The organism is Falsiruegeria litorea R37 (assembly GCF_900172225.1).
Classification (GTDB): Bacteria; Pseudomonadota; Alphaproteobacteria; order Rhodobacterales; family Rhodobacteraceae; genus Falsiruegeria; species Falsiruegeria litorea.
This window is the reverse complement of record NZ_FWFO01000001.1, coordinates 2102943-2332924: the sequence shown is the minus strand read 5'-3', so window position 1 is coordinate 2332924 and position 229982 is coordinate 2102943. Positions and strand designations below refer to the sequence as shown.

The following is a 229982-nucleotide window of genomic DNA, read 5'->3' as shown; positions in this document are numbered from 1 at the left end:
TTCATCCGTCCGCCATTGTTACGGGTGTCTGACGCCGAGAACTGTGTCGCCGCGGCCGAGAAATCGTCATAGGTTTTCAGCGAAGCGATCTGTTGAGCAACTTCATCCACCTGGTCCACGGTTTGCGGAGTTACGGGGATGATCACTTCGGACAAAAGCACCTGGATGCCACCGCCGCCACCGCGACCCAAGGCCCGGTCGATTTCGGCCTCGGTCGGGCGGGCGCGTGACAGAAAACGGGCCGAGACATAATCGCGCCAGGCAAGCTGTACAGTGATGAAATCCCGCACGGTTTCCTCGGATACGCCCGCTTGCCCCAAAGCCTGGATGAATTCTTCGGGTGACAGATTGCCCTGCGAGGCGAATTGATCGATGCCCTGCTGAACATCCTCGGGCGGAATATCAAGACCTGCTTCTTTCATGACCTGCTGACGCAGGCGATCTTCGATCAACCCCTTGCGGGCCACTTCGGCCGGATTTCCGGGAAAGCGCAGGATCTGAAGGAACAGCTCGCGCTGTTCCAATTCGAACCGGGTGATGACCTCTTGATTGACGCGAATAGCCGGGGCGAACAGGCTTTGCGACGTGGCCTGAACCGGTGCCAAGCCCAGCATGCCGACGGTCGCCAAAAGTCCAACCGGCTTGGACCATTGACGAAGAACTCTGCTCAGTGGGCCCATCAAGGGGGTCAGGATTTTCTGCATGATCGCCTGTATTCTTTATTTCCGCTCGCCACCGCGAACCCGTTCAACGCAATGCTAAAGCCGAAATCAGTCGACGGTTCAACACTTGTCGAAGAGGTATAGCGCCTGTTGAGCGTGAGGTTAACCGTTACGCATTCATTTTGATAGACCAAGCCAACACCCGCACGCGTGGCGCGGCTGTCTTCGATATCGTACCGCAGGTTGGCTGAAGCGGTCCAATTTGGATTGACCTTGTAGTTGCCATCGAACCAAAATTCGGAAACGGCCAAAGTGCGGTTTTCTGCCGGATCACGGCCCAGCCACAAGTACGATCCGGAAATTCCTGTCCGTTCGCTTGACCAATCTCCGCGCAGCTCTGCCTTGGAGAAATTGAGCGAGTTGTTGAGTAGACCGCGCGCGGTCAGGGCAAGGCCTCGGTCCAATTTAACCTGACCTGCCAACAAGATGTCCGATGATGTGCCGCTCAGACCGGATGTTTTCGAAAAATCGGGATCGGCGGTTTCACGGAACACTTGGCCCACTGTGGCCGAGGCTTGCCAACCCGCCGGAGCATAACGGGCCCAGTTCAAGCCCACGACAGCGGATGCACCTTCTTCGCGCCGGTCAGGGGATGGGAAACGGGACAGCTCCAAAAGGTTGCCCTGATCGAACTCGACAAACCCACTTTCGTCGTTGGGCACTGTCGGGCCGGAAACTTTGGACCAGCTGAACTGGGCGATGGGTTCAAGGAAATGTGTAGAGCCGTCGCCCATGGCTCGGGTCATAGGATAGCGTAGTGTCAGCGCCGCGCGAGGTGTGGTTATGGTTGCGCGAGACTGAAAGCTTGTGTCGTTGTAGGTGTTGAACCCATCGGCCGAGGCGCCCATGCGCCAGTCCGCCCGCAATCCCTGCGAAAAGGTCCAACTGCGCATCCATTCCACATCGGCGGTCGCGCGTCCAACGTCACGCCCGACTATGTCGACGTTAGAGGTTCTTTGGTGGGCGTGCCCGTCGAAAGTCAGGCGGACCTCGCCCCCGAGCCAGGAAGGGAAGAACCGCTTTTGGTAGTTGATATCGACGATTTCCGAAGGGATCTCGTCTTCGCGTTCACTGTCGCGCAGTGTTTCATAATGGATGTAACCGATCCGCAGAGCGGTATCGCGTTTGATCCGGCTGAGCGAGACTTCGCTGCGCAGACGGTCCAGGTCAGGCAGGCCATAGTCAGCCAAATAGGCGTTGTCCGAGGCCGTGCGTACGTCGAATTCCAGTTTGAAAGCGTTGTCGAGGTCGAACTGACCAAAGGCGAAAACATAGCCGCGGTCTTCATTCTGAACCAGATCGTCGCGCGTGTAAGCGCCTTCGATTTCGATCCTGCCTCGTTTGAACGCTTGCCGATAGCGTAGATCAAGCGTGTTCGTCTTCGACGAGATATATGGTGATACCGTCAAGTCGGCGTGATCACCGAGCTTGAAGAAATAGGGCACCTTGATCCCGGTTCCCAACTGCGAGGTGGTGCGCACCGACGGGATCAGAAACCCGGTCGCGCGCTTCAGGTTCGGGTCAGGCAGGCGGATGCCCGGAAAGTAAAAAATCGGCACGTCCAGAACTCGGAACTGCGCTTCTTCAAAGTAAAGCTGTTGTTCCAACTGGTCGTGCGTAACCTTCTTGGCTCGGATTTGCCACAGCGGAGGTTTGCCATTTTCGCAAACATGACATGAGGTTACGGCGGTTTTGTAAAGCTGCGTATACCGTCCGCCGACCCGGGTCATCTGCAAGGCTGCCAATTGCAGTTGTTGATCAAACACCAGTCGCGCACCTGACAGCAGTCCGTTCTGCAACCCCTCGTCCAGCTCGGCGGCATTTGCCAAAACGGTCGCTTTGCCGCCCTGGTCGATACGGATCGGTCCTTCGACTGTCAGCTTGCCACTTTCGCGATCAAAGGTGATCTTGCGCGCCCGCAGGCGCATGTCGCCTTGAAACGCCTCGACGTTTCCTTCGGCGATCAGCTGGCGATCGGGTGTGATAAACACCGTATCCGCAACCAGAATTGCGGGCTGAACCTCTTCCTGGGTCTGGTCTGTAGCTGCGGTCTGGGCCTGACTGCTCAATGGCACAATCAGGGCAGCGCTGGTCAGAAGTGCAGGGAGTAGATGGCGCATCATCCGTCCTCCGCATGCAGCAGAAGGCCAAGCGTTAGCATGATCGCCGCAATCGGCGGAGCCCAGGCGGCCAGGGTCACCGGGATTTGGCCGTTCTCACCCAGGATCTGGGCAAAGTTGCGAATGAAGTAGAGCGAAAAGCCCAACAAAACCGCGGCCAACACCGCCACGCCGGTTCCCCCGAACCGCGCATGACGCATGGTGAATGCTGCGCCGACCAGAACCATCGATACGAGGAACAGGGGGCGTGCCAGCTCTACCTGCAGCCAGACCTCATGTTGTTTGGTCGAAAAGCCGGCCTGTTTGAGTTGTGTGATCATTTCCGGCAAATCGTAGATCGAGATGCTCTCGCGACGCCCCAGGCTGTCGCGGATACGGTCTTGGGTAAGGGTCGTGGGCAGTTTGATGGTTTCATATTCTTCTGCATTGGATTCGGGGTTCAGACCCGAGGTCAGTGGCCAGATCTTTACCTTGTTCAGAACCCATGTGTCATCCTGCAGCTGTGCGCTGTCTGCCATGATCTGCTGGGTCGGGCCGCCGTCCTTTGCATAACTCAGGATTGTCACACCAAAAAGGGTGATGCCATCGCCACCGAACCCGGTCGCATGGATCACCGATTGCCCCTCGGAGCTGCCCTGACGCAGCCACAACCCCTCGCCGCTGAGAGACAGAACAGACGGACCGCCGGTGCGATAGGTGTCTGCCAGTCGTTGATAGCGTTCAGCTGTGGCTGCAACGATGGGGTTCAGTGTTGTGACGGCAAGACCACCGATGATCAGCGCCACAGCAACTGGGGCCACCAGGGCCCGAATACCCGAGCGTCCGATGGCGCGGGTCACAACCAGCTCGGAACTGCGAGCAAGACCCACAAACAGCACGATGGTCGAAAGGATCATCAGCAGAGGCAGGATTTCACTGATCGCGGCAGGGGCGTTCAGCAACGTCAGGCTGAAGAGCTGGCCAAAGCTGACGTCGACACCTTCGAATCGGCGCAGCTGCTCGATCAGGTCAATGAGCAGGATCAGCGTCAGGAACACAGCCCCGATAACCAGAAAGCTTTGCACGAAACGGCGGGCGAAATAGCGATCCAGGATCATGGCACCGCCTCCGTCTTGGGGGAGCGCCTGAACAGCAGCGACAGGGGGCGCGAGGCGAATTGCATGAACAGGCATGCGATGCCGATACCAACGAGCGTTGGCAGATATATCAGCGGCCAGAGATCAGCATTTTGCAAAACCGGGTCCGACATGACGCCGCGCAGCACCTCTAGGAACACCAGCATGACAAAGGCCAACAGGGCCTGTCGCCAGACGCCAAACCGGGAAAACCCGCCCAGCATCAATGACGAATAGCCGATCAACGTCACGGCCACGCAGATCAACGCACGGGCAAAGCGCAGGTGCAACTCTTCGGACAGCTGACCAGGGGTATAGCCCTCATCCTCGGTGATCTGGCCGGGGTCCTGGATCAATTCGAGCGTGGGGATGGCGCGGATGTTGCGTTTGCGGGTGGCGTCCTGCTTGATCAAAGAGCTGATGTCATAGGAAAAATCGGCAAAGACTGTGGTCGAGAGCTGGTTGCTGTTCGTGTCCATCCGCTGCGCCAGGCCATCCACCATGATCAGATTGCTCTGTTCGCCGTTGCGCACCAGAAAGGCCCGCGCGCCAGTGTAGATGACGGTTTGTTCCGGGTCGCGCCGATCCGAAAGGAAGACATCGTTCAAGGTACCGTCGGCGTCGATCTGACGAATGTAGAAGGTCACGCCGGGGGCAGGGTGCAGGAAGCTCCCTTCGCTCAGCAGGCGCGCGGTGACGTTGCGGGCCACTTCGGCCTCGCGCAGGGCCAGCTGGTTGATCGAGGCGGGCAACAGAACATGGGTCAGAATACTCATCATCGTGGCCGAGATCAGACCAAAGACAAGCGCCGGCCGCGCCAGTCGCCAGGGACTTGATCCGGTGGCCTGCATCACCGTCAGCTCGCTGTCGTTGTTGAGCCGGTTGGTGACATAGACCGAAGCCGCAAAAGCCGCCATCGGCAGCACCATGCGGATCAGATTGGGCAGGGTGAGGGCGGTAAACTCCAGGAACACAAATGCCGACTGACCGTCGCCGATCAGCTTGTCGAACAGAACAACCGCCCGGTTGATCCAGAAGACCGCAACAAGAATCAGTGCAAAGAAGCCGAAGAACAGCAGAAATTGCGACAGGACGTATCTGTCGTATCGTGACACTGCGATCCCCCCGGAGCCTGCCAAGTTATTTTCCGGCAACTCTAATGGATTCGGTGGCCGGGGAAAACTGCTATCTGGTCAAGATGCAGTGGGCAGGCTACCTGTTGCCTAACCACATGTTGAGAGGAGCCCCAAATGAGCAGCCTGACCGAGATCCGTTTTCAGCCCGTCGACCTGGACACCATCGCCACGGCAGAGGGGCGCGTGGCGATCATCCTCCCACCCGAGGGCAAGCTGGACCCGGCCGCGCGCCGTGCCAACCGCCTGACAAAGGGTGCAGTGGCGCGCCTTGTTGAAAGCGAACGGTTCGAAAAGGCAAAGCCGGGGCAGGTGATCTCTCTGGCCTGGCCTGCGGGCATGGCGGCCGAGGCGCTGGATGTGCTGGTGCTGCCGCGCCGCGCGGATGCCACTGAGGCGCGCAAGGCAGGCGCAGCCTTGGCCAAAACGGTTGGAACCGCACCGTTGACACTGATGGCGGGCAGCCAAGTGCGCGCGCAAGAGGTCGCCATGGGTCTGACCCTGCGAGCCTACAGCTTTGACGCGCATAAGTCGGCTGATAGCGATCCGGCGGGCGCCGTGACCATCGCGCATACCAAACATGAAGAGGTCGAAACCGCCTATGGCCCGCTGCGCGCCGTGGCCGAAGGCGTGCACATGACCCGCGATCTGGTCAACGAACCTGCAAACGTGCTGACCACCAGTGAGTTTGCCGACCGTCTGAAAGAGATGGAGGCGATCGGCCTTGAGGTCGAAGTCTTGGACGAGGACAAGCTGGCGGAACTGGGCATGCGCACGCTGCTCAGTGTAGGCCAAGGTTCGGACAGCCCGTCCAAAGTGGTCGTCATGCATTGGAAAGGTGGCGACAAGGACGCCGCACCGCTGGCCCTGGTCGGCAAGGGCGTGGTGTTTGACACCGGTGGCATCTCGCTGAAACCAGCGGGCGGCATGGAAGACATGACCATGGACATGGGTGGTGCAGGTGTTGTGGCAGGGGCCATGCGCGCGCTGGCCTTGCGCAAGGCCAAGGCCAATGTGGTGGGTCTGGTCGGGCTGGTCGAGAACATGCCCTCGGGCAATGCCACCCGTCCGGGCGATGTGGTCAAATCGATGAAGGGCGATACGGTCGAGATCATCAACACCGACGCCGAGGGTCGTTTGGTTCTGTGCGATGTGATGTGGTACGCGCAAGACCGGTTCAACCCGGCGGGCATGATCGACCTGGCCACTCTGACCGGTGCGATCATCATCGGGTTGGGCCATGAAAATGCTGGTGTTTTCTCGAACGACGACGCGCTGTGTAATGCTTTCCTCAAGGCGGCAGGCAACGAAAACGAAGGCGCCTGGCGGATGCCTTTGGGGCAGGCCTATGATTATCAGCTGAAATCCCGCATTGCCGATATGAAGAACGTGGGCGGACGGCCCGCAGGATCCATCACAGCGGCGCAATTCCTGCAGCGGTTTGTCAAAGACGAGACGCCCTGGATCCACCTGGACATCGCAGGTGTCGCCTCGGTCAAATCCGACACGGATTATGCCCCCAAAGGCGCGACCGGTTGGGGCGTGATGGCGCTGAGCCGTCTGGTTCAAGACCATTTCGAGTAAACCGCATGGGAGCCGCCTATTTCTATCACCTGACGCGCAACCCGCTTGAGATGACCTTGCCCATTCTGTTGGGCAAGGCCCGTCAGGCGGGGTGGAAGATTGCCGTTCGTGGGGGCGATCCCGGGCGGCTGGAATGGCTGGATGAGAAACTGTGGCTGGGGCCGGATGATGGGTTCCTGCCACACGGGCTGGCGGGCGGCGCGCATGACGCGCTGCAACCGGTCCTGCTGACCACCCAGGCAGAGGCCCCCAACGGGGCCACCTGTGTGATGGCGGTTGATGGCGCGCAGGTCGCAGCCGAAGAGGTCGAGGCGCTGGACCGGGTCTGTATCCTGTTCGACGGCACCGACCCTGAGGCGGTTCAACATGCGCGCGGACAGTGGAAAGCGCTGACGGACGAGGGTTGCAAGGCGCAGTACTGGTCAGAAGAGTCGGGCCGGTGGGAGAAGAAGGCCGAGGCGTGAGGCGGGGGTGCTCCCGCCCTCGCGGCGTGCCCTGATGGGCCCTTGCTCCGTTGGGCCGGGCGCCTCGCCTGCGGCTCGGCGCGGTACCGCAGCACGCAAGCGGTGTTGACGTTTGGCAGGCGGTTCGATTCAAGGGACAATTCGCCACTGAACGACAAAAGCCTTTGTCCAAATTGATTTTTTTCTAGTTTGCCAGGGGCAAACCCATGCGTGATTCAGATGAGATTGGATGGTCTTTTTCTGCCCCTGCATGGATCAGGCGCATGGGGGGCACGGGCGATTTCTCGCGTCAGCATGCGCTGGATGCCTCGATGTAAAAGAGGGTGCGGGCCGCGAATCCTGAACAGGAATTGGACGTTGGGTGTGGCGAGGGGCGCCTTTGCAGGATTCTGGGTGAGATCGGGATGCAGACGGTCGGTGTCGATCCGGTTGAGGTCATGGTGCAAGCGGTGTGTGATCGAGACCGTGCAGGCGGCCATCGCCTCGGTTCCGTCGTGGCTGTGCCCTGCGAGGATCAGAGCTTTGATCTGGTGGCGTCTTGTCTGTCTATGATCGCCAACCTGTCGAGTTTTTCGACCTGTGGCGCGGTTGTCGGAAAAGGGTTTGTGGCGACACGGGCTGGAAACTGCTGCCTTTGGGACGTTATCTGACAGAGGAAAAGGTCTGGTTGGAGTGGGATGGGCTGCGCATCCAGAACTGGCACCGGCCCATGTCACGATACATGTCGACTTTTTGTCTCTGAAGCTGAATTTGAAGTTCTTTGATGAACCCCGGCCGAACGGAGGGTCGGCCGAGCGTTCGGCTGCGTATGAAGCCATGCCATATCTGATGATGATGGAGTGGAAAAGACCGGCCGCTTGACATCCATGTTCGACGGCATCGACCCCGAAGCGGTTGCGCACGCGCGTGGCCTGTGGAACTCGCTGACCGGTGCAGGTTGCAAGCGCAAGGCTGGCCCGAAGCAATGAGCGGGTAGAAGAGGAGGCTGAGGCGCACGATTTTGTTTCGCCACCTGAGATGACAGCCCACCGTCCCACGGCGGGCTGTTTGCTCCTGTGTCCGCGCAGCAGCGGCTTGCGTCCAGCCTATTACAGCTGAATACGGAACCGGGCAAAGCCGTCCGGGCCTTCGCCTGCAGGTTCGATTGTGACGCCTTTGACCTCGTCAGCATATTCTGCAGCCTTGGGACCGGTGTCGAACAAGACCGAGGTGCCAGCCAATGGCGCAAAGGACCAATTGGCGTCGGCCTTTGGGCTGATGGTGCCGTTTTCAACGATATACCGCACGATAACGTCGCGGTTCGTATCGGGGCCTTCGAAGATCACTGTGTCACCCATGGCGCCGGGGAATTTGCCACCGCCGCCTGCGCGATAGTTGTTCGTCGCGATCACGAATTTTGCTTTCAGGTCAAGGGGCTGACCTCCAAACTGTAAATTGACAATACGACTGGCGTCCGGGTTGGCCATTTCGCCCTTGGGGGTGAACCTGGACGGCTGGCTCAGGTCGATCTGATAGGTCACCCCGTCGATCACATCAAAGTTGTAGCTGGGGAATTCGGGGTTCAGCAGCACCTGATCCGCCTTGCCGGGTTCCACCTGATTGAACATGCCTGCTGACCGTTCCAGCCAATCCTTGACCTGCTGCCCGGTCACCAGCACCGCGCGCGCGGTGTTGGGATAAAGGTAGAGGTCCGAGACGTTCTTGATTGCCACATCGCCCTTGGGCACATCGGTGAAATACTCTGGCCCACCACGACCACCGGCCTTGAACGGCGCAGCTGCCGACAGGATCGGCAGCCCTTCGTATTCGGTGCCCTTGAGCATCTGTTCGATGTACCAAAGCTGTGCGATCGACACGATCTGTACCGACGGATCATCCGCCACCAGCGCAAAATAGGAATGCAGCGGTGCGTCGGTCTTGCCAACGGCGCGGCGCACATAGGCCAGCGTGGCGTCATGATCGGCCTGTACGGAATCCAACACATCCTGCTGGCTTTCAACAAGTGCAGTGATCGAGCGGTCTTCATTGCGTTTTGAGATCGGGCGCGCCTCGGCCGAATGGCTTACGATCTTCCACTCACCCCCTGAGCGTTCCAGCATCAGGTCGATCAGACCCAAATGTGATCCCCAAAAGCCGCCCATGGCCGCCGGTTTGCCGTGGATGGTGCCCTTGGCGGTGTCAACAGCCGCCATGCCGTCATAAGCAGACGAGGGGAAGACACGGTGATGGTGACCGGTCAAAACCGCGTCGATCCCGTCGATTGCGGCCAGTGGCACACTGGCATTTTCCATACCGTCGCTGTGTTCAGCCTCACCGATACCCGAATGGCTGAGCGCGATGATCAGGTCGCAGCCCTGTTCTTTCATCTCGGGCACAAAGGCCTGCGCGGCCTCAACAATATCGCGCGCCTGCACTTTGCCTTCCAGATGGCGGCGGTCCCAGTTCATGATCTGCGGCGGCACAAAGCCGATCAGGCCGATCTTGATCGGGTGTGTGGCGCCCGCACCATCGGTTACCTCGCGGTCGAGGATGACATAGGGCTTGATCAGCGTCTTGTCCTTGGTCGGATCGCTGCCCTGTTCCAGTGCCACATTGGCGCTGACCACCGGGAAATCGGCACCCGCCAGCGATTTCATCAGGAAATCGAGGCCGTAGTTGAATTCGTGATTGCCCAAGGTCGAGGCATCAAATCCAACGGTGTTCATCGCGGTGATCACCGGGTGCATGTCACCCTCTTTCATCCCACGCTCATAGGCGATGTAATCGCCCATCGGGTTGCCCTGCAGAAAGTCGCCATTGTCGATCAGGACCGAATTTGTCGCCTCATCCCGGATCTCCTTGATGATCGATGCGGTGCGCGCCAGCCCTACGGTGTCACGCGGTTTGTCCGCGTAATAGTCATAGGGAAAGACATGCACGTGCAGGTCGGTCGTCTCCATGATCCGCAGATGCGCCTGATTGGAGGCGGCGCGGGCCGAGAAGGGGTGGAGGGCAATGAACCCGGCAGTGGTGCCCAGGAATTGGCGGCGGGACAGCATGAGACGTGACATGACGAACCTCTTTCAGCGAATGGTCTTTTGAAACGAAAAACCCGACTCGGGATGAGCCGGGTGTCATGCTGAGACTATATCAGTATATTGTAACGGTTGTTTTGTGGTTGGCGGATAAGCGCCAGCGGGCAAAGAAAAAGCCCGGGCGGGGCCGGGCTCTCTTTTTCTGGCCTGTGACGCCGTTACCGGTTCCCGTTACCGGTGAACCGCGCTGCATCTGCCGCTGCGCGTCGGATGGCGTTGGATTTGTGGACCGTCTCCATGTATTCGGCCTCGGGGTCGCTGTCATAGACAACTCCTCCGCCTGCCTGAATGTAGAGCTTTTGGTCCTGCACCACGGCCGTGCGCAGGGCGATGCACATGTCCATGTCGCCACCGGCGCTGAAATACCCCACACCGCCGCCATAGACGCCGCGCTTTTCCGGCTCCAGCTCGTCGATGATCTCCATCGCGCGAACCTTGGGCGCGCCCGAGACGGTGCCTGCGGGCATGCCGGCAAAGAAGGCATCGAGCGCGTCTTTGTCCTCGGCCAGTTCGCCCACAACGTTGGACACGATGTGCATCACGTGGCTATAGCGTTCGATGATGAACTGCTCGGTCGGGCGCACGGTGCCGATCTTGGCCACCCGACCGGTGTCGTTGCGGCCCAGATCCAGCAGCATCAGGTGCTCGGCCAGTTCCTTTTTGTCGGCCAGCAGATCAGCCTCCAACGCGCGATCTTCCTCGGGCGTTGCACCGCGTGGGCGGGTGCCTGCGATCGGGCGGATCGTGACCTCATCCCCAAAGACGCGGACCAGGATCTCGGGGCTGGCGCCTACGACCTGAAAACCGCCGAAGTTGAAATAGAACATAAAGGGCGAGGGGTTGGTGCGCCGCAGCGAGCGGTACAGTGCGAAGGGTGGCAGGGGGAAGTCCTGCGTCCAGCGCTGTGCCGGGACCACCTGAAAGATGTCGCCTGCGCGGATGTAGTCCTTGGCCTTTTCAACCGCTTCCATATAGCCGGATTTGGTGAAATTGCTGACCGGTTCCGCCACTTCGCGCGCATCACCCAGATCGCGGGTCTCAGCAGGCATGGCGCGTTCCAGATCGCGCACCGCGTCCATCACACGTTCCGCGGCTTGGGCATAGGCGGCTTTGGCCGACTGCCCGTCGCTGACCCAAGCGGGGGACACCACGGTGACCTCACCCTTGACCCCGTCCAGAACCGCCACAACCGAGGGGCGCATCATCACCGCATCGGGCAGGCCAAGCGGGTCGGGGTTCACGTCCGGCAGGTGCTCCACCAGGCGCACCATGTCATAGCCCAGATAGCCAAACAGACCGGCGGCGGCTTGGGGCAGATCATCGGGCAGGTCAATCCGGCTTTCGGCCAGCAGCGCCCGCAGGTTCGCCATCGGGTCGCCGTCTTGCGGCGTGAAATCATCCGCGTCAAAACGAGCCGAGCGATTGAGCACCGATTGTTCCCCATGACAGCGCCAGATCAGGTCCGGCTTCATCCCGATGATGGAATAGCGCCCGCGCACCTCGCCTCCCGTGACCGATTCCAGCATGAACGCGTCTTTCTGAGCGCCTGTCAGCTTGAGCATCAACGACACCGGCGTGTCCAGATCGGCGGCCAGTCGGGTATAGACAACCTGATTTTCACCCGCCTCATAGGCGCGGGCAAAGCTGTCATAATCGGGGGTCAGGGCCATGATCTAGCTCTTATTGAAAGTTGGCCTGCACCGCATTCAGAGCGCGCTGATCCAGTGTCGGCTGGGCGCGGGTCTGAGCGTCGCGGACGTAGACGTCAAATAGGTTGCGGGACAGGGCCTGGTTCATCTGTGTGGCAACGGCGGCCTGCGTTTGTTGCAACTCAGCTGTCTCTTCGGCGGGCAGGATGTCGTCCAGACGCACGACAAAGGCGCGACCTTGGCCTGCGATCACGCGCAACTCGCCGGGTTCCATCACGAACACCTGATTCATAAAGTCGACCGGAACGCCGTCAAGAAAGGCGGTGCGGGTCAGGCCGTTTTCAACCCGTGTGGGCAGGCCGGTGGCGGCAAAATCGCCTTCGGTCACCAGCGTTGCCAGAACACTGTCAGCCTGAGATTGCAGGGCAGTGTTGGTCTCAGTCGCGGTCCAGGCGGCAGCCACACGGTCGCGCGCGCTGTCCAGCGGTTCGGGACGCGGCGGCAGAACCTCGTTCAGGCGCAAGGCAAAGATCGAGCCGTCTTCGAGAAAGCCAATCTCGGGGAAATCGCCATCGCGCACGGCCTGAGCCGCATCCCGGAACCCGGCATAGGCAGCGACACCGTCCGAGCTCTCGGTGGTCCAGTCGATCTCGCCCACGGTCATGTCGGTCTCGCCGGTCAGTTCCTCAAGTGTGGCGCCACCAGCGAGCAGGTCGTTGATATCCTCGGCCTGCGCCTCGATCAGACGGCGGGCGCGTTCAGCCGCCAGTTCATCGCGCAACTCGGCTTCGACGTTTTCGAATGCGGTGACGCGCGCAGCCAGCGTGCCGTTCACACGGTAGAGCGCGGGCCCAAGCGGTGAGGGAAGGGGGCCGACCACATCGCCAACTTCGGCGGCAAAGACTGCCTCGCCTGCTTCGCCCAGTTCACCAATCGCCTTATCGCCCAGGTCCACATCGGCCAGCGACAGTTCACGGTCCTCGACCAGACGTTCAAAGGTGGTGCCACCAACCTCAAGCTGGGCCTTGGCGTCCAAGGCGGCAGCTTCGTTGTTGAAGGCCAGTTGCTCGACCAGACGGCGTTCCGGCTGGTTGTACTGGGCTTCGCGCTCTTCGAACAGGCGGCGGACAGATGCATCATCCAGCTCGACCTGATCCAGCAGCATCTCGGGCGAGAGCAGGGCATAGGTCAGGCGCTTGGTCTCGGGCAGGGTGAACTGCTCGGTGTTTTCGTCATAATAAGTTTGCAGCTGCGTGTCGGTCGGGGCTGGAACCGGGGTGGCCAGGGCATCGGCCGACACGGTGGCCACGGTAAAGCTGCGGCGGGCATAGACATAGTCGATGATCAGGTCGGTCATGGTGCCGGGCATTTCGACGCCTTCCATGATCGCGCCCTGAACCAGCGTACGGGCGGATTCGCGACGCAGGTCTTCTTCGAACTCAGCCTCGCTCAGGCCCGCCTGTTCGAGCGCAAAGCGATACCCTTCGCGGTCAAAGGTGCCATCGACACCCTGAAACGCAGGCACTTCGAGGATTTCCTGCTGCAAGTTCGTGTCGCCGATCGACACGCCCAGTTCTGCCACTTCGTTGTCGAGCGACGCTAGGTTGACCAGGTTCGCAAGCGCAATCCGGTCGATGCCCAGTTCGCGTGCCTGCGACATCGGCAGGGTTTGACCGGTTTGCGCCTCGACGGCGCGGATCTCGCGCTGCAACTCGCGGGCATAGTCATCGACGCTGACGGATTGGGTGCCAACTGTGGCGACGGTGCGCACGGTGCCGGTCAGGTTGGTCGCGCCAAAACCCGCAAGACCCAGCATCAGCAGGCCCATCAGGATCCAGACAAAGGTTTTCGATAGACTTTTGACGCCTGCGGCCATGGTTCGCCCCCTGTTTCGGCTTTTTCCGCCGTGTTGATCGACGCCTTGTCTACGATGGCCCGTGCCGGTGGGCAAGGGCCGAACGGGATCAGAGTGTCAGGCTGCTCAGACGCTCGAAGAGCTGCCCGATCCCGGCTCGATCGAGATTGGCAAAGGCCACCCGGACCTGACGTGTTCCGGCGGTGTCGCCCTCGGGCATGAACATGGTGCCGGGCAGCAGCAGAACGCCCGCCTCGGGCACCAGTTTGCGGGCCAATTCGTCGGACGGCAGATCAAAGGGATGTTCGAGGTAAGCAAAATATGCGCCAAGACCCAACAGCTTCCATCCCTTGGCTTCGAGCGCAGGCATGCCGTCAGTAATGGCCGCGCGGCGGTCCAGAATTTCCTGGCGTTCCCCCGCCAGCCATTCGCCCAGATTTTCCATCCCCCACAGGGCGGCATGCTGGCCGATCTGGCCGGGGCAGATGGCGACGGTGTCCAGGAACTTTTCGATCTCGGACAGCAGCGCGGGGCTGGTCGCCAGCGCGCCAACCCGGTGACCGGTCAGCCGGTAAGCCTTGGAAAAGGAATAGAGGTGGACCAGCGTGTCATCCCAATCGGGTTGGGAGAACAGCGGATGTGGCGCGCCTTCGCGGCTGTCAAAGTCGCGGTAGGTCTCGTCCAGCAGCAGGCGTATCCCGTGTTTGCGGGCCAGATCAAAGAAGGCTTGGACCAGATCTGCGGGGTATTCAACCCCACCAGGGTTGTTGGGCGTGACAAGTGAAATTGCCCGCGTTCGCGGGGTGATCAGCGCCTCAGCCTGCGCCGGGTCAGGCAACAAATCGGGGCCGGTGGTCAACGGCACGGCGGTCACGCCTGCCATGTCGAGCCACATTTTGTGGTTGAAATACCAAGGGGTTGGCAGGATAACCTCATCCCCTTCCGTGGTCAGTGCCGAGATGGTGCAGGCAAAGGCCTGATTGCAACCCGAGGTGATCGCGACCTGATCGGCGCGCACGGAGGCGGCGTAATGATCAGAGATCTCGTGCGCGAGCCCCGCTCGCAAATCATCATTGCCCAACACAGGCCCGTAAAGATGCGCGCTGTCTTCGGTGAGTGCAAAATCGGCCATCGCCTGTCGCAGGGGCTGTGGCGGCGGATCAACCGGCGCCGCCTGACTGACGTTGATCAGCGGACGGTCCGCCGTGAACGTGACACCTTCAAGCCACCGGCGCGCCTCCATCACCGGAGGGGCAAAGGTGGTCGCGGTACGGCTCTGGGTCATCTTGGTGATCCTGTTGTCAAATTATGTGCCGCCAATCCAAAAAAACGGCAGCGCGCTTTGATTTTCGGGTATGCGGCCTGACCGCACCAAAGCGGCGGTTTGGATCAGTCGGTGCCGCGATAGGGTTCGACGTATTGCAGCGCCATGTCCCACGGGAAGAAGATCCAAGTGTCCTGGCTCACCTCGGTGATGAAGGTGTCGACCATGGGGCGGCCTTTGGGCTTGGCATACACTGTGGCAAAATGCGCCTTTGGGAACAGCTCGCGCACCAGTTCCAGGGTTTTGCCGCTGTCGACGAGATCGTCGATGACCAGGATGCCCTCTCCATCGCCCATCAACTCGGCGTCGGGGGATTTCAGCACCTGAGCCACGCCCTGATCCTGATGGTGGTAGGATTTGACGCTGATGGTGTCGACGGTGCGGATGTCCAGTTCGCGCGCGATGATCATCGCGGGGGCCAGGCCGCCGCGTGTGATCGCAACGATTGCGCGCCAGCCGCCTTCCTCAGGGCCTTGACCGTCCAGGCGCCACGCCAGGGCGCGGCTGTCGCGGTGGATTTGGTCCCAGCTGATGTGAAACCCTTTTTCGTGTGGCAGACGGTCGGTCATATGGCGGCTCTCCGCATGGTCAGTTGGCGTCAGGTCGCGGCGATCTTGATGCCGAGCAGGGCCAGGAGCCCCCCAAAGACGCGGTCAATCAGGTGTTTGACGGTCATATAGAAACGACGCGTTTTCTCAAGTGAGAAAAGCCGCGCTACAAAGGCCGTCCAGAGCGTTTCTCCAAGGAAAATGCAGACCAGTAGCAAGGCCAAGGTCCAGGCCGGTGTTGCGGCCGGGATCATGCCTACAAAGACCGCACCAAAGAAGATCGCGGGCTTTGGGTTGGAATACTGCGTCAGCAGGCCCAGCCGGAAGGCGCCCCATAGTGTGCGCGGAGTGGCATTTGGGTCGGCTTCGGCAATTGGGTCATCGGCATGTCGCCACATCTTGAACGCCATCCAGATCAGAAACAGCGCGCCGCCGATCTTGAACAGGGTCAGCAACATCGGAGCGTAATCAAACAAGAGCGAAAGGCCGAACAATGCGGCCAGAGCCCACGTAACCGCGCCCATGCCGATACCCGCCGCAACGGCCAGACCGGTTCTGAAGCCTTCGGTCAGACCCACCCGCGCCGCCATCAGGACAGCGGGGCCGGGTGCGACGGCTGCCAACAGGCAGACCATCCAGGTTGCAAGGAAAGCGGCGAGCGTCATCTGGCGCTTACTTTGCGATGTCGGGGGCGTCGACCGCTTTCATGCCGACCACGTGATAACCCGCGTCAACGTGCAGGTTCTCTCCGGTGACACCGGCGCTCAGGTCCGACAGAAGATAGAGCGCCGAATTGCCCACGTCGTCGATGGTCACGTTGCGGCGCAGGGGAGAGTTGTATTCATTCCACTTCATGATGTAGCGGAAATCGCCGATGCCGCTGGCGGCCAGTGTCTTGATGGGGCCGGCCGAGATGGCGTTGACGCGGATACCGTCCTTGCCCAGATCTTCGGCCAAGTATTTCACCGAAGCCTCAAGCGCGGCTTTGGCAACACCCATCACATTGTAATGCGGCATAACCTGCTCGGCGCCGTAATAGGTAAGCGTCAGCATCGAGCCACCTTCGGACATCATCTTTTCCGCACGCGCCGCAACGGCGGTGAAGGAATAGACCGAGATGTCCATGGTCAGCTGGAAATTGCCCCGGCTGGTGTCGACATAGCGACCGCGCAGCTCGTTTTTGTCCGAGAAGCCGATGGCGTGAACGATGAAGTCCAGTTTGCCCCACTTTTCCTGAAGCGCATCAAACAGGCCGTCGATCGACGCCTCGTCACTGACATCGCAGGGCAATACGATTTCACTGCCCAATTGGGCGGCCAGCGGGTCCACACGCTTTTTCAGCGCATCCCCTTGATATGAAAAGGCCAACTCGGCACCAGCGTCGGCGAGCGCTTTGGCGATACCCCACGCGATGGATTTGTCATTCGCCAGTCCCATGATGAGGCCACGCTTTCCGGCCATCAGCTGATTTGACATGTTTGGTTCTCCGCCTAACGTCGCGTTGTGTGCCGTTCGGTTTAGGCGATTGAATTGTCGGCTTCAAGAGTGCGGGCAGGGCTTGCCGGACGGATAGGTTGGGCCTAGTGTCAAACTTAGATGGAATATGGGGATGGAATGACTGATCGCGAAGGCATCTTTGCGGGCAAAGACCCGTTTGCAATTGCGCGCCGTTGGCTGGCCGAGGCAGAGGGGGCGGAACCCAACGACCCCAATGCGATTGCCCTGGCGACAGTGGACCCTGACGGGTTGCCCAATGTGCGTATGGTGTTGCTCAAGGAAATTGAAGACGACGCCTTTGTATTCTATACCAACTATGACAGCGCAAAGGGAATTGAGCTGGATTCCGCCGGAAAAGCCGGGTTCGTGATGCATTGGAAATCGCTTAGACGTCAAATACGCGTTCGAGGCGAAATCACACGCGAAGATGGCCCGCAAGCCGATGCCTATTACGCCTCGAGATCCCTCAAAAGCCGTTTGGGGGCTTGGGCATCAAAACAGTCAAGACCGCTTAGCAGTCGTGCGACGCTTGTGGCCGAAGTGGCCAAGGTTACAGCGAAACATGGAACCAATCCGGCGCGGCCACCCTTCTGGGGCGGCTACAGATTGCGGCCGAGCCATATCGAGTTTTGGGCCGATGGTGCGTTTCGACTGCATGACAGGTTCGCATGGGTCAGAGAGAATTCGGATGAAATATGGCAAGTGCAGCGCCTAAATCCATGATGTTCACGTGTCGTGAAATGCAAGGTGTTGTTTTTAAACATCTTTTTTCGCTTGAATTTCGGATGCAAAATCCGGCACATCAAGGGTCTGAAATACCGTTAACTAACACTCCGCAATGGAAGAGCAGTGGCTGAAGATCTAAGCAGTATGTACCACGTGCAAGGTCACGTGAAATGGTTTGACCCTGCAAAAGGGTACGGCTTCGTTGTCTCGAACGATGGCGGTCCAGACATTCTGTTACATGTGAACGTCCTGCGCAATTTTGGGCAAAGTTCTGTTGCTGACGGTGCCCAGATCGAGATCGTGACCCATCGCACGGAACGCGGTGTTCAAGCTGTCGAAGTGATTTCGATTGCGCCGCCAGAGCGCGGGGAAGCGAGTGTTTTGGCAGACTTTGCCGAGCTCGACGCAGAGGTGATGGAAAGCGCTGAATTGGAACCGGCGCGGGTAAAGTGGTTCGACAAAGGCAAAGGGTTCGGTTTTGCCAATGTCTTTGGACGTTCCGAAGACGTATTTCTGCATATCGAAGTGCTGCGCCAGTCAGGTTTGGCTGACTTGCAACCAGGCGAAGCTTTGGCCATGCGTGTGATTGACGGTAAACGCGGCCGGATGGCGGCCGAAGTGCTGGCCTGGGAAGTGGCAGTAACCCAAGACGAGGACTAAGCGTTGTTTTACCGAGTTGTGGCGCTGGTGATGTTCATGTTTGTCGGCGCCGTATCATCGGTTGCAGCAACGTGTCAGGCGGATGCCGTCACCCTCAAGAACGACCAAGCCGAGATTCGCTTTTCCATTGAGTTGGCCCAAACCCCCGAAGAACGGTCGCGGGGATTGATGTTCCGCGAGCATCTTCCTGCGCGTGCGGGGATGCTGTTCGTCTTTGAACACCCTCAGCGTGTGGCGTTCTGGATGAAGAACACGTTGATTCCCCTGGATATGATCTTTGTTGATCGCACGGGCACGGTAACCCATGTGCATCAGGGGGCTATTCCGGGGGATGAGACGCCAATTCCGGGCGGCGATCAGGTCTATTCCGTGTTGGAAATCAATGCTGGATTGGCTGCGCGCTATGGAATTTCCAACGGGACTGTTCTGCGCCACAAAGTTTTTTCAAATGGACCCGCTGCTTGGCCTTGTTAGGGCTTTTCAAATCAGATCAACCCCGCTAGGAAGGCGCACGGTCCGGGGCGTGGCGCAGTCTGGTAGCGCACCTGTTTTGGGTACAGGGGGTCGTGAGTTCGAATCTCGCCGCCCCGACCACTTTTCTCAACTACACAAGTTTTGAATTGCATCCCTCGTCTGAAACGGCGGGGGTTTATGCAATTCCGTTCACGAAAGTGAATGTGTTGTTCGCAATTTGAACACTTGATCCATGTCAAATCGCTGATCTTGGAACTCATGCATTCGTTGAGTCGGCGAGAGGACATTGCCCGCAGTGGTGCAGCTGATCGCAGGAACGCAATGCAAGTTGAACCCGCATCGGGGCTGGTTCGTGTGGTTGTCAAAAGCTTTGACATCTACCGGCCTCGTTGTACTCTCAACTTAATATATTCGAAGAGGTTAAGGTGTTATGTCAGATACTCCGGACTTCCACGAAGATCCCGCGCAGCCGACCAAGTCGAGCGAGCGCACTGCTTTCTTGATACTTGCTGTTGTTCTCGCTCCGGCGCTTTCGGTCGCGATTGTTGGCGGATGGGGCTTTTTCGTTTGGATCCTGCAAATGTTTTACGGGCCGCCCACCGGCTAGGAAGAGAAAATGTCCACTCAGACTCGTTCACCCAGCTTTCGCAAGGCGCTAACGGGTCGGTCGGTTGGAATTCGACCGCCTTGGTCCAGCGAGGCCACGATCAAATCAGACTGCACAAGTTGCAGCCGCTGTATCGATTCTTGCCCCGAGGCGATTCTGAAGCCGGGGCCTGCCAATACGCCGGTTGTGGACTTTTCCGCAGGGGCCTGCACATTCTGCAAGGCCTGCGCCGAAGCTTGCCCTGAACCGGTTTTTTCGAGCACCGACGCGTGCCCGTGGACCTTGGCCGCGCAGATTTCGGATGGCTGCATGCTTTCAATAGGGATCGGGTGCCAGCTTTGTACTGATGTTTGTGACCAATCCGCCTTGCGTCTGGATCTGCGCGTGCGGCCCGTGGGGCGTATCGCGATCAATCAGGATGCCTGTACCGGATGTGGCGCTTGCCTGCCGCTTTGCCCAACGGATGCCATAACTCTTGGAGATTACGCCCATGAAGGATGAGGTCCATATCTCGAGCCTGCTACTCAGGGCGGATCCGGCCAACCTGGATGCGGTTTGCGCACGGGTTCTGACACATGACGGCGCCGAAGTCGCCATGACGGACGACACCGGAAAGATCATCGTCACGCTGGAGACGGACAGCGAAGCGGTGATCGTCGAACACATGAATTCATTGAGCCTGCTCGACGGCGTGGTCAGCGTGGCTCTGGTCTATCACCAAAAAGAACAAGGTCTTTAAATCGGGGAGATTGAAATGCCTAACTTGTCACGACGCGAAGTCATCAAAGCCCAGGCCGTTGCGGCCGCGGCGGCGGCGGCGGGGCTACCGATACCGGCAGCCGCGCAAAACCTGGTCACGGATGCACAGCTTACCGATTTGAAATGGTCCAAGGCGCCTTGCAGATTTTGCGGGACGGGCTGTTCTATCATGGTCGCGACCAAGGCCGGCCGTGTGGTGGCCAGCCACGGTGATGCCGAAGCTGAGGTGAACCGGGGCCTTAACTGCGTCAAAGGCTATTTCCTGTCCAAGATTATGTACGGTCAAGACCGGCTGACCCAGCCCTTGCTGCGCAAGAAAGACGGCGTCTTTCACAAGGATGGCGCGTTTGAACCGGTCAGCTGGGATGAGGCGTTCGACATCATGGCCGACAAGTGGAAGGCCACGTTGAAAGAGAAGGGGCCCAAGGGCATCGGCATGTTCGGCTCGGGCCAGTGGACCGTGTGGGAAGGATACGCTGCGTCCAAGCTGATGAAGGCCGGGTTCCGCTCGAACAACATCGACCCCAACGCGCGCCATTGCATGGCGAGTGCGGTTGTGGGCTTCATGCGGACCTTTGGCATTGACGAGCCGATGGGCTGTTATGACGATTTCGAGAACGCGGACGCCTTTGTGCTCTGGGGCTCGAACATGGCCGAGATGCACCCGATCCTGTGGACGCGTATCGCAGACCGCCGGTTCAGTCACCCTCATGTTCAGGTCGCAGTGTTGTCGACCTTTACCCACCGCAGCTTTGATCTGGCGGACATTCCGGCGATCTTTGAACCCCAGACCGATCTGGCGATCCTGAACTACATCGCCAACTACATCATCGAAAACGATGCGGTGAACAAAGACTTCGTGTCCAAGCACGTCAACTTCAAGAAAGGTGCGCAGGATATCGGTTACGGTCTGCGCCCCGAAAACCCGCTGCAACAGGCCGCCGCAAACCCCGATAGCGGCAAATCCGAACCCATGTCGTTCGAAGAATTCGCCGAGTTTGTGAAGCCCTATACGCTCGATAAGGCGCATGAGATGTCGGGCGTGTCGAAAGAGGCGCTGGAAAAGATCGCCAAGCTCTATGCCGATCCCAACACCAAGGTCATGTCGCTGTGGACCATGGGCGTGAACCAGCACACGCGCGGTGTCTGGGTCAACAACATGATCTACAACCTGCACCTGTTGACCGGCAAAATCTCGACCCCCGGCAACTCTCCCTTCTCGTTGACGGGGCAGCCCTCGGCCTGTGGCACGGCGCGCGAGGTCGGAACATTCTCGCACCGTCTGCCGGCCGACATGGTTGTGAACAACCCCGATCACCGCAAGAAGGCCGAAAAGATCTGGAAGCTGCCCGAGGGTGGCGTGCCGGATTGGGTGGGCTCGCACGCCGTGAAACAGAACCGCGACCTGAAGGATGGCAACATCAACTGCTATTGGGTGCAGGTGAACAACAACATGCAGGCCGCGCCCAACATGATGGAGGAGGGGCTGCCGGGTTATCGCAACCCTGACAACTTCATCGTGGTGTCGGATGCTTATCCGACCGTGACGGCCGAAGCCGCCGATCTGATCTTGCCTGCTGCCATGTGGGTCGAGAAAGAAGGCGCATATGGCAACGCTGAACGTCGGACGCAGTTCTGGCATCAGCTGGTCGATGCACCCGGCGAATCCAAATCGGACCTGTGGCAGCTGGTCGAGTTTTCGAAACGCTTCACCACGGATGAGGTTTGGCCCGCCGAGTTGCTCGATGCCAACCCCGACTATAAGGGCAAAACGCTTTACGAAGTGCTTTATGCCAACGGCAAGGTGGATTCCTATCCGCTGGATCAAACCTCGGACGAATACGCCAACCACGAGGCGCAGGATTTCGGGTTCTACATCCAGAAGGGCCTGTTCGAGGAATATGCTGAATTCGGACGCGGCAAGGCGCATGATCTGGCACCCTTTGATACGTATCACGAGGTGCGCGGTCTGCGGTGGCCTGTCGTCGACGGAAAAGAGACCAAGTGGCGCTTCAAGGAAGGGTCCGATCCTTATGTCACCGCGGGAAGCGATTTTGAGTTCTACGGTCACAAGGACGGCAAAGCGATCATCTTTGCGCTGCCGTTTGAACCGGCCCCCGAACAGCCCGACGAAGAATACCCGTTCTGGCTGTCCACTGGCCGCGTGCTGGAACATTGGCATTCGGGTTCTATGACCCAGCGGGTGCCGGAACTGCACAAGGCGATCCCGGATGCGCTGGTGTACATGCATCCCGATGATGCCGAGGCGATGGGGGTCCGACGGGGTTCTTCGGTCAAGGTGGAATCGCGGCGTGGGCATATCCTGAGCCGGGTTGAAACGCGCGGGCGCAACAAACCGCCCAAGGGGCTGATCTTTGTGCCCTGGTTCGATGCGCGCCAGCTGATCAACAAGGTCACGCTGGATGCCACCGATCCGCTGTCGAAACAGACCGACTTTAAAAAGTGTGCGGTCAAAGTCGTACCAGTGGGGGCCTGATCATGACACGCAACATTTGGATTGCCGCAGCCGTCATCACCTTTGCCGGAGCCGCCTTTGCCCAAGAGCACGTGGCCACCCTGCGCTCGGGCACGCCGTTGGCGGACAACGCCGAACCGCCCGCGATTGCCAAGGTGGTGAATTCGGACCTGCGCCAGGTGCGCAACTATCCCGAGCAGCCGCCGCTGATCCCGCACAAGATCGACGGCTATCAGATCGACCTGAACGCCAACCAATGCATGCAGTGCCACAGCCGCACCGCGGTAGAGGTGAGCCAGGCGCCGATGATCTCGATCACGCATTTCATGAGCCGGGACAATCAGTTCCTCGCCTCGGTCACGCCGCGCCGGTATTTCTGCAACCAATGCCACGTGGTGCAGGTCGAGGCGCGCGCGCTGGTCGAGAACGGCTTTGTCGACATCGACAGCGTGCTTGAATATGTCGAGAAAAACAAAGGGAGCAGCGACTGATGTTGGGTTTCCTGCGCAAACTCTGGGGCACCATAAGGCGCCCCAGCGTCCACTACAGCTTGGGCGGGCTGACGATGGGCGGCTTCCTTATGGGGATCATCTTTTGGGGCGGGTTCAACACCGCGCTTGAGCTGACCAATACCGAAACCTTCTGCACCGGCTGTCACGAAATGCGCGACAACGTCTTTGCCGAGCTGAAGACGACCATTCACTATTCCAACCGCTCGGGCGTGCGAGCCACGTGCCCCGATTGCCACGTGCCGCATGAATGGACGCCAAAGATCGCGCGCAAGATGCAGGCCAGCAAAGAAGTCTGGGGCAAGATTTTCGGTACCATCAACACGCGAGAGAAGTTTGTCGCGAAGCGATTGGAACTGGCACAGCACGAATGGGCGCGGCTCAAGGCCAACGATTCGCTGGAATGCCGCAACTGCCATTCGGCCGAGTCGATGGACATCACCCGGCAAAGTCCGCGCGCGGCCGACTTCCACGAGCGGCTTTTGTTCACCGGTGAAAAGACCTGCATCGATTGCCACAAGGGCATCGCGCATGAGTTGCCGAACATGAAAGAGGCGATGTTGGAGGGCAGTGTTGTGTTGTCGAGCGCGCAAGCAGCAGCCTCGGACGATTTGCACGATTATCTGAACCAGCACGCGCAACACTAAATCTGGTAGGTAACAACAGGGGCAGGGCCGAGAGATCGGCTCTGCCCTTGGTATGTTCAAGGGCCTTGCTACGATATCTGGTGGCTGCCTGAAATTTGGGCAGAGGGCCATACCTCTCCCCGATTCTGTGTCGGTTGCGCGGAATGTTACGCGGCTCGGGACCGCAGCTCACGTCTGATTTGACAATTTTGTCACAGGAAAACGTGACCGCGATTTTCGTGCCGCATTGCAGAGAGATGCGTTAAGAATTGTTAATGAAATCTGGTAAGTGTGCTGGAAAAATCGAGAAATCCCAGTCCTGCTTGGGGCATCCTTGATGCTGCACCTTGGGCATAACTTGTGGAGGAATCGGAGCCCGTACTGAGCAGTCGAAACCACGACAGGCGTCAATATAAATCTTTCCTAAACGTTGGTAAAAAGGTCGTTGACCTCATAGGCCCCAATACGTCAGATTGTGGGGGCCGGACGCATTGCCACTAAATCTGGTAGGGATGACCAGGGGGCAGCAGCGCGGCACGACAATGGGGTAACTCTCGGACAATGGGCGCGACAGCGCTGTTTTTTCACGCGGCTTCGTCTGCGACGGGATGTTTTTTTCCTTCTGTCATTGCCCTGGGACTGGTCCGGGGCGCGATCATAGGCTGTTGGGGCCACACGTTGAAAGCTGGAATTTAGGGGCAGCGGGATGAAGATAGAACGGAAATTCACCAAGGCAGGACAAGACGCCTATGCAGAGCTTGATTTTGTGTCGGCGACGTCTGAGATCCGCAATCCCGACGGCACGATCGTGTTCAAGCTGGATGACATCGAAGTGCCCTCGAGCTGGAGCCAGGTTGCCAGCGACGTCATCGCCCAGAAGTACTTCCGCAAAGCTGGCGTGCCCTCGCGCCTGAAGAAGGTTCGTGAAAAGGATGTTCCCGAATTCCTGTGGCGCTCGGTCCCCGATGGGGATGTCGAGTTGGGCGGCGAAATCTCGTCCAAGCAGGTGTTCGACCGTCTGGCGGGCGCTTGGGCCTATTGGGGCTGGAAGGGTGGCTATTTCTCGACCGAGGATGACGCGCGCGCCTATTTCGACGAGATGCGCTATATGCTGGCCTCGCAGCGCGCCGCACCGAACTCGCCCCAGTGGTTCAACACCGGTCTGCATTGGGCTTATGGCATCGACGGCCCGGCGCAGGGCCACCACTATGTCGACTACAAGACCGGCAAGCTGACCAAATCGAAATCGTCCTACGAGCATCCGCAGCCCCACGCGTGTTTCATTCAGGGCGTCGAGGATGATTTGGTCAACGACGGCGGTATCATGGATCTGTGGGTCCGTGAGGCGCGTCTGTTCAAATACGGCTCGGGCACTGGCACCAACTTCAGCCATTTGCGCGGCGAGGGCGAGCCCCTGTCCGGTGGCGGCAAGTCCTCGGGCCTGATGGGCTTCTTGAAAATCGGTGACCGGGCTGCCGGCGCGATCAAATCCGGCGGCACCACGCGGCGCGCGGCCAAGATGGTCATCGTCGACGCCGATCACCCTGATATCGAGGATTTCATCAACTGGAAGGTCATCGAAGAGCAGAAGGTGGCGAGCATCGTCGCGGGCTCCAAGATGCACGAAGCCAAGCTGAACGGCATCTTCGAGGCGCTGCGCACCTGGGACGGCAAGGCCGAGGACGCCTATGATCCGAACCACAACGACGCGCTGAAAAAGGCGATCCGCGAGGCCAAAAAGGTCGCGATCCCTGAAACCTACGTCAAGCGCGTGCTGGATTATGCCAAGCAGGGCCACACCAGCATCGAATTCCCAACCTATGACACCGATTGGGACAGCGAGGCCTACAGCTCGGTCTCGGGGCAGAACTCGAACAACTCAATCCGCGTCACCAACGCCTTCCTCAAGGCGATCGAGAAGGACGCCGATTGGGAGCTGATCAACCGCACCGACGGCAAGGTCGCTCGCACCGTCAAGGCGCGTGATCTTTGGGCGCAAGTGGGCCATGCGGCCTGGGCCTGTGCTGATCCGGGCATTCAGTACCACGACACCGTCAACGAGTGGCACACATGCCCCGAAGATGGTGAAATTCGCGGCTCAAACCCCTGTTCCGAATACATGTTCCTGGACGACACGGCCTGTAACCTGGCGTCGATGAACCTGCTGACCTTCCTTGAGGATGGCAAATTCCAGGCCGACGATTACATGCACACCGCGCGGTTGTGGACCCTGACGCTGGAAATCAGCGTGACCATGGCGCAGTTCCCGTCCAAGGAAATCGCGCAGCTGTCCTATGACTTCCGCACGCTGGGTCTAGGTTATGCCAACATTGGCGGTCTGCTGATGAACATGGGTCACGGCTATGACAGCGACGAGGGGCGCGCACTGTGTGGCGCTCTGACCGCGATCATGACGGGCGTGGCATATGCGACATCCGCCGAGATTGCCGGAGAGCTGGGGCCGTTTGCAGGCTACGAGCGCAACGCCAAGCACATGCTGCGCGTCATGCGCAACCATCGCAACGCGGCCCATGGCGCGGTGCACGGCTATGAAAAGCTGGCCGTGAAGCCGGTTCCGCTGGACCACGCCAACTGCCCCGACGCACGCTTGGTCGATCTGGCCATGTCGGCCTGGGACGAGGCGCTGAGCCTTGGCGAAAAGAACGGCTATCGCAATGCGCAGGCCACCGTGATCGCGCCCACTGGCACCATTGGTCTGGTGATGGATTGTGACACCACCGGGATTGAGCCGGACTTTGCGCTGGTGAAGTTCAAGAAGCTCGCGGGCGGCGGTTACTTCAAGATCATCAACCGCTCAGTTCCAGCTGCGCTGGAATTCCAAGGCTACAGCTCGGCCCAGATCGAAGAGATCGTGTCTTACGCCGTGGGGCATGGTTCCATCGGCAACGCGCCGGGGATCAACCACACCTCGCTGACCGGTCACGGCTTTGGCCCCAACGAGCTGCGAAAGGTCGATGAAGCACTGGAAAGCGCGTTCGACATCCGGTTTGTGTTCAACCAGTGGACCCTGGGCGAGGAGTTCTGCACTGGCGTTCTGGGTATCCCGGCGGACAAGCTGAACGATCCGACGTTCGACCTGCTGCGTCACTTGGGCTTTACCAAGGCGGACATTGACGCCGCAAACGATCACGTCTGTGGCACCATGACTCTGGAAGGGGCGCCGCACCTGAAGGAAGAGCACTATCACATCTTTGACTGTGCCAACCCCTGCGGCAAGAAGGGCAAGCGCTTCCTGTCGGTCGACAGCCACATCACCATGATGGCTGCGGCGCAGTCGTTCATCTCGGGTGCGATCTCGAAAACGATCAATATGCCCAATGATGCCACCATCGAAGATTGCCAGAAAGCCTATGAGCTCAGCTGGTCGCTGGGTGTCAAAGCCAATGCGCTCTATCGTGACGGCTCGAAACTCAGCCAGCCGCTGGCGGCCGCGCTGGTCGAAGACGACGATGAGGCGGCCGAGGTGCTGGAAAGCGGTTCGATCCAGGAAAAGGCCGCTGTGCTGGCCGAAAAGGTGATCGAAAAGGTTGTGGTCAAGGAGATCATCCGCAGCCACCGCGAAAAACTGCCCCATCGCCGCAAGGGGTACACCCAAAAGGCGGTTGTTGGCGGGCACAAGGTCTATCTGCGCACCGGCGAGTTCGAAGACGGCAAGCTGGGTGAAATCTTCATCGACATGCACAAGGAAGGCGCCGGCTTCCGCGCGATGATGAACAACTTTGCCATCGCCGTGTCGGTTGGTCTGCAATACGGCGTGCCGCTGGAAGAGTTCGTAGACGCCTTTACCTTCACCAAGTTCGAACCGGCCGGCATGGTGCAGGGCAACGACTCGATCAAGAACGCGACCTCGATCCTGGATTACATTTTCCGCGAGCTGGCGGTCAGCTATCTGGATCGCACCGATCTGGCACATGTGAAGCCCGAGGGCGCCACATTCGACGACATCGGTCGCGGCGAAGAAGAGGGCGTGTCGAACGTCAGCGAAATCAGTGAAACTGCGGCGTCCAAGTCGTTGGAAGTGCTGAAACAAATCAGCTCAACCGGCTATCTGCGTAAACGTCTGCCGCAGGATCTGGTGGTGCTGAACGGTGGCCAATCCGGCGACACGGCTGTGAACGGTGCGGCTGATCCTGTCAGCACGCTGCAGACCATCGTACCCGAAACGGCGACCGAGACCGCTGCTGCCGTCGGCATGGACGCCCGCACCAAGGCCAAGATGCAAGGCTACGAGGGCGAGGCCTGCGGCGAATGCGGAAACTACACGCTGGTGCGCAACGGCACCTGCATGAAGTGCAACACTTGCGGGGCGACGAGCGGCTGCTCGTAAGCCCTGCGACCAAGATCGCGTTCCCTTGGGGGGATGCGTAGGGGCCACAAAAGGATCCACCCTCGGTGATCCTGGCCCCGACGAGACAGGGTGGGCCGGAAGACCAGTCCTTCCCACTCTACCACGGGGCGGGTGCGCTCGCCCCAGACGCAGTCCAGGCCGCAGGCATAAAACACACCGGGCGGTAAACTAGATGAGCCTGGATGGCGAAACTCAAAGGGGGCCACTGGCCCCCTTTTTTTGCGACTCGCGGTGACCGGCCAAAAGGCGCCGACGCACGTTTGCAGAGAATCTCGGCAAAGGGTTGCTCTTTTCGGGATATGAACCCGGCAAGTTCCGCCGACGGGGCTGCGCGGAATTTTGCCCCGCCATTCCTTGCGCAGTTCTGGGGCCGAATCCGGCGCGTGTTGGCTGGAATTTTGCGATCTGCGCGTCCCCCGGTGACGGCACATCCGGTTTGCCTGTTTCTAAGGGCGTCCGGCCAACGGACATCCAAAGAAATAGGAGAGCCTCATGAAACTGATCAAAGCCCTACCGATTGCCAGTCTGCTTTTGACCGCCCCTGCGTGGGCCGCCACTCAGGCCGATGCCAACGGCGACGGTGTTCTAACCCTGGAAGAGGTACAGGCCGTTTTCCCCGAACTTGAAACCAGCAGCTTTGTTGCGATGGATCAGAACGCCGATGGTGTTCTGGACGGAGATGAAGTGGCCGCGGCGCAAAAGGCCGGTCTACTGCCTGAATCCGACGGCTAAGCCCACATAAGTACGGCGCGCAGGTCAATTAAGCCCTGCGCGCCCTTAAGTGAGTGATTACAGTTTGTTACGATGGCAAGTGAATGTTGAATGCCGCGCGGATCGACTGATCCAGATCGGGTGAGAAGTTTGCCGGCGAGCGTTCAGCCAGGATTTGCAGCTTCTTGGCCGTGGCCTTTTCCACCAGATCTGGCTTGTCCAGCTCGGCCCATTCCTTGGGCGACGTGCGGTCGCCCAAGGTGGGATAGACAAAGTCCTGCTGCATCCTGCTGAGCGTCGCGTCGGTGCCCAAATAGTGTCCCGTACCGCCCAGGCAAACCTCGGCGATCTGGTCCACCGCCAGCGTCTCATCCGTAACCTCGATCCCGCGTACGCAGCGCAGGGCCTGTCCCAGCAGGTCGTCGCTCAGGATCAGGCTTTCGTGACAGAATCCCAGCAGGGATGCATGCATACCAGCGGCCTCATAGACCATGTTCAGACCCGAAAGACCGGTCATGACCGCCGAACACATCTGTTCCCATCCCGCCTGCATGTCAGGCAGCTTTGAATCGGCGGCCCCCGCAGCAGCGCCGCCCGGCAGGTCATAGAACCGGTGCATCTGCGCGCAGCCCGCGCTCAGCAGGGCTTGTTCGCCCGAGCCCACGGTCATCGCGCCAGTTCGCAGGTCCAGACCAAAGGGCCAGGTGCCCATGATCGCCGGATGACCCGGTTTGACGGCGTTGACATAGACCAGACCGGCCAGACATTCGGCGGTGGCCTGCACGATGGCGCCTGCCACGGTCGAGGGCGCGGTGGCGCCTGCCATGCCAGCCGACAACAGCAGCACGGGCATACCGCCCTTGATGCATTCCTCCATCACTTCGCAGGCCTCGGTGGCGAATTTCATCGGCGGGACGACGAAACAGTTCGAATTTGACATGAAGGGCCGCGCGCGCCACTTGTCCTCGCCACCCGCGATCATGTGGAGCATTTCCAGCGCGGGCTTCACATAAGATGGCTCGGTGAACGAGGTGCCGATGTGTTTAAAAGTGCCGGATGTGCAGGCATAGATGGTGTTCAGGTCCATCTCGCGGTTGTCGGGGATGTCACGGCAGACCATCGGGCGCTGGACAAAGTGAATGTTGTCGAGGTGCTGACAGATCCGCGCGGCATCGTGCAGGTCCTGCACGGTTGAATCGCGATAGTTGCGGCCATTGGCATCCACCATCGACACGGCAGCACCCGCGGTCCCGTAGTGGACCTTAGCTCCGCTCAGATCCAGATCAGTCTTGCCGTCGCGACTGTAGAGCACAACATCGCGGTTGGCCTTGGTCAGCATGTCCTCGACCAATGCGCGGGGGAACCGGATGCGGCCATCGTCCCCCAAGGTACAGCCGGCACCCACCAGATAATCGATGCCGCTTTGCGGGGCGTCGGCCAGTCCGATGGTTTCCAGCGCGTCCAGCGCGGCAGAGTGGATGCGTTCCATGTCCTGCTGGCCGAGCAGGTTCAGCGCACGGCTTTCCATACCGTGACGTACGGGGCGCAGGTGATCGGGCAGGGCGGCTGCACGGGCAGCACGGCGCGCAGCGCGTCCGCCGCTGCGCGAAGTGGATCGGGATTGGTCGTTCATGTCATTTGGTCCGATGTGAGTTGACTGAGAAGAAGCTACAGATCAACTCGAGGCAGGGCGCCCCCGCGCGGCACGGCCACGATCCGCACCAATGGTGCGGCTCACCAGACAGATTTTACTCTGTTCTGCTTGCATGGCTCTCCCCTCAACTTCGCTCCAGTTTTTCAAGTGGAGCATGGCTGATCTGTCCTATTTGCGACGCTGAAGGTGGTGATTTTGAGCAGGTTTTCGCCCGATGCGCGAAAACCTGCGGGAAATGCGCGGGCCTTTGCACGGTTTCCAGCGGGTGCCTTGAAGCAGCCGGGGCAGGTTTCCATCTCACTGTCACACGGCGCGGGGTTCGGTGCAAAAGTTTGCTGTTAAACGGTAATCCCCGCGCGGTGTGCAATGAAGATTGGAGTGCAACATGAAACTCTTGGTTCCCGCAGTAACCTCAATCGCGCTGCTTGGCGCACCTGCCGCTATGGCCGCAGATTGGACCGGTCCCTATGCCGGTTTCAGCATCGGACATGCCGATGTTGACGGACCCGGCGCGGCGGATGGCAAAGAAACCACCTTTGGCGGTCACATCGGTTATGACTATGACTTTGGCGATTTCGTCGTTGGTAGCGAATTAGAGCTCACTCGCTTTGACCTTGGCCTGCCAGCAGGTGGGGGCACCATCGACAATGTGGCCAACCTCAAACTGAAGGGCGGTTATGACTTTGGCTCCGCGCTTGGCTATGCCGTGGTTGGTGCCTCACGGGCCTATACGTCGCTGGGAAATGAGAGCGGCTATGTCTACGGCTTGGGTGTCGCCTATCAGGTGAACGAGCAGTTCACAGTCAGCGGCGAAGTCTTGCAGCACAAGTTCAGCAATGTGAACTCGACATCATCAGATCTGGATTCCACGTCCGTGAACTTGCGCGCCTCGTTCCGGTTCTAACTGTTTCAGCGTAACGAGTGTCCGGCGCGGCGATGTCCACCGCGCCGGTTTTCATTTACTGCGCGGCCACGGTATTGGCACGCTCGGCCGCAAAAGTGCAGAGCGTCTGCAGCGCCTGGGCAAACGCCTCATCCGCGATTGTCATGGCCACCCGGATGTGCCCGGCGGCGGCCTTGCCAAAGCTTTCGCCCGGCATGACCGCGATATGATGCGTGTCCAACAGAGCGTTGGCAAATTCTTCGCCGCTCATGCCCGTCGCCCGGACATCCAGCATCAGGTACATCGCCCCTTGCGCAGGGACTAGGCCGAGCGTGTTCTGGCCCGCCAGGATCTCTTTGGCCAGCTGCCTGCGGCGGCGGAACGGCGCGGCAACTTCTGCTTCCAGTTCAGCACCGGCATTCAGCGCAAAATCGGCCGCGTCCTGAATGAACCCGGGCACGCCATAGGTGGTATGGGTGGCCAGGTTGATCAGATGGTTTATGACTTTCTCGGGACCCACGATCCAGCCACAGCGCGAGCCGGTCATGGCGTGGGACTTCGACATCGAACCAACAATTAGCGTCCGCTCGGCCATGCCGGGCAGGGCGCGGGGGGAGATATGCTCGCCCTCCCACACTTGCGTGTCATACACCTCGTCCGAGATCAGCCACAGATCGCGCGTCTTGCAAACCTCGGCGATCCCTTCCAGGGTTTCGCGGGAATAGACAACGCCCGTGGGATTGTTGGGCGAATTGATCAGCAAAGACACCGCTCCCTCGGCGGCTGCATCAATGTCCGCAGCGCGCGGTTGAAACGCATCCTCAGCATGGGTTTGAACTGCCTTAGCGATGGCCCCAACGCCCCGAATTGTGCCCGGATAGGTGGCGTAGTACGGGTCAAGATACAGCGCAGTATCACCCGAATTGCAGGTGGCGGCATGGGCTGCAAACAACGCCGCCTGACCGCCGGGTGTGATCAGCACATTGTCTGCCGTTGTCGGCACGCCTGTCTGCGCTTCGATCCGTTTGGCCACGGTTTCACGCAACGACGCGACGCCCGGGACCATGGCATAGCCCGTATGGCCACCTTTGGCCGAGGCATCCATCGCCGCCAGAATCGAGGCGTGCGTTCGAATGTCATGCTCGCCGATGGTCAATTCCGCGACCGGAACGCCCTCGGCCTTCATCCGACGGGCGCGATAGAACACGTCCCATCCGTCAGAACCACCACCCGTCAAATGTGTGATGCGATGCGACAGCTGCATAATTATCTCCCTCAACTGGCCACCGGCGGAGAGGGGCAGAGCCGCGCCGATTTGTCAATCACATCGATGTCGATGCAGGTGCCAGAATTCAGCGCGATGAGTGTCAAACTGAAGCCATGATCCTGATCCATCAGAACAAAAATAGGAAATGGTGACACATGCGGTATTTGAGTGAGCTGTTTGCAGCAAGCGCGGTTTTGGTGATTGTCGTGTTCGTTGTTTGGAACAAACCAATGCGCCCGACTTCGGTTGCAAGCGAAGTCAAGCAAGACCCCATTCCGCAACAGATAGACCAGAGGGCGCCCGTAAGCGTTGCCGACGCAAGCAGCGCCACTGCCAAAAGGCGATCAGAATACGCTGCCCTAGTGGAGCAGGTGCATGGGTCCAGCACTTTCAAGACCTGCGAGCGGGACGGTATGCAAGGGATCAAACTGCCTCGCACTTGCGTCATTCCCACAGATCGCAAACTGGCTTTGGACCAATACACCATCGGGCTCTTGCCGCATTTCGCAGGTTACACCGAGATTGAGAGCGTGCGCCTCGGCGGCGAGATCGCCACATTGGATGTTTTGCTAGGCTTTCCAAAATTGAAATCCCTTTACCTGTGGCACGCGAAACTGCGCGATCCGACGGCGCTGAGGCGTTTGACAGGGCTGCAGCATATTTCGCTGGAGTCGACAGACGTCTCGGACCTGAATTTTCTGAGCACACAACCTCGGCTCAAGACGTTGACCGTTTTTAATTCGCCCGTCTCTGACCTGTCTCCACTGCGCCATCTTTCAACGCTCACCAAATTAGACCTGCGAAATCTCCCTGCCTCTGATCTGAGCCCACTGGCGCGGTTGACATCACTGAAAAAGCTGACGGTGATGGAATTGCACCCGAACAGCCTGTCGCCATTGTCAGATCTGTCGCAGCTCAAAAAGCTGGATCTGTCTTACAACCGATTGCCTGACCTGGACCCCTTGGCAAGCCTTTCTGGTCTGAAACGTCTGCGCATCGCGGATGCAGGGGTGAAGGATATCGCAGCCCTGGCGCCTCTGGTCGGCTTGCAGCAGCTTGAACTGGACGATAACCCAATTCGTGATGTGTCCCCGTTGGTTGGGCTGCCGCATCTGTCATATCTTGATTTGTCCGGCACGTTGGTCAGCGACCTGTCAGCCTTGCCCGAAGTGGAGGTTTTGAAACGGCCCTAATGATCAGCTGCGTGGCGGCAGTGTCGCCTGCAGCTTTTTGGTCAGCCCTGCGCGAACGATGTCATACGACGCCTCGAGCCGGTGGCGCATTTCGTCGGTGTCCGTGTCCCAAGGCAACCTGATCCAGCTGCGGTGGAAATAGGGGGCTTTGACGCCCACGCCTGCCTCGATCAGCATTTGCGCTGTTTCCACGTCAGGCGTCTTGACCGATACCCCGTCGCCCATCGACCCCACGCAGGCAAACATCTTGCCGCCAACCTTCCAAGCGTCATGGCCGCCACCCCAGGGGTCCGACAGTTCGGCCCCGGGAAAGGTCTCGCAGATGGTATTGACGATCTCTCGGCTCATGCGGGCAGTCTGACCCGGAAAATCTGGTTACTCAAGGCTTGGCGGATTGATCTGCCCATGGTATGCGGGACCCATGAACCAGACCATTTGCATCATTATCTGCTGCATTCCCTGCTGACATCGTCGCGGGCTGGTTTCTTTCGTTTTCATTTACAAGACAACTTGCTAAGCCCGCGGCCAGAAGTGGCAAGTGGTGACCTGTGCCCGTTCTTGAGGACCAAAGAGATGACAACGATCAAACTGCACAACACACGGACCCGGACAAAGGAAGACTTTGTTCCGATCGATGAGAACAACGTGCGGATGTATGTCTGTGGCCCCACCGTCTATGACCGTGCTCATCTGGGCAACGCGCGCCCCGTGGTGGTGTTCGACGTGCTCTATCGCCTGCTGCGTCATGTCTATGGGACCGATCACGTCAAATACGTGCGCAACTTCACTGACGTGGATGACAAGATCAACGCACGCGCTGCCGAAAGCGGACGCGCCATTGGCGACATCACCGAAGAGACCATCGGCTGGTTCCTGGACGACATGGGCCAGCTTGGCGCGCTGGAGCCTGACGCCGCGCCGCGTGCGACGCAATACATCAACCAGATGATCGCCATGTGCGAGCTGTTGATTGAAAAGGGGCATGCCTATGCCGCCGAGGGGCACGTGCTCTTTGCCGTCGATAGCTGGAAAGAGGGCTATGGCAAGCTCTCGGGCCGTTCGGTTGATGACATGATCGCGGGGGCGCGGGTCGAGGTTGCGCCGTACAAGAAGAACCCCATGGATTTTGTGATGTGGAAACCCTCGTCGGATGACCTGCCGGGGTGGGAGTCGCCTTGGGGCCGGGGGCGTCCGGGCTGGCACATCGAATGCTCGGCCATGGCCAAGGAGCTGTTGGGCGTGAGTTTCGACATCCACGGCGGCGGCAACGACCTGATGTTCCCGCATCACGAGAATGAGATTGCGCAAAGCTGCTGCGCCAATCCCGAAGGGGATTTTGCAAAATACTGGCTGCACAACGAGATGCTGCAGGTCGAGGGCAAGAAGATGTCCAAGTCGCTTGGCAACTTCTTCACCGTCCGCGACCTGCTGGATCAGGGCGTGCCGGGTGAGGTGATCCGCTTTGTGTTCCTGTCAACCCACTATCGCAAGCCGATGGATTGGACGGAGAAGAAAGCCAAAGAAGCCGAAGGCGTGCTGCGCAAGTGGCGGGCGCTTTCGTCGGGTGTCAACGCGACAGTCCCAAGCCCCAAGATTGTCAAACTTGTTTCTGCCGATCTGAACACTTCTGCAGCAATAACTGAACTCCACAAGATTGCGGGTGTTTTGCAAGCGTTTGAAGGCGGAGCGGATATGCCCGAGATAGATGTGCAGGCTTTGTACGGAGAGTTCTTGGCATCTGCCCACCTCCTCGGATTGTTATCTGAGAGTTTGGGAGATTGGTTCGACGCTTCCGAAATTGACCTCTCATTCTATATCGAGCAGCTATCGTTTGCTCGCCAAGTCGCGATGGAAACCAAGGATTTCTCAGAAGTTGATCGCCTAAAGTTAGCCTACATAGACGCTGGCCTTGAAGTGCGAATGAGTAAGGCAGGTGTCGAACTAGTTCAAACTCCCAGCTTCGATGCCAAGAAACTGGAGAACATCTATCCAATGTTCCGCCCGGGCTAACCCGGGCAGCGCCCGACCGCCCCCATGGGCGGGCGCTTTGCACCCACCCGCGGTCGGGCACTGCCCGAGCTAGCCAGAGAGCCAGAAGCCAGAGAGCCAGAAGAATGACCAAGGAACGCCTCTACCTTTATGACACCACCCTGCGCGACGGGCAGCAGACCCAGGGCGTGCAGTTCTCGACCCCAGAGAAGGTGCAGATTACCCAGGCGCTCGATTCCCTTGGCATCGACTACATCGAAGGGGGCTGGCCCGGGGCGAACCCGACCGACAGCGCCTTTTTCGATGAGGCCCCAAAGACACGCGCGCAGCTGACTGCCTTTGGCATGACCAAGCGCTCAGGGAGGTCGGCCGCCAATGACGACGTGCTGGCGGCGGTGCTGAATGCGGGCACCGGGGCGGTCTGTCTTGTGGGCAAGTCCCACGATTACCACGTGACCGAAGCGCTTGGCATTCCGCTGGAGGAGAACACCGACAACGTCGCTGCATCCATGGCGCATATCGTGGCACAAGGGCGCGAGGCGCTGTATGACGCCGAGCATTTCTTTGACGGCTACAAAGACAATCCCGCCTATGCGATTTCGGTCTGTAGGGCGGCGTTGGACGCGGGCGCGCGCTGGATCGTTCTGTGTGACACCAACGGTGGCGCATTGCCCGCCGAAGTGGGGCGCATCGTGTCCGAGGTCATCGCGGCGGGTATCCCTGGCGACCGGTTGGGCATCCACACCCACAACGACACCGAACAGGCGGTGGCTTGCTCTCTGGCCGCTGTAGACGCAGGCGCGCGGCAGATCCAGGGCACGCTCAACGGGTTGGGCGAGCGCTGTGGCAACGCCAACCTGACCGCACTGATCCCGACGCTTTTGCTGAAGGAACCCTATGCCAGCCGCTTTGAAACCGGTGTGAGCCTTGAGGCGCTGGCCGATCTGACCCGGATCAGTCGGATGCTGGACGACATCCTGAACCGCGTGCCGTCGAAACAAGCGGCCTATGTGGGCGCCTCGGCTTTTGCACACAAGGCGGGGCTGCATGCGAGCGCGATCCTGAAGGATCCCTCGACCTATGAGCATGTTGACCCCAGCGTGGTCGGAAACACCCGCATCATCCCGATGTCGAACCAGGCGGGGCAGTCGAACCTGCGCAAGCGTCTGTCGGATGCGGGCATGACCGTGGATAAAGGCGATCCGGCCTTGGGCCGCATTCTGGAACGGATCAAGGCGCGCGAGGGCGAGGGCTATTCCTATGACACCGCTCAGGCGAGCTTTGAGCTGCTGGCACGCGAAGAACTGGGGCAACTGCCGCAGTTCTTTGAGGTCAAGCGCTACAAGGTCACGGTCGAGCGGCGCAAGAACAAGTACAACAAGATGGTCAGCCTTTCTGAGGCGGTTGTCGTGGTGAAGGTGGACGGCGAGAAAAAGCTGTCGGTCAGCGAAAGCATGGATGACACCGGCAGCGACCGGGGCCCGGTGAACGCATTGGCCAAGGCACTGGCCAAGGATCTGGGGCAATACTCTGCGATCTTGAGTGACATGAAGCTGGTCGACTTCAAGGTGCGGATCACCCAAGGCGGGACCGAAGCCGTGACCCGCGTCATCATCGACAGCGAAGACGGGCAGGGGCGGCACTGGTCGACCGTGGGCGTCAGCGCGAACATCGTGGATGCCTCCTTCGAGGCGCTGCTGGACGCGATCCAGTGGAAGCTGACCCGCGACTGCGCAGGGGCGAAGTAACGGACTTATGGAGTTTGACGCGGATCTGAATGCCTGCGCGGCCCTGGTCGAAAAAGCCGACCCGGACCGGTTTCGAGCGGCCATGTCAGCACCTGTTGCAGCGCGGGCGGTGCTCTTTCCGCTCTATGCCCTGAATGTCGAAGTCACCCGCGCGCCTTGGGTCACGCAAGAACCTATGATTGCCGAAATGCGACTGCAGTGGTGGCGCGATGCCTTGCAAGAGATCGCGGATGGTGGGCCCGTCCGACGGCACGAAGTTGTGACGCCTTTGGCTGGTGTCCTGTCCCCGCATCTGGCGGCAAATTTGGATGAGTATGTCGCTGTAAGGCGTTGGGATATCTACAAAGACCCGTTCGAGGATCAGGAGCATTTCGACAACTACATTACTTGCAGCTCGGGGCACCTGATGGTCGCGGCAGCACAGGCGCTTGGCCCAGCCGAGGGGAAGGTCGTTCAGGATTATGCTTATGCGACTGGCATCTCTGGGTGGTTGCAGGCGATCCCCGCGCTTGAGGCGCGTGGCCGGATCCCGCTTCTGGATGGCACGCCGGATGGTGTCCGGACGTTGGCGCAACAGGCGCTAAAGTGCTTGTATCGCGCGCGGCGCAATCGAGCTGCTGTTTCCGGTCCCGCGCGGGCGGCTTTGTTGGCGGGAGTGCAAGCTGAGGCTGTGTTGAAGCAAGTGGTTGCCAATCCCGGGCGAGTTGCTGCGGGGGCGCTGGTACCCGGAGAGATCAGCAGGCGTCTGCGTTTGTCGTGGGTTGCGGTCAGCGGACGGTGGTAGCTTGTTTTGTGACTTGTTCGGACACGTCGAATGTGGATGTATTTGCATTGAAATGACGCGGAACACTTCAGTGGGGGGCAAGTGACTGACTTTGAAACGCGAGAGCGGGCCTGGATCGCGCTAAACCGTGTGCGGACTCGCATCTACCGGGATGCAGAACGGGCCCTGGTTATGGCGGGTCTACCCAAACTGAATTGGTATGATGTCCTTTGGGAGTTGGAGCAACACCCCGACGGATTGCGCCCTGTTCGACTGGAGGAGCGTTTGCTGTTTGATCAATCCAGTTTCTCGCGCCAGGTCATGCGCATGGCTGAAGAGGGGCTGTTGACGCGCGAACCGGCAGCAGATGACAAGCGGGGTAAGGTGCTGCGGATCACGGCCAAAGGGCGCGATATGCGCGCGCGGATGTGGGTCATTTACCGTCCACATATTGATGCAGGCATGCAATCCGCGATCGAAGCAGGAGGTCTCGAAGATGTCGAGGCTGCATCCCGCAAGCGTTGACGTCGACACGCTGTCCGGTACCACTCATCGGGTTTCATATCACGGTGCCGCGCCTCGCGGCAGGCGAGGCGCTCGGCCCAACCGAGCAAGAGCCCGTCAGGGCATGATGCGAGGGCGGGAGTGCTTCGAGATCTGGCGTTAGGCCTCTTTCGGGCGTAGAACCAGCCAGATCAGCGCGCCACCGGCCAGCACAAGGAAGGGCCCCATCGCCAGGTTGACGGCGGTCCAGCCTTCGATCGGCGAGCCACCCGAGCAATTCATCAACCCGCCCGAAGCCAGAGAGGCCACGGTCACACCACCAAAGACCAACAGGTCGTTGAGGCCCTGCATTCGTCCGCGTTCATGCGGTTCGTGCGCACCGGCCAGCATGGTAGTGGCCCCGATGAAGCCAAAGTTCCAGCCAAGCCCCAGCAGGATCAGAGCAATGAAAAAGTTGCCGATGTCCACGCCCTGCAGCGCCACAGCGCCCGCACCTGCCAGAATAACCAATCCGGTGGCCACGATCTTTTCCACCCCAAAACGCGCGATCAGGTGACCGGTGAAAAAGCTTGGGGCAAACATCGCCAGAACGTGGCTGGTCACCACGTCTGCCGCATCGCCTTCGGTATAACCGCAGCCCACAACCGCCAGCGGGGTCGAGGTCATGACCAGATTCATCAGAGCATAAGATACCATGGCGCAGATCACCGCCACGGCGATGCGCGGCGTGGTGATCAATTCCCACCGGGTGCGGCCTTTGGGGGCGTCCTCGGCGGGGGCTGCGGGTTTTGGGATGTCGATGAAGAAGAACAGCAGCGAGCCAATCACGTTGACCGCAATCACCGCCAGATAGGTGCCCATGAACGGCACCACAAAGGCCTGACTGGTGGCCTTGACCAATTGGGGCCCGATGACGGCGGACACGAGACCGCCGGCCATGACGTAGGAGATCGCCTTGGGCCGGAACGCCTCGGACGCGGTGTCGGCTGCGGCAAAGCGGTAGAACCCTTGCGCGCTCATGTAGATGCCGGTCAGGAAACTGCCGAGCAGGAAGATCGGGAACGAGCCCAAGTAAAGGCCGTAAGCGCCCACAAGACCGCCTGCAGCCCCTCCGGCGCTGCCGATCAAAAAGCCCGCACGACGTCCCCATTTCTGCATGATTGCCGAAATTGGCGTTGCGGTCAGCATCGAGCCCAGAACGATCAGCGAAATGGGCAGGGTCGCAAGACAGACATTGCTGGCCAAGGATTGGCCCGCCAGACCACCAATGGTGAAAATCATCGGCATCTGCGCGCCCAGCAAAGCCTGGGCAGCAACTAGTACGGCAACATTGCGCTTGGCGCGGCTGTCATCTGCAGGAGATGGAAGGGGGGCAGCGGTCATGGTCATGACGCATGCGTATCCTTGAAATTGTTCGCGCACAAGCGGGTTGAAACGAGATGTGATGCAGGTAGGGTGCAGGGCAAGAATACAAGGGCGCGCATGACCGACATCGGACGCATCATTGAGACACCAGAGTGCGTCATCGAGGGCGCGGATTGGCTGCGCGGTGCTTGCCCCCGCATGGCCTATGCGATGGATCAGACCGGCCCCTTACCTTTGCGTCGCAGGCCGGACGGGTTTGAACAGCTGCTCAGCGCCATCGTCAGCCAACAGGTCAGCGTCGCGTCAGCCAATGCCATCTGGAAGCGTATGAAGGACGCCCGCCTGACCGGACCGCGCAAGATCATGTGGGCGACGGATGATGATTTGCGCGCCGTGGGCCTTAGCCGCCAGAAGATGCGCTATGCCCGCGCTCTGGCCGACGCGCGTATTGATTTCAAGGCCTTGCGGGACGCTCCTGATGCAGAGGTTATCGCAACCCTGACCGAGGTTTCGGGCATCGGTGTCTGGACAGCCGAGATCTATGCGATGTTCTCGTTGGGGCGGGCGGACGTCTTTGCCCATGGCGATCTGGCCCTGCAAGAGGCCGCACGCGTTCTGTATGACCTGCCCAAGCGACCGACGGAAAAGGAAATGCGCGAGATTGCGAACGCGTGGTCGCCCTGGCGTTCGGTTGCGGCGCGGGTTTTGTGGGCCTATTACCGCGTTGCCAAAGACAGGGAAGGTATCAGATGACCAGAGTTTTGAATGCGCTCCGCAAGGAGCCGGTTTCGGGCAGCACACGCTCGGTTGTGGTGTTCGTGCACGGCTATGGGGCCAATGGTGCCGACCTGCTGGGGCTTGCCGACCCTCTGGCCGAACATCTGCCGGACACACTGTTTGTAGCACCCGATGCGCCCGAGCAGATTCCCGGCATGCCGAACGGGTTTCAGTGGTTCCCGATCCCTTGGATCGACGGCTCGTCCGAAGAGGAGGCGATGCGCGGCATGGCGGCGGCGGTTGATGATTTCGACGCCTTCCTGGATGCGCTGATGGTGGACGAAGATGTTCTGCCCGAGCAGGTTGTTTTGTTCGGCTTCAGCCAGGGCACGATGATGAGCCTGCATGTGGCGCCGCGCCGGGAGGATCCGGTTGCGGGCATCGTGGCCTTCTCGGGTCGGTTGCTGAGCCCTGAGACGCTGGAGGATGAGGTCATCAGCCGGATGCCGATCCTGCTTGTGCATGGTGATGCCGATGACGTGGTGCCGCCTCAATCGCTGCCGCAGGCGGCAGAGGCGCTGCAGGCTGCAGAATTCAAAGAGGTTTACGCCCATATCATGAAGGGCACAGGCCATGGCATCGCGCCGGACGGGCTGAGCGTCGCGCTGGCCTTCATGCGCGACAAGCTGAGCCTCTGACCATGACATTGACCGTCCGCCCGATGATGCCCGAGGATGTGACCGCAAGCTGTCGCATCCTGAACGACATCATTGAGGCGGGCGGGACAACAGCGAAGGAGGTGCCTTTGTCAGAGGCCCTGTTTCGCGCGTACTATTTGACAGGTTCCGACCATGTCTGTTGCCATGTGGCGGTGGACGCAGGCGGCGACGTTGCCGGGTTTCAATGGCTGGGCGTATCCGAGGATCTGCCCCCTGATTGCGCCGACATTGCCAGCTTTGCCCGGCAAGAGCGGATCGTTCGCGGCGTCGGGCGGGCCTTGTTCGCTGAAACCTCGTGGGTGGCGCGCAAGCTTGGGTTCGCTCAGATCAACGCGACCATCCGCGCCGACAATGTGCCGGGGCTGAGCTACTACACCAAAATGGGCTTTCAGGATCATTCCGTGTCCCACAGTCGGCCGCTGAGGGATGGAACTCTGGTGGACCGCATTTCAAAGCGATTTGTTCTGAACCGCCAGTAAGCGCCACAGGCTCGAAGTACTCCCGCCCTCACATCATGCCCTGACGGGCCCTTGCTCGGTTGGGCCGCGCGCCTCGCCTTAGGCTCGGCGCGGCACCGCATTACGTAAGCGTGAGGTGGATGTCAGCGACGTCTGGGCGTCTTGCGACGGTCCTTGCCGCTTGGACGCGACGGTGTCTCGATGTTGGGGACCTGCAACTCGTCCCAGGCGCCGCTTTTCAAACCTTCCAGGGTCCAGGCCCCAATCCCGTAGCGGATCAACCGCAGCGTCGGGTGCCCCACAGCCGCGGTCATGCGCCGGACTTGCCGGTTGCGGCCTTCGCGGATGGTCAGTTCGATCCAGGTGTCGGGGATGGATTGGCGTGTCCGAATAGGCGGTGTTCGGGCCCACAACTCTGCGGGTTCGGTCATCATCCGTGCCTTGGCAGGGCGGGTCAACCCATCCTTGAGCTCGACACCGTCACGCAGGGTCTTGAGGGCGTGCTGGTCCGGGCTACCTTCGACTTGAACCCAGTAGGTTTTGGGCATCTTGTGCTTGGGGTCCGAAATCTGCGCCTGCAACTTGCCGTTGTCTGTCAACAGCATCAGCCCCTCGCTGTCGCGGTCCAGACGCCCGGCAGGGTAAACGCGAGGCACGTCGACATAGTCAGACAGGGTCGCGCGTGGACTGTCGGCATTGGCCCGGTCGGTAAACTGGGGCAGCACGTCAAAGGGTTTGTTGAAGCGGATCAGGCGGGTCATGGCGCCCTGCATACCGCGCGGACGGTGGGCTCTGCAAGCTGTGGATAAATGTCATATGCCCGTCACGGAATCACCGTAAGCATCCGCGATATATTGTGGAAATTCGGGGCTTGTCAGAGCTTTGCCACGATATATAGTTGTGGGTAAGCTGGGGCGGGGATCCCCGCCTTGGTGCCCGAGAGGCGGGCAGTGCAAGGCGAGGAGAGAGTCTTTGATGGACGGTGACTTCAGGACGGAATTTGTACGCGAACCGGGCGCGTTGAAACAGCATCCGGCGCTGGTTCTGAATGCGGACTATCGGCCCTTATCCTATTATCCGCTTTCGCTGTGGCCCTGGCAGGATGCGATCAAGGCGGCTTGGTTGGACCGGGTGGACATTGTGGCCGAATATGATGAGGTTGTGCGAAGTCCGTCGACCGAAATCAGGATACCATCGGTTGTTGTTCTCAAAGACTATGTCAAACCCAGAAAGCGCGTGGCCTTCACGCGCTTTAATTTGTTTTTGAGGGATGAATTCAGTTGCCAATACTGTGGCGCGCGCGGGGATCTGACCTTTGATCACGTGGTGCCGCGGGCATCAGGCGGTGTGACCAGTTGGGAAAACGTGGTTGCAGCCTGCAGCCCGTGCAACCTGCGCAAAGGGTCCAAATCACTGCGCCGTGCGGGCATGTCCCTGCGCAAACCGCCGCGTCAGCCGCAGGCCGAAGAGCTGCGCAACGTGGGTCGCAAGTTTCCACCCAACCATCTGCACGAAAGCTGGATGGACTTTCTGTATTGGGACGCGGAACTCGACGCGTGATGGGGGGTTACCCCGCCGCCGCAGGCTATGCCTCCCACAGGATGTTTTCAGCAGGGGAAAGAAGCGAAAGACCGCTTTTTTCCCTTGTTTCTGCTATTCCAGAGTATGAAGCAGAGCCTCATTAAGTCCTAGTCTTCAGGCGCGGCGCGTTGCAGCATTCCGAAAAGGTCACGAGGATCATCTGGGTCCGCCAGCAGGTCGAGCGCGTGATAAAGGCCTGTGGCTTCCAGCTGGTCGCGAACATACCGCAGGGCGCTGAAATCCTCGATCGCGAAGCCGACACTGTCGAAAAGAGTAATCTGACGGTCCGAAACCCGACCTTTATGCTGGCCAGTGACGACCTGCCAGAATTCAATTACCGGGTGGTCATCTGCAAGCTGCTGGATCTCGCCTTCGATCCGGGTCTGAGGAGGGTATTCAACAAAAATGTCCGACCGTTGCAGGATGCCTGCCGCCAGTTCTGTTTTGCCGGGACAGTCGCCGCCGATGGCGTTGATGTGGACGCCTGCACCGACCATGTTGTCAGTGAGGATGGTGGCATATTGCTTGTCAGCGGTGCAAGTGGTCAGAATCTGCGCACCCTGGATCGCCTCTTCGGGGTTGGCACAGGACACCACCGTGATCCCATGGGAAGCCAGATTGGCAGCGCATTTGCGGGTGGCCGCGGGGTCGATGTCATAAAGGCGCACGGTTTTGAGCCCACAGATCGCCTTCATCGCCAGGGTTTGAAACTCCGATTGAGCTCCATTGCCGATCATGGCCATCGTATCGGCGCCTTTGGGGGCAAGGTGTTTCGCAACCATGGCCGAGGTTGCGGCGGTACGTAGGGCAGTCAACATGGTCATTTCGCTTAACAGCACCGGGTAACCCGTTGCCACGTCGGCCAAAAGCCCAAAGGCGGTCACGGTCTGCAGGCCCTCTTTGGTATTCTTGGGATGGCCGTTGACGTATTTGAACCCATAGACCTCGCCGTCCGAGGTTGGCATCAACTCGATCACGCCCTCGGCCGAATGGCTGGCGACGCGCGGGGTCTTGTCGAATAGCTCCCACCGGTGGAAATCTGCCTCGATATACTCGGCAATGCCACGCAGCATCGGCTCGAGGCCGATTTGATGAATCAGTTGCATCATGTGATCGACCGAGACGAAAGGCACCAGGGCTTTGTCAGAGGGGGTCATGCGGCGTTCCTTTCGGGGCGGCGGGTCAAGTGGATGCCGGCGATCATGCAACGGACCGAGCCGCCGGCGCTTTCGAGTGTTGGGATGGTCAGGGGTACGGGCCTGGCCGAGCGTTCGATGACATCGATCTGCTCGGGGCGCAGCGCATCCAGCGCGCGTGACGACAGCGCCAGAATGCGGCTGTTCCCGGTCAATTCGATGGCGTTGCCTGCAAAGTTATCGATCTGCCAAGGCGTCAGGGCAATAACCTCGCGTCCGGTTTCCTCCAAGCGATCGACAACGGTCTGTCTGCGGTCCGCGTCTGGGATCAGATCAAGGCCGACTAGGGCAAAATCAGTACCGATGCCCATAAGGACGTTGGTGTGATAGATCGCCTGTCCGGCGGCATCATGTGCGTCAAACGCGATGGGTTCATAGTTGAAGTGGGTACAGAACCGCTCCAGCACCACTGGATCGGCGCGGTTGGACTTGGCGACAAAGGCGATACGGCCGATGTGGTCCAGAACCATGGCACCGGTCCCCTCAAGCGCCAGGCCATCGTGTTCCAACCCGCTGTAGTCGATCACGTCCGAGACGCGGAAATCGCGTTTCAACATGTCGATCACATCTGAGCGCCGCTCGCGTTGGCGGTTTTTGGCAAACATAGGATAGAGCGCCACATGACCGCCCGCATGGGTGGAAAACCAGTTGTTCGGGAACACGCTGTCGGGCGTGTGCCGGGTTCCGAAATCTTCGAACACGTTCACATCGACGCCGTGGCCGCGCAGGGTGCTTACGGCGGCGTCAAACTCGTCGCGCGCCTTATGTGAAACATCCTTGGGCGTCGGTGTCTGAAACGCGTTGTCCCCTTGGGTTTCCGGGTTCGAGCAGAACGCATGCGGCCGGATCATGACGACCGATTGGGGGGCTTGCAGCAGGTTCATAGGAAACTCCGGGTCGGGCGGTCAAAGACCCGGCGTCCCAGCGAGGAGGCTGCCAGATCGACCATGACCTGCGCGGTGCGGCCTCGCTCGTCCAGGAACGGGTTCAGCTCGACCAGATCCAGAGAGGTCATCAGCCCGCTGTCACAGATCATCTCCATCGCCAGGTGCCCCTCGCGGATGGTGGCGCCGCCCGGAACCGTGGTGCCAACGGCAGGCGCGATCGAGGGGTCCAGGAAATCCACATCCAGAGAGACATGCAGCAGGCCATTGTGTTCGGCCACGGTTTCCAAAAAGGCCGCGAGGGGCTTGGCGATCCCGCTTTCATCAATCTCGCGCATGTCGTGGAACCGGATGCGGCTGGATTGCAGCGCTTCGCGTTCCGCGTTGTCGACCGAGCGCAAGCCAATGATGCAGATGTTTTCCTGTGGCACTGGGTTGGTGATCACCGGGAAGCCCGCAAAGCCACCGCGCCCGGTGACATAGCCTAAGGGGGTGCCATGAAGATTGCCTGATCCCGAAGTGTCAGGCGTATGAAAGTCGCTGTGCGCGTCCAGCCAGAGAACGAACAGGGGGCGCTCTTCTTTGGCCGCGTGATTGGCTACACCTGCCACACTGCCAAGGGCCAGCGCATGATCGCCGCCCAGAAAGATCGGCAGGCCGCGCGGCATGGTTTCTTCGGCGGTGCGGATCAGGCGGTGGGTCCAGCCGACGGTCTTGCTGGGCTGATGCAGATGGGTGTCGCCGGGCTCTGTCGGGTGCGATGCAGGCGTAAGATTGCCCAGATCCTCGACCGTGTGGCCCAGATCAGTCAGCGCCTCGGCCAGACCAGCGGTGCGATAGGCATCGGGGCCCATCAGACATCCCGCACGACGCTTGCCGCTGTCGACCGGTGCCCCGATCAGAATGCAGTGTTTGGCGTTCATGTGAAACCTCGAAAATCAGTGTTTCTTCCAATTTCTGATCGAAATGGGTTGAAATACAGAGGTAAATTTGATCAAAGCGACGCCAATATGATCGAATTGGAGTTCCCAAATGGACAAAACGGATGAGCGGTTGGTCGCGGCCCTGCGCCATGACGCGCGGGCCTCTTTGTCGGATCTGGCGCTGCAGCTCAACCTGTCCCGCACAACCGTTCGGGCGCGTATCGAACGGCTGATTCAGCGCGGCGATGTGTTGGGGTTCACCGTGGTCCTGAAAGAGGATGTCCTGCGCGATCCGGTGCGCGGGCTGATGATGATCGGGATCGAGGGGCGCGGGACCAACCGGATCACCCGTGCGCTGCAGGGATTGAAAGAGGTGCGCGCGGTCCATTCAACCAATGGTCGCTGGGATCTGATTATCGAGTTGGGTACCGAAACGCTTGAGGAACTGGATCAGGCCCTGGCCAAGATTCGCATGTTCGAAGGCGTGCAGACCAGCGAAACCAATCTGCTGTTGTCCACGAAGAAGTCGACTTAGCGGGCCGCACGTGCCGCAGCGAACCAGATGGCAGCCAGCCCCAGCGATACAATCGCGTTCCAGCTTGCCATGGATAGCGTGAACAATTCCCATGGGACCTCGTCGCAGCGGGTCAGGGGGGCCGACATGATCTGTTCCATCAACTGCTCTGGCGTCAGCCCGCCAATCGGGCCGGACGTACACGTGGATGGACCCTCCCACCAACCTCGCTCGACGCCGGTGTGATAGATGCCGATTCCGGCCGTTGCCAGGGCTGCAAACCCACCGAGCAGCGGTAGCCAGCGACCGGGCAGGAACAACGCGAGAAGGCCAATCACAAAGGCTGCAGCATGGGGATACCGCTGCCAATAGCACAGTTTGCAGGGCGCCATGCCGCCAATGTACTGAAATCCCCAGGCCCCAACCAACATGGCTGCAGATCCGGCGGAGGCAATCAAAATCAACGTCTTACGCGAGATCATAGGAACTTCACCACAGCAAATCCCCCGATCAGGAGGACAATGAAAAGGGTAAACATCAGGCCCAGGCGCTTTTCGATGAAATCGCGGATCGGGGCACCAAAGGCCCAAAGCAGTCCGGCCACAATAAAGAACCGCAACGCGCGCGCCAGGATCGACGTGGCAACAAAGGTCCCAAGCGGCATGCCGGTCCACCCCGACATGATCGTGATGACTTTGTATGGGAAGGGGGTGACACCCGCGGTCAGCACGGCCCAGAACCCAAAGTCGTTGAACTTTGTGTTGAACGCCTCCATCGCCTCGGCCTTGCCCATAGCTGCCAGAATAGGTTGCCCGATGCTTTCATAGAAAAACGCACCGATGGCATAGCCCAGCATGCCGCCAAGAACCGATGCGACCAGAGCAACCGTCGCGATCAGAAACGCTCGATTGGGGCGCGCAAGAATCATCGGGATCATCAGCACATCGGGCGGGATTGGGAAAAAAGAGCTTTCGATAAAGGCGACACCGGCCAAAACCCAAAGAGCATGCGGGTGCTCCGCCAGAGCAATCGTCTTGTCATAGAGGCGTTGCAGCATGATGGTAATCAACTCTTGCTCTTAATCTGATTGCTGGGAAACCATGATCAGGCAACCGGGTCAAGCGGTTGCAGATTGAACTTCGTTGCGGTTCGCTGCTTTTTGCCTCTGGACCTTCCCGAACAACACGGCTAATTCAATGCGCAGTGGCCCAAGTGGCGGAATGGTAGACGCAGGGGATTCAAAATCCCCCGCCTTCACGGGCGTGAGAGTTCGAGTCTCTCCTTGGGCACCACTATGATTTCTCAATACAAATTGGCGTTCTGACGGGGAAAACCACCTCAAATTCCGCGTGGCGGAAAGCATCAGATGAGTCACGGGCGCGCTTAGTGTTTTCGCTTGTCCTCTCGACCTCTCACATCCAATGCTTTGCGTAGTTCGCCCCTCTGGGCCAACGAAAAATGTGCAAACTACATCGCCACCAAACGTCGAGCTTTCGAAGATAGGCGCATCTGTCACGTCGCGACACTGGATCCGCAGCGCTCGGTGTAGGGGAAATGGTGAAAGGCAGATCAGTTTAGGTTGAGATAGACCGAGTCGCGCCCGTGGTTTCTAGTAAAGTCAAACAACGAAGGGCGTTGTAGGTAGCGTGTAGAACGGCTTTGGGTCGAGGCTATGTCGCCATCATCAGCCGAAAAACTCATAGATCCGCGTTCTACTGGCATAAAGTTGTGATCGACTATTTCCTTGTAAAGCGTGGGCACCCGTTGTTCGGCAAAGCTCAGCAACTCGCCAAAGCTCACGCGCTCATCCACTGGGGCTCTGTCGGCACGAGCGTCTTCCAGACCTTCGCGGAACATGGCGTAGCTAAGCGCTCCGTGCCGTAGAACATCGGATTCCAGCGCGACGCCTTCGGCTTGGCTGGCGGTCAGCACGCGCATTCCCTTGTCATAGGCTAATTGACCCAAACCCCTGCTGCCCATCGGACCCGGCTTGAACGCCTCTCCCTCGACGCTGGCTGCCGAATTGCAGGCATCAATTACCAGTACCATGTCGCCCGCCTGAATGTCGCGGAAGAGATCGGACAATCGGTTGCTGTCGAGCGTTTTCGTCAATAGCGCGTCGTCTACGACGCGGCCGACGGAATCGGTGCCTATGTCTTGTAAGAAGAGATGAAACAGGCCGTCATCGTCGGCAAACCCGTGGCCGGCAAAAAACACATAGACCAAATCTTGGGGGCGGGCGCGGCGCAGTGTTTGTGCGCCTGGGATAGCCGCGCGGTCCGCCTCTGAAACTTGCGCCCCGCCCAGTATTGCCAACACGGTTTCGACATGGGCGCGACTGGCCTTTGATTGTCCGAGAGCGCGTGATGAGACCAGCGGTATTGAAACAACGCGGTCAAATCCCCCCTGCGCAGAAATCCGGTCGGCGACGCTCTCTGCAGAGAGAATGGCATCAGCACTTGCATAGTTCAGATCCCACGAAGAGTTTTCATAGCTGTCTACGCCGATACTAATAACGTAGGCGGTACGGTCATTTTGCAATGGGGTTTCAGGGGCGGGCAGGGACTTCTGTACGGTTGTGCTTTTGACCCCGTCTGCATTGAAAGCGTAAGCCTCGAACAGCACATCCTTACCGTCTGTAGGAAGTTGGATACGCTCAAATGTCAGGGTGAGGCTGGCGGTGCCTTGTTCGGCCGAAATCAGTCCCTGTGGCCCACCCTCCCGTTGGGCCACCAGCTGGCCATCACGGAAGAGTTTGACCGATGACACGCCGCTACCTGCACCTTCAGGGCCAACAGCGGATACGGTCAAAGAGACCGAGACCTCGTTCGGTCGTTGGGCATCGAAGACGACGTCCCCGAAAGCCAACTCGGGCTGCTGTCGATTGAGCGCAGGCAGGTCTGGCAGCGGCGGCAGGTATTCCGCGTTGAGCAAACGTGGTAACAGGCGCGGCTCAAAGAACTCGCGATAAAACAGCTCTACCGGCAAGGAACGGAGCGGATCATCGGGTAGGACCCAGCCAAGTGCCGGAAAATTGCCCGGGTCTGAGGCATCATATCGCCCGTCTTCTCCGAGCACGGCCCAATCACCACTAAGCAGAGACACAAGCCGCACCAGACGGGCACCGGTTTGTACCTCCCACAGCGAAATCACGCCGCTGGTCTCGGCAATGGCCAACAACCGACCATCCGGAGAAAAGGCGATGCCGTCCGCGCCAATAGGATTTGCAGAAATCGGGTGCGAGAGGCCATTCTGCCAGTTCCACAAAAGATTGCGGCCGTCCGAACCTTCTATCAACGCCATATCGCGCGTGTGGCTAAGGCGGGCGGAACGGGGCGCAACTCCGGCGAGCGAGGTGCTGTGATCGCTGGGGGCGCCTTTACTGTCCAGCAGAAGGATCCTGTTGTCGTCGATCACTTTCATCAACTGGCCAACTCCAAAACGGTCTACAGCCAAAAGACCGTCAGGGCGATCGGGCGTGTCGAAACCAGGCACCGGATTTTGAGCACCCGTGGTCACGTCTATGACAGCCGGAGGGCGCCAACCGTTGTCGAGCCAGACGATGGTTTGCCCATCCGGTGAGAAGGCCCAGTCTTCCAGATATTGGTCGTTGTTGACCGCCCAAATCATTTCGCCGGTCGAGGCATCATAGAGCTGAAGCCTGCGCTGATTGTCCTGAAAGACTTCACCCAGCAAGTGTTCTCCATTCGGTGAAATCAATGGAGGATCAGTCAGATACCCGCCCTCCAGGGTGAACTCTTGTACGGTCCGCAGTGGCTTTTTGGTATTTTCGATCGTCGCAATGTCGAAGTGAGCCATTGTCTGGCCGTTGGTCAAAAAGATGTCTTTTCCGTTGCTTAAGATCCGGCCTTCTGGGTCGCCGTAGAAGGCGTCACTTTTTTTCCAGTCGCGAGTGATCTCGCCGATTGTGGTGTTGGCATGGGCCAGTTTCCGTTCGCTGTCACTCTGACTGATGTAGGTCAGGCCGCCTTTTGAAATGACGGTATTTGCAAAAATCGGGGTGCCGCGGACACGCGTAACTTTTCCGCTTTGCAGATCCCAATGCGCCGCCTGTTCGCGTCCGTTGATGACCAACGTGTCACCGTCTTGAGAAAATACCAAGGAACGAGGGGCCATGGCCGCGGATTTTATGGTATGGCGCAGGGTGGCTTCGTTGGGCCCCCGTGACAGATCCCATACATCAATTTGAGGCGCGCCGTTCCAGCCAGAGTGCCCCACACCGACAACCGTGCTTGTAGCGGGATGGAAAGCTACGGGGCCAGCACCTCCGATGCCGGGTGCAGAGAGTGGGGCGGGGAGAGTTGCGACAACCGAGGCTGAACGCCGATCGTACACCCGATGCATTGGCGGATCGTCCAAGCCGTCGAGATTGACGCCAGAGGACGTGGAAAGGAGAAATTGATCGTTGGCGATGTGGGTGATTTGGTCAATGTCAAAACCCAGCGGGTCATGCTGTTGGCCCAAAGTCCCAGATTTGGCATCGAATTCCTGCAATTGGCCGTCCTTGGTGACAATCAGGCCAAAATCCGCGCTGTTCAATGCCACTTTCGAGGCTTCGGCGGGGGTGTCTATTTTTTGCAGGCTGCGACGTTCCGTGTCGATCAAAATGACCTGACCGCCGACAGACAGAGCCGTGCGCGATCCGTCCGGGGAAACGGAGGCGCCATTGAAGCTGCCAACATCCATCAGCACGGGCATTTCTAAGGTCGTGACGGTTCCACGCTCGAAGTCCTGTTCTGATCCGATGTCGCAACCGGCGGTGCCGCAGGCCAGTATGTCGCCGGTCGGGCCCAGGAAACTTGCCCAGACGACCTGTGGTGTGTGTTGGTTGCCACCTGCAAGCTGCCCTGTGGCCGTGGACCAGAGTTCGAACCCGTCCGAGTGACCGATTGTCAGCAACGTTTTACTGTCTGGCGCATAGGAAACTGTGCTGAAAAATTCTCCCTCAGCAATGCTGCGCAGGGCACGACCTGAAACAGCGTCCCATAGGTGCATGCGGTTGTCCTGGCCCAGTGAAACAAAGGTTCTTCCGTCAGGCGCAATTGCGATCGTTTTGATCGGATCGCTGTGGCTTTGTGTCAAGGCAATGTCCGGGGCTTGGTCGGTCAGAGGTGGTGCGTCGGAGAAGCTGAGGTCTTCAGGAGCGTCAGATGTGGCGAAGATGTTGATTTGACCGTTTCGGTGCAGAGCCGCCACCATTTGCCCATTTGGTGCCAGGGTCGCCGCGGTGTATGGCGAGTACTCCCCGGCCTCAAAGCCGAGCTGGAATGTGACTTCTGAGTTTCCCGGATCGATCACGACAAAGCGGTCTTCGCTTTCGGCTTTGCCCCAAACCAAGGCGCGTGGGCCGCGTTCGGTCTGCCGATAGTCCTTCATGCGTGGTTCACTATTGGGCTGATAGGTGAGGAAACTCTGGTGTGGGTCGGCTTCGGGGTCGGTATGGATCAGGGCAATCAGCCCTCGGGCAATGAAGTTGTATAGCGCGCTGCTGTAAACAGAGTTGACGTTGCCAGAGGTGCGAAGTGACTCGAACTCCGCATGGTTCTGCAGGTGCATTTGCCAATTCATACGGGCGATCGTGGTGTTACCGTCCGCGTCGAACTGGTAGGACGGGAAGAGAATGAACAAGTCGATCTCGCTATAGGTGGTGCCAGGTAGCTGCATAGATTTGGCGGTTTCCCAGTTGCCTCCATACAGGCCTGTGCCATCTGCATGCGCGCGTACCTTGTCCCATGTTCCAGGTATTCGGTGGGCTTCGGGCTGGGTGCGGTTTTGGGGGTCAAAAACGATTACGCCCTTTTCTCCCAGTGCCACGGCCAAAAATTTCCCGTTGGGCAGAAAGGTCAGGTCCTGGACGCTGGTTTCCAGCTTCTCCTGAAACAAAACCTCGCCGGTGCCAATGTCTCGTATCCAAAGGTCGCTCAAGCTTGCGATAGCGAGGCGGCGACCGTCTGGGGAAAACTCCAGAACCATTGAATGGCGTTCGTCTGGCTCTGTCATGACCTGAGCGATGGGGGGTTGCGCGATGGCTTGGGGCGTGGCGCTTAGGATGGTCAACAAGGTCGCAACAGCGAGGACAAAAGAGCGAAAGCCAGGCTGTTTCATGATCACTTTCCTTGCTGGATTATTGGCTGGCGTAGGTGCGGAAGGCCTCGGTGCGGGGCAACACGCGCCAGCGATAGCTCTGCACCCATATCCCGCCTGTTGCGGCACTCATGCCCATGCCCATGTTGCCGCGTGTCAAACCGGCCTGACCGGCATCTTGCAAAAACTCTCGCAACATTTCCCCGCGGGCGGTGCGAACAGAGCGGGTACCGGTGTCGCAGTTTTCGACCAATCCGGTGAGGTTGAGAGCCTCGGCATTTTCTTCAAGATCGCTAACCAGAACGTAAAGCCGTTCCTGCCCCGCGGAATAGACATCGCCAGGGCAGTCGGAGCAGACCACCATTTCATCGCCAACTTTTCGCTGACTCTGTTTTCCTTCAACCAACTCATAAGCCACGTTGATGCAATATTGGGAATCGATGTGGATACGGTTCACGTCGCGTTGACCGTCGCGGTTGCCACGCGCCGAAAAGCGCAGCACGTCGCATTGTTTGACGTCGCTCAGGGGATCCAGCCCGTCAAAACTGCTTTGCATGGCATTGCGAAAGACCGGACGACATTCACGTTGGGGCTGAATGCGCTGACCGGGACTTGCAAGATCACTGAGCGTGCTGTCAAACCGCTCAGCATCGATGTCCAGCGGTAGCGGGTTTGACAGGCCACCTCCACCGTCGAGCGAATCCAGAATGCGCGCCAGACGCTCTGCTCGCAGGATGCGCAGAACCGGTGGCAGCAGATCGGGGGTGCCCGTGCCATAAAGCGGGACCTCAAGCCCCACAGGATCCGCCCCGAGTTGCGTCACAGGGCCAAACCACAGGCTGTCGTTTCGCAGCGTTACGCGAATGTCGATCTTATCAGGGGTGATTTCGGCCGGAATGCCCGAGGCTTCGACTGCCCGCGCGACGCCATCTTGCAGCAAATCCGAGGTGGGGTTGTTCGCCGCCAATGGTGCGCCGGTTTCAAAGTCCAGTATTGGAGAGAACCGTACAGTTGGGTTGGCGGGATGCACTTCGACCTGAGCAAAGCGCGCCTCGCTTGGCAGGCTGTCAGCCCAATCGCAGAGGGTTTTCGCCTGCGGTTGGCAGTCGGTAGCAACAGGGCGCAGATAGCTGCTGCGCGCGTTGACCTCTTCGGCCTGCGCATATCCCAGCGGTGCCACGTCACCTGAATCCGCCACATCTGGAAAAAGTGCCAGAAGGGACCCGACCTGAAGACCGTGCACCAGCCCGGCTTCGACCCTGTCACCAGAGGTCAGGTACCGGGTTGTGCCGCTGTTGTCCCCTCCGCCAAAGACCGAGGCATCGATCAGATTGCCCTCCCAGAGCGGGGTTTGCAGGCTACCAGCACCGAAGCCACGCCCTTTGTTCATATCGCTTAGAATGCCCTGGAAAAGCTGGCGATAGCTCAACGCTTGTCCGTTTTCCAAACGCGCGGCCAGAGCCGCGGTGAAAAGGCCAAACCACTGGTCAGATGTGGTGCCATCGGAAAAATCTCCTTCTCGGGCGACGTCGTTGGAGCGGGTGGCATAAAATGCAAGATAGCCGCCGAGAGCAGCGTCAGCGACAGTCGAAGGCGGAGGCGTTGCGCCCGATTGTGCAGTGGCTTGACTGATGTCGACACCCAACACGTTTGGATCGACATTGCGTTCGGCGGTGGTGCCAGACAGGCTGCGGGTGCCGCTGCCGGAATGGCAGCTGTCCATGACCACCCAGACATCAGCACCAGTGGCACGCAGGTTGATGATCAACTCACCAAGAAGGTCGTCCGTCAGGCTGTTGGGGATCGTCGAGGCGCCGGACGGCACTTTCGCGCTGTCGGCGGGCAGGAAAACCTCGTCCAGACCGTCGGTTTCGTCACCCGAAAGATCGGGTTGCCGGGTGCCGTGGCCGGAAAGATGCACGTAAACCAAGTCGTCCGGCTGAGCCCGTGCTGTGAGGTCGGCAAATCCGGTTTCGATGGCTGCAAGCGTCGGTTTGGTGCCACCATCTACTCCATCGGCCAGCACAATGATGTCGGTTGCGCCGCGCGCTTGCAGCACATCTTGCATCAGGGTGACATCATTCTTTGGTCCACGAAGATCGGGAATGTCCGACGCCTCATCATAATCGGAAACACCGACCAGCAGGGCGCGAATTTCAGCCTGGAGCGGAGACGACAGCCACAGATATGCCGAAACGGCGGCGGTCAGCCATTTTGTAATCATCTGTGGCTCCTTAAAGCCTGGTCCCGCGTCGCTTATCCCAGGCGGACTGAAATGTGTTTTGGGCAGTTTGAAGGCTAATAAATGGGGGTGACAAGTATTATTCGCAGCCACTACGCTCGGGCGACTGACTTTTGGCTAAGCCGGGATTGATATGCGCTACTTCAGACAGAATCTTTTCACACTTTTGATTGGCGGTTGTTTTTTGGGTGGGCTGGCGATTGATGCAGCCGCCCAAGAGGTGGAACGTTTTGATCCGGTAGGCTTCGAGATTGCATTGGGGCAGGCAGAGACACCAGAGGTTGAGCTTGCGCTGGTGGAGCGAGCGATCGTGGCCGTAGAGCAAGAAGCGACCCCGGACCTGCGGCTTTACTTCGATCTGAATGCGCGGCGGTTGGAATTGTTGACGCAAGCTGATCGGGTTCAGGATGCAGCCTCGCTGGCGGAAGGAATGGCGAAATTTGCGAGGGACAATCGGGATATTGTAGGGCGCGATCCGGTGACCCTCTATCGACAGGCGGCAGAGCTGTACGAGGCGGCCGGAAACACTCGCAAGGCCATTGAGAGCTATGAGGCCGAGGTGAAGCTGCGGCTGGATGCCGGGCAGTCCGGCGACGTGGTGGCCGAAGTTTACGCCCAGCTTGAGCGGCTGGCGACCCAGAGGGGCGATTCAGCCGGGGCAGAGGGGTTTTATGCACAGCGCCAAGCGATGATGGACCCGAAGGCAGCAGGTGTTCGGGCAGCGGGGGAGACTGGTTTCTCTGAGGTCGAAGTGTTCTACGCAACAGATCGGGCGCGAAGCGGCGACAGCGATCCCAATGAGTTTTATGGTTATGGACGAAGCGATCTGGAATACGGAATCGTGACCGTGTCGATCCCAAGTGAGCATGTGCCAGGCGCCATCGAGCGCCCCTCGATCTGGCGGCTGGAATTTGGGGCCAATCCGGCCAAACATGTCATGGTACGCAAGGTGGATCCGCTTGAGAACGACGTGTATTTCAGCCGGATGCAGGCGCGAGTAGAGGACAGTGCGCGCAAAGAGGCATTTGTCTTTGTGCATGGGTTCAATACACGATTTGATGCGGCAGCGCGGCGGGCTGCGCAACTGGCGTATGACATGAATTACAGCGGCGTTCCGGTGCTTTACAGCTGGCCGTCGGCAGGCAAGACCTTCCGCTATGTGGCGGATACGGCGGTTGTGCGGTTGAGCGGACGGCGGCTGGCAGTGTTTCTGGAAGAACTGAAAGAACGAAGCGGCGCGGAGACGATCCACATTGTGGCACATTCCATGGGCAACCGCGCCCTGACCGATGCGCTTGAGTTATTGGCGATGAAGAACAATGCGGCGGAGCTTGATGTGCCACCTTTTGGTCAGCTGTTTTTTGCGGCGCCAGATGTGGATGCTGATCTGTTTCGCGAGATGTTGAAGACCATCAAGCCGATGGGAGAGCGGATGACCCTTTATACTTCGGAAGAAGACTGGGCGCTGACTGCATCTCGCAAACTGCACGGAAATGCTCCGCGCGCCGGGCAGGCGGGCGACAGCATTCTGTCAGATCAACGGTTTGACACAGTGGATATGACCACTTTGGGTGAGGACATGCTGGCGCATACCTATTTTGCCAATGACAGTTCGGCTCTGGCCGATATTGTCTCGCTGATATGGGCCAACCCCGCGCCCGAGCGGCGCTGTGGATTGCAAGAGGCCGTACCGGATGGCGCGGTGCGCGAGGTTTGGCAGTACCAGAAAGGAATCTGCCAGGACGGAAAGATGGTTAGGCTGATCGCCCATCTGTGGAACCTTGGACCTGTTAGCAACGACACCATCCGCCAGGTGGTTGCCGAACATGTCTCGGACCAAGAAGAGGCCGAACTTTTGACAGCCAGCCTGATCCGGCTTGCCGGGGGTGACTGATTAGCAGCCGCCAAAAGCCAGCAGGCTGTCAGTAGCCAGTTGGCGCCGGACGTTGGGCCCGGCCGTGCCGGTTGGGGCAAGACCGGCGTCTTGTTGATAGGCGATCAGTGCGTCACGGGTACGGCCATCAAATATGTAATCAGGGGCTCCCAAAAGATAGCCCCCAGAAATCAGGTTCTTTTCCACCCCTTCCACCAGAACATTCACGTCCCCCGCGGCAAGCTCGATCGGGGGCGTGCGATTCTCAATCTCTCGGCAGGTTGCCAGCGGCATGGGGGTGAGGGTGAAACTGCCATTGAGCTGAGTTCCGTCGGCTTCATTTGCTGGGGCATACAGCACACTGTCAATTTGCATCTGTTCAATGCGAATAGACGCGTTGATCAGAAGTTCTGAGGGACTGTGTGTCACGCTCATATTGCCACCGTCACAATCGAGACTGCAATTGAGCGTGTCATTTTCGGCGATGCCGCAGGACGAAAAATAGAGGATATGCGGCAGGTTGCTGCGGGTGTAGATAAGGTTTCCGGTCTCGGTCATGACCATCTCGGCCACACCTTCTGTCGGCTTCGGCAGAGCATAACATTCTGCAATTTGTGCAGCCGCCGGTTGCGACAATAGGACAAGAAGTGTCGCGGCGGGAGCAAGGTGTTTCAAAGGCTTCCCTCCAGAAGAATAAACGAGGCCCAGAAGCGGGGATGTTGCCAACCTTCCAATTGCGCTTCGACCTCTGGCTGGCTGTCGTCAATTTCGCTGATGTCAAAAGTTCCACGATCGGCCAGCGAGGTGGCGTCAACGGCTCCTGACATCACTGCGACCTGGGCGGCCTGTATGGCACGGGCAGGGGGGATGCCATCGGCGTAATGTCGATAGAACTCCACCATCAAAGCGGCGGTGGCGCCATCCGGAACTGGCAAAAGTGATGCCATGACGGACTTCGCCCCGCGGTGCTGGGCAATGGCGGCAACGCTTTCCAACTCGCGGCCATCTGCTCCGGTCGTGCCAAAGCCGGTTTCACAGGCCGAGAGGGTCAAAAGGCCAACGCGGGTCAGGTTGGCCCCGTGCCCGATTCCCTCGCGCAATTCGCGAACGGACAAGAAATCGCCGTCACCCAGCAAGAGAGCGCTTTCGGCCTCTGTTCGGCCAATTTTGAAATGTGAGGCCAGGTGCAAAACTCCAGAAGCCGAGCTGGTGCCGCCGAATTCGAGGGCTGTCACCAATGTCTCGCGGTTGAAGTCCTGATCAAAGAGCGCAGAGCCAGCAAGGAAACCTGCATCAGAGGCATTCTCCTGAACTACCGCGTTGACCTCGGTTCGCACGGCGGGCAGCGCTGGCAAGCCGTTCAACGCCTGAGTCGCGCCAAATCCGGCGATCAAGTCGCTTTGCGGGACCGCCCCGTCAGAAGCTGTTCCGACCGAGACGTGCGAGAGCACGTAAGATTGGGACAGCCAGGTCTTGCCATCGTGCAGCGCGGCCATCGGTAGGTAACGCAGCTGCCGGTCGAGAGACAGCACCAGAGTATCGATGCCTTGGCTGGAGAGCTCAGCTTGTACGTCCGGCGGCAACAAAAGATCATAGAGCTTTTTTCCGAGCGGACGGGGATCGCGGTTGGTGTAGTAGACGTCATCGCGAAAATTCTTCACCATCGCGTTCAGTTCATTTTCGGAAAACGCGCTGTTTCCGATCTGGTTCCACGTCCATGTGGTCTGACCAGAACGGGTGGACAGAACAAGACCAAACCGGTCTTGGAGCACTACATATTGCAATATTGCGGCGTTCTCTGTGCCTCGCGACCGCAGGTAACGTGCAATCAGTTTGTCTTGGGTGAAATCGGGGGCTTCGCCTTGATCACGCACGTTCAGTGCCATTGTTTTCAGATCCAGACGAGCGCGGTTTGCGCTGTCAACATTCACGGCCCGCGCCTGGCGGAGATCTGACTGTTCCTGCAGCTCTTGCGATGTCAGTGCTCGCAAGTCCGAGAGATTGTCCAGTTCGATCAGGCGGGTTGTTGTGTAACGGTCCGGCAGTCGTACGGCTTGCATGGCGTTTTGCAATGCCAATTCGGCGCTGGAAAAGGGCAAAGTGTCATAGGCGTCACCCTGCAGCCCGGCCGAACGGCTGGCAAATTCAAAGTTCTCAAAGTCTTTCAGCATTTCCAGGACACGAGAAGCTTCCTGCGGCCGGTTTTGCGAAATCAACAGTTCGGCCAGCCACCGGTAGTGGTCTTCGACCTGAGAACGGAAGCACAGTTGCACTCGCTCGGGTAGGGCGGAAAGGTCGGCACGGGTGCGCTGCAGGCGATTGACAGCCTGCTTTGCAATCACAAGCGCCATTTCCGGCGCGCCATAAGCAAACAGCCGTTCGGACGTCTTTGACAGACTGCAAACATCTGCCAGTGCCGTGCCGATGGGGCCATTCGTACCGCGCGCCGCACCGTGCCGTTCCAAGTCCGCCGCAAGGGCAACAAGCTCTAATTCCGCAGCTCTGTCTGTATTGCCCGCAGCCGATTCAAGCATCGCCAGCCGCCGGGCGCTGGTGGCCATGGCCAGCGAATTGGTCAAATGTGCAAGACCGTCAAAACGGTCGCGTGCAGAGCTTAGATCGAGTTGCATTGGCGCCTGATCAAGCCGGCCGTTGAGCACCGCAAGAAGATCTCGAGCGGCCGAGTTGCCCAATTGCGTGGCAGTGGTAAGCAAAGTGCCAAGCCCTTTGACGTCTTCACCAGTTTCCACGGCGCGGGCCACCTGTCGGCGCAGGGGGGCGACGCTGGCGCTGATGGTGGCGCCTCGGGCAAGCTGCGCGAGACGCTCGGCCTGGGCGTAGTCGCCAAAGAATGCCAGCACGTCCACCAATGCAAAGGTGTAATCGGGTGTTCGGTTGTAGCTGGCCCCTTGCCCGTTGGTGCGGTTTTCCTCATTGGGTTGGAGACGACCAAAGCGTTCGATCTCGGCTATTTCGAGGTTGGAAATGGCGGTGAGGTGGTCAAAGGCCGGGGCAATGAGACTGGCGTCGTAAAATCCCAGAGCTGCCTGTCGCAGCTGATTGGCACAATCGCTGTGGGCTTCGCGGTTCTCCAGTGGGCAGTCGGCGCGCATTTGGCGTGCTGCTTCTGCTGGATCATCTGGGTTCGTCCAAGTGGTGTCCGCTTGCTGTGCAAGCAGGGTTGCTTCCATAGGGTGGGCAGCGAGGTGGGGAGCGATACGCAGCACATCCAAAAGCTGTTTGCCACCAGGATTTGGAGGGCGGTAAGCATCTTGATCGGTTTCCGCGACTTCCCATGAGGTGCCGCTGTTTTGCCCAACACGGAGCCACTGAGCTGCCTTGGCAAGGTCAAGGTGTTGGCCGCTGTCGGCATCTGCAAACAAGGTGCCTATGGCCGTTGCGATGTCGCGATAATGTTGGCGGGTTTGAATGGCGGTGTAGTCTTCTTCGGCTTCGGGCGGTAGTTTTCTGAAAGCCTCGGAAATCACAAACTGCAGCAAGTCATCGCCAGGCTCGCCGGGGCTCCAGAAGCCAGTGTTGTCAAACCAGCGACTATAGATGGCACCAGCGGCCGCGGTGGGATCCATTTTCTCGAGAGCATGCCGGTAGTATTTCGCAGCATCGTTCCAGTTCCTCTCGAGCCCTTTCCCGGTTTCGCTTTTTTGCGCCAAAGCCAGATAGGCTGAAGGATCGCCCCCAGCAGCGGCGCGCATATAGAGGAGGTTGGCCTCATGGGTGCTGGCCTCGATACCAAGGCCGTATTCGTGCATCAAGGCAAGCCGAAACAAGGAGGGAGCATGGGCGTTGTCCGCGGCAGCAGAGAAATGACCAAGAGCTCGGGCCTCGTCGCGGCCGCTTGGGGTGAGTCCCTCCATGATCATGGCGCCATAGGCGTAGTTGAGCTGATCCAGATCCGAGGACAGCAAGGTGTGTCGCAGGGATTGGGATTGGTCAATCTGCGCAATCGCGTCATAAAACTCTGGACCACCGTCCATCATCAGATTGGTGTCCAGGCGCAAACCGCCGCGAGAGGAATAGTTGGGGTCGCTTTGCCCCCATTGCGGTTGGCTGAGTGCCGTGTTCCATCGCTTCAGTGATACGCGCATCACATTGCCCAATGCCGAAATGGCCTGTGGCAGCGGTAGGGGCTGGTCTGCCAGCATGGCAACATTCTCCAGGGGGAGACCTGTACCTGCTCGCTCCAGCATAGCTATGCCCAGCAGATTGCGTTGCGTCGAATGGTTTGGTCCCACGGTCTGCAAGAGCGCGCGGGCAAGGGTGTCCTTTGTTCGTACCCCCAAAAGAGGGGACAAAACGTCAGTGGCGATTGATTGGTATGTGGCCCAATCGGCCTCGTCTGGTAGTGCAACGGTTGCGAGCGCCTCTGCCACAGGTGTCAGCAAGCTGTTGTCGTCGTCATAGCTGTGGCTGGTGCCCTGAATGAGGCAGGCAAGATAGGGCGCGGCCTTCGTGTAGTAGGAAAACTCTGAACGGGAGGCCGCATAGGAAATCGCGCCCATCAAGGTCTGGTGGCGCTGCGCCACATCGGAAAGACCGGTGTCAGGCATCATGTCATAGCCGACTTCACCGCAGGCTTGCAGAACCGCGCCGGCACGGACCTCGTATGGCGTGTCACAGGTCGTCAGGCTGCGGCTGGCAGAGATCACATCACCCGGACTTGGAAGAGTTCCCACAGAGACGGGGAACCCGACCTCTTTCCAACGTGCAAGGGTGGCAGGGCCGAACAGCCCGTCTACAAAGACCGGACCACAGCCTTTGAGTTCAAGCGTCATCTGCGCGTATTCCGAATGCGGCTGCCAATAGGGGCGCAGCGTGCTCTGCTTTCGGACGATTTCAAAGTAACCGGTATCCAGCACTTTGGTGATGACCGGACAAATGTTGCCTTCGTGCTGGGCAATTTCAGTCTCGGCGCGGCGGGTGGCATCGTCATTCTCCTGCAGGACGCGGTGTAAAATGACTTCACGATTGTCAAATTCCAACAAGCCCCGGTTGAGGCCGATCTGTGCTTCTTCGGGGCTGTAACCTGCGTTCAAGAAAAGCTGCTCGATGCTGTTGCCCGAAAAGGCCGAAGTCAGCGCCAGAATGTCGTTGTGGTCGAAATGCGTGTTTGTCTTTGGATCACGCTCGTAAGACAGCTGGCTTGGGCAATAGATTTGGTTGACGGCATTGCGCCAGCGATCCGCCAGATCGCTGGTATTGTCGGTTTGTGCCATGGCTGGCACAGTGTTCAGAGCTGCGTAAATCGGGAAGGCCAGGCTGGCGGTTTTGATAAAAGTCCACATGGTTTTCTCTTATGCGGTCGCGGCAAGCGCGGCCAATTCACCTCAGCATCATAGGGGGTCCGAGCCGCCAAAATCCACGGCCGTCGAGGCGGCGGCCTGTTTTGGGTCTTTGCCGCCCGAGCTTACGCGCACTTCGCGAGCCGCCAGCGAGATCCCTTCGTTTCGCATGAGTTCCCTTAGCTCGTCGTAAACTATACGGCGCAGCTCGAACTGATCTCCGGGATTGGTCATGAACTTGCACCGCACCATCATGGTGGCGTCTTCCATCCCTACGATGCCCTGACATTTCAGAGGTGCAGTGAACTTGTGACCATAGTCCGGGTTCTGCGCGAGTTTCTTACCGAGCGCCTTGATCTTCTTGCGCAGGTCGTTGGGATCGACATCGAATGGCACGCGGAACTCAACTGGGTAGATCACCCAGTCGCGCGAAAGGTTGGCCACGGTTTTGATTTCGCCGTAGGGAATTGTGTGTACGGTCCCAAGGTGATGTCGCAGGCGCATAGAGCGGGTCGAAACCTTTTCAACCGTGCCCATGGCCAGTCCCAAATCGACATATTCACCTACGCGGAAGGCGTCATCAAACAGGAAGAACAGCCCAGAGATCACGTCCCGTACGAGCGTTTGGCTTCCTAGACCAATGGCAAGGCCGAAGATGCTTGCGCCGGCAAAGAGTGGCAGAAGATCGACTCCAAGGGCCGACATGATGATAACGGTGGTAACACTGATCAGGCCAAAGAAAATCACAGTGCGCACCAGCGGTAGAAGCGTTTCGACACGGGTCTGCGGCTGATGCGGGTCGTCTACTGTCGTGCCCGCAAGCCGACGGGTGGAGACAACAAAAAGCATCCAGACAAAGTGTGCCAAGAACAGGGTCACCAAGATCTGGACAAACACTTCGCGTGGTGCACTACCCGTTGCCAACAAGGGCAGGTCGTCCCAGGTTGGCAACCAAATGTAGATCAGCAACACCAAAGAGGCGCCAACCACGGCTTGCCCGCCGACCCGGAGGCTGACCTCTTTGAAAACTGATAGCTCGAAGTCTTCTTGCTTTTCGTCGCGATAGATCCAGCCGTCGAGACTGAGCGCAGCGATCAAGCTTCCCATAAGGACCAAGAAACTCAGAATTGAGGCCCGGTCGGCGTCCGGCGACTCCACCAAAACCAGAACCGAGGTCCAGAGCCAGGAGAGAACCACATAAGCGCTCGCCAGCTTGTGCCATACACCTGCCAGCGCTTGCCAGCGCGGTCCGCGGTCGAGACCGCTACGGCGTTTGCGGATCAGGGCGCTGACGCCGCCTTGGTTGGCAAAGAACGCAGCAATCAGCGTGGCTGCGAGAAAAGTGCGCGTCAAAAGCGTGAAGCCGACGACAACATCAGCGACCAATCCACCCTGTTGCAGCAGGCGGACGGAGAAATAGAAAAAGGCCGAGAGTGCGGTCAGGCCAACAAATGAGAAGTAAAACCGAGCTGCATCATGATCATTCATATCCAGCCAACGCGAATCTGCGTCCGTGGTGAATGGTTCGGCCAATCGTCGAAATACGGCTTCGACCACCCGCACGGCCAGTACAGCGGGGCCGAGAGTGAGCAAGAGCGCCAGAGCCACCGGATCGCGGCCCAGAGCCATCATCAATGGCACTGTTGCAACGAGCGCAAAACAGCCGATTGCTCCAGCCTCGGCCAGCAAGCGTGTTAGCCCCCTTTGTGTATGACTTTGAGGCGTGGTTTGCGCGGCCGTCGACAGAAACGGGCGAAGCATGCGCCGAATTCCCAACTCGGCAAGTATGGCTATGGCGGTGAACAAAACACACAGCCAAAGAGCCTTGACGGGCTCAAACCCAAACTGCCCCAGGTCGCGTATCAGATCGGTAACCGCTGCAGGGCTTTGGCGCATGGCAACAACCACGTCCTGCAGCCTTACCCCAGCAGTCCAGAGTATTTGCGCAGCGCCTTCAAAATCGACTTCGACAAGAAATGGGGGTGGGGCGGCCTCTTGCGCCCCTGCAGATTTCGGCAGGGGAAGCGTCACAAAGAGTGCAGCAATGGAGGGGAAAATTGCTCGTGGCACGAAAAAGTCTGTCCATCCTTTGGTTTGGGTCAGATTAGGAAGTAGATTAGGCGTTTGGAAAGACGTTTTTTCAGTTTAGCTCGCGGCCTGCAGACCCACCATTCACCAACAGCCTTTGGTGTATGAGGGCGGCGGGACCAGATCATGCCGGAAAAAGCTCGATCAGGGCAGGTCGATTTGTGAGCAGCTTGGTTATCAAACATCACTGCAGGCCTGCCGATCGCCTGGTCTCCTAGGCTGGTAGACCTTCGATGTTTGTGCAGGCTGGCGACTAAATAGGGTGCACAAACCACATCGCAACCAGCGATTTTCTCTGTTGGAGCCGTTTCATTGAAGGCATTCAAAATCCCCTGCTTTCACGGGCGTGTGGCTTCAAGTCTCTCCTTGGGCACCACTTTGATTCCCGCGCAAAAAACATGGATTCGGATGACAGGGCTCGTGTCCCGATTGTCGCGGTGCTATCTCATCCTCAATCCCCTGTGGAACGTTCCGCATTCCGAAATCAATTTGCTCGATCCAACCCGAGTGAAAGCACTTACATGACCACTTCTAGTTTGCTTGCAGACCATGTTCCCAATCATTGGGTCCGCTCGATGGCGGCGTTGCCACATTTGGCCGATCACATGGACTCCGCGTTTGCTGCGATCAAGCTCTCGCGCAGCGCGTTGGACGAAATTGGGGGACCTGTGCCCAGGGGGACAGAAGCCGCGCTGTTGACACGCCTGGCAGAGGATCTTGGCTCTCCCTATTTGGGGGCTGAAACAGGTTTGGCAATTGATCCGCGCAATAGCGCATTGTTGACCTATATCCTGTTCAATTCGAACCACTTGCAGGAGGCGCTGCATCACGTTTGTCACTTTGCACCTGTCGCGCGACCCCAATCCCGTATTAAGCTTAAGGAGAGCGCCGATCACATCGATCTGATCGTAGATGCCACCGGCTTGGATTTGCGGGTGGGCATCCATTGGGTCGAGTTTTCGTTGGCTGCGATGCTTGGCGCATTTCAGACGGCGATAAACAGCACCAGCATCGCCTCTCAAGTCGGCTTGGCGAATTCACGTCGATCTGGGCGCGAAACTCTGTCTGGGATCTATGGGTGTTCGGTTGTGCTGAACGCGTCAGAGAATTTTCTGCGGTTCCCCAAGAGTGTCCTGAACCTACCCGTCCGTCACGCTGATCCCGGTCTGTTGGGGCATTTGACAAGCTATGGCGAGGTCCTGTTGAAACGGTCCGGCCCGGTCCCGATCAGCTTGTCGGAACAGGTCGAACGCCACCTGCTGCATGGAATGGCCATCGGCCGTCCAAACCTTTCCGCCACGGCAAAGGGTTTGGGCATGTCCGAACGCACCTTGTCCCGCCGCCTGAAAGACGAGGGAACGAGTTTTCGGTCACTTGCGCAGATTGTACAGCTTAAGCTTGCAAAGGCTTTCATGGGTGATCCGCATCTTTCCTTGGCTGAAGTTGCGCATCTGTGCGGGTTTGCGGACCAAAGCAGTTTTACACAAGCCTATCGAAAGTGGACAGGTCAAACACCAAGCGTTGCCCGTTCATCCTTGAAATAAATAAACAAATTTAGATGTGTTGAAGTTGGCGAAAAGTCGACACACTTTGACCGCTTTACAACAATCTTTCGCGGCAGTGGGTTGAAAGCTTGCGTCTATATTGACGAAACGATCAACTCAAAGATGAAAGTTCACTCATTATGTCAAAGGGAAACTTCACCGATTTTCTGTCGGCGTTGCTGGCGTTCGAATCTGGATGGGACAGGGATAGGTATGAAAAGGGCATCATCACCGACGCTCAACTTGATCAATGGGCGCGCGGCAAGGTCACGGATTTCTTTCCCGAGTACGAAAGCTGGGGCGATCTGACCGACAGCGAATGGGAAGGAATGGCCTATCGCTCGATGAATTCACTGGGGTTTGTCGGGTTCCAGTTCGGCGAGGCTCTGCTGATCGATCTTGGCTATTATGACGACGATGTTTTCTATGGCAACGGCGCGGCCACGAATACGTGGGACGGGACCTGGACGGGCAAGAACGGCGTCAACTCTTTGGAAGACTTCATGACCAAAGAGGCGCAGACCGTCGCGATACAGGAGGCGTTCGGTCTGAATTTGCAGATCATCGAGAATGGGCTGAAGAATGCGGGCAAGAGCCTGGGTGATTTCCTGGGCACCACAACCACGTATACCGATGCCAACGGGGCCTCGGTCACAGTAGAGCTCACACTCACCGGTATCTTGGCGGCGGCGCATTTGCGGGGAGCTTTTGGGACACTGAACCTCTTGCTGAACGGAGCGGTGTCAACGGATGAATACGGCACATCGATCTTGCGTTACATTGATCAGTTCGGCGGCTTTGACAGCCCTTCGATTGCCGACATGATCGCGTTCTTCGAAGATCGCAAAACCGGTGACGAGGGATTGGGCAAACCCGGTGAGCCCCCGGTGGATGGTGGACCTGATGCCGGAAACGGGCCGGGGGGAACTGCGAATGTCGATAAGGACAGCGCCGATGTGGTGGTGTCCTGGTCCTATGGCGCAGATACCAAGGTCACCGATTTCGATCCTGCCGCGGATACGGTTTTTGTCGACTGGATTTCGGCGGCCGAGCTTGTCGTGAGTGAAATCGACGGTTCGGTCGTGTTCTCTGTCCCTTCGAACAACCAAACCGTGACACTGGTCGGTGTGACGCTGGCCGAACTTGCCCCGAAGAATTTCACGATATTGGATGCAACTGCGGCGCAAGAGATTTTGGGATTGATCGGCGAGGGGGCGCCCACCGGCCTCGATCCTGACCCAGTCCCCGATCCTGATCCAACCCCCGATCCTGATCCGACCCCAGACCCCGATCCGGTGCCTGATCCAGACCCTGTTCCAGATGGCAATGGAGCTGCTTTCGACAATCCCGAAATTACCAGGGAAAACGCGGATGTGGTCGTGACCTGGTCCTTTGGGGCAAGAACCGTGCTTTCTGACTTTGATCCCGGCAATGACACGATTTTCATCGATTGGATCGGTGCCGATGCGCTTGAGCTTTCCGAAGTTGATGGGGCGGTCGTCATCTCGGTTCCATCAAACAATCAGAGCGTTACGCTTCAGGGGGTGACGCTTGCCATGCTCAAGGCGGAAAACATCCATGCCCAGGATGCGACAGCGCGCGCAGAGCTTGCCGGGGTGATCCACGTGGATCATGGCGGTCACACGCATATGCATGTCACAATCGGGTATGATAGCCCCGCTCGGGTCATCGAAGGTTTTCAACCCGGCATGGGGGATGTGATCGAAATCACCCAGGATGTTTCAGCAAGCGACTTTGAAATCTTCGAGGAGTCTGGCGATGCGCTTGGAACGACGGTCCGGATCAGCATCACGCGTGACGGCACCACAACTCAGACCGTTTTGAAGGGCGTCAGCCTTGACGATTTGACGATCGCGAATTTCTCGGCTGACAATCAGATGGTCTTGAACGAGATCGCCAGCGTTCTGGGGCAGGATGTTTCGACCCCGGCAATGGGTGGATATGAGCTGACCTACGATACCGATGGGTCTAATCCGCCCGAAGTGTCAGGTGCGACCGACGAAGGAGGCCGCGTTTTCCGCGCTGATAGCAACGCCGATGACATCGTGGGGTTCGATGCTGTGCGTGATCAGATCGATTTTGGCGGCACGTCGGTGCATGGCATGATCGTCACCAAATCGCCCGCGGGTGAGATCGTGATCGACAGCCCGTGGTCCGATGCTGCCCAGATCCTGCGCGGTGTAGGGTTTCAGGACGTTTCCATCGCGACCTTTGGTGTGGTCGGCAACGAACACCTGCGTCAGGATCTGGGTGGGGTGGTGTCATGGGAGAAAGGCATTGGCCCGCGCGCGGATGACACTGTCTATATCCGCAGTCATGAATACGGTCGGTCCGAAGTGATCAGTGACTTTGATCCCGACACAATGAACATCAGCTTTCTCTATTTTGGCACGCGAGAAAGGCTCTCGGTCGAGGATACGGATGGCGGCCTTGTGATCTCCAGCTTACCCAGTGGCCAGAGCTTTACTTTCACTGGCGTCACCAAAGCTGATCTGATTCCAGGGCGTGTCGAGTTCCACTTTGACCAGGTGATGGAGGACAACCTTGAGGCGCCGTTTGGGTTTGATCAGAACGATGTCACCCTGGTTGATCGAACCATCCTACTGACGCCCCAAGCGCCAGAAGGGGCCACGACGGATGGCCATCAAACCCGAGAAGGTGTCATGACCAAGCCGGATTCGACGCCGGATGAGACCCCTGATGGAACACCCGCAGATCCCGGCGCAGGTGGTGCGGTGGTTCTGGGTGCCGAGGCGGACACGATCGACATCAACTGGAATTGGGGCGCCAAGTCCGTCTTTGAGGGTTTTGATCCCGTCGCTGATAGTTTCGACTTCAACGCGCTGTCGGGAGAGCAGATTGACATCCGCGAGGCGGATGGAAATCTTGAGATCGAGGTTTTGGGCAATGGGGGCAATGTCACCACGCTGCTCGGTCTTCAGGCAGAGGATCTCGGCCCAAACAACCTTCTGTCAGATGCAAACAATCCCGTTCTGGATGAAGATGGGTTGCTTATCGCCCAATTGACCGAACTGGGATATGACGCGCTTGCCTAACCTGGGCTTGGTTCCGACCCGCAAGCCTTTTGGTGTGGCATTGAAACAAGCTTAAACAACTGAGCGCCGACGCACGCCGCGATCGGCGCTCACCTGCTGAATTCGGATCATGTTAGGGGCAGGACCCTGGCACGAATTCCAGCGAAGATTTTATTGACGGAAATCGGTGAAAGGGTTCGGAACGATCGGTGAAGTCTGATCAGTGCCGCCAAGTCCAAGCTGGCGGTGTGAGCATGAACCGGTCGGCATGTTGGCGACAGGTGACCAATACCCAAACGCGAGGGCGCTTGTCGAGAACACGGTTTTTGCGCTTGGTCGTACGCCGCAAGGGTGGCATGATCCATTCAAAGAGAAGATTTTGTTTAGAGGTGGACATGCGAGTTTTTCTTTCCACGGTCTGTTGTGGCGTGTTGATGTGTGGTGCCTCATTTGCTCAGGATTCGGTCGTGTCATGGAACACGTCGGGGGATTGGGAAATCCTGATCGATCCAGAGGTTGGAAATGGGTGTTTCATGCAAAGGACGTTTCAGGACGGCACGACGGTTCAAGTCGGTGCAGTGCCTGATCGTCAAGGCGGGTTCTTCGCCGCGTTGAATTCGAATTGGACCGAAATCACCGAAGGGCAAGAAGGCGTTCTGACGTTTGACTTTGGCGATGCCAAGTTCGCGGGCGATGCTCTGGGGGTTATCCGCGGTGGGATTCCGGGCGGTTACGCGTTTTTTGACAACCCGGCGTTTGTGGATGAGTTCGGCAAACGCAGCGCTGTCAAAGTCATGGGCAAAGGTGGCCAGTCGATTGAGCTGAACCTGAAGGGCAGTCAAAAAGCAGTTGCGGCCGTACGGGCCTGCCAGGACGAACAGCCCAAACAAGAGCCGTAGAAGGTCGAATTATTGCAGCCGGTCGGGTTTGCACGGCGTGCGTTCGGTTTGAACCTGCCGATTGCCTTGCTCTTGGCTGCGCACCCCACCCACGTGCAGTTTGAAGTCGGGCTTGGACAGCTTTCCCGACACCGAAAAAGGCCAGGCGCTGCGGGCGAGGGGACGGCCAACCGGGCGTGGTTCGGCCCTGAGTGCGATGGCGTCGTTTCGCCAATCCACCCCACCTGCGGCGACCAGTTGAACGCTTTTGGTTTCGACCACGACAGACTCTGACGTGATCTTGCCTGGGGCAATGCGCAATGGCGCAACTGCACATACGATGTCGGTATAGCCCTGCTGCAATTCGCCTGAGAACAGCCAGGGAAAGATGCCCAAACCAGCGAGTTCAATGAGGCTGGTTGCGATGTCCCCGTCGCGCATGGAAATGGTGGCGCGTCCTGACATGGTGTTGATGAAGGTTTTGAGAGAGGTCCGATTGCCGCTGACGTTGAAATCACCGCGCAACGTGCCATGGGCCTGAATGCCCAGGCCAACCGCGTCCAGTATCTTGCCGAAATCCCACCCGCTGGTGGCTCCGGATACAGTCAGCCGTTCGGGAGCCTCTAGCAGGTCCATTCCGGCGCTGGCACGAAAGTAGCCGCCGCCATACTGCAGTTCCAGCGGGCCAAGATCGGCTTTGCCCTCTTTGAGTGTCAAAGAGCTTTCAACTTTGGATATGCCTTGTTGACCGACGATCTGAGCGATGTTGACCAGGATTTCCAAGTCGGTTTCCCGCAGCCGCCGCTCCATATCCACAAACTTCTGTCCCTCGGGGAGAACCAGAGGTTGCACATCGTCATCCTCGGGTTCCTTAGGCAAGACCAGGGGTTGCACGTCTCCCTGTCCAGGGCCGTCTTCGATCAGCTTGTCCAGTTGGACAAAGGCGGCAACACCTTGCTGCAGGTCCTTCAGGTCCAGTTTTTCACTGCTAATTTCGCCACGTACAAAGGGCGCGCCTTCGTTGGGTCGGACATCCAACTGCGTTTCCAGCCGCGAGCTGTCGATGGCGGCTTGCGCATTCATACTAAGGGCATCGTCTTTGCCTTTGATGTCCAGCAGCAACTCCAATGGTCCAGCATCCACGGGCTCCAGGTTCAGCGCTTCGAGGAAGGTGCGGGTTTCGGGGATGTCGAGATCGAGATGAAACTGGGCTTGACCAAGTTCAAGCACGTTTCCGGTCTTTGCATAGGTGTCCAACGCCCAAAGGTCGGTGTCTTGGGCGCTGGCCTGAAATTCGACAAGACGCAGATGGCCGGGTTCATCATCGACCTCGAAATTGGCGCTGATGCGGCCAAATTGATCGGCAACTTCAGGGCCCAGCTCGCCGAGCAACAGGGATGCGGGCGCCATGAGATCGCCCGCGAATGCCAGATCCTTGAGTTCAAGAAGGTTGTTGATATGGCCTTGCGATTTCAAATACGGCGCGTCCAATGGGCCGGCTTGGATCGATATGTCGCGAATGGCCAGAGTTCCATCTTCGGTACGTCCGAAATTACCCAGGGACACGGGCCCCAAACTGTCCAAACCTTGCTCGAATGCATTGGTTTCAAAATACATTTCGCGCAGTTCAAGCTCGCCGCGGTCCCCGACCAATTCAACGCGGGCTGCCGTCAGCTTGAGGTCGGCAATCTCTCGCGCGGTTGGCGGACGGGCCCCTTCGGGGTGGAGACGGGCCGCCAGTTTGATGTTGATGTCGTCTCCGAGGCGGAAATCTGCGATCGATCCACTTGCTTCAAGGCGTTGCCCCTCGCTCAGGTCGATGATCGTTTGCGTATCCAAAATTTGCAACTTGCCACCCTGGTTGAGCATTTTGGCCGAGAAGGTGCCGGTGCCGTCCAGCACAGGATCCAGCTGAAGCACCTGAAGGAAGTCGGCAAATGATCCGGTGTCGAGCGTCAGTTCCGCAGTGTATCCCCCGCCTTGGTCCAAGGGGATCGGGGTGCCATCAAAGGTCAGTTCCACATCGCCGAAAGACGCCCGTGTGGTGAAATCGGCTCCGCTTGGGAATTGGGCGTCGATCAGGAAATCCTGGCCGTTCACGTCACCCTTGCCCGTCACAAGCTTGAGCTTTCCGTCTTGCTCTTGAGTGAGGGACAGCACGTCGATCTGAAAATCGAAAGTGAATCCGGTGGTTTCGTTTTCCCGCGTCAGGCTGATGTTTGAAAATGCGACTGTTTTGTCAGAAAGAAACTCTAGAATGCCACCGCGTTCTTGTTCCTCGGGGGTTTCTTCGCGGTTGTTGATGCCAGCCGTTTCGCGTTCGGACCACGACTTGCGACCGTCTGCGAGATGCACAAGGTCCACCCCCAGGCCATCGACAATCAGATTGTCAAACTCCAACTCCCCCTGAGCCAAAAGCAGCAGATCCAGCTCCAGTTCCAACAAGCTGAGTTCCGCAAGGTTGATCTCGGGAATATCTTCGCTGGGGATTTCGACGCCTGAAACCAGAATTTCGCTTACGGGTCCGGGGTTCAGGCTGACGTCCCCATTTATGACAACCGGCTGTCCCATCTGTTCAGATAAAATATCGCCGACCAGATCCTTGCGAAAACCGGAAAACAGCGAAGATGCGAGAACCATCCAGAGCAAAGCAAAAACAATTGCACTGACGATCACAAGCCAAAGGGAAAAGCGATAAAGTATCTGTAGCATGGCGGCATCCGGTCAGCAGTTCGTGCAAGCTGCACGAGCAGTTTGAAACTCAAATCTCAGCACGAAAAAATGGCAGGTGCCGGACCAGAATATCCGCTTTCATATAAAAATAAAGATTTTTCAATTTGTTGATGGACGCCCCGACCAGGGATCAGGTCGGGGCGCGAGGGAAGTCAGCTGGCAAACAGTTCTTTGAGCTCTTGCAGCTTGGCATCAAACGTTTCGGGCGAGGCTTTGATGTCGCCCAGAATTTTCAGAACGGTGTCCTTGGTTTCTTGCGAAAGCGAGCTGCCTTCAACCGCCAGAACCAGGGCGTCATAATTGAACCCTTCCTTGGTCAGGATGCCGGTGTCCTGCAGACCTTGGAGCCACTTTTCACCATCGCTGGTCAAGCTGGCCACCTGATCCGAGGCTGCATTGGCCAGATCGGTCGCCGCGGTGGTTGCCTGGTCGGCCGCTTCGGTGGCTGCTGTGGTCGCTTGTTCTGCAGCTTCAGTCGCTGCTTCGGTGGCTTGCGCAACAGCTTCTTCGGCCGCATCAGAGGCCTGTTGTGCGACATCCGCGGCTTGTTCGGTCGCCGATGCAACGGCCTCTTCAGCGGCATCGCGCGCAGCGTCTGCGGCGTCGCTCACCGCGTTGCCCGCGTCTTGGGCCGCACTTTCCAACCGCTCGGCTGGGGTGGGTTCTGGTTGGTTCATGAAATAGTAGGCTGCGCCGCCACCGACGATGACAATAGCAGCAATAACAAGGATACGAGACATCACATGATCTCCTAAAGAAACAGATGCTATCCAGATGGTTCATTCTGCACCATGGGTCCAGCGTATCCGGAAAATTGTCACGCAACCACAACATTTAGGCCATTTTTCGCAAGTTTTGCGTGTGCGGCGCGGCGAGTTTTCGCCCGATGACAAGCCAACGGGCGAATTCCCCTATACTTTACGCGTTGTTGCCCTGTGAACCAGTTTCACGTCGCATTCCACACGTGTCGGTGGGGACATCTGATCAGCAATGGCGCGGGTGATCTCTTGGCCTGCAAGCTGTCCGATGCTTTGTGCAGGAATGCGGATTGTGGTCAATGCGGGTTCCATCTCTTCCGAACCTTTGAAATCGCCGATACCGATCACGGATAAATCGACCGGAACCGTGAGGCCAAGTTTCAAGGCGGCATAGATCGCGCCCTGGGCGATGACGTCGTTGCCACACAACAAAGCCGACGGGCGGGGGCTGCACTCTAGCATGTCGAATGCGGCTGCCTTGGCTTGTTGCAAACTATACGGGGCTTCGCTCTGCCACCTGCCCGGAACGGAAACGCCTTTCTTATCAAGTGCATGCAAGGCACCCTTTAACCGGTCGCCTGCGCGGTCATTCCCTTGGGTCGGCGGAAAGATGGCCCCGATTTCACGGTGTCCCAGCTCCAAAAGATGCTCGGCAGCCATGGCGCCTGCCTTAAGATTGTTTGCCCCAATGCAGGCAATGGGGGCGTTCTCGGAATAATTCCAGATCGCAATCGCCGGAACGCCCTGTTGCTCCAGAAGTTGAAACGTTTCGCTGTTGTGGTCGAGCCCGATCAGCGCGACCCCGTCGACGCGATGTTCGAGCAATTTTCGCAACACGGCATATTCCGCCTCAAGGTCGTAGCCGTGCGACGCGATCAGAATGGTAAAGCCCTCGGCTTCGACCGCGCTCGAGAAGGCCTGGATCACTTCGGCAAAGATGGCGTGGTCGATCGTGGGCACGATCAAACCGATGGTCGCGGATCTTTTACCGTGCATGGCTTGCGCCGCACGGTTGCGGATATAGCCCAGTTTGCGCACAGCGCGATCGATCTTTTTCCGAGTCGCGAGGTTGACCAAATCCGGGTGGTTGAAGCTGCGCGACACTGTCGATGGTGACACCTTTGCAGCCATTGCTACAGCCACAATATCTACCTTAGTAGTTTGTTTTCGCGACATAAAACCTCTCTTCACAGGTTATTTTATGAAAACATTTGCAATACTATTTTCATCCCATACCCTAGTTTGTCAACAAAGCTATGCACCGCATTGCTGACGACCTGTCCACTCACAGGACAGACGGGTTGGGAGGCCCCGGAATGGAATTTATCTACTACTTTGGCGATGTGTTTTCGCCGCTTTCATTTGCCCTGCTGCTTGGGGGAACGATCGGGGGGCTCATCTTGGGGGCCACACCCGGACTGTCTCCCACGATGGCGGTGGCACTGCTCATCCCCTTCACCTTCCAGCTCGAAGCGGTCCAAGGCTTGATTCTGCTAGGGGCAGCTTACACGTCCACAGTGGCGGGGGGCGCGGTGAGTGCCATCCTGCTCAAGATCCCCGGTGCTCCGGCCAATATCGCAACGACCCTCGACGGGCATACGATGGCGAAAAAGGGGCAGGGCGCGCGGGCGTTGCAGCTTTCGTTCCTGGCCTCGGCGGTTGGCGGGGTGTTCGGCGTGCTATTGCTGATCTTCCTGACGCCTGTGCTGGCCCAATGGGCGCTGGCCTTTGGTCCGTCGCACCTGTTCTGGCTCGCCATTCTGGGCGTGACCGTCATCGGTTCGCTCGACAGTGACTCGGTGGTCAAAGGGCTGCTCTCTGGCTGCATTGGCCTGTGGCTCGCAACCATCGGGTTTGATGACATCATGGGCGCGCAGCGGTTCATCTTTCACCCCTCGCTTGGCGGTGGCATCAACATCATCGCTGCTCTGATCGGTCTGTTCGCCATCCCACAGGTGCTGAGCATGTTCGCCAAGGGGCGTCAGTCCGTCGGGGCCGAAGTGATCGAGGTGCAGAAGCATTCCATCGGCAAAGCCGCCGGAGAATTGGTGCGCAACCCGCGGGCGCTGTCCATCGGTACGATCACCGGTTCCATCATCGGCCTGATCCCCGGTGTGGGCGGGCAGATTGCTGGTCTGGTCGCATATGACCAGACCAAGAAGTTCAGCCCCGATCAGGACAAGTTCGGTAAAGGTCACCCAGAAGGCGTGATTGCAGCCGAAGCTGCCAACAACGCCATGGTCGGCCCCTCGCTGGTGCCCCTGCTGACACTGTCGATCCCCGGCAGCCCGACAGCGGCTGTTCTGCTGGGCGGTCTGCTGATCCACGGGATTTTCCCAGGCACGGACCTGTTTGACAATCACCCGGACGTGGCCTGGACCTTCATCAACTCGATGCTGATCGGGCAGATCCTGATGTGCATCTTTGGCCTTTATGTTGCCGGTCTTGCCGCGCGTGTCGCACAGGTGCCGCAGTCGGTCATGGCCGCCGTGGTGCTGGGGCTGTCGGTCTTTGGCGCCTATTCGGTCCAAAGCTCGATGGGGGACGTCTATGTCATGGCCTGCCTGGGTGTGATGATGTTCTTCCTCGAACGGTTCGGGTTCTCGGCGGCACCGCTGGTGCTTGGTTTGATCCTGGGTCCGATTGCCGAGGCGAACTTTATCCAAGGCTCGATGATTGCCAACGCAAGCGTCGGAATGGGCCCGTATTTCCTGGGTGGTCCGCTCAACATCTTCCTGATGGTCGTGGTCGCAGCCTCTGTCGCCTACTCGGTCTGGATGGAGCTGCGCACCCGCAAAACCCAAAAAGCAGTCGAGGTGCAATCATGAGCCGCACACAACACATTATCCCGTCGGGCATCATCTTTGCTGTCGGCTGCTGGATCGCCTGGATCAGCTATACCCAACAACCCGCCGAGGCCTTCTTGTTCCCGCGCCTGATCTCATCGGTGTTTGTGGTGCTGGCGGCCTGGACTTTTGGCAAGGCCCTGATGGGCCTCAGCCGGGTCGGCACGGGGGTGTCCCGTACCATGTTTATCAACCTGGTGCCGGGGTTGGTGGTTGCGCTGATCTACATCTTTTGGGCCGCCAAGACGTTCGGGTTCTACACCTCCACAACCGTGGCCTTCTTCATCCTGCTCTCGCTTTATGATCCGGCACCTCATAACGAGGCGCGTAGCTGGATCAAACGGGCGGTGATCACAGCAGGCTTCATCGCCGTGATGTACGGGCTCTTTGCCTTGCTGCTCAAAGTCTACACACCACGTGAAATTCTGTTCTGACCGCGACAAACGCGGCTGATTTCCAAGGGAGGAAACACTCATGATGAAAAACTGGATTGCAGGGGCCGCAGTTGCCCTGATGGGACTGACGGGGGGCGCAATGGCGCAGGATTACCCGGATCGTCCGCTGATGATGATGGTGTCTTATGGTGCCGGTGGCGCGACCGATTTCCAAGCGCGGATCGTCACCATGACCGCCGGCAACGAGGATGCGCTTGGCATGCCGATCGCCATCATCAACAAGCCCGGCGCCGGTGGGCGCGTTGGCTGGAATTGGTTCGCCACACAGGCGGATTCTGATGGCTACACTCTGGGTGCCTACAACGTGCCGCACTTCATTGCGCAATCGATCAAGGGCGGCGTGTCCTACTCGACCGACAGCTTTGAACCCATCGCCAACTGGGGCGCGGACCCGGCTGTGTTTGTTGTGGGCGCGGACAGCGAGTTCGACTCGATGGCCGACGTCGTGGCCTTTGCCAAGGAAAACCCGGGCAAGCTGACATTCTCCGGCGCGGGCCTGTTTGTGGGCCACCACATTGCCGCGTTGCAGATCGAAAAGGCAGCTGGCGTCAAGATGGCCTACATCCCCACAAAGGGTGGCGGTGCAGCGGCCATGAAAGCCGTGATCGCAGGTGAGGTTATGGGCGGGGTCAACAACCTGTCCGATGCCTTCCGCGCGCAAGAGGCAGGCAACGTCAAGATCCTTGGCGTGGCCGATCTGGAGCGCAGCGCCTTCCTGCCGGATGTTCCCACGATGATGGAACAAGGTCTGGACGTCGACAACTCGTCGGTAAACTTTCGTGGTGTGATGGTCCCCAAGGGCACCCCGCCCGAGGTGATCGAGCGTCTGGCCGCAACCGTACCGGCCATGTTCGAAAACAGCCGCGTCGCAAAAAAGATGAAAGCAGGCGGTTCGCCCATGCACATCATGAACCGTGATGAGGTGATCGAGATGTGGGCCGCGCGTGAAGCTACGCTGAAAGAGCTGCTTGCGGGTCTTTAACCCCAACTCCCCGAGAGAGGCGGCGGATGTGCCTCCGTACGCTGCCGCCTCTCCATTGGATTATGACAGGACACTTTACCAATGAATGCTCATGATGATCTCGGCCAGATCGATGCGATTGTCGCCCGCGCACGGGCCGCGCAGGCCGCGTATGAAGCAGGCGCCGATCAGGCACGCTATGACCGGGCTGCACAGGCCGCAGGATGGGCCATCATGGAACCCACCCGCAATCGGACCCTGGCCGAACTGGCGGTGAAAACCACCGGCCTGGGCAATGTGCCCGACAAGATCATCAAGAACCACCGCAAGACGCTTGGCTTGCTGCGCGACATCGCAGAGGCAAGAACGCATGGCGTCATCAGCGATGACCCGGCAACCGGGATTACCGAGATTGTGCGCCCTGTAGGTGTTGTGGGGGCGGTTGTGCCCTCGACCAACCCGGCGGCGACCCCGGCCAACAACATCATCAACGCGTTGAAGGGCGGCAATGCCATCATCGTGGCCCCATCGCCCAAAGGCGTCGCCAGCTGCGAGCTGCTGCTGGAGTATATCCACGCCGAGTTCGACAAGGTGGGCCTGGACCGTGACCTGGTGCAGATGGTCCCCGCGCCGGGCTCCAAAGCCAAGACACAGGCGCTGATGGAGGCCTGCGACCGCGTGATCTGCACCGGCAGTCAGAACAACGTCCACCGTGCGCAGACCGCCGGAACACCGGCCGTGGCCGTGGGGGCGGGGAACGTCATCACCATCATCGATGAGACCGCCGATCTGCAGGCGGCGGCGGAAAAGATCACGGCCTCCAAAACTTTTGACAATGCCACATCCTGCTCGTCCGAAAACGCGGCCGTGGTGGTCGATGCGGTCTATGATGCCTTTGTGGCCGAGATGGCCAAGGCAGGCGGCGCGCTGGTGCCGGCCGATCAGGCCGACACGATCATCGGCAAGCTTTGGCCCGATGGGCACCTCAACCGCGAGGTCATCGCGCAGGACGCCGACAAGATGCTGGTCGCCCTCGGTATGGCCGAACAGGTCCCCGCCGACACGAAGTTCATCGCCGTGGAAACCGACGGTATTGGCGCTGATCACCCGCTGAGCGGTGAGAAGCTGAGCCGGGTTCTGGCGCTCTATCGGGCCAGCGACTATGACGCCGCGGTCGAGACCGCCAAGAGCGTGCTGAGCTATCAGGGCGCGGGCCATTCGGTCGGCATTCACACGGCACAAGATGAGCGAGCGGTGGAGCTTGGCCGCTCGATGCCCACCTGTCGCGTCATCGTCAACCAGGCGCACACCTTTGCGACTGGCGGATCGTTCACCAACGGCATGCCATTCTCGCTTTCGATGGGGTGCGGCAGCTGGGGCGGCAATTCGATCGACGACAACCTGCACTGGAAGCACTTTATCCAGACCACCAAGGTGATCCGCGAAATCCCCGCACGTGAACCGTCGCTTGACGATGTGTTCGGCACCTATTGGGCTGAGGCGGGCAAATGAGCGTTGCGTCGAACCGCCCGCCCAAGGGCACGATCCGCGATTGGGTCGATGCCCGCGCCGAAAGTGGCGGCGAAGGGTTCGTTTTCCCCGAAGGCGAGGCCGCGCTGCGCTGGTATGAACTGCGTCTGACCGCGCGCCGCATCGCACAGGACCTGACCGCACGCGGTATTCAGCCCGGTGAAAGCGTGGCGCTGATGATGCCCAACGGGCGCGCTGCCGTCGAAGTTCTATTCGGCGTGCTCTACGGCGGCTTCCGCGCCACGATGATCAACTTGGTGGCCGGGAATGAGGCGATCAATTATGCGCTGGATCACAGCGGCGCGCGCTTTGCCTTTGTCGGGCCCGAGCAGCAGAACCTGTTCGCCGCGACAACCCCGGGCAATGTGCAACCCCTTGACCCGTCGCGTCTTGGCGATGGGGAAGAGGTTAAACTCCATAAAGTGACACCGGAAAGTCACGCGCTGCTCATGTATACCTCGGGCACCACCGGCAAGCCCAAGGGCGTGGTTCACACTCAGGCCAGCCTGCTCGCCGGTGGTTGGACGACGGCAGTGGCCCACGCGCTGACGCCCGAGGATCGCGGCCTTTGCGTGCTGCCGATTTATCATATCAATGGGCTCTGCGTGACCGTCATGGGGGCGCTGGTGTCGGGCGGATCGCTGGCGATGTGTTCGAAATTTTCGGCCTCGCGGTTCTGGCGGCACTGCGAAGAGGGGCAGGCAACCTGGTTTTCGGTCGTGCCCACCATCATCTCGCACCTTCTGGCCTCGGACACCGACCCGGATGCAAGCACACGCGACCGCCTGCGGTTCGGGCGCTCGGCCTCATCGGCTCTGGCCCCTGATGTGCAGCGGGCGTTTGAAGCACGGTTTGAGGTTCCGATCATCGAAACTATGGGGCTGACGGAAACGGCGGCGCAGATCCTGTCGAACCCGATGCCTCCCGGCGTGCGCAAGATCGGCTCTCCCGGCTGTGCCTATGGCAATGAAGTCGCGATTTTTGGCAGCGATCTCAAACCTGTGGCACCCGAAGTCGAGGGCGAATTGGTGGTGCGCGGGCCAAATGTCATGCTCGAATACCTCAACAACCCCGAAGCAACCGAGGGCACGTTTACCCCCGATGGTTGGCTGCGCACCGGTGATCTGGGGCGGCAGGATGTGGATGGCTATGTCTATGTCACCGGACGCCTGAAAGAGCTGATCATCAAGGGCGGGGAAAACATCGCCCCGCGTGAGATCGACGAGGCGCTTTATACCCACCCGGATGTGGTCGAGGCCGCCGCCTTTGCCCGGCCTTGTAAATCTTACGGCGAACTCGTTGAAGCTGCGGTGAAGCTGCGCGACGGCTCGGACCAGACCGAGGATACTCTGAAGGCGCTCTGCAAGTCCAAAGTGGGTTCCTTCAAGGCCCCGGATCGGGTTCACATTCTGGACGACCTACCCAAAGGTCCCTCGGGCAAGATCCAAAGACGCCTGCTCGTTGATATGACCGTTTCCGACGCTTGAAGCGGGAACGGGTCGAGCAGCCCCCTTTCCCGTACTCCTGAGCGGGGAAGGGGCATTACAACAAGACATCCTCGACAATCAGGGAAAACAGTTGTGATTTCCCGCTGACACCGGCCTTGCGGTAAATGGCGGTGCATTGCGCCTTGACCGTACCCTCGCGGGTGTTTCTAAGCTGGGCGATATCGGCGATTGATTGCCCCTTGAGCAGGAACCAGGCGACTTCGGTTTCGGCAGCGGTCAGGTCGAGTGCAGTGAAATAGTCATCCACCGCCGCCGTGAATTCGCCCGACGTCAATCGCCTCGCATTGTCTGCACGCTTCATCTCGCGGCTGGCCACGCGGGCAAGCTGAATACCCAGGATCGCGCCCAGAACCAGGCCAAGGCTGGCGCCAATCTCGACCAACTCGCGCATTTGCCAGCGCAGTGGCAGGGTCGGAAAACCCAGGATCGAAGCCAGGATTTCCCACAAAAAGTATGCGCCGCACAGGGCTTGCACGGCCACCAGTATCCAGACAAGGGCAGGGTGTTTCAGCACGGGCACCAACCGCAGAGAGGAGAGTATGTGATCATATCAAAGCTGCGACGCGCCGCCGCCTCCCTGTCCGCCAGATCCGCCGGGGCCACCTTGGCCGCCCGAGCCGCCCGTTCCACCGGGACCGCCCGAACCGCCTGGTCCACCCCTTCCGCCTGGGCCGCCGGGACCGGAGTCGCCGTCGTACAGGTCGGGAACAGGCTGCGGATCCGTACCAACAGAGGGCGGCGGCGGTGTCTCAGTCGTCCCATCAGAGCTGCGCAGGGGGAACAGGCGATCGCGCAGAATCTCTCCGGTGGTTCGATTGAGCACGATCTCGCGAAGGTGCCCTTCGGTGGTGGCGGTGATCAGGATACGGCCCAGCCAGGTACGGCTGACCTCGGTCACTGTATAGCCTTCGGTTTGCAGGCGAGACACCATTGGTTGGGCGATGTCCGGCGTTTGCGCCAAAGAGGGCTGATGAGACAGAATCAGCATCAGCAGTACAGTTGAGGTCAGGCGCGGCACTGGAGGTATTCCTTTGATGTCATCCGCCAAACGTACAGCACTTTGCAAATGTCAGGAAATCCCTCATTCGAGACAACGCCTTGAAAAGTCGGGTTTCGAACGCGTTGTGAGAGAAGTTTTGCAAAGGGATGCTTGATGTGTGCGGCGCAGGTGATCCACTGCGCCGCACGAGACAGAGCGGGGCTTACTCGTCACCTCCCGGTGCACCATCACCATTTGCGCCCGCTCCACCGGGACCTCCTTCGCCACCGCGGCCTTCGCCGCCACGACCTTCGCCACCTGCATCCGCAACTTCAGCGCCGCCACCGCGCGGGCCGCCATCTCGTCCACCGCCGCCACGCGCTTCACCGCGATCACGGCCACCGCGCGGCGCAATGCCTTGTTCAGCCAGTTGGTCGCCAATGTTCTGGCGATCCTCCTCGCTGAGGCTGGCAATATCGATTTCGGTGATCGAGACCGTCTCGCCCGAGGTCGGATCGACAACGGTGGGCGGCTCAGACGCAAAGCTGCTCAATGATGTTGCCAATAGAACCGCCGCAGCCAGCGACAGGGTCAGTTGGTTGAAGGTCAGGGAACTCATGATCTTGCCTCGTGTACTGTTGGATATCGTGCGTCCCGTTGTGGGCTGCATGAGCTCAGCTAGAGGCATGGGCGCCCACCAAGATATTGGAGAAAAGGCAGGTTTTGGGGCGCATAAACCAAAGTCGTATGCGGGGTTTATGCATCGGCGATTGGCTCAACGTATTGTTATGAAAGGAGCTTTGTCTCAAAAAGAAAAAAGGCGCCCACGAGAGGCGCCCTTTTCGATTTCTAGTGTGGTTCGGCTCAATTGGCCTTGGACATCCGCTTACGCTCGTGCGGGTCCAGGTAACGCTTGCGCAGGCGCACTGTGTTTGGCGTCACTTCGACCAGCTCGTCGTCGTTGATGTAGGCAATCGCCTCTTCCAACGACAGGGTCATCGGTGTGGTCAGGCGTACGGCATCATCCGTGCCCGAGGCGCGCACGTTGGTCAGCTTCTTACCTTTGAGCGGGTTCACTTCCAGATCGTTGTCGCGGCTATGCTCGCCGATGATCATGCCGGTGTAGACGTCGGCCTGCGCGCCAATCATCATCTTGCCGCGCTCTTCGAGGTTCCACAGGGCATAGGCGACCGAGGTGCCGTTCTCCATCGAGATCAGAACACCAGCACGACGGCCCGGGATCGCACCCTTGTACGGCGCCCAGCCGTGGAACACGCGGTTCAGAACGCCGGTGCCGCGGGTGTCGGTCAGAAACTCACCGTGATAGCCGATCAGGCCACGCGACGGCACATGTGCGATGATGCGGGTCTTTCCAGCACCTGCGGGGCGCATTTCGACCAATTCGCCCTTGCGCGAGCCGGTCAGCTTTTCGATCACTGCGCCCGAGTATTCGTCATCGACGTCGATGGTGGCCTCTTCGACCGGCTCCATCTTGACGCCATCGTCTTCGCGCATGATCACCTGCGGGCGCGAGATCGACAGTTCGAACCCTTCGCGGCGCATGTTTTCGATCAGAACGCCCATCTGGAGTTCGCCACGGCCCGAAACCTCGAACGCTTCACCGCCGGGGGTGTCGGCGATCTTGATGGCGACGTTGGATTCGGCCTCTTTCATCAGACGGTCACGGATGACGCGGGACTGCACCTTTTTGCCGTCACGGCCCGCCAGCGGGCTGTCGTTGATGCCAAAAGTGACGGTGATGGTCGGCGGGTCGATGGGCTGTGCGTCCAGCGGCTCGTCCACGGCGAGCGCACAGATGGTGTCGGCTACGGTGGCCTTGGCCATGCCTGCGATGGACACGATGTCACCGGCCTGCGCCTCTTCGATGTCCTGCTGGGCCAGACCACGGAAGGCCTGGATCTTGGTGACGCGGAACTGCTCGATCTTTTGGCCAATGCGGGTCAGGGCCTGAACGGTGGCGCCGACCTTGAGCGTGCCGGATTCAACGCGGCCGGTCAGGATGCGGCCCACAAAGGGGTCGGACCCCAGTGTGGTGGCCAGCATGCGGAAATCTTCGTCCTGACGTTTGATCTGCTTGGGCTCGGGCACATGGTTGACGATCAGGTTGAACAGCGCGTGCAGGTCCTTGCGCGGTCCGTCCAGTTCGGCATCGGCCCAGCCGTTTCTACCGCTCGCATACATATGCGGGAAGTCCAGCTGATCTTCGTCGGCGTCCAGCGACGCAAACAGGTCAAAACACTCGTCCAGCGCGCGGTCAGGCTCGGCATCCGGTTTGTCGACCTTGTTCAGCACCACGATCGGGCGCAGACCCAGCGCCAGCGCCTTGGAAGTTACAAACTTGGTCTGCGGCATCGGGCCTTCGGCGGCGTCCACCAGCAGCACAACACCGTCCACCATCGACAGGATCCGCTCGACCTCGCCACCGAAATCGGCGTGGCCGGGGGTGTCAACGATGTTGATCCGGGTGCCTTTCCATTCGACGGACGTGGGCTTGGCAAAAATGGTGATGCCGCGCTCGCGCTCCAGGTCGTTGCTGTCCATGGCACGCTCGGCCACGGCCTGATTTTCCCGGAATGCGCCGGATTGTTTGAGAAGCTCGTCAACCAGGGTCGTCTTGCCGTGGTCGACGTGAGCAATGATTGCGATGTTACGCATGTCCATGAGAAATAGGCCTTTGAACGGAGAGTTGTCGCGCGCATACAGTGCTGCGGCGCAATATACCAGCGAAAAGACGAAGCGCCTAATGCGTGGTCGAGTTGGAGTACAGGTGGATGATCAAGATGCCCGAAATGATCAGCCCCATGCCAAGAACTGCCGGTAGATCTAGGCGCTGCCCAAAGACCAGAAAGCCGATTGCGGCAATGGTCACGATGCCCAGTCCCGACCACATGGCATAGACGATCCCAACCGGCATGTAACGCAGCGTGATGGACATGAAATAAAAGGCCAATCCATAGCCGATCACCACGATCACCGAAGGCCAGAACCGGGTAAACTGATGGCTGGCCTGCAGGGCGGTTGTTCCGATGGTCTCGGCCACGACGGCAACGAGCAATAAAAGGTAGGCCTTTGGCATGGAGCACGTCCGAGGATGTCTTGGGGCAGAGAGAGGGCAGGCGCGATGCCGCTTAAGCCGGTGTTAATCACGAATCCCATTTGTTGGGCAACTGATTTTGCACTGCGTGAATTTTGTGCGATTTCAACAACAAACGCGCGGAATCGCGTGGGTCCGGGATACCTGACTTTGAAAATGATAGGTGTAACGCCTATGTTTGACCTTGTTACATGTTTGTTTTGAAAGGTTCACGTTATGACACCATTTGCAAAGAAGATTATTCTTGCCTCGTCTCTGCTGGCTGCCGTCGGTTGGGTTGTGAGCGCTGCGTCGGCTTGATGCCGAGGCTTTTGATCCATTGGATGTGCTGATTGTAAGCGCTTCCATCATAGAATGTCGAAAACAGGGGCTGTTTTGGCCCCTGTTTTTCTTTGAGAAATTGGCAGCTTGGCCCACACTGAAGGGAATTGATCACTTTCGGAAGGGAGACCGAAATGAGACTGCCTATTCTGGCACTGATTTTCGCAATTGGTTCTGCAACGCAAGGTGCTGCACAAGTTTTTGGAAGCGAGTATGACGGGAAGCAGGCACCGATCCGTGATGGTGAACAGCCCGTCATTCCACTGGCAACCGAAGATCCGACATATAACGTTTGGCGAACACCCTTGCCGAGTTTTGAGGGCGAACGTGAGGGCCGGGAGCCTGGCATCATTCAGACCCAACGCTTTTTGAACATGGGTTGGGGGTTGTTGCCGACATTTCTGAACCAGCCACTGGCGTTCACGCCTGCCGATCTGGCAGCCGCCGAAGTGGACGTCGCCATCATGGGCGCCTTTACTGACATGGGCAGCGGCGCGCGCGGCGCATCGCGGGGGCCCAATGCTGTTCGAAACTCTGCGCGATACATCCCTTACGGTGTCCGCGCGCCTCATATGGACGTCATGGTGGACCCGCTTGAGGAAATGGTCGTGGTCGATTATGGCAACGCACCCAATGACCTGATGAGTACCGAGCGTACCGTTCAGGCAGTTCGCTCATTCGTGCGGCAGGCAATCGAAGTCAAGCACGAAGACGGTAGACATGTTATTCCTGTAATCGTTGGTGGTGACCACTCACTGATGTATCCGGACGTGGCCGCGATGGCCGATGTCTACGGCAAGGGAAATGTCGGCGTTATTCACTTCGATGCCCACTATGACGCGACCAAATACATGATGGGGCACCTCATTTCCCACGGCATGCCGATCTATCGCCTGGTCGAGGAAGGTCATGTAGAGGGCAAGAACTTTATTCAGGTCGCGCTGCGCGGCTACTATCCTGACGAAAATTCTTTCAATTGGATGCGTGAAAACGGTCTGCGCTATCACACGATGGCCGAGATTGATGCCCGTGGTTGGGATCCGGTGATGGAAGACGTGATTGCCGAAGCGCAGGACGGCCCGGAATACATGTTCATTTCGTTCGATATGGACACGTTTGATCCAGCCTTTGTACCGGGCACCGGCACACCGGAGCCCGGTGGATTGCTGCCACGCGAAGTATTTCCGATTATCCGGCGTTTGTGCGCTGAATCGAATGTGGTGGGTTTTGAGGTGGTGGAATTGTCCCCAGAGCTGGACCCGACCTACGTTTCGGCGCTGAACGCCAACCGTGTCATTCGGGAATGCCTGACAGGTCTTGCCATGCGCAAGAAGGGCATCACCGAACCTGACTACAAGAGCCCGCTGACGGTCAGCCATGGTCAGAACGACAATTAGGGCGCTGTCAACAGCCGTGCTGGTCCTGTTTGTCCAGCACGGCGCGCCACACGCCGAGCCATTGCAATCGTCATGGAAGGACCTGCGCAAGGAAAGACCTGCCGAATGTCAGGCTTTTCTGGAACAATATCTGACCCATCCCGATTGTGCCCAACAAACCATGATGGCAACATTGGCTGCAAATCGGATTTCCCAGTGCACTTTGGGTGACAGTTCGTTGGACGGCAAGACCATCACCATTGCGGGCTATGCACATCCGTTCGAATTGGCGTTCAATGGTGTAAAAGAGTTCCTTTTGATCCCGCGCGCGCCACAGGATTGTCGGCACCCGCCGCCACCCTTGCCGGATCAGATCATTTCGGTGGAGTTCCCGGAGGGGCTGGATATTAACCTTGATCCGGTCTGGGTTACTGGTGTTTTACGCGTGCGAACGGGCGAGACCCATCTTGCTCCGGTCAGCTACTTTCTTGAGGCAATCAGCGTTGCTCCCGCTCTAATTCCCGATGTGCCAGAAAGCGGGTGAGGCCCCCTGATCAGGCCGTCTGCATCTTGTCGAAATGCGCGACGAGTTGCGGGCGGAGCCAATCCCACAAGCCGGGTGCGCCGCGCTTGACCGGCACACCAACACGCTGGTCGATCTGCTCCAGCGTGACCTTGTATTCGACCCAGCTGCCGCCGCCGTTCTCCAGATTGGCGATCGGGGTCTGCACCCGGTCCACCGACTTGGCGAACATTGCATCCGGGGATCGAGCAGCTTCAAATTCGTGCCACAGAGAGTGCAAGTCTTGGTATTGCTCCTGCGGCAACAAGCCAAACAACCGCTCGGCTGCGGCCTCTTCCTTGGCGGCCATGGCGGCGTGATCGACCTGACCATGAATGGGCGCATCACCGGCGTCAATCTCGACTATATCGTGGATCAACAGCATCCGAAGAACACGGTCGATCTGCACGTCCTGACCTGCCTGATCCGACAGCACCATCGCGTAAAGCATGATATGCCACGAATGTTCCGCCGAGTTTTCGAAACGGGAATCGTCAATCAGCCGCGAGGCCCGATAGATCGACTTGAGTTGATCTGCTTCGGCCAAAAAGGTCAGCCATTGCGGGACAGGACCTGTTATAGTTTCATCAGCTTCCCCCAACAAGCCCTTGGCATGCCAATATATTTCGGGGCAGGCCTGTTGCAGATAAGCGGCCCGACCCGAGGCCAGGTTGTCGCGAACGATTTGCAGGTGGTCCGGCAAAGGTGCTGGCGCATAGAGCACCTGAAACAGCGGCTGTGACCGGTCCAGCATCTTGGCGAATTGTGCATCCGGCGTTTCGTCGACCTCGAACTCAGTCCAGAGCGCCAGGTATTCGGCGGCCTGATCCTCTGGCAACAGCCCAAAGATCCGGCGCGCGGCCAGTTGTTCGCGCTCGGCCACATCGTCCCAATCAACCGCTTCGTGAATTGGGTGATCGCCCACGTCAATTTCTACAAGATCATGCAGCAGCAGCATCCGGATTACACGATCCAGCGACACATCACGATCAGCCATCGGCGCAAAGATCAGCGCGTAAAGTGCCAGATGCCAGCTGTGTTCGGCTGAATTTTCGGGGCGAGACAGATCCAACAGCACATTTGACCGATCCACCTGCTTCAGCCGATCGGCCTCTTTCAAAAAGGCGATCTGGGCTGAGATACGGGTGTTGGTCATTGGGCTTGCTTTGCCTCTTTAGCGGCCTTGAATTCAGTCGCCTTCTTGATCAGGAACCTGCGCGCCACGCGCTCGGCCAGACGCACGCGGACTTCGGTCAGATAGGCCTCTTCCAAAGACTGCGATGCCGCGGCCAGCACATTGCCGACCTCGACATACAGGCGGTCTTCACCGGTCTGGTCCATGACCTTCATCGTATCCTCGGCCAGTTTGGCGGCCAGGTTTTCGATGGTGTTCGACATCAGCGGGTGTTCTCGGTCAGGCGACGTTTCACATAGTCGGTGGTCGTCGTCATCAGGGTGTCCATATGCGGATCCTGGAAGAAGTGATCAGCGCCTTCGACCTCTTCGTGGGTGATCGTGATGCCTTTCTGCTCGTGCAGCTTGTTGACCAGCGACACGGTGTCCGCGGGCGGGGCTACACGATCGGCCGAGCCGTTGATGATCAGGCCCGAGCTGGGGCAGGGCGCCAGGAACGAGAAGTCGTACATGTTGGCCGGCGGCGAGACGCTGATGAAGCCGGTGATTTCCGGGCGACGCATCAACAGTTGCATGCCAATCCAGGCGCCAAACGAGAAACCCGCAACCCAGCAATGCTTGGAGTTGTTGTTCATCGACTGCAGGTAATCCAGCGCCGATGCCGCATCGCTCAGCTCACCCACGCCCTGATCGTATTCGCCCTGGCTTCGACCCACACCGCGGAAATTGAACCGCAACACGGTAAAGCCCATGTTGTAGAACGCATAGTGGAGGTTATAGACCACTTTGTTGTTCATGGTCCCGCCGAATTGGGGGTGCGGATGCAGCACGATGGCGATCGGTGCGTCTTTTTCCTTTTGCGGGTGGTAGCGGCCTTCCAGGCGGCCTTCGGGTCCGGGAAAAATCACCTCGGGCATATGTGCGTTCATCCTGTCTGTTATTATTTCGTGCCGTTCGGAATGTTGACGAATTCCCTAAGGCACTTTAGAACGGTTCTAACTACGGCGCGACGTCAATTGACACCGTCATTGCGGAATACGCATTGATGGTGAAAAGGTCAATGATTGCGCTCAAATGTCACAGGGCTGGAAGGCGAACGATGAAACTATCGACAAAGGGACGTTATGCGATGGTGGCGCTGGCCGACATTGCGCTGCAACCTGCTGATACGCTTGTGACCTTAGGCGAGATTTCCGAACGTCAGGATATCTCGTTGCCCTATCTGGAACAGCTGTTCGTCAAGTTGCGCCGGGCCGAGCTGGTAACTTCGGTGCGTGGTCCTGGGGGTGGGTACCGTCTTGCGCGGTCAGCATCCGAGATTCGTGTGGTCGAGATACTGGGCGCCGTGGATGAAACCGTCGACGCCATGCACAAGGGGGCAGGTGCCTCGGGTGGCTCGTCGGGCAGCCGCGCACAATCGCTGACCAACCGCCTGTGGGAAGGGCTGAGCGCCCATGTCTACGTGTTCCTGCATCAAACTCGGTTGTCGGACGTGATCAAGAACGACCTTGCGCCGTGCCCGGCCGTTCCGAGCCTCTTTGCCGTCGTGGACGCGGAATGACGGTCAGCGGCTTAACCATGTCAAAAAAGATGCATCCATGACGCGTGTTTATCTGGATCACAACGCGACCACCCCGCTGCGGGCCGAGGCACGCGAGGCGATGATCGCCGCAATGGATGTCTGCGGGAACCCGTCGTCTGTCCATGCCGAGGGTCGCGCGGCCAAGGCTTTGGTTGAAAACGCGCGCGCGCAAGTGGCCACCGCCTTCGGCGCGGATGGGGCGGATATCGTGTTTACCTCTGGGTCTACAGAAGGGGCTGCGCTGACCCTGTCGGGGCGCGGGTTGCATGGATCTGGACTCGAACACGACGCGGTAAGAGCTTGGATTGAAGAAGATTTACCGGTTTCGAATGCAGGGAAGGTCACGGTGACTGATCCAGCGTCGACCACTCTTCAACTCGCCAATTCCGAGACCGGGATCGTGCAGGATCTGCCGCAAGGCCTGGCCGTGACGGATGCGACGCAGGCCTTTGGAAAACTGCCGATTGCGTTCAACTGGATGGGCGCGCAAATGGCCATGATCTCGGCCCATAAGCTTGGTGGCCCCAAGGGAATCGGGGCGGTTGTGATGCCGCGCGGCACGGACCTGCAGGCGCAGATCAAGGGCGGCGGGCAAGAGATGGGCCGCCGATCCGGCACCGAAAACGTGCTTGGAATGGTCGGTTTTGGCGCCGCAGCCCAGGCAGCCGCCCGCGATTTGGCGGATGGCGTATGGGAACGGGTTGCGGAACTTAGAAATATTCTAGAAAAGGCTCTTGAGGCTGGGACAAGCAAGACTATTTTTGTCGGGAAAGGCGCGAGCCGCCTGCCCAACACTCTTTGTTTCGCCACACCCGGCTGGAAAGGCGAGACGCAGGTGATGCAGATGGACCTGGCCGGATTTGCCATAAGCGCGGGCTCTGCCTGCTCGAGCGGCAAGGTCAAGGCCAGCACCGTGCTGACCGCGATGGGATATGACGAGGCCACGGCAAGCAGCGCGATCCGCGTTTCGCTGGGGCCCGAGACGAATGAAGAAGATGTGCTGCGCTTTGCTGATGCGTGGCTGCTAAAGGAAAAGAAGCATCACGCGCGTGCTGCGTGATCTGACGGAGGGTTTGTCATGGCCGCATTGGACCAGACACAGGTAAAAGAAGGCGTTGATCAGGAAACCGTGGATGCGGTTCGCGAGGTCGGCGGCGCTTATAAATATGGTTGGGAAACCGATATCGAAATGGAATATGCCCCCAAAGGGCTGACCACCGATATTGTCCGTCTGATCTCGGAGAAGAACGAAGAGCCCGAATGGATGCTGAACTGGCGGCTTGAGGCGTATGACCGCTGGCTGACCAAGAAAGAACCCGACTGGGCCATGGTCGACTATCCGGAAATCGACTTTCAGGATCAGTACTATTATGCCCGTCCCAAGTCGATGGAGGTCAAGCCCAAGTCACTGGACGAGGTCGACCCCAAGCTGCTGGCGACATACGAAAAGCTGGGTATCCCGCTGAAAGAACAGATGATTTTGGCCGGTGTCGAAGGCGCCGAGAACATGCCCGCCGAGGGCCGCAAAGTTGCGGTTGATGCGGTGTTCGACTCGGTGTCGGTTGGCACAACGTTTCAGGAAGAGCTGAAAAAGGCCGGTGTCATTTTCTGTTCGATCTCTGAGGCGATCAAGGAACACCCCGAACTGGTCAAGAAATACCTCGGCTCGGTCGTGCCGGTTTCGGACAACTTCTATGCGACGTTGAATTCGGCCGTCTTCTCGGATGGTTCGTTCGTCTACGTGCCGCCGGGCGTGCGCTGCCCAATGGAGCTGTCGACCTATTTCCGCATCAACGCGGAAAACACCGGTCAGTTCGAACGCACCCTGATCATTGCCGATAAAGGCAGCTATGTCAGCTACTTGGAAGGCTGTACTGCTCCGGCACGTGACATCGCTCAGCTGCACGCCGCTGTCGTCGAGATCATCATAGAAGAAGACGCCGAGGTAAAATACTCGACCGTTCAGAACTGGTATCCGGGTGATGAGAACGGCAAGGGCGGCATCTACAACTTCGTGACCAAACGCGCTGATTGCCGCGGCGACCGGTCCAAGGTGATGTGGACGCAGGTTGAAACCGGCTCGGCCGTGACCTGGAAATACCCGTCCTGCATCCTGCGCGGCAACGAAAGCCAGGGCGAGTTCTATTCGATCGCCATCGCCAACAACATGCAGCAGGCCGACACCGGCACCAAGATGATCCACCTGGGCAAGGACACCAAGTCGCGCATCGTGTCCAAAGGCATCAGCGCTGGCAAGGCGCAGAACACCTATCGCGGTCTGGTTTCGATGCACCCCAAGGCCAAGAACGGGCGCAACTACACCCAGTGTGACTCGCTCTTGATCGGTGACAAATGCGGGGCGCATACGGTTCCGTATATCGAGGTCAAGAACAACTCGGCCCGGGTCGAGCATGAGGCGACCACATCCAAGGTGGACGACGATCAGCTGTTCTATTGCCGCTCGCGCGGGATGGACGAGGAAGAGGCGGTCGCCCTGGTGGTGAACGGCTTCTGCAAGGACGTGCTGCAGGCCCTGCCGATGGAATTCGCCATGGAAGCGCAGCAGCTGGTTGCAATCTCGCTGGAAGGTTCGGTTGGATGACACCAGACACAGGAGAAATGCCGATCCGGGCGCAGAAGCGCGAACGCCATTTCGACCTGGAAGAGGCACGGGCAGCGATTGAAAACAGCGAACCTTATGTGTTCTGGGGCACGGATACCATCCCGTGTCAGATCGAAGGCAAGCATGTTGTGTTTGCCACCGACAAGCTGCGCGATCCTATTCAACGCAATCACCGCGCAGGCACGTTTTACGAACAGGAAGAGCTGGAGCAGATACGGTCCATTTTTCCCTGCAATGACGGCGTTTTTGTCGACATAGGTGCCAATGTCGGCAACCACAGCCTGTTTGTGTCGCTATTCTTGAACCCGTCCAAAGTGATCCCGTTCGAACCGAACCCGCTGGCTTATCGGCTGCTTTTGGCAAATGTTGCCTTCAATGGTCTCGCGCCGGTCTTTGACCTGAGCAACATTGGGTATGGGCTGTCTGATGTGTCCGAGGGTGGTTATGCGATGCGCAAACAGGAGAAAAACCTGGGCGCTGCACGCATGATGGCCGGCGAAGGCGACATCGAAGTCGTTGTCGGTGACGAGGTGCTCGCTGATGTCGAACCTGACCTGATCAAGATCGATGTCGAAGGGATGGAAATCAAGGTTCTCAATGGCTTGCGCAAGACAGTTGCGCGCAGCCAACCCGTGTTGATGGTAGAGGTCGACAACGAAAACGAAGAGGCCTTTCTCGCCTGGGTCAAAGAGGTCGACTACGAGGTTCTGGATGTGATGCAGCGCTATCGCACTAACAAGAACTATTTTGTCGGCGCGACCAAGGCATAATCCGAGATCTGTGATGTTGCGGTTATCTGATCTTCAAAACCCGAACAGGGCAACGATACCAGGCTTTGCCATGTGTCGGCGTTGTCGTGGTTGGGCGTTTGGGTTGCAGGGGACAATCTGTTGAACAGCGCTGCATTCCAAATGGCACCGATCAAACTTTTTTGGTGGAAGGGTATCCCGAACTTCGGTGATGTCCTGTCCTCTTTGGTTGTTGCCAACGTCTCTGGGCGCAAGGTGACGCATGCCGGGCCAAAGGGATGTGATTTGGTGGCTGTTGGCTCGTTGTTGCAGGTCATACGGCGTAATTTCTCGCAGGCTGTCGAGCACCGGATGAAGCCGTTTGTTTGGGGGACGGGGCTTTTGCATCCGGTGCCTACAGATTTTTTACCTAACGTAAACGTTGCTCTGGTCCGGGGGCCGGTTACAGCCGCTTTGTTAGGGGTGAAGACCCGCCAGTTTGGCGATCCTGGGTTGTTGACTGCTGATCTGATCGACGAAATTCCCTCTGTCCAGGATCGCGTCGCGTTGGTTCCGCATCACAGCCAAGTTGATGATCCCGAAATCCAAGCGTTGGTTCGTTCAGAGCCTGCCTTGGACCTGGTTGATCCACGCGCTGATGCGCTCGAGGTGTGTCGCCGGATCGCATCGAGCCGACATGTAATTGCCAGCAGCCTGCATGGGCTCATCGTGGCCGACGCATTCGGCGTGCCAAGCACTTGGCTCAGCCCCGGTGAGCAATCACATCTGAAGTACCACGACTACGCGGCGTCTGTTGGGCGACCGCTGATTTCACCGATCGAAGCCCACGAGGTTCCGGGTGTTCTGTCTTCGCTCAAGGATGGAACCGAACTGACCTATGGCGACGGCATAGCGCGCGCCCGGGCCGATCTGATCGAAACCTTTCCGGCACATCTGCGTGCCGCCCCTGACAATACCCGCGCATTCGCTGCGGGCCAGAGATGAGAAGCGAGGCAAAAATGCTCGAAATCAAAAACTTGCACGTCAAACTTGAAGAAGAAGAAAAGCAGATCCTGAAAGGCGTCGACCTAAAAGTCGATGCTGGCAAGGTTCATGCGATCATGGGCCCCAACGGCTCGGGTAAATCGACCCTGTCCTATGTCCTGTCGGGCCGCGACGGGTACGAAGTGACCGAAGGCGCCGCCTCGCTTGACGGCGAAGACCTGCTGGAGCTGGAGCCGGAAGAGCGCGCCGCAGCTGGCCTGTTCCTGGCGTTCCAATACCCGGTTGAAATCCCCGGTGTCGGCAACATGACTTTCCTGCGCACGGCCGTGAACGCACAACGCAAAGCCCGCGGCGAAGAAGAGCTGAGCGCCGCCGACTTCCTGAAAGTCGTACGTGAGCGTGCCAAGTCGCTGAAAATCAACGCCGACATGCTCAAGCGTCCGGTGAATGTGGGCTTCTCGGGTGGTGAGAAAAAGCGCAACGAAATCCTGCAGATGGCGATGCTGGAACCCAAGATGTGCATCCTGGACGAGACCGACTCGGGCCTGGACGTCGATGCCATGAAGCTGGTCGCCGAAGGCGTGAACGCGCTGCGCGATGAAGGCCGCGGGTTCCTGGTGATCACCCACTATCAGCGCCTGCTGGACCACATCAAACCCGATGTCGTTCACATCATGGCAGACGGTCGCATCGTCAAAACCGGTGGTCCCGAGCTGGCGCTGGAAGTTGAAAACAACGGTTACGCCGACATTCTGGCCGAGGTGCAGTAATGGCTTTGCCCGAGATCAAACAAACCGCAACCGAGGCGCGCCTGGCCGCGCTGGAGCTGCCGACGGCGGGCTGCACAAAGCCCGCGCGCGAGGCCGCGATTGCCCGCGTGCGCGACATGGGTTTGCCCGATCGTCGCGACGAATACTGGAAATACACCCGCCCCGACACGCTGGTGCAGGCGGATGCCCCCACAGCGGCGCTGTTCGACAACGACGAACCGTTGATGTTCGACCAGATCGACCGGCTCAAGATCGTCTTTGTAGATGGTATCTTTGACGCCGATGCCTCGGATGATCTGACGCTTGAAGGGGTGCAGATCGAGCGTCTCGAGGATATTTGCTGCACGGACATCCACTGGGCCAAGGACCTTTACGGTGTTTTGGAAACGCGCGGTCACAACCCGGTTCCGCGTCCGCTGGCGGCGCTGAACACGGCCTTTGCCGCGGATGGCGTTGCCATTCACGTCACCGGCAAGCCGTCGAAACCGATCAGCCTGATCTACGTGCACAAGGACGAGGCTTCGGATGCCTTCCTGCACCACATCCTGCGGGTTGAGAGCGGTGCCGAAGCGACCATTTTGGAAAACGGTCCGGCGGCCGCGCGTTTCAACAAATGCATGGAGATCGACATCGCAGATGGCGGAACCCTGCATCACGTGCGCTCTCAGGGGCGCGATCACGAACGTCGTGCTGTGACCCATATGTTCACCCGTCTGGGGGCGAAATCGGTTTACAAGTCTTTCACGCTCACCGTGAACGGCGTGCTGACCCGCAACGAACAGGTGATCGAGATCCTGGGCGACGATGCTGTGGCCCATGTGGCCGGTGCCTGTGTAGGTGATGGTGATTTCCACCACGACGACACGGTGTTCATCACCCATGATGCAGTGAACTGTGAAAGCCGTCAGGTGTTCAAAAAGGTGCTGCGCAACGGTGCGACGGGCGTGTTCCAGGGCAAGATCCTGGTGAAGGAAGGCGCGCAAAAGACTGATGGATATCAGATTTCTCAGTCCTTGCTGCTGGATGATGACAGCCAGTTCCTCGCCAAGCCCGAGCTTGAGATCTATGCCGACGATGTGGCCTGTTCACACGGCTCGACCTCGGGCGCGATTGATGAGACCGCGCTGTTCTATCTGCGTTCGCGAGGGGTGCCAGTGTCGGACGCGACGGACTTGTTGACCTTGGCGTTCCTGGCCGAAGCGGTCGAGGAAATCGAGGCCGAGGATCTGGCGGAGGACATCGTCAACCGTCTTGAATCCTGGCTGTCGCGCCGCCGCTGATGTCGGTGACGTCGGACATCTTGGCCACGTATCGTGGCCCCGGGCGCGTTGTACGGCGCCTGCTGGACATGGGCCAGCGCGAGGACCGCGCGCTGGCCATTCTCATGGCCAGCTGCGTGGTGCTGTTCATCGCGCAACTGCCACGCCTGTCGCGTGAGGCGCATCTTGAGGGCCGCGACCTGAACGAGTTGATGGCCGGCAGCCTGATGGCCCTGATCCTGATTGCACCGCTTTTGATGTATGTCATCGCGGCGGCCTCGCATGTCGTGGCCAAGGTGGTTGGCGGCAAGGGCGATTGGTTCGGCGCGCGTCTGGCTCTGTTCTGGGCGCTGCTGGCGTCCAGCCCGCTGGTTTTGTTGCATGGGCTTGTGGCCGGGTTCATCGGCCCGGGACCGTCGCTGCAACTGGTGGGGGCTGTGTGGTTTGCGGTTTTTGCGTGGTTCTGGATCGCGGGGCTGTTTCAGGCGGAAAGGCCACAAGAAAGGACAGGAGCATGAACGCTCTGAACCTCAAGGATCTGGCGGTGATGTCCGTCACCAACCCCGCCCAGGCGGCGCAGATCCTGTTGGCGCAGGACCTGCGGCGCGATGTGCTGTGGCTGGGACTGGCCTTGGCCGTTGTCCTGAACACGCTGCTGTTTTCGCTGTCGGGCATGCTGCTGCCCGGCCCCAAAGGCATGCCGGTGCTGATCCAGTCACCCATGGTCTACGCTGGTTTTGTAGGCGGCGGCATTTTGGCCACCATCATTGCGATCCACCGTGTGGGTGCCATGCTGGGCGGGCAGGGGTCGTTCGACGACGTCATGCTCCTGATGGTCTGGATGCAGTTTCTGCGCGTCGCGGTACAAGCGGTCGCACTTGTGTTGATGCTGACCATCCCGGTCCTATCCTTTCTTGTGGTGCTTGGCGCATCGCTGATCGGTCTTTTCATCTTTTTGCACTTCATCGACCAGGCACATCGTTTGGGATCGCTGATGAAGGCCGCAGGCGTATTGGTCGGGTCCGTCTTTGCCATTGCGGTTGTGCTTTTCATTCTTCTCTCCCTTCTTGGGGCTGGCTAACTGGGATCGTTTCTCATGTATGACGTCAACAAAATCCGGGCCGATTTCCCGATCCTCTCGCGTGAGGTGAACGGCAAGCCGCTGACCTATCTCGACAACGGTGCTTCAGCCCAGAAACCGCAGGTGGTGATCGACGCGATCACGCAGGCCTATTCGATGGAATACGCCAACGTTCACCGCGGGCTTCACTACCTGTCGAACCTGGCCACCGACAAATATGAGGCGGTGCGCGGGATTATCGCCAAGTTCCTGAATGCAGGCTCCGAGGATGAGATCGTGCTGAATTCGGGCACGACCGAGGGTATCAACATGGTCGCCTATGGCTGGGCCATGCCGCGTCTAAAGGCGGGTGATGAGATCGTTCTCAGCGTTATGGAGCACCACGCCAACATCGTGCCCTGGCATTTCCTGCGCGAACGCCAGGGCGTGGTGCTGAAATGGGTCGATGTGGACAGCACCGGCGCGCTTGACCCGCAGGCGGTGCTCGATGCGATCGGACCCAATACCAAACTGGTCGCCGTCACCCAATGCTCGAACGTTCTGGGCACTATGGTGGACGTCAAGGCGATAACCCAAGGCGCCCACGCCAAGGGTGTTCCGGTGCTGGTTGATGGCAGCCAGGGCGCGGTTCACATGCCGGTCGACGTGCAGGACCTTGGGTGTGACTTCTACGCCATCACGGGCCACAAGCTGTATGGTCCCTCCGGCTCTGGCGCGATCTTTTGCAAGGCCGAACGTATGGCTGAAATGCGTCCCTTTATCGGGGGCGGCGACATGATCCGCGAAGTGTCGAAAGAGGCGGTCACCTATAACGACCCGCCAATGAAGTTCGAGGCCGGAACCCCCGGCATCGTGCAGACCATTGGCCTTGGTGTGGCGCTTGAGTACATGATGGAGCTGGGGATGGAGAACATCGCCGCTCATGAGGCCGGTTTGCGCGACTATGCCATGTCCAAGCTGCAAGGGCTCAATTGGCTGCAGGTGCAGGGCACAACGCCCGACAAGGCCGCGATCTTCAGCTTTACGCTGGACGGGGCAGGGCATCCGCACGACATCTCGACCATCCTGGACAAAAAGGGTGTCGCCGTGCGTGCTGGCCACCACTGTGCCGGTCCGCTGATGGATCACCTGGGCGTCACGGCCACCTGCCGCGCCAGCTTTGGCCTCTACAACACGACGGACGAGGTCGACACGCTGGTCGACGCGCTGGAGCTTGCACATGAGCTTTTTGCGTAACTGCGAGACCTTGGAAAAGCCGGAGAAATTTCGGCTTTTCCGATTGCGGAGGGGCAAGCGATCTTTTATAGCCCGTTCCTAGGCACCCATAGCTCAGCTGGATAGAGCGCTGCCCTCCGAAGGCAGAGGTCTCAGGTTCGAATCCTGATGGGTGCGCCACTTTTCAACATGACTGTTCAGCTCCAATCCCGTGACCGGATGAACTCGGCGCAGTCCTGCGTTATGGACGCATAGGGGGTACGGGTGCGGATGTAGAGGTAGACTTCGCGTTGGTCCGAGAGGTCGGCAATTGGACGAAAGACTGTGTCGGTCGGCAAAAACCGCGAAACCGTTTGCGGCAGGATCGTCACCCATTCGCCAGTCTGAACCATCGCAATCAAAGATAGCGTGTTCTGAATGGTGACGTCTGATTTTTCGACAGCTTCCAGAAACGCAAGAGACTGAATCAGATCGCAAAGCGCGTTTCGGATAAACTTGGGCGTGACGACATCTTCAAGTGTTGGTAACTGCGACGACATTGCAAGTGGATGGTCGGCAGAGGCCACCAGACCAAACTGATCGCAAAAGAGAGGTATCGCTTCGATCCCGTTTAACGAATGGTGGCCCGAGGCGATGCCGATATCGGCGCGCCCGGTCAAAAGCGCATCCAGAATTTGCGCGGTATGTGTATCGCGCAGTTCGATCTTCAGACCGGAAAAGCGATTGGTCATATGATCGGTCACGGCGGGAAACACCACTGCCGCCACGGATGGGACTGATACGATGCGGATTTGACCATGCCGGGATCGAGCAGCGGATTCGATGCCCTGTATGGTTTCATCATATTCACGCACTTGCTTGAGTGCCTGTTCGAAAACCTGCTCTCCCAGTGCCGACAGCTGTGCTTTGCGCTCGCCCTGAAACAGTTTGCGCCCAAGATGCTCTTCGAAGTGCTTGAGCGTCATGGACACCGCTGATTGCGTGCGCCCCAAGCGGTTGGCAGCCTCGGCCAGATTGCCGGTCTGGGCCACGGTGCAAAAGGTGCGAAGGGTTTCCAGTTTGATCGACATGAGTTCAGTGTAATTGAAATTGACTTGAGCTAATTGAATTTGACTGATGTGGTCGCCAAAGTCCATCCTGCCCCAAACCAAATTCTGTTGTCTGGGGCGTATTGTGACCAAACTGAACCTGATTGCCGGCGAATGGCTGGCTGGCGAAATCGAAATCGAAAACCGTAACCCTTCGGATCTGAGCGATCTGGTTGGCATGTTCGCGCAGGCCAGCTCGGATCAACTGGACGCGACGCTGGATCAGGCGCGCATCGCACAAGCCGAATGGGCCGCTTATGGGCTGGAACGCAAGCAGGCCGTGCTGAACGCCATCGGCAACGAAATGATGGCGCGGGCCGAGGAACTCGGCACGCTGCTCAGCCGCGAAGAGGGCAAGCCGCTGGCCGAGGGCAAGGGCGAGGTCTATCGGGCGGGTCAATTCTTTACCTACTACGCCGCCGAATGCCTGCGTCAGATCGGCGAGAACGCGGATTCTGTACGCCCCGATATCGAGGTGGACGTGCGCCGCGAAGCTGTTGGGGTTGTCGCGATCATCTCGCCCTGGAACTTCCCCACCGCGACCGCCTCGTGGAAGATTGCTCCGGCGCTTTGCTATGGCAACGCGGTGGTTTGGAAGCCGGCCAACATCACGCCGGCCTCTGCGGTGGCCCTGACCGAGATCATCGAGCGTCAGGACATTCCCAAGGGCCTGTTCTCGCTGGTCATGGGGTCGGGCCGTTCGATCGGACAGCGTCTGGTCGAAAGCCCCAAGGTCAATGCCATTTCGTTCACCGGTTCGGTTCCGGTGGGCAAGGGCATTGCAGCCGCGGCAATCCAGAACCTGACCAAAGTGCAGATGGAGATGGGGTCGAAGAACGCTTTGGCTGTGATGGACGATGCGGATCTGGATCTGGCTGTGTCGTTGGCCTTGGGTGGCGCATTCGGCGGCACGGGTCAGAAATGTACCGCGTCCTCGCGTCTGGTGGTGCATGCGGGCATCCATGATGCCTTTGTCGAGAAGCTGGTTGCTGGTGCGCAGGCGATGAAAGTGGGACATGCTCTGGAAGCGGGCGTACAGATGGGTCCCGTGGTCAGCGCGCAGCAGTTGCAGGAAAACCTGGACTATGTCGCCCTGGGGCAGTCCGAGGGGGCCGAGCTGGCCTGCGGTGGTGCACGCCTCGAAATGCCGACCGAGGGCTTTTATATGTCGCCGGGTGTGTTCCTGAACACCACCAACGACATGCGCGTCAACCGCGAAGAGATGTTTGCCCCGCTGACCTCCGTAATCAAAGTCGGCAGCTATGACGAGGCGTTGAGCGTCGTCAATGACACCAACTTTGGCCTGACCTCGGGCATCGTGACCAAGTCGCTGGCCCGCGCGACGCACTTCCGCCGCAATGCGCGCACCGGTGTCGTGACGGTTAACCTGCCAACCGCAGGGACCGACTATCACGTGCCGTTCGGGGGTCGTGGCGACAGCTCCTATGGCCCACGCGAGCAGGGCAAGGCAGCGGCTGAATTCTACACAACCGTCAAAACCGCCTACATCAGTGCCGGTCCTGTTTGATGCCTACTCCCCCTCGTCAAACGCGGGCGTGCCACTTCGGCACGCCAGGCCCGACCTCCCCCCCAGGAGGGCCTTTTGCGACGGATCGGCAAATGGAACGGGCTCAAGTATGGCGAGGGAGTTCTTCTTTTCACTGTAACGCAGCCCACCCGAGGTCGGGCCTGGCGCGCCTTGCATCAAATGGAGTCACCCCATGTCCGGCTACCTGATCGACGGCCTGCAATATGTGAACTGGTCGGAAAAGGTGTTCCGCCAACTGCGTGAGGGCGGCGTGGATGCGATCCACGTCACCATCTCGTATCATGAGAACTTTCGCGAAACGGTTCTGAATTTCGAGAAATGGAACCGCTGGTTTGAGCAGTACCCCGACCTGATCATGAAAGGCCAATGGGCCAGCGACATCGACGTCGCGCGGAAAACCGGGCGCACGGCGGTGTTCTTTGGCTTTCAGAACCCCAGCCCGATCGAGGATGACATCGGTTTGGTGGAAATCCTGCACACACTCGGCGCGCGCTTCATGCAGCTGACCTACAACAACCAGTCGCTGCTGGCGACGGGGTGTTACGAGGCCGAGGACCCCGGCATCACCCGTATGGGCAAGCAGGTCATCAAGGAAATGAACCGGGTGGGTCTGGTCGTCGACATGAGCCATTCGGCGGACCGCTCGACCATTGAAGCGGCCGAAATCTCGGAACGCCCCATCGCCATCACCCATGCCAACCCGCACGAATGGCAGCCGGCACTGCGCAACAAGCGTGAGAGCGTTATTCGAGCGGTGACTGAAAATGGTGGGATGCTCGGGTTTTCGGTCTACCCTCATCACCTGAAGGACAAGTCCGACTGCACGCTGGAAAGTTTCTGCGAGATGATCGCGCGGACGGCCGAGAAATACGGCGCGCAGCATTTGGGCATCGGCACCGACCTGTGTCAGGATCAGCCTGACAGCATCGTCGAATGGATGCGCGTTGGCCGCTGGACCAAGGAAATCGACTATGGCGAGGGCTCGGCCAGCAATCCGGGTTTCCCACCGATGCCCAGCTGGTTCGAAGACAACCGCCACTTTGGCAACATCCGGCAAGGGCTGCGCGCGACCGGCCTGAACGGGACGGAGATTGACGGGATCATGGGCGGGAACTGGTATCGGTTCTTTGCTGAGAATTTCACGCCACAAGGATAACGCTGATGGACGCAACTGCGCAAACAACCATCCCCCGGCGGGACCCAGCGACAGTGATGCGCCTGTCGCGGCTGGGGTCGCTGCATCAATGCCGCCTGAGCTTCATGCGGCAGCTGACCCGCCGCATGGCGCAGGAAAACTGGAGCTTTTCGCGTCCGGTGTTTCGGATTGATGAAAACGGGGTGGGCTGCGCGGTCTATTCGGCCAAGGGGCCAGAGCGGACCTATTCGCTGGTGGCTTTTGCCCATGACCTGCCGCCCGAGATGCGCTCGGACCGGGTGATTGCCGAGGCTTGGGATGCCACTTTTGCGCTGTTTGACGGCGTGCCGACCGAAGCGGACATTGACCGGCTGTCCCAGAACGTGCCGTTGCAAGAGGCGGGACGGGTCAGCGAGAACGAGTTGTCGCTGTCGCGGGCCAACCGCTCGGTGCGCTTGTGGGCGCATGTGGTGGACCGTCTGGCGGCAGGCCAGCAGCCGGATTTCGAACAGATCGACAAGGTCGGCTATCTGATGCGCACCACGGCCGTTTATGGCTCGGGCAAGTTTGGCGCGGCCGACCGGGAAAAGATCGCGGACCGGGCAGAGGTGCAAGCCCCGTTTCAAGCCGAGATGTTGTCGGTGTTTCTGACTCGCACCTTTGTGCGCGATCTAGTGCAACATATGGCTCATGCCAAGGGCGGCGACACGGCCGTGACGCTGGACCCGACCATTGCGCGGCGCTTGGGGATCGGAAATTCGACGGGTCTGGGCATGGCGCCGTTCATCGTCAACCACCCCATCCTGTTCAACAACTGGATCATGGTGCGCGAAGAGGCCATCGCGCGTGTGCGGTCGGTGAGCGAGGCCAGTGAAAGCGAGGCGCAGGTGTTTCGCAGAATGCTGCGCCGAAGCGAGGTTTCGGTTGACCGCTGGCGGTCCGAACATCCGATCCAGATCGAAAAGCTGGCGGTACTGAAAAGCGATCTGGCGAAACTCACTGCTCACGTCGCCGCCGATGATCTGATCACTGATCATCCTTGGAACCGGTTGATGGACTGGGCCGCGGGCAAACTCAGCGAAGAGGGACAAGAACTCGTCGCCTCGCTGATCCTGGAACCTTACCCGGATCTTGTGGACGGTCTGACCTCCTGCATGGCTGACAGCAATGGCGCGGCCTTTGTCATCGACGGGTCGATGGATGTGGCAGATGTGCGGGGGCTGCTCGAAGACAGCTTTGGCTGGGCGCTCGATCTGGATTGGGACGCGCCCCAGAATTGCGCGCGCGCCTGGTATGTGTCCGAAGAGAAGCTGGAGCCGCGCATGGGCGAGCGGTTTGACGAACCCATTGCGGAGTATGAACAGCCGCTTGCACCTGCACGGGATGCGGCACTGGCACACCGGGCGTTGGTTGGGCAACAAGGCACGGTCGCCGAATTCTTGCTGACCCATCCCGAACACCGGCATACTGTCCGGCGGGCACAAATGAGCCGCGTCGCGCCTTATGGCGAGATCCGCGACAACACGATCAGCGCGCAGGTGCTGCCCATCGACATGTTGCGCGCGAAACTGTCGTTCTTTGGGGCGACGCATTTCGACCCGCGCTCGGACCGTTGGGTGCGGATCTGCATGTACGCAGGCGCACCCTATCCAGAAGATCTGTCGGAACAGACCGCCGACCTTTGGGTCTATCCACAGGAGGGGGCGCAATGAGCTATTCCCTGAACGAGGTCGAAGTCACCGCCAAACGCGCCACACGCGGCGCGGGCTTTACATGGGGCCTGGCCGAGGACACCGCCAAGGCGATACGTTGGCTGTGCGCTCATGACCTGGACGGGGTCGGATTTCTGGCCGGGCTTCTGGAACAATCTGACCGCGATGTGCACGCGCCGGTATCGCTGGACGGTGACTGGGTGGGCAAGGGGGCCTTGTGCCCGTTGCGCACGGGTTGCCTGCTCTCGGACAGCGCCCACCTTCTGAGCAGACAGCCCATCGTCATTCAGCACGTCGCCGTTCCCGCGCTTGTGTTGCCCTTTGCCGCCTTGGCGGCGCGGCAGTTGAACGAGCCGGTTGTGCTGGACTGTGACGGCATGACCGTCTGTACCGATGGCCAGATCCTGTCGTCGACCGCGGATTGGCCGACAATGGCCCAGACGGTGATGATCACGACAGGGGGCGACCTGCCTGTGTCCTCTCTTCGGCGAACCCGTGCGTCGCCACGCTCCGCCGATTGGGACGCCCTGAACCGGTTTGCCCACAAAACCTATGCCCCCGCCACCGAAGAATCCCGTCTGCTGGGCGCCGGTGCCGGGCTTTCTGACAACGACTGACAAAAAGGCCAGACCATGATCGAGACCCGCACGCTCACACTCGCAGATATCGAAGATCTGTCGTTCCGCGCCCTAGTGGCTGCGGGCACGTCCGAGGCCAACGCAAGACCGCTCGCGGTTGCCACGGCCGCGACCGAGGCCGATGGTGTGGCCAGCCATGGCTTGGCTTACATCCCGATCTACTGCGAGCATGTGCAATGCGGCAAGGTGGATGGCTCTGCGATCCCGGCTGTCGATAAACCAACACCGGGCGTGGTGAACGTGGATGCGGCCACCGGGTTTGCGCATGCCGCGATTGACGCCGGTTTCGACGCCTTGATCCCAGCCGCGCGTGCGCAGGGCATCGCCGTGCTGGCAATTCGCAACAGCTATAACTGCGGGGTTCTGGGCTATCACACATGGCATCTGGCGCAGGAGGGACTGGTGGGACTTGGGTTCACCAATGCGCCGGCCTCTATCGCGCCGTCTGGCGGGTCCAAGCCGGTCGTGGGCACCAACCCGTTTTCCATCGCGGTGCCGGGGACCGACGGCCAGCCCGCGTTGCTCATCGACCAAAGTGCCAGCACAATCGCCAAAAGCGAGGTCATTAAACACGCGCGTGAAGGCAAGGCGATCCCGGTTGGCTGGGCTTTGGATGCCGACGGCAACCCCACCACCGATCCCAATGTTGGCCTCAAGGGGTCGATGGCGCCGTCGGGTGGATACAAGGGCGTCGGTGTGGCGATTCTGACCGAGGTGATGGCCGCGGCACTGACCGGCGCGACGCTTGGCGTGCATGCTTCGCCCTTCTCGGGAACAGCGGGCGGACCACCAAAAACCGGCCAAATGTTCATTGCAATCGACCCCAAGGCCACCGCAGGTGACGCTTTTGCCACCGGTATTGCCGGTCTCGTCCAAGTGATCCGGGATCAATCCGGCGCACATTTGCCCGGTGATGGCCGCCGGTCCAAGCGGCTGGCCGCACAGTCAAACGGTGTAGCGGTGAATGTGGCAACCTTGGAGAAAATCGAAGCCATTCTGACCTAAACCCAAGGTCGCGACGTCCGGTTCGGAGCGTGGCGGCCAGAATAAATCTCTCCATCCGAACCAAGGGACACGTGCGAACAGGGAGGAAACACATGTCAATCAAGCAACCCTTCACCAATCTGGAGATCAAGCGATCCTCAGGTGGGTTCTATGAGGGGCACAGCGTCGAAATCGCTTTGCTCAGTAAAGCCATCATGGTCGGACTTGTGCTTTGGGCCTTGGTCTGGCCTGCCAATGCCAACGGCGTGCTCGGCAGCCTCAACAGCCGCCTGCTTGAGACGTTCAACGTCTTTTACATCGTCATCGTCGGGCTCTTCATCTTCTTCCTGGTCGTCGTGGCATTGCTGCCCGGAACCGGCAAAAAGGTGATGGGACCGGCCGGTGAGGCGCCAGAGTTCTCGAACTTTTCCTGGTTTTCGATGATGTTTGGCGCCGGTCTGGGCGTGGGTCTGATGGTCTTTGCAACCGCAGAACCGCTTGGCCTGTGGGGATCGAACCCTGTTGTGATCGCACAAGAGGTCGCACCCAACACCGAAGCTGCCCTGCAATCGGGGTATCGCTATACCTTCCTGCACTATGGCTTTCATGCCTGGGCGATTTACGTGGTGACCGGCCTGTCGCTGGCGTATTACGCGTACACCCGGAACATGCCGCTGACCATCCGCACGGCGCTGACGCCGCTGTTTGGCAAGATGCTGAACGGGTTCCTGGGTCACGTAGTTGACGTCCTGGGTGTTGTGGCCACCATTCTGGGTGTTTCCGTAACCATCGGTTACGGCGTGTCGCAGTTCATCGACGGGGTCTATGCGATCACCGGCATGGAATGGATGATGGATATGACGGGCGAAGCTCCGGCTCCGGGCACGGTTGGCCTGCTGGCTGGCCTGTTCGTCATCATGGGACTGTCGATCATCTCGGCTGTATCGGGTGTTGGTCGTGGGGTGAAATACCTGTCGAACCTGAACCTGGTCCTGTCGCTGATCCTGCTCTTGACCTTTGTGGTCTTCGGCTCGTTCCTCTTTGCGATGAGCACCTATGCCTCGGCCTTTGTCGACTACATGCTGAACTTCATCTCGCTCAGCTTTGGTGCATTTGGTCCGCAATCTGCGGCTGATTTTGCCGCTGGTCTGCCAAGCGAAGCAGCTCCCTTTGCCGACGCGCTGCGCGGCGGAGCAACCAACGCATGGGGATCGTTCGCGGGCTTCAAGTCCGGTCTGGAAGGCGACGCGGCAGCTTTGTCCGACGACGTTCTGACGGCGGCTTATGCAGCGGGTGAACCTGCGCGTCAGTTCGGCTGGCAGGCGGGCTGGACCACCTTCTATTGGGCTTGGTGGATTGCCTTCTCGCCTTTCGTGGGCCTGTTCCTGGCACGCATCTCCAAGGGGCGTACCGTGCGCGAGTTCATCGTGGGCTGCGTGTTCGCTCCGGCGCTGGTCTGCTTTGCCTGGATGACCATCCTGGGCGGCACAGCGATTGATTTGGAACTGACCGGTGGGGCAGACGGTGCAATCATCGGCGCGTCCAACACCGCCAAGCTGTTCGTCACCCTGGGTCAGATGATCGAAGGTGGCTTGCTGCAGGGTCTGACCATCATGTGTGTGGTTTTGATCATGACCTTCCTGGTCACTTCGGCGGACTCGGGCATCCTGGTGATGAACACCATCATGTCGGGCGGCGACCAAGAGGTCGGCAACAAGCACAAGATCGTCTGGGGTCTGATCCTGACCGCCGTGATCGGTGCGCTGATCATGGCAGCGGGTGAAAACAACCCGATGGATGCCTTGCGCAATGCGATGATCATCGGCGCGTTGCCGTTCACGATGGTCATGGGCCTGATGTGCGTGGCGCTGGCCAAGGCGCTGTATCGCGACAGTCACCGCGAAAAGGCAGGCTTGGCGGAACCCGCCGAGTAATGTGAGCAGGGCCGCCCGTTTTGGGTGGCCCTGACCATATCAAAGCCGCAGGGGTCCAGGCCCCTGCGGCTTTTCATTTGCCGGACAGGGTTTTCAGCGCCGTCAGGCAGGCACGCGCCTTGTCGTTGCGTTCGCCATTGCGGGTCAACCGGGCATAGATCCCGACATCTGTCGAGAGCCAGTCACCCGGCAACCCAACCAATGAGCCCCGGTCCAAATACCCGCCGACAAATCCGCGCCATCCCAGGGCGAGCCCGGCACCTGCGGCTGCCATTTCCAGCAGATAGACATAGTTGTCGTGCGCGTCGCATTCCGTCCAACCCGCAGTTTCCGGGTGTGCCGCCTGCCACTTGGTCCAGGTGGTCCAGCCCAGGTTCTTTTGCTGCAATTCCAACAATCCCGGAGGATCGGCGTCGCCGTTCAAAGCCGCCATCGCCTGTGTGATCACCTCGGGCGTGCCGACGGGTTTGACCTCTTCCCGGCAGATCAGAACATGGTCCCGGTCGGGCGCGGTGCGGGCGTATTCAAAGACGATATCGGCCCCGGTTTCGATGGCGGCCCCGATCAGATGGTATTCGGCCGTCAAAAACCGCAACTCGACCCCTTTGCCCAAGGCGCGCCGCAGATCGCGGTAGCGGGGCATCAACAGCAGGTGGGATACCGCGTGCGAACTGGCCAGTGTCACCTCGGGCGCGGTCTGGGCCACGGTGTCCACCGCCTGCTGCAACCCATCCAACGCCTGCAGGGCCGAGGCGTAGAACCCTTCGCCCGCAGGGGTCAGGCGGACATCATGGCCATCGCGGTGAAACAACCGGGTGCCAAAGCGGATCTCAAGATTGCGGATGTGGCGGCTTATGGCGGGTTGCGAGGTGTTGAGCTCTTCGGCCGCGCGCGCAAAACCCTTGCGTCGGGCCACGGCTTCAAACGCGGTTAGTGCAGAAGTTGAGGGGAGAGAGTATCGTCGCTTGTTCATATCAAAATTGATATTGACCGTGGCCTGCGAAAGCAATGGATTTGGCAATGGGCTTGCGACAGCATCGGGCCATCTGACGCAGCAATCGGGTGCCCCACGCCATGAGCCAATATCAAAAACCGCCGAAATGGCGCGACCCAAAGGTGAAACTGTTTCCCCATCAGGTTGGGTTCACCTGTCCGCCGCATGATTTTGATGCGGCCCCGTCCGACTTCTTGCGCATGGCCCCGCGCAGTGTCGGCGCACATGGCCGGATGTTGCATGTGCCCGACTATGAGCACCGGCTGGATCAGCGAAAAAAGAACTTTGGCCTGCTTGAAGAGTTCATGGAATGCATGGCCAACAATGGTGCTGATGTCTGCGGGCAGGTGGGGTCGAACTGGGTTCATGCCAGTGGCCTGGGGGTCGAAGGCATCCGCCAGCACTGCGAGATGTTGTCGGACAAATACGAGACACCGTTTCACATGGCAGGCTACGCCATGGTCGAGGCGCTGCACGCGTTGAACGTGGAAAAGGTTGCGCTGAACGCCTGCTATCACCCCTCAAGCTGGTACCTGGGTACTGTGGGCTTTCTGCGTGAGGCCGGATTTGACGTCGTCTGGGCCGGGAATTTCTTTGATCAGGGGTGGTTCGCCTCGCAGCAGGAGGTTGATGACTGCATCTGGTGTTTTGATGAGGATCTGATCTGGAAGTCCTTCGACTACACTGCCGAACAGGCGCCCAACGTGGACGCCTATCTGATCAACGGCATGAGCAACTATCGCCGCGCAGAAGACGGGATCGCACAGCGCCCGGTGCATTATGATGCAGCGCTTGAGGAGCGGTTGGGCAAGCCGGTCGTTGGTCACGACATCGCGCTGTACTGGCGGGTGTTCAAAACACTGGGTCTGGCACCTGAAACACAGCAGGGCCGCCTGTTGTCGTCGCTGAAAGGATAATCATGCACAAGATCGTTGCCCTCTGGGCGGTGCCCCGGTCGACCTCGACCGCGTTTGAATGGATGATGCGCCAGCGCGGGGATCTGGATTGCCTGCACGAACCTTTTGGCGAGGCCTGGTATCAGGGCGAAGACCCGCTTTGGCCGCGCTTTACCGCAGGGGAAAAGACCACGCCCGGTCTGACCCTGGAAAGCGTCTGGGAGGACATCCGGGCGCGGGCGGAACAGGGCCCGGTGTTCATCAAGGACTTTCCCCATTACATCAATCATATGTGGGATGCCGAGTTTCTGTCGCATTTCACCCACGCTTTCCTGATCCGCGACCCGGCCAAAACCATCACATCGATGTACAACAAATGGCCCGATTTCGATGAGTTGGAGGTTGGTTTCCCCGAACAACGGGCGCTCTTTGATCTGCTGACGGCGCTCAACGGCATCGCGCCCCCGGTGATCGACAGCGACGATCTGCTTGAAGACCCGCACCGCATGACCCGCACGTTCTGCGAGGCGGTCGACATTCCGTTTCTGTCCGACGCGCTGAGTTGGGAGCCGGGCGGTGATCCGTCGGCGCACAGCTGGTGGGACGGCGGGTCATTCCATGCAAACCTGGCCAAATCGACCGGCCTGACGCCACAAAAGCGTAAATACGTGGATCTGGAGAACACGCCCGAGCGGGTGCAGCGGGTGCATCGGCGGATGAAGCCGCATTATGACCGGCTGCACGCTAATCGCCTTGGGGTCTAGCGCGCGGGGCTGAGCGCCCCGCACATCTACGTCACACAACCTGAAGCCAGGTGCGCATGCCGGCTGCGGCATGGGACAGCATATGGCAATGCAACAACCATTTACCCGGCGCATCGGCGCGGAACGCGATGGTGCGCGTCTCAGCACGCGCCATCAACAACGTATCGCGCAGGGGGCCAAAGCTGCCATCTGCCAGAACCTCTTGGAAGTGCTGGCCATGCAGGTGCATGGCGTGGGCAAAGGCGGTGTCGTTGACCATCTCGATCATCACCGTCTCACCCGTGCTTAAGCGAAGGAGCGGTTCGTCCGGCATGCCGACCACACCATTAAAGGCCCAGGCCTGACCCAGTTGCACCATCTCTTGAATGCTCAGACGTTCCCCTTTGAAAGTCGCCTCGCGCAGGCCGCCCATGGCGCCGCCTTCCATCTTGAGCGGGACCTTGCGGGCATCTTTGATCGTCGTCAGCCGGTGATGTGGGTTGTCGGGCAGGGCGGGGATGTCGCCGCGGTGAGTACCTGAGCCGGACACAGGAAACTCGGCAATCGCATAAACCCCATCGCGTTCATGGCTGGCGATCAGCGCGTCTTCGCCTTCCTCAGCTGTGACATCGACAATCAGATCGACCCGCTGTGCCGGTCCGATGAACAGCTGTTCGGGGTTCTCGGGTTGCAACAGTGGCATGCCGTCGAAGGCGACGATTTTGCCCTCCAACCCGATCAGGCTGATCTCCATGATCCGGTCGGTGGCCACATTGATCAGGCGCAGCCGCAGTCGGGCGTTTTTCTGCACGCGGCTTAGTTGAGGCGCGGTCACGGTATGAATGAAATTCCCCAACCGTCCGGCGTGGGTCCAGTCGTGCGGGCGATCGAAATCCTCGGATACTTTGCCGTCCTGCGTCAGCCGCCAGTCATCCAGAACCACCGTCAGATCGTGATCCACATCTGGCGGTTCGGTTTCGTCCACGATCAACACACCGTAGAGGCCACGCGCCACCTGTTCGGTCGATTGATGGTGCGAGTGGTACCAATACGTGCCTGCATCGGGTGGCGTGAAACTATAGGTGAAATCCCCTCCGGTCTGGACGGCGGCCTGGGTGATACCCGGCACGCCATCCATCGCATTTGGAAGGCGCAGCCCATGCCAGTGGATAGATGTGGGAGCGGGCAGTTGGTTTACCAGCTTGCGGGTCAGGGTTTGCCCCTGGTTCAGCCGGATAAGCGGGCCGGGCACCTGTCCGTCAAAGCCCCAGACCTCTGTTTCGGGGTACTCATCCGGCAGCAGGCGGATCTGCCCGGGCCGTGCGGTCAGTGTTGGGACAGAGGCTTGCGCGGCAACAGGCAACAGCGTCGCCGCCGCAGCCGAGGCCATAAAGCTGCGACGTGTCAGGCGGGTGTTCATATGGTCCGTCATGGTCTCGCCCTCTGGCTGGTGGTGACACTAGGCCTGGCATGTTTTGGCGCGTCAGGCCCACTTTTGTTCAATCTAGCAGTTTGCATCGGGTTTTCTCGTGTTCGTTCGCAATTTCACGCCCGAGGGCGTGGAAGGGTCGGTCACGAGCAAAGGCGAGGAGGAGGCGGATCGAACTCTGGTCGAATGCCGGCCGTAAAGGAGAGGTAAACCGCGTCGGCAGCAGGCCCAAGCGTGTCGAAAGCGGATGCAGAGACAAGGGTCGTAGAAAGATCAGCCCCACAAAGATGGCTCTGACAGCCTGTGTCTCTGTCCGACGCGTGGCATGTCATCTCTGTCGGGCAATGCGTTTCGGCCTCTAGCGTCATGCCCATGGAAGATGCAGGCGAGGCCCAGACCCAAAACCCGACCATGAGCACAGCTACCAGTCCCAGCAAAATGGGAAGCCGTGGGTGCAAAGCCAAAGTGCGTGTCCTCTGTGGGTCGGGTCTCATCTTGTTCGCACCATCCGTGCGGAATTGGGTCGGGTCAAGCGGCCCACCTGCGGCAAAGCCGCCGAGCGTTGTGACGTCGGGTCGTGTGGTGTGTTCCGCCATGTCCCCATTGACCCGCCGTAAAGCTCACCGAACCATGGCCACGCATTCACCCGGAGGAGAGAGACGAGATGCCTGAATTCACCACCCTGAAAATTGACCATGATCCGGATGAGCCCCGCATTGCGCGCCTGTTGTTGAACCGGCCCGAACGGTTGAATGCGATTTGTGATGAAACACCGGGCGACATTCGCGCGGCCGTTGAATGGGCAGAAAACAACGAGCAGGTGCATGTCATCGTGGTCGAAGGGGCAGGTAAAGGGTTCTGTGGCGGCTATGATCTGTCGGCCTATGCCGAGCAGGACATCGACCACCCGTGTCAGCAGGAAAGCTATCCCTGGGACCCGATCGCGGATTACGCGGTGATGAAGAAGAACACCGAAGACTTCATGACACTCTGGAAATGCCGCAAACCCACCATTGCAAAAGTGCATGGCGCCGCAGCGGCCGGCGGCAGCGACATCGCCTTGTGCTGCGATATGCTGATAATGGCGGATGATGCTCGCATCGGATACATGCCGACGCGCGTCTGGGGCTGTCCCACAACGGCGATGTGGACCTATCGTCTGGGCCCGACGCGGGCGAAAGAGATGATGTTCACCGGCAACTTGATCAGCGGCAAACAGGCGGCCGAATGGGGGCTGGCGAATTATTCCGTAACTGTTGACCAGCTGGAGGCTGAGACCATGAAAATGGCGCGCCGGATCGCTGGCGTCCCCTCGGGCCATCTGGCGATGCACAAAATGGTGGTCAATCAGGTGATGCTGACCATGGGTTTGGAACAAACACAGATGATGGCGACCGTCTTTGATGGCATCACGCGGCACAATCCCGAAGGGCTCTGGTTCCGCCGCTATGCCCAAGCCGAGGGGTTCAAGGCCGCCGTGGAATGGCGTGACAGCGGCAGACCGATTCCCGAAGGTGACGAAGCACGGGCGTTGATCCGAGAAATGGAAGCCCGGGCAAAGGCGTCTGATTAACACGTTTAGCAGTCGCGCAGTGACTGCGGGGAAATTTCGGATTTTGCCTTCAGTTTTGAAGAATCCAACGCCGAGCGTCCCTGCAGTCTCTTGTTGAGCCTTGACAAGTCGCGGGCACGGGTGAAACCCTGTTTGTATCGGGAGAGAAAAAAGTTCTTATATTTTGACCTGTTGCAGGTGGCTCACACGAAAGTGTGGGCTTGTGTCTATGGATCGAAAACCATTACGAGGACCTCCCGAGAGCGAAAAAGAAACTGGGAGTTCTTAAATGAAACGTTACAGCAAGCTGAGCCTGACTGCTCTGGCGGCGACCGCAATGATGGCTCCGGCAGCCTTCGCCGAAGAGTTCATCACCATCGGCACCGGCGGCGTGACCGGCGTGTATTACCCGACCGGTGGTGCGATCTGCCGTCTGGTGAACAAGGGCCGTAAAGAGCACGGCGTGCGCTGCTCGGTCGAATCCACCGGTGGTTCGGTTTACAACATCAACACCATCCGCGAAGGCGAGCTGGAGTTTGGTGTGGCACAGTCCGACTGGCAGTTCCACGCCTATAACGGCAGCTCGAAATTCCAGGATGCCGGCAAGTTCGAAGACCTGCGCGCGGTCTTCTCGGTTCACCCCGAGCCCTTCACCGTTGTTGCCCGCGCGGATGCTGGCATCGCCAACTTTGACGACCTCAAAGGCAAGCGCGTGAACATTGGCAACCCCGGTTCCGGTCAGCGCGGCACCATGGAAGTTGTGATGAACGCCAAGGGTTGGGGCATGAGCGATTTTGCTCTGGCAACCGAGCTGAAGGCGGCGGAACAGTCGGCTGCTTTGTGCGACAACCAGATCGACGCCATGGTTTACACCGTTGGCCACCCGTCCGGTTCGATCCAGGAAGCCACCACCGCCTGTGACTCGGTTCTGGTGAACGTGGATGGCGCGGGCATCGACCGTCTGGTTGACGAAAACTCGTTCTATCGCAAGGCCACCATCGTGGGCGGCACCTATCGCGGTAACCCGGATGACACCAAGACATTTGGTGTGGGCGCAACCCTTGTGACCTCGGCCAACGTGTCGGACGACGCGGTTTATGCACTGGTGTCGGGGGTGTTCGAAAACTTTGACGCCTTCAAAAAGCTGCACCCCGCGTTCGGCAACCTGAAGCCCGAAGAGATGATCAAGGACGGCCTGTCCGCTCCGCTGCACCCCGGTGCCGCGAAGTACTACAAAGAAAAGGGCTGGATGGAATAATCCACCAAAGCCAAAGGAACGAGGCGCCAACGAGCGCCTCGTTTCACACCCGGGCAGGTCCCGGGCCAAAAAAAGAAACTGCCCGGTCAGGTTGGTCTGACACGAGGCGGTTGGACAGGGAGATGATCTATGGCCCCAGAAACTCAGGGTGTCACTCAGGGCAATCGTCCGCTTACCGAAGAAGAACTGCAGGATCTGGTCGCATCGTCTGATGCGGGCGCCCGTGATCCGGCTGGCAATGTGGGGCTGTTCCTGGCCATTGTGGCCGTGATCTGGTCCGTGTTCCAGGTCGTATTGGCCTCGCCATTGTCGAACGTTCTTCTACCCGGCAGCGTTGTTAACAATTCACGCCAGATCCATCTGGCTTTTGCCATGTTCCTGGCGTTTGCAGCCTATCCGATGCTGAAAACCAGCCCGCGGAACTATATTCCGATCCACGACTGGTTGTTTGGCATCGTAGGGGCAGGCATCGCGCTCTATGGCTATATCTTCTATCAAAAAATCGTGGATTCCGGCGGACTTGCCGATGACTTGGACAAGTGGTTTGCGCTTGCCGGTCTGATCCTGCTGTTTGAGGCCGCGCGCCGTGCACTTGGCCCGGCGATGGCTATCATTGCGACGATCTTCCTGGCCTATGTCTTTTTCGGCTCATCCAGTTGGGTCCCAGAAGTCATCCAATGGAAAGGCGCCAGCCTGAAAAAGGCAATGAGCCACATGTGGATCACCTCCGAGGGCGTGTTTGGCATCGCCTTGGGTGTTTCGACCAAATTCGTCTTCCTCTTCGTCCTGTTCGGCGCGCTGCTGGATAAGGCCGGGGCAGGGAACTACTTTATCAAGATGGCGTTCGGTGCTCTTGGTCACCTGCGCGGTGGCCCCGCGAAAGCCGCCGTTGTGGGGTCGGCTGCGACCGGTCTGATCTCGGGTTCGTCCATCGCAAACGTTGTGACCACCGGCACCTTCACCATTCCGCTGATGAAGCGGGTGGGCTTTTCCAGCGAACAGGCAGGCTCGGTCGAGGTTGCATCCTCGGTCAACGGTCAGATCATGCCGCCCGTCATGGGCGCGGCGGCCTTTCTGATGGTGGAATACGTCGGCATTTCCTATGTCGAGGTGATCACCCACGCCTTCCTGCCTGCGGCGATTTCCTACATCGCACTGGTCTACATCGTGCATCTGGAAGCGGTGAAGCGGAATATGCCGACTCTGGGCAACCGGGTCGTGTCGATGGGTCGTACAATCGGCGGAATGGCGTTGTTCTTCGCGGGTTTTGCGGGTCTTTGTTACGGCGTTCAGTACCCTGTGCAGTTTGTCATATCGATGATGCCGGGTGCCTCGGGGCTGGTTCTGTCTGCACTGATCGTTCTGGCCTATATGGCGCTTCTGTGGCTCGCCTCGGGCGTTGATGATCTGGTACCGGATGATCCGAACGCCAAAGAGGTCGAACTGCCTGTGGTGTCCGAAATCTACAAGGCCGGTTTGCACTATCTGCTGCCGATCATCGTTCTGGTCTACTTCCTGATGATCGAGCAGAAATCTCCGGGGCTCTCAGCCTTCTGGGCGACGGCACTGCTGTTCGTGATCCTGCTGACACAGAAACCGCTCAAGGCGATGTTCCGGGGTCAGACCAACATGGGCGCGACATTTATGGACGGAGTTGGCGACCTGTGGCAAGGCCTGATTGACGGCGCACGCAACATGATCGGTATCGCCTTGGCCACGGCCACGGCGGGCGTGATCGTGGGTACTGTGACCCTGACGGGTGTGGGTCAGGTGATGGCCGATCTGGTCGAGTTCATGTCGGGCGGCAATCTGATCCTCATGCTGGTGATGGTGGGTCTGCTCAGCCTTGTTCTGGGCATGGGTTTGCCGACCACGGCGAACTACATCGTTGTCAGCTCGCTGATGGCCGGCGTTGTTGTGGAACTGGGCGCGCAGTCAGGGCTGATCGTGCCACTGATCGCGGTGCACCTGTTTGTGTTCTACTTCGGGATCATGGCGGATGTGACGCCCCCCGTGGGCTTGGCAAGTTTCGCAGCCGCCGCTGTATCCGGGGGTGACGCGATCAAGACAGGCTTCATCGCCTTTTTCTACTCGCTTCGCACCGTGGCCCTGCCGTTTGTGTTCATCTTCAACACCGATCTGTTGCTGATTGATGTGACGTGGACGCAAGGGATAATCGTGGCCATAGCCGCGACGATCGCGATCCTTGTCTTCACGGCCGGTACGATGGGCTATTTCCTGACCAAGAGCCGCATCTATGAAAGCATCGCTCTGATCCTGGTGGCCTTTGCTCTGTTCCGCCCGGACTTCTTCATGAACCGCATCTCGCCTGCGTTCGAAAATATCGAACCGGCAGCGTTCGTGCAAGCGGTGGGAGACTCTGAGGAGGGCAAGGAGATCCGAATGGTCGTTAGTGGCCCGGATTTCGACACTGGCAACACCAAGGAGACAACTTTGGTGCTGACCGTGGGACCCGAAGCGGATGGCGCAGCCCGCGTCGATGCGTTCGGCCTGCTGCTGTTGGAAGAGGATGGTGTGGTGAAACTGGATGAGCCTATGTTTGGCTCGCCCGTGGCATCGAGCCTGGAATCCTTTGACTTCTACGCCGATGACCCGGTTCAGATCGCCTCGATCCAGGCGCCTGCAGAGCAGCCGTTGAAAGAGCTGGTCTACATCCCGGCACTGATCCTGCTGGGGTTGATCGCAATGCTGCAACGCGGCCGCGCCGCCAAAGAAGGAGAACCCGCATGAGCAAGTCCATTCTTTGTGCAATCGACATCAGCAACGGTGAACATGACGGACCTGTCCTGGCCCGTGCCGCCAAACTGGCGGACATGGACGGGGCGCGGCTGGATGTCGTGACGGTGCTGCCTGATTTCGGCGAAAGCTGGGTGTCGGGGTTCTTTGAGGCTGATCACCACGAAAAGGCGGTGCATGAGGCCGGGGAGCAGTTGCAACGCCTGTGCATCGACACCCTGGGCGAGGATCGAAACGAAGAAATTCGTCACGTTGTCGCCACAGGCACAGCCTATCAGGAAATCCTGAAAACGGCCGAAGGCGCAGGTGCCGATCTGATCGTGATCGGGGCCCACAAGCCGGACTTCAAAGACTATCTGCTGGGTCCCAACGCGGCGCGTGTCGTGCGCCACTCGCAGGTGTCCGTCTACGTGGTTCGCTGAGCCTTTCAAATTAAAAAGCCCCGCCCGATGTCTTGTCGGGCGGGGCTTTGTTTTGTCTGGTGACGGGATTTACTCGAGGTTTTCCGTCGAGAGATCGTCCAGCTTCGGCATCAAATCCAGCAACTCGCGCGTATACTCCGTTTGCGGATTGGCAAAGAGGCTTTCCGTGTCCTGAATCTCGGCAATCTTGCCTGCCTTCATCACTGCCACCCGGTCGCACATCTGACGTACAACTGGCAGGTCGTGGCTGATGAACAGCATGGTCAGTCCCAGATGCTCTTGCAGGTCCTTGAGGATGTTCAGGATCTGTGCCTGGATCGACACATCGAGCGCACTGGTCGGCTCGTCACAGATCAGGAACCGAGGCTGCGTTGCCAAGGCCCGCGCGATCGAGATGCGCTGACGCTGCCCGCCTGAGAATTCATGCGGGTACTTCAGCGCCGCCGATGCGCCCAGACCCACCTGATCGAGCAGATCCTCGACCCGTTTCTGGATGGCGTTGCCCTCCATCAGCTTGTGATGCCGGATCGGTTCGGCCACAATTTCATCGACCCGCATGCGCGGGTTGAGCGACGAAAAAGGGTCCTGAAAGATCATCTGGATGTCCTGGCGATAGGCCTCTTGCACGGCTTTGTCACCCAGGTTGCTGACGGTCTTGCCATCAAAGATGACCTCGCCCTCATCCACCTGATAAAGCCCCGCGATCATCCGCGCGACGGTGGATTTACCTGAACCAGACTCACCCACGACGCCAAAGACCTCACCGGGTTTGATGTCAAAGCTGACCTGATCCACGGCCGTGAAATACTCTCGGCTCCACGGCAGCAAGCCGCGTTTTTGCAGGAACCGCTTGGTGATGCCCTTGATCTCATAAAGCGGCTTTGACGGATCGTTTTCCACCTTAGGCCAGTTACGAGCCAGATCCTCGATCGCAAAGCGCGTCTCGCGCCCGCCATAGCTGATCTGCGGGAAGCGGTGCAGCTTGAGCGTCGGGCGTGGCACAGCAGCGATGAGCGATTTTGTGTAAGGATGCTCAGGGCGGCCCATCACCTGCTCGGTGGGGCCGCTTTCGACCACTTCACCGGCATACATTACCGTCACCACATCGGTGGTTTCCGCAATCACACCCATGTCGTGCGTAACCAGAATGACGCCCACCTGCCGTTCGCGCGCCAGCTCCTTGATCAGGTCCAGGATCTGCGCCTGAACGGACACGTCCAGTGCGGTGGTGGGCTCATCGGCGATGATCACATCCGGTTCGGAACACAAGGCGAGCGCAATCACCACCCGCTGACGCATACCGCCCGAGAACTGGTGTGGGTACTGATCCAGCCGGGTGTCCGGGTCGGGGATTCCAACACGGTCGATCAGATCACGGGCGCGTTGCACAGCCTGAGCATCCGATACATCGTGATGCGCCTGAATGGTCTCGACCAGCTGTTCCTTGACTGTGAACAGCGGGTTGAGAGAGGTTAGCGGGTCCTGAAAGATCATAGAGATCTTCTTGCCGCGCAGCTTGCGCATGGCATCGGCATTCAGGCCACTAATAGTCTCGCCCTGAAAGACGATATCACCCCCGGTGATGTGGCCGGGACGTTCCAGCAGGCCCAGAACGGCAGCGCCGATGGTGGACTTGCCGGCCCCGGATTCCCCGACCAGACCATGGATCTGACCGGGTTCGACGGTGAGCGACGCTGCATCGACAGCGCGGAACACCTTGCGACGGGTCGGAAACTCGACCGTCAGTTTGTTGATATCAAGCAGGGTCATCGTAGCTTCGGATTCAATGCGTCCCGGAGCCAGTCTCCGAGCAGGTTGATGGACAGGGCGAGGGCCAGCAGGGTGATCGAGGGGAACAGCAGGATCCACCATTCACCTGAGAACAAGTACCCCTGACCGATGCGGATCAGTGTACCCAGCGACGGCTGCGTCGGCGGTGCACCCACGCCCAGAAAGCTGAGCGTTGCCTCGGCGATGATCGCGAGTGCCAGCGAGATGGTCGAGATGACCAACACCGGTGACAGCACGTTGGGCAACATGTGGCGGAACATGATCGGAATGGGGCCACGGCCGATCAGACGCGCGGCCTGAACGTATTCCTTGTTCTTCTCCACAAGCGCCGCACCGCGCACAACGCGGGCGAACTGCACCCAGTCCGACAGGGCAATCGCCACAATCAGCACCCAGATCGCCATTTCATTGCGATACTCGGGCGGGGTGATCCCCTTGGCGATGCCAAAGATCAGCATCGCGACCAGAATAGCCGGAAAGGTCAGCTGCACGTCGGCGACACGCATGATGATGGTCTCGGTCCAGCCGCCGACATACGCGGCGACAAGGCCCAGAACCACGCCGATGATCATCGCCAAAAGCACGGCCGAGATGCCCACAAAGAGCGAGATGCGCAGACCATAAAGGATGGTCGAGAACACATCGCGGCCCTGATCATCTGTTCCCAGCAAGAATGTCTCCTGAGTGAACGCATTGGGCACGCCCGGGGCGGTAAACCCGTTCATCAGGTTCAGGGTGGCCGGGTTGAACGGATCATGCGGCGCGATCAGCGGCGCAAAAAGCGCAGCCAGCAGCAGGATCGCCACCACCAGCAGGGCGATCATCGCCACCGGCGAATGGCGGAAGGACCAGACAAAATCGCTGTCCCAGAAGGTGGCCAAGCGCGACGGCGGCTTGGTTGCGGGGTCTTTGGTCATATCGCTCATGCGGTCCTCCCATCCACGCGCAGGCGCGGGTCGATGGCAAAGTAAAGAAGGTCGACGATCAGGTTGATGCCCACGAACATCACGGAAATCAGCATCAGGTAGGCGGCCATCACGGGGATGTCGACAAACTGGATCGCGTTGATGAACAGCAGGCCAACACCGGGCCACTGGAACACGGTCTCGGTGATGATCGCGAACGCGATGATCGAGCCGAGTTGTAGCCCCGTGACGGTGATCACCGGTACCAGAGTGTTTTTCAGCGCGTGGCGGAAATTGATGGCGCGTTCCGCCAACCCGCGCGCGCGGGCAAAGCGGACATAGTCGGCGCGCAGCACCTCAAGCATCTCGGACCGGACCAGACGCATGATCAGCGTCATCTGGTAAAGGCCAAGCGTGATTGACGGCAAGATCAGCGCCTTGAGGCCCGATGCCGTCAGGAAACCTGTGGACCAGCCCCCAATCTGCACTGTGTCCCCCCTGCCGAAACTGGGGAGGAGGTCCAGTTCCACCGAGAATATGTATATGAGTAAGATGCCTATGAGGAAGGTCGGTAGTGAGACGCCTATCAAACTGAGCGTCATGATCGTATTGGCCGCGATCCCGTTTCGTCGGATCGCAGTGAATACCCCAAGCGCGATGCCCAAGGTGATTGCAAAGAACCCTGACACAAGCGCCAGTTCCAACGTGGCCGGTGCCCGTTCGGCGATGATTGTCGAAACCGGGCGACCCTGACGGTAGGACACGCCAAAGTTGCCTTGAACGGCGCCTTGCAGGAATTTGAAGTACTGCACCGGAAAGGGCTGATCGAGCCCCAGATCCGTGCGCAGACGGTCGATGTCGGCTTGGGTGCGTTCCTGTCCCAGCATGTTGTCGATGGGATCACCGACAAATCGGAACATGGAAAAGGCGACCAACCCCACCACCAACAAAACGATGACGGATTGGAACACCCGCCGGATGATGTATGCGAGCATAGTTTTTCCCCTTGCGCGTCTCGAACCCGGTCCATGCCGTCTGTTGCGGCCCTTTTTGCGAAGCGTGACAGGATCACGCCATTTGGTTCACGGATTGAAACGCTTTGATACCCCCTCTTTGCAGGATGCGAGGGGATGGTCAAGTTGTCGCAGGGGAAGGGGGCGGGGAATGTCGCGTAAGCGGGATTTTGCCGCCGTTCATCGCCTTACTTACAGCGTCCGCAGTTTGCGTTTTCCTGCCATTTGGCACTTGCTCGGCATAATCCGCATTCCGCTACTCTTGATAGACGGTGTCACCCCTGAAAACCGTGGTGAGGACGCGAGTTTCGCTTATCTCTTCGAGACGCCCCTCTTGCTCAAGCTGAAAAAGATCTTGGCTGAGGACGATCATGTCCGCCGACTTCCCAACTTCAATGGAGCCGATCTGGTCCTCTTTCTGGATCGCATGTGCCCCGCCGTAGCTATAGGCGCGTATGGCCTCTTCCATTGTGATTGCAGTCACTGGAGCGAAGCGCCGTGTCACCACCTGTTCGATACCTAGCCAGGGCGACAACGGCGACACCGTCCAATCGCTTGCCAGCGCCAACTCGTTGCCACCGTCGATCAACCGGCGGGCCTGCCAAAGCCGAGACCGGGCGATGGCCTCGCCGAGCAAGCCCACGATTGTGTTATTCAGTTCTTCGGTCACCTGAAGCTGTGGGGAAAGTTCCGCAGCAACTCCAAGTTCTGCAAAACGCGGTATGTCATCAACTGAGATCTGAATATTGTGCGTGGGATGATGTCGAACCGTTGCGTCTGGATGATTGGTTTGGGCCGCCTCAATCGCGTTCAGGATCTGGTTCACTGCGCGGTCACCCGTTGCGTGTGCCATGACAAAAAAGCCTTCACCGGTGAGTTCGTCTACGAGACGGTTCAATTCGTCATCTTCGTAAAACTGATCACCGAAATTGTCAGGGAAGCCGGGATAGGCGTCAAAGTTCCATGCCTGACGTCCCAGCTGGGTTCCATCCAGAAACATCTTAAGACCCATCGGACCGATCAGCTCACTCCCGTAATCCGGTGACTGTCGCAGCGCGGCGAGCTGTTCTTCCTTGGTTCCGAACTCGTCGAAACGGTCGTAGTCCATTGCGACACTGATATACATCCCGAGATCGCCCGCCGCCTCCAGAGTTCTAAGCGCTTCAAGCCGATCAAGATCGCCGCCAGCGAGCCGAGTCGCGGTAAATCCGTTCGAATGATAATCTGCCATCATCGCACGCGACGCGTTCGTCCACTCTTCCAAGGTGCGTTCCGGCAAGAACTGGCGGGCATACCCCATGGCGAACTCTCGAACGGTGCCGGTAGGATTGCCATTCTCGTCCCGGACAATAACCGCTCTGGGATCAAGCTCAAGATCGGGATCGTTGAAGCCCATGAGCTCCAGCGCCTTGGTGTTCATCCATGCGCTGTGACCGGATTGATCTACAAGATAAACTGGTCTGTTCGGAACAATGTCATCCAGAAGCGAGGCCTCGGGTGCGTCGTTTGGGAACATTCCGGGCGGCCAGGTCTCGCCGGTAATCCACTCCTTGTCGGGATTAGCGTCCGCATAGTCCTTGACGGATTGCAGCAGGGCTTCCGGGGAGCTGTTATCGAGAACCAGCCAATTTTGGCGGGAGTACAGGGCAGTGATGCCGTGTGTGTGCGCATCGACCAACCCTGGAAGCACGAACCGACCGCCGAGATCGACCACATCCGATCCGCTTCCGGCGAGCGCCATCGCGTTTTCATTGGTACCCACCGCAACGAACTTTCCATCACGAATTGCGACGGCTTCGGCCCAAGGGGCGTCGGTATTGACCGTGTAGATATTTCCATTCGAGAAGATCCTATCCGCGTCTTGTGCGGTTGCACCGCTCGCAATGAGCGAGCACGTGATGACGCAAAGCAAACGTGTCGGACGCATCAATTGTCCCTCCCTGAAATCCTTACGGATCACGTTGGCATGGAATGCCCGTTCGGAAAAGCGCCCTGCACGTTTGACAAGAGTTTCTTGGGCTCGTTCGGTGTCGTTGGACCCGGCCCGGACATTTTAGTTTGGCATCAGGCGTCTGCAAGGTTGGCATTCCTGCCGCTGGTGCAGAGCGCAGCGTCGGTAAAGAAGGGCTCAAAAAAGACATTCCTTCCCTCATGAGATAGAAAACGCTGCCAGAGTACCCAAATTGAGACCGAACTGTTTATCGCCCGAAGAAACCGCCCCGGTTGGGGTCGGTTTTTCTCTCGGGAAAGTTGCTTCAGTTCACCGTGACCCACCGCAGGATAAAGAAGTTGTCGGGGCGTTGTGTCAGCTCGATGTTCTTGCCTGTGCCCCAGACAAGCGGTTGCACATACAAGGTCACATAGGCCTGTTCGTCCTGCAGGATCTTGACCACCTCATCCAGCAGGGCTTGCCGGGTCTCGGGATTGATCTCGGACTGGATCAGCGGCAGCAGCTCGTCCACCCGCGCATTTGAAAAGCCGCCAAAGTTCCAGCTGCCCAGTTTGAGGTCCGGGTTCGGTGTGGTGGCCAGGAAGCGGATCGGATGTTCGGCATCAAAGGTGCCCGGTGACCAGCCCAGCAGGTACATGTCATAGTTGTCCTCGCGCAGTTCGGGCCAGTAGGTGCGCACGGGCATGGCGTCGAGTTCTGCGGTCAGCCCGATCTGCGCCAGCATGCTGACCACCGCCTGACACACCGCCTCGTCATTGAGATAGCGGTCGTTGGGGCATTTCAGGCCGAATGAGAACCCGTCAGGATAGCCTGCTTCGGTCAGCAACTCTTTGGCTTTGGCCACGTCAAAGGGCGGACGCTCGGCCAGCACGCGGGAATAGCCGTTCATCGCGGGGCTCACGAGTTGCGAGGCGGCCTCGGCATTGCCGCGCATGATGGTGCGCAGGATGGCCGGCACGCTGATGGCATGGGCCACCGCCTTGCGCACGCGGGTGTCCTGGAACGGGTTGGGTTTGCCCTGATCGGCGCCGTATTTCAGCACGTCCGCTTCATGCGGAAAGCCCAGCATGATCACGCGCGCCTCGATCCCCTTGATCACGGTGACATCGGGTGAGGTCGACAGACGTTCGGCGTCCTGGATCGGCACCGGGTTGATCATGTCCACATCGCCAGATAACAGCGCCGCAACGGCAGTGGCGGGGTTCTGGATGGGGGTAAACTCGGCACGGGTGATGTTGTGTTCCACGTCGCCCCACCAGCCATCAAATGGCTCCAGTACGGTGCGCAGGCCTGGCTCGCGCGCAGTGACCTGAAACGCGCCGGTCCCGTTTGCGTTGAGCGTCGCAAAGTTTCCGTTGTCCTTGTCGGGCAGGGCGGCCTCGTTGGCCTCGGCCCACTCACTGTCCATGATCATCCAGTTGGCGATGGACGACGGGAACAGCGGGTTGGGCGCGTTTGTCAGGAAATCGACGGTATAGTCATCCACCACCTTCACGTCCGAGATGGGCGCAAACCAGCTGCGCGTATCGGCCGCCTCGCTTGAGGCGCGCTGATACGAAAACAGCACATCCTGTGCGTCAAAGGCGCTGCCGTCCTGGAACGTCACGCCCTGGCGTAGGGTGAACCGCCAGCCCGCGCCATCACCGATGGGTTCCCAGGCCGTGGCAAGTGCCGGTTCCACGCGCATATCCTTGCCGCGCCGCACCAGCCCTTCGTAGACGTTGTTGAGAAAGCCCAACACCGGGGCCGAATTCACCGCATGCGGGTCCAATGTCTGCGGATCGGTGGTTGAGGCCCATTTGAACTCGGCTGCGTGTAATGAGGTGCTCGCCAAAAGGGCGGCCCCAACGGCAAATGCGCGAAACATGACAATCTCCCTGAGTATTCTTTTTGTGTCATCCTGAGACAGTTTGACCCGTTTCCCGAGAAAAGCAACGGGCTGGATCACCCGACCTGCGTTAAGGATTCCTTGGAGACTGCTGTCTATCTGTGTCTGTGCGGAACCCACGGTTCCTGACTGTATTTTGATCACCAACAGACACCAGGACCCAGGCGTTGACAAAAAACCAGTTTTCTTTGACCCGGATGGCTCAGCCCGTGGCCAAATTGCGCAAACTCCATTCCTTGCTGAACAAGGGCCAGAACCGCGAGGTGTTGCAACGGGGCACGCGGTTGCTCAAGGCGCATCCGGGCAATCGGGATCTGCTTTTGATGCTGGCGCGTGCCAACCGGCGCAGTGGTCGGGCAAAGGCGGCGGTGAGCTGTTTGACGCAAGTTTTGGGGCAAGACCGCCATCAGCCGCTTGCCTGGGTCGAGATGGGCGACGCACGCAAACAACTTGGGCAGAATGCGCTGGCACTAGCGGCCTACGAAACAGCTGTCGATCTGGATGCGGGGTGTTTTGCGGCCTGGCACAACCTTGGGACGTTGCGTTTGGCATTGGGTGACGCGGTTGGCGCGGTCAAGGCGTTGGAGCGGGCCGTGCAACTGGCCCCGGATCAGGGGCTGGCCCGGCTCAATCTGGCAAATGCCTATCGCGCGGCAGGGGATCTGGCACAGGCCGAGCATCACGTTGCGAAGGCCTTCACCACCGGACACAAAACCCCCGAGGTGCCTTACCTGCACGCGGCAATCTTGCGTGGGTGCGGGCAGCATGCGTCAGCAATCCAGGCGTTGAAACAGGTGCTTGCCTGCGATCCTCGCCATGTCATGGCTCAGGCCGATCTGGCATTCCTATTGGCGCAAAACGCAGATTGGAGCGAGACGGCACAAGCCCTGCGTGACAGGGTGAATGCAGGGGAAATAAGCGGTGAGGTTGCACCCTTTGTCTGCCTTTCGATGCAGGACGATGGCGCGGCGCAACTGCTGCGCAGTGCCGCCCATGCGGCGCGCAATTGGCCTGCGGTTGCTGACCCTGTGCCTGCCCGCGCGCGCGACGTGGCGGGGGTGTTGCAGGTGGGGTATTTCACCAGCGACGCCCATGCGCATGCGACGCTTGACCTGATGGCGGGGCTCTTTGCGGCGCATGATCAGGCGCGGGTGAAGGTGCATGTTTATGCCTATGATACCACGCCCGGGGACGAAGCGCGGGCAAGGGTGCAAAGCGCCGTTCCTGTCTATCGTGATGTGGCGGCCCTGTCGGATCAAGAGATCGCGGCCCTTGCGCGCGAGGATGGGCTTGACCTGGCCATCGACCTCAAAGGGCACACAGAGCACGCCCGCCTTGGCATCTTTGCCCATCGGGCGGCTCCGGTGCAGGCGACTTGGCTGGGTTATCCCGGCAGCACCGGTGCGCCGTTTATCGACTATGTCATCGGTGATCACATCGCCATCCCGCCGACGGCCGAGGCGCAGTTCAGTGAGCAGGTGATCCGCCTGCCGGGCAGCTATCAGGTCAACAACGATCAACGCCCGGTGGCTGAGATACGCCATGACCGGGCCGCGCTTGGCCTACCGGAAGAGGGGTTTGTATTCTGTTGTTTCAACGCCACTTACAAGATCTGTCCTCGGGTCTTTGTAATCTGGATGGAGTTGCTGCATCAGGTTGATGGCAGCGTGCTCTGGTTGCTTGATCCCGGAGAGATGGCGCGGGACAATCTGCGCCGTGCGGCCCAAGGGCAGGGGATTGATCCGCTGCGCCTTGTCTTTGCGCCGCGCTGGCCGTCGGCCGAGCATCTGGCGCGTCACCGGCAGGCCGATCTGTTTTTGGATACATTTGCGGTGAACGCGCACACCACGGCCAGCGATGCCCTTTGGGCAGGGGTGCCGGTGGTGACGCGACCGGGTGAGCAGTTTGCCGCCCGTGTGGGGGCCAGCCTTGTTTCGGCCTGTGGTTTGCCTGAACTGATCGCTGAAACCGATGAGGGGTACCTGTCGCTGGCGTTACGCATGGTCAGGGATGCGGCATTTCACAAGGGGGTGCGCGCGCGGTTGGGGCAGCAAAACGGCGCTCTGCCGTTGTTCGACACCAACGCCTTTGCTCGCAAACTGGAAGACGCATTTGAGCAGATGACCCGCGGGCCCAAATGAAAAAGGCGGCACCCAACGCGCCGCCTTTTGTTGCTTGTGAGCCATGGCTTAGTTCAAAGTGAAATACTTGAACTTGGCGGTGTCATCCGGTGCCACGATGGTGCCAACCTTGGAGTTCATGCCCCAGTTCAGAACCTGGTGGTGGATCGGGATGTACAGCTGCTCATCCTGCACAACGGTCCAGATCTCGTTGATCATCTCGTTGCGCTTGGGCAGGTTGGTCTCCGAGGCCAGTGCCACGATCTTGGCGTCCAGATCGGCGTTGCCGAAGCGGGTGCCGTTCCAAGAACCGTACTTCTCACCCTTGGTGTGTGCCAGGAAGTTGAAGATGTATTCCGAGTCATATGTCGGAACACCCCAACCCAGCATGTAGAAGTCGGTTTCCAGGTTGTTGATCAGCGGGAAGTGCTGCGCCTTGGGTTTGGCATCCAGGTTCACGGTCACGCCGATCTGCGCCAGCATGCCAACGGCCGCCTGACAGATTGCTTCGTCGTTGATGTAGCGGTCGTTCGGGCAATCCAGCTGGATGCTGAAACCGTCACCATAGCCTGCTTCGGCCATCAGCGCCTTGGCACCTTCGATGTCGGTCTTGGACGAGCTGTCCATCGCCTCGTTCCAACCGTTCACAAACGGCGGAGAGATCATGCCAGCAGGCGCCGACTGACCACGCATCACGACCTGTTTGATCGCATCGCGGTTGATCGCCATCGACATCGCGCGACGCACGCGGACATCAGCCAGCGGGTTCTTACCGTCGACGTTGTCGTTCTTCAGGTCCGCATCGCCCTGGTTCATACCAAAGAAGATGACGCGGTTCTGGGGCGCGGTACGCACGTCCAGACCATCGGAACCCGCCACACGCTCGAGATCCTGAACCGGAACGTCCTGGATGAAATCAACTTCACCCGACAGCAGAGCAGCAACACGGGTCGCGGCGTTCTGGATCGGGGTATAGACGATCTCGGTCACCTGCATTGGGAACTCATCTTTGCCCCAATAGTTCTCGTTGATCTTCATGACGGTTTTGACGTCGGGTTCACGGCTCACCAACATGTAAGGACCGGTTCCCATGGCGTTTTTGGCCGCGAATGTGTCTTCGCCACCTTCATAGTCCTGAACCTTAACCGCGCCGTTTGCTTCGGCCCAACCCTTGTCCATCATGAACATGTTGGTCAGGTTGTTCGGCATGATCGGGTTCGGACCATCGGTCTCGATCTCGACTGTGTATTTGTCGGTGGCGCGCACTTCTTTGACCGAAGCCAGAAGTTCCTTGTAGTCCGAGTCCGGTGTCATCGCACGGTTCAGCGAGAAGACGACGTCTTCGCTGTCGAACTCGGCGCCGTCGTGGAAGGTCACGCCTTCACGCAGCTTGAACACCCAGACGTTCGGGTTGGCCTCGGACGGGCCCCATTCGGTGGCCAGAGCAGGCACCATCGCCCCGGTCATGTCGCGCATCACCAGCGGTTCCATGATCTGATGCGCCAGCGCCGAGGTCGGGCCTTCGTTCTGCGCATGCGGGTCCAAAGTCAGCGCGTCACCCGCGCGAGCCCAGCGCAGCGTTTCTGCCGAAACGGCAGACGCCATCAGAGCGGTCGCACTTGCGGCGACCAGAAGATGTTTGAGTTTCATCATTCTCTCCCAATTATTTGGCCTGCGATTCTGATGCCGCAGGCGTTTGGACCGTTGTGGTCCTCATGGGCGTGTATCATCCAAATCCTTGAGCGGGTTGCAACGGTTGTCTGCAACCTGTCCTTGCGTCAACTTTGGAAATTCAGCAGTTCAAGGCGACAGCCAATCGCCTTTCCAGTTGTTTTTACGAAGAAATTCGGCGCGCCAATGCCCGTCTGACGACAGGCAAACAATATCGAATTGAGACAAGGTGACGGTGATTTTGGCAAAGTTTTCGATGTTCGGCTGCACCGTCCATGCGTCAGAGGCGTCGATTTTCGTTCCGGGTGATGGAACATGACCGTAGGCTTCGCGCATGTGATCGGGGACTTTTTGCCAGTCTGAACGCATCGGCTCACCCTGGGTTATGACGGTCTGTCCGGACAGGCGCAGCTGTATCAATTGATCTGGTGCCCAGAGGTGAAGCGACACTGCATCATTTGTGTCAAGCTCACCAACTTTGTGAGAGCGCGCATCGGTAAAGACGCTCAGCGTAGCGGCCCGGGCATCCAGATCTCGCAGCACCACGGTGCGCAGTTGAGGGGCATTTTGGGCGTCTACGGTGGCCAAGGTGACAAAGCGCAGGGGCGATCGGTCTTCGGCGATCGCTTGTTGCAGAATGTCCCATGCTTGCGCCCAAGCCGTGTCCAGGGTGGGTTTAGTCATAGCCTGTCATCTCGAGATATCCCTTGCCTTGGTGAGTGCCCGAAACACGTACGGGCCCCTCCCAATAGGCGAATGTTGTGCCCATCCAAGCCCGGGGATTGAGGGCCGTGATTTCCACGTTCAGATCCTGTTCCGGCAAATGCAGGCTCCAGGCGACGGGGATGCGCCGACCGTCTGTTTCATCCCAGCGAGTCGGTTTTGCCGTGACTTTGCCATTTCCAATCGGTGTTGCCTGGCCGTCCGCTGTGATCCAGGTGCCAGACGTGAAGAGATCGCTTTCTCCCCGCAACCGAAACGCCATCAGCCGCGCACCACTGTCAAAGGTGAGAGAGAACCAGTCCCAACCTGTCTGATCCTCGGACAACGGCTGAGATGACCATTCGCGATCCAGCCAGGCCCAGCCTGTGACAGGCATCGGGCCGTCCGGCAGGTCCAATGTGCCGCTGACCTGATAGGCGGGTTGGGAATAGTAATAGCTCGCCTGACCAGCCGCGGATTTGACCGAATACCCCCCGTCGCCATGGGACACCAATGGACCGGTGGCCATGAGGTCCAGGTCATATGTGAACTCGGACCCACTGGCACGCAGGTTTAGGTTATCGAAATCGGGGCCGGACATCTGCCAATCGTCGATCCACGCCTCAAAGGGGTGCGCCGTGACACCGGCCTGCCCAATGCCATCGCGCGCAAAACGTTCGTCAAAGAAATGCGCCTCGGGTGTCGTGATTGCCGCGTGGCCCATCCAGAGCTGCGGGCTTTGCCAGCCTTCGCTTGCAAAGGGGCGCAGGGCGCTGCGGAACAGGGTCCATTGAATGCCATAGTCCCGCCCATCCGCGCCTGTGAGGTTGGCGGTGACATACCACCATTCGATGCGAAAGGCCGGGTGGGGACCGTGGTCTTGAGGGAATTGCAATTCGGTCCCCCGCTCGGGTACCGCAAATCCCTCTGCATCGGTTCCCAAACCGGCAAAACCCTGGGCGCCTGTGACACCGGGCCAGGCCAGCAGCAGAACAAGCAGGATCATTCTAACGTTCATGGGCAAACACCTTGAGCAGATCCGAGGGGGGCACTTGCAAAAGACGCCGGGCAGGCAGCAGGCCGGCCACCAAGGCGGTGAGCATGGCCAGCGCGCCCAGTTTGGCCCATTCAACAGGGAAGACGAACATGGGCAGGCGCCAACCAAAGGCCTCGACATTGATCACCGCCAGCAGCACCCAGGCCAGCATCAAACCCAGGGGCAGGGCAAGCGCAGTCGTCAGCGCCGCCAGGATCACGCTGCGCAACAGCTCGAGCCCAGCCAGTTGTCTGCGCGTGATGCCCATGGCCCAGACCGGGGCCAGCTGAGGCAGGCGTTGGGTCCACAGCGTCAGGAGGCTGGTGAAAATGGCAAAGCCCGCCACACCAAGCGTCAGGATGTTCAGCGCACCGGTCACAACAAAGGTCTTGTCGAAGATCTCGATCGAGCGGGCCTTGAGGTTGGCTTGATCAATCAGCGCGCCGGGGGGCAGGTCAAAGGCGGCGCGCAGCTCTTGCGCCACATCGGCAACTTGGTCGGGCGGAAGGCGAATGCCAAAGCGCGTATTGGGCACGGGCAGCCCAAAGCGGGGCAGCTCGTCCATTGACAGAATGGCCTGGGCCGTCGGATTGCCGTAATCCGAATAGACACCTGCGATCGGATAGGTGATGTCAGAGGGCAGTGTCACGGTATCACCGGGCCAGAGATCGTTGCGCCGGGCCATTTGCTCGTTGATCAGGATCGCCTCGCCCCTCATCACTCGGTCCCAGACCCCTTTGGTCGGGGTCAGCAGCGGCCAGTGATTGCGATAGGTCTGATCATCCACGACGCCGTAGACAAAGATCGGTGCTCCTTCGTGCTCCATTTCCAACGCGCGAATGGGCAGGACGCGCTCACTGTGCTGGCTCAGCCAGCGTTCAATCTCTCGGCCTTGGACGTCGTCCCGCGCAGTGACATACAATTCAGAAGTCAAACGCTGGTCCAGCCACCCGGTAAAGGTCAGGCGAAAGCTGGACACCATGGTGCCGACGCCGATGTTCGCGGCCATTGCCAACAGCAGTGCCATCAGAGCCAGCGACAAGCCGGGCAGCTGTGCTTTCATATCGGCCCAAACCCATTCAGACAGCGCTGAGCGTGCAGTGCGCCCGCCCAGGTTCAGCAAGCGCAGTAAGAGGAATGGCAGGCACAAAGCCGCCCCCATCAACAGACCGGCCAGCAACGCAAATCCGGCGATCAACCCATCACCCAGCAGAACGGCGACCCCGCCCAGTCCAGCCAATCCCAAACCGGCAAAGGCCAGCCGTGCTGCGGACACTTGGGCGTGCCCTGACCAGGCCCGCGCGCCGGGCGTGGACAAGAGCGGCATGCGCGCGAGCTTCCAAAACGCCTGTCCGCTCGCTGCAGTGGTTCCAATCAGCGCCATCCCAAGGCCCGAAGCAACCCATACCGGTCGGATCGTCAAAGCCCCGTCCACCGGCGCACCATAAAGCCCCCGCAGCGTGGCCGCGACGTCTGGCAGCAAGGCACCCGCAATATAGAGCCCCAGAACCAGACCAGCGATGCCCCCGATCAGGGCAAGGACCATCAGTTCAACCACCAAAAGGCGGCGCAGGGTCCGCATGGGGGTACCAAGGGCGCGCAGGGTGCGGATCATCGAGCGGCGCTGTTCAAAAGCCAGACCGACGGTGCCGTGGACAATGAACAGCCCCACGGCAAAGGACAGCAAGCCAAAGGCGGTCAGGTTCAGATGAAAGCTGTCGGTCAGGCTGGCAATACCGCCGTCACCCTGGGCCGAAATGCGCCGCAGGTCCGGTGCGATCTGATCCAGGGGCAGAACGCCTTTGGGTTGGCTTGACAGAACAACCACATGGCTGATCTGCTCAGGCTGTCCCAACAGCGCTCCGGCGGTGCCGATGTCGGTCAGGACCGAGCCCACCGGCACTTGATCGCTTGCGATAACAGGTGGCAAGCCGGGGGTCGCTTTCAATCGCTCGGCCAAAGGCGCGCGCGCAAACAGTCGCCCGGGTGCGGACAGGGCATCAACAGGCGCGATCCCTTGGACTTGCGAGGCTTCGGCGATGGCGGGCAGAGTTGGATAGCTTAGCAGGTCCACACCCAACAGATCGACCCGTCCCCCGGCCACCGCGATCCGTCCTTCGCGCACGGCGGCCACTTGCCACCCGGCGCGTCGCAGGATGCGGTATTGTGACAGGGTCATCGGGCCGGACGGATCAACGATCCGATCCAGCGACCTGGCGGCCAGCTGCTGAGTGGCGCTGGCATAGTTTGCCCGTGCCTCGGTGTTGATTGCCTGCACCGCCGACCAGAGCGCGGTGGCCAACGCAATGCCACTGAGCAAGGTTGCCAACTGCAGAGGGTGGCGCCGCCAGTGGGACCAGATGGCCTGCAGGACGGCGCCTGTCATGCGATCTGTCCCTGGCTCAGATGAACCTGACGGTCCGCGCGGGCGGCGATGGCAGGTGAATGGGTGACCAGCAGCAGGGCAGAGCCCGCATCCCGAACCAGTTCCAGCATCAGGTCCATGACGGCTGTGCTTGCAAACTCATCCAGGTTGCCTGTGGGTTCATCTGCCAACAGCAGCGGCGGTTTCAGCGCCATGGCCCGCCCGATAGCGACACGCTGTTGCTGCCCTCCGGACAGCTGCTCGGGCAAGCGATCCAGCAACTCGGTCAGGCCCAACCGTTCGGCAAGTGTCTTTTGCCATGCGGGATCAAGAACACCGGCCAGACGGGCGTGAAAACTCAGGTTCTGAGCCACCGTCAGGGACGGGATCAGGTTGAAAGCCTGAAACACCAGTGCCACCTGGGATCGTCTCAGCGCCGCCCGGCCTGCGTCGTCCAACCCTGAATACCGCGTCTGATCCAGCGTGATTTCGCCCGCATCGAAATGATCCAACGTCGCGGCCAGGTTCAAAAGTGTGCTTTTGCCGCTGCCGCTGTCGCCGGTCAGGGCCAAGGTCTCGCTCCGGTCCAGCTGCAAGGATACACCAGAAAGAACCGGGCGCCCGCCAGGATAGGCTTTGTCAACGTTTTCAATGGACAGCAGCATAGAGGGGGTCCCGGTTTTGGTGTCATTTCCACCCCATACTGTGGCGCGGATCAAAGCGGTGTCCAGTGAGGAGGAGCAGATAGCAACCTTCCGCCGCACCCATGGGGCAACGGATTGACCCGCGGTGAAATTTCCGACACCTAAAGGGAAATTCGACAGGAGCAGCGCAGTGACGTTAACCGAGCAGATCTTTTGGGGCAGTTTGACCTTGGGGGGATGTTTTGCTGTCGAGATCGCACTGCTTGTGGTCTGCAACGTCTGGCTAGAGAAACTGTCGGCCAAGATGAGGCGCAACTCGGTTGTGATCCGGGCGGGAACGCTGATTGCCTGCGCTTTGGGTGTCATCGTACTGGCACACACCATCCAGGTGTGGATCTGGGCCGGTGCCTGGGTCTTTGGCGATGTGATGCCGGATTGGAACTCGGCGATCTATTTCTCGCTCGTGACCTATACGACGCTTGGTTATGGCGACATCGTGCTGGGGCCGGACCTGCGCATTTTCGCGGCCTTTGCTGCGGTGACCGGGCTGTTGGCCTTTGGTCTGTCGACGGCCTATCTGGTGGCGATGATGACCCGCATGTTCGAGCACGAAGGCAAGATCTAAAGGATCGGTGACACCAGCCGGGCAAGCGGCGCGCCATAGCGGACAAAGGCCGATTGCAGGGCCAAAGGTTTGACCAACTCGTACGAGTTTTCAAAATCGACCTGAAACATCTCATCCACGTCTGCTGCGATGTCAGCATCAAAGAACAAAGCCATTGCTTCGAAATTCAGCCGGAATGAGCGGTTGTCCAGGTTTGTGGTGCCGACAGCGGCCAGCGTATGATCCACCACAAAGGCCTTTTGGTGCATGAAGCCATCGGTGTAGCGATGAACCTTGACGCCTGCCTCCATGATCTCGTCAAAATAAGCAAATGCGGCGAGCCAGGGCATCTTGTGGTCGATCACATCCGGCACCAGCAGGCGCACATCGACGCCGCGCATGGCCGCGTTGGTCAGCGCGGTCATCACGTCGATGTCAGGCACGAAATAGGGTGAGGCAAGCCAAATCCGCTCTTGCGCGGCAGCAATGGCGGAAAAGAACATCATCGAGCCGGTCTCGGTCGTGTCACCCGGACCGGTGGCCACGATGACCGCATTTGCATTGTCCTCGACGTCCGGTGCGGCCCAGTTCAGGGCATCAAGCAGGTCCTCGTCCCGGGCCCAATGCCAGTCTTCGACAAAGATCAACTGCAGTTGGGATACGATCGGCCCACTGATGCGCATGTGCGTGTCGCGCCAACGGCCGAACTTGGGATCAAGGCCAAGGTATTCATCGCCCACATTGTGCCCGCCGATAAAGCCGGTGGTGCCATCGATGACAACGGTCTTGCGGTGGTTGCGATAGTTCAGTTGGAACCGGTATTTGGGCCCCCGCTGATCTGACGGCATGACAACGTCAATGCCTGCATCACGCATGTCCTCGTAATAGGAATTGGGCAGGTGATAGCTGCCGACCGCATCGGTCATGAACCGCACTTTCACGCCACGCTTGGCCGCTTCGATCAGTTTGGCCTGAAGCCTCAGCCCCAGATCATCGGCGCGCACAATGTAGAACTGGATGAGGATGTACTCTTGGGCTGCGTCAATGGCGTCGAAAATCGCGGCAAACGTGGCCTCGCCATCAACCAGCAACTTGGCTTCGTTACCCTTAAGAACCGGAAGGTTGGCGATCGCCTCAAAGGGTTTGACATTCATTGTCAGGGTTTCGGGGGCAGGGCGGATGTGTTCGGAATAGGCCTTGATCCCTTGCACCACACGTTCGCTTTCTCGCCGTGCAACGCGGTAGCCGGTAAATCGGTGGTGACCCAGAAACAGGTAAAGGGGCACACCTGCCCAAGGAACTGCAAGCAGGAAGACAACCCATCCCACCGCCCCTTGCGGCGTGCGGGCGGTTTGGGCCGCCCGGACAGCGCACAAGACGGCAGCAATGAAGAGAAGCAGTACACTCAGTGCCACGATGAATGACCACATGCCGTCTGCTCCCGTTTGCGTGCTTTAGTTCTGGCCGGTGTAGATCCGTTGCCAATCCTGTTTCATGTCAACAATAGTCCACCCCAAGCCGGGCCCCTTGTCCAGCCCATCGACCAATCGTCCGATCGGGCTTTCACGGTCATAGGCGTATTCACGGTCGCCATCGGTGTGATGCACCAGCAGACCAAAACGCGGGCCTTTCCCTGCGGTGGTCCATTCCAACATGGCAAAATCCCCGTCCGAGTTGCCGCCGGCAAAGATCGGGCGGCGCCCGATGGTGCGCTCGATGTTGATGGGCTTGCCCTCTTTGTCGTCGACAAAGGCAATGCCGGGGACCTTGGAGATCACAGGTTCACCATCAACCATGGCGTATTCGGTGTTGGTGTAGGTGCCCAGCACCTGTTCGGGTGGGATGCCGTAAGCCTCTTGGGCAAAGACGCGCATGAAATGGATGCCACCGCCCGAGACGATGTAAGTCTTGAACCCTTCGTCGCGCAAATAGCGCAGCAGCTCGACCATGGGCTGATAGGTCATTTCGTCATACGGCAGACCGGTGTCGGGATGTTTCGTATCCTCCAGCCACTGCGCCACCTCTTGCTGAAAGGCGTCAACGGTCATGCCGCTGTGGGTGGCATTCAGGATTTCGAACAGGGCGTCGTGCCCGCCAGCCAGAACCGTTTCCATGTCTCCTGCGGCTGCGGCTGTCAGGACATCGCTGCTCAACACGCTGGGGTCGGCTTCGGCCAGGGTTTTCAGGCGATCAATGGCAAAGATGAATTGAAAATAGACCGGCTGTTCCCCCCAAAGCGTGCCGTCGTTGTCAAAGACCGCAATCCGATCGCTTGGCGTCACGTAATCGTCCGACGCCGGATCCGTCACGGTTTCAACAAAGGCAACGATGCCGGATTTGACCTCCGTATCGGACCAGGAGGGCAGCGGGTCGGCCATCACAGTTGTGGCGGCAAAAAGGGCAAGAGCAGAAGTCAAAGAGCGGAGCACGGGAACATCCCCAAAAATCAAAAGAAATGAAACAAGGCCCCAGAGTGCTCTGGGGCCTTGCATGACAGACGTTGCTTACTTGGAACCAACGCTTTTCAGGATCATCTCGGACGCATCACCGATGGTGAAGCTGCCCGGTTTCTGACGCGGTGGGAACTCTTCGAACGTGGCCAGGAAGTTGCCCACATAATCAGCGGCCGGAAGCATCAGATAGGCCCGGTCAATGTACCAATCCCAATAGGTGTTCGAGGTGATGTTCGACCGCTCATAGGGGTCGCGGCGCAGGTTGAACAGCAACGGGATACGCAGTTCGGTCCAGGGCTCGGCCCAGGCGCGCAGGGTCTGCGGGTAACGATGCTCGAGGAAGATCGCCTTCCAGTCGTTGTAACGCAGCGCGGTCAGGTCGCCGTCATCCGAGAAATAGAAGATCTCTTCACGCGGTGCGCTGTCTTCTTCACCCAGCAGATACGGCAGGGTGTTGTAGCCGTCCAGATGCACCTTGTATTCGCGACCGATCGCCTGAACACCACCCGCTTTCAGCTGTTCCTTGATGTCGGACACACCAGCCATCGCCATGAAGGTCGGCAGCCAGTCCATGTGGTGCATGATCTCGTTCGATACGGTGCCCGCATCGATCTTGCCGGGCCAGCGCACCATCGCAGGCACGCGGAAGCCACCTTCCCAGTTGGTGTTCTTTTCACCACGGAAGGGGGTCATCGCCGCATCCGGCCAGGTGTTCATGTGCGGACCGTTGTCGGTGGAATACTGAACAAAGGTCTTGTCGGCGATGCCAAGCTCGTCAAGCAGGTCCAGCAGCTGTCCCACGTGCATGTCGTGTTCCAACATGCCTGCGGTATATTCATCTGCCACACCACCAACGATCTCGTTGGCCTGCGCGCGCATCTCGTCTTTGACGTGGGTGCGGAAGTGCATGCGCGTACCGTTCCACCAGACGAACCACGGAACGCCTTGTTCCTCTTTGCGCTTGATGAAATCGATGGCGGCTGCCAGCGTTTCCTCATCCACGGTTTCCATCCGCTTTTTGGTCAGCGGACCGGTGTCTTCGATGGTGCCGTCCGATTTCGAGTTGATGACGCCGCGCGGACCAAAACGCTCGCGGAACTCGGGGTTCTGCGGATAGTCTTCGTTTTCGGGCTCTTCTTCGGCATTCAGGTGATAGAGGTTGCCAAAAAACTCGTCAAAACCGTGGTTTGTCGGCAGCATCTCATCCCGGTCACCCAGGTGGTTCTTGCCGAATTGACCGGTGGCATAGCCCTGTTCCTTGAGCAGGCCCGCAATGGTCGGATCTTCGACCTGCATGCCTTCGGGCGCGCCGGGCATGCCAACCTTGGACAGGCCAGTGCGGAAGACCGATTGACCGGTGATGAAAGACGACCGGCCGGCGGTACAGGATTGCTCACCGTAATAGTCGGTAAAGATCATGCCCTCTTGCGCGATGCGGTCGATGTTGGGGGTGCGATAGCCCATCACGCCCATGGTGTAGGCCGAGATGTTCGACTGACCGATGTCATCGCCCCAGATCACCAGGATGTTGGGTTTCTCGGCGTCCTGGGCCAGCGCCGACCCGACGGTCAGCACCAGCGCGGCTGAGGCCGCCGACAGGTAGGTTAAACTACTTCGGAACAGGTTCATGTATGTCTCCTTAAATGAACAGAATACTCGGTGACGCGGAGCCGGACTGGTCGTAAAAAACTAGCGTTCGACCGGTTCGGCCGTGGGGGTGCTGAGATAAATCGGAATGTTTAGATTTGAGTTGAGTTTTGGCAGATTCTCCTGAGTTTTCAAAGCCAAATATTTGTTCCGATTGATTTTTCTGAGTTCGTCGAAGTTTTGCGCAAGAATCCGCCAACTGGAGTTTGGTCGGGTGGGGCTATCGCTATACGTGTCTGATCCGACGGAAACTAGCGCATTTTTCATGTCTATCCAGTCGGATGTGTCCAGAACTGCGGCGTAGGACGACCAGGTTTCAAGGGCTGCGTAGGTCGCGTTCAGATCTTGATCTACGATGGCGCGTCGCACGGTTCGTGCAGTTGCCGTTTCTGTGGCCCGCAGCCTGGCTCGGATGCGATTCCTCGCCGCTGCAAGCCTGGGGCCCATACGCCGAAGAAAGAGCCCAAACAGACCAAGTGCGACCAAGACAAACCCAGACCTCAACGCGATTTTTCCATAGTCAGGTGGCGGAGGTGGAGCCGGGGCGAGGGTCAGGCTCACCGCGTCGACCGAGGCGGTTTGCACGGTTTGTGTTTCGGTGTCGTACCATTCGATCTTGATCTCGGGCAATTCCGCGGTGCCGTCTGATTGCACCAAATAGGTTACCGTTTCGCTGCGCGTACCCGACAGCACACCACGTTCTTCGGTCGATGCTACGCGTGGCTCCTTGGGATAGGCGCGCAAAGCCGGGGTTTCGATGGCCGTAACCAGCGGCGGGATCAGCACCGGTGTCGTGCCATCAATACGGGCGGTCACCACCCGTGTTATGGCATCACCAACGCCCAGGTCGATCTCGCCTTGTATGTCCTGCTCCAGGGTGAACCCGGCGGCGATCACTGGCGGGTCAAGATCCTGTGCCGCTGCTGGCACTGTCGCGGTAAAGCTCTGCGCAGGCATCGCTATCTCGGTCGTGATTGGCGCGTTGGTATCGGGATCAGCATAAGTCAGACTGAGGACCTGCTCCGGGATCTCGAAGGCCCCCGCCGCCAGCGGATACAGCCGGTAGGTCCGGATCGTACCGGACAGCGAGGCGCCATCGCGGCGTTCACTGGTGGGTGTGGTTGCGCGATCCGGCAGCCGGACCATCAGATCGGGCAATTCGATTGTCGGATAGATCGGCGGCTGCGGCATGTAGGTGGGAACCAGCACCTTGATCTGAAGCCGGATGGGTTGACCGACGATCACATCGGCCTCTGACAATTCTGTCTCGACAATTGGGGCGATGTTGTTTGCCTCGGCCACGTTTGGCGACACAGGTGTGGTTTCTGGCTGGGTTTCTTCTATGAACTCTGGGCTCTTCGGCTCATTGCGCGGCGTGGGATACAAGGTGTTCTGCGCCTGCGACGCAGTGCACAGGAGGCTTAGAAAGATTGCGACCTGGAGCGTAAACTTCATTGCTCAGCCTCCTGATTTTCTATCAGAAACCTGCTGCGCAGAAACTTGGTCATGTCGGTGTCGATGCTTGAAATCCATTGATCCGCTGTTTGCGGTGCCGCGCCTTCTTCCGCTACATCAATCGTGGTGTCGGCGCCGCGTTGTGCTTCATTGTCAAAGACCACGTCGTCGGCACCGATGCCGCTGTCCTCGCCGGTATCTGACTGCTCGCGTGTGGTTTCGACGTATTCGAGGATCTCTTTGCTTAGTGCCAGGTTGTGTTTGGCCTCGGGCCAATCCGGGCGCTGTTCCAGTGCGCGTTCAAAGGCAGCAATCGCAGGTCGGTACTCACGGTTGCGGATGCGCGCCATCCCTTCGGCAAAGGCAGCCTCGGGTGTTTCGAGCGCGGCAAAGATCGTTGCGGCATCCGCATATTCCCCGGCTTTGTATTTGGCGTAGCCGGATAGGTAGCGGTCCTGGAACAATTCCCCGGCTGTCGCATACTCTTTGCGGTTCATCGCGATCTGGCCCTGCTGATCTGGGGTCAGGAACCAGTCCCGCCAGCCTTCGGCACGGGCCTGGCCCGGCGCGCCTAGCAAGGGCAGAAGCAGAAGGACCATCGCCCATCTCATCGTCCATCCACGCCGGAACCACAGAAGAACCAGCAGCGCGGCGGGAATGGCCAACAGCCGCCCACGATCATGCCATTGCAGGCGATCATCCTGTCCCAGAGCCGCGACATAGGCCGACCGAATTGCCCGGTCGAGCTGCGCCAGATCACCATCATCTGCGGTCATCTGCACAACAGTGGCATTGGGAATACGGTCCAGCTGAGCCAGGGATTGTCCAGGTGGCAACGCGGTCAGAAAGATGAGCTGTGTCCCGTTAGGGTCGGCGGTTTCGAACAGCTTGGCCTCGGCCGGATCCATGTCATCAAGCACAAACAGGATCGCGCCTTCGGTCTCGGCGTTGGTCAGAACGGCCTGAGCCAAGGTCAATGCGCTTGATGCAGTGTCGCCGTCGACCGGCATCGCTTGGGGTGTCAGCCCCTCAAGCAACGGGCGCAGAATATCGGCATCCTCAGTCAGCGGCGCCACACGGTGGGCCGATCCGGCATAGGCGACCAAGGCAGTACGGGCACCTGCGCGAGAGGCGATCAAATCGCTGATTTTGAACCGGGCGCGTTCCAGGCGGCTGGGGGCCAGGTCCGTCTCTTCCATGCTGGGGGTCACTTTGAGCGCCACGACCAGAGGTGCGGTGTCCGCGATCAGCGGGTTGGGCAGCTTGCTCCATGTCGGACCCGCGCTGGCCAGCGCCAACAGGATACCAACACAGGCAAATGCATCAATCGGATGCAGCCGCCGGTGATCATGCGCGCCCACGCTCAGCGCCTCGGCCAGATGTGGCGCGAGGCCTGCGGTTTCGGTGGTCGGCCCGTCCAATCGGCGACGCACCAGATACCACAGGAGCAGAACCAGCGGCACCGCGATCAGCCACCAAGGACGCAGGAAATGAAACAGCGATAACGTTTCAAACATGGCGCGCTCCCCGTCTGCGAGAGCCCAAATGAAGCAGTGTAGTCGCGAGCAGCACGATCAACAAAGCCAATGACAGGGGGACATAGGCCAGGCTTGTCTTGGGGCGATAGCTGGTGGTTTCGACCACGCGTGGGTTCAACTCGTCGATGCGCTTGTAGATCGAGGTCAGCGCCGCTTGATCATCGGCATAGAAGAACTTGCCGCCCGTGCGTTTGGCGATGTCTTCAAGGATACCCAGATCAACCCGCGCTTCGCCTGTGGCCTCAGGGTCGCCAACGCCGATGGTGAAGATCGTGACACCCTGGTCTGCGGCGATCGTGGCGGCGTTGACCGGGGTCATGGTGCTCGACGTGTCGCTGCCATCGCTGAGCAGGATCATCAGCCGCTCTTCGATCTCGCTGCCCTGAAAGGTGCGGATCGCAAGGCCGATGGCGTCCCCTAGGGCCGTATTTGGCCCGGCCATACCGACCTGTGTTTGATCGAGAAAGCCGTTCAAGCTTTGCAGATCGTCGGTAAAGGGCGCCTGCACAAAGGCGCGGGTGCCGAAAACGATCAGGGCCATGCGATCGCCATCGCGTTCGGCAATGAAAGGGCGCAGGACGTCCGTGACCGCCTCGAGCCGTTGTTTGCGGGTTCCGTCCTGGGCCACGAAATCGCGTTCATCCATCGAGCCCGAGATGTCGAGCGCCAGCACCGTATCGCGGGCTGCGTTTTCGGTCACAATGGGCTCGCCCAGGCGCTCTGGCCCGGCTAGCGCGAGAACCAGCAGAACCCAGGCCAGACAGGCGGCGATCATTTGCAAGGTGCTGCGACGCAGGATCAGGGCGCCATGCTGCGCCTCGAACCCGGCGGCCTGGGTCAGGTCGCGAAAAAACGGGACGCGGGTGGCGCGGACGCGGTGACGGTGGGGGGGCGCAAAGAACCAGACCAGCAGGGGCAGTGGCAAAAGGAGCAGCATCAAGGGGGCAGAAAGGGACAGGCTCATGATCTGCCTCCTTCGGCCTTGTGGCGCTTGATCCAGTCGCGGGCCAGATCCGTGGCGTGCGCGTCGGGCGCCGAGCCAGTGTAGGGCGCGCTCAGCAGGGCTTGGCCAGTGGCAGAGGCAAAGCCGTTGCCGCCATAGCTTTGATCCAGAAACGCGGCCCAATCGGCTCCGGTCAACCCGGCCACCTGTGCGCGGGGAAACGAGACCAGCGCAGTGCGGCGCAGGATATCGGCGATCGCGGCGCGGTCATCCCCGGCCAGCGACAGCGCAGCCAAAGCCGCCCGCCGATGTGCGGTGGCCTGCCGGTGCTGGTACCAACGCCAAATCGCGACAACCAACAGGATTAGCAACACTGCAGCCAAGACCAGCCAGCCCACGGTTTGCGGAACCATCGGAACCGCTGGCGGAACCGGAACTGGCTCCAGTTGGTTCAGCAGGTCGGTCAGCGATGTTGCTTGTTGCGTTTCGCTCATCGACCCGCTCCCCGCAGCCCAAAGAGAACCTGCATCTGTGCCAATGCCGCGCGGTCGGTGCCAAGCTCGACCATGGGAATACCATAGCGGCGCGACCAGTGGCGCAGCGTCTCCAGACGATCCCGCAGAGCCGTCTGCACGCGGGCGTGAACCTGCGGGTCGCTGGTGTCCAGCTCGGCCTGCGATGTACCGTCCGAGATCGACAGGCGCAGCCCGGGTGGCAGGGTCTGCGCAGAGCGGTCCGACACGTTGAACAGGATCAGGTCGTTGCTTTGCGCCAGCCGTCGCAACAGCGGTTCCGAGGTGTCATCAAGACCGGCGAAATCAGAAAACACCGTCACTACAAAGTTGGTCTTGGCAACTTGGGTGGCCTGTTTCAGGACGGTGTTCAGACTGGGCTCGGCGGTGTCTTCCAGATCAGCGCTGAGCATCTGGTTGGCCGATGCGATCGAGTTCAGCAACCGGTCCAGCGCGCGGGGACGGCGTTCGGGTCGATGTTCGGCGATGCGACCAGGGGCCAGCACCAATCCGCCCAGCCGATCACCTTGGGCCAGTATGCGATGTGCCACAATGGCGGCGGCCTCGGCCGCGACCACCGATTTCATGTATTCGACCGAGCCAAAGAACATCGTCATGCGTTGATCGACGATGACAAGGGCGGGGCGGTCGCGTTCCTCGGTGTAGACGCGCACGTGGGGGCTTCCGGTGCGGGCCGTGACCTTCCAGTCGATGGTGCGGATGTCGTCGCCGGGCAGATAGTCGCGCAACTCTTCGAAATTCAGCCCGCGCCCGCGCAGGCGCGAGGCGTGACGACCGTTCAGGATCGACCGTGCCGGTTGGCGCGGCAGCAAGGAAATGCCGCGCGACAAAGGCCCCAGCCTGCGCAGCTGATCGGCGGTGGTGTGAACCCTCAGGTCTTGTGTGTCATGTGCCTCCATGATCTGACCCTCAGGGCAGAGCGACGGTTTTCAGCATCTCGTCGGTGATATCGTCCGGTGTCTTGCCGTCCCCCTGCGCCTCGAAGCTTAAGGTCACACGGTGGCGGAAGACGTCATGGGCGATGGCGCGCACGTCCAGCGGATCAACATATTCCCGGCCGTTCAGCCAGGCGTGGGTGCGGCTGCATTTATCGAGCGCCAGCGAGGCGCGCGGGCTGGCGCCGACCTCGATCCAGCGGGCCAGATCGGGGCTTACCGCCTCGGGTGTACGCGTGGCATAGACCAGATCGGCCATATACCGCTCCATCGCGTCGGAAACGTGGATTTGCCCAATCTCGGCCCGGGCCTGAAACACGGCGTCCTGCGGGATGGCGGCGGGTTTGGGTTTGCCGCCCACATCGCTGCCACCGGTGGCCGCAACCTCTTCGCCGCGCACAAGGCGGATCACCTCGACCTCGTCCTCGACCGGGGGATAGGTAATGTTCACATGCATAAGGAACCGGTCCATCTGTGCCTCGGGCAGGGGATAGGTGCCTTCTTGCTCGATGGGGTTTTGCGTCGCCATCACGGTGAACAGAGGCTCCATCTTGTGGGTTTTGCCGGATACGGTGACCTGCCGCTCTTCCATCGCCTCAAGCAGGGCGGCCTGCACCTTGGCAGGCGCGCGGTTGATCTCGTCCGCCAGCACGATGTTGGCGAAGATCGGGCCGGGGTCGAAGCGAAAAGTGCCGCCCTGATCGGTTTGGGTATAAACCTCGGTTCCAGTCACGTCCGAGGGCAACAGGTCAGGGGTGAACTGAATTCGGCTGAACTGGGCATCCAGGTTCTTGGCCATCGCCTTGATCGCGCGGGTCTTGGCGAGGCCCGGTAGCCCCTCGACCAGCAGATTTCCGTTGGCCAGCAGACCGATCAGCAGGCGGTCGATGACGTCTTCTTGGCCAATGATTGACTGCCCCATGCGGGTCTTCAGGTTCAAAATCTGGTCTCTTGCACTCATGACATGTCCGTTCGAAAAAAATGAATAACTATTTGTCTTTGGATTTCAGCAGCAACGACAGCAGCGGCCCGATCAGGGCGGGCAGGGCGGTGCCCAATGGATCGCGCGCCATCCGACTGACATTGCGGGTCAATTCGCGGGCCTCGTCCGCGACCTCGTTCAGATCTGCCTCTATCTCGGCCAGGGCCAGGTCGCGCACTTCGGTGGCGGGCTCCAGCTCTTTCTCGGCGCTCATGCGGCTGGCGATCGCCACCAGCACCAAAGCCACCAGCGCATTCCCAAGGGCCACGATCAGGGCAGCGTAATGCCCGGCCATGACGGTGCCGAGCGCATAGAATATCGCGACGTTCAGCATGATGATGGCGATGCCCATCACCAGCCCGGCGAAGGCCACCAGCCCGGTCTGGGTGCGCAGCACGGCCATCTGCCGCCGCGCGATCAGGCGTTCGGTGCGAAAGAGGATGGTCAGGTTGCGGCTGATCCGGTTCATGGCTCTTTTCTCCTCAGGATTTGGACATCCGGCCCAGGGCAAACCCCAGGCCAAAGGCCGCAACGGCGGTCAAAAGCGGTTTCTTCTCGGGCAGATCGCTCAGCTCGGACGAAAACTGCGTCCACAGGGCGTCGATGTCCTGGCTGTCCACCCCATGTTCCTTGAGCAGGTTGGCAAAGGCCGACTGCTCATGGGGCTGCTCAGGTTCCGCATCTGGCTCGGGGTCCGGTTTGGGCACCGGTTTGGCGTCAGTGGCTGCCAATTGGGATTTGAGGACGGCCAGTTCGGCCTCGAGCTGGGCTTTGGTGGCCATGGGGCTACTCCGGTCTCTTGGGATCAGCCGTCAGCAATTCACCGTCCTTGGACATGAGAATGGCCACCGGCCTGAGGGCGGGGATGTGGCTGAAGACGATCAGGATGCAGACGGTCAAAGGCACGCTCAGAAACGCACCAATCACGCCCCAGACCGCGCTCCAGAACGTCAGCGCGATGATCACCATGAAGGTCGACATGTTGAGCGAGCGACCCAACAAGGCCGGGTCCAGAAAGTTGCCGATCATGAATTGAACCGTGCCGCAAAAGAGCACAATGATCAGAAACGGCGTGATCGTGTCGAACTGCACCAGCGACACCATCGCCGGGAACACCACCGCCACGATCGAGCCAATCGAAGGGATGAAGTTCAGCGCAAAGGTCAGCACGGCCCAGGTCTCGGCGTATTCCAGGCCGAGCCATCGAAACACCGAATAGCTGATCAGCGAGGTCAGCACGCTGACGAAGGTTTTGACACCCACATAAGCCTGCAAACTGTGCGAGATCGCCTCCATCATCGACGACAGTTCGCGGCCCAGTTTCACGTCATTGGCGGCCAGTCGCAGCTTGTCGCGAAAGATCATCCGCTCTGACATCATGAAGAAAACGTACAGCGAGATCAGCAAAAAGGTGTTCAGGAATGAGGTCGCCCCGCCAAAGGCACTGCGCGCGACGGTGGACATGTCAATGTCGACCAGATGGTCGCGGACAAATTTGGTCACGTCGTTGCCCACAAGGGTCACGACCCGGTTCACGGCGCTGTCGAATTGCGTTTCATATGTGGGCACCGCGCGCGCAAACTGCGTCGCCTGATTGCCCAGCACAAACATCACCGCAAACAAACCGGTCAGCACCACGGCGATGCCAATGAGGTTGGCCAGCCATACCGGTACAAATGGGCCCGCAACACGGTCCGCCACCGCGATGATCAGCACATAAACCAGGAGCGCCAGGGTCAGCGGGATCAGAAACCCCGATCCCGCATACAGCCCCCAGACTGCAAGTCCCATGATGATCGCAATGTCGCGACAGGTGGACAGGCGGGGACGGATCGAGCCGACCTGGGGTTTATTCTGGGACTTTGCCAAGGGGGATCAGTCCTTGGCCTGCTTCATGCGGTCAAAGGCAGCTTTCATGCGCAGGCCCAGTTCCTTGGCGGCTTCGCCCACCTCTTCGGCGGACTTGTCCAGCTGGGTCTCGCGCACAAATTTATCCCAGTCGGACACCAGATTGTCCCATTCGTCTTCGGCATCTTTGCCGGCCAGATGCAGCTTGACCTTCAGCTCATCACGTTTCTGCTTGAGGTCGGCCACCCAGTCGTCGAACTCGGACATGACATGCTCCTTATGGAATCGGTTTTGAAAAAAGGTATGGGAATTCTGATATGATGTTGCATCGGTCGCGCATAAAATGCAACTATTCCCGTGCGTTATCTGGTTTGGTTCAAGGTGGGGGAAGGACTGGGAATGATCCAATCAAAACCGAGCCTTGCTGAAAACTGGCGATGGCTGGCCCTGATCCTGATCACGTTGCTGATCACGGTGACCTTTGTGCAGATGACGTTAGGCTTCATGGTGCCACTTGCCCTGGCCGCGATCACCGGGGGCATGGCGCAGCCGATGAACCGCAAGATCGTGGCCTTTGTTGGCGGGCGTCGCAACACCGGCAGCCTGATCACATTGCTGACGTTGATGTTTGTCGTGATCGCGCCCTTGTTTGCCCTGATCATCCTGGCCATCAGTCAGGCCAGCGCGCTGGTCGACAATGTCAGCAATTTTGCCAGCACGCTGTCGACGGATCCGGCAACCTACACCTTGCCCAGTTGGGTGCCGTTTGATGTCAACCTTGAGGATATTCGCCAGAAGGTCACCGAACGCATGGGCACCATCCTGCAGGCAGTTGCGCGGTTCTTTGTGGCCTCGGTCGGGCAGGTGACGGTGGGGGCGGCGAGTTTTTTCTTGAGCCTCTTTGTCTATTTCTATGCGCTGTTCTTCTTTTTGCAGTTTGAAACACCGATCATGGTTCAGGTACTGCGCTACACCGGTCTGCGCCATGAAACGCAGGCAAAGCTCCATGAGCGCATCGTCTCGGTCAGCCGCGCCACGATCAAGGGCACGCTGTCCATCGCCTTTATCCAGGGGGCACTTGGCGGCATCAGTTTTTGGGTGGCCGGGATCGAAGGGGCAGCTTTCTGGTCGGTGGTGATGATGGTGGCCGCCGTTCTTCCGGGGCTTGGCGCGCCGGTGGTGATCTTTATCGGGGCGGCCTATCTGGCGTTTGAGGGCGCTTATGTGGCTGCCGCCGGGCTGGCCTTGTGGGCCGGGCTTGTCGTGTCGACGATCGACAACGTGTTGCGGCCCATCCTTGTTGGACGCGATGCCAAGCTGCACGACGTGATGATCCTGATCTCGACTTTGGGCGGGCTTAGCCTGTTTGGCGCCTCTGGTCTGGTACTGGGGCCGGTGTTGGCGGGTCTCTTCGTGACGATCTGGCAAACCCTGGCCGAGGCGGTCGGCAACACCGAGGCGCTGGAGGGTGAGGATGAGGCGTAAGGTTAACCCCATGCACCGCAACGAACCTGAGTGTATCCTGACGGTATGAGCCTGCTTGCAAATCCCGCCATCCCGGATCCGGTCCGCGCCTTTGGGCTGGCCCTTCACCGGTTCGCCGGAAAGGGCGGATGGGTCATGAGCAGTCACGTGGCCATGTCGATGATGCTGGCGTTGTTTCCCTTTATCCTGTTTGTCGTGGCTCTGGCGGGCAGCCTGTCACACGACCTGATCACCGAGGATTTGATCGAGCTGATCTTCGGGACCTGGCCTGAGGCGGTGGCCGATCCCATCGAAACCGAGCTCAAGGCCGTTTTGGCCGGTGCCAGCACTCAGGTGATGACTGTGGGTGGCCTGCTGGCGATCTATTTTGCCTCTAACGGTGTGGACGCGGTGCGCGAGGCGATGACGCGGGCCTATCATGACGTGGACTTGCGCCCGTTCTGGCAGGCGCGGCTGTTGTGCATCGCGCTGGTTGTGGCCGGGGGCGGCGTCCTGATCATCACCGCAGCGGTCGAGGTGGTCTTTCCGATCTACGCCACCCTGGTGGCCGAGGCCATTCCCGGTGAGACACCAACTTGGGTGTCCAAAGAGCGCCTGAGCTGGATCTTCATCGTTGCCATCCCGGCGGGCGGTGTTCTGGCTTGCCACATGGTTCTGCCGGGTCGGCGGCACAGCCTTGTTCAGATATTGCCTGGCGTGCTGCTGACGCTTGCGCTTTGGGCTGCCGCAGGTTGGGGGTTTTCCTACTACATCGGCAAATTCGCCGTCTACAGCGCCACCTATGCCGGTCTTGCCGGGGCCATGGCGGCGCTTATCTTTTTGTATCTCAACTCCGCCATTCTGATCCTGGGGGCCGAATACAATGGCGCCCTGATCGACCTGAGATCAGGTGGTGGGGCCGAGGATGACCTATAACCCATGATCCTGATCTCTTTAGCCAAGAAAGCCATTTTTTCATGAGACAATTTCTGTCTATCCTGTTGCTTGTGGTTGCGCCATTGACCCCGGCGTTTGCACAGGAACCGCCCGCCTATGTGGGGTCCGATGCGTGCCGGGATTGTCATGAGGAGCAAGCGCAGAGCTGGGATGGCTCGCATCATGCGCAGGCCTGGATGGCGCCATCCGAGGCGTCGGTTGTCGCAGATTTCGACGGCACACAGTTTGCACACGACGGGATGTCGGTGGAATTCTCTCAGGACGGAACGGGCTATTTCGCAAAGGTGACGGAAAAGGACGGGGCAACGACTGATTACTCGGTTCACTCGGTTGCCGGGATCGAACCCCTGCAGCAGTACCTTTTGGAAACCGGTAACGGCCGGTTGCAAAGCTTTGACGTCTATTGGGATACCGAGCGGCAGGTTTGGGGGCATCTTTACCCCGATCAAGACCTGCCGCCCAATGACGGGTTGCATTGGACAGGGCCCTACAAGAACTGGAACGCACGTTGCGCCGAATGTCACGCCACCGGGTACAAGCGCAACTATGGCCCGCAAACGCGCAGCTATCGCTCGACCCAGGCCGAAATCGGGGTGGGGTGCGAGGCCTGCCATGGTCCGGCCTCGGCTCATATCGAATGGACCATCGGCAAGGCCCCACCCGCGGGTTTGACCAAGACCGGTTTCACCATGGATTGGAATGCGGGTGAAACTGCGATCCAGCAGTGCGCCACCTGCCATTCGCGCCGCGAAACGCTCGAAGACGGCAACCCGGTACCGGGCACGCCTTATCACCAGACCTATGCGCTCAGCCTGTTGCGGCCGGGGCTGTATTATTCGGACGGGCAGATATTGGACGAGGTCTATGTCTACGGCTCGTTCCTGCAATCCAAGATGTACGCCAAGGGCGTGACCTGCATGAACTGCCACGAGCCGCACAGTGGTGAGTTGCTGGCCGAGGGAACCGCCGTCTGCACTCAGTGTCATTCGACTGCGGGCAACCCGGATTTTCCAAGTCTGCCGATTGCGGACTATGACAGCCCCGCGCATCACCATCACCCAGAGGGCAGCGAAGGCGCGCAGTGCCGCAACTGCCACATGCCGGAAAAGACCTATATGCAGGTCGATGTGCGCAGCGATCACAGCTTCCGCATTCCGCGCCCGGATCTGTCGGCTGAAACCGGCGCGCCGGATACCTGCACCACCTGTCACGAAGACAAGGATCCGGCCTGGGCCGCGTCGCGCATTGCAGAATGGTTCCCGGACGCCAAACATCGCCAGCCGCATTTCGGTTCGGCTTTTGCCCGCGCACAGATCGATCCGATCCGCGCTTCGGGTGATCTGGTGGGGATCGCCCTGGACGAGGGGCAGGCAGGAATCGTGCGGGCCACGGCGCTTTACCTGCTGCAGGGCGCGGCTTCGGCTGAACTGGCAGGGCAGACCGCCAACCTGCTCGGTGCCCCGGACCCGCTGGTCCGGGCAAGCGCGGCGAGCTTGCAACAAGCCGCCCCCCCTCAAGAGCGCCTGGAGCGCTTGATGCCGGTGCTGGGTGATCCTGTCCGCTCGGTTCGGATCGCGGCGGCCAAGGCGGTGTTGAACGTGCCGCAATCGTCCATGACCCGCAGCCAGCAGGCGGTCGTGGGCGCCGGGGTTCAGGACTGGCAGCGTTCGCTCAGGACGCGGTTGGATTACCCCGAGACGCATCTGGTTCTAGGAGGGCTTGCCCTGACTATGCGCAATGCCCAAGCTGCTGAACGCGCCTTTCGCGAGGTGGTCGAGATGGACCCGCAGCGAGCCGAAGCCTGGCCGATGCTCGTGCAATTGGCCCACATCAACGGCGGGCCGCAAGCGGCGCGGCGTGTGTTGATCGAAGCCCTGAGCAACGTACCGGGCGATCCCGCGTTGCTGCAACTGCAAGAGGAACTGTCGCGATAGCGGGCGCGAGAACGCCCCGATGTTGCCTAAAATCGTGCTCATTCTTTGTTTAACTTTGGCTGCCATGGTGCCTGAGAGCTGCCCCAGTTGCCAAAGAGGATGAGATGTTCGAGTTTGCCCGCAGTGCAGAACGCCTGCCTGATGTTCCGCTGGACCCACCACCGATGGAGTTCTGCGATCACAACCGCCATGCGCGGCTGTTTGAATTGCTGCGTCAACAATCTCTGTCTAAACGCGCCTCCCAGCGGATCAACCGCAAGGCCTTTACCCGCGCCCGCAAGGACAACAGCTTGCTGCTGCAAAATGCAGCTGCCTCGTTTCAAGCACAGAAAGCGGGATAGGGTGTCAGCCGCGAAAGCCTGTGGCCACCACGAATTTTTCTGAACTGTCCGACCTGGACGAAGGTGGCTTGACGTTGGCCACTTTGGTGAACTTCTGCTTCAGCAATTTCTGCAGATCGCCCTCGGCCCCGCCGGCCAGCACCTTGGCCACAAACGTTCCGCCTTCTTCAAGCACGTCAAAGGCAAAATAGGCGGCCGTTTCGCACAGGGAAATGATCCGCAAATGGTCGGTCTGCTTGTGCCCGGAGGAGGCCGCTGCCATGTCCGACATCACCACATCCGCCTTACCACCCAGCCACTCTTTGACTTTGTCGTCGGCACCGTCATCCATGAAATCCAGCTGGTGAACCTCGGCGCCTGCGACCGGCTCAACCTCTTGCAGGTCGATGCCCAACACAGTGCCGATCCGCTTGCCAGAGCGTTCACCAAGGGAGTTCACCCGTTTGACGGCCACCTGCAGCCAGCCCCCTGGCGCGCAGCCCAAATCAACCACCCGTGCGCCCGGCACCAGAAAGCGGTACTTCTCATCCAGTTCCAGGATCTTGAACGCCGCGCGCCCGCGATAGCCCTCGGCCTGTGCGCGTTTGACATAGGGGTCGTTCAACTGCCGTTGCAGCCAGCGGGTTGAGCTGAGCTTGCGCCCGCGTGCGGACTTCACCTTGACCTTCAGGTCGCGCTGTCCGCGCCCCGAGGTATTCTTGCCATCAGGTGTCTTTGCCATGCGGGTTTTCTCCGAAAACGATGCTGGATCACTTATAGCCTATCACACCCGGCTTCAACCGGATCAGAAGGGGCCGTCTTCCAATACACCATCGCCACTCATTTGCGCATACAGCAGCCCCTCACGCAGGCCTCTGTCTGCAACCGACAGCCGGTCGGTGGGCCAGCAGCGCAACAATGCCTGCAAGATTGCAGACCCGGACATGATCAACGCCTGTCGATCCTCGCCGATGCGGGGATCCCGGCGTCGGCCCGTGGGGCCGAGCTCAAGGTAGCCGCGGATCACCTTGTCGATCTGATCGGATGTCATGCGCAGACCGTCAACCTTGGTCCGGTCATAGCGTTTCAAACCCAGGTGCGAGGCGGCAACTGTCGTGACTGTTCCGCTGGTCCCGACGATTTGGAAACCTTCGCGGGCTTGTTCGTCCTTGTAGGGGGCAAAGTCCGCCAGGTTCTCTTCAAAGAACCAGCTCATCAATGCAAAGCGGGCTGCATCGTCTTCGACATCGTTGAACTGATCGCGCAAAGTGGCCACGCCCAGGGGCACGCTGATCCAGTCCACCACCTTGGCCGCCTGAAACGGGCTGTCGGCGGAATGAAACCCTGCGTGCAGCCGTGTAATCGACACCGGGCGATCTCGACGCGGAACCGAAGATAAGTCGATCCATACCAGTTCGGTAGAGCCGCCGCCAATGTCCACCACAAGCAACTGTTCTGTCTTGGTCGAGACCAGAGGCGCGCAGGAAATGACGGCCAGACGCGCCTCTTCCTCGGGCTGGATGATTTCCAGCGTCAGGCCGGTCTCACGCTTCACCTGACGGATGAAATCGCGCGAGTTCTTGGCGCGGCGACAGGCTTCGGTCGCGACCAGACGCATGCGCTTGACCTTGTTGCGTTTCAGCTTTTGCTGACAGATGCGCAGTGCCTGAACGGTACGCGCCATCGACGAGCGGGACAGGCGCCCCGTTCGTTCCAATCCGGCGCCCAGTTGCACCGACTTTGAAAAACTGTCGACCACATGAAAGCCGCTGCCCTTGGGTTGGGCAATCAGCATGCGACAGCTATTTGTACCCAGATCCAGCGCTGCATAGAGCCCATCAGGATCCGGCCGTTGAGGCGCGGGGGTGTCGACCGCTTTCGGGAACGCGCCCGCACCTTTGGGACGCTTGGGCGCCATGACTTCACGCCCTCCGATTTCGAGTTGATTTGACCCTAGGCGGCGCGCCGCCGACGCGCAAGAGAATTCACCATCGAGTTGATCCTAACTGTCACATCCGCTTCACATATCCATGCGAGCAGGACACCAAGAATTCCGCATCGGGATTCGCGGAAATAACTCAGCAAGCCTATTCGGAGCACGCTATGAAAAAAGACCATGATCTGTCGTTTGACGACTTTGACGAAGCCGTAAACCCCCGTCCCGAAGGCTGCGATTTCGACGTGGTCGTCGAAGAGGCGTTGAGCCGCCGTGGTTTCCTGGGCGGTGTGCTGGCCATGGGTGGCTTTGCCGCTTTGGGTGGCGCTGTTCTGCCAACCGGTGCCAAGGCCAACGGCAACCGTTTCGCGTTCGATGCAGTTGCAGCTTCGACCGAAGATAGCATCGTTGTACCAAAGGGTTACAAGGCCGAAGTGGTCATGCGTTGGGCGGATGCAATGTGGTCCGACAGCGTTGCCTTTGACCAGGACACGCGCGGTACTGCTGAAACCCAAGCCCGTACCTTTGGTGACAACACCGACGGCATGGAGATTTTCATGCACGAGGGTCGCACCCTGATGGCGATCAACAACGAATACACCAACCGCAATATCATCTGGGGCAACCGCGAAGAAGGCAAGTTCGCAAATGCCGATGACGTCGAAAAGGGCATGTTGGCCCATGGCGTTTCGGTGGTCGAGATCGCTCATGACGGCACCGGCTGGGGCATCGTGATCGACAGCCCATTCAACCGTCGCATCACGCCTCAGACCGAGATGGCGTTGACCGGTCCGGCGGCGGGTCACGATCTGCTGAAAACCGCTGCTGATCCGTCGGGCACCAAGACCTTTGGCACCTGGAACAACTGCGGTTCGGGCACGACCCCTTGGGGCACCTATCTGGCCTGTGAAGAGAACTTCAACGGTTACTTCTCGGCCGAAGACGAGAACCACGAGGTTTCGGCTGAACTCAAACGCTATGGCATTTCGGCCAGTGACTGGGGCTATGGCTGGGCCACCATCGACGACCGGTTTGACGTTGCCAAAACCCCCAACGAGCCAAACCGTGCGGGTTATGTCGTTGAAATCGATCCGCGTGATCCGAACTCGACCCCGAAAAAGCGCACTGCTTTGGGCCGTTTCAAGCACGAAAACGCTGAATGCGTGGTCAACAACGACGGGCGTCTTGTGATCTACATGGGCGACGACGAGCGCGGTGAGTTCCTGTATCGCTACGTTTCGAACGGCGTTTATGCTGCGGGTGTCGATACCGACGAACTGATGGAAAACGGCTCGCTTTATGCAGCCAAGTTCGACGCATCCGGCAAGGGCACCTGGTTGGCTTTGACCCCGGAGAACACCGGTATGACCCAGGCCGAGATCTGCATCCACACCCGGATTGCCGCGTCGAAGATGGGCGCCACCACCATGGACCGCCCGGAATGGGTTACCGCGAACCCGAACTCGGACGAGGTGTATTGCGCGCTGACCAACAACAAGAACCGCGGGGTCAAGACCAACAAGGGTGGGGATGAGACCCCGGTTGAAGGCCCGAACCCGCGTGAGGCCAACAAATATGGTCAGATCGTACGCTGGAAACCCGAAGGTGGCGATCACGCCGCAGGCGGGTTTGATTGGGATCTTTATGTGTTGGCCGGCAACCCGACAGTGCATCAGGATGATCGAGCAGGCTCGGACAATGTCAACGAAGGCAACATGTTCAACTCGCCCGATGGCCTTGCATTCGACAGCAATGGCCTGCTGTGGATCCAGACAGACGGCAAGTATTCGAACGCCGATGACTTTGCTGGTCAGGGCAACAACCAAATGCTGGCAGGCGATCCGGTAACCGGTGAAATCCGCCGCTTCCTGGTTGGCCCGAAAGAGGCAGAAGTGACGGGCCTGTGCTGGTCTGGTGATCGCCGTACAATGTTCGTTGGCATCCAGCACCCGGGCGAAAGAGGCGACAGCCATTGGCCCGATGGCGGTACATCGGTGCCACGTTCCGCGATCATTGCAGTGACACGCGAAGACGGCGGCCTGGTGGGCTAAGGCGCCCCGGGACGACGGTTTTGACCCTCGCGGCCTGGTGCCGCGGGGGTCTTTTGTTGCTGACATGTGCCGGGCTCATGATTGTCCTGAAATATTCGGGCAAGCCATGGCGCAATTTATCCTCTATGCCTCTGCTCGGGCACCGAAAGGTCGCTTCAAAGTCTGCCAGTGTCGAAATCAGGCCGACCGAAACCCATATTGCCGTTTAGAACCTGTTCATCAGGTCAGGAGGAATCACATCAATGCCCGACGTCACCATCGTCTACTGGCGCGACATCCCAGCCCAAGTCATCGTCGGCAAAGGCCGCCGTGGGGCCAAGCGTCAACTTGAGGAACGGTTCGAACAAGCCATCGACCGGGCCGCGATGAAGGTGAACGCCAAGGACGCTGATGCCTATCTGGCCGAATGGCGCAAGGCTGCCCCTTATGCTGTCGACGGCGACCCCGCCGAAGTGGCCGAGGCAGAAGCCCTGCGTCTGGAAGCAGAATACGATCAGGAGCGCATCAAGGCCCTGATTGCCAAAGACGGATGGGCATGAGCCCCACATCAGTATGGGAGGCCGTGATGGCTTTGCTGAATTTCAAGAAACGTGACACGGTCGAAAACGGGCCGGTGAACCCCACCGTCGAGGCGTTCCTTCAGGGTTACTCGATCGAGGTAATGCCGCGCACCGCTGCCAAGGTCGAAGACTTCCGCGCGCTGCTGCCCGCAGATACCCGCGTCTACATCGCCCACATCGAAGGCACGCCGATCGAGGACATGGCGGCAACCGCCAAACGCCTGAAAGACGAAGGCTTTGACGCGATGCCGCATTTCCCGGCACGCATCATCAAGGACAAGGCGACGCTGGCCGATTGGATTTCGCGCTATCAGGGCGAGGCGGAGGTCAAGCAGGGCCTGATCCTTGCCGGTGGTGTGGCCGAACCGCATGGCGATTTCAGCGACTCGATGCAGCTGCTGGAAACCGGTCTGTTTGATCAGGCGGGCTTTACCAACCTGCACGTCGCGGGCCACCCGGAACCGAACCTGGACATCGACCCCAAGGGCGGTCGTGCCAACACCTATGCGGCACTGGACTGGAAGCTTGAATTCTCCAAACGCACCGACGCGCAGATGGCCCTGGCCACCCAGTTCTGCTTTGAGGCGCAGCCGGTCATCGACTGGGTCAACGAATTGGCCGAGCGTGGCATGAACCTGCCGGTGCACATCGGCATCGCGGGCCCCGCAAAACTGCAGACCATGATCAAGTTCGCCATCGCATGTGGCGTTGGCCCGTCGCTCAAGGTGCTGCAGAAACGTGCCAAGGACGTGACCAAGCTGCTGCTGCCGCATGAGCCGAATGAGATCATCACTGATCTGGCGGCACACAAGGCGGCAAACCCGGACTTCCAGATCGAGAAGGTCCACTTCTTCCCGCTGGGCGGCATCAAGACGAATGCCACCTGGGCCATCAACAATGGCGGCGAGAGCACTCGCCCCGTAAACCCCGCATAAGAGGCCGACATGACGCAGACCATCGTAGAGAGCAAAACCAAAACGGCAGTGATCGGCTTTGATCAGCCGTTCTGCGTGATTGGCGAACGCATCAACCCCACTGGCCGCAAAAAGCTGGCAGCTGAACTGGAAGCGGGCGATTTTTCGACCGTTGAAAAGGATGCCGTTGCTCAGGTTCTTGCGGGTGCGACCGTTCTGGATATCAACGCGGGTGTGGTTTACAATTCGAACCCGAACCCGAACGAGACCGAGCCGCCGCTGATGAAAAAGATCGTCGAGCTGGTTCAGGGCCTGGTTGATGTGCCGCTCTGCATCGACAGTTCGGTTCCTGGTGCGCTTGAGGCGGGTCTGGAAATTGCCGAAGGCCGTCCGCTGCTGAACTCGGTCACCGGTGAAGAAGAGCGCCTGGAAGAGATCCTGCCGCTGGTCAAGAAATACAACGTTCCGGTTGTTGCGATCTCGAACGACGACACCGGTATCTCTGAAGACCCCGACGTGCGCTTTGCCGTGGCCAAAAAGATCGTGGAACGTGCAGCTGATTTCGGCATCCCCGCGCATGACATCGTGGTTGACCCGCTGGTTATGCCCGTGGGCGCGATGGCAACTGCCGGCCTTCAGGTCTTTGCTCTGGTCCGCCGCCTGCGCGAGGAACTGGGCGTGAACACCACTTGTGGTGCGTCCAACATCTCGTTCGGTCTGCCCAACCGGCACGGCATCAACAACGCCTTCCTGCCGATGGCCATGGGTGCTGGCATGACTTCGGCGATCATGAACCCGGTCGCCCTGCCGATCGGTCCCAAGAAGATCGCCGAAAAGCGCGCCGAGGTCGAAGCGTCGGGCATCGTTCTGCCCGCAGACATGGACGACGAAGCGTTCTGTCAGATGTTCGGCCTGGGCTCGACCAAGCCGCGTGCAGGCAAGGAAATGGAGGCCATCCGCGCCGCCAACTTCCTGACCAACAACGACCCGCATGGTGGTGACTGGATCAAGTTCAACAAGCCGCCCGCCAAGGAAGGCGAAGAGGGTCGTGGCCGTGGTGGCCGCGCCGGTGGCCGTCGCCGCCGCGCCTAAGCCACTGTTTTCATGAAAAGAAAGGCCGGGCCATCGTTGCCCGGCCTTTTTGATTCACAGATTGTTTCGGGGCCGCCGGAATTTCCGTCTATACTCACCTGACAAACGGGGGGGACTGGACGATGCACGACATTGCACTGACACGATCCGAATTTCCGATCCAAGACGACGAGGTGATCCTTGAGACCACCGTCGGCGGCCTGTTGCGAGAGGTTGCGCAAAGCGCACCGGATCAATTGGCCCTTGTCGAGGTGGACGAGACGGGCGCCAACGGGCGTCAATGGGCCTATGGCGCGCTTTACCAGGACGCGGAACGGATCGCCTTGGCCTTGTCGACGCGGTATCATCCGGGCGAGCGGGTTTGCGTCTGGGCCCCAAACATCCCTGAATGGGTTTTGCTGGAATATGCCTGTGCGCTTGCAGGATTGACGCTGGTGACCGCCAATCCTGCCTATCAGGCCCAGGAACTTGCCTATGTGCTAGAACAATCGCGGTCGGTTGCCCTGTTTCGAACCGCATCGTTTCGGGGTAATCCGATGGCGGATATCGCCGCGCAGGCGGTTCAGGGTTTGCCTAATTTACGTGACGTGGTCGATCTCGAAGACTGGGGCGCGCTATTGGCGCAAGGCCAGATTTCGCCACAATTACCGACAGTTGCCCCAGATGACGCGGCGCAAATCCAATATACCTCGGGCACCACGGGCTTTCCCAAGGGTGCTGTTCTGGGTCATCGCGGGATCACCAATAACGCGCGGTTCTATGCCAAACGCACAGGGGCCACACCCGGTGCGCCTTGGGCCACGATGATGCCGCTCTTTCACACCGCAGGCTGCGGGATGGCCGTGCTGGGGGCATTGCAGTCGAAATCGCCCTTGTTCCTGATCAAAATGTTCGCCCCTGAACCTGTGCTCGAGGTGTTCGAACGCGAAAAGATCGCCGCCAGCGGTGGGGTGCCCACGATGGTGGTGGCCATGCTCGAGGTGATGAAGCACCGATCTTTTGATCTGAGTGCGCTTGAGACCTTCATGTCCGGCGGGTCGATGGTTGCGCCTGATCTGGTGGAAAAGATCACGTCCTCGCTTGGGTGTGTATTTCAGACCGTTTATGGCCAGACCGAGTGCTCCCCATTGGTGACGCAGCACCACGGGACCGAACCGCTGGAAGTGATCGCAACCACCGTGGGCCAGCCCATGCCACAAACCGAGGTTTCGATCCGGTCGACGGGGGACAATTCGGTCGTGGCCATCGGTGAGGTGGGCGAAATCTGCGTGCGTGGGTATTGCACCATGTTGAAATACAACGACAATCCCGAAGCAACAGCCGCCACGATCGACACGGATGGATGGCTGCACACCGGAGATCTGGGCACGATGGACGCACAAGGATATGTGGCTGTCACAGGTCGGGTCAAAGAGATGATCATACGCGGCGGTGAAAACCTGTTTCCGGCCGAGATCGAGAACGTGCTGCTCACACATGCCTCGGTCGCCGAGGTGGCTGTGGTGGGCCTGCCGGATGATACTTGGGGAGAGGTCGTGGCCGCCTTTATCCGACCGGACGAGGGGTTTGATGTGGACCCCGACGTGCTCAAAGCGCATTGCCGAGAAGCTTTGGCCGCCATCAAAACGCCTGTGGTTTGGAGTAAGGTGAATTCATTCCCCCTGACGGGTTCGGGCAAGATCCGAAAGTTTTCGTTACGTGACAGTTATTTGAACGGCGAACTTCATCATGTTTGACGGCTGAGAGATTTTGCAAAGCCAAATCTTTCTGTGTTGTTCCCAAAGCCTGCGGTGATGCCGTTGACCGCGCCCGCCTTCCAAGCGTTTTCTCTGTCCAGATTAACGGAGGCAGAACATGCGCAAAACGGCACGGGTGGTGGTAATTGGCGGCGGGATCGCCGGGTGCTCGACGATCTATCATCTCACCCAGGAAGGGTGGACAGATGTCATGCTGCTCGAGCGCGACGAGCTGACGTCCGGCACGACCTGGCATTCAGCCGCGCAGGTCACCAATTTTGGCATGAACCAGACCATGGTGGGCCTGAAGACTCATTCCATTAACCTTTACAAAGAGTTGGCGGATGATCCTGAGTATCCGATCAACTATCATCACGGCGATGGCGGCATTCGCTTGGCCAATACGCATGCGCAGATGGATGGTTATCGCCACTTCGCCTCGATGGCGCGGGGCATGGATGTTCATTTCGAAGTGATCGACGCCGAAGAATGCGCGCGACGTCACCCCTTGTTGGCGACTGACAATCTGGTTGGGGGGCTATGGGACCCGCTGGATGGTGATATCGACCCGGCGCAGCTGTGCCAAGCACTGGCACGTCGGGCGCGTAAAGCGGGCGCCGAGGTGCATCGGAACACGCCGGTCACCGCGCTCAAACAACTCAAGGATGACAGTTGGATCGTGTCGACACCCAAAGGTGACGTACATGCAGAGATTGTCGTAAATGCCTGTGGTTACAGGGTAAATGAAGTGGGCGCCATGATGGGCGTGCATCACCCTGTCGCGTCGATGGAGCATCAGTATTTCCTGACCGAGGAGATCCCGGCGATCAAGGACGCAGGACACCGCATGCCGCTGATCCGTTGCCCGATCAGCGACTATTACTCGCGGCAGGAAAAGAACGGTCTGCTGGTGGGGTTCTATGAGCAGGATTGCAAAACATGGGGCATGGACGGGATCGACCCGAATTTCGTCAACGCGCTCTGCCCTGATGATCTGGATCGGGTGACGGATGTGCTCGAGGGGGCCATCGCGCGGATGCCCGCGCTGGCAGAGGTCGGCATTCACACTGTCGTCAACGGCCCGATCACCTATACCATCGACGGTGCGCCGCTGGTGGGGCCGATCCCAGGTAAGAGAAATGCTTTTTGTATCATTGGTTTGCGTGCCGGACTGGGTGAGGGGGGCGGCCATGGTTGGCTGCTGGCGCAGCAAATTGTGCATGGCGAGGCCTGTTACGATACCTGGTGCCTCGACCCGCGTCGGTTTACCGGACATGGCAACGTCGAGTTCACTGCGCTGAAGGCGATCGAAGATTATCAGAATGAATTCCGCTTTCACTTTCCGCATGAACACCGACCGGCTGGCCGCCCGATCAAGACGACACCGCTGACGCCTGTCCTGGCGGCTGAGGGGGCGGAATTCGGCGTTGTCAACGGCTGGGAGCGGGTGGATTACATCAAGCCCACCCCAGAGTTCATCGAGACACATAGTTTCCGGTTCAACGAAACATTCGATGTTGTCGCCAAAGAGGTTGCGGCCGTTCAGACCGGCGTGGGCCTGACCGAGGTCAACGGCTTCAACCGGATCGAACTGACTGGTGGGGATGTGCACAGTTTCCTTGATCGGATGATCTGTGGCCGCGTTCCGCGAAAAGAGGGGCGCGTGGGCTTGACCTATCTGCTCAACCAGCACGGAATGGTCAAAGCCGAAGCTACCATTGCCAACCTGCCCGACGGGCGTGTCTGGTATGGCTCGGCGGCGGCGGCGGAGTGGCACGACCGGGATTGGCTGCTGGCTCATCTTCGCAAGGATGAGGACGTCCAGATCCGCTCGTTGACAAATGAGCACACAATTCTGGTTCTGGCAGGCCCAAAAGCGCGCGACGTGTTGTCGGCTGCAGCGCGTGGGAATTGGTCGGCGCTGGTCTTCCCGTGGCTATCTGTGCGCGAGGCGTTCATCGGCATTGCGCCTGCTGTGATCATGGCAGTCAGTTTCTCAGGGGAACTCGCCTATGAGATCCATGTGCCCAACAACCAACTGTATGGTGCGTATCTGGCGCTGCGCGAGGCGGGCAGGGCGCATGGGTTGACCCTGTTTGGCAGCCGCGCGGTCGAAAGCATGCGGCTTGAAAAAGGATACCTGCACTGGAAGGCCGAGTTGCAGACTGAGTTTGACCCGTTCGAGACCGGCCTGGATCGGTTCGTCAAATTGGACAAGGGCGATTTTGTCGGGCGCGCGGCTTTGGTCCAACGGAAGGCCGACGGCCCTAAGCGACAACGGGTGACATTGCTGTTGGACAGTACCGAGGCTCCGGCCCATGCGGGGGCTTCGGTGATGCTGGATGACAGGGTTGTGGGCACCGTGACATCGGGTGACTGGGGCCACCGTGTGGGGCACAACATCGCCATGGCCTTTGTCGCGCCAGAAGTCGCTCAAGGTTATCATGATCTGACCGTTGATGTGATCGGCCTGCAGGTGCCCGCCAAAGTGGTCGAGCCGGGCCTGTACGATCCTGAGAACGCCCGGGTCAAAGCGTAATCACCCTGCGGGCGGCCCCTTGGGGTTCAGCTTTGGGTTCAGGTCGTCGGGCCACCGGCGGCCGTATTCGCTGGGCAGGACAAAGACATCCGCGGGCAAAACCGGCGCCAGGTCGTGTTCCAGTCGCAGGGTCAGGGCATCAACCTCGGCCGCCGTCACAGGTCTGCCGGGGTTGTAATAGACCGTGACCACAAAGGAGCGTCCCAGCTTCATCACCGACAGATCGGTCAGAACCCCTTTGGCCTCGGTCAAGGCAGGGCGTACGGTGCGGCGGACCGTGGCGATATGTTCGGGATCGGCGGTCACGCCTGCAAGCTCTCCCAATCCTTTCATGAAATCCCAGAAGTAGCGGGTGACAACCGTCGAACACAGGATCAAAACAATGATCGAATCGCCAATCGGCGTAATGAAGGACAGCGCCGTGTCCTGCAGCAGCACGATACCGACCATGCCGATGCCAGCCGCTCCGGTGATCACACCGTCAAAGGCCGCTGCCGTAGCCTCTAGCCGCAGAATGTCACTTTTCTTGCCAGTCCGGGACCAGGCCCACCGATGCATCCCCCACAGCAGAAAGCAGGTGATCCCAATCACCACGAAATAGATGATCAGCGGCCCGAATACGAGCGGTTTGGGTGCGCCGCCCGAGGCATAGCTGACGATGTTCATGACCGCGCCGGTGATGGCAAAGAGCACCAATCCCAGCAAGGAAAGCGACCGGAAGGTGGTAAAGATCGCCTCATCCGCGGCATAGCCTGCCGGGCGAATGCGATCGGGGCCGGCGTCTGCGTTCTGGCTGACGCGACGGCCCAGGATCGCGGCGGTGAATCCGATGAGCGAGAACAGACCATCCACCAGGATCGCGTCCGAGTTCGACAGGATCGCGGCGGCCACGCCAGCGGCCCCCATGAACAGGTTGCCCCACATACCGACGATCAACGAGCGCCCTTCCAGGCGCTTCATGCGGTCGGTTTCGGTCTCAGTCTTGTTGCTCACGGCGTTGTCCTGTCGTGTTCAAATCAGGTGTCATTTAGGTGCAGCAGGGCGTTGTGCGATACCAAAAGCGGCGCCTGCGGGATCTATCAGAATGGCCAAGTCCCCGCCGCGGACGGCAAGTCGCGCACCAAGCTTGGTGGCCATGTCAATCGTGTCGCCAAGGTTTTCAACCAGCACGTAGGGAAGCCACATGTGGCTTGCTTGCTTGCGAGATACCCGGATCAGGCCGCCTCGATCTTTTCCGTCAGAGGTGAAAACCCGAAACTTGCCCGTGTCAGAGCGATCTCCAACGCGCGTCTCGAACCCGGATACGTTTCGGTAAAAGGTTTCTGCCGCCCCTGGGTCGGGGGTCAGAAGATCCACCCACACCCAGGATCCGGGCGGGGGCTCGCTCCCAAGCGGAATCCCTTCGGTGCCGTCATAAAGCGTCACAGGCGCCCCGCCAGGGTCACGGACCGCGGCCAGTGTGCCATTTGGGCCTGCAAAGATCGAACCAATCTGCTGCCCACCGGATGTCTGGGCACGTGTGCTGGCGGCAGCGGTGTCAGTGACGCTGAGTACCGGTTGCCAGCGGGTTTCGGGCGTTTGCTCATTTGTGTCTTCAATCGTGACCATTCCACCGACCAAGATGCGGCCGTTGGTGATCAGCTGGATGTTGTCAGTGCGTCCTTGAGCGAATTGCCACCCAAACAGCCTTGAGTAGAATGATTGCGACACCGCTGGGACATCCGTGATCAGGTCGAACCAGGCAAAGCTGCCAGGCGTCTTTTCAGATCGCATGACGGGTGTACATGCGATGATCAAGGGCAGGCACAGCAACATCATTGCGCGCAAGGTCGTTTGCAGAACAGCCAGCAATTGAGACCCCCCGTTTGGGTGCTTGTTTGTCCGGTATCTAAAGATATTCAATCGCTGCAACTCTTTACGATCCGGGTCGCCCTGTCCATCCTTGGCACCAAAAACCGTTGCAGTTTCACGTTTGATGCGAGCGCAATGGCCAAAGCGGCGACGCCGGGCTGCAAAAATCGTGTGTTGATCTGGATTATCTGGGAAACTGCGCACTAGGCCCCGAAAAACTCATGCTACGATGCAGTTTCAAGGGGATAGTGGCGGAGAGACAGGGATTCGAACCCTGGGTGGGCTTGCACCCACAACGGTTTTCGAGACCGTTTCTGAGGCTAAAGCCGAAAGGTTCAAACCAATAAAATAAGGACATTCTAACGGCGGATTAGGCAATCTGGGCACAGAAAGAGGGCAGGGGTGTCATAGAAAAGTGTCATAGTCATGTTGTATTCGGTCCACCCATTGAGCTGGTGGAAAATAGGGGAAAAGTTTTCCGAACAGGGCGGAAAGCCCGTTGTTCAGAAAGGCAGGCCCTTCGTTCCACGCTCAAAGTCCGAGAACAATCAGTTAACCGCGTGACAAAGTCGTCATCGCTTGCACTCAGTGCGGCTGGCGCTGCGTGTATTCCAAGGCCAGGCTCATAGAGCTCGTCGGCCGGGATACTCCTCTTCCAACGGCTCTTGGGATCACTACGAAAGAATGTCCGCGTGCAAAACTTCGAGGAAACGTGCTGCATCGCCGATGCAAAACTCATTACCCAGAATTGTCCGGGTGATATAGTCAACGTGGGTTTATTGGAGAGAGATGAGTAATGGATGATAGAGCGCTGATTTCCGAGATTAACAGAGTTTTGAAGATGCACGGCCTTGAGCATGGCAAGCGAGACGCGGCTTTTGACGTCCTCTGGATCTTATTGCATCCAGGTTCCACGTCGACATCAACAAAGGCGATTTGCGATGATGGAAGCATCCTCACGGTTCAGCGCTGGACTCTATCTAACAATGAACGCGAGAACGAAATGAAAGTTGAACTCTCGTATAATACTGATACTTCAAGAAAATAATCGGTTCAGAAATTTGTTTGCGAATCCAACGATCCTACCTTCTGATTGGTCAAAAAATGAGATTAAGGCAGATGGAGGTGGCGTCGGCACATCGATTTACACTGGTTCATGGTGAAATCTGTCGCATTCTCAATCAGCGGAATTGTCGCTTCTCGTTCCACCCTTTCCACCTCCGAAGCAAAGCAAAGATCCTCCGGTGATTTGAGCATAAGGTTCGCGTTCACCGCATATCACTGTGTCACCTGTGTCTCTGAAATCCCCGTATTTATTGCCTGCGCGCAAATCTCGTGCGTTTCTGCTTGGAGAAAAGAAAGACTATGAGCGGCAGAATGGATTTTCATGAAACAGGCAAAAACGCCGCTGTAGACGCGTCGATAATTGTCCAATCCACGATCCAGGGAGATTTTCCAGTCTGTATCCTACCAAAATGACCAAACCGTTGGTGCCGATGGGTTACCTTTTCTTCCAGCGCAACACTCTCTCCATGTTTTTGTGTGCAGAAAGCTCATCGATGAGAAGTTGAGCTTGATCAGCAGCAGCTAAAATAATCTGATCCATGCTTCTTTCAACGGCTTGATAAAATTCTCCGAACTCTCGAGGATGGACCAACAATCTTAAATATGTCACGCCGAAGTGGAGAGGGGTCACTCCCAAAACCGTCCGCACTTCAGAAAACCGATTGCAAAGACCATTGTTGTACAAGTCATAGTACACACAATTGGCACGGCGAAGTTTATTGAATGAACGGTGTGTTCTCATTGGATCATCGGCCAAACTGTCCAATTCTTCCACCACACTCTGATAGGTTCCAGTCTGATCCCAGTAGCAGCCCATTTCCCATTCTCCTTGATTTCTTGAGTAAGATGAAACTGGGTCTCCATGCCAAAAACCGGAAATACATGGCCTCGGCTTTCTGGATCTATATTTCAAAAATTTGTTCAGCTTTGAGGTTGGGCGCTTCTCTCCACGAAGTTGGGTAAGGCCCGGGGTAGGTCAGATCCAGCTGCAAAAGCGATGGTGGGGTGCCGAAATGTTGGTTTGAGGGTGTTAGGGGGTGAGTCTTTTGTACGAAGTCCTCTGGTTGGTGAGGAGTTTGTGTGCTGGGTGAAAGAAATGTACAGATCCAAGCTCTTGATCTGAAGGTGATGGCAATGTGCAAAAATACCTATATGGTGAAAGAAAAGTATAAAGGGTGATTGTTTTGTACGATGGCGGTGATAATATTGTATGCATGTTGATGTTAGGTGAGGGCATTGTGCGATGATAGCCCACTTTCATGGTCGAAGACTGCCAGAACCAGGTAACCCGGCCGGGTATGCCTGGATCGTCGACACCTACAATCTTCAAGTCCCCATGCCTCCGCGTCTGATGGCCGTTGCTGACCGGCACAGTCCGGTCTCCACCGATGACTGGATCATGCTGCGATCACGCCAACAGCCAAAAGATAATCTGATCGGTCATCTTCGACTCGCTTTCCGATATGAAGGCATCAATCTCAGTGTGCTTGATCGCCTTTTTCAGGTTGTCCCTGCCGAAGAGATCACCGAGATGGTACAGCACCGTGTGACGGGCACGTTTTCCCGGCGCCTGTGGTTCATTTACGAATGGATGACTGGCGCGCGGCTGGACCTGCCGGATCTCGGCAAGGTAAAGTACGTCAGTATCCTCGATGAGGAACTGCACTATACCGGCATCATCGTAGAGAATTCTGCGCGCCACAAAATCCATGACAACCTACCCGGTACGCCCGCATTTTGCCCGACTGTCCGGCGGACTCCGGAACTGTTTCACCTGCTTGAAGTCAGAAACCTGACGGATGAGGCCAGTGCAGCGGCTGGCAGGGTTCCAGAAGACCTGATGCGCCGGGCCGCGGCCTTCATGCTCCTGGATGACAGCAAGGCATCATTTGCCATTGAGAATGAAAAGCCTACCCCTGCCCAGGGGGCTCGATGGGGACAGGCCATCGGAGAAGCCGGGCAGCATGAGCTTTCTGTCGATGAGCTCAACCGACTCCAGCAAATCGTGATCGGAGACGCCAGGTTTGTGAGGCTTGGCATCAGGAAGGAAGAAGGGTTCATCGGCTCCCATGATCGCAACACGATGGAGCCGATCCCATCGCATATCAGCGCCCGATGGGAAGACCTTGATAGCCTGATGGCAGGTCTGATCGATTACGATGAGATCTCATTGGCGCGGCATCAGCATCCGATCCTGACGGCGGCAGTGCTGGCATTTGGTTTCGTCTTCATTCACCCCTATGTCGACGGAAATGGCAGGCTTCACAGGTACCTGTTCCATCACGTGCTGGCCCGCGCCGGGTTCAACCCTCCCGGAGTTGTATTCCCCATCAGCGCCGTGATCCTGAGAAACATTGAAGAGTACAACCGGGTTCTGAGGGCCTATTCTGGTCCTCTTCTGCCATTTATTGATTGGGCGGCCGATCCGAAGGGAAATGTTAAGATCGCCGGAGAGACGGCGCATCACTACCGGTATTTCGACGCAACGGAACAGGCCACCTTCCTGGCACGTTGTGTCCAGACCACGATTGATGAAGACCTGCCACGGGAGGTTGGTTTCCTCAAAGGATATGACCGGTTTGCCATGGGGCTTTCCCGCATTGTCGATATGCCCAACAAGGAAATTGAATTGCTTCGAAAGTTCCTGGCACAGAATGACGGCAAGCTCTCAAAGAGAGCACGGGGTGGCGAATTCGAGGCCCTGAGTGATGACGAGGTCGAACAGATCGAACAACTCTATGCTGAGAGCTGGACGTAAGACATTCAAACAACATGAATTACATTCTGCAATTGCCTGCAAACCCGGAAGGCTTCGGAGGCAGGCTAAAGATCCTCCAATTCCGCCCCCCAGGATTTCTTCTGCTGTTGAAAGCAATATTATGAGTGCTCTGCGGAGATACCCGGAGATACGACTGGTTTTCAGTGGCCCCTTCGGAAGCCTCGAAGGACGATCCGTTGCGGAGCAAACTCTTCGACGTCTTCTTCTTCCTGAATGGTTGGGACATCCTGAATGTCGTGCTTGGGTTTTTGAGCGTCGGCGGGCCGCAATTTTGTGTACCGGTGAAGCCTCCCCATTGGATAGCCGGTGACGATAGCAACCAGGGCAGGCAGATATGGTGTGATTTGTTCTTTTTCGACGTCCCATCCCGCAGCCAACATGTCGGCGGCCAGGCTTGTGTCACCATCGGCCTTCTCGAAACATTCAGCGACAAAAGCCCAGTGCTCCAGGAAGGCGGTACTGAGGTGCACCGTGGATATTGCAAGGTTCTGGCCAATGTACACATCACTCAGAAAGCCCAACAAATCCGTTTCGATGCGTTTGATCGTTGAGCCGTAACCGCCCAAGTCTGAAGCAAGCGCCTCGGTGGTTGGCCTGTCCAACAGTGCAACGGAAGAGCGCCGGGTGAAGACATCGGCCGCATGTGCCGAAATTTTCCGAGAGTTCAAAACGGAAACAGTTGTCGGGATTATGCTTTCAAGGAAGCTCAGCGGATCATTGACATCGTATATCGGAAGAAAGGCCACTTCCGTCAAATCCGTATATTTCCACCAATCGACCAGCCCATCAGGGTAGGTGCACTTGGCCAGGATTCGAATGCTGTCATACACCCGGCGGGTGTGGGAGGTGTCTGAAGCAGATAGGGCTCCACTCTTTATCGCCGTGAGAAATTCACCAACCGTCGCAAAACCCTGTTCTTGAAGAACTGCTGCCGATTTGTGAACTTGAAGTAGCTTCAAGGGGAGGTCAACGATCGGGTGATCTCCCTTCTTGAACGGGGTAGTGTCAAACAGTACCGATGACTGAAACTCCTTCCCGGCCGCAAGCTCCCCGGTAATTATCGCAGTTACAAGAGGCAGGGCGTCTGCAAACTCCCGTCTCGGCACGGACCACGCCTTTTCAAGACCGTTGACAAAATCAACGAAGGAAATGTCGTCATCAGATTTTGAAAAGTATTCAGCGGCAGCTTTCCACGGTTCCGAAAATTCCGGACGGAAGCGGTAGGGCGCATTTGCATAGTCATCATGGATCAGAGCGTTGGCCAGGCGCGTAAGGATTTTTGCCTCCTTTTGTCTCACCCTTTCCCTTGTCACCTTTTCGGTGAAAAGATCGCTGACCGCTTCGAGGCTCAGCCTTTCCTTGGGCGGGGCCATGATCCTGCTTGCGAGAATGATACCGTCCTCTTCGCTTTCACAGGTTTCAAAAGCGTCTTTCAGGACCGCAGGAAGGCGGGCAAGTATTTGGGAAAAGCTGCCCTCCTGAGGTTCTTCAGGGAACAGCCCGATGTTCATTCCCTCGCAGTAAACTTCCCAGGCGATCGACCCGTCCGGGTTTTGGGATTCTGCAATTGCAGTCAACGCCCCATCAATCCGCTTGGTGGTTGCCTTTCCCATTCCGGGGATGTCCAGAAGTGCTGATTGCGGGGCTGAGGCAAGGTCTCCGATGGTACCCAGGCCGTTCTCGATGAGCTTCCTGGTTTTTGGCCCAAGGTGAAGGCATCCTATGGTCAGTTCCCGGGTCTGTTCACTGAGAACTGAAATGATTTCAGGCTCTTCCCGAGAGGTATCGCGGTTTGGAAGCGGGGACACCAGAGGATGCAACGCAGCAAGCCGAGACAGGACGGAATTATCTGAGCGAGCTTCCTTTGCCAACGAAAGAAGCTGGGTCCAGAATGCGGCCAGCTTCTTTGCTCCCAACCCGGAAGGGAGAGGTGATATCCCGATACGAAGTGCATCCAGCAACTCTCCAAAACTCTTCAGCCCCTCCCGTTCAAACATGGCACCAGCGTTGCCGAATGACTTTCTGTTTACAGCAAACAGTGGGTTTTCAGAGTCGATTCCGTCGAATTCAGGGCAAACAAAGAAGAGCTCATCTAAGCCATCCTCACACCCCTCGTAGTATTCAATCCAGTCAACATTGGCTCCCTGGATGCAGGATACAAGTCTAAGCAAGTTGGCAAGGAGGTCTTCTTTTGCCTCCTGTTTCAGAGAGACGGAGGAAAGTGCGCTCTCGAGGTCTTCGATGAAAATGTAACCCTGGTTTTCGAGAAGAGTGCTGGTTCCAGGTGACAAATGAAGGTGTCGGTGGCTCATTTTAGGTGAAATGGCCGGTTTGTGAGGTTCGTCTTTGCGTAAACCTTGGTCCACGTCCTGAAATAAGTTCAATGAATCCTTCTCCATCCTCTCAGTACAATCCGATTGGATGTTTCACCTGTGTCTTCGTCAGAGTGGGAATTGGCGATCAGCCGTAATTTGAAAAATTCTTGGCCTTCGTCCTTGGAAAGCTCCAATTCGTCACCGGATTTTGCCCCGGACTGTCTTAGATACCCAGTCAGGCAGGTAAGCCTGAACTCATTTCGGGTTCCGGTTTCGTCGTGGAGTTTGTTGTTATAGTAAATGAACTGCAACTCGATCTCCTCACCATGTTCATCAAGGCAGTGAATGGTTCTCCGTGGGTTCTTGATGGTTGGATCCAAGTCTCCGAGGAAAGACCTAAACTCAACGTCTGCCTTGGGAATGAGCATTCCGGCTTGGTGGCTCTTCGTCTCGCCGGCATCATTGGCGCTCAGTGTTTTTCTGTATGTCTTTTTCGTCATGGCAATTGTGGCCTGATGTTCAGGGCATTCCTCAAATCTTCATCATCTCTTGTAGACACCGGGGCTATCTCGTTGCCCATTTTGTTTTTCCAAGCCGAACGATCAAGCATAATCCTTTCGACAGTATCCTCGTAATAAAGGTGGTAGATCGTGACCGGTAGTGTCTGCCCCCTTCGGTGTGCCCTTGCGCTTGCCTGAGCTTCCAATGCAGGATTCCAGACTGGTGTCATGTGGATGACGACGGTCGCTGCAGTGATATTCAAGCCTGCTCCGGCAGCCTTCGGGTTCAATACCAAGATGGCCGGGCCGTCCTCGGCAGAGAATTCATCGATTATGCCTTGTCGGTCTGCTTGCGGTGTTCCTCCGTTGATTGCGCCCCAATAGGCGCCAGAAAGGTCGGGAGCCGCTTGCTGCAGCAAATCCCCGAGACGATTGAACAGGGCGAAGACCAAGACTTTCCGGCCTGTCGTGAAAGCCTCTCGGATCAATCGGACAGTTTGCTCCATCTTGGTGTTAATCAGCGGAAGATCTACAACTTCAACGATGTCGGCATTTTCGGTGTCGGTGACATCGATGCCGGATACACGCAGCCAAGGGTGAGCACACACCAACTGCAGCTGCAGGGTGGCGACGAGCGCCCCGGCGACTGGATATTTCTCCAGAGTGGCTTCCCGAACCGCGTTGTAATGCTCAACGAGAGCACTTTCCATTTCCAGAGGCATCTCGATATCTATACGCTCAGGAAGATCGTCGGCTACGTCTGCGACACGGCGCTTCAGCATGACAGGTTCGACGATTTTTGCGACTTCTGCCGCCGTCTCGATCCCATCAGGGAAATTGGCCTCAAAATCAGACAATGTGCCGAGAAGTCCGGGAATGGCGAAGTCGGCCAGTGACCATAGGTCCACAAGGCTATTTTCAACAGGTGTCCCGGTCATGGGAACAGTTCGGACGCGTGGAATGGTCGCAACGCAATTCCTCCGCCCAGAGGCCGGGTTCTTAATGGCCTGAGCCTCGTCACAAATTACCCAAGACCATTCAAATGCGGAAAAAATCGAGATGTCGTTCACCATAGTGTCATACGTGGTGATGACTACCTGAGCACTCTGCAGACCGGTGAACACACCGGTTCTGTAGGCGCCACGGTGAACCAGGACCGACAGGGAGGGTGCAAACCTTTCGATTTCACGGACCCAGTTTGCAATGAGGCTGGTTGGGCATATGATCAATGCGGGTGATTGCTCTGGTGGGGGATCCTTCACGAGCAGCGCAATTATCTGCAGGGTTTTCCCAAGGCCCATTTCGTCTGCGAGGATCAATCCTCCGTGCGCTTGGACGGTTTCCCACATCCAGGCTACGCCTTTGGCTTGGTAGGGGTACAAATCAGCGTTTAGACCGGGCATTTTCAGCTCGTCTGGATATCGGGAAGCGGATACCGACCCCGATTGCCCCGCTGCATCAGTGAGTTGGATGCTCAAGGAACCATCCGATGAGGCGATGTGCTGTCGGAGCTGTCCGTATCCAACACTTCCGTCATGATCCACGTCCATGGAAGCTTTCAGCAACTCCTCAGCATCATGAGGTAACGGGCGAATGGTCTTGTCATCAAGAACCCAGTCGAATTCATTGCCGAAGGCAAGTATCAGTTTTTCTTTACCTTTTACTGTTCGGCGCCCGGCCATTTTTGCGACGAGTTTCCCATCTTCCTTGTCGATGATGACCACTGGATCAAGGACACGACCACTCACACGAATGCCCTCTGGGAGAGCATCCGGAAGGTCAGCAAATTTTTCGGGAAGTGAATTCACATCAGTGGACATTCGTATCCATCATACTCATCAGTTCTTCGATCGAATACGGCGTGGGCCGCCGTGTGTGGACTGCTCGGTGGCAATTCGGGCAAAGAGGAACAAGATCTGTCTTTGGATCGTAGTGCTTCTCCTCATGCAATTGAGACACTGGTTGCAGGTGGTGTACCTCAAGAACCTTGCCCGCAGGTCCATATTTCAACTGCGGTTTGATCCCGCAGCAAAAGCACTTGTAGCCATGCACTCTGAGGCAAAGGAGCCTGTTTCTCGGATTTCTCTCTCGCTTCCGAACAAGCGCGAGGGAAAGGGCTCCCTCCAATTCTCCTGACGTGTCCTCAGGGACTATTTCGTCGTAACCAATCAGTTCCGCCATTGCAGCCATGAGGGGCACAATGACTTCCCGGCAAGTAGCGACGATCGCATCACCGCCATCTGCCGTGGTTTCGTGTTTGAGGGTAGCTGCTATCGTAAATCTACCATCATCAACCGTCCAGCATTCAAGGCTTTGACCAGGAATTTCCACGTTGGCCTCGACCCTGATGCTGGTTACGAGGGATCGTGCCAGTTGGATGTCTTCCGCAGGGGCTTCGGAGATCTGTTTCAAAATCTGCCTTGAGAAATTCCCGAACCGAAGTTGCACCCGGTGAGCTTTCAGACCATGCGGTCGGAGTTCGACAATCGGTCCCTGTCGTTTCTCCAAATCCTGGAACCAAATATCCAAACCTGACCGAATTCCAGAGGCTACAATGCTCAAAGCGACAGACGCACCCGTACCTTCGCTCAACTCAGATGCAATCAGGTCTGCGTGATCTTTCAGCATTCGAAAGCTCTACTCGTCCTCAAGGTCGTCGCTGGTCGGTGTGGTCACGTCGCGCAACAGCTTTCTAAGGTTTGAGGAAATCTCTTCGCGGATATCTGAAAAAATCGGATCCAGTTCCTCGTTGGTGTTGTTCTGCTCGGCTGCAGTGAAGGCCCAGAGCAGAAGATCCATTCCCTGTACGGAATAGCCGCTGCTTGCCGCGCGAAGGTAGATTTTTTGGTAATAGTCGTGATGCTTGTTCAACAATACTGCACCGACATGTCCCTCAACTCCCGCACTCCTATAGCTGGGTTCCCACAGGTCTCCTGACGTGATCGTGTCAACGGCTTCAATATAGAGACTACCAGGTTCGACGTTGTTTTCGATCTTCTGGCGAATTTTGATCTTCGGCCCGCGATTGTTCGAGATCACTGCACTTTGCGTGTCGGGATCCGCACCCTCAACTGTTGCTTGCCGCGTGTTTTTGGTGCCCTCCACAGTGCGGTTCGAAGAAGTATGATCAACCTTGGCCTTCGCTGCGGCTTTCTGGGCTTTCTTTCGGTATCGCAGGTTTGCTTCCCTGCGCGCTGGTCCGAGAAGCTTTTCAAGATATTCGGACAGGGCCGGATCAAAGAGAACACGGGATTTCTTCACGTCGATATGAAATGCCTCATCCAGTTCGTGCCCAAAATCAAATTCAATTCGTAGCAATGACATATGTGGGTCGAGACCGCCGAAAACACTGAGCCATCCACCGCTACTTATCAACCGACCTTCCCTGTAGATGTAGAATCCCTGGCCCCTGTTGGTAATGCGAGCTTGGCTCTTTTCGTCGTCGTCCAGGTCGTCACTGTGAGGAAGGATCCATGCCGCGACCGAAGCATTGTGTGTACTCCCGTCTTCGACCTGCACCTCCATTGCCTGTTGTTTCTCAGCAAGGACCTGTTCCGAGCGTTCTCGGAAAAATGGATCCCATGGCCCGACTTTGACGCCATCAACAGAAATCGTGATATTCCGCTCTCGGGTATCGGCTTGATCCAGAAAACGGTGATAGATCTCACTTACGTGTTTCTGCAATCCAGCAGAGAGACGGCCAATCGCAGCCTTTTCCTTCGCACCACCGGGTTCGTCATAGTTCTTTGAGAGGATCCTGTCGCATTTCGACCATACGACGAGCGTTCCACTTCCTTCCCCACACAGTTCCTCGAAGGCTTCTTCCTCATCAACCGTCACCGGTTCCCTGCTCATTTCCCAGAGCCCCGATGCTTCGACGTGATCAAGGTCCCAGGAAAGCTTGCTCAGGGCTTCATCGGGTGAGTTTCTTGAGATCAGCGTGAATTGGCGGCACACGGAACTCGAGGCGGTTTTCAACCCGAGGCCAAACTTGCCAAGGCTTTCAGGGTTTTCACGCTCGGGAGCCCCGTAGCGCATCGCCTTGAACACACCGTCGGCATTCATACCGGAACCATCATCGCCGAAATAGACAAATTTTCGTCCGTCTTGCATCAAATCGATGCGAACATTGATCTCCTGAGCGCCAGCAGCCACCGAGTTGTCTATGATGTCGGCAGAAGCTGTCCGAAAGTCATAGCCTGTATCCCGTAGACCGTTGATCAGCCTTGGGGCGTCTGGTTCGTTAATCAGTTCGTTGCTCATTTCAAACGCTCGTTTTCGCTTTCTGGTTTGCTATTGAATGACTTTTTCGCCGTGTGTCAGAAGATATTTCTGCAAATTTTTCATGGGACTGCAACCAATCGGTGATACAGGTGACAAGTTTCTCAATCTGAATTTCCCGAGTTGCACATTCCCAAACAATTAGAACGCGCCAGCCGCCATCGATAAGACTTTGAACCGCTGCCTGATCGCGCTTTCTGTTGGAGAGAAGTTTCTCTTGCCAGAATTCACGCCGTGTCTTTGGCAGTCTGAAATATCGGCAGCCTTCATGCGCATGCCAAAAACACCCATGGATAAAAATTGCTGACCGGTATTTGCTCAACACAAGATCTGGTTTTCCCGGAAGTTCCTTTCTGTGAAGTCGAAAACGAAATCCATAGGCGTGTAGTGTGCGCCTGACGACAAGTTCAGGCTTTGTGTCCTTGGACCCGATCCGCGACATCATCTGTGATCGGCTCATCGGGTGCCGTGTCTTAGGCACGATTAACCTTTCTTGACCTGATAGCCACCGTGTTGGTAAGCCACGGTTCCATGGCATTTGCGATCGCAATGGCGACCGGTGCGGCCACTGCGTTCCCAAATTGGCGGTAAGCTTGGGTATCCGAAACAGGAATGATCCAGGGGCGATTGTTACCTGGTCGGTCAAACCCCATTAGACGTGAGCATTCCCGTGGGGTCAGGCGCCTCGGAATGTCTCCATCCTGCTCAATAAGGATTTCTGAACCGTCCTTGTAATACCTTGCGGACAGCGTTCTGGCGACATCGCCAGGCCCTCGCAAGCCGAAACCAAATCCATTGCCCGCAGCTTTGTGTTTTGCAGCGTACCTCTGAAGATAATCCCAGAGTTTGGGGGTCAGGGTATACTTTTCCGACACTTCAGCAAGCGAGCCCACTGTAAACGGAAATTCAGCAATTTCAGATCCATCTTCAGGATGAAGGATATCTTTAAGAATGGGTTTGCGCCCTTCAGGAATCTCCACATCTTCCATGGTAAAGTTGGTCGGAAAATCTCTACGGAAACCAGATATGAAAATCCGTTGCCGATGCTGGGGGACCCAACTTTGGGCATCTATGACGCGATAGTCGACATCGTAATCGAGTTCGTCCAATGCATGCAAAATGACACGCATCGTATTCCCCTTGTCATGGCTCAGAAGGTTCTTCACGTTCTCCAGCAAGAATGCCTTCGGTTTATGGTGCCTTAGGATCCGTACGACATCGAAGAATAGCGTGCCTTGAGTCTCGTCGGCAAAACCATGAGCTCTTCCCAAGGCATTTTTCTTGGATACCCCAGCGATTGAAAAGGGCTGGCATGGGAAACCCGCGAGCAACAAGTCGTGTGCCGGGACGTCCTTTTCATTGATCGCTGTGATGTCACCTTCGATTTTGTGGTCATCGTCTGGGAAATTCGCCCTATAGGTTTCTTGAGAGTATTTGTTCCACTCGGAGGTGAATACACATACTCCACCGATTGCTTCAAAACCGATCCGGAGGCCGCCGATTCCGGCAAATAGATCAATAAAACGAAATGGTTCAGTGGCTTTATTCATTCTGCTCGCCGTGCTGTACGTTAGAAGGTATGCCCCACGGACCTCACACTCAAGATAACGCGCAGTACGTGGTGTTTGGCTATATGTATGCGACAAGCGAGGCTCTCACACAACTGCTATGAGCCACCACGTGGCAGGGAAACGACAATTTGGATACGGTGTCTGCTGGATCTCCCAAATTTATCGGTTGCTTCGTCTGAAGACTTCGGCGTTCTCGTTCGGTTCTCTTCAGTATCGTTGCTGCGGTTAGCACGCTGCGCAGCAAACAGTAGTATTGGTTTGACGGTTTGCTTCAGAACTCCCGAAGGGCGGCTATGCACGGGCAGGCTGAGGCACGTGCTGACACTTCGTGATGAGGATCTTGGGTCACTTCAAATTTTGGGAAACAAACCCGGTCTGGAAGTCGAAAAAATCTTGGTTTCGCATAGCTCGGTGAGGGTCACGACCCGCGCGCGCAGTCTTTCATCCACGGAAAAGCCCTGACAACCGTGTCAAATAGTGGGCCCTGCAAAATCTGCACCGGTTTCTGTAAAATCTGCACACTAAGCTGAAATTTCTGCATCTTTGGCTGCAAAACCTGCATATTCGCCTGCAAAAGTTGCATTCCACCCTTTTCAAGGTGTTGAAATCATGAGGCAAACTGCCCTTCCGAAAGAAGAGAAACTCCAGAAAGAATAGAAAGGCCTCTGATGAGGCCGATTTCTGTTTTGAGTCGATGACCCCACATATCCCACCTCTCTGGGTACGTCTGACGCGTGCTGATTGACGGGCCGATGACGACCGCAGAGCCGCCTGCCGGGGAGTTTTCCTATTCAGATTGAAGGGTCAGGTTTCTCTCAGGCATGTTGTCCGAACATGGCAGCGCAATACCGTGACTTCCGATCTGGAAAACCTGGTCGTGTCGGCGAAACAGGTTCACTGAGATCATCCCAAACACCCTCAGTCTGACGGCAAGAAACAAATTTGTCCTCACATTTTCAGAGTTTCGGAAATCGACCGCATCTCCTTCCCGATGAAAGAAGGAGAAACCCATGCTTAACACTGCCGAAGTTGCCCATCATTTTGACCTGACTGGCGAAACCGTTCGAAGAAAGATCCGAGCTGGAGAGCTCATGGCGACACGCGATCGCCGGGACTACCGTGTGACTTGGCAAAGCGTCTGGGCCTGTGAGCAAGGCCCAATGCCCAAGCGTAATCATTGTGAGCGTTACAAGGAACCTCTGCTGTCCAAGAAGCATCTTGCCGGTTCCACAGGGTATGACATTCGCACGGTCGAACGCTGGATCCAAGACGGGCTGCCGACACGGAATGCCTTCGGCAGCGTGCGGATCAACCCTTCCGATGCAAAGGAATGGCTGAAACATGTGCGGGGCCTCGAGATTGAAAATCTCGAACGCGTTGAGGTGTGACCTGGAAATGTCTTGCACAGATCCGATGGCAGTTCTTCCGACAGAACAGGATACCTCCCGACATTTGCACAAAGGTCCGCAAACAGGAATCGGCGTTGTGTTTGAGGGCGGTTTTGCAAATCGAGGGATTTTCCCGACATATCGTGCGATTTTCCTCCTCATCCCCGTCATCCTCCAACAGTGTCTCGCCTTCTATTTTGAGATGGGCGAAGCGGTTGCAGGCGGCGCTTCTGCCTGTATCCGCAGCTCGCTTTCTTGAGAGCTGCGGATACAGGCCGAGGCGCTGCAACAGGAGAATAAGATGACCTTCCAACACCAAGCCAACTTCAACAGCATTGAGCAAAATCTCCTCCAGGTCCGGGCTTGGGCAGAAAAGAACGGCGAACCCGATGATGCCATCTATGAGCTCAACAAGATCCCAGCCCGTCTGGGCCTGACGGATCATGACCTGGTGTCTCTGTCAGCCGATCAAGTCTACTTCGAGAAGAACATTGCACCGGCCCCATACGGTGCTGTCTCCAGAGCAAAGGACCTGGAAGCAGCACGTCGCCGGGGCAACTCGCGTGTGCGCAATCTTCTGAAACGCTTTCACGAAGCACAGTCAGAATCGCCAGCGGTCTACGGCCGCGATGACTGGGACAGGCTGATCTCCTTTGTGTCCGATCGGGAAGGGTTCCTGGAGCGCGGAGCGACATTCGCAACCGGGAAATCGCGGTGCCTGACCTCCCTGAGGGCGCGTGCTCGGGTTTCACCACGAGACATCACGCAATCGGAAATCGACCTCATCATGGCCGAGGCGACCAGTGAGAAGCGCAAGTCCATCCGAAAAGCCATTTCGTTTCTGAACCGGCTGATCGAAGACTTTCCGGCCGATCCGGAAATCACAGGTCTTCTGCCTTCCAAATTCTTCGACATGCCCAAGGGTTCAGACCGTGCCCGCAGTATTGCCTGGGACAGTCTGCCAGAAGATCTCAGGGCCTCCAGTGAGCGCATTATGAACGCAGCCGTTGCCGGCCCCAGGGAACTGGTCGAGCTCGCACGCACTCGGATCAAGAATGGCGAAGATCCTGAAACCGTCATGGCGGAGTTGAATGAAACGGCCTCGACGTCCCGAAAGGCACCCGGAAATCCAGATGCTGCGAAATCCGGCTATCGCACCGCCATCACCTGGCTTCTGCGCGCCGCCGAAGACATTGGTCATGACACATCAAGCTTTCTCGATCTCGAAGACCTGTATGACCGGGAAATCATCGAAGCAGCATGCCAGCAGCAAATTGACCGCTCAAAGTCATCGGATGAATTGAAGGACCCGGCGCAATCGCAATCGCTTGGGAAGCGTCTGACCGATCTCCGTACCCTTGCCCGACACGGAATGAAACGCGGCGACCTGGTTGCCCTGATTGATCTTGCCGGGCGCTTCAATGCCGACAATGTTATCAAACCGGGCAAGATCACCTCGGACAGCGCCGATGCTGTATGTCGCCTCATCCAGTCCTCACCTCATCTGGCGGCCAACTTTGTAAACGCGCCCAATACAATATCCTATGCGGCGGAACAGAAAATTCGCAAAGCGCGGGAAGAGAACAACAAGGATCACGAAGCTCAAGGATTGCGTCTTTACGCAACGGCTGTCGCCTTTGCCGTTCAGGTTTCCCGGCCCGTACGCACGTCAAACATCATCCGTCTAAGGCATCGGATTGCTGGAAACATTCCTGGAAACCTTGACTGGCTTGCAAAAGGCAAACATGCGCGACTGACCTTCAAAGAAAAGGAGGTGAAAAATGCCAAAGTCATCACTGTTCATCTCGAGGGTGATGAAGCCCGCATTCTATGGAAATGGCTGACGGAACATCGCGCGAGGTATCTCGAGCTGAAAAAGCTTGAAGACACAGCCTACATCATTCCCGGAGCCGCAACACCGCGGCTTCAAAAACGCGAAGTCAACCTGCCGCGTGGCTGCGTCGCCCCAAGTACGATGGCTGAAATCTGGGATGAAGGCGCCCGGATTATCGGCATTGATCTGACACCTCATGAGGCAAGGCATTCTGTTGCGACCCTCATCCTGGCGCTCGAACCCGGGAATTTCGCAAAGGTTGCGTCCGTTCTCGGCGACCACGAAGATACCGTCCGAAAACACTATGGCCGCGATAGCGGTGAAGCTGCGGCTCGTGAGGTGCGGGCGGCGCTCAAGAAACGTCACCCTGAAATGTTCCGAAAAATGAAAGGAGGGAAATGAGCATGGCAAGATTGACGGCAAAGGAACACCTTTTAGCTGCCCCGGCAGCTGTGCGCCGGGCAATGCTCGATCCTGAAGTGCATCTGACGCCGGGTGTAGCTGCGGTGGTTGGACGGTTCTTCCAAGCCCTAAAGGATTTCGGCGATCCCTTCGACAACCCATCAGCACAGGTCTTCACAGCTGCCGCCAAATCGGAATCCACTTTGGCAACCCTGTTGCGAGCGCTCGCCACATACGCACCGATGGTGTCGACGGCAGCTGGCAGGGACTTGCGGCGCGCCTATTATGCGCAACGACCTGGCAAAAAGGCCGCCTCAGGGCGGACAACGACGGCAACACCATCAAAGCCTGCATCGGCCGCACCATCCACCTGGCCCCTGGAGTGGCAGCTCATGTTTTTGGGTTTCAGGACGTCATCCAGCCTGAAGCCGAGCTCCCTGAAGCGCCATATTGCCTCGATCGACCGTTGTGCGGCAATCCTGGCAGATACCGACGCAGACGGAACCCTGACTTTTTACACCGCCTACTGCCTTGCTGAGCGCTTCCGCGAAATCGGCATCAAACATCGGACAATCGCGGGCTATCTTGGCGGCCTGGTCTCGCTGGGAAAGCACGGTGATGCCCCGAATGCAGATCTGAATGGCATCCGCATGCTGGTCAAATATCACCTCGAACTCGCCGAAATGGAAGAAAAGGAAAAGGTTGCCCGAATTGAATCCCTTATGGGCAAGGGGGGATACGAGTTCATTGCCGGCATCACCGGCGATCTCAGAGACAGGTTAGCCGGGATGCCAGGGCATGCCGCGCAAGCGCATGTTGTCCGCCAGCAGATAGCATTACTTGCGCTTCATATGAACAAACCGGCCAGGACCGGCGACGTTTCCGGTTGGCGCCTCGGGAAGGAACTCATTCGTCATACGGACGGCACTTGGGAGTTGGAGTGGTTCCAGGAAAAGAACGCTGCCGAAACCGGTGCTGGACGGCTTTGGGACGAGGTTTCTGAAATTCTCGACCTGCTTATCCTCGCAGGCGGCCCGGATCGGTTTGTGAACCTGAGGTATCATGAATTGCTGGGAAAGAACTGGCTTACACTCGGGGATCTTAACCCGGATCGAAAACTTCCGAGCCAAAGGATCAAAGAGGCCATAGGAGTGCCCTCTCATGATCTCCGCACTCTCGCTGCAGAATACCTCCGCTTGGCTGATCCAAAGAGGGCACCGGATATCATCCAGACCCATCTTGGTCACCAAACACTGAAAGCCGGGGAGTCCTATCGGATCTCTTGCGAAAGCGACGCAGCCGCCAAGGACTGGCTGAACCTCAAGCAGGACATCGCATTGGGCAAGCTTGGACCGTAGGTCAGTTGGGGGTGCAAGCGTCATTGATTTTACCAGCAAGACGGATTGGAAGCCGGCCTTTCAGCACATTCCTCGAGATGAGAATGCGCTGAAAAGCGTCCTCCAACCCAAAGATACAAAAGGAAGAAACATGAAATGACCTCCGAACAATTCACCCCGCAGAGCTTCTTGATCATCAGCAAACAAGGAAAAGGAGTATCCTATGTTCGATCAAGAAACCGCAGCCACCCGTGCGCTGCTGAATTTCCTCGCAGAGCACAATGAGGCCCTGCAGAACGCTGCTCTCGTTCTCGGTGGCAGTTGGGCGCTGAGAAGGGTTCAGCACCTGCTCGACCATCTGGTGGTGAGCCGAGAGCTGAATCGCCGCGTCCGGCAGGATCTGGTCGCGCTGCATCAGGTTTTTACCCTGCAAAATGTTGGGGATCCCGAGCGCATCGAAACCGTGCTCTTCGCTGGCATCGACCCGGAAGACCCGATGGTCGAGGATATCTGCCTGCTTTCGGACCAGTTGGAAGACCACATGAGAGCCATCGATGCCGTCTGCGATGTGCCTGCCTTCGACCTCAGTATCGCTGCGTGAAGGAGGGTTCCAGATGCAATTCAACACAGAATTCGATCCAGAAACCCCTCTCGAGCGATCCGCCCTCAGAGCCGTCAAAACTGCTCGCTGGTTCGTCTGGGAGTGGCGTGACACAAACATCGATGTCGGTGGGCGGCGGCTGAGGCAAATGACGCCGACACTCGAACGCCTCATGGATGGTATCCTGTTCGACATGCAGGATGAAACCGTCCTGGAGGTCTTCGAGAAGGTCATAGTCGAGCACCTCAACACTCTTCTCGAAGACTACGGGACCCGTGCTCTTTATCGGAATACACGTGGTGATGAGTTGCGCAGCCATGAGTTGGAGCATGGGCGCGATCTGATCGAAACATGGAAGTCCTTCAAACATGCCCGACAGCACGTGATCGACCTCAGGCGTGCCCGCATCATCGCTGATCAGTTCGGGTGAGATTGTGTCTTCACCCGTCTCCTGTGAACCAGGAGGCGGGCTGAGACGGAACAAGTTGGTCTGCAAACTTTCGGAATGATGAAGCAGAGTAAGGGATTACCGGACCTCGGCATCGCTATCAAACCGTGTCCAATCTTTTTTCGCATTTTTCACCCTGAACACACCTCCCGGCTACGCAAACACACCCTCGTGCTGGAGGCACAACGATGAGCATTCAAACCAATCAAACAAAAATTTCGGTTTCTGAGGAAACGGCAAATGTCCTCGAAACGATGAAACCGAGGCTCAGGACGCCGGTCGTCGCAAAGCTGAGTGGTAAGTCCCGAAGGGCGATCACGCAGCACGCGGCAAACGACGACATTCCAGGCGCCGTCAAACATGGCGGTGTCTGGACGTTCGACCACGACCTGGCCCTAATATGGATAAATGAGGGCAGCAAATGTCTAACAAAGAAGAAAAACCAAAAAACATCTTCAAGCCAAATAACAGCAAGTATTGGTGGCTCCGGGTCAAGATCCACGGCGTCACCCATCGAGAGTCGCTTCGCACAACTTCTCAAAGAGTCGCGGAGAAAAAAGCCAAAGGCCGCATAAAGGAACTGAGAGGACTGGATGAGGCTGGTGAATTGGATTGGAGCTTTGGTGCTGGCCTTGCCAAATTCTATGACGTTTTGGGTTTGGAAAGCAGCTCGTGGGGTGCCGAGACGCGTAAACGCTATAGGTGCAGCCTGCGACAGATCCTGCGTGTTATCGACGGGTACTGCGACGACATTGGTTGTAACATCAAAGATTTGATGGCAGCCGAAATTACGACAGCCGTTGTATCAGAATTCGTGTCACGTAGGCGCGCAGAAGGGGTGACGGTGTCTACCATCAATCGGGATCTGACAGCGTTCGCAAATCTCATGAGGTCGATCAAAAATGACGGATGGATCGAAACAAATCCGGTTCAAAACTATGAAAAGCAAGGAATGAAAGAGATTCTGCCCGTTATTGTTCCACCGTCAGAAGCCAGCATTCAGAAGCTGTCGGCGCGGGCACCAGGCACTTTGTTCTACTTTCCCAAATTCCTGGATGCCACTGGTGGCCGTGTGACTGAGATGGCGATGTTGCTCTGGTCGGATATCTCGGGCTTCGAAAACCCCGTTGAAGGGAACGTTCAGGCGATTTTGAGAAACACCAAGGGCAAGAAGGTTCGAGCAATCGCATTGCGACAAGAGGTTATCGACATTCTGTTGAAGATCCCGCGATCAAATGCCTCGCCCTACGTGTTCTGGAATTCCACAGAACATGGCTACTACAAGGATCCGTCGAACCTCTTCTGGGAATACGGACAGGAAACAGGGTTCAATGCCCGACTTCATGATCTGAGGCACAAATTTGCCATCGAACGCCTCAAGGAAGGCTGGTCTATCTATCGCGTCCAGAAATACATCGGCCATGGGTCGGTGCTGACAACTGAACGGTACTATCTCAGGTATCTTACAGAAGAAGAAAAGGCCCGAGTTTCCGCGGATGGTGACAACGGAATTCGATAAGAAACGCCAAGTAAAATGACGAAGGGATCCCGTGATTGCGGGGTCCCTTTTTTCATGGTTGGAGAGTGCTGTCAGCGGTGGGAAGGGGCATAGAAACCGGCCCAAGGGGGCATAGTCGGCATAGCCGGGAGGCCCAAAAGGGGTCATAGTATGACACCTTTGCTTGAAAATATCTCCAATGGCAGAAAGCACACTACGCCCTGAAATGCGTGAATTATCTTTGAATTTCAGGGGGATAGTGGCGGAGAGACAGGGATTCGAACCCTGGGTGGGCTTGCACCCACAACGGTTTTCGAGACCGCCCCGTTCGACCACTCCGGCACCTCTCCGCGGGGGTCTGTGAGGGGGGGATTTAGTGATAACCGCGGGGGTGTGCAAGCACATTTTTTCGGTTTTTTGACAAAGATCGATTTTCCATTGTTCCGATGCCGAAAACCCTTAGGTTTCTTGTCATGAGTACTCTTGCCCCCCGCGCACAGCTGCGCCTCGTTTCTTTCGCTGTTCCGGCGTTCCTTGCGTTTCTTGCCCTTGCGTCGGCGCTGATACCGCAGCGTGCCGACGCTGCAGACCGTGACCAGATCGAAGCATTTCTGGAGACCACCGGGTTCGACGTTGCGTTGAACAGTATTGCGCTCACATCTTCTTCGGCGCCGACAATGTTGGGGTTGGAGCCGGGGGATTTTGGCGCCGATTGGAGCCGCCTGACCAAACAGGTCTTTGACACCGAGCAGATGCATGAGATGGCCGTCGGTATTCTTGAGCAGACGCTGGACAGCGATATTCTGGATCACGCGGTTGCGTTCTATGGCAGCGATCTCGGTCAGCGACTGGTCGAGGCGGAAAACGCCTCGCACATGGTCGAAGACGATACGTTGAAACAGGATCAAGGCCGGGCCATTGTCGCGGGGTTGGTGCGCATAGGATCACCTCGGATCGAGGTCTTGAACCGGATGAATTTGGCGATCTCGGGGACCGAGACCGCCTTGCGCGCCCTGCAAGAAATTCAGATCCGCTTTCTGTTGGCGGCCAGTGCGGCCGGGGTGGTGGAGTTGCGTCTGGACGCTGATGGTTTGCGGGCAATGATGCGCGAGAACGAGGATGAGCTGCGCGTGGCCTTGCAAAAATCCGCTTTGGCGGGGGCGGCTTATACCTATCAGGCATTCTCGGATGACGAGGTCGAAGATTACACCGAAGCCCTGGAGGAACCCGAGATGCAACAGGTCTATGAACTGCTCAACGCGGTGCAGTACGAGATTATGGCCAACCGGTTCGAAGTGCTGGCGAGACAGATGGCCGACCTGCATCCAGGGCAGGATATCTGATGCTGCGGCGAGGGGTCCTGGCTGTCGCCGCTGCGTTGGCTGCGGTTGCGGTGCCGGTTTGGGCCGACAGCGATCTCGACCGACTGACGCGCGCGATGAAGCTGGATGAGGTCGCCGAAATCCTGCGGGAAGAGGGGCTGCGATATGGCGCCACAATCGACGAGGATATGCTGGCGGGCCAAGGCGGGGCGCATTTTGCGCGGGTCATTTCCGACATCTACACCGAAGAGCGGATTTTCGGCGTTGTTCGCGAAGGGCTGGAAGCGCATCTGAACCCAGAGCAGTTGCAGGACACTGTGGCGTTTTTCGAAAGTGACCTGGGGCAGCGCATCATCACGCTGGAAAATTCGGCCCGGCGCGCGTTTTCGGATACCACCATCGAAGATGCCGCTATGGAACGATTTGAGGCCACCCCCGAAGATGACCGGTTCCTCCAGCAGCTGACCCGCTATATCGAAATCAACAACCTGATCGAGCAGAATGTCGACGGCGCATTGACCGCCGACTACAGCTTTTTCCTTGGCATGTCCGAGGGGCAGGGCGGAGAGCAGGACGATCAGGGCATGCTGGCCACCATCCTTGAGGGCCGCGATGACATTCGTGCTGACACGACCGCATGGCTCTACAGTTTCCTGATGCTTGCCTACAGTCCGCTCAGTGAGCAAGAGATGAAAGACAACATCGCCTTTTCCCGCACCGATGCGGGTGTTGCCCTGAATACGGCCCTGTTCGAAGGGTTCGATGACCTTTACAATGGGATTTCTTATGATCTTGGGGTGGCTGTGTCCCGCGCGTTGCAGGCGACTGACCTGTGAAGCCTCTGATTTCGGTTGACTTTAACCCCCAATCCGACAATAAGCGCCCATCCCGGCACGGAATCCCGCGCCGGGTTTCGTTATCGTTTTGCCCCTAAGGGCATGAATTCGCCTAACAATGGCGCGCTGTTTGCAGGTGGTACCTCGTGTGAATCGGGGGCCAAGAACGCCCGGAACCGGGGACCGAAGAACGCGGTAGAAAAAGGAAAGACGCATGTTTGCGGTCCTCAAGACTGGCGGCAAGCAGTACAAAGTTCAGGCGGGCGACACGCTCCGCGTTGAAAAATTGGCTGCAGATGCTGGCGAAACAGTTCAATTCAACGACATCCTGATGCTGGGCGGCGACGCTCCGGTTGTGGGTGCCCCGTTCGTGGACGGTGCTGCGGTTCAGGCCGAAGTCATCGACCAGATCAAAGGCGAAAAGGTCATCCATTTCGTCAAGCGCCGTCGTAAGCACAGCTCGAAGCGCACCAAAGGCCACCGTCAGAAGCTGACCCTGGTTCGGATCACCGAGATCCTGACTTCGGGTGCAGACAAGTCTGGCGTCAAGGCTGCTCCGGCCGCTGCCAAGGCAGAAGCCAAAGCAGAGGCACCTGCCGCTGCTGCGGGTTCGGACGACCTGACCAAGCTGAACGGTGTCGGCCCTGCCGCCGCTGCCAAGCTGGTTGACGCAGGGATCACCAGCTTTGCTGCCCTGGCCGCCTTGTCGGACGAGCAGATTGCTGCTATCGAGACGGTCAAAGTGAAACCCGAATGGGTTGAGCAGGCCAAAGAATTGGCTCAAGGCTAAGGAGAGAGAGAATGGCACATAAAAAAGCTGGCGGTTCCTCCCGTAACGGTCGCGACTCTGCTGGTCGTCGTCTTGGCGTAAAACTGTATGGTGGTCAGGCTGCAAACGCGGGCAACATCATCGTGCGCCAGCGCGGCACCAAATTCTGGCCGGGCGAAGGCGTTGGCATGGGCAAAGATCACACCATCTTTGCAACTGTCGACGGCGCCGTGAAGTTCCACAAGGGACTGAAAAAGCGCACCTTCATTTCCGTACTGCCCGTCGCAGAAGCTGCCGAGTAACAGCCGTAACCTGAAGGTTAAGTCAAAATCAGGGGGATCGGCGGAAACGCCGGTCCCCTTTCTCGTTCCATATCCACCAATTCACCAAGGCTTGAAGACAATTCACCCATGCCCGTCGCTACCACCAGTTTCCTGATCTTTGCCGCCAGCCAGGTCGGCACGCCAGGGCCGGCCAATATGGCCCTGCTGGCGACAGGTGCGCGCTATGGGTTTCGCTCGGCGTTGCCGTTTGTGTTAGGGGTGGCTTTGGGTAAGCAATTGGTGATCTGGCCTGTGGGCTATGGGTTGATGGAGCTGGCCGACCAGGTGCCGTGGCTGTTTACGGTTTTGAAATATGCTTCGGCTACGTACATTTGCTGGTTGGCGTGGAAGGTTGCGAACCTGCGCCTGTCGGTTGGCACGGGGCAGGACAAGGCGCCCGGATTTTTGGCCGGGTTGATCGTGCACCCGCTCAACCCCAAGGCATGGGCGATGATCGTGGCGGGATTTACCGGCTTTGTGTCTGCAGGCACATCCACGTTCGAGGCGACGCTGACAATCGCTCTCGTTTTGTTGAGTTGCCAGTTGGTGTTGCACCCGATCTGGACTTTTGCGGGCGATAAAATTGCTCAGGCGGTTGCAGGACGGCCTGCCGAGAAATATTTGATGAGGACACTGGCGGCCTTGACCGTCTTGTCCGTTCTTTTTGTGTTGTTCGGAGGAGGAGCGCACATATGAAACTGGATACAATAATCAACCAGCCGGTCATTGAAACCGAGCGGTTCGACCTGCGCCCCTTGCGCAAGTCGGATATGGGGCTGATTGAGCATTACGCATCCGATGAACGTGTCGCACGCATGACCACGTCCATCCCACACCCGCTGCCGCCGGCCGCGACCGAGGCCTTTGTCGCCCGCGCCATGGCGGAAGACCGGGACGAGGACGTCTGGGCCATGGATGGGACCAAGGATGACGGGCCCGAGCTGATGGGGTTGATCTCGCTTCAGAAGATGGACCGTGATCAGGCCGAAGTCGGCTATTGGGTTGCGCCGATTTTCTGGAACACGGGCCTTGCGTCGATGGCGGTCGAAGCGCTGGTTGTCGCCAACCCACTGGGCAGCGCCAATATGTTCGCCAGCGTGTTTCAGGACAACCCGGCCTCGGCCCGGGTCCTGACCCATTGCGGATTTCAGTATCTGGGTGACGCCGAAAGCTTTTCGGTGGCGCGCGATGCAGCAGTGCCAACCTGGACCTACAGCCGCAAACTGTAAGCCGGCGTGAAGCGGCAGGTCCCTTGCCGGGGCTTGCCAGTCATGTTGGGCGATCAGCCGATTACGTTGTGGCCGCGCCCGCGCATGCAGGTGATGACGATGTTTTTGCGGGCTTCGGTTTTGCTGACAGCATCAGCCGTGATCGCGGCCAGGGCACCAACGGCTGCGGCGCGGCCCAAATCGTCTGAGCTGTCGTTGATGATCGCGCTTGTTGCCGCACCGCCGACGACACCAACTGCCGTCGCCCCGGCTGTGTCGCCATCAACGATGGGCTTGCTGGCGGCAAGGGCCTGACATTCGGCCAGATCCGTCTGATAGGTCGCGCCCTTTGGGCCATCAACAATTGGGGTGTAACTTGCGCCCGAGTTCTCGCAGGCCGCGATGGCCAGAACAACGGGCAGGAATGCGTAGTACTTCATGGTTAATTCCAACTACAAAAATGAACTATGAGCCTCAGTATAGAGTTTGGCCGACAACGCAGACAAGGGTGAGGGCGCATAGCGCTTTCTTTCCTTGGGGCCTTGAGGTAAACGCGGGATCTAAACAGTTTTCGGCAGGTCAGAGGCCTGCTTGCGGCGCATGTGGCGCAGCGTGAGAAGGATGAAACGATGAAATTCCTGGATCTGGCCAAGGTCTATATCCGCTCGGGCGCAGGCGGCAGCGGCTGTGTCAGCTTTCGCCGTGAAAAGTTCATGGAGTATGGTGGACCCGATGGTGGTGATGGCGGCAAGGGTGGTTCGGTCTGGGCCGAGGCGGTCGAGGGGCTGAACACGCTGATCGATTTCCGCTATCAGCAGCATTTCTTTGCCAAGAACGGCCAGCCCGGCAAGGGCCAGCAGCGCACCGGCAAGGATGGTGACGATATCATTCTGCGTGTGCCCGTGGGGACCGAGATCCTGGATGAGGATCAAGAGACGGTGATTGCCGACCTTACAGCCGTTGGTGATCGCATCCAACTGGCGCGTGGGGGCAACGGTGGCTTCGGCAACCTGCACTTCAAAAGCGCGACCAACCAGGCGCCGCGCCGGGCCAACCCGGGTCAAGAAGCCGTGGAACGCACCCTGTGGCTTCGCCTGAAACTGATTGCGGATGTGGGCCTGCTGGGCCTGCCAAATGCGGGCAAGTCGACGTTCCTGGCGGCGACTTCGAACGCGCGGCCCAAGATTGCGGACTATCCTTTTACCACACTGCACCCGAACCTGGGCGTCGTGGGCGTGGACGGTGTCGAGTTTGTCATCGCCGACATTCCGGGTCTCATCGCTGGCGCTTCCGAGGGGCGCGGGATTGGCGATCGCTTCCTTGGTCACGTCGAACGCTGCGCGGTGCTGCTGCACCTGGTTGACGGCACGTCTGAAACCGTGGCCGAAGATTATCAGACGATCATCACCGAGCTTGAAGCATACGGCGGTCATCTGGCGGACAAACCGCGCGTGACTGTGCTCAACAAGATCGATGCTTTGGACGAAGAAGAACAGGAAGAGGCCCGCGCAGCCCTGGAAGAGGCCGTTGGTCACAAGGTCATGACCATGTCCGGCGTCGCGAAATCGGGCGTGACAGAGGTGCTGCGCGCGCTGCGGACCCAGATCGACGAAGATCGCCTGCGCTATAAACCTGTCGAGGAGGACGAGCCTTGGCAACCCTGACGACTGCGCAGCGGATCGTCATCAAGATCGGCTCGGCCCTGCTGGTTGATCGTGACACCGGCGATCTGCGCGCCGATTGGCTGCATTCGCTGGCGGCTGATGTGGCCTGGCTGAAAAGCAACGGAACGGATGTGATCCTGGTATCCTCGGGCTCGATTGCTCTGGGACGGGGTGTTCTGGGCTTGCCGATGACGGCACTGTCGCTGGAACAATCGCAGGCCGCGGCAGCCGTGGGGCAGATCCGTCTCGCCCGCGCCTATGAAGAGGCGCTGACGCCTCACGATATCAAGACGGCGCAGGTTCTGGTGACGCTGGAAGACAGTGAAAACCGCCGCCGCTATCTGAACTCGCGCGCAACGCTGGAAACGCTGCTGTCGCTGGGTGTGGTTCCGATCGTCAACGAGAATGACACTGTGGCCACGGACGAAATCCGCTATGGCGACAACGATCGTTTGGCGGCGCAGATTGCCGTGACGGTGGGGGCAGATCAGCTGATCCTGCTGTCGGACGTGGACGGGTTTTATACTGGCAATCCCAGCGATGACCCCGATGCCACCCGATATGATGTGATCGACGACATCACGCCCGAGATCGAGGAGATGGCGGGCGATGCGGGATCGGGTCTGTCCAAAGGTGGGATGAAGACCAAGCTGATGGCGGCCAAGATGGCCACGGCGGCGGGATGTGATATGGCGATCACCGAAGGGTCGCCCCTGAACCCGTTGAAAACGCTAGAAAATGGCGCAAATTCCACTTGGTTTACCGCTACTTTGGACCCGCAAGCCGCGCGCAAACGCTGGATCGCGGCGATGAAACCGCGTGGTGAGATCATCGTGGATGCAGGTGCCGCTGGCGCGCTTGGCAATGGCAAGAGTCTGCTGCCAGCTGGCGTCACCGAAGTGACCGGTGATTTTGGCCGGGGCGATCCGGTGGCGATCATGGACACCAATGCGCGCAAGCTGGGTCAGGGGCTTAGCCGTTACACCGCGCAGGAAGCGGATGCCATCAAGGGCCGCCGGTCTTCGGATATCGAGCCAACTTTGGGCTACCCGGGGCGTGCTGCGTTGATCCATCGCGACGACATGGCGCTTTGAGCCTCTTCTTGCTTCAAATCCATCTGCGCGCGGCGTAAATTCAAACTGCCCCGCACCCGACCAAAGGCAACCGACATGAAAGATCTCGACAACATTCCCGCGCTCATGGCTGATCTGGGCGCCCGTGCCAAAGCCGCTTCGCGTGAGTTGGGCTTTGCCAGCGCCGAGCAAAAGACCTCCGCACTCATGGCGGCGGCTGACACCGTTTGGGCGCGCCGGGCCGAGATCATCGAAGCCAACGCCAAAGATCTGGAATTTGGCCGCGATAAGGGGCTGAGCCCGGCGATGATGGACCGTCTCATGCTGGACGAGGCGCGGGTTCAGGGCATGGTTGATGGTTTGCGCACGGTCGCGCAACAAAACGATCCCGTTGGTGAAGTGATGACCGAATGGGACATGCCGAGCGGGCTGCACATCCAACGCGTGCGCACGCCTTTGGGCGTGATCGGGGTGATTTATGAAAGCCGTCCCAACGTGACCGCCGACGCAGGTGCGCTCTGCCTGAAATCAGGCAATGCGGTAATCTTGCGCGGTGGCTCGGAAAGCTTCCATTCCTCTGGTGCGATCCGTGATTGCCTGGTTGAAGGGCTGAAAGTCGCTGGTCTGCCCGAAGATGCGATCCAACTGGTGCCGACCCGGGACCGTGCGGCGGTGTCCGAGCTGCTGACCATGACCGACTATGTCGATGTTATCGTGCCCCGTGGCGGCAAGGGCCTGGTGGGCCTGGTTCAGCGCGAGGCGCGCGTGCCGGTTTTTGCCCATCTCGAAGGCATCGTGCACATCTACATCGACAAGGCCGCTGATTTGCAAAAGACACTGGATGTGGTGATGAACGCCAAGACCCGGCGTACAGGCATCTGTGGTGCGGCGGAATGCCTGCTGATCCATCAGGACGTGGTCGACACCCTGGGCCGCGATGTCATCAACGCGATGCTGGCGGCGGGTGTAGAGGTGCATGCCGAAGGCGGCTTGCAGATCGATGAGACTTTGGCTGCAACCGATGCCGATTGGGGCAAAGAGTTCCTGGACATGATCATCGCTGCACGCCCGGTTGCAGACATCGACGGGGCGATCGCGCATATTCAGACCTATGGCTCGAACCACACCGATTGCATCATGACCGAGGACAAAGAGGCCGCACAGCGGTTCTTTACCCGTCTCGACAGCGCCATCCTGATGCACAACGCGTCGACCCAGTTTGCCGATGGCGGTGAATTCGGAATGGGCGCCGAGATCGGCATCGCCACCGGCAAGATGCATGCGCGGGGGCCGGTGGGGGCAACTCAGTTGACCAGCTTCAAGTATCTGGTCACCGGCGACGGAACCACCCGCAGCTGATCAAGGGCGATCCGGTTCAATACCGGATCGTGATCTGCGTGTCGGTTTGGTCGTAGGACAGCCTACGGCCCATTCCCGCGGCAACGGCGGGCAATAGCGCAAACTGCACCTGCGCGGGCGAGACCTGGGCAGGGCCATCGGTTCTTGTCAAACCTTCCCAAAGATCGACTGCTGTCGTGATCTTGGACCCGGTGCCGGTGATGTCCCACTGATCGTCCTGCTTGCTGATCCGGATGTCACCACCAAAGGGCAGGGCGGTTTCACAGCACTGCAGCGCCAAAAAGGCCATCCGCACATCCGAGCGCGACACCGGCTCGATGGGACCCCAATGAGCCTGGATGCGGTTGCCCTTGTTCACGTCCGCCAGCAGGGCGGTGATCTCGGCCTGGCCCATCTGCTGCTCGCCCGCCGCACCAAAGGCGATGCGGAAAAAGCGGATGCGTGCGCCTGCGTTGCCCACGCTGTCGGCGATCAAATCCATTTCGGGGCCCTGCACCGCGCCGGCCATGTCCAACAGCTCCAGCCCGTTGGTGATGGCACCGATGGGGCTGATCAGATCGTGACAGATCCGCGAGCCGATCAATGCGGCCAGGTTGACGTTGCTTTCGCCCATGAGGTACCTCCGAATTGAACCTGCCAATCCGCCCAAAAATGAGAGCGCCATGACAGATCTGAATGCCATCCTTGCACCTGGCATGTACGTGCGCCACCCCGATTTTCCCGACTGGGGTGTTGGACAGGTGCAGTCCAACATCGCAGGCAAGATCACGGTCAACTTTCGCGATCAGGGAAAGGTGGTGATCGATGGCTCACGCATCGCGCTGATGCCGGTCTTTGATCCGTGAAACTGGTTGACGAATGGTTAACACGTGCGCGGGATACGGCATCTCCGGCGGCGTGTTGCCAATACCGGTGATTTCGGGCTAATTGCCGCCAAGTTCTTGCGCCTCTTTCGGAAGTTGCCCCAATGCCGGAAACCGGACCCACATTCACGGTCAAGATCGCCGAAACCGCCGACGAACTGCTGGCGGCACAGCGGCTGCGCTATGACGTGTTTGTGCGCGAACTGGGCGGCGGCGGAGAGATGGTCGATCACGACCGTGGCCTGGAGCAGGACCGGTTCGATCCCTTTTTTGATCACATGCTGGTGTCAGATGACACAACGGGTGAGGTTGTGGGGGTTTACCGCCTTTTGCGCGGAGAACAGGCGCGGGCCTTGGGTCAGTTCTATTCCGAAGACGAGTATGACCTGACCGTCCTGAAAAACAGCGGTCGCAAGCTGTTGGAACTGGGGCGGTCCTGCCTACACCCCGATTATCGCGGCGGCATGGCCATGTTCCACCTATGGAACGGCTTGGCGGCCTATGTGGCCGAGCATGAGGTTGAGGTTCTGTTTGGCGTCGCAAGCTTTCACGGAACAGACGTGGACTCTCTAGCGCAGCCCCTGTCGATGCTGCATCACAACCACCTCGCGCCCGAGGATCTGCGCGTGCGCACTCAAGCGAAGCATTTTGTCGACATGAACCGCGTCGCGGTCGAGGATCTGGATCGTCGGAAGGCGATGCTTGACGTGCCGGCCTTGATCAAGGCCTATCTACGGCTTGGCGGTTTCGTCGGGCAGGGGGCTTATATCGACCAAGCATTCAACACCACGGACGTTTGTCTGATCCTGGACACGGCGCGGATGAACGAGAAACAGCGGCGTCTTTATACCGGTGAGCGCAGCGCATGAACGCCACATGGGAAAGTGACGAGGCACCGGACCCGATCGAGATCGGCTTTGTTGGCTGGCTGCTGATCCTGCTGCGCGGCTCGGCCCTGATCGTGCTGATCTCAGTGTGCCTGATCCTGCTTTTGCTTCTGCGTTTGATCGAGGTGCCATTCTTTGGCATGAAACGCCCGGTGACGCCTTTCATCGTGCAATTTGTCTGCCGCAACGCCTTTCGCATTCTGGGGATGGAGCACCGCATCAGCGGTCAGTTGATGACCGAACGCGGGGCGGTGGTGGCCAATCATACCTCGTGGCTGGATATCTTTTCGCTGAATGCGCGCAAGCGGGTCTATTTTGTCTCCAAGGCCGAGGTGGCGGGCTGGCCCGGGATCGGCACGCTGGCCAAGGCCACGGGCACCGTATTCATCGAACGCAACCCCAAGAAGGCCAAAGAGCAGACCGAAGTGTTCGAAACCCGATTGAAAGCCGGGCACAAACTGTTGTTTTTTCCCGAAGGCACCTCAACCGACGGGCTACGGGTTTTGCCATTCAAAACCACGCTTTTTGCAGCGTTTTTCTCGGATCATTTGCGCGATTTCATGCACGTCCAGCCAGTGTCAGTCATCTATCATGCGCCCAAGGGGCAGCCTGCGCGATTTTACGGCTGGTGGGGTGAGATGGAGTTTGGCGAACATCTGCTCAAAACGCTCGCTGCGCGCAAGCAAGGCGCGGTCGAGTTGATTTATCACCCCCCGGTTGCGGTGCGCGATTTTCCCAACCGCAAGGCATTGGCGGCCGAGATGGAGCGGGTGATCCGTGAAAGTCACACCCAAGCGATGGAAAGCGCACAAAAGCCCCTTGCGCCCCAGTAAAAGCTGGACTATACGCGCGCCATTCAAACCCGCAGGCGGGGTTTGGGCCTGTTGGGGGAGACATCCCCGATAAGTCCGCCGGTTGGCGCATCCGCGTCGAGACCCCCGCCGAGGCGAAAACCGGAAAGGAAAATGAGCATGGCTCTTCCCGAGTTCACCATGCGTCAGCTGCTGGAAGCTGGCGTTCACTTTGGTCACCAGACACAGCGTTGGAACCCGCGCATGTCGCCGTTCATCTACGGCTCGCGCAATGGCATCCACATCATGGACCTGACACAGACTGTTCCCATGCTGGACCAGGCTCTGCAGGCCGTGCGTGACACCGTTGCAAAAGGTGGCCGCGTTCTGTTCGTTGGTACCAAGCGTCAGGCTGCTCAGCCGATCGCAGAAGCTGCTGAAAAGTCGGCTCAGTACTACATGAACCACCGCTGGCTGGGTGGCACGCTGACCAACTGGAAAACCGTTTCCCAGTCGATCAACCGTCTGAACCAGATCGACGAAGCCATGGAAGGCGGCGCCGAAGGCCTGACCAAGAAAGAGCGTCTGGGCATGGAGCGTGACCAGGGCAAACTGCAAGCGTCGCTGGGCGGTATCCGCGAAATGGGCGGCACCCCGGATCTGCTGTTCGTCATCGACGTGAAAAAAGAAGCACTGGCGATCGCCGAAGCCAACAAGCTGGGTATTCCGGTTGTGGCAATTGTCGACACCAACTGCTCGCCCGACGGTGTTGACTATATCATCCCCGGCAACGACGACGCATCGCGCGCCATCGCTCTGTACTGCGACCTGGCTGCTCGTGCGGCTCTGGACGGCATGTCGGCTCAGCTGGGTGCCGCAGGCGTTGACCTGGGCGCGATGGAAGAAGCACCCGTCGAAGAAGCCGTCGCGGAAGAAGCGCCCGCCGAGGCCTGATCCCGACTGTCACAGCTTTGACATATGGGGCAGGGTATGACCTGCCCCAAATCCGTTTTGATTTGAGGAGAGCCAAAAGATGGCAATCACAGCAGCACTCGTGAAAGAACTGCGCGACTCGACCGGCGCAGGCATGATGGACGCCAAAAAGGCGCTGACCGAAACTGATGGCGACATGGAAGCCGCCGTTGACTGGCTGCGCACCAAAGGTCTGGCCAAGGCTGCCAAGAAATCGGGCCGCACCGCTGCCGAAGGTCTGGTCGCCGTTGTAGTTGACGGTGGCAAGGGCGTGGCTGTCGAAGTGAACTCGGAAACCGACTTTGTTGCCAAAAACGCAGACTTCCAGGAATTCGTTGGCGGGATCGCCAAGGCTGCTCTGGGTGTTGCGGATGTTGACGCGCTGCTGGCTGCTGATCTGGGCGGCAAGTCCGTTGCTGACACGCTGACCGACAAGATCGCCACCATCGGTGAAAACATGTCGGTGCGCCGTATGGCGTCGCTCGAAGGTGACACTGTTGTGAGCTACGTCCACAACGCAGCCACCGCTGGCATGGGCAAAATCGGTGTTCTGGTTGCGCTGAAAGGCGGCGACGAGGCCCTGGGCAAGCAGATTGCTATGCACATCGCCGCTGTGAACCCTGCCGCTCTGTCCGAAGCCGACATGGACGCGGCAGTGATCGAGAAAGAAAAGCAGGTCCAGATGGACATCGCGCGCGAATCCGGCAAGCCGGAGCAGGTCATTGAGAAGATGATCGTTGGCCGCATGAAGAAGTTCGTCGCTGAATCGACTCTGCTGAACCAGCAGTTCGTTGTGAACCCCGACCTGACCGTTGGTGCAGCTGCCGCTGAGGCAGGCGCCGAGATCACCGGTTTCGTGCGTCTGGAAGTTGGCGAAGGCATTGAAGTCGAAAAAGAAGACTTCGCCGCCGAAGTGGCAAAAGCCGCTCAAGGCTAAGCCTTAATATGGCGAGGTGAAGACTTCGCTTAGTGAAATGATGATGGGCCCCGTCGAACATTCGTTCGGCGGGGTTCTTCTTTGTGACACCGGTGGAGCAGGGGGCAAGGGAAAGCTCCCGTCCGTCGAAATTTTTCTGACGAAAAACCTCCTCCCGTTGGGCTGGGCCTCGCTTCGCTCGGTAGCCGGCTTATTGTTCGAACGCTGGGATTATGGCGCAATGCCCCATCGAAACAAATGCGCGAGACAGGCCAAGGTCCGGACCGCGCCGAGCCGGTAGGCGAGGCGCCCGGCCCAAGGCCGTTCGTGGAGCTGACGCAGTCAGGTCTGCGAGGGTGCGGGAGCCCTTCCGGTGTCACGCAGCTGCAGTTTCGATGTCTAGACGTTGGCCGAAAGGATCGTCGCTTGATGAACCCAATGGGGCACGAAAAACGGGCTCGCCATTGGCGAGCCCGTGTCCTTAAAAAATGATTGAGGGATCCCGTTTTGATGGGGATGGACGGGATCCCTCAAATTCTCCGGTGCGAGTATGGATCAATACAAACCCTACACCGAACAGGTCGGAGAGCCCCGAAATCACGGGGATCAGTACCCTTCGTTCCCTGGCTAAAGCCACCACTCACGGAACAGTGTCATCATGCAACTAGATAGGATTTTCGGAAAGTCATGAATTCCTTACCTCACGTAATGCTACTTTTTTATGACAACATTTCCGTGACTTAGACTTCCATGACAAACATCTGATTGTGCAGCGCCGCCTTCAGAACCGCTTGCGCGGTGGTTTCGACCGAAAGTGCTTCGCGGGCAAGGCGCAAATGTTTTTCCACCGTAGCCGAAGTAAGGCCCATCAAAATGGCGATGTCTTGGGTGGTTTTTCCGTCACCGACCCATTCCAATGCTTCACGTTGCCGTTTTGTAAGGCTGCGATTGGGTGCCGTGTAAGGCAAGGTCAGAATTTTCAGATGTGCAACATTGTTCATCAACAGAATGTCTTCGCCATGCGCGGCCCAGACCCTGTCGACATCTTCCTGGGTCATGCCCTCTTTGGCGCACAGCGAAATGGCGCCTTTTGATCGCACGGACACAGAATTGAAGCTCACCGTGTAGCCAGCCGTTACGCCTTTGGACAGGTTGAACTGATACACTTGGCGCTGCTCATCCGTCATGGTTTTGTCTTCCATGATCTGGTTGATCATCTGCCAGCTTTTTGCGCCTTCGTGCTCTAGCGCCCAATGCAGCATCGGTGCATGAAAATAGAGGCCAGAGTGAAGAAAGCCGTCGATGTAATCCTGACTGTGATTGGACAGGATTACGAAATCTTCGGGATCACCCAGCGAAGTTTCAGTCTTATACCGCGTATAGCCATACAGCAGTCGATCAAAGCCGAAATCTGCCATCTTGGTGGTATGCGCGGCCCACAACTCTTCTAGGGTTTTCGCACAGGAGACGTGGTTAAGGTATTCCGAAAGAGTCATGCCTTTGATCGCTCTTTGAAGTGGCCCACAAGTGCGTCGATTGCAAGATTGTACCCCAGAGCCCCAAAACCACAGATTTGGCCAATTGCAACGGGTGCGATGTACGAGTGATGGCGAAACCGTTCACGGGCGTGAATGTTCGACAGATGCACCTCGATCACGGGCAGTTCGACCGATGCGATGGCGTCCATCAAAGCAACAGAGGTATGAGTGTAGGCGCCCGCATTCAGGACAATGCCATCTTGGGTGCCTTTGGCCGCGTGAATGGCGTCGATCAGGGCCCCTTCATGGTTCGATTGAAAACAGGTCACGATCGCACCCGCCGCCTGGGCGTGCTGCTGACAGGCGTCTTCGATCATTTTCAATGTCGTGCCGCCGTAAACCTCGGGTTGGCGTGTTCCCAACAGGTTAAGGTTCGGGCCATTCAGGACCAGAATTCTACTCATATTCAATAATTCCCCATTCACCAGCCGTGATACTCAGGAACAAGAGTGTCTGTCCAGCGTTGTGACGGGCGCAAATGGGGAACTGTGGGGATGGGGCCACGGCGCTGTCGGCAAAAAAGCGCCCATGGTCAACCATGCAACCCTATTCGAAAATGCTTAGGCTCAACCACTCGGCGACCAAAGCAGGGGTGTCCTTGCCTTCAATCTCGATCGTCAAACCTGTTTCCCGTTGGAGCTCTTTCTCTGATCGCTTCTTTATGTCACGCAGCACAAAGCGCCCACGTAAGCGCGATCCGGCAGTAACCGGGCTAAGGAATCGAATCTTGTTGAAGCCATAGTTGATGCCCATGACTTGCCCGTCGTAGACCGGCAAGCAGTCATAGGCAAAGCGGCTAGCCAAGGACAGTGACAGGAACCCATGGGCGATGGTGCCGCCAAACGGCGTTTCCGCTGCCGCGCGTTTGGGATCGACATGAATCCACTGTTCATCATGCGTGACAGTTGCGAACTGGTTGATCATGGCCTGATCCACTTCGATCCAGTTCGACACGCCGATCTCGTGTCCCAGCCTCTGTTCGTCCTGCGCAACGGCCTCATCGATTTTGCTCATCTGCTCTCTCCCTCAATTCTGTGGATCCGGGCCGACCCGAACCATGCGTTTGCCAATGTTGTCTCCGGCCAGCAGACCGATCAGGGCCTTGGGTGCGTTTTCCAAACCCTCGACTATGTCCTCGTTGATTTTGATCTGTCCGGCCTCGACCCATTGGCGCAAGGCGCGCAGGGCGGGGGCGTCCTGATCGGCAAAATCCATGACGATGAAACCCTCCATACGCAGGCGTTTGACCACCACCAGCCCGGGCAAGTTGCGCGGGCCGGTGATCTGATCGGTGTCATATTGGCTGATCGCGCCACAACAGACGATGCGCCCACGAGTATTCATCTGGAACACGGCCGTTTCCAGGATCTGACCGCCGACATTGTCGAAATAGACGTCGATGCCATCAGGGCAGGCAGTGCGCAAAGCCTTGAAGAGGCCCGGTTCGCGATAGTCGACGCAGGCGTCAAAACCCAGCTCGTCAACCACGCGAGCGCATTTCTCGGGGCCGCCGGCGATGCCGACGACACGGCATCCCAATGCCTTGGCAATCTGGCCGACGAAACCGCCCACTGACCCGGCGGCGGCCGAGACGACCACGGTTTCGCCCGCAGTGGGGCGGCCTACGTTGATCAGGCCATGAAAGGCGGTTTTTCCCGCGATGCCATAGACCGACATCAGATGCGACAAGGGACGGGCATCCGGAAGCTTGTCGACCCCATCCCCAGGACGCGTCACGTAATCGGCCCAAACGCTTTCCGTGGCTACGATGTCACCAATTGCAACATGGGGCGATCGGCTCTCGACCACCTCGCATATCGCATAGGTCGGCATCGTGTCCCCTACTTTGACCGCGTCGCGATAGGTGGCGCCCTGCATCCACGAGCGGTTGGCCGCGTCGATGGACATCAGGATGGTGCGCAGCAGAACCTCTCCTTTGGCAGGCACGGGCATTTCTGCATTCTCCAGCCTGAAATGCTCTGTCGTTAGCTGCGCCTTGGGAAGCTCCGCGATGGTGATCTTGCGATTTTGCATGGGTTATTGCCCTTTGAAGTCGGGCTTGCGCTTTTCCATGAAAGCGCGCGCACCCTCTTTGTGGTCCTCGCTCAGTAGGGTGCGGATCATCCGGTCCGCCTCCATGTTCATGGCCGTGCGCAGATCGGTCGAGCGCGCGCGGTTGTGGTTTTCCTTCATGTAGCGCAAAGCCATGGGGGCAAAGTCTGCAATCTGCTGGGCCAGCGCTTGGGTTTCATTCTCCAGTTCCTCGTCCGCGACCACACGGTTGAACAGGCCCAGCGCCAGCCCATCGTCAGGGAGGATGCGGTGGTTTGTGAAATAGACCTCTTTGGCGCGGGCCGGGCCGATGTAGTGGCTCAGCAGCCAGCTCCCGCCGAAATCGCCGCTCAACCCGATGGCGCCAAACGCCGGATAGAGGAAACCGCTTTCGCCGGTAATCCGCAGATCGCAGGCCAATGCGATCGACATTCCAGCACCGGCCGCGGCTCCCGGCAGGGCGGCGATGGTGGGTTTGGAATATTCGTAAAGGCGCAGTGAGGCGGTATTCTGCGCCTCTCGCAGACGGCTGATCATGTCGTCGGTGTTGGGGGTCTTGCCGCCCGCCAACGTGTCACCCATCCCACCAATGTCGCCACCGGCGCAGAAGGCACCCTCGGCCCCGGTCAGGACCAGCACGCGCACGTCCGGGTCTGTCTCGGTCTCCAGCAGCATCCGTCGCAGGGCGGGGGTCATCTCATCCCCCAGGGCGTTGCGCTTGGTGGGGTTGTTCAGGGTCAGGGTCGCGACGCCGTCGGTGACAGAGCCCAACAGTTTGTCCGTCCCGGTGTCCAATACACGTGTGGTCATTGCAATTCCTTTGTCGTTGCGCTCAATCTGCGCGGGATTGAATGCCCGACAGATTGAGAGAGTTTGAAATGGCCCGTGAATACCGCCAAAGCGTTTACCAGCCGCCCAAAGGGGCCGTGGATCTTTTCCTGATTCGTCATGGCGAAAGCCAGGCCGCGATCCCGGGTCAAAGCTTTCCTATGAAAGACGGGCATGGCGACCCGGCGCTGCATCCCAATGGCGAGGCGCAGGCGGTGGCTGTCGGCCACCGGATGAAGTCTGAGCCGCTGGATGCGATCTATGTCACCACATTGGTGCGAACGCATCAGACCGCCGCGCCGTTGGCCGCGCATTTGGGCATGACGCCTGCAGTTGAGGCGGATCTGCGTGAGGTATCCTTGGGCGATTGGGACGGGGGGCTCTACCGGATCAAAGCGGCTGAGGGCGCGCCCGAGTTTGCCCGCGCCAAGGCCAATCAGGAGTGGGGAGAGATCCCGGGGGCCGAAACCACGGCGCAGCTGCACGCGCGGGTGCGGGCAGGGCTGTTGCGGATCGCGACCAACCACGCGGATCAGCGCGTCGCGGCCTTTGTCCATGGCGGCGTGATTGGTGCTGCGATGGCGATTGCCAGCGGGTCTGCACCCTTTGCGTTCAACGGCGCGGCCAACGGATCGATCAGCCGCCTTGTGATCAAGGGCGACACGATGGTGGTCCGTGGGTTCAACGATTGCACGCATTTGCCCTGATCTCGCTTAGTCCAGCGTGATGACGACTTTGCCCATCACCTTGCGGTCCTGCATCATTTCCAGGGCCGCGGGGGCCTCTGCGAGCGGAAAGCGCGCACTGATCTGCGGTTTGACTTTACCCTCGGCGTAGAGCTGGAACAGTTCGGCCATGTTTTCGGCATGCCCCTGCGGTTCACGAAACACGGACGCGCCCCAGAACACGCCAACAATCTGACTGCCCTTGAGCAGGGTCAGGTTCAACGGGATGCTCGGGATGCCGGCCGGGAAGCCCACCACCAGGAACCGCCCTTTCCAGGCCAAGGCGCGCAGGGCTGGTTCGGCATAGTCGCCGCCAACTGCGTCATAGACCACGTCGACCCCATCGGGGCCTGCCAGTTTCTTGATCTCGCCCGACAGGGCCTTTTGCGCGTCGCGGTCCAATTCTCGGGGGTAAACGATCACTTCGTCCGCGCCGACCTGACGGCAGAACGCGCCCTTCTCTTCGGAGGACACGGCTGCAATCACCTTGGCACCTGCGGCCTTTCCCAACTCGATCGCGGCAACGCCCACGCCGCCAGCGGCACCCAGGATCAAGAGGCTTTCGCCCGGCTTGATCTGCGCACGGTCCTTCAGCGCATGATGCGAGGTACCATAGGTAAAGATGAAGCAGGCTGCATCCTCGTACGGCATCGCGTCGGGGATCTTGATTGCGCTTGCAGCCTTGAGGGCCAGATGCGTGGCGAACCCGCCGTGACCGGTCAGGGCCAGCACACGGTCTCCGACCTCAAAACCCGACACACCCTCGCCAAGGGCCACAACCTCGCCCGCGATCTCACCACCCGGCGCAAAGGGGCGGGGTGGTTTCATCTGGTACAGATCGCGGATCATCAGCGTGTCAGGGAAGTTCACACCAGCCGCCCGAACCCGAACGATCAACTCGCCCATTTTGGGCTCTGGATCCGGCAGTTCGGTCAATTCCAAGGTTTCGGGGCCGCCTATGGCGGTGCTGAGCATGGCTTTCATCTGGATGTCTCCCTGACCCTTGCGGGCATGTCGTACTGCTATTTGACGTGAAGTCTTTCCCCCGGTTCCCATGTTGTCAATCGAATTTCGAAATGCAATTCTGCACAGCGAAACAGGGATGAGAAACAGGTATCTGCGTGTGGGAGGAACCATGTCAGAGACAGCGGAGCAACTAAGCACCTTTCAGGCCGAATTGCGTGCGTGGCTTGAAGAAAGCTGCCCCCAAGAGATGCGCGATGGTCGCAATGATGAGACTACCATCTGCTGGGGCGGAAAGAACTGGAACTTTACGTCAGAAGCCCAACGTACCTGGCTGCAACGCTGCGTCACCAAAGGGTATACGGTGCCGACCTGGCCGGTAGAGTACGGCGGAGCGGGTCTGAGCCGGGACGAAGAGAAGGTATTTCACGCCGAAATGGCGCGGATCAACGCCCGCTATCCGTTGCAGAGCTTTGGCATCTGGATGCTTGGCCCGGCGCTGCTGCACTTTGGTACGCATGAGCAGAAACTGCACTATTTGCCGCCGATTGCGCGCGGCGAGGTGCGCTGGTGTCAGGGATATTCGGAACCCGGCGCGGGCTCGGACCTGGCCAATGTGCAGACCAAGTGTGAGGACAAGGGAGATCATTGGCTGGTGAATGGTCAAAAGATCTGGACCTCATATGCCGACAAAGCCGACTGGATCTTTGCCTTGGTGCGCACGGATAAGGACGCGCCCAAGCACAAGGGCATCTCTTTTGTTCTGATCAACATGGAAACCGAGGGCGTTTCGACCCGGCCCATCAAGCTGATCTCGGGCGTGTCGCCGTTTTGCGAGACCTTCTTTGATGATGTGAAATTCCCCAAGGAACAGGTTGTTGGCACCGTCAATCGGGGCTGGGATGTGGCCAAATACCTGCTGACCCATGAACGTGAAATGATCTCGGCCGCGGGTGGCTCGATGGGCACGGGTCGTCCTTTGGGCGCGGTGATTGCCGACAGCGATACCGGAGAGACCGACCCGATCCTGCGCAGTGACGCGATGCGGGCCGAGGTGGACACGCTGGCCGTGGAACTGACGCTGGAGCGCTACAAGGATCAGGCCGAGGCCGGCGGCAGCGTTGGCGATGCGTCGGCCATGCTCAAATACATGGGGACCGAACTGAACAAACGGCGGCTTGAGCTTTTGATGTCGGCTGGTGGCTCGGATGCCCTGGAATGGGACGACGGGCGCGCGCCCAACTGGCTGCGCACCAAGGCCAATTCGATCGAGGGGGGCACATCCGAAGTGATGCTCTCGATCCTGTCGAAACGTGTTCTTGGACTTCCGGGGTAAGGTATCATGGCAAAACTTGTTGCAAGTGAAGAAGAGGTCATGCTGGCCGATGCCGCGCGCGGATTCCTGGACGAGGCCGCACCTGTGTCACATCTGCGCGGATTGCGGGACGAGGGACAGACAGAAGACAAGGCTTTGTGGAAATCCATGGCCGAGATGGGCTGGGCCGGTATTCTGGTGCCTGAAAGCGCCGGGGGCTCGGACATGGGCCATGCCGCAGCCTGTGTTCTTGCCACAGAGATGGGCAAAACCCTGGCGACAAGCCCGTTCATATCGACTGCCGTGATTGCGGCCACAGCCCTGCGCCAGGTGGCGGACGAACGGGCAAACGGGGCGCTGGCGCGGATCGCATCGGGTGAAGTGACTTATGCCTTGGCCGTTGACGAAAGCGCCAAGTTCAACCCAGAAGCCACGCAGTTGAGAGGGGACCGTGAGGGGAACGGGTTTCGTCTGAACGGTTCCAAAGGGTTTGTGGTGGATGGCGGCAACGCAGACCGTCTGCTGGTGTTGGCGCGCACGGGCGAGGGGCTGACCTTGTTCGACCTGCCGGCAGATCGCAAGGGTATCAAGCGCGAATCCAAATCGATGATCGACAGCCGGAATGCTGCATCTGTGGAGTTCAATGACGTTGAGGCCACCGGCGAAGATGTTCTGGGACAGGTAGATGACGCCATGTCGGTTCTGAAACCAGCGATCGAGGCCGGGCAAGCTGCACTGGCGGCAGAAATGGCCGGTGTTGCGGCTGGCGCCTTTGGTATGACCGTCGCATACCTGAAAGAGCGCAAGCAGTTCGGCGTGCCCATCGGCGCATTCCAAGCTTTGCAACACCGCGCTGCGCATCTGTGGTGTGAGTGCGAAGTGACCGCCTCGGCCATCTTGAACGCAGGTCGAAAATTGGACGAAGACCCCGAAAATGCGGCATTGGCTGTGTCGCTGGCCAAGGCCCGTGCGACGGATACCGTGCAATTGGCGGTCCAGGAAGGCGTGCAGATGCACGGCGGGATTGGCATGACCGACGCCTTTGACATGGGGTTCTACATGAAACGGGCCCGGGTCGGTGCCGAATGGCTGGGCGACTATGGCTATCACGCGAATATCGTCGCACAAGCACGCGGATTTTAAGGATTTATCATGACACCAGAAACTCTCTTCTCGCTTCACGGCAAGACCGCATTGGTCACAGGTGGGGCCACCGGTATCGGGCGCATGGCGGCCGAGGCCCTGGTTCGGGCAGGCGCCCGTGTCCTGATTGCCTCGCGCAAGGGTGACGCATGCGAGGCGGTTGCCGCGCAGCTCAACGCGTTGGATGCACCCGGATCAGCCGAGGGGTTTGCCGGGGACGTCGGCTCGGCCGAAGGTATAGATGCCATTGTCGCGGACGTTAAAAGCCGCACGGAAACTCTTGATATCTTGATGAATAACTCTGGCGTGACATGGGGCGCGCCGATGGGGCAATTCCCGCATGAAGCCTGGGAAAAGGTGATGAATGTGAACGTCGCGGGCGTGTTCGACCTGACGCAGAAGCTACTGCCAATGCTGATGGCGTCGGCCAAAGATGGCGACCCGGCGCGCGTGATCAACGTGGGTTCGGTCATGGGCGAGATCCCGATGGGCGATGGCGCTTACAGCTATTCGGCCTCAAAAGCTGCGGTCATGCACCTGTCCAAGATCATGGCCAAGGAGCTTGCGGGCTACAATGTCACAGTGAACTCTTTGGCTCCGGGCCCGTTTGTTTCGCGCATGACTGCTTTTGCCACAGCGGATGAGGAAAAACGCGCCAAGGTTGGCAGCGACGTGCCGCTTGGCCGTGTGGGTCGGGACGACGATATCGCTGGCTGCATGTTGTTCCTTTGCGGACGCGGCGGGGCCTATGTCACGGGAGCAATTATCCCCGTGTCGGGCGGCATCAATGTGATGTCCGGCCACAATATCTTTGAAAAAGCGATGTAAGGGGCGATCTGATGGACATTCGATTTGATGGCCGCGTTGCCATTGTCACCGGCTCGGGCATCGGTTTGGGCCGCAGCCACGCGCTTGGGTTGGCCGAGCGCGGCGCCAAGGTTGTGATCAACGATCTGGGCGTGTCAACTGACGGGCAGGGTGCATCGTCCGAGGCAGCCGAGGCCGTTGTGGCCGAGATCAAGGCCATGGGCGGCGAAGCAATTGCCCATGGGGCCGATGTCTCGAACGAAGAACAGGTGGTCGATATGGTCGCCAAGACGATGGAGGCCTTTGGCCGGATCGACATCGTGGTCAACAATGCAGGCATCCTGCGGGACAAGACGTTTTCCAAAATGACCATGGCGGACTTCCGCAAAGTGGTCGATGTGCATCTGATCGGCAGCGCCAATGTCACCCATGCCTGCTGGCCGATCATGCGCGAGCAGGGCTATGGCCGGGTGGTGCTGACGTCCTCGGCGTCGGGCCTTTACGGCAACTTTGGACAGTCGAACTATGGTGCGGCCAAGGCGGCGATGATGGGCATGATGAACGTGTTGCACCTTGAAGGCGCGCGCGACGATATCCGCGTCAATTGCCTGGCCCCCACGGCGGCCACCCGCATGACCGAAAGCCTTATGCCGCCTGAGGCCTTGGAGTTGTTGAAACCCGAAACCATCACGCCGGGCCTGCTGTATCTGGTCAGCGAAGATGCCCCATCGCGGGTGATCATGTCTGCCGGTGCTGGCTGTTTTGCGCAAACCCGCGTGTATGAGACTCCGGGTATCCTGCTTGAGGGCGAGGAGATCACGCCCGAGAACGTGGCGGCGCAATTCGATCAACTCAACGACGGTGAAGGTCAAGAAGAACTGACCGACGCCTTTGCCCAAACAAAGAAATACGCCCGCAAGGCAGCCGAGGCCGCTGGTCTCACGCTCCCGTGGTAGGCGTCTGATCTGAAAGGAACATGACGTGAAAGACACCGCGACCAAACCCGACCTGCATCCGAACCTGCAGGGGCTGCGCATCCCGCTCATCGGGTCGCCGCTTTTCATCATTTCGAACCCCGACTTGGTGATTGCGCAGTGCAAGGCGGGCATCATTGGATCCTTTCCGGCGCTCAACGCGCGCGAAGCGGATGGCGAACCACCATTGCTGGAAGCCTGGTTGAAACAGATCACCGAAGAACTGGACCGCCACAATCAGGAAAATCCCGACAATCCGGCAGCGCCTTACGCGGTCAATCAGATCGTGCATCGCTCCAACGGGCGGTTGGAACGGGATCTGGAGATTTGCGCCAAATGGAAGGTGCCGGTCTGGATCACCTCTCTGGGCGCGCGGGTCGAGGTCAACGAGGCCGCGCATTCCTGTGGTGGTGTGGTTTTGCACGACATCATCAACAACACATTCGCCAAAAAGGCGATCGACAAGGGCGCTGATGGCCTGATCGCCGTGGCCGCCGGTGCGGGCGGTCATGCGGGCCAGCAATCACCATTGGCGCTGATCCGCGAAATCCGGTCCTGGTTTGACGGGCCCGTGGCCTTGTCCGGCGCGATCGCCTGCGGTGAAAGCCTACTGGCTGCACGCGCCATGGGGGCTGATTTCGGCTATATGGGCTCGCCCTTTATCGCCACGCATGAGGCCAACGCGCAGGACGAATACAAGCAGATGATCGTCGACAGCACCGCCGAAGACATCGTCTATTCCTCGCTCTTTACCGGTGTCAGCGGCAATTACCTGAAAAAATCGGTGGAACGTGCCGGTATGGACCCGGACAACCTGCCGTCGGCTGATGCGTCGTCGATGAACTTCTCCAGCGGATCGTCCAAACCCAAGGCCTGGAAAGAGATCTGGGGATCGGGGCAGGGCATTGGTGATGTCAAAGACATTGTCGGTGCGGGTGAGTTGGTGGACCGTGTGGCCGCTGAATACAAGGCTGCAGGCAAGCGCCTGGCGGCCGAATTTGCGGGGTAACCCATGCCTGAATTGATGGTCGTCCGTCACGCGCAAGCCTCGTTCGGGGCGGACAACTATGACCAGCTCAGTGAGCTTGGGCATCGCCAGTCCGAAATGGCGGGTGAAGCTTTGCGTGAGATGGGATGGGTGCCGGACCGTTTGGTCACCGGCACCCTGACCCGGCAGAAAGAAACCCTGCATTCGATGGGGTTCACGGATGCGCCCGAAGAGCACGCGGGCTGGAATGAATATGATTTCCACGACCTGCTGCGCGTGAAACATAGCGGCACCATTCCCGATCTGGTGCAGCATGACCGCAAAACCCACTTTCGCACGCTGCGCGAGACTTTGCGTGAATGGCAGGATGATGGGCTGCACGGGGCGGCGGAAAGCTGGGCCGATTTCAAAGCCCGCATTCAGGCCGCGCGCCAGTTTTCGACCGAAGGAGACGCGCAAAAGGTGCTGGTGATCAGTTCCGGTGGCGCGATTGGACAGCTGGTGGCCAGCGCGATGAGCGCGCCGCCCGAGCAGATGATCGCGCTGAACCTGCAGGTCAAGAACACTTCGATGACGCGGTTCATCTTTTCGTCCCGCGCTTTCTTTTTGCATGAATTCAACGCGACGCCGCATTTTGCCCCGCAGGCGCGCGCAGATATGCTGACCTACAGCTAAGGAGCAGATCATGACCAACACCGCTCAAACGCTCGACCTGGATGTTGTGGACGCCTATCTGCGTGACAACCTGCCCGGATACGAAGGGCCGCTGGAGGCTGACAAGTTCGAAACCGGTCAGTCGAACCCGACCTTCCTGCTGAAGACACCCCAACAGAACTATGTCCTGCGGCGCAAACCACCGGGGGTTCTGTTGAAGTCCGCCCATGCGGTGGATCGCGAGTTTCGCGTGCAAAGCGCGCTTGCGGATACGGATGTACCGGTCGCCCGGATGCATCTGCTGTGTGAAGATGACGATGTGATCGGCTCGGCATTTTATGTGATGGAGCATCTGAATGGCCGAAACTTCTACCAGCCCACGATGGAGGGCGAAAGCAACGAGACCCGCGCTGCCGTCATTGACGAGATGAACCGGGTTCTGGCCGCGCTGCATTCAGTTGATATCGAAGCTGTTGGCCTGTCGGATTATGGCCCGCCGGGCAACTACTATGAGCGGCAGATCGGGCGTTGGACCAAGCAATACCGCGCGTCCGAAACTGAGGTCATCAAAAAGATGGACGCGTTGATCGAGGCGCTGCAGGCTAGTATCCCGGCAGATGACGGCCAACGCACGCTGGTGCATGGCGATTACCGTATCGACAACATGATGTTCGAAAAGGACGGCACCCGGTGTCTGGGTGTGCTGGATTGGGAGCTTTCGACCATCGGCCACCCCTATGCGGATCTGGCCGCTGTGATCATGCAGTGGCAGATGCCTCCGGGCAAAGAGGGGCGCGGGATGGCCGGTCTGGATCGGGCGTCGCTGGGGCTGCCGACGGATCAAGAGTTCATTGCAAAATACTGTGAACGCCGGGGATTGGCGGGCATCGATAACTTTGGCTTCTATCTGTCGTTCAACTTTTTCCGCATGGCCTCGATCATCCAAGGTGTTTACAAGCGGGCGCTGGATGGCAACGCATCGAACCCGGAACGCGCGATGCGGTTGGGCGGTTTTGTCAAAGTCTTTGCAGAACATGGGCTGACCGCCCTGAAAACCTAAAACGGGGCAGGCGATGACGCAAACCGAGTTCGGTACAGGATCAGACGAAGGCAAAGATCGCAACTTTGTCACCGCCTTGGCGCGTGGGCTGGATGTGCTGCGGTGTTTTCGTCCGGGCGAAGTCTCGTTGACCAATCTGGACCTGTCCGAACGCACCGGCCTGCCGAAACCCACGATCTCGCGGCTGACGCATACGCTGTGTCAGCTGGGCTATCTGGTGCATGAGCCGAGTAGTGGCACCTATCGCCTGGGCGTCGGAGTTTTGCAGCTTGGGTTTGGAGTTCTGGCCGGCATGGACATCTGCGATCGTGCCGCAGACGTTTTGCGTACATTACGCAACGGGCCGAATTCCTACATCACTGCCGCCCTGGCGGAAATGCACCGGGCCGAGGTGATCTATGTTGCGGTCCACCGCTCGCGCGAGGATGTATCGCTGTCGATGCATGTAGGCGCGCGCCTGCCGCTTTTTCGCTCGGCCATTGGGCGCGCCATTCTGGCGGGGCTGCCAGATGCCGGCCGTGAAGCAGCGATCACCCACGGTGTTCAGGATGGCGCGGGCAGCAAAGAGGACCTGACCCAGGCTACCAAAAGGGCCTGTGACGAGTTCCAATCAAAGGGCTATTGCACTGGTTACGGGGATTGGCGCGCCGATGTGAACGGGATCGCGGTTCCGGTCTTTTCGCTGGATGGTGCGCGGGTTTTTGGCCTGAACGTGGGCGGGCCGGCCTTTCATGTCTCTCCGGATGAGTTGGAGCGCGACTATTCCAGTCTCTTGTCGGAAGCAGCAGGTTTTCTAAGCTTCAAGCCCTGAAAAACAAATCATTTTGTTGACTTTGCGTCAGACTGTGCAAGCCTGAGAGGGCTTACGTCGGGAAACGGCGGAGCTTGGATTAGGGAGGAGAGATCCAATTATGCGCAACAAGAAACTGTTTGGTTTGACCACGGCTTTGGCTCTGACGTTGAGCGCGGCTGCCGGTTACGCAGAGAATATCAAAATTGCTTTCATTGACCCGCTTTCGGGGCCGTTTGCGGCCACGGGTGAAGACGGGTTGCACCAGTATGAATTTGCCGCAGATGTGCTGGTCAACGAAAAAGGCGGTGTTCTGGACGGTCAGATGTTCGAGATCGTGCCGTTCGACAACAAGATCAGTGCCAAGGAATCCCTGATCCAGTTGCAGGTCGCAATTGACCAGGGCATTCGGTTCATTGCTCAGGGCAACTCGTCCGGCGTGGCAAACGCGCTGACAGATGCCATCAACAAGCACAACAAACGCAACCCGGACAAGCGGGTGTTGTTCCTGAACTATTCTGCTGTTGATCCGGCGCTGACCAACGACAAGTGCAACTTCTGGCACTTCCGTTTTGACGCCAACGCCGACATCAAAATGGACGCACTGACGGATGTGATCGCGGGCAATGATGAGATCAAGAAGGTCTATATCATTGGTCAGGATTATTCGTTCGGCAAAGCGGTAGCCGCCGCAGCGGTTCGGTTCCTGGGTGAGAAGCGTCCGGATATCGAGATAGTCGGCAACGAGCTGCACCCGATCGGCAAGATCAAGGACTTCACCCCCTATGGCCGCAAGATCATGGCTACTGAAGCTGATGCGGTGATCACCGGCAACTGGGGCGCGGATATGCGTGGTCTCGGCAAGGCGATCCTGGAAAACGGGTATGAGGGTCCGATTTATACCTATTATGCAGCGGGCACCGGTATCACCGCGGCCTTCGGCGAGTCCGGCAAAGGCTCGTTGAAACTTGTGGGCGAAGGGCAGATCAATCCGCCTGTATCTGATCGGGCCGATTCCTATGCCAAGGCGTTCAAAGAGAAATATCCCGATGACGATCTGGGCCAGCCACGCATTGCCAATGTGATCGAAATGCTGGCGCGCGCCATCAATGATGCGGGTTCCGCGACCGATATGGTCGCCGTGGCCACTGCACTTGAAGGGATGGAGCACGACTCGATCTGGGGCACCAAGATCAAGATGCGTGAACAGGATCACCAGGCCATCCAAGCGGTTCATATTCAGGCGCACACCGATGAGGTGACGCATGACATGGACAACTCGGGCTATGGTCTGTTGGTTGAAAACACTGTGGACATGGCCTCGGCCGATGCGCCGACCACCTGCAAGATGAAGCGTCCCTGATGGACAATGGACCCCGCCCTTGATTGGGCGGGGTCGTTTTAGGCTGCGCCAAGTGCCTCTTCGATCTCGGGCAGCGTTTCTTTGCCAAAGAACATCTCGTCCCCCACAAACATCGTGGGCGAGCCAAAGATGCCACGCCCAACAGCGGCCGAGGTCGCTTTGATCAAGCCTTGCTTCACCGACTGATCTTGCGTTGCCTCCATGATCTTGGACGCTGGCAAGCCGTTTTCGGATAGCACGTCCCCAATCACGGCGGGATCATCCATCTTTTGTCCATGAACCCACATTGCATCAAAGACTGCTGATATGTATTTGGTTTCCCATTCTTTTCCTTGCGCGTAAATGGCGCCTCGCATCACGCCAATGGTCATCACCGGGAAATGCGGGTTCATGTGAAAGGTCAGGTTGTGACGTTTGATGAACCGTTGGGTTTCGCGCATGTGGTACTGCAATTTGCCTTGCACCCCACCAAAGGCCTGCATTGGGCTTTGGTTGTTTGTCGCCTTGAACACACCGCCTAGCAGGATTGGCTGATACGTCACTGTCGCGCCAAACCGTGCCGCCAGATCGGGCAGCGTCTTGTGTATCAGATAGGCGTTCGGTGATCCAAAATCGTAAAGGAAATCAACTGTTTTCGTCACCATCTTTCTCCATATGGGCGCAGATCCAACTCAAAGGTCCAGGCGTCTCGGGTCTGATGTTGAAGTGTCCAGTACGCCTCGGCCACGGATGTGGGGTTCATCAGAGTATCTTTGGGAAGTGTATCAGGATCGTGACCAGCTTGCGCCATGCGGTCGCGCACGAATGCCGTGTCGACGCCGGCATCAATCACCAAATGGGCCACGTGGATGTTCTTTGGCCCCAATTCCTTGGCCATGCTTTGCGCGAGGGCGCGGAGCCCGGATTTTCCGGCCGAAAACGCGGCGTAGCCGCTGTTGCCCCGCATCGAGGCTGAGGCGCCGGTAAAGAAGATGTTGCCGCGTTCGCGGGGAACCATGTACCGCGCCGCCTCACGCCCCGATAGAAAGCCAGCAAAACAAGCCATTTCCCAGACCTTGCGAAAGACCCGCGCGGTGGTATCCAGGATGGGAAACCGAACGTTGCCGCCCACGTTGTAAATCACGGTTTCAATCGGGCCGACCTCGTCCTCGATCTGTTTGAAGACGGTCATGACGCTGTCTTCGTCGCGGGCGTCCAGAGTGTAGCCGATCGCAGTGCCGCCCTCGGCTTCGATCTCGGCCACCAGCGGGGCAAGCTTGTCTCCGTTTCGGCGGCCCATGCAGACGGTGAACCCGCCGTGGGCAAAGCGTTTGGCGATGGCGGCGCCGATGTAATCTCCGGCGCCGATGATCAGAACAATGGGCCCGCTCATAGCGACCACGCTTTTTGCAGGGCAGGCCGGGCCATCAAACGGTCCGCATAAGGTTGCAGATTGGGCTTGTCCGAGAAGTCGGCCCCCATGCGACCCGACATGATGATCGAATGCCCGGTCATGATATCAGCGGCAGTGAAATTACCGGCTAGGAACTCAGCCCCTTCAAGGTGGTTGTTCACGGCCATCAGCATCTGGTTCAACAGTTTGGTTGCACGTTTCACGTTCACCTCAGTGCGCCGTTCTGGGGGCAAAAGGATGGTTTCAACAACGATTGTATTGATTGGCGGCATGATCATGCCCTCGCAATAATGCAGCCATTGCAGGTAGTTGGCGAATTCTTGTGTGCCAACCGCAGGCTGCAGGCGCCCCTCGCCATAAAGGGCCAGAACATATTGCACGATGGCACCCGATTCAAAGATGGTGACGCCCTTGTCTTCAAGCGCGGGCACGCGGCCCATGGGGTGCACCTTCAGATAATCCGGCTCGCGCATGGCGCGGTCGCCAAGCGTGAACTTTTCAATCTCATAGTCCAGCCCAAGCTCTTCGAGCAGCCAAGCGATGCGCACGGCGCGGGTGTTCTGTGCGTAATAGAGTTTCATCAAACCTCCCCAATTTGACCGGAAATTGACAGGATGCCCGGTCTGTGGGAAAGGTGACTACAAAAAATGAAGGGTGTCAACGATGAGCCGAAATGACCTTGCGGATACGCTTTGTCCGGTGTCGCGCGCGATTGAACGCGTGGGCGATCCGTGGGTTCTGATGATCCTGCGCGAGATGTTCATGGGCCGTCGCCGGTTCGAGGACATGCAGCGCCTGACCGGAGCCTCACCCCATGTGTTGAGCCAGCGGTTGAAACGTCTGTGTGCCGACGAAATTCTCGAAAAACGCGCCTACAGCAACCGTCCTGCGCGGTACGAATATCACCTGACAGAGAAAGGTCGCGATCTGTGGCCCGTCATCATCATGTTAAAGGCTTGGGGCGATAAATGGTTGGGGACCGACGGGGCCGTGGACTTGCGTCACAAAACCTGCGGAAACAAAATAGTACCTAAGGTCACTTGCCCGGATTGCGCGGAACCTCTCGACGCGCGCGATATCTCGGTTGATATTGACCCTGCGTTACGGGCCGAAAATCAGGCCCGTCGCACGGGCGGCTTGCAGGGAGAGGGACATGACCGACGCAGAGCATCTGATCAGAACCGACCATGAGGGCGGGATCGTCGAAATCGGCTTGAACCGCGCGCCAGTAAACGCGCTCAGCCCCGAGTTTCTTTTTTCTTTCAAAGATCTGTTGGACGGACTTGCGGGTGATCCGGACGTCCACGCCATTGTCCTGACCAGCCCGTTCAAGGTGTACTCAGCCGGGTTGGATCTGAAGGAGGCGCAGCATTTCGATTTGAACCAGCAAAACGCCATCGTCGAAGGGCTGAACGTTGGCTTTCTCAGCCTCTTTGCCAATCCCAAGCCGGTGGTTTGCTCGGTCGATGGGGCTGCGATTGCGGGTGGGTTGTTCTTTGTTTTGGGCAGCGACATTCGCATCGGCGGTCCGCGCGCCGTGCTGGGGCTGGCCGAGGTGCGCGTGGGTGCAGATTTCCCCGTGGGGCCGCTGGAAATTGCACGGGCCACGTTGGGTCCGGATGCGCTGCGCCGTCTGATGCTGACGGGCCAGCCCATGTCGGCGCTCGAGGCTTATCGCTATGGCATTTTGGATGCGGTAACCGAAGAAAACCCGCGCGAGCGCGCTATGACCGAGGCGCGCGCCCTGGCTGAATTGCCACCCAAAACCTATGCCTCGATCAAGCAGCAGATCAGGGGCGGTGCCATTGAAACCATCGAACAAGGCATGCGTGATGGGGCCAATCGGTCCAGCACAGGTTGGTTCAATGACGAGACAACCCAAGCCATGCGCAAGATGATCGGCTGACATGGCAGAGCCTTTGATCCAGATACACCGCGACGGGCCGCTAGCGGTTATACGCCTGAACCGCCCTGACGCGCTCAACGCCTTGTCGCGTGCCCTGGTAAAGGACCTGACTGGGGCTGTTCGCGAGTTGTCTGAAGACACTGATTTGCGGGCGATTGTCCTGACCGGCAACGGTCGTGCCTTCAGCGTAGGGGTGGACCTGAAAGAGATGTCACAGGCCGACAACGTGGCAGGTCAGTTCGATTGGCACGGGGCGGACAACCTGTTTGCCGTGGCGCGCGCCTGTCCGAAACCGATCATCACCGCCGTGAATGGATATGCCATCACTGGCGGGTTGGAGCTTGCCTTGATGGGCGATTTTCTGATCGCTTCAGAGGCGGCGGTGTTTGCTGATACCCATGCCCGGGTTGGGATCACGCCCAGTTGGGGGATGACCCAGATTCTACCGCGTCTGGTCGGGATTAACCGTGCTCGACAGATGAGTCTGACGGGTGAATTTGTGAGCGCGGACAAAGCGTTACACTGGGGTCTTGTGAACGAAGTTGTTGCAGCCGACGCGCTGCTGGATCGTGCCTTGGATTTGGCCGGGCAAATTGCGAGCACTGACGCGACCACGATGGGTCGTATTCGCGGGCTGATCAGCGACGGTGAGGGTTTGCCGCTGGATCAGGCGATGTCCAAGGAAACCCAAGTATTTGATGAACATATTGCGCAGGTGTCTGCGTCGGATGTGGCGGTGGGACGGGATCGCGCGACCGCGCGCGGCCGACAGATGGCCGATGCGAAACGAAAGGATTGAACGTGGCAACAGGATTTGACCAGAGCAGATTGGACCGGATTGGCACCTGGATGGACCGCTATGTGGCCGAGCGAAAATACGCAGGCAGTTCGGTCCTGATCCAACGAGGCGGCGAAGAGGTGTATTTCAACGCAACCGGCAAGCGCAGCGTCGAGCAAGACTTACCGTTCGAACGGGACACAGTCGCGCGGATTTATTCGATGACAAAGCCGATCACCTCGGTTGCGATCATGATGCTGGCCGAACGGGGGCTGTTTCATCTGGATGCGCCGGTTTCAAATTTCATCCCAGCGTTCAAGGACATGCAGGCGCTCGTACCGAACGCGGACCGCATTGATCAGGTGGAACCCAGTCAGGCACCGACGTTGCATCAGCTGCTGACCCACACAAGCGGGTTGAGCTATCCGTTCAATCCCGGTGTTCTGGCACGTGAGATGGACGAACAGGACATCCTGTTCAAACCCAATCAGGGAAGCCTGGCCGCCATGGCAGATCGTGTGGCGACCCTGCCGCTGGCGTTTCAACCCGGCACTCGGTGGGAATATTCCGTCAGCACCGACATCCTTGGTCGCGTGGTCGAAGTGGTCTCGGGCCGGTCTCTGGCAGAGTTTTTCGCGGAGGAGATTTTTGCGCCGCTAGGAATGACTGAAACGGCATTTTCTGTGTCACAAAAACAGTTTCCGCGCTTTTCTTCTCTTTACACCCCACTCGCAGGGGACGCCATGGCGCTGAATGAAGCGAGCAGTGGTGGCGACACATTGCGGATGGTGGACAAACCCGGATCATCGCCGTTTGAGCACGCCGATATGTATTCCGGTGGCGGTGGTCTGATCGGGACCATCGATGATTACATGAAATTTGTCGAAATGCTGCGACGCGGTGGCACTTTTGATGGAGGGCGGCTTCTCAGCCCGGAAACCCTGCGGTTCATGATGCGCAATCATCTGCCGGGCGACATCGCCTCGATGGGACCGCAAAGCTTTGCTGAACAACCGATGGAGGGGATGGGTTTTGGTCTGGGCGGCGCCGTGGTGTTGGATCCGGCGCGCGCGCGTTGCCCGGGCCATGTGGGGGATTTCAGTTGGGGTGGCATGGCCTCGACGTTTTTCTGGATGGACCCGGTGGCCGACATGTCTGTTGTCTTCTTCACGCAACTGTCGCCGTCGAGTTCGTACCCCTCGCGCGCCGAGCTCAAGGCGCTGGTACATGGAGCACTGATCGTATGACCGATACCCGAGAGGTCTTGTGGACCCCCACCAAAGACCGCACCGAACAGAGCCGGATGTCTGATTTCACCGCCTGGGTCGAACGCCGCATCGGACGCAGTTTTGCTGACTACAATGCCCTCTGGAATTGGAGCGTGACGGACCTTGACGGGTTCTGGTTGGCGATCTGGGAGTACTTCGACATCCGCTCGGATGTGGCGCCTGCACACGTCATCACCGAACGCAAGATGCCCGGTGCTGTTTGGTTCCCAGGCACGCACGTGAATTTTGCAGAACAGATGCTGCGTCATGGAGCCACCAAACCAGATGCGACCGCCCTTATCGTGCAGTCCGAGACGTTTGGACGGTCTCAGATGACCTGGGCCGAACTGGCGTCGCAAGTTGCCAGCGTCGCTGCAAATCTGCGCGCTCAGGGGGTGACCAAGGGTGACCGCGTCGTTGCGATCCTGCCCAATACCGAAGTGTCGATCATTGCCTGCCTGGCCACCGTCAGCATCGGGGCGATCTGGTCGCTCTGCGCGCCGGATATGGGGCATGTGGCAATTCTGGATCGGTTCCAGCAGATCGAACCCAAGGTTCTGATCGCTCAGGATGGGTATGTGCATGCCGGTGTCACCCATGACAAACGCGCGGTATTGGCCGAGATCCGGCAGGGCCTGCCAACGGTGGAAACCACGATCCTGGTGCCGGTGGTCGGCGAGGTGCCAGGCGATGCGTTGCCCTGGGCAGATCAGATCGCGACGCCGGCCGAGCTGAGCATCGAAAGGGTCGACTTTGATCACCCGATCTGGGTGGTCTATTCGTCGGGTACGACCGGCAACCCGAAACCCATCGTGCATGGACATGGTGGCATCCTGCTGGAGGGCGCCAAACAGTCGTTGCATCAGGACATTGGGCCCGATGATCGTTTTTGCTGGCTGACCAGCTCGGGCTGGGTGATGTGGAATGCACAGTTTGTGGCCTTGGGGCAGGGGGCTTGTGTGCTGGCTTATGACGGTGCGCCCAACCATCCTGACATGCTGTCGGTTTGGCGTACAGTGGCGGAGGAACGGATCACCTATCTGGGTGTGGGCGCGGCTTATGTCACGGTCTGCGCGAAATCGGGCATTCGCCCGTGTGACGCCTTGGATCTGAGCGCGCTGGTGTCTGTCGGCACCACGGGCTCGCCGCTGACCTCGGACGGATATGCCTGGATTTATAATGCCATCGGCGAAGACATCTGGCTGGCGCCCATTTCCGGCGGCACCGATTTCTGTGGCGCATTTGTAGGTGGCAACCCGATGTTGCCCGTCCGTGCGGGTGAAATGCAGTGCCGTTTGCTTGGCAATGCGGTGCGCAGTTATGACCCCTTTGGAAAAGAACTGTTTGGCGAAGTGGGGGAGCTGGTCTGCACCGAACCGCTGCCGTCGATGCCACTGTTCTTTTGGGGTGACGAAGACGGCTCGCGCCTGCATGACAGCTATTTCGATACCTACCCAGGCGTCTGGCGTCACGGCGATTGGATCGAGATCACGCCAGAGGGCGGCTCGGTGATCTATGGCCGCTCGGATGCCACCATCAACCGCAAAGGCCTGCGTATGGGCTCGTCCGAGATTTATCAGGCCGTTGAAGGGCTGGATGAAATCTTGGACAGCCTGGTGGTGGATTTAGAATTTCTGGGGCGTGAAAGTTTCATGCCGCTTTTTGTGGTGCTTGCGGCTGACGTCGAACTGACCGAAGCATTGGAGGACAAGATAAACGGTGCGATCCGTGCCTCTGTCTCGGCGCGCTTTGTGCCTAACGAGATTGTAAGGATTGCCGAGGTCCCGCGCACGCTGTCGGGCAAAAAGCTGGAAGTTCCGGTGAAAAAGCTGCTACTTGGCGGCGATCCGGCCAAAGTGGTCAATCGGGATTCGATGGTGAACCCAGACAGCTTCGATACCTTCATCGATTACGCCCGGTCGCGGAACCTGAGCTGAAATGAGGCCCCAATGACCGAAGCCGAAACCAAACTGCTGGACCTTCTGAATATCGAACGCCTTGAGGTCGATCTGTTTCGGGGTGTTGGTTCCGGCGGCGAAACGCCGACGCGCATCTATGGCGGTCAGGTGATCGCGCAGGCCCTTGCAGCGGCCTATCGCACAGTGCCGGACCGCTTGTGCCATTCGCTGCACGCCTATTTCATCCGTCCCGGTGATCCGTCGATTCCGGTGATCTATTCCGTGGACCGCGCGCGCGATGGTGGCAGTTTCACGACGCGCCGGGTTGTCGCGATCCAGCACGGCAAGCAGATCTTGAACCTGTCGGCGTCATTTCATGTCGACGATGAAGGTTGGGATTACCAGCACCCGATGCCTCAGGTCGACGGTCCAGAAAAATTGGAGACCCGCGAGTCCCTGCGCGATCGCTACATTGACCGCATCCCCGAACAGCACCGCGCCGAATTCCTGCGTCCGCGGCCTATCGAAATCCGAGAGGTCGCGCCTCGGGACCTGTTCGAGCCCGAGCCCACCGATGACGCCAATCACCTGTGGTTCCGCATGGCGGCGGCGGCCGGTGCCGATCCGCAGATGCAACATATCCTGATGGCTTATGCCTCGGACATGGCGCTGCTGAGTTCCGCACTGCGCCCACATGGCCTGAGCTGGTTCAAGGGTGAGGTGAATGGCGCGAGCCTGGATCATGCCATGTGGTTTCACGCGCCGATCGCGTTCCAGGACTGGCATCTCTATGCGATGGATGCGCCGTTTTCGGGGCGCGGTCGCAGTTTCAACCGCGGTGCGATCTACAACAGCGACGGCACCTTGGTGGCCAGCGTGGCGCAAGAGGGGCTGATGCGCCCCAATCGCAAACCAAAGAACTAAAGCGGCGGGGGGGGCTCCCGCGCCCGCGCTGATCCCGGCTGCGCCGAAATCGCTGGCGGTCTTGGGCGTGGCACCGGGCGACGCCCGGTGCCGGTCCATGGCTACGCGCCTTGGACTTTAGTCCAGCTTTCCGCCAAACTGCCGGTTCAACTTTCGCATGCCACCCAACCACCGATCGTAGTCAGCTGTTTTCATTCGGATATAGTCCAAAACCTGTGGATGCGGCAGCACCAGGAAGGTGCCGGTGCGAATGGCCTCAATACAGGCGTCGGCCACATCCTCAGGCTCCAGCAAGCCGTCCAGTGCGGCCACGGATTCTTCGTGTCCGCGTGTCATTTCGGACCGAACGGCTTGCGGGCACAGAACCGAAACCCCGATGCCATCGTCGCCATGGCTCATCGCCAGCCATTCGGCCAAACCGACCGAGGCATGTTTGCTCACCCCATACGGCGCGGCGCCGACCTGGTTGAGCAGCCCCGCCGCAGATGCGGTGTTAAGCAGGTACCCGCCGCCACGTTCCACCATGCGCGGGATAACATGACGGGCTGCCCAAACTTGTGACATCACATTGATATCCCAAATCTTTTGCCAATCATCGTTGCTTGCGTCCACACCACCCAGGGTCAGGATCCCGGCGTTCGAGCAAAAGATGTCTATCGGGCCAACTTCGGTTTCGACCTGCTCGACCAACGCCTTGATGTCCTCTTCGACGCCAACATTGGTGGCGATGGCCACGCCATCGATTTCAGCAGCGACGGCCTGTGCGCCTTCAAGGTTCAGATCCGAACAAATGACTTTTTTTGCGCCATTGGCCGCAAACCGTTGCGCTAGGGCGCGGCCGATCCCGCTTGCTGCGCCTGTCACAACGATGATCTTGTTTTCTACTTCCATTTCAATCTCTTCTTGCAGTTTGTTCAGGTTTTTTTGCTCAAATTTGCCATGCAGGTTTTGCGCAAGGCGCGGCGATCGATCTTGTCGGTCGCGCCACGGGGCAGGGGCGTTGTCTGCACCCACAGATGCTCGGGCGTCTTGAACCGGGCAATGCGATCGCGCAGAAAATTACTCAACTCTGCATGGTTGAGCGTCATGCCCGGACGCGTTTGCACGGCTGCCCCTACGACCTCTCCCAAACGTGCGTGTGGAATGGCGAAAGCACAGGCTTCCAGGATGGCTGGATGCTGGTGCAAGGCATCCTCGACATCCAGACAGGCGATGTTTTCACCACCGCGGATGATGATGTTCTTTTTCCGATCCACGATTGTGATGATGCCATCATCATCGATGAATCCGAGATCCCCGGTTTTGAACCAACCGTCCTGCATTGCGGTTGAGGTTTCGATTGGTTTATTGAGATAAGTCCGCATGTTACAGACGCTTTTGACTGTCATCTCGCCGACGGAACCCAAGGCGACAGGGCTGCCATCTTCGTCCAGAAACATCATTTCTTGCAGCGGAGGAAACAAACGCCCGGCTGCGCCTGGTCGTGCGACGTAATCCTCACCGGAAAGGCCGATTCCGATGGCGTTGGTTTCAGTCATACCCCAGCCGGTTGCGATCTCGGCCTGCGGAAATGCTTGAGCCAATTCACTGACTTGTGCAGGAGGTCTCTTGGCACCACCAGCAACGACTTGTGTAAGAGTTTCAAGGGGTTTACCGCTGTTCTTTGCAGCTATCTGAATGTCTGCTGACTGCGTGGGAACTCCAACAAAGCGTGTGACACCCTCGGTTTCGATCAAATCGACCGCTGTTTGCGCATCCCATTTATACATCAGGACCACCTTGGCACCGGCCGGAAGGCTGAGAAGAAAACCGGGATGCGTTGCGGTGACATGAAACAAGGGCGTCGTGATCAGTGTCACGGGGCGCGGTTTTTCGGCGTTGGGATCATCCGGTGGATTGATCAAAGGGGCGATCGTTGCTTGCACCAACCAAGTGAATACGGCGTTCACTGCGCCTCGATGGGTCAAGGCAACGCCCTTGGGATCGCTGGTCGTGCCGGAGGAATACATGATCGCAAAATCGCTGTCGGGGTCAATGTCAACCGTTGGCCACGCCGATCGTGTTTCGCTGCGCATTAGGCTGACATAACTGGGGTCTGTTTGCGTTTCGTCAACGCCGATCAGCGTCAAACCAAGTTGTTCCTGAAGGGGTTTCAAACGCTCAAGGCGCTGCGTGTCGGTAAAAATCAGTTTAGAATCTGTGTCTTGCAACGCATACCGAAGCTCTTCTGTCGTCCACCAGGCATTCAGGAAAACGCAGGTGGCGCCAATCGAACTGATCGCCATCATCAGGATCAACATCTCAGGACGGTTACTCATGGCGACTGCGACGCGCGTACGGGGCAAAACTTCAAAGCGGGATTGCAGAACGTGCGCCATCTTGTTGATGTCATTGCAAAACGCGTCGTAAGAAAGGCGTTGGCCCTCAAACACCAAATACTCTGCCTGACCGTTTTCCTGCGCCGCGCGACTGGTTTGCAGCAAGGCTCGCAAGTCCTGTGGAATGTTCTTGAACGCAAGAAAGGAGACACCGTCAACTTCTACGGTCGTCGTCTCGAACATGGGTTCGGATTTTAGAACCTCTGCGACGGCATCACCGTAGGACAAGCCCGTCATGATCCAAATCCTAGCGCGTGTGACATACGAGATTCCTCCCCAGAAATCGTGTCAGAGCTGTTGGATAACAATGTCTTCGTATCAAAAGCGTAGCCGGGAAAGGCATCTGTGCCAATATCAGGTGACGGAACGTTTCACCTTGGTATCTTGCGCGAACGCCGTAACAATTTATTTTACATAATTCTGGTTACACGAATATGCGGTGGGTAAAAAAGCCCGGGATCCTGCCCGGGCTTTTGCATGTCGAAATCAGTAGAAGGCCTGCAGCCCGGTTTGCGCGCGTCCCAGGATCAGCGCGTGGACATCGTGTGTCCCCTCATAGGTGTTCACGGTTTCAAGGTTGACCATGTGTCGGATAACCTGGAATTCGAGGCTGATGCCGTTACCACCGTGCATGTCCCGGCTCATGCGCGCGATGTCGAGAGCCTTTCCGCAATTGTTGCGTTTGACGATCGATACCATTTCCGGCGCGGCGTTTGCCTCGTCCATCAGGCGGCCTACCCGCAAGCTGGCCTGCAGACCAAGCGCGATCTCGGTCTGCATGTCGGCCAGTTTGCGTTGGAACAGCTGCGTCTGCGCCAACGGACGGTTGAACTGCTGGCGGTCCAGTCCGTATTGACGTGCGCCGTGCCAGCAAGCTTCGGCCGCGCCCATCACGCCCCAGCTGATGCCATAGCGTGCACGGTTCAGACAGCCGAACGGACCTTTCAGGCCCTGTACGTGCGGCAGCAGCGCGTCCTCGCCGACCTCAACACCGTCCATCACGATCTCGCCGGTGATCGAGGCACGCAGACTCATCTTGTTTTCGATCTTGGGCGCGCTCAATCCCTTGGTGCCCTTGTCCAGAACAAAGCCACGGATCTTGCCGTCATGGGCGTCGGATTTTGCCCAGACCACAAAGACATCCGCAATTGGCGCGTTCGAAATCCACATCTTGGTGCCGGTCAGACGGTAACCGCCGTCGATCTTTTCAGCGCGGGTTTTCATGCCTGCCGGGTCCGAACCCGCATCGGGTTCAGTCAGACCAAAGCAGCCGATATATTCGCCGCTGGACAGTTTGGGCAGGTACTTGTTGCGCTGCTCTTCGCTGCCATAGGCATAGATCGGATACATCACCAGCGAACTTTGCACCGACATCATCGAGCGATAGCCGCTGTCGACGCGCTCGACCTCGCGCGCAACCAGGCCATAGCTGACATAGCCGGACCCCAAACCGCCGTATTGTTCCGGAACGGTCACGCCCAACAGGCCCATTTCACCCATTTCGCGGAAAATCTCGGGGTCGGTATGCTCGGTCTGGAACGCTCCGGTCACGCGCGGCTGCAGCTTTTCCTGTGCGTATGCACGCGCGCTGGCAGCAATCATGCGCTCGTCTTCGTTCAACTGATCGTTCAGGCGAAACGGGTCTTCCCAATCGAATTTGTTCAGATCGGGCGCGTCTTTGGCGCGAAGGGTCGGTTTGGTCAAAGGGGCGTTCATGGCGCGTCTCCAGATTAGATTTGCGCTCACCCTACCCTGCAAAAACCTCAAAAAACAGCGAGACTTTCGCATTGTTTCATGACAAAAGCTCATACATGAGCATGTCGCGCCGATTTCTTCCGTCTGTTACCGCCCTCCGTGCGCTTGAGGCGCTGGATCGATTGGGCTCTGCCTCGGCGGTTGCGGACGAGCTGTCGTTGACCCAAGGCGCGGTCAGTCGGCAATTGCAGGGATTGGAACAACATCTTGGCGTTGACCTGATCCAACGGGACCGTAAGCGTCTTTCCATTGCACCCGCCGCGCAGGATTACGTGGCCGAGATCCGGCAAGCGTTGAATCAGATCGCACAAGCCTCTTTGCGTTTGCAGGTCGCGCCGGTTGGCGGGACGCTCAATCTGGCGATCTTGCCGACGTTTGGAATGCGGTGGTTGATGCCGCGCCTGCCCGAATTTGCCCGGTTGCATCCCGAGATAACGATCAACATGTCGACCCGCCTGGAGTCATTCAATTTTGCCCAGGAACCTTTTGATGCAGCGATACATTTTGGCTTGGGTGATTGGCCTGATACAGACAATCTGCTGCTCAGGACTGAACGTGTTGTACCGGTATGCGCACCTGCTTTGATCCAGGCGCGGACACCGCAATCGCCCAAGGATCTTTTGCGTTTGCCATTGTTGCATATTCAGACGCGACCAAACGCTTGGCAGGATTGGCTGGAGCAGAACGGCGTGGCTCTGAACGCGCCCCTGCCGGGCACAATGTATGATCAGTTTTCAACGATCACGCAGGCTGCGCTGCACGGGTTGGGTGTCGCTCTGGTGCCGGATTATCTGGCGGAACAGGATGTGGCCACCGGTCGGCTTGTGGCGCTGCATCCCCAAGCGATCGAGGCCAAGGGGGCCTATTATCTGGTCTGGCCGCGCAGTAAATCGCGCGACCAGTCTTTGATGGAGTTTCGCCATTGGCTGGCGTCCAAGGCGCAGCCAGAGGACGATCTGCCGCGTTAACCCAATGCGTAGCCGGCTCCGCGCACCGTGCGCACCGGATCCGATCCGCCATGCTGGGTCAGCGCCTTACGCAATCGGCCGATGTGGACGTCCACGGTGCGGGTGTCGACATAGATGTCCCTGCCCCAGACACGGTCCAGCAACTGCTCACGGCTCCAGACGCGACCTGGTTTTTCCATGAAGGTCGACAGCAGGCGAAACTCGGTCGGTCCCAATTTCAATGGTTTCTCATCGCGGCTGACCTTGTGGGTTTCGGCGTCCAGGATGATGTCGTCGAATTCCAATCGGATGCCAACTGTTGCCGGACGCACGCGCCGCAATTGCGTGCGCACGCGGGCCATCAGCTCGACCACCGAATACGGCTTGACCACGTAGTCATCCGCGCCGGTTTCTAAACCACGGACCTTGTCGACCTCTTCGGATCGGGCCGACAACATGATGATCGGAATACTCCGCGTTTCGGGCTTGGTTTTCAGACGTCGGCAAACCTCAATACCACTAAGGTTTGGCATCATCCAGTCCAGCACGATGATGTCGGGGTTGTCCTCATCCACCAGCAGCAGCGCCTCGTCGCCGTTTTCGGCCTTGGACACGCGAAACCCTTCGGCCTCAAGGTTGTAAGCCAGCACTTCGCGTTGCGCCAGTTCGTCTTCGACAACCAGAACGGTGGGTTGATCGGCTGACATGACCCCTACCCCTTGCTCGCAATCGATGTGGTGTCCGCCTTAGGCCGTGCTTCTTCGGGGCGCGCTCCGGTGACCAGATAAATCACCTGCTCGGCGATCGAGGTCACATGGTCCCCCATGCGTTCAATGTTCTTGGCGATGAAATGCAGATGCATGCAGGATGTGATATTTCGCGGGTCCTCGGCCATGAAGGTCAGGAACTCGCGGAACAGTGCATTATACATCTGGTCCACCTCGTGGTCGCGGTTTACCACATCCTGGGCCAGTTCTGCATCACGCTGGATATAAGCGTCTAGTGCGTCCTTGAGCATCAACTCTACCTCGCGCGCCATACGACGCAGGGCTGAGGCACTGTCGTTGACGGGGGGCGATTGCACCAGCACGCCGGTCCGCTTGGCGATGTTTTTGGAATAATCGCCGATGCGTTCCAGATTGCCCGAGACCTTGAGGACCGACAGCACCAGCCGCAGGTCAGAGGCCGTCGGAGAGCGCAGGGCGATCACCCGCGCGGTTTCCTCGTTGATCAGATCCTCAAGCGCGTCGATGGCCTTGTCGCCCGCGCGGACCTGCTCGGCCAGCTCTTCGTCGCGGGTTTCCAGCGAGCGCGCGGCGCCCATGATGGCCGCCTCGACCAGGCCACCCATTTTCATGATGTGCGCCTGGATCGCCTCTAGGTCGCGGTCGAATACGGATGCGATATGTTGTTCTGAAGTGTTCATGTGTCCATCCTCAACCGATGCGTCCGGTGATATAGCTTTCGGTGCGCGGGTCTTCGGGGTTGGTGAAAATCTGGCCGGTTTCGCCAAATTCAACCAGGTTGCCCAGGTGGAAAAACGCGGTCTTTTGGCTGACGCGCGCGGCCTGCTGCATCGAGTGAGTCACGATGACCACCGAATAACGCTGGCGCAGCTCGTCAATCAACTCCTCGACCTGTGCAGTCGCGATGGGGTCCAGCGCCGAGCACGGCTCGTCCATCAGCAGCACTTCGGGTTCGGTTGCGACAGCACGCGCAATACACAGACGCTGCTGCTGACCACCCGAGAGGCCGGTGCCAGGCGCGTCCAGGCGATCCTTGACCTCATCCCAGATGGCACCGCGGCGCAGGGCCTTTTCGACGATCTCATCCAGATCGGCCTTGTTCTTGGCCAGCCCGTGGATCTTGGGGCCATAGGCTACGTTGTCATAGATCGACTTGGGGAACGGGTTAGGTTTCTGGAACACCATGCCCACCTTGGCGCGCAGCTGCACCGGGTCGACGCGCTTGTCATAGATGTCTTCGCCATCCAGCAGGATGTCGCCCTGAACCCGGCAGATGTCGATGGTGTCGTTCATCCGGTTCAGGCAGCGCAAGAACGTCGACTTGCCGCAGCCCGACGGGCCGATAAAGGCGGTGACAGTCTTGTCTTCGATCTCGACGTTGACGTCTTTGATCGCGTGGGTCTCGCCATAATAGACCTGAACATTCTTCGCGGCGATCTTGGTTTGGCGCGTATCCACGTTTCTCTCCACAAAAGTCATATCGTTCATCTGTCTGCCCCTTTACCAGCGGCGTTCAAAGCGGCGGCGCAGGATCACGGCCACAGTGTTCATGGTGATCAGGAAGACCAGCAGGATGATGATACCACCCCAGGCCCGTTCATAGTAGGCAGGGTCGGCCCGCTTGGCCCATTCGTAAATCTGTGCCGGCATGGCCGAGTTCGGGTCCAGCAGACCGCTGGCAATGCCATCGGGCGCGTTAGAGGCGATATAGCCCACCATCCCGATCAGCAGCAGCGGCGCGGTTTCACCCAAGGCTTGCGCCAGACCGATGATGGTCCCGGTCAGGATGCCCGGGGCGGCCAGCGGCAGCACATGGTGGAACACCGACTGCATTTTCGATGCCCCCACACCCAAAGCCGCATCCCGGATCGACGGCGGCACGGATTTGAGCGAGGCACGCGTCGAGATGATGATTGTCGGCAGCGTCATCAGCGTCAGAACCAAACCACCAACCAGCGGAGCCGATTGCGGCAGGTGAATGAACTGGATGAACACGGCCAGACCCAGGATACCAAACACGATCGACGGCACAGCAGCCAGGTTCGAGATGTTCACCTCGATCAGGTCGGTGATACGGTTTTTGGGCGCAAACTCTTCCAGATAGATCGACGCGGCGACGCCGATGGGCAGCGCCAAAAACAGCACCACCAGCATCATGAAGAACGAGCCGATCATCGACACACCCAAACCCGCCTGCTCGGCCCGGCTTTCAGAGGCGTCGGCGCCAAAGATGAAGTCGGGGTTGAATGTCTTTTCAACCACACCTGCGGCCGTCAACCCATCGACGATGTCCAGATGCTCGGCGTCGATGTTCTTGTCGCGGGCCAGATGCTCGCGTTTGACGCGGTCTTTCAGATAGCCGTCAACGCGGCTGGAGGCGAGAAAGCGGAAATCAATGGTTTCCCCAATCAGGCTTGGATCCTCGATCACCATCGAGCGCAGCTGTGCGGCCGCCGAGGCCGAGATCAACGCCTTCATGTCCTTGGATTTCTTCAGCGGGGTTTCAATCCCCGCCTCTTCGACCGCGGCCAGAACCGCTTTTTGGATCAGCGGGTTATAGCCAAAGGTCGACACCTTCTTGATGTCATCCAGATTGCGCTCACCCTTTTTGTCCAGCTTGGCAGGGTCCAGATAGACCGGCACCTGAACAAAGGTCTGTTGAAACGCGCCGATGCCGTTGAACAGGATTGCGCTCAGCAGCACGACCAGACACAGGATGCCGGTGCCGATGGCGATGATACCGTAGGCGCGGAACCGTTTCTCGGCGGCGTTGCGCGACTTGGTGCGGGCGTCCAGCTGGATCAGCGAGCGTTTCGCACCCGTGGGAAGGCTTGCGTCGGTCATTCGTACTGCTCCCGGTATTTCCGTACAATGTACAGAGCAAAGACGTTAAGGCCCAATGTCAGAACAAAGAGCGAGATGCCCAGGGCAAAGGCCACCAGCGCCTCGGGCGAGGCAAAGTCGCTGTCGCCGGTCAGCTGCGAGACAATTTTGGCGGTCACGGTGGTCATCGCCTCAAATGGGTTGAGCGACAGGCGCGCAGCGGCCCCTGCCCCCATGACCACAATCATCGTTTCCCCAATGGCGCGCGAGGCGGCCAGCAGGATCGCACCCACGATGCCCGGCAACGCGGCGGGCAGAACCACTTGGCGGATGGTTTCAGACTGCGTTGCGCCCAACCCGTAAGAGCCATCGCGCATCGCCTGAGGCACGGCGTTGATGATGTCATCGGACAGCGAACTGACAAAGGGGATCAACATGATGCCCATGGCAATGCCAGCCGTCATCACCGAACGGCCCCCGGCCATCCAGCCCAGGCCGTCCTGACCAA

General features: G+C 58.6%; 204 protein-coding genes and 4 tRNA genes (2 of these 208 cut by a window edge). 112 read left to right on the top strand and 96 right to left on the bottom strand.

What is annotated here, in order from left to right; genetic code table 11:
- The 4 genes in view from TRL7639_RS11320 to lptF are tightly spaced (each overlapping or abutting the next) and all read right to left on the bottom strand, a layout consistent with a single transcriptional unit that may run on beyond the window.
- Positions 1–704 carry the 5' portion of a peptidylprolyl isomerase gene (locus TRL7639_RS11320; protein WP_085795768.1) on the bottom strand. 559 nt of this gene lie to the left of the window's left edge, so the window shows 704 of its 1263 coding nt (coding positions 1–704); its start codon is at positions 702–704; its stop codon lies beyond the left edge, outside the window.
- The gene (locus TRL7639_RS11315) at positions 689–2842 is read right to left on the bottom strand and encodes an LPS-assembly protein LptD (RefSeq protein ID WP_085796387.1); all 2154 of its coding nucleotides are present in this window, start codon (positions 2840–2842) and stop codon (positions 689–691) included. The genes TRL7639_RS11320 and TRL7639_RS11315 overlap by 16 nt, the downstream gene beginning before the upstream one ends.
- On the bottom strand, positions 2842–3939 hold the full coding sequence (gene lptG / locus TRL7639_RS11310) for an LPS export ABC transporter permease LptG (RefSeq protein ID WP_085795767.1): 1098 nt from the start codon (positions 3937–3939) through the stop codon (positions 2842–2844). Before lptG ends, TRL7639_RS11315 begins: the two co-directional genes overlap by 1 nt.
- Positions 3936–5072 carry an LPS export ABC transporter permease LptF gene (lptF, locus tag TRL7639_RS11305; protein WP_085796386.1) on the bottom strand — a complete coding sequence of 379 codons (1137 nt, stop codon included), beginning with the start codon at positions 5070–5072 and terminating at the stop codon, positions 3936–3938. Before lptF ends, lptG begins: the two co-directional genes overlap by 4 nt.
- Before the next feature lie 135 nt (positions 5073–5207).
- On the opposite strand from lptF, the gene TRL7639_RS11300 reads away from it, so the two are divergent.
- From TRL7639_RS11300 to TRL7639_RS11290, 3 genes are all read left to right on the top strand, one after another.
- Positions 5208–6674, top strand: a complete 1467-nt coding sequence (locus TRL7639_RS11300; RefSeq protein WP_085795766.1) for a leucyl aminopeptidase — start codon at positions 5208–5210, stop codon at positions 6672–6674.
- A gap of 5 nt (positions 6675–6679) precedes the next feature.
- Positions 6680–7138, top strand: a complete 459-nt coding sequence (locus TRL7639_RS11295) for a DNA polymerase III subunit chi (RefSeq protein ID WP_085795765.1) — start codon at positions 6680–6682, stop codon at positions 7136–7138.
- A 323-nt stretch (positions 7139–7461) separates the two neighbouring features.
- Positions 7462–7788, top strand: coding sequence for a class I SAM-dependent methyltransferase (locus tag TRL7639_RS11290; protein ID WP_085795764.1), 327 nt, complete (start codon positions 7462–7464; stop codon positions 7786–7788).
- A gap of 438 nt (positions 7789–8226) precedes the next feature.
- Here the strand turns inward: TRL7639_RS11290 and TRL7639_RS11280 are convergent, their stop codons facing one another.
- The 7 genes from TRL7639_RS11280 to fabI form a co-directional block, all read right to left on the bottom strand.
- On the bottom strand, positions 8227–10188 hold the full coding sequence (locus TRL7639_RS11280) for a bifunctional 2',3'-cyclic-nucleotide 2'-phosphodiesterase/3'-nucleotidase (protein WP_085795762.1): 1962 nt from the start codon (positions 10186–10188) through the stop codon (positions 8227–8229).
- Positions 10189–10370: 182 nt separating this feature from the next.
- Complete coding sequence (gene trpE / locus TRL7639_RS11275) at positions 10371–11882, bottom strand: anthranilate synthase component I (protein ID WP_085795761.1); 1512 nt, start codon at positions 11880–11882, stop codon at positions 10371–10373.
- 10 nt (positions 11883–11892) lie between these two features.
- Positions 11893–13737, bottom strand: a complete 1845-nt coding sequence (locus tag TRL7639_RS11270) for a peptidyl-prolyl cis-trans isomerase (protein ID WP_085795760.1) — start codon at positions 13735–13737, stop codon at positions 11893–11895.
- A gap of 88 nt (positions 13738–13825) precedes the next feature.
- Entirely contained in the window at positions 13826–15001 is a 1176-nt protein-coding gene (locus TRL7639_RS11265; RefSeq protein WP_085795759.1) for an aminotransferase, read from the bottom strand.
- A gap of 104 nt (positions 15002–15105) precedes the next feature.
- The gene (gpt, locus tag TRL7639_RS11260; protein ID WP_085795758.1) at positions 15106–15609 is read right to left on the bottom strand and encodes a xanthine phosphoribosyltransferase; all 504 of its coding nucleotides are present in this window, start codon (positions 15607–15609) and stop codon (positions 15106–15108) included.
- A gap of 29 nt (positions 15610–15638) precedes the next feature.
- Entirely contained in the window at positions 15639–16253 is a 615-nt protein-coding gene (locus TRL7639_RS11255) for a LysE family translocator (RefSeq protein ID WP_085795757.1), read from the bottom strand.
- Positions 16254–16260: 7 nt separating this feature from the next.
- On the bottom strand, positions 16261–17064 hold the full coding sequence (fabI, locus tag TRL7639_RS11250) for an enoyl-ACP reductase FabI (protein ID WP_085795756.1): 804 nt from the start codon (positions 17062–17064) through the stop codon (positions 16261–16263).
- A 138-nt stretch (positions 17065–17202) separates the two neighbouring features.
- Between fabI and pdxH the strand changes: the two genes are divergently transcribed.
- The 12 genes from pdxH to TRL7639_RS11190 all read left to right on the top strand — a co-directional run bounded on the left by pdxH (position 17203) and on the right by TRL7639_RS11190 (position 29023).
- Positions 17203–17808 (top strand): pyridoxamine 5'-phosphate oxidase, encoded by a 606-nt coding sequence (gene pdxH / locus TRL7639_RS11245; protein WP_085796385.1) that lies wholly within the window; start codon positions 17203–17205, stop codon positions 17806–17808.
- A gap of 126 nt (positions 17809–17934) precedes the next feature.
- The gene (locus TRL7639_RS11240) at positions 17935–18471 is read left to right on the top strand and encodes a cold-shock protein (RefSeq protein ID WP_085795755.1); all 537 of its coding nucleotides are present in this window, start codon (positions 17935–17937) and stop codon (positions 18469–18471) included.
- 30 nt (positions 18472–18501) lie between these two features.
- Positions 18502–18945, top strand: coding sequence for a DUF192 domain-containing protein (locus TRL7639_RS11235; RefSeq protein WP_085796384.1), 444 nt, complete (start codon positions 18502–18504; stop codon positions 18943–18945).
- 43 nt (positions 18946–18988) lie between these two features.
- Positions 18989–19065, top strand: a tRNA-Pro gene (locus TRL7639_RS11230).
- A gap of 310 nt (positions 19066–19375) precedes the next feature.
- Entirely contained in the window at positions 19376–19552 is a 177-nt protein-coding gene (locus tag TRL7639_RS11225) for a periplasmic nitrate reductase, NapE protein (RefSeq protein ID WP_085795754.1), read from the top strand.
- 9 nt (positions 19553–19561) lie between these two features.
- On the top strand, positions 19562–20053 hold the full coding sequence (gene napF / locus TRL7639_RS23565; RefSeq protein ID WP_085795753.1) for a ferredoxin-type protein NapF: 492 nt from the start codon (positions 19562–19564) through the stop codon (positions 20051–20053).
- Positions 20043–20291 carry a chaperone NapD gene (locus TRL7639_RS11215; protein ID WP_085795752.1) on the top strand — a complete coding sequence of 83 codons (249 nt, stop codon included), beginning with the start codon at positions 20043–20045 and terminating at the stop codon, positions 20289–20291. Before napF ends, TRL7639_RS11215 begins: the two co-directional genes overlap by 11 nt.
- Before the next feature lie 15 nt (positions 20292–20306).
- The gene (napA, locus tag TRL7639_RS11210; RefSeq protein WP_085795751.1) at positions 20307–22808 is read left to right on the top strand and encodes a periplasmic nitrate reductase subunit alpha; all 2502 of its coding nucleotides are present in this window, start codon (positions 20307–20309) and stop codon (positions 22806–22808) included.
- A 2-nt stretch (positions 22809–22810) separates the two neighbouring features.
- Positions 22811–23278 (top strand): nitrate reductase cytochrome c-type subunit, encoded by a 468-nt coding sequence (locus TRL7639_RS11205; protein ID WP_085795750.1) that lies wholly within the window; start codon positions 22811–22813, stop codon positions 23276–23278.
- Positions 23278–23943 carry a cytochrome c3 family protein gene (locus tag TRL7639_RS11200; protein WP_085795749.1) on the top strand — a complete coding sequence of 222 codons (666 nt, stop codon included), beginning with the start codon at positions 23278–23280 and terminating at the stop codon, positions 23941–23943. Before TRL7639_RS11205 ends, TRL7639_RS11200 begins: the two co-directional genes overlap by 1 nt.
- Positions 23944–24628: 685 nt before the next feature.
- Complete coding sequence (locus tag TRL7639_RS11195) at positions 24629–28270, top strand: vitamin B12-dependent ribonucleotide reductase (protein WP_085795748.1); 3642 nt, start codon at positions 24629–24631, stop codon at positions 28268–28270.
- 513 nt (positions 28271–28783) lie between these two features.
- Positions 28784–29023, top strand: a complete 240-nt coding sequence (locus tag TRL7639_RS11190) for an EF-hand domain-containing protein (RefSeq protein WP_085795747.1) — start codon at positions 28784–28786, stop codon at positions 29021–29023.
- Positions 29024–29090: 67 nt separating this feature from the next.
- Here the strand turns inward: TRL7639_RS11190 and TRL7639_RS11185 are convergent, their stop codons facing one another.
- The gene (locus tag TRL7639_RS11185) at positions 29091–30635 is read right to left on the bottom strand and encodes a trimethylamine methyltransferase family protein (protein ID WP_085795746.1); all 1545 of its coding nucleotides are present in this window, start codon (positions 30633–30635) and stop codon (positions 29091–29093) included.
- A gap of 406 nt (positions 30636–31041) precedes the next feature.
- Between TRL7639_RS11185 and TRL7639_RS11180 the strand changes: the two genes are divergently transcribed.
- Entirely contained in the window at positions 31042–31560 is a 519-nt protein-coding gene (locus tag TRL7639_RS11180; protein WP_085795745.1) for an outer membrane protein, read from the top strand.
- Between the two features lie 55 nt (positions 31561–31615).
- Here the strand turns inward: TRL7639_RS11180 and TRL7639_RS11175 are convergent, their stop codons facing one another.
- Together TRL7639_RS11175 and TRL7639_RS23100 are read right to left on the bottom strand one after the other, a co-directional pair.
- The gene (locus tag TRL7639_RS11175; RefSeq protein ID WP_085795744.1) at positions 31616–32803 is read right to left on the bottom strand and encodes a pyridoxal phosphate-dependent aminotransferase; all 1188 of its coding nucleotides are present in this window, start codon (positions 32801–32803) and stop codon (positions 31616–31618) included.
- Positions 32804–32814: 11 nt separating this feature from the next.
- On the bottom strand, positions 32815–32961 hold the full coding sequence (locus TRL7639_RS23100) for a hypothetical protein (RefSeq protein WP_165759798.1): 147 nt from the start codon (positions 32959–32961) through the stop codon (positions 32815–32817).
- Between TRL7639_RS23100 and TRL7639_RS11170 the strand changes: the two genes are divergently transcribed.
- Positions 32962–33999, top strand: coding sequence for a leucine-rich repeat domain-containing protein (locus tag TRL7639_RS11170; protein ID WP_085795743.1), 1038 nt, complete (start codon positions 32962–32964; stop codon positions 33997–33999).
- Positions 34000–34002: 3 nt separating this feature from the next.
- Here the strand turns inward: TRL7639_RS11170 and TRL7639_RS11165 are convergent, their stop codons facing one another.
- A complete protein-coding gene (locus tag TRL7639_RS11165) occupies positions 34003–34347 on the bottom strand; it encodes an MmcQ/YjbR family DNA-binding protein (protein ID WP_085795742.1) in 345 nt (114 codons plus the stop codon).
- Between the two features lie 225 nt (positions 34348–34572).
- Here TRL7639_RS11165 and cysS point away from each other — a divergent pair, with 225 nt between their 5' ends.
- The 4 genes from cysS (at position 34573) to TRL7639_RS11145 (ending at position 39024) form a co-directional block, all read left to right on the top strand.
- Complete coding sequence (gene cysS / locus TRL7639_RS11160; protein ID WP_207559656.1) at positions 34573–36009, top strand: cysteine--tRNA ligase; 1437 nt, start codon at positions 34573–34575, stop codon at positions 36007–36009.
- 104 nt (positions 36010–36113) lie between these two features.
- Positions 36114–37736 (top strand): citramalate synthase, encoded by a 1623-nt coding sequence (gene cimA / locus TRL7639_RS11155; protein WP_085795741.1) that lies wholly within the window; start codon positions 36114–36116, stop codon positions 37734–37736.
- 7 nt (positions 37737–37743) lie between these two features.
- The gene (locus tag TRL7639_RS11150) at positions 37744–38520 is read left to right on the top strand and encodes a squalene/phytoene synthase family protein (RefSeq protein WP_085795740.1); all 777 of its coding nucleotides are present in this window, start codon (positions 37744–37746) and stop codon (positions 38518–38520) included.
- A gap of 81 nt (positions 38521–38601) precedes the next feature.
- On the top strand, positions 38602–39024 hold the full coding sequence (locus tag TRL7639_RS11145) for a MarR family winged helix-turn-helix transcriptional regulator (RefSeq protein ID WP_085795739.1): 423 nt from the start codon (positions 38602–38604) through the stop codon (positions 39022–39024).
- A 138-nt stretch (positions 39025–39162) separates the two neighbouring features.
- On the opposite strand, the gene TRL7639_RS11140 is transcribed toward TRL7639_RS11145, so the two are convergent.
- Complete coding sequence (locus tag TRL7639_RS11140; RefSeq protein ID WP_085795738.1) at positions 39163–40392, bottom strand: MFS transporter; 1230 nt, start codon at positions 40390–40392, stop codon at positions 39163–39165.
- A gap of 93 nt (positions 40393–40485) precedes the next feature.
- Here TRL7639_RS11140 and TRL7639_RS11135 point away from each other — a divergent pair, with 93 nt between their 5' ends.
- Genes TRL7639_RS11135 through TRL7639_RS11125 form a run of 3 tightly spaced genes read left to right on the top strand, consistent with a single transcriptional unit; the run spans position 40486 to position 42283 of the window.
- Positions 40486–41121, top strand: coding sequence for a DNA-3-methyladenine glycosylase family protein (locus TRL7639_RS11135; RefSeq protein WP_085795737.1), 636 nt, complete (start codon positions 40486–40488; stop codon positions 41119–41121).
- Complete coding sequence (locus TRL7639_RS11130) at positions 41118–41783, top strand: alpha/beta hydrolase (RefSeq protein ID WP_085795736.1); 666 nt, start codon at positions 41118–41120, stop codon at positions 41781–41783. Before TRL7639_RS11135 ends, TRL7639_RS11130 begins: the two co-directional genes overlap by 4 nt.
- 2 nt (positions 41784–41785) lie before the next feature.
- Positions 41786–42283 carry a GNAT family N-acetyltransferase gene (locus TRL7639_RS11125; RefSeq protein WP_085795735.1) on the top strand — a complete coding sequence of 166 codons (498 nt, stop codon included), beginning with the start codon at positions 41786–41788 and terminating at the stop codon, positions 42281–42283.
- Between the two features lie 122 nt (positions 42284–42405).
- Here the strand turns inward: TRL7639_RS11125 and TRL7639_RS11120 are convergent, their stop codons facing one another.
- Positions 42406–43023 carry a pseudouridine synthase gene (locus TRL7639_RS11120; RefSeq protein ID WP_085796382.1) on the bottom strand — a complete coding sequence of 206 codons (618 nt, stop codon included), beginning with the start codon at positions 43021–43023 and terminating at the stop codon, positions 42406–42408.
- A 214-nt stretch (positions 43024–43237) separates the two neighbouring features.
- Between TRL7639_RS11120 and TRL7639_RS11115 the strand changes: the two genes are divergently transcribed.
- Positions 43238–43822 (top strand): HNH endonuclease, encoded by a 585-nt coding sequence (locus TRL7639_RS11115; protein WP_085795734.1) that lies wholly within the window; start codon positions 43238–43240, stop codon positions 43820–43822.
- 128 nt (positions 43823–43950) lie between these two features.
- On the opposite strand, the gene ocd is transcribed toward TRL7639_RS11115, so the two are convergent.
- From ocd to rocF, 3 genes are read right to left on the bottom strand one after another with little or no spacing between them, the layout of a single operon-like run.
- Complete coding sequence (ocd, locus tag TRL7639_RS11110) at positions 43951–45000, bottom strand: ornithine cyclodeaminase (RefSeq protein WP_085795733.1); 1050 nt, start codon at positions 44998–45000, stop codon at positions 43951–43953.
- Complete coding sequence (gene ctlX, locus TRL7639_RS11105; protein ID WP_085795732.1) at positions 44997–45923, bottom strand: citrulline utilization hydrolase CtlX; 927 nt, start codon at positions 45921–45923, stop codon at positions 44997–44999. The genes ocd and ctlX overlap by 4 nt, the downstream gene beginning before the upstream one ends.
- Positions 45920–46846 (bottom strand): arginase, encoded by a 927-nt coding sequence (gene rocF, locus TRL7639_RS11100; RefSeq protein ID WP_085795731.1) that lies wholly within the window; start codon positions 46844–46846, stop codon positions 45920–45922. The genes ctlX and rocF overlap by 4 nt, the downstream gene beginning before the upstream one ends.
- Before the next feature lie 109 nt (positions 46847–46955).
- Here rocF and TRL7639_RS11095 point away from each other — a divergent pair, with 109 nt between their 5' ends.
- On the top strand, positions 46956–47381 hold the full coding sequence (locus TRL7639_RS11095; protein WP_085795730.1) for an Lrp/AsnC family transcriptional regulator: 426 nt from the start codon (positions 46956–46958) through the stop codon (positions 47379–47381).
- On the opposite strand, the gene TRL7639_RS11090 is transcribed toward TRL7639_RS11095, so the two are convergent.
- Both TRL7639_RS11090 and TRL7639_RS11085 read right to left on the bottom strand, forming a co-directional pair.
- Positions 47378–47842: a disulfide bond formation protein B gene (locus TRL7639_RS11090; RefSeq protein ID WP_085795729.1), complete on the bottom strand. Its 465-nt coding sequence runs from the start codon at positions 47840–47842 to the stop codon at positions 47378–47380. The two genes, TRL7639_RS11095 and TRL7639_RS11090, sit on opposite strands and share 4 nt — an antisense overlap.
- Positions 47839–48417: a YqaA family protein gene (locus tag TRL7639_RS11085; RefSeq protein WP_085795728.1), complete on the bottom strand. Its 579-nt coding sequence runs from the start codon at positions 48415–48417 to the stop codon at positions 47839–47841. The genes TRL7639_RS11090 and TRL7639_RS11085 overlap by 4 nt, the downstream gene beginning before the upstream one ends.
- 149 nt (positions 48418–48566) lie before the next feature.
- Here TRL7639_RS11085 and TRL7639_RS11080 point away from each other — a divergent pair.
- A tRNA-Leu gene (locus TRL7639_RS11080) sits at positions 48567–48652 on the top strand.
- Between the two features lie 277 nt (positions 48653–48929).
- Here the strand turns inward: TRL7639_RS11080 and TRL7639_RS11075 are convergent.
- On the bottom strand, positions 48930–53486 hold the full coding sequence (locus TRL7639_RS11075) for a caspase family protein (RefSeq protein WP_085795727.1): 4557 nt from the start codon (positions 53484–53486) through the stop codon (positions 48930–48932).
- Between the two features lie 19 nt (positions 53487–53505).
- The gene (locus tag TRL7639_RS11070; protein ID WP_085795726.1) at positions 53506–55689 is read right to left on the bottom strand and encodes a caspase family protein; all 2184 of its coding nucleotides are present in this window, start codon (positions 55687–55689) and stop codon (positions 53506–53508) included.
- Between the two features lie 151 nt (positions 55690–55840).
- On the opposite strand from TRL7639_RS11070, the gene TRL7639_RS11065 reads away from it, so the two are divergent.
- A complete protein-coding gene (locus TRL7639_RS11065) occupies positions 55841–57601 on the top strand; it encodes an alpha/beta hydrolase (protein WP_085795725.1) in 1761 nt (586 codons plus the stop codon).
- Here TRL7639_RS11065 and TRL7639_RS11060 read toward each other — a convergent pair whose 3' ends face one another.
- The 3 genes from TRL7639_RS11060 to TRL7639_RS11050 all read right to left on the bottom strand — a co-directional run bounded on the left by TRL7639_RS11060 (position 57602) and on the right by TRL7639_RS11050 (position 64950).
- Positions 57602–58138, bottom strand: a complete 537-nt coding sequence (locus tag TRL7639_RS11060; protein WP_165759797.1) for a peptidoglycan-binding domain-containing protein — start codon at positions 58136–58138, stop codon at positions 57602–57604. It lies immediately after the preceding gene.
- Between the two features lie 113 nt (positions 58139–58251).
- On the bottom strand, positions 58252–62883 hold the full coding sequence (locus TRL7639_RS11055; protein WP_085795723.1) for a CHAT domain-containing protein: 4632 nt from the start codon (positions 62881–62883) through the stop codon (positions 58252–58254).
- A 48-nt stretch (positions 62884–62931) separates the two neighbouring features.
- Entirely contained in the window at positions 62932–64950 is a 2019-nt protein-coding gene (locus TRL7639_RS11050) for a mechanosensitive ion channel family protein (protein ID WP_133057644.1), read from the bottom strand.
- Between the two features lie 539 nt (positions 64951–65489).
- Here TRL7639_RS11050 and TRL7639_RS11045 point away from each other — a divergent pair.
- The 3 genes from TRL7639_RS11045 (at position 65490) to TRL7639_RS11035 (ending at position 70467) form a co-directional block, all read left to right on the top strand.
- Positions 65490–66512, top strand: coding sequence for an AraC family transcriptional regulator (locus tag TRL7639_RS11045; RefSeq protein ID WP_165759796.1), 1023 nt, complete (start codon positions 65490–65492; stop codon positions 66510–66512).
- A gap of 140 nt (positions 66513–66652) precedes the next feature.
- Positions 66653–69589 carry a porin family protein gene (locus TRL7639_RS23220; RefSeq protein WP_085795720.1) on the top strand — a complete coding sequence of 979 codons (2937 nt, stop codon included), beginning with the start codon at positions 66653–66655 and terminating at the stop codon, positions 69587–69589.
- A gap of 446 nt (positions 69590–70035) precedes the next feature.
- Entirely contained in the window at positions 70036–70467 is a 432-nt protein-coding gene (locus TRL7639_RS11035; RefSeq protein WP_133057643.1) for a hypothetical protein, read from the top strand.
- A gap of 9 nt (positions 70468–70476) precedes the next feature.
- Here the strand turns inward: TRL7639_RS11035 and TRL7639_RS11030 are convergent, their stop codons facing one another.
- The 3 genes from TRL7639_RS11030 to TRL7639_RS11020 all read right to left on the bottom strand — a co-directional run bounded on the left by TRL7639_RS11030 (position 70477) and on the right by TRL7639_RS11020 (position 75113).
- Positions 70477–73158, bottom strand: coding sequence for an AsmA family protein (locus TRL7639_RS11030; protein ID WP_085795718.1), 2682 nt, complete (start codon positions 73156–73158; stop codon positions 70477–70479).
- A gap of 173 nt (positions 73159–73331) precedes the next feature.
- Positions 73332–73919 carry a hypothetical protein gene (locus tag TRL7639_RS11025; RefSeq protein WP_085795717.1) on the bottom strand — a complete coding sequence of 196 codons (588 nt, stop codon included), beginning with the start codon at positions 73917–73919 and terminating at the stop codon, positions 73332–73334.
- A gap of 171 nt (positions 73920–74090) precedes the next feature.
- Positions 74091–75113: a LacI family DNA-binding transcriptional regulator gene (locus TRL7639_RS11020; RefSeq protein ID WP_085795716.1), complete on the bottom strand. Its 1023-nt coding sequence runs from the start codon at positions 75111–75113 to the stop codon at positions 74091–74093.
- A gap of 140 nt (positions 75114–75253) precedes the next feature.
- Between TRL7639_RS11020 and TRL7639_RS11015 the strand changes: the two genes are divergently transcribed.
- The 5 genes from TRL7639_RS11015 (at position 75254) to TRL7639_RS10995 (ending at position 81216) form a co-directional block, all read left to right on the top strand.
- Complete coding sequence (locus tag TRL7639_RS11015; RefSeq protein ID WP_085795715.1) at positions 75254–76765, top strand: tripartite tricarboxylate transporter permease; 1512 nt, start codon at positions 75254–75256, stop codon at positions 76763–76765.
- The gene (locus tag TRL7639_RS11010; protein WP_085795714.1) at positions 76762–77217 is read left to right on the top strand and encodes a tripartite tricarboxylate transporter TctB family protein; all 456 of its coding nucleotides are present in this window, start codon (positions 76762–76764) and stop codon (positions 77215–77217) included. Before TRL7639_RS11015 ends, TRL7639_RS11010 begins: the two co-directional genes overlap by 4 nt.
- Positions 77218–77260: 43 nt before the next feature.
- Positions 77261–78220, top strand: coding sequence for a Bug family tripartite tricarboxylate transporter substrate binding protein (locus tag TRL7639_RS11005; protein ID WP_085796381.1), 960 nt, complete (start codon positions 77261–77263; stop codon positions 78218–78220).
- Between the two features lie 81 nt (positions 78221–78301).
- Positions 78302–79711, top strand: a complete 1410-nt coding sequence (gene sauS / locus TRL7639_RS11000) for an acylating sulfoacetaldehyde dehydrogenase (protein WP_085795713.1) — start codon at positions 78302–78304, stop codon at positions 79709–79711.
- A complete protein-coding gene (locus TRL7639_RS10995) occupies positions 79708–81216 on the top strand; it encodes an AMP-binding protein (RefSeq protein WP_085795712.1) in 1509 nt (502 codons plus the stop codon). Before sauS ends, TRL7639_RS10995 begins: the two co-directional genes overlap by 4 nt.
- Before the next feature lie 55 nt (positions 81217–81271).
- On the opposite strand, the gene TRL7639_RS10990 is transcribed toward TRL7639_RS10995, so the two are convergent.
- The 5 genes from TRL7639_RS10990 to TRL7639_RS10970 form a co-directional block, all read right to left on the bottom strand.
- Positions 81272–81751 (bottom strand): helix-turn-helix transcriptional regulator, encoded by a 480-nt coding sequence (locus TRL7639_RS10990; RefSeq protein WP_235820304.1) that lies wholly within the window; start codon positions 81749–81751, stop codon positions 81272–81274.
- Between the two features lie 36 nt (positions 81752–81787).
- Positions 81788–82255, bottom strand: a complete 468-nt coding sequence (locus TRL7639_RS23215; RefSeq protein WP_133057642.1) for a hypothetical protein — start codon at positions 82253–82255, stop codon at positions 81788–81790.
- A gap of 184 nt (positions 82256–82439) precedes the next feature.
- Positions 82440–82835 (bottom strand): hypothetical protein, encoded by a 396-nt coding sequence (locus tag TRL7639_RS10980; RefSeq protein WP_085795711.1) that lies wholly within the window; start codon positions 82833–82835, stop codon positions 82440–82442.
- Between the two features lie 245 nt (positions 82836–83080).
- Positions 83081–84898 carry a translational GTPase TypA gene (typA, locus tag TRL7639_RS10975; RefSeq protein WP_085795710.1) on the bottom strand — a complete coding sequence of 606 codons (1818 nt, stop codon included), beginning with the start codon at positions 84896–84898 and terminating at the stop codon, positions 83081–83083.
- A gap of 79 nt (positions 84899–84977) precedes the next feature.
- The gene (locus TRL7639_RS10970) at positions 84978–85313 is read right to left on the bottom strand and encodes a DMT family transporter (protein WP_085795709.1); all 336 of its coding nucleotides are present in this window, start codon (positions 85311–85313) and stop codon (positions 84978–84980) included.
- 473 nt (positions 85314–85786) lie between these two features.
- On the opposite strand from TRL7639_RS10970, the gene TRL7639_RS10965 reads away from it, so the two are divergent.
- Both TRL7639_RS10965 and TRL7639_RS10960 read left to right on the top strand, forming a co-directional pair.
- Complete coding sequence (locus TRL7639_RS10965) at positions 85787–87049, top strand: agmatinase family protein (RefSeq protein ID WP_085795708.1); 1263 nt, start codon at positions 85787–85789, stop codon at positions 87047–87049.
- Positions 87050–87065: 16 nt separating this feature from the next.
- A complete protein-coding gene (locus tag TRL7639_RS10960; RefSeq protein WP_165759795.1) occupies positions 87066–87572 on the top strand; it encodes a DUF3299 domain-containing protein in 507 nt (168 codons plus the stop codon).
- A gap of 10 nt (positions 87573–87582) precedes the next feature.
- Here TRL7639_RS10960 and TRL7639_RS10955 read toward each other — a convergent pair whose 3' ends face one another.
- Genes TRL7639_RS10955 through TRL7639_RS10945 form a run of 3 tightly spaced genes read right to left on the bottom strand, consistent with a single transcriptional unit; the run spans position 87583 to position 89641 of the window.
- Positions 87583–88746, bottom strand: a complete 1164-nt coding sequence (locus tag TRL7639_RS10955; protein ID WP_085795706.1) for an HD domain-containing protein — start codon at positions 88744–88746, stop codon at positions 87583–87585.
- On the bottom strand, positions 88743–88988 hold the full coding sequence (locus TRL7639_RS10950) for a hypothetical protein (protein WP_085795705.1): 246 nt from the start codon (positions 88986–88988) through the stop codon (positions 88743–88745). Before TRL7639_RS10950 ends, TRL7639_RS10955 begins: the two co-directional genes overlap by 4 nt.
- A complete protein-coding gene (locus TRL7639_RS10945) occupies positions 88988–89641 on the bottom strand; it encodes an alpha/beta hydrolase (protein WP_085795704.1) in 654 nt (217 codons plus the stop codon). The genes TRL7639_RS10950 and TRL7639_RS10945 overlap by 1 nt, the downstream gene beginning before the upstream one ends.
- Before the next feature lie 182 nt (positions 89642–89823).
- Here TRL7639_RS10945 and iscR point away from each other — a divergent pair, with 182 nt between their 5' ends.
- The 11 genes from iscR (at position 89824) to TRL7639_RS10890 (ending at position 99167) form a co-directional block, all read left to right on the top strand.
- A complete protein-coding gene (gene iscR, locus TRL7639_RS10940) occupies positions 89824–90285 on the top strand; it encodes a Fe-S cluster assembly transcriptional regulator IscR (protein ID WP_085795703.1) in 462 nt (153 codons plus the stop codon).
- 37 nt (positions 90286–90322) lie between these two features.
- Entirely contained in the window at positions 90323–91366 is a 1044-nt protein-coding gene (locus TRL7639_RS10935; protein ID WP_085795702.1) for a cysteine desulfurase family protein, read from the top strand.
- An 18-nt stretch (positions 91367–91384) separates the two neighbouring features.
- Positions 91385–92908 (top strand): Fe-S cluster assembly protein SufB, encoded by a 1524-nt coding sequence (gene sufB, locus TRL7639_RS10930; protein WP_085795701.1) that lies wholly within the window; start codon positions 91385–91387, stop codon positions 92906–92908.
- Positions 92905–93699 (top strand): FkbM family methyltransferase, encoded by a 795-nt coding sequence (locus TRL7639_RS10925; protein WP_235820303.1) that lies wholly within the window; start codon positions 92905–92907, stop codon positions 93697–93699. The genes sufB and TRL7639_RS10925 overlap by 4 nt, the downstream gene beginning before the upstream one ends.
- Before the next feature lie 141 nt (positions 93700–93840).
- Complete coding sequence (locus tag TRL7639_RS10920; protein WP_085796380.1) at positions 93841–94662, top strand: polysaccharide pyruvyl transferase family protein; 822 nt, start codon at positions 93841–93843, stop codon at positions 94660–94662.
- Positions 94663–94676: 14 nt separating this feature from the next.
- On the top strand, positions 94677–95432 hold the full coding sequence (gene sufC, locus TRL7639_RS10915) for a Fe-S cluster assembly ATPase SufC (RefSeq protein ID WP_085795699.1): 756 nt from the start codon (positions 94677–94679) through the stop codon (positions 95430–95432).
- A complete protein-coding gene (locus tag TRL7639_RS10910; protein WP_085795698.1) occupies positions 95432–96712 on the top strand; it encodes a SufB/SufD family protein in 1281 nt (426 codons plus the stop codon). The genes sufC and TRL7639_RS10910 overlap by 1 nt, the downstream gene beginning before the upstream one ends.
- Positions 96712–97209 (top strand): YIP1 family protein, encoded by a 498-nt coding sequence (locus tag TRL7639_RS10905; RefSeq protein WP_085795697.1) that lies wholly within the window; start codon positions 96712–96714, stop codon positions 97207–97209. The genes TRL7639_RS10910 and TRL7639_RS10905 overlap by 1 nt, the downstream gene beginning before the upstream one ends.
- A complete protein-coding gene (locus TRL7639_RS10900; protein WP_085795696.1) occupies positions 97206–97772 on the top strand; it encodes a Yip1 family protein in 567 nt (188 codons plus the stop codon). Before TRL7639_RS10905 ends, TRL7639_RS10900 begins: the two co-directional genes overlap by 4 nt.
- Positions 97773–97787: 15 nt before the next feature.
- On the top strand, positions 97788–99008 hold the full coding sequence (locus TRL7639_RS10895; RefSeq protein WP_085795695.1) for a cysteine desulfurase: 1221 nt from the start codon (positions 97788–97790) through the stop codon (positions 99006–99008).
- An 82-nt stretch (positions 99009–99090) separates the two neighbouring features.
- A tRNA-Arg gene (locus tag TRL7639_RS10890) sits at positions 99091–99167 on the top strand.
- 17 nt (positions 99168–99184) lie between these two features.
- Here the strand turns inward: TRL7639_RS10890 and TRL7639_RS10885 are convergent.
- Positions 99185–100057, bottom strand: a complete 873-nt coding sequence (locus TRL7639_RS10885) for a LysR family transcriptional regulator (RefSeq protein WP_085795694.1) — start codon at positions 100055–100057, stop codon at positions 99185–99187.
- A gap of 103 nt (positions 100058–100160) precedes the next feature.
- Between TRL7639_RS10885 and TRL7639_RS10880 the strand changes: the two genes are divergently transcribed.
- The 6 genes from TRL7639_RS10880 (at position 100161) to TRL7639_RS10855 (ending at position 108027) form a co-directional block, all read left to right on the top strand.
- Positions 100161–101603: an aldehyde dehydrogenase family protein gene (locus TRL7639_RS10880; RefSeq protein WP_085796379.1), complete on the top strand. Its 1443-nt coding sequence runs from the start codon at positions 100161–100163 to the stop codon at positions 101601–101603.
- Positions 101604–101796: 193 nt separating this feature from the next.
- On the top strand, positions 101797–102780 hold the full coding sequence (locus TRL7639_RS10875) for a membrane dipeptidase (RefSeq protein ID WP_085795693.1): 984 nt from the start codon (positions 101797–101799) through the stop codon (positions 102778–102780).
- A gap of 5 nt (positions 102781–102785) precedes the next feature.
- Complete coding sequence (locus TRL7639_RS10870) at positions 102786–104471, top strand: hypothetical protein (RefSeq protein ID WP_085795692.1); 1686 nt, start codon at positions 102786–102788, stop codon at positions 104469–104471.
- Positions 104468–105088, top strand: a complete 621-nt coding sequence (locus tag TRL7639_RS10865) for a DUF3726 domain-containing protein (protein WP_085795691.1) — start codon at positions 104468–104470, stop codon at positions 105086–105088. The genes TRL7639_RS10870 and TRL7639_RS10865 overlap by 4 nt, the downstream gene beginning before the upstream one ends.
- 15 nt (positions 105089–105103) lie before the next feature.
- Complete coding sequence (locus TRL7639_RS10860) at positions 105104–106114, top strand: Ldh family oxidoreductase (RefSeq protein ID WP_085795690.1); 1011 nt, start codon at positions 105104–105106, stop codon at positions 106112–106114.
- A gap of 92 nt (positions 106115–106206) precedes the next feature.
- Positions 106207–108027, top strand: a complete 1821-nt coding sequence (locus TRL7639_RS10855; RefSeq protein ID WP_085795689.1) for a BCCT family transporter — start codon at positions 106207–106209, stop codon at positions 108025–108027.
- Between the two features lie 73 nt (positions 108028–108100).
- On the opposite strand, the gene TRL7639_RS23455 is transcribed toward TRL7639_RS10855, so the two are convergent.
- On the bottom strand, positions 108101–109000 hold the full coding sequence (locus TRL7639_RS23455; RefSeq protein ID WP_133057641.1) for a LysR family transcriptional regulator: 900 nt from the start codon (positions 108998–109000) through the stop codon (positions 108101–108103).
- A 101-nt stretch (positions 109001–109101) separates the two neighbouring features.
- Here TRL7639_RS23455 and TRL7639_RS10845 point away from each other — a divergent pair, with 101 nt between their 5' ends.
- Together TRL7639_RS10845 and TRL7639_RS10840 are read left to right on the top strand one after the other, a co-directional pair.
- Positions 109102–109938 (top strand): hypothetical protein, encoded by an 837-nt coding sequence (locus TRL7639_RS10845; RefSeq protein WP_085795687.1) that lies wholly within the window; start codon positions 109102–109104, stop codon positions 109936–109938.
- A 2-nt stretch (positions 109939–109940) separates the two neighbouring features.
- A complete protein-coding gene (locus TRL7639_RS10840) occupies positions 109941–110681 on the top strand; it encodes a sulfotransferase-like domain-containing protein (protein WP_085795686.1) in 741 nt (246 codons plus the stop codon).
- A gap of 31 nt (positions 110682–110712) precedes the next feature.
- On the opposite strand, the gene TRL7639_RS10835 is transcribed toward TRL7639_RS10840, so the two are convergent.
- Positions 110713–112092 (bottom strand): multicopper oxidase family protein, encoded by a 1380-nt coding sequence (locus TRL7639_RS10835; protein WP_235820301.1) that lies wholly within the window; start codon positions 112090–112092, stop codon positions 110713–110715.
- Between the two features lie 661 nt (positions 112093–112753).
- On the opposite strand from TRL7639_RS10835, the gene TRL7639_RS10830 reads away from it, so the two are divergent.
- The 4 genes from TRL7639_RS10830 to TRL7639_RS10815 all read left to right on the top strand — a co-directional run bounded on the left by TRL7639_RS10830 (position 112754) and on the right by TRL7639_RS10815 (position 118078).
- Positions 112754–113662 carry a crotonase/enoyl-CoA hydratase family protein gene (locus TRL7639_RS10830; RefSeq protein ID WP_085795685.1) on the top strand — a complete coding sequence of 303 codons (909 nt, stop codon included), beginning with the start codon at positions 112754–112756 and terminating at the stop codon, positions 113660–113662.
- 268 nt (positions 113663–113930) lie between these two features.
- Positions 113931–114899, top strand: a complete 969-nt coding sequence (locus tag TRL7639_RS10825; protein WP_085795684.1) for a TAXI family TRAP transporter solute-binding subunit — start codon at positions 113931–113933, stop codon at positions 114897–114899.
- A gap of 129 nt (positions 114900–115028) precedes the next feature.
- Positions 115029–117650, top strand: a complete 2622-nt coding sequence (locus TRL7639_RS10820; protein WP_085795683.1) for a TRAP transporter permease — start codon at positions 115029–115031, stop codon at positions 117648–117650.
- The gene (locus tag TRL7639_RS10815; RefSeq protein ID WP_085795682.1) at positions 117647–118078 is read left to right on the top strand and encodes a universal stress protein; all 432 of its coding nucleotides are present in this window, start codon (positions 117647–117649) and stop codon (positions 118076–118078) included. Before TRL7639_RS10820 ends, TRL7639_RS10815 begins: the two co-directional genes overlap by 4 nt.
- A 69-nt stretch (positions 118079–118147) precedes the next feature.
- Here the strand turns inward: TRL7639_RS10815 and TRL7639_RS10810 are convergent, their stop codons facing one another.
- The 5 genes from TRL7639_RS10810 to TRL7639_RS10790 all read right to left on the bottom strand — a co-directional run bounded on the left by TRL7639_RS10810 (position 118148) and on the right by TRL7639_RS10790 (position 125605).
- Entirely contained in the window at positions 118148–119848 is a 1701-nt protein-coding gene (locus tag TRL7639_RS10810) for an ABC transporter ATP-binding protein (protein WP_085795681.1), read from the bottom strand.
- Positions 119845–120786: an ABC transporter permease gene (locus TRL7639_RS10805; RefSeq protein ID WP_370808947.1), complete on the bottom strand. Its 942-nt coding sequence runs from the start codon at positions 120784–120786 to the stop codon at positions 119845–119847. The genes TRL7639_RS10810 and TRL7639_RS10805 overlap by 4 nt, the downstream gene beginning before the upstream one ends.
- A gap of 5 nt (positions 120787–120791) precedes the next feature.
- Positions 120792–121769: an ABC transporter permease gene (locus TRL7639_RS10800; RefSeq protein ID WP_085795679.1), complete on the bottom strand. Its 978-nt coding sequence runs from the start codon at positions 121767–121769 to the stop codon at positions 120792–120794.
- 274 nt (positions 121770–122043) lie between these two features.
- Entirely contained in the window at positions 122044–123714 is a 1671-nt protein-coding gene (locus tag TRL7639_RS10795; RefSeq protein WP_085795678.1) for an amidohydrolase, read from the bottom strand.
- A gap of 328 nt (positions 123715–124042) precedes the next feature.
- Complete coding sequence (locus TRL7639_RS10790; RefSeq protein ID WP_085795677.1) at positions 124043–125605, bottom strand: ABC transporter substrate-binding protein; 1563 nt, start codon at positions 125603–125605, stop codon at positions 124043–124045.
- Positions 125606–125823: 218 nt separating this feature from the next.
- Between TRL7639_RS10790 and TRL7639_RS10785 the strand changes: the two genes are divergently transcribed.
- Positions 125824–127767: an O-linked N-acetylglucosamine transferase, SPINDLY family protein gene (locus TRL7639_RS10785; RefSeq protein WP_085795676.1), complete on the top strand. Its 1944-nt coding sequence runs from the start codon at positions 125824–125826 to the stop codon at positions 127765–127767.
- Positions 127768–127815: 48 nt separating this feature from the next.
- On the opposite strand, the gene TRL7639_RS10780 is transcribed toward TRL7639_RS10785, so the two are convergent.
- The 5 genes from TRL7639_RS10780 to TRL7639_RS10760 form a co-directional block, all read right to left on the bottom strand.
- The gene (locus tag TRL7639_RS10780; RefSeq protein ID WP_085796377.1) at positions 127816–129396 is read right to left on the bottom strand and encodes an ABC transporter substrate-binding protein; all 1581 of its coding nucleotides are present in this window, start codon (positions 129394–129396) and stop codon (positions 127816–127818) included.
- Positions 129397–129546: 150 nt separating this feature from the next.
- A complete protein-coding gene (locus tag TRL7639_RS10775) occupies positions 129547–130101 on the bottom strand; it encodes a pyridoxamine 5'-phosphate oxidase family protein (protein WP_085795675.1) in 555 nt (184 codons plus the stop codon).
- On the bottom strand, positions 130094–131137 hold the full coding sequence (locus TRL7639_RS10770) for a lipocalin-like domain-containing protein (protein ID WP_085795674.1): 1044 nt from the start codon (positions 131135–131137) through the stop codon (positions 130094–130096). The genes TRL7639_RS10775 and TRL7639_RS10770 overlap by 8 nt, the downstream gene beginning before the upstream one ends.
- Positions 131127–133541 carry an FtsX-like permease family protein gene (locus TRL7639_RS10765; RefSeq protein WP_085795673.1) on the bottom strand — a complete coding sequence of 805 codons (2415 nt, stop codon included), beginning with the start codon at positions 133539–133541 and terminating at the stop codon, positions 131127–131129. Before TRL7639_RS10765 ends, TRL7639_RS10770 begins: the two co-directional genes overlap by 11 nt.
- Positions 133538–134185, bottom strand: a complete 648-nt coding sequence (locus TRL7639_RS10760) for an ABC transporter ATP-binding protein (protein ID WP_207559655.1) — start codon at positions 134183–134185, stop codon at positions 133538–133540. Before TRL7639_RS10760 ends, TRL7639_RS10765 begins: the two co-directional genes overlap by 4 nt.
- A 169-nt stretch (positions 134186–134354) precedes the next feature.
- On the opposite strand from TRL7639_RS10760, the gene TRL7639_RS10755 reads away from it, so the two are divergent.
- On the top strand, positions 134355–134789 hold the full coding sequence (locus TRL7639_RS10755; RefSeq protein WP_085795672.1) for a potassium channel family protein: 435 nt from the start codon (positions 134355–134357) through the stop codon (positions 134787–134789).
- Here the strand turns inward: TRL7639_RS10755 and cls are convergent.
- The 13 genes from cls to TRL7639_RS10690 all read right to left on the bottom strand — a co-directional run bounded on the left by cls (position 134786) and on the right by TRL7639_RS10690 (position 147369).
- Positions 134786–136198 (bottom strand): cardiolipin synthase, encoded by a 1413-nt coding sequence (cls, locus tag TRL7639_RS10750; RefSeq protein ID WP_085795671.1) that lies wholly within the window; start codon positions 136196–136198, stop codon positions 134786–134788. The genes TRL7639_RS10755 and cls overlap by 4 nt on opposite strands.
- A 24-nt stretch (positions 136199–136222) precedes the next feature.
- Positions 136223–137146 carry an HAD family hydrolase gene (locus TRL7639_RS10745; protein ID WP_235820300.1) on the bottom strand — a complete coding sequence of 308 codons (924 nt, stop codon included), beginning with the start codon at positions 137144–137146 and terminating at the stop codon, positions 136223–136225.
- A gap of 126 nt (positions 137147–137272) precedes the next feature.
- A complete protein-coding gene (locus TRL7639_RS10740; RefSeq protein ID WP_085795669.1) occupies positions 137273–138850 on the bottom strand; it encodes an arylsulfatase in 1578 nt (525 codons plus the stop codon).
- Between the two features lie 60 nt (positions 138851–138910).
- Positions 138911–140323, bottom strand: a complete 1413-nt coding sequence (locus TRL7639_RS10735; protein ID WP_085795668.1) for a BatD family protein — start codon at positions 140321–140323, stop codon at positions 138911–138913.
- Complete coding sequence (locus TRL7639_RS10730) at positions 140320–141840, bottom strand: VWA domain-containing protein (RefSeq protein ID WP_085795667.1); 1521 nt, start codon at positions 141838–141840, stop codon at positions 140320–140322. The genes TRL7639_RS10735 and TRL7639_RS10730 overlap by 4 nt, the downstream gene beginning before the upstream one ends.
- On the bottom strand, positions 141833–142825 hold the full coding sequence (locus TRL7639_RS10725) for a VWA domain-containing protein (protein ID WP_085795666.1): 993 nt from the start codon (positions 142823–142825) through the stop codon (positions 141833–141835). Before TRL7639_RS10725 ends, TRL7639_RS10730 begins: the two co-directional genes overlap by 8 nt.
- Positions 142822–143298 (bottom strand): DUF4381 domain-containing protein, encoded by a 477-nt coding sequence (locus TRL7639_RS10720; RefSeq protein WP_085795665.1) that lies wholly within the window; start codon positions 143296–143298, stop codon positions 142822–142824. The genes TRL7639_RS10725 and TRL7639_RS10720 overlap by 4 nt, the downstream gene beginning before the upstream one ends.
- Positions 143295–144236: a DUF58 domain-containing protein gene (locus TRL7639_RS10715; RefSeq protein WP_085795664.1), complete on the bottom strand. Its 942-nt coding sequence runs from the start codon at positions 144234–144236 to the stop codon at positions 143295–143297. The genes TRL7639_RS10720 and TRL7639_RS10715 overlap by 4 nt, the downstream gene beginning before the upstream one ends.
- A 10-nt stretch (positions 144237–144246) precedes the next feature.
- Entirely contained in the window at positions 144247–145233 is a 987-nt protein-coding gene (locus tag TRL7639_RS10710; RefSeq protein WP_085795663.1) for an AAA family ATPase, read from the bottom strand.
- A gap of 28 nt (positions 145234–145261) precedes the next feature.
- Positions 145262–145723: a phage holin family protein gene (locus tag TRL7639_RS10705; RefSeq protein ID WP_085795662.1), complete on the bottom strand. Its 462-nt coding sequence runs from the start codon at positions 145721–145723 to the stop codon at positions 145262–145264.
- Positions 145724–145736: 13 nt separating this feature from the next.
- Positions 145737–146036 (bottom strand): hypothetical protein, encoded by a 300-nt coding sequence (locus TRL7639_RS10700; RefSeq protein ID WP_085795661.1) that lies wholly within the window; start codon positions 146034–146036, stop codon positions 145737–145739.
- Positions 146037–146040: 4 nt separating this feature from the next.
- Positions 146041–147123 (bottom strand): AI-2E family transporter, encoded by a 1083-nt coding sequence (locus TRL7639_RS10695; protein WP_235820299.1) that lies wholly within the window; start codon positions 147121–147123, stop codon positions 146041–146043.
- 6 nt (positions 147124–147129) lie between these two features.
- Positions 147130–147369: a hypothetical protein gene (locus TRL7639_RS10690; RefSeq protein WP_085795660.1), complete on the bottom strand. Its 240-nt coding sequence runs from the start codon at positions 147367–147369 to the stop codon at positions 147130–147132.
- Between the two features lie 132 nt (positions 147370–147501).
- Between TRL7639_RS10690 and TRL7639_RS10685 the strand changes: the two genes are divergently transcribed.
- The 4 genes from TRL7639_RS10685 (at position 147502) to TRL7639_RS10670 (ending at position 151798) form a co-directional block, all read left to right on the top strand.
- The gene (locus TRL7639_RS10685; RefSeq protein WP_133057639.1) at positions 147502–148587 is read left to right on the top strand and encodes an AI-2E family transporter; all 1086 of its coding nucleotides are present in this window, start codon (positions 147502–147504) and stop codon (positions 148585–148587) included.
- 45 nt (positions 148588–148632) lie between these two features.
- Complete coding sequence (locus tag TRL7639_RS10680; RefSeq protein ID WP_085795658.1) at positions 148633–149502, top strand: YihY/virulence factor BrkB family protein; 870 nt, start codon at positions 148633–148635, stop codon at positions 149500–149502.
- A gap of 41 nt (positions 149503–149543) precedes the next feature.
- A complete protein-coding gene (locus TRL7639_RS10675; protein WP_085795657.1) occupies positions 149544–151457 on the top strand; it encodes a multiheme c-type cytochrome in 1914 nt (637 codons plus the stop codon).
- Between the two features lie 104 nt (positions 151458–151561).
- Positions 151562–151798, top strand: a complete 237-nt coding sequence (locus tag TRL7639_RS10670; RefSeq protein WP_085795656.1) for a hypothetical protein — start codon at positions 151562–151564, stop codon at positions 151796–151798.
- 4 nt (positions 151799–151802) lie between these two features.
- On the opposite strand, the gene TRL7639_RS10665 is transcribed toward TRL7639_RS10670, so the two are convergent.
- Both TRL7639_RS10665 and TRL7639_RS10660 read right to left on the bottom strand, forming a co-directional pair.
- Positions 151803–152519: an RlmE family RNA methyltransferase gene (locus tag TRL7639_RS10665; RefSeq protein WP_085795655.1), complete on the bottom strand. Its 717-nt coding sequence runs from the start codon at positions 152517–152519 to the stop codon at positions 151803–151805.
- Between the two features lie 63 nt (positions 152520–152582).
- On the bottom strand, positions 152583–153695 hold the full coding sequence (locus TRL7639_RS10660) for a Ppx/GppA phosphatase family protein (RefSeq protein WP_085795654.1): 1113 nt from the start codon (positions 153693–153695) through the stop codon (positions 152583–152585).
- Between the two features lie 185 nt (positions 153696–153880).
- On the opposite strand from TRL7639_RS10660, the gene TRL7639_RS10655 reads away from it, so the two are divergent.
- The 6 genes from TRL7639_RS10655 (at position 153881) to TRL7639_RS10630 (ending at position 162605) form a co-directional block, all read left to right on the top strand.
- Positions 153881–155764, top strand: a complete 1884-nt coding sequence (locus TRL7639_RS10655) for a PhoX family protein (RefSeq protein ID WP_085795653.1) — start codon at positions 153881–153883, stop codon at positions 155762–155764.
- A gap of 242 nt (positions 155765–156006) precedes the next feature.
- On the top strand, positions 156007–156303 hold the full coding sequence (locus TRL7639_RS10650; RefSeq protein ID WP_085795652.1) for a virulence factor: 297 nt from the start codon (positions 156007–156009) through the stop codon (positions 156301–156303).
- Between the two features lie 26 nt (positions 156304–156329).
- A complete protein-coding gene (locus tag TRL7639_RS10645) occupies positions 156330–157259 on the top strand; it encodes a methylenetetrahydrofolate reductase (RefSeq protein WP_085796374.1) in 930 nt (309 codons plus the stop codon).
- 9 nt (positions 157260–157268) lie between these two features.
- A complete protein-coding gene (locus TRL7639_RS10640) occupies positions 157269–158330 on the top strand; it encodes a methyltetrahydrofolate cobalamin methyltransferase (protein WP_085795651.1) in 1062 nt (353 codons plus the stop codon).
- A 122-nt stretch (positions 158331–158452) separates the two neighbouring features.
- A complete protein-coding gene (locus TRL7639_RS10635) occupies positions 158453–160066 on the top strand; it encodes an AMP-binding protein (RefSeq protein ID WP_085795650.1) in 1614 nt (537 codons plus the stop codon).
- Positions 160067–160184: 118 nt separating this feature from the next.
- A complete protein-coding gene (locus TRL7639_RS10630; protein ID WP_085795649.1) occupies positions 160185–162605 on the top strand; it encodes a GcvT family protein in 2421 nt (806 codons plus the stop codon).
- On the opposite strand, the gene TRL7639_RS10625 is transcribed toward TRL7639_RS10630, so the two are convergent.
- The 3 genes from TRL7639_RS10625 to TRL7639_RS10605 form a co-directional block, all read right to left on the bottom strand.
- Positions 162606–163598, bottom strand: a complete 993-nt coding sequence (locus TRL7639_RS10625) for a cation efflux transmembrane domain-containing protein (protein WP_085795648.1) — start codon at positions 163596–163598, stop codon at positions 162606–162608.
- A gap of 30 nt (positions 163599–163628) precedes the next feature.
- Positions 163629–164378: a VOC family protein gene (locus TRL7639_RS10620; protein WP_165759793.1), complete on the bottom strand. Its 750-nt coding sequence runs from the start codon at positions 164376–164378 to the stop codon at positions 163629–163631.
- Positions 164379–165957: 1579 nt separating this feature from the next.
- A complete protein-coding gene (locus TRL7639_RS10605) occupies positions 165958–166338 on the bottom strand; it encodes a hypothetical protein (RefSeq protein WP_085795644.1) in 381 nt (126 codons plus the stop codon).
- A gap of 426 nt (positions 166339–166764) precedes the next feature.
- Between TRL7639_RS10605 and TRL7639_RS10600 the strand changes: the two genes are divergently transcribed.
- Positions 166765–168279, top strand: a complete 1515-nt coding sequence (locus TRL7639_RS10600; RefSeq protein WP_085795643.1) for a Fic family protein — start codon at positions 166765–166767, stop codon at positions 168277–168279.
- Between the two features lie 161 nt (positions 168280–168440).
- Here the strand turns inward: TRL7639_RS10600 and TRL7639_RS10595 are convergent, their stop codons facing one another.
- The 7 genes from TRL7639_RS10595 to dcm all read right to left on the bottom strand — a co-directional run bounded on the left by TRL7639_RS10595 (position 168441) and on the right by dcm (position 176946).
- Positions 168441–170612, bottom strand: coding sequence for a helix-hairpin-helix domain-containing protein (locus tag TRL7639_RS10595; protein WP_165759792.1), 2172 nt, complete (start codon positions 170610–170612; stop codon positions 168441–168443).
- Between the two features lie 68 nt (positions 170613–170680).
- Positions 170681–171115 carry an EcoRII N-terminal effector-binding domain-containing protein gene (locus TRL7639_RS10590; RefSeq protein WP_085795641.1) on the bottom strand — a complete coding sequence of 145 codons (435 nt, stop codon included), beginning with the start codon at positions 171113–171115 and terminating at the stop codon, positions 170681–170683.
- A complete protein-coding gene (locus TRL7639_RS10585) occupies positions 171112–172935 on the bottom strand; it encodes a DEAD/DEAH box helicase (protein WP_085795640.1) in 1824 nt (607 codons plus the stop codon). Before TRL7639_RS10585 ends, TRL7639_RS10590 begins: the two co-directional genes overlap by 4 nt.
- The gene (locus tag TRL7639_RS10580) at positions 172925–173743 is read right to left on the bottom strand and encodes an HNH endonuclease (protein ID WP_085795639.1); all 819 of its coding nucleotides are present in this window, start codon (positions 173741–173743) and stop codon (positions 172925–172927) included. Before TRL7639_RS10580 ends, TRL7639_RS10585 begins: the two co-directional genes overlap by 11 nt.
- 9 nt (positions 173744–173752) lie before the next feature.
- Positions 173753–175378 (bottom strand): ATP-binding protein, encoded by a 1626-nt coding sequence (locus TRL7639_RS10575; protein WP_085795638.1) that lies wholly within the window; start codon positions 175376–175378, stop codon positions 173753–173755.
- A gap of 1 nt (position 175379) precedes the next feature.
- The gene (locus TRL7639_RS10570; RefSeq protein ID WP_085795637.1) at positions 175380–175856 is read right to left on the bottom strand and encodes a very short patch repair endonuclease; all 477 of its coding nucleotides are present in this window, start codon (positions 175854–175856) and stop codon (positions 175380–175382) included.
- Between the two features lie 13 nt (positions 175857–175869).
- The gene (gene dcm / locus TRL7639_RS10565; RefSeq protein WP_085795636.1) at positions 175870–176946 is read right to left on the bottom strand and encodes a DNA (cytosine-5-)-methyltransferase; all 1077 of its coding nucleotides are present in this window, start codon (positions 176944–176946) and stop codon (positions 175870–175872) included.
- Positions 176947–177977: 1031 nt separating this feature from the next.
- On the opposite strand from dcm, the gene TRL7639_RS10555 reads away from it, so the two are divergent.
- The 7 genes from TRL7639_RS10555 (at position 177978) to TRL7639_RS10525 (ending at position 184496) form a co-directional block, all read left to right on the top strand.
- Positions 177978–178355 carry a helix-turn-helix domain-containing protein gene (locus tag TRL7639_RS10555; RefSeq protein ID WP_085795634.1) on the top strand — a complete coding sequence of 126 codons (378 nt, stop codon included), beginning with the start codon at positions 177978–177980 and terminating at the stop codon, positions 178353–178355.
- A 25-nt stretch (positions 178356–178380) separates the two neighbouring features.
- Complete coding sequence (locus tag TRL7639_RS10550) at positions 178381–178614, top strand: hypothetical protein (protein WP_133057638.1); 234 nt, start codon at positions 178381–178383, stop codon at positions 178612–178614.
- A 42-nt stretch (positions 178615–178656) separates the two neighbouring features.
- On the top strand, positions 178657–180591 hold the full coding sequence (locus TRL7639_RS10545) for a site-specific integrase (RefSeq protein WP_085795632.1): 1935 nt from the start codon (positions 178657–178659) through the stop codon (positions 180589–180591).
- Positions 180588–181949: a hypothetical protein gene (locus TRL7639_RS10540; protein ID WP_085795631.1), complete on the top strand. Its 1362-nt coding sequence runs from the start codon at positions 180588–180590 to the stop codon at positions 181947–181949. The genes TRL7639_RS10545 and TRL7639_RS10540 overlap by 4 nt, the downstream gene beginning before the upstream one ends.
- 202 nt (positions 181950–182151) lie before the next feature.
- Positions 182152–182529 (top strand): hypothetical protein, encoded by a 378-nt coding sequence (locus TRL7639_RS10535; protein ID WP_085795630.1) that lies wholly within the window; start codon positions 182152–182154, stop codon positions 182527–182529.
- Between the two features lie 13 nt (positions 182530–182542).
- Positions 182543–182959: a hypothetical protein gene (locus TRL7639_RS10530; RefSeq protein ID WP_085795629.1), complete on the top strand. Its 417-nt coding sequence runs from the start codon at positions 182543–182545 to the stop codon at positions 182957–182959.
- 439 nt (positions 182960–183398) lie between these two features.
- A complete protein-coding gene (locus tag TRL7639_RS10525; RefSeq protein ID WP_085795628.1) occupies positions 183399–184496 on the top strand; it encodes a tyrosine-type recombinase/integrase in 1098 nt (365 codons plus the stop codon).
- A 239-nt stretch (positions 184497–184735) separates the two neighbouring features.
- On the opposite strand, the gene TRL7639_RS10520 is transcribed toward TRL7639_RS10525, so the two are convergent.
- Positions 184736–184825, bottom strand: a tRNA-Ser gene (locus tag TRL7639_RS10520).
- 123 nt (positions 184826–184948) lie between these two features.
- On the opposite strand from TRL7639_RS10520, the gene TRL7639_RS10515 reads away from it, so the two are divergent.
- The 6 genes from TRL7639_RS10515 (at position 184949) to TRL7639_RS10490 (ending at position 188954) form a co-directional block, all read left to right on the top strand.
- Complete coding sequence (locus tag TRL7639_RS10515; protein WP_207559654.1) at positions 184949–185818, top strand: DUF2059 domain-containing protein; 870 nt, start codon at positions 184949–184951, stop codon at positions 185816–185818.
- Positions 185818–186633: a DUF2059 domain-containing protein gene (locus tag TRL7639_RS10510; RefSeq protein WP_085795627.1), complete on the top strand. Its 816-nt coding sequence runs from the start codon at positions 185818–185820 to the stop codon at positions 186631–186633. The genes TRL7639_RS10515 and TRL7639_RS10510 overlap by 1 nt, the downstream gene beginning before the upstream one ends.
- A 214-nt stretch (positions 186634–186847) precedes the next feature.
- Positions 186848–187423 carry a 50S ribosomal protein L21 gene (locus TRL7639_RS10505; protein WP_085795626.1) on the top strand — a complete coding sequence of 192 codons (576 nt, stop codon included), beginning with the start codon at positions 186848–186850 and terminating at the stop codon, positions 187421–187423.
- Positions 187424–187434: 11 nt separating this feature from the next.
- Positions 187435–187704, top strand: a complete 270-nt coding sequence (rpmA, locus tag TRL7639_RS10500) for a 50S ribosomal protein L27 (RefSeq protein WP_085795625.1) — start codon at positions 187435–187437, stop codon at positions 187702–187704.
- Between the two features lie 108 nt (positions 187705–187812).
- Positions 187813–188421 carry a LysE family translocator gene (locus TRL7639_RS10495; protein WP_085795624.1) on the top strand — a complete coding sequence of 203 codons (609 nt, stop codon included), beginning with the start codon at positions 187813–187815 and terminating at the stop codon, positions 188419–188421.
- Positions 188418–188954: a GNAT family N-acetyltransferase gene (locus tag TRL7639_RS10490; RefSeq protein WP_085795623.1), complete on the top strand. Its 537-nt coding sequence runs from the start codon at positions 188418–188420 to the stop codon at positions 188952–188954. The genes TRL7639_RS10495 and TRL7639_RS10490 overlap by 4 nt, the downstream gene beginning before the upstream one ends.
- Positions 188955–189007: 53 nt before the next feature.
- Here the strand turns inward: TRL7639_RS10490 and TRL7639_RS10485 are convergent, their stop codons facing one another.
- Positions 189008–189373, bottom strand: a complete 366-nt coding sequence (locus TRL7639_RS10485) for a glycine zipper family protein (protein ID WP_085795622.1) — start codon at positions 189371–189373, stop codon at positions 189008–189010.
- Positions 189374–189562: 189 nt separating this feature from the next.
- Between TRL7639_RS10485 and obgE the strand changes: the two genes are divergently transcribed.
- The 3 genes from obgE to TRL7639_RS10470 all read left to right on the top strand — a co-directional run bounded on the left by obgE (position 189563) and on the right by TRL7639_RS10470 (position 193029).
- Entirely contained in the window at positions 189563–190597 is a 1035-nt protein-coding gene (gene obgE / locus TRL7639_RS10480; RefSeq protein ID WP_085795621.1) for a GTPase ObgE, read from the top strand.
- The gene (gene proB, locus TRL7639_RS10475) at positions 190585–191691 is read left to right on the top strand and encodes a glutamate 5-kinase (RefSeq protein ID WP_085795620.1); all 1107 of its coding nucleotides are present in this window, start codon (positions 190585–190587) and stop codon (positions 191689–191691) included. Before obgE ends, proB begins: the two co-directional genes overlap by 13 nt.
- A 75-nt stretch (positions 191692–191766) precedes the next feature.
- Positions 191767–193029, top strand: coding sequence for a glutamate-5-semialdehyde dehydrogenase (locus TRL7639_RS10470; RefSeq protein ID WP_085795619.1), 1263 nt, complete (start codon positions 191767–191769; stop codon positions 193027–193029).
- A 16-nt stretch (positions 193030–193045) separates the two neighbouring features.
- On the opposite strand, the gene TRL7639_RS10465 is transcribed toward TRL7639_RS10470, so the two are convergent.
- Positions 193046–193642, bottom strand: a complete 597-nt coding sequence (locus TRL7639_RS10465; RefSeq protein WP_085795618.1) for a histidine phosphotransferase family protein — start codon at positions 193640–193642, stop codon at positions 193046–193048.
- Between the two features lie 49 nt (positions 193643–193691).
- Between TRL7639_RS10465 and TRL7639_RS10460 the strand changes: the two genes are divergently transcribed.
- From TRL7639_RS10460 to tsf, 5 genes are all read left to right on the top strand, one after another.
- The gene (locus TRL7639_RS10460) at positions 193692–193874 is read left to right on the top strand and encodes a DUF3553 domain-containing protein (protein ID WP_085795617.1); all 183 of its coding nucleotides are present in this window, start codon (positions 193692–193694) and stop codon (positions 193872–193874) included.
- A 122-nt stretch (positions 193875–193996) separates the two neighbouring features.
- The gene (olsB, locus tag TRL7639_RS10455) at positions 193997–194761 is read left to right on the top strand and encodes an L-ornithine N(alpha)-acyltransferase (protein WP_085795616.1); all 765 of its coding nucleotides are present in this window, start codon (positions 193997–193999) and stop codon (positions 194759–194761) included.
- On the top strand, positions 194758–195612 hold the full coding sequence (gene olsA / locus TRL7639_RS10450; RefSeq protein WP_085795615.1) for a lyso-ornithine lipid O-acyltransferase: 855 nt from the start codon (positions 194758–194760) through the stop codon (positions 195610–195612). The genes olsB and olsA overlap by 4 nt, the downstream gene beginning before the upstream one ends.
- 138 nt (positions 195613–195750) lie before the next feature.
- The gene (rpsB, locus tag TRL7639_RS10445) at positions 195751–196524 is read left to right on the top strand and encodes a 30S ribosomal protein S2 (protein ID WP_085795614.1); all 774 of its coding nucleotides are present in this window, start codon (positions 195751–195753) and stop codon (positions 196522–196524) included.
- A gap of 79 nt (positions 196525–196603) precedes the next feature.
- Positions 196604–197479 (top strand): translation elongation factor Ts, encoded by an 876-nt coding sequence (gene tsf / locus TRL7639_RS10440; protein ID WP_085795613.1) that lies wholly within the window; start codon positions 196604–196606, stop codon positions 197477–197479.
- Positions 197480–198198: 719 nt separating this feature from the next.
- On the opposite strand, the gene TRL7639_RS10430 is transcribed toward tsf, so the two are convergent.
- The 5 genes from TRL7639_RS10430 to TRL7639_RS10410 form a co-directional block, all read right to left on the bottom strand.
- Positions 198199–198954 (bottom strand): LuxR family transcriptional regulator, encoded by a 756-nt coding sequence (locus TRL7639_RS10430; RefSeq protein WP_085795611.1) that lies wholly within the window; start codon positions 198952–198954, stop codon positions 198199–198201.
- Positions 198951–199400, bottom strand: coding sequence for a type II 3-dehydroquinate dehydratase (aroQ, locus tag TRL7639_RS10425; protein ID WP_085795610.1), 450 nt, complete (start codon positions 199398–199400; stop codon positions 198951–198953). Before aroQ ends, TRL7639_RS10430 begins: the two co-directional genes overlap by 4 nt.
- 142 nt (positions 199401–199542) lie before the next feature.
- Positions 199543–200010, bottom strand: coding sequence for a MaoC family dehydratase (locus TRL7639_RS10420; RefSeq protein WP_085795609.1), 468 nt, complete (start codon positions 200008–200010; stop codon positions 199543–199545).
- Positions 200011–200022: 12 nt separating this feature from the next.
- Positions 200023–201030, bottom strand: coding sequence for an NADP-dependent oxidoreductase (locus TRL7639_RS10415; RefSeq protein ID WP_085795608.1), 1008 nt, complete (start codon positions 201028–201030; stop codon positions 200023–200025).
- A 3-nt stretch (positions 201031–201033) separates the two neighbouring features.
- On the bottom strand, positions 201034–201858 hold the full coding sequence (locus TRL7639_RS10410) for an enoyl-CoA hydratase (protein ID WP_085795607.1): 825 nt from the start codon (positions 201856–201858) through the stop codon (positions 201034–201036).
- Between the two features lie 68 nt (positions 201859–201926).
- On the opposite strand from TRL7639_RS10410, the gene TRL7639_RS10405 reads away from it, so the two are divergent.
- The gene (locus TRL7639_RS10405) at positions 201927–202583 is read left to right on the top strand and encodes a histidine phosphatase family protein (RefSeq protein WP_085795606.1); all 657 of its coding nucleotides are present in this window, start codon (positions 201927–201929) and stop codon (positions 202581–202583) included.
- Between the two features lie 6 nt (positions 202584–202589).
- On the opposite strand, the gene TRL7639_RS10400 is transcribed toward TRL7639_RS10405, so the two are convergent.
- Positions 202590–203585, bottom strand: a complete 996-nt coding sequence (locus TRL7639_RS10400; RefSeq protein WP_085795605.1) for an NADPH:quinone oxidoreductase family protein — start codon at positions 203583–203585, stop codon at positions 202590–202592.
- A 151-nt stretch (positions 203586–203736) separates the two neighbouring features.
- Between TRL7639_RS10400 and TRL7639_RS10395 the strand changes: the two genes are divergently transcribed.
- The 9 genes from TRL7639_RS10395 to TRL7639_RS10355 all read left to right on the top strand — a co-directional run bounded on the left by TRL7639_RS10395 (position 203737) and on the right by TRL7639_RS10355 (position 212658).
- A complete protein-coding gene (locus TRL7639_RS10395; protein ID WP_085795604.1) occupies positions 203737–204900 on the top strand; it encodes an acyl-CoA dehydrogenase family protein in 1164 nt (387 codons plus the stop codon).
- 6 nt (positions 204901–204906) lie between these two features.
- Positions 204907–206022, top strand: a complete 1116-nt coding sequence (locus tag TRL7639_RS10390; RefSeq protein WP_207559653.1) for an acyl-CoA dehydrogenase family protein — start codon at positions 204907–204909, stop codon at positions 206020–206022.
- Positions 206023–206031: 9 nt separating this feature from the next.
- A complete protein-coding gene (locus TRL7639_RS10385) occupies positions 206032–206850 on the top strand; it encodes an SDR family NAD(P)-dependent oxidoreductase (RefSeq protein ID WP_085795603.1) in 819 nt (272 codons plus the stop codon).
- A gap of 11 nt (positions 206851–206861) precedes the next feature.
- On the top strand, positions 206862–207785 hold the full coding sequence (locus TRL7639_RS10380; protein WP_085795602.1) for an SDR family NAD(P)-dependent oxidoreductase: 924 nt from the start codon (positions 206862–206864) through the stop codon (positions 207783–207785).
- Positions 207786–207810: 25 nt separating this feature from the next.
- Positions 207811–208812 (top strand): NAD(P)H-dependent flavin oxidoreductase, encoded by a 1002-nt coding sequence (locus TRL7639_RS10375; RefSeq protein WP_085795601.1) that lies wholly within the window; start codon positions 207811–207813, stop codon positions 208810–208812.
- Between the two features lie 3 nt (positions 208813–208815).
- Positions 208816–209466, top strand: a complete 651-nt coding sequence (locus TRL7639_RS10370; protein ID WP_085795600.1) for a histidine phosphatase family protein — start codon at positions 208816–208818, stop codon at positions 209464–209466.
- A gap of 10 nt (positions 209467–209476) precedes the next feature.
- Positions 209477–210505, top strand: coding sequence for a phosphotransferase family protein (locus TRL7639_RS10365; protein ID WP_085795599.1), 1029 nt, complete (start codon positions 209477–209479; stop codon positions 210503–210505).
- Between the two features lie 13 nt (positions 210506–210518).
- Positions 210519–211316 (top strand): IclR family transcriptional regulator, encoded by a 798-nt coding sequence (locus tag TRL7639_RS10360; protein ID WP_085795598.1) that lies wholly within the window; start codon positions 210519–210521, stop codon positions 211314–211316.
- A gap of 100 nt (positions 211317–211416) precedes the next feature.
- On the top strand, positions 211417–212658 hold the full coding sequence (locus TRL7639_RS10355) for a branched-chain amino acid ABC transporter substrate-binding protein (RefSeq protein ID WP_085795597.1): 1242 nt from the start codon (positions 211417–211419) through the stop codon (positions 212656–212658).
- A gap of 38 nt (positions 212659–212696) precedes the next feature.
- Here TRL7639_RS10355 and TRL7639_RS10350 read toward each other — a convergent pair whose 3' ends face one another.
- Genes TRL7639_RS10350 through TRL7639_RS10340 form a run of 3 tightly spaced genes read right to left on the bottom strand, consistent with a single transcriptional unit; the run spans position 212697 to position 214632 of the window.
- The gene (locus TRL7639_RS10350) at positions 212697–213299 is read right to left on the bottom strand and encodes a 2-hydroxychromene-2-carboxylate isomerase (protein ID WP_207559652.1); all 603 of its coding nucleotides are present in this window, start codon (positions 213297–213299) and stop codon (positions 212697–212699) included.
- Entirely contained in the window at positions 213296–214030 is a 735-nt protein-coding gene (locus tag TRL7639_RS10345; protein ID WP_085795595.1) for an SDR family oxidoreductase, read from the bottom strand. The genes TRL7639_RS10350 and TRL7639_RS10345 overlap by 4 nt, the downstream gene beginning before the upstream one ends.
- On the bottom strand, positions 214027–214632 hold the full coding sequence (locus TRL7639_RS10340; protein ID WP_085795594.1) for a glutathione S-transferase family protein: 606 nt from the start codon (positions 214630–214632) through the stop codon (positions 214027–214029). The genes TRL7639_RS10345 and TRL7639_RS10340 overlap by 4 nt, the downstream gene beginning before the upstream one ends.
- An 82-nt stretch (positions 214633–214714) precedes the next feature.
- Between TRL7639_RS10340 and TRL7639_RS10335 the strand changes: the two genes are divergently transcribed.
- From TRL7639_RS10335 to TRL7639_RS10310, 6 genes are read left to right on the top strand one after another with little or no spacing between them, the layout of a single operon-like run.
- Positions 214715–215242, top strand: coding sequence for a winged helix-turn-helix transcriptional regulator (locus TRL7639_RS10335; protein ID WP_085795593.1), 528 nt, complete (start codon positions 214715–214717; stop codon positions 215240–215242).
- Entirely contained in the window at positions 215205–215957 is a 753-nt protein-coding gene (locus tag TRL7639_RS10330; RefSeq protein WP_085795592.1) for an enoyl-CoA hydratase/isomerase family protein, read from the top strand. The genes TRL7639_RS10335 and TRL7639_RS10330 overlap by 38 nt, the downstream gene beginning before the upstream one ends.
- 1 nt (position 215958) lies before the next feature.
- The gene (locus TRL7639_RS10325) at positions 215959–216756 is read left to right on the top strand and encodes an enoyl-CoA hydratase (RefSeq protein WP_085795591.1); all 798 of its coding nucleotides are present in this window, start codon (positions 215959–215961) and stop codon (positions 216754–216756) included.
- 50 nt (positions 216757–216806) lie between these two features.
- Positions 216807–217982 (top strand): serine hydrolase domain-containing protein, encoded by a 1176-nt coding sequence (locus tag TRL7639_RS10320; protein ID WP_085796371.1) that lies wholly within the window; start codon positions 216807–216809, stop codon positions 217980–217982.
- The gene (locus TRL7639_RS10315) at positions 217979–219940 is read left to right on the top strand and encodes an acetoacetate--CoA ligase (protein ID WP_085795590.1); all 1962 of its coding nucleotides are present in this window, start codon (positions 217979–217981) and stop codon (positions 219938–219940) included. Before TRL7639_RS10320 ends, TRL7639_RS10315 begins: the two co-directional genes overlap by 4 nt.
- Before the next feature lie 12 nt (positions 219941–219952).
- Complete coding sequence (locus TRL7639_RS10310; protein WP_085795589.1) at positions 219953–220825, top strand: acyl-CoA thioesterase; 873 nt, start codon at positions 219953–219955, stop codon at positions 220823–220825.
- Positions 220826–220942: 117 nt separating this feature from the next.
- Here TRL7639_RS10310 and TRL7639_RS10305 read toward each other — a convergent pair whose 3' ends face one another.
- The 3 genes from TRL7639_RS10305 to TRL7639_RS10295 all read right to left on the bottom strand — a co-directional run bounded on the left by TRL7639_RS10305 (position 220943) and on the right by TRL7639_RS10295 (position 224919).
- Positions 220943–221716 carry an SDR family oxidoreductase gene (locus TRL7639_RS10305; protein WP_085795588.1) on the bottom strand — a complete coding sequence of 258 codons (774 nt, stop codon included), beginning with the start codon at positions 221714–221716 and terminating at the stop codon, positions 220943–220945.
- 23 nt (positions 221717–221739) lie between these two features.
- On the bottom strand, positions 221740–223440 hold the full coding sequence (locus TRL7639_RS10300) for a class I adenylate-forming enzyme family protein (protein ID WP_085795587.1): 1701 nt from the start codon (positions 223438–223440) through the stop codon (positions 221740–221742).
- A 249-nt stretch (positions 223441–223689) separates the two neighbouring features.
- Positions 223690–224919 (bottom strand): acyl-CoA dehydrogenase, encoded by a 1230-nt coding sequence (locus tag TRL7639_RS10295; protein WP_085795586.1) that lies wholly within the window; start codon positions 224917–224919, stop codon positions 223690–223692.
- Between the two features lie 95 nt (positions 224920–225014).
- On the opposite strand from TRL7639_RS10295, the gene TRL7639_RS10290 reads away from it, so the two are divergent.
- Positions 225015–225926: a LysR substrate-binding domain-containing protein gene (locus TRL7639_RS10290; RefSeq protein WP_085795585.1), complete on the top strand. Its 912-nt coding sequence runs from the start codon at positions 225015–225017 to the stop codon at positions 225924–225926.
- On the opposite strand, the gene phoB is transcribed toward TRL7639_RS10290, so the two are convergent.
- The 5 genes in view from phoB to pstC are tightly spaced (at most 12 nt apart) and all read right to left on the bottom strand, a layout consistent with a single transcriptional unit that may run on beyond the window.
- Positions 225923–226612 (bottom strand): phosphate regulon transcriptional regulator PhoB, encoded by a 690-nt coding sequence (phoB, locus tag TRL7639_RS10285; RefSeq protein WP_085795584.1) that lies wholly within the window; start codon positions 226610–226612, stop codon positions 225923–225925. The two genes, TRL7639_RS10290 and phoB, sit on opposite strands and share 4 nt — an antisense overlap.
- A 5-nt stretch (positions 226613–226617) precedes the next feature.
- Complete coding sequence (gene phoU, locus TRL7639_RS10280; protein WP_085795583.1) at positions 226618–227331, bottom strand: phosphate signaling complex protein PhoU; 714 nt, start codon at positions 227329–227331, stop codon at positions 226618–226620.
- 10 nt (positions 227332–227341) lie between these two features.
- Positions 227342–228139: a phosphate ABC transporter ATP-binding protein PstB gene (gene pstB, locus TRL7639_RS10275; protein WP_085795582.1), complete on the bottom strand. Its 798-nt coding sequence runs from the start codon at positions 228137–228139 to the stop codon at positions 227342–227344.
- Between the two features lie 12 nt (positions 228140–228151).
- Positions 228152–229495 carry a phosphate ABC transporter permease PstA gene (gene pstA / locus TRL7639_RS10270; RefSeq protein WP_085795581.1) on the bottom strand — a complete coding sequence of 448 codons (1344 nt, stop codon included), beginning with the start codon at positions 229493–229495 and terminating at the stop codon, positions 228152–228154.
- A protein-coding gene (gene pstC / locus TRL7639_RS10265; RefSeq protein ID WP_085796370.1) for a phosphate ABC transporter permease subunit PstC crosses the window boundary here: on the bottom strand, positions 229492–229982 show its end. 982 nt of this gene lie beyond the right edge of the window; only the last 491 of its 1473 coding nucleotides appear in the window; the start codon falls outside the window, past its right edge — the gene reads right to left on this strand; it ends in the stop codon at positions 229492–229494. The genes pstA and pstC overlap by 4 nt, the downstream gene beginning before the upstream one ends.

Bases quoted from the DNA above. Each gene is read 5' to 3' on its own strand.
- TRL7639_RS11315 (WP_085796387.1), bottom strand. From the start codon at position 2,842: ATGCGCCATCTACTCCCTGCACTTCTGACCAGCGCTGCCCTGATTGTG.
- lptG (WP_085795767.1), bottom strand. From the start codon at position 3,939: ATGATCCTGGATCGCTATTTCGCCCGCCGTTTCGTGCAAAGCTTTCTG.
- TRL7639_RS11300 (WP_085795766.1), top strand. From the start codon at position 5,208: ATGAGCAGCCTGACCGAGATCCGTTTTCAGCCCGTCGACCTGGACACC.
- TRL7639_RS11295 (WP_085795765.1), top strand. From the start codon at position 6,680: ATGGGAGCCGCCTATTTCTATCACCTGACGCGCAACCCGCTTGAGATG.
- TRL7639_RS11280 (WP_085795762.1), bottom strand. From the start codon at position 10,188: ATGTCACGTCTCATGCTGTCCCGCCGCCAATTCCTGGGCACCACTGCC.
- trpE (WP_085795761.1), bottom strand. From the start codon at position 11,882: ATGGCCCTGACCCCCGATTATGACAGCTTTGCCCGCGCCTATGAGGCG.
- TRL7639_RS11270 (WP_085795760.1), bottom strand. From the start codon at position 13,737: ATGGCCGCAGGCGTCAAAAGTCTATCGAAAACCTTTGTCTGGATCCTG.
- TRL7639_RS11265 (WP_085795759.1), bottom strand. From the start codon at position 15,001: ATGACCCAGAGCCGTACCGCGACCACCTTTGCCCCTCCGGTGATGGAG.
- gpt (WP_085795758.1), bottom strand. From the start codon at position 15,609: ATGACCGACCGTCTGCCACACGAAAAAGGGTTTCACATCAGCTGGGAC.
- TRL7639_RS11255 (WP_085795757.1), bottom strand. From the start codon at position 16,253: ATGACGCTCGCCGCTTTCCTTGCAACCTGGATGGTCTGCCTGTTGGCA.
- fabI (WP_085795756.1), bottom strand. From the start codon at position 17,064: ATGTCAAATCAGCTGATGGCCGGAAAGCGTGGCCTCATCATGGGACTG.
- pdxH (WP_085796385.1), top strand. From the start codon at position 17,203: ATGACTGATCGCGAAGGCATCTTTGCGGGCAAAGACCCGTTTGCAATT.
- TRL7639_RS11235 (WP_085796384.1), top strand. From the start codon at position 18,502: ATGTTCATGTTTGTCGGCGCCGTATCATCGGTTGCAGCAACGTGTCAG.
- TRL7639_RS11225 (WP_085795754.1), top strand. From the start codon at position 19,376: ATGTCAGATACTCCGGACTTCCACGAAGATCCCGCGCAGCCGACCAAG.
- napF (WP_085795753.1), top strand. From the start codon at position 19,562: ATGTCCACTCAGACTCGTTCACCCAGCTTTCGCAAGGCGCTAACGGGT.
- TRL7639_RS11215 (WP_085795752.1), top strand. From the start codon at position 20,043: ATGAAGGATGAGGTCCATATCTCGAGCCTGCTACTCAGGGCGGATCCG.
- napA (WP_085795751.1), top strand. From the start codon at position 20,307: ATGCCTAACTTGTCACGACGCGAAGTCATCAAAGCCCAGGCCGTTGCG.
- TRL7639_RS11205 (WP_085795750.1), top strand. From the start codon at position 22,811: ATGACACGCAACATTTGGATTGCCGCAGCCGTCATCACCTTTGCCGGA.
- TRL7639_RS11200 (WP_085795749.1), top strand. From the start codon at position 23,278: ATGTTGGGTTTCCTGCGCAAACTCTGGGGCACCATAAGGCGCCCCAGC.
- TRL7639_RS11195 (WP_085795748.1), top strand. From the start codon at position 24,629: ATGAAGATAGAACGGAAATTCACCAAGGCAGGACAAGACGCCTATGCA.
- TRL7639_RS11190 (WP_085795747.1), top strand. From the start codon at position 28,784: ATGAAACTGATCAAAGCCCTACCGATTGCCAGTCTGCTTTTGACCGCC.
- TRL7639_RS11185 (WP_085795746.1), bottom strand. From the start codon at position 30,635: ATGAACGACCAATCCCGATCCACTTCGCGCAGCGGCGGACGCGCTGCG.
- TRL7639_RS11180 (WP_085795745.1), top strand. From the start codon at position 31,042: ATGAAACTCTTGGTTCCCGCAGTAACCTCAATCGCGCTGCTTGGCGCA.
- TRL7639_RS11175 (WP_085795744.1), bottom strand. From the start codon at position 32,803: ATGCAGCTGTCGCATCGCATCACACATTTGACGGGTGGTGGTTCTGAC.
- TRL7639_RS11170 (WP_085795743.1), top strand. From the start codon at position 32,962: ATGCGGTATTTGAGTGAGCTGTTTGCAGCAAGCGCGGTTTTGGTGATT.
- TRL7639_RS11165 (WP_085795742.1), bottom strand. From the start codon at position 34,347: ATGAGCCGAGAGATCGTCAATACCATCTGCGAGACCTTTCCCGGGGCC.
- cysS (WP_207559656.1), top strand. From the start codon at position 34,573: ATGACAACGATCAAACTGCACAACACACGGACCCGGACAAAGGAAGAC.
- cimA (WP_085795741.1), top strand. From the start codon at position 36,114: ATGACCAAGGAACGCCTCTACCTTTATGACACCACCCTGCGCGACGGG.
- TRL7639_RS11150 (WP_085795740.1), top strand. From the start codon at position 37,744: ATGGAGTTTGACGCGGATCTGAATGCCTGCGCGGCCCTGGTCGAAAAA.
- TRL7639_RS11140 (WP_085795738.1), bottom strand. From the start codon at position 40,392: ATGACCATGACCGCTGCCCCCCTTCCATCTCCTGCAGATGACAGCCGC.
- TRL7639_RS11135 (WP_085795737.1), top strand. From the start codon at position 40,486: ATGACCGACATCGGACGCATCATTGAGACACCAGAGTGCGTCATCGAG.
- TRL7639_RS11130 (WP_085795736.1), top strand. From the start codon at position 41,118: ATGACCAGAGTTTTGAATGCGCTCCGCAAGGAGCCGGTTTCGGGCAGC.
- TRL7639_RS11125 (WP_085795735.1), top strand. From the start codon at position 41,786: ATGACATTGACCGTCCGCCCGATGATGCCCGAGGATGTGACCGCAAGC.
- TRL7639_RS11120 (WP_085796382.1), bottom strand. From the start codon at position 43,023: ATGACCCGCCTGATCCGCTTCAACAAACCCTTTGACGTGCTGCCCCAG.
- TRL7639_RS11115 (WP_085795734.1), top strand. From the start codon at position 43,238: ATGGACGGTGACTTCAGGACGGAATTTGTACGCGAACCGGGCGCGTTG.
- ocd (WP_085795733.1), bottom strand. From the start codon at position 45,000: ATGACCCCCTCTGACAAAGCCCTGGTGCCTTTCGTCTCGGTCGATCAC.
- ctlX (WP_085795732.1), bottom strand. From the start codon at position 45,923: ATGAACCTGCTGCAAGCCCCCCAATCGGTCGTCATGATCCGGCCGCAT.
- rocF (WP_085795731.1), bottom strand. From the start codon at position 46,846: ATGAACGCCAAACACTGCATTCTGATCGGGGCACCGGTCGACAGCGGC.
- TRL7639_RS11095 (WP_085795730.1), top strand. From the start codon at position 46,956: ATGGACAAAACGGATGAGCGGTTGGTCGCGGCCCTGCGCCATGACGCG.
- TRL7639_RS11090 (WP_085795729.1), bottom strand. From the start codon at position 47,842: ATGATCTCGCGTAAGACGTTGATTTTGATTGCCTCCGCCGGATCTGCA.
- TRL7639_RS11085 (WP_085795728.1), bottom strand. From the start codon at position 48,417: ATGCTGCAACGCCTCTATGACAAGACGATTGCTCTGGCGGAGCACCCG.
- TRL7639_RS11075 (WP_085795727.1), bottom strand. From the start codon at position 53,486: ATGAAACAGCCTGGCTTTCGCTCTTTTGTCCTCGCTGTTGCGACCTTG.
- TRL7639_RS11070 (WP_085795726.1), bottom strand. From the start codon at position 55,689: ATGATTACAAAATGGCTGACCGCCGCCGTTTCGGCATATCTGTGGCTG.
- TRL7639_RS11065 (WP_085795725.1), top strand. From the start codon at position 55,841: ATGCGCTACTTCAGACAGAATCTTTTCACACTTTTGATTGGCGGTTGT.
- TRL7639_RS11060 (WP_165759797.1), bottom strand. From the start codon at position 58,138: ATGACCGAGACCGGAAACCTTATCTACACCCGCAGCAACCTGCCGCAT.
- TRL7639_RS11055 (WP_085795723.1), bottom strand. From the start codon at position 62,883: ATGTGGACTTTTATCAAAACCGCCAGCCTGGCCTTCCCGATTTACGCA.
- TRL7639_RS11045 (WP_165759796.1), top strand. From the start codon at position 65,490: ATGACCACTTCTAGTTTGCTTGCAGACCATGTTCCCAATCATTGGGTC.
- TRL7639_RS23220 (WP_085795720.1), top strand. From the start codon at position 66,653: ATGTCAAAGGGAAACTTCACCGATTTTCTGTCGGCGTTGCTGGCGTTC.
- TRL7639_RS11030 (WP_085795718.1), bottom strand. From the start codon at position 73,158: ATGCTACAGATACTTTATCGCTTTTCCCTTTGGCTTGTGATCGTCAGT.
- TRL7639_RS11025 (WP_085795717.1), bottom strand. From the start codon at position 73,919: ATGTCTCGTATCCTTGTTATTGCTGCTATTGTCATCGTCGGTGGCGGC.
- TRL7639_RS11020 (WP_085795716.1), bottom strand. From the start codon at position 75,113: ATGTCGCGAAAACAAACTACTAAGGTAGATATTGTGGCTGTAGCAATG.
- TRL7639_RS11015 (WP_085795715.1), top strand. From the start codon at position 75,254: ATGGAATTTATCTACTACTTTGGCGATGTGTTTTCGCCGCTTTCATTT.
- TRL7639_RS11010 (WP_085795714.1), top strand. From the start codon at position 76,762: ATGAGCCGCACACAACACATTATCCCGTCGGGCATCATCTTTGCTGTC.
- TRL7639_RS11005 (WP_085796381.1), top strand. From the start codon at position 77,261: ATGAAAAACTGGATTGCAGGGGCCGCAGTTGCCCTGATGGGACTGACG.
- sauS (WP_085795713.1), top strand. From the start codon at position 78,302: ATGAATGCTCATGATGATCTCGGCCAGATCGATGCGATTGTCGCCCGC.
- TRL7639_RS10995 (WP_085795712.1), top strand. From the start codon at position 79,708: ATGAGCGTTGCGTCGAACCGCCCGCCCAAGGGCACGATCCGCGATTGG.
- TRL7639_RS10980 (WP_085795711.1), bottom strand. From the start codon at position 82,835: ATGAGTTCCCTGACCTTCAACCAACTGACCCTGTCGCTGGCTGCGGCG.
- typA (WP_085795710.1), bottom strand. From the start codon at position 84,898: ATGGACATGCGTAACATCGCAATCATTGCTCACGTCGACCACGGCAAG.
- TRL7639_RS10970 (WP_085795709.1), bottom strand. From the start codon at position 85,313: ATGCCAAAGGCCTACCTTTTATTGCTCGTTGCCGTCGTGGCCGAGACC.
- TRL7639_RS10965 (WP_085795708.1), top strand. From the start codon at position 85,787: ATGAGACTGCCTATTCTGGCACTGATTTTCGCAATTGGTTCTGCAACG.
- TRL7639_RS10955 (WP_085795706.1), bottom strand. From the start codon at position 88,746: ATGACCAACACCCGTATCTCAGCCCAGATCGCCTTTTTGAAAGAGGCC.
- TRL7639_RS10950 (WP_085795705.1), bottom strand. From the start codon at position 88,988: ATGTCGAACACCATCGAAAACCTGGCCGCCAAACTGGCCGAGGATACG.
- TRL7639_RS10945 (WP_085795704.1), bottom strand. From the start codon at position 89,641: ATGCCCGAGGTGATTTTTCCCGGACCCGAAGGCCGCCTGGAAGGCCGC.
- iscR (WP_085795703.1), top strand. From the start codon at position 89,824: ATGAAACTATCGACAAAGGGACGTTATGCGATGGTGGCGCTGGCCGAC.
- TRL7639_RS10935 (WP_085795702.1), top strand. From the start codon at position 90,323: ATGACGCGTGTTTATCTGGATCACAACGCGACCACCCCGCTGCGGGCC.
- sufB (WP_085795701.1), top strand. From the start codon at position 91,385: ATGGCCGCATTGGACCAGACACAGGTAAAAGAAGGCGTTGATCAGGAA.
- TRL7639_RS10925 (WP_235820303.1), top strand. From the start codon at position 92,905: ATGACACCAGACACAGGAGAAATGCCGATCCGGGCGCAGAAGCGCGAA.
- TRL7639_RS10920 (WP_085796380.1), top strand. From the start codon at position 93,841: ATGGCACCGATCAAACTTTTTTGGTGGAAGGGTATCCCGAACTTCGGT.
- sufC (WP_085795699.1), top strand. From the start codon at position 94,677: ATGCTCGAAATCAAAAACTTGCACGTCAAACTTGAAGAAGAAGAAAAG.
- TRL7639_RS10910 (WP_085795698.1), top strand. From the start codon at position 95,432: ATGGCTTTGCCCGAGATCAAACAAACCGCAACCGAGGCGCGCCTGGCC.
- TRL7639_RS10905 (WP_085795697.1), top strand. From the start codon at position 96,712: ATGTCGGTGACGTCGGACATCTTGGCCACGTATCGTGGCCCCGGGCGC.
- TRL7639_RS10900 (WP_085795696.1), top strand. From the start codon at position 97,206: ATGAACGCTCTGAACCTCAAGGATCTGGCGGTGATGTCCGTCACCAAC.
- TRL7639_RS10895 (WP_085795695.1), top strand. From the start codon at position 97,788: ATGTATGACGTCAACAAAATCCGGGCCGATTTCCCGATCCTCTCGCGT.
- TRL7639_RS10885 (WP_085795694.1), bottom strand. From the start codon at position 100,057: ATGTCGATCAAACTGGAAACCCTTCGCACCTTTTGCACCGTGGCCCAG.
- TRL7639_RS10875 (WP_085795693.1), top strand. From the start codon at position 101,797: ATGTCCGGCTACCTGATCGACGGCCTGCAATATGTGAACTGGTCGGAA.
- TRL7639_RS10870 (WP_085795692.1), top strand. From the start codon at position 102,786: ATGGACGCAACTGCGCAAACAACCATCCCCCGGCGGGACCCAGCGACA.
- TRL7639_RS10865 (WP_085795691.1), top strand. From the start codon at position 104,468: ATGAGCTATTCCCTGAACGAGGTCGAAGTCACCGCCAAACGCGCCACA.
- TRL7639_RS10860 (WP_085795690.1), top strand. From the start codon at position 105,104: ATGATCGAGACCCGCACGCTCACACTCGCAGATATCGAAGATCTGTCG.
- TRL7639_RS10855 (WP_085795689.1), top strand. From the start codon at position 106,207: ATGTCAATCAAGCAACCCTTCACCAATCTGGAGATCAAGCGATCCTCA.
- TRL7639_RS23455 (WP_133057641.1), bottom strand. From the start codon at position 109,000: ATGAACAAGCGACGATACTCTCTCCCCTCAACTTCTGCACTAACCGCG.
- TRL7639_RS10845 (WP_085795687.1), top strand. From the start codon at position 109,102: ATGAGCCAATATCAAAAACCGCCGAAATGGCGCGACCCAAAGGTGAAA.
- TRL7639_RS10840 (WP_085795686.1), top strand. From the start codon at position 109,941: ATGCACAAGATCGTTGCCCTCTGGGCGGTGCCCCGGTCGACCTCGACC.
- TRL7639_RS10835 (WP_235820301.1), bottom strand. From the start codon at position 112,092: ATGACGGACCATATGAACACCCGCCTGACACGTCGCAGCTTTATGGCC.
- TRL7639_RS10830 (WP_085795685.1), top strand. From the start codon at position 112,754: ATGCCTGAATTCACCACCCTGAAAATTGACCATGATCCGGATGAGCCC.
- TRL7639_RS10825 (WP_085795684.1), top strand. From the start codon at position 113,931: ATGAAACGTTACAGCAAGCTGAGCCTGACTGCTCTGGCGGCGACCGCA.
- TRL7639_RS10820 (WP_085795683.1), top strand. From the start codon at position 115,029: ATGGCCCCAGAAACTCAGGGTGTCACTCAGGGCAATCGTCCGCTTACC.
- TRL7639_RS10815 (WP_085795682.1), top strand. From the start codon at position 117,647: ATGAGCAAGTCCATTCTTTGTGCAATCGACATCAGCAACGGTGAACAT.
- TRL7639_RS10810 (WP_085795681.1), bottom strand. From the start codon at position 119,848: ATGACCCTGCTTGATATCAACAAACTGACGGTCGAGTTTCCGACCCGT.
- TRL7639_RS10805 (WP_370808947.1), bottom strand. From the start codon at position 120,786: ATGACCAAAGACCCCGCAACCAAGCCGCCGTCGCGCTTGGCCACCTTC.
- TRL7639_RS10800 (WP_085795679.1), bottom strand. From the start codon at position 121,769: ATGCTCGCATACATCATCCGGCGGGTGTTCCAATCCGTCATCGTTTTG.
- TRL7639_RS10795 (WP_085795678.1), bottom strand. From the start codon at position 123,714: ATGCGTCCGACACGTTTGCTTTGCGTCATCACGTGCTCGCTCATTGCG.
- TRL7639_RS10790 (WP_085795677.1), bottom strand. From the start codon at position 125,605: ATGTTTCGCGCATTTGCCGTTGGGGCCGCCCTTTTGGCGAGCACCTCA.
- TRL7639_RS10785 (WP_085795676.1), top strand. From the start codon at position 125,824: ATGGCTCAGCCCGTGGCCAAATTGCGCAAACTCCATTCCTTGCTGAAC.
- TRL7639_RS10780 (WP_085796377.1), bottom strand. From the start codon at position 129,396: ATGAAACTCAAACATCTTCTGGTCGCCGCAAGTGCGACCGCTCTGATG.
- TRL7639_RS10775 (WP_085795675.1), bottom strand. From the start codon at position 130,101: ATGACTAAACCCACCCTGGACACGGCTTGGGCGCAAGCATGGGACATT.
- TRL7639_RS10770 (WP_085795674.1), bottom strand. From the start codon at position 131,137: ATGAACGTTAGAATGATCCTGCTTGTTCTGCTGCTGGCCTGGCCCGGT.
- TRL7639_RS10765 (WP_085795673.1), bottom strand. From the start codon at position 133,541: ATGACAGGCGCCGTCCTGCAGGCCATCTGGTCCCACTGGCGGCGCCAC.
- TRL7639_RS10760 (WP_207559655.1), bottom strand. From the start codon at position 134,185: ATGCTGCTGTCCATTGAAAACGTTGACAAAGCCTATCCTGGCGGGCGC.
- cls (WP_085795671.1), bottom strand. From the start codon at position 136,198: ATGTGGTCATTCATCGTGGCACTGAGTGTACTGCTTCTCTTCATTGCT.
- TRL7639_RS10745 (WP_235820300.1), bottom strand. From the start codon at position 137,146: ATGGCCGACCCGCTGCCCTCCTGGTCCGATACGGAGGTCAAATCCGGC.
- TRL7639_RS10740 (WP_085795669.1), bottom strand. From the start codon at position 138,850: ATGAACCTGTTCCGAAGTAGTTTAACCTACCTGTCGGCGGCCTCAGCC.
- TRL7639_RS10735 (WP_085795668.1), bottom strand. From the start codon at position 140,323: ATGAAGTTTACGCTCCAGGTCGCAATCTTTCTAAGCCTCCTGTGCACT.
- TRL7639_RS10730 (WP_085795667.1), bottom strand. From the start codon at position 141,840: ATGTTTGAAACGTTATCGCTGTTTCATTTCCTGCGTCCTTGGTGGCTG.
- TRL7639_RS10725 (WP_085795666.1), bottom strand. From the start codon at position 142,825: ATGAGCCTGTCCCTTTCTGCCCCCTTGATGCTGCTCCTTTTGCCACTG.
- TRL7639_RS10720 (WP_085795665.1), bottom strand. From the start codon at position 143,298: ATGAGCGAAACGCAACAAGCAACATCGCTGACCGACCTGCTGAACCAA.
- TRL7639_RS10715 (WP_085795664.1), bottom strand. From the start codon at position 144,236: ATGGAGGCACATGACACACAAGACCTGAGGGTTCACACCACCGCCGAT.
- TRL7639_RS10710 (WP_085795663.1), bottom strand. From the start codon at position 145,233: ATGAGTGCAAGAGACCAGATTTTGAACCTGAAGACCCGCATGGGGCAG.
- TRL7639_RS10705 (WP_085795662.1), bottom strand. From the start codon at position 145,723: ATGAACCGGATCAGCCGCAACCTGACCATCCTCTTTCGCACCGAACGC.
- TRL7639_RS10700 (WP_085795661.1), bottom strand. From the start codon at position 146,036: ATGGCCACCAAAGCCCAGCTCGAGGCCGAACTGGCCGTCCTCAAATCC.
- TRL7639_RS10690 (WP_085795660.1), bottom strand. From the start codon at position 147,369: ATGTCCGAGTTCGACGACTGGGTGGCCGACCTCAAGCAGAAACGTGAT.
- TRL7639_RS10685 (WP_133057639.1), top strand. From the start codon at position 147,502: ATGATCCAATCAAAACCGAGCCTTGCTGAAAACTGGCGATGGCTGGCC.
- TRL7639_RS10680 (WP_085795658.1), top strand. From the start codon at position 148,633: ATGAGCCTGCTTGCAAATCCCGCCATCCCGGATCCGGTCCGCGCCTTT.
- TRL7639_RS10675 (WP_085795657.1), top strand. From the start codon at position 149,544: ATGAGACAATTTCTGTCTATCCTGTTGCTTGTGGTTGCGCCATTGACC.
- TRL7639_RS10670 (WP_085795656.1), top strand. From the start codon at position 151,562: ATGTTCGAGTTTGCCCGCAGTGCAGAACGCCTGCCTGATGTTCCGCTG.
- TRL7639_RS10665 (WP_085795655.1), bottom strand. From the start codon at position 152,519: ATGGCAAAGACACCTGATGGCAAGAATACCTCGGGGCGCGGACAGCGC.
- TRL7639_RS10660 (WP_085795654.1), bottom strand. From the start codon at position 153,695: ATGGCGCCCAAGCGTCCCAAAGGTGCGGGCGCGTTCCCGAAAGCGGTC.
- TRL7639_RS10655 (WP_085795653.1), top strand. From the start codon at position 153,881: ATGAAAAAAGACCATGATCTGTCGTTTGACGACTTTGACGAAGCCGTA.
- TRL7639_RS10650 (WP_085795652.1), top strand. From the start codon at position 156,007: ATGCCCGACGTCACCATCGTCTACTGGCGCGACATCCCAGCCCAAGTC.
- TRL7639_RS10645 (WP_085796374.1), top strand. From the start codon at position 156,330: ATGGCTTTGCTGAATTTCAAGAAACGTGACACGGTCGAAAACGGGCCG.
- TRL7639_RS10640 (WP_085795651.1), top strand. From the start codon at position 157,269: ATGACGCAGACCATCGTAGAGAGCAAAACCAAAACGGCAGTGATCGGC.
- TRL7639_RS10635 (WP_085795650.1), top strand. From the start codon at position 158,453: ATGCACGACATTGCACTGACACGATCCGAATTTCCGATCCAAGACGAC.
- TRL7639_RS10630 (WP_085795649.1), top strand. From the start codon at position 160,185: ATGCGCAAAACGGCACGGGTGGTGGTAATTGGCGGCGGGATCGCCGGG.
- TRL7639_RS10620 (WP_165759793.1), bottom strand. From the start codon at position 164,378: ATGCGATCTGAAAAGACGCCTGGCAGCTTTGCCTGGTTCGACCTGATC.
- TRL7639_RS10605 (WP_085795644.1), bottom strand. From the start codon at position 166,338: ATGGGCTGCTACTGGGATCAGACTGGAACCTATCAGAGTGTGGTGGAA.
- TRL7639_RS10600 (WP_085795643.1), top strand. From the start codon at position 166,765: ATGATAGCCCACTTTCATGGTCGAAGACTGCCAGAACCAGGTAACCCG.
- TRL7639_RS10595 (WP_165759792.1), bottom strand. From the start codon at position 170,612: ATGAGCCACCGACACCTTCATTTGTCACCTGGAACCAGCACTCTTCTC.
- TRL7639_RS10590 (WP_085795641.1), bottom strand. From the start codon at position 171,115: ATGACGAAAAAGACATACAGAAAAACACTGAGCGCCAATGATGCCGGC.
- TRL7639_RS10585 (WP_085795640.1), bottom strand. From the start codon at position 172,935: ATGTCCACTGATGTGAATTCACTTCCCGAAAAATTTGCTGACCTTCCG.
- TRL7639_RS10580 (WP_085795639.1), bottom strand. From the start codon at position 173,743: ATGCTGAAAGATCACGCAGACCTGATTGCATCTGAGTTGAGCGAAGGT.
- TRL7639_RS10575 (WP_085795638.1), bottom strand. From the start codon at position 175,378: ATGAGCAACGAACTGATTAACGAACCAGACGCCCCAAGGCTGATCAAC.
- TRL7639_RS10570 (WP_085795637.1), bottom strand. From the start codon at position 175,856: ATGAGCCGATCACAGATGATGTCGCGGATCGGGTCCAAGGACACAAAG.
- dcm (WP_085795636.1), bottom strand. From the start codon at position 176,946: ATGAATAAAGCCACTGAACCATTTCGTTTTATTGATCTATTTGCCGGA.
- TRL7639_RS10555 (WP_085795634.1), top strand. From the start codon at position 177,978: ATGCTTAACACTGCCGAAGTTGCCCATCATTTTGACCTGACTGGCGAA.
- TRL7639_RS10550 (WP_133057638.1), top strand. From the start codon at position 178,381: ATGGCAGTTCTTCCGACAGAACAGGATACCTCCCGACATTTGCACAAA.
- TRL7639_RS10545 (WP_085795632.1), top strand. From the start codon at position 178,657: ATGACCTTCCAACACCAAGCCAACTTCAACAGCATTGAGCAAAATCTC.
- TRL7639_RS10540 (WP_085795631.1), top strand. From the start codon at position 180,588: ATGAGCATGGCAAGATTGACGGCAAAGGAACACCTTTTAGCTGCCCCG.
- TRL7639_RS10535 (WP_085795630.1), top strand. From the start codon at position 182,152: ATGTTCGATCAAGAAACCGCAGCCACCCGTGCGCTGCTGAATTTCCTC.
- TRL7639_RS10530 (WP_085795629.1), top strand. From the start codon at position 182,543: ATGCAATTCAACACAGAATTCGATCCAGAAACCCCTCTCGAGCGATCC.
- TRL7639_RS10525 (WP_085795628.1), top strand. From the start codon at position 183,399: ATGTCTAACAAAGAAGAAAAACCAAAAAACATCTTCAAGCCAAATAAC.
- TRL7639_RS10515 (WP_207559654.1), top strand. From the start codon at position 184,949: ATGAGTACTCTTGCCCCCCGCGCACAGCTGCGCCTCGTTTCTTTCGCT.
- TRL7639_RS10510 (WP_085795627.1), top strand. From the start codon at position 185,818: ATGCTGCGGCGAGGGGTCCTGGCTGTCGCCGCTGCGTTGGCTGCGGTT.
- TRL7639_RS10505 (WP_085795626.1), top strand. From the start codon at position 186,848: ATGTTTGCGGTCCTCAAGACTGGCGGCAAGCAGTACAAAGTTCAGGCG.
- rpmA (WP_085795625.1), top strand. From the start codon at position 187,435: ATGGCACATAAAAAAGCTGGCGGTTCCTCCCGTAACGGTCGCGACTCT.
- TRL7639_RS10495 (WP_085795624.1), top strand. From the start codon at position 187,813: ATGCCCGTCGCTACCACCAGTTTCCTGATCTTTGCCGCCAGCCAGGTC.
- TRL7639_RS10490 (WP_085795623.1), top strand. From the start codon at position 188,418: ATGAAACTGGATACAATAATCAACCAGCCGGTCATTGAAACCGAGCGG.
- TRL7639_RS10485 (WP_085795622.1), bottom strand. From the start codon at position 189,373: ATGAAGTACTACGCATTCCTGCCCGTTGTTCTGGCCATCGCGGCCTGC.
- obgE (WP_085795621.1), top strand. From the start codon at position 189,563: ATGAAATTCCTGGATCTGGCCAAGGTCTATATCCGCTCGGGCGCAGGC.
- TRL7639_RS10470 (WP_085795619.1), top strand. From the start codon at position 191,767: ATGAAAGATCTCGACAACATTCCCGCGCTCATGGCTGATCTGGGCGCC.
- TRL7639_RS10465 (WP_085795618.1), bottom strand. From the start codon at position 193,642: ATGGGCGAAAGCAACGTCAACCTGGCCGCATTGATCGGCTCGCGGATC.
- TRL7639_RS10460 (WP_085795617.1), top strand. From the start codon at position 193,692: ATGACAGATCTGAATGCCATCCTTGCACCTGGCATGTACGTGCGCCAC.
- olsB (WP_085795616.1), top strand. From the start codon at position 193,997: ATGCCGGAAACCGGACCCACATTCACGGTCAAGATCGCCGAAACCGCC.
- olsA (WP_085795615.1), top strand. From the start codon at position 194,758: ATGAACGCCACATGGGAAAGTGACGAGGCACCGGACCCGATCGAGATC.
- rpsB (WP_085795614.1), top strand. From the start codon at position 195,751: ATGGCTCTTCCCGAGTTCACCATGCGTCAGCTGCTGGAAGCTGGCGTT.
- tsf (WP_085795613.1), top strand. From the start codon at position 196,604: ATGGCAATCACAGCAGCACTCGTGAAAGAACTGCGCGACTCGACCGGC.
- TRL7639_RS10430 (WP_085795611.1), bottom strand. From the start codon at position 198,954: ATGACTCTTTCGGAATACCTTAACCACGTCTCCTGTGCGAAAACCCTA.
- aroQ (WP_085795610.1), bottom strand. From the start codon at position 199,400: ATGAGTAGAATTCTGGTCCTGAATGGCCCGAACCTTAACCTGTTGGGA.
- TRL7639_RS10420 (WP_085795609.1), bottom strand. From the start codon at position 200,010: ATGAGCAAAATCGATGAGGCCGTTGCGCAGGACGAACAGAGGCTGGGA.
- TRL7639_RS10415 (WP_085795608.1), bottom strand. From the start codon at position 201,030: ATGCAAAATCGCAAGATCACCATCGCGGAGCTTCCCAAGGCGCAGCTA.
- TRL7639_RS10410 (WP_085795607.1), bottom strand. From the start codon at position 201,858: ATGACCACACGTGTATTGGACACCGGGACGGACAAACTGTTGGGCTCT.
- TRL7639_RS10405 (WP_085795606.1), top strand. From the start codon at position 201,927: ATGGCCCGTGAATACCGCCAAAGCGTTTACCAGCCGCCCAAAGGGGCC.
- TRL7639_RS10400 (WP_085795605.1), bottom strand. From the start codon at position 203,585: ATGAAAGCCATGCTCAGCACCGCCATAGGCGGCCCCGAAACCTTGGAA.
- TRL7639_RS10395 (WP_085795604.1), top strand. From the start codon at position 203,737: ATGTCAGAGACAGCGGAGCAACTAAGCACCTTTCAGGCCGAATTGCGT.
- TRL7639_RS10390 (WP_207559653.1), top strand. From the start codon at position 204,907: ATGGCAAAACTTGTTGCAAGTGAAGAAGAGGTCATGCTGGCCGATGCC.
- TRL7639_RS10385 (WP_085795603.1), top strand. From the start codon at position 206,032: ATGACACCAGAAACTCTCTTCTCGCTTCACGGCAAGACCGCATTGGTC.
- TRL7639_RS10380 (WP_085795602.1), top strand. From the start codon at position 206,862: ATGGACATTCGATTTGATGGCCGCGTTGCCATTGTCACCGGCTCGGGC.
- TRL7639_RS10370 (WP_085795600.1), top strand. From the start codon at position 208,816: ATGCCTGAATTGATGGTCGTCCGTCACGCGCAAGCCTCGTTCGGGGCG.
- TRL7639_RS10365 (WP_085795599.1), top strand. From the start codon at position 209,477: ATGACCAACACCGCTCAAACGCTCGACCTGGATGTTGTGGACGCCTAT.
- TRL7639_RS10360 (WP_085795598.1), top strand. From the start codon at position 210,519: ATGACGCAAACCGAGTTCGGTACAGGATCAGACGAAGGCAAAGATCGC.
- TRL7639_RS10355 (WP_085795597.1), top strand. From the start codon at position 211,417: ATGCGCAACAAGAAACTGTTTGGTTTGACCACGGCTTTGGCTCTGACG.
- TRL7639_RS10345 (WP_085795595.1), bottom strand. From the start codon at position 214,030: ATGAGCGGGCCCATTGTTCTGATCATCGGCGCCGGAGATTACATCGGC.
- TRL7639_RS10340 (WP_085795594.1), bottom strand. From the start codon at position 214,632: ATGAAACTCTATTACGCACAGAACACCCGCGCCGTGCGCATCGCTTGG.
- TRL7639_RS10335 (WP_085795593.1), top strand. From the start codon at position 214,715: ATGAGCCGAAATGACCTTGCGGATACGCTTTGTCCGGTGTCGCGCGCG.
- TRL7639_RS10330 (WP_085795592.1), top strand. From the start codon at position 215,205: ATGACCGACGCAGAGCATCTGATCAGAACCGACCATGAGGGCGGGATC.
- TRL7639_RS10325 (WP_085795591.1), top strand. From the start codon at position 215,959: ATGGCAGAGCCTTTGATCCAGATACACCGCGACGGGCCGCTAGCGGTT.
- TRL7639_RS10320 (WP_085796371.1), top strand. From the start codon at position 216,807: ATGGACCGCTATGTGGCCGAGCGAAAATACGCAGGCAGTTCGGTCCTG.
- TRL7639_RS10315 (WP_085795590.1), top strand. From the start codon at position 217,979: ATGACCGATACCCGAGAGGTCTTGTGGACCCCCACCAAAGACCGCACC.
- TRL7639_RS10310 (WP_085795589.1), top strand. From the start codon at position 219,953: ATGACCGAAGCCGAAACCAAACTGCTGGACCTTCTGAATATCGAACGC.
- TRL7639_RS10305 (WP_085795588.1), bottom strand. From the start codon at position 221,716: ATGGAAGTAGAAAACAAGATCATCGTTGTGACAGGCGCAGCAAGCGGG.
- TRL7639_RS10300 (WP_085795587.1), bottom strand. From the start codon at position 223,440: ATGACGGGCTTGTCCTACGGTGATGCCGTCGCAGAGGTTCTAAAATCC.
- TRL7639_RS10295 (WP_085795586.1), bottom strand. From the start codon at position 224,919: ATGAACGCCCCTTTGACCAAACCGACCCTTCGCGCCAAAGACGCGCCC.
- TRL7639_RS10290 (WP_085795585.1), top strand. From the start codon at position 225,015: ATGAGCATGTCGCGCCGATTTCTTCCGTCTGTTACCGCCCTCCGTGCG.
- phoB (WP_085795584.1), bottom strand. From the start codon at position 226,612: ATGTCAGCCGATCAACCCACCGTTCTGGTTGTCGAAGACGAACTGGCG.
- phoU (WP_085795583.1), bottom strand. From the start codon at position 227,331: ATGAACACTTCAGAACAACATATCGCATCCGTATTCGACCGCGACCTA.
- pstB (WP_085795582.1), bottom strand. From the start codon at position 228,139: ATGAACGATATGACTTTTGTGGAGAGAAACGTGGATACGCGCCAAACC.
- pstA (WP_085795581.1), bottom strand. From the start codon at position 229,495: ATGACCGACGCAAGCCTTCCCACGGGTGCGAAACGCTCGCTGATCCAG.